The organism is Streptomyces dioscori (genome assembly GCF_003024195.1).
GTDB lineage: Bacteria > Actinomycetota > Actinomycetes > Streptomycetales > Streptomycetaceae > Streptomyces > Streptomyces dioscori.
The window spans coordinates 1-230,686 of the sequence record NZ_KZ679040.1; the positions used below are offsets into that span (position 1 = coordinate 1).

General features: G+C 69.5%; 177 protein-coding genes, 2 tRNA genes, 1 rRNA gene, 1 other RNA gene, 1 pseudogene and 1 riboswitch (1 of these 183 cut by a window edge). Of the genes and pseudogenes, 113 read left to right on the forward strand and 69 right to left on the reverse strand.

The genetic code is table 11. The features are described from left to right. Positions 1-70, forward strand: a 5S ribosomal RNA gene (gene rrf / locus C6Y14_RS46020); the annotation flags it as partial. Positions 71-177: 107 nt separating this feature from the next. Here rrf and C6Y14_RS08085 read toward each other — a convergent pair. Genes C6Y14_RS08085 through C6Y14_RS08105 form a run of 5 tightly spaced genes read right to left on the reverse strand, consistent with a single transcriptional unit; the run spans position 178 to position 5,809 of the window. Further along, positions 178-1,488 carry a DUF58 domain-containing protein gene (locus C6Y14_RS08085; protein WP_107015864.1) on the reverse strand — a complete coding sequence of 437 codons (1,311 nt, stop codon included), beginning with the start codon at positions 1,486-1,488 and terminating at the stop codon, positions 178-180. After that, on the reverse strand, positions 1,488-2,489 hold the full coding sequence (locus C6Y14_RS08090) for an AAA family ATPase (RefSeq protein ID WP_404828731.1): 1,002 nt from the start codon (positions 2,487-2,489) through the stop codon (positions 1,488-1,490). Before C6Y14_RS08090 ends, C6Y14_RS08085 begins: the two co-directional genes overlap by 1 nt. Then, on the reverse strand, positions 2,486-3,706 hold the full coding sequence (locus C6Y14_RS08095; RefSeq protein WP_107015866.1) for a DUF4350 domain-containing protein: 1,221 nt from the start codon (positions 3,704-3,706) through the stop codon (positions 2,486-2,488). Before C6Y14_RS08095 ends, C6Y14_RS08090 begins: the two co-directional genes overlap by 4 nt. Continuing rightward, a complete protein-coding gene (locus C6Y14_RS08100) occupies positions 3,703-4,398 on the reverse strand; it encodes a DUF4129 domain-containing protein (RefSeq protein ID WP_225890969.1) in 696 nt (231 codons plus the stop codon). Before C6Y14_RS08100 ends, C6Y14_RS08095 begins: the two co-directional genes overlap by 4 nt. A gap of 4 nt (positions 4,399-4,402) precedes the next feature. Continuing rightward, on the reverse strand, positions 4,403-5,809 hold the full coding sequence (locus C6Y14_RS08105) for a glycerophosphoryl diester phosphodiesterase membrane domain-containing protein (protein WP_107015868.1): 1,407 nt from the start codon (positions 5,807-5,809) through the stop codon (positions 4,403-4,405). A 140-nt stretch (positions 5,810-5,949) separates the two neighbouring features. Between C6Y14_RS08105 and mtnA the strand changes: the two genes are divergently transcribed. The 7 genes from mtnA (at position 5,950) to C6Y14_RS08140 (ending at position 14,702) form a co-directional block, all read left to right on the forward strand. Further along, positions 5,950-7,095 carry an S-methyl-5-thioribose-1-phosphate isomerase gene (mtnA, locus tag C6Y14_RS08110; RefSeq protein ID WP_107015869.1) on the forward strand — a complete coding sequence of 382 codons (1,146 nt, stop codon included), beginning with the start codon at positions 5,950-5,952 and terminating at the stop codon, positions 7,093-7,095. A gap of 8 nt (positions 7,096-7,103) precedes the next feature. Then, positions 7,104-7,793, forward strand: coding sequence for a two-component system response regulator MtrA (gene mtrA / locus C6Y14_RS08115; RefSeq protein ID WP_188114266.1), 690 nt, complete (start codon positions 7,104-7,106; stop codon positions 7,791-7,793). Between the two features lies 1 nt (position 7,794). Then, on the forward strand, positions 7,795-9,864 hold the full coding sequence (gene mtrB, locus C6Y14_RS08120; protein WP_107015870.1) for an MtrAB system histidine kinase MtrB: 2,070 nt from the start codon (positions 7,795-7,797) through the stop codon (positions 9,862-9,864). After that, on the forward strand, positions 9,854-11,707 hold the full coding sequence (locus tag C6Y14_RS08125; protein ID WP_107015871.1) for an LpqB family beta-propeller domain-containing protein: 1,854 nt from the start codon (positions 9,854-9,856) through the stop codon (positions 11,705-11,707). Before mtrB ends, C6Y14_RS08125 begins: the two co-directional genes overlap by 11 nt. Before the next feature lie 153 nt (positions 11,708-11,860). Further along, positions 11,861-12,715, forward strand: coding sequence for a ComF family protein (locus tag C6Y14_RS08130; RefSeq protein WP_107016398.1), 855 nt, complete (start codon positions 11,861-11,863; stop codon positions 12,713-12,715). A 315-nt stretch (positions 12,716-13,030) separates the two neighbouring features. Further along, a complete protein-coding gene (gene hpf / locus C6Y14_RS08135) occupies positions 13,031-13,723 on the forward strand; it encodes a ribosome hibernation-promoting factor, HPF/YfiA family (RefSeq protein ID WP_404828732.1) in 693 nt (230 codons plus the stop codon). Positions 13,724-13,955: 232 nt separating this feature from the next. After that, positions 13,956-14,702 (forward strand): response regulator, encoded by a 747-nt coding sequence (locus C6Y14_RS08140; RefSeq protein ID WP_107015873.1) that lies wholly within the window; start codon positions 13,956-13,958, stop codon positions 14,700-14,702. 144 nt (positions 14,703-14,846) lie between these two features. Here the strand turns inward: C6Y14_RS08140 and C6Y14_RS08145 are convergent, their stop codons facing one another. Both C6Y14_RS08145 and C6Y14_RS08150 read right to left on the reverse strand, forming a co-directional pair. Then, positions 14,847-16,046, reverse strand: coding sequence for a winged helix-turn-helix domain-containing protein (locus C6Y14_RS08145; protein WP_107015874.1), 1,200 nt, complete (start codon positions 16,044-16,046; stop codon positions 14,847-14,849). Between the two features lie 54 nt (positions 16,047-16,100). After that, on the reverse strand, positions 16,101-16,697 hold the full coding sequence (locus C6Y14_RS08150) for a GNAT family N-acetyltransferase (RefSeq protein WP_107015875.1): 597 nt from the start codon (positions 16,695-16,697) through the stop codon (positions 16,101-16,103). 258 nt (positions 16,698-16,955) lie between these two features. Here C6Y14_RS08150 and secA point away from each other — a divergent pair, with 258 nt between their 5' ends. Further along, complete coding sequence (gene secA / locus C6Y14_RS08155; protein WP_107015876.1) at positions 16,956-19,799, forward strand: preprotein translocase subunit SecA; 2,844 nt, start codon at positions 16,956-16,958, stop codon at positions 19,797-19,799. A gap of 379 nt (positions 19,800-20,178) precedes the next feature. On the opposite strand, the gene C6Y14_RS08160 is transcribed toward secA, so the two are convergent. Then, positions 20,179-20,685 carry an Rv3235 family protein gene (locus C6Y14_RS08160; RefSeq protein ID WP_107016399.1) on the reverse strand — a complete coding sequence of 169 codons (507 nt, stop codon included), beginning with the start codon at positions 20,683-20,685 and terminating at the stop codon, positions 20,179-20,181. A gap of 337 nt (positions 20,686-21,022) precedes the next feature. Between C6Y14_RS08160 and C6Y14_RS08165 the strand changes: the two genes are divergently transcribed. From C6Y14_RS08165 to C6Y14_RS08185, 5 genes are all read left to right on the forward strand, one after another. After that, positions 21,023-21,538 (forward strand): DUF6912 family protein, encoded by a 516-nt coding sequence (locus C6Y14_RS08165; protein WP_107015877.1) that lies wholly within the window; start codon positions 21,023-21,025, stop codon positions 21,536-21,538. A gap of 142 nt (positions 21,539-21,680) precedes the next feature. After that, entirely contained in the window at positions 21,681-22,346 is a 666-nt protein-coding gene (locus C6Y14_RS08170) for an HAD family hydrolase (protein WP_107015878.1), read from the forward strand. A 547-nt stretch (positions 22,347-22,893) separates the two neighbouring features. Further along, positions 22,894-27,831, forward strand: coding sequence for an NAD-glutamate dehydrogenase (locus C6Y14_RS08175; RefSeq protein WP_107015879.1), 4,938 nt, complete (start codon positions 22,894-22,896; stop codon positions 27,829-27,831). A 131-nt stretch (positions 27,832-27,962) separates the two neighbouring features. Beyond that, complete coding sequence (locus C6Y14_RS08180) at positions 27,963-30,851, forward strand: bifunctional glycosyltransferase/CDP-glycerol:glycerophosphate glycerophosphotransferase (RefSeq protein WP_107015880.1); 2,889 nt, start codon at positions 27,963-27,965, stop codon at positions 30,849-30,851. Next, positions 30,848-31,987, forward strand: coding sequence for a glycosyltransferase (locus C6Y14_RS08185; protein ID WP_107016400.1), 1,140 nt, complete (start codon positions 30,848-30,850; stop codon positions 31,985-31,987). Before C6Y14_RS08180 ends, C6Y14_RS08185 begins: the two co-directional genes overlap by 4 nt. 146 nt (positions 31,988-32,133) lie before the next feature. Here the strand turns inward: C6Y14_RS08185 and C6Y14_RS08190 are convergent, their stop codons facing one another. Both C6Y14_RS08190 and C6Y14_RS08195 read right to left on the reverse strand, forming a co-directional pair. Then, on the reverse strand, positions 32,134-32,946 hold the full coding sequence (locus C6Y14_RS08190; RefSeq protein ID WP_107015881.1) for an ABC transporter ATP-binding protein: 813 nt from the start codon (positions 32,944-32,946) through the stop codon (positions 32,134-32,136). Then, positions 32,939-33,865, reverse strand: a complete 927-nt coding sequence (locus tag C6Y14_RS08195) for an ABC transporter permease (RefSeq protein WP_107015882.1) — start codon at positions 33,863-33,865, stop codon at positions 32,939-32,941. The genes C6Y14_RS08190 and C6Y14_RS08195 overlap by 8 nt, the downstream gene beginning before the upstream one ends. A 206-nt stretch (positions 33,866-34,071) precedes the next feature. Between C6Y14_RS08195 and C6Y14_RS08200 the strand changes: the two genes are divergently transcribed. Both C6Y14_RS08200 and C6Y14_RS08205 read left to right on the forward strand, forming a co-directional pair. Then, positions 34,072-34,713, forward strand: coding sequence for a TetR/AcrR family transcriptional regulator (locus C6Y14_RS08200; protein WP_199854676.1), 642 nt, complete (start codon positions 34,072-34,074; stop codon positions 34,711-34,713). A 152-nt stretch (positions 34,714-34,865) separates the two neighbouring features. Continuing rightward, positions 34,866-35,087 carry a hypothetical protein gene (locus tag C6Y14_RS08205; RefSeq protein ID WP_055517933.1) on the forward strand — a complete coding sequence of 74 codons (222 nt, stop codon included), beginning with the start codon at positions 34,866-34,868 and terminating at the stop codon, positions 35,085-35,087. Positions 35,088-35,198: 111 nt separating this feature from the next. Here the strand turns inward: C6Y14_RS08205 and galE are convergent, their stop codons facing one another. The 3 genes from galE to C6Y14_RS08220 all read right to left on the reverse strand — a co-directional run bounded on the left by galE (position 35,199) and on the right by C6Y14_RS08220 (position 39,236). After that, positions 35,199-36,179, reverse strand: a complete 981-nt coding sequence (gene galE, locus C6Y14_RS08210; protein ID WP_107015883.1) for a UDP-glucose 4-epimerase GalE — start codon at positions 36,177-36,179, stop codon at positions 35,199-35,201. Positions 36,180-36,252: 73 nt separating this feature from the next. Then, positions 36,253-37,878, reverse strand: a complete 1,626-nt coding sequence (locus C6Y14_RS08215) for a glycosyltransferase family 2 protein (RefSeq protein ID WP_107016402.1) — start codon at positions 37,876-37,878, stop codon at positions 36,253-36,255. Positions 37,879-37,931: 53 nt separating this feature from the next. Further along, positions 37,932-39,236 carry a glycosyltransferase family 87 protein gene (locus C6Y14_RS08220; RefSeq protein ID WP_107015884.1) on the reverse strand — a complete coding sequence of 435 codons (1,305 nt, stop codon included), beginning with the start codon at positions 39,234-39,236 and terminating at the stop codon, positions 37,932-37,934. A gap of 252 nt (positions 39,237-39,488) precedes the next feature. Between C6Y14_RS08220 and C6Y14_RS46025 the strand changes: the two genes are divergently transcribed. Continuing rightward, the gene (locus C6Y14_RS46025; protein WP_450152390.1) at positions 39,489-41,267 is read left to right on the forward strand and encodes a glycosyltransferase family 39 protein; all 1,779 of its coding nucleotides are present in this window, start codon (positions 39,489-39,491) and stop codon (positions 41,265-41,267) included. Here the strand turns inward: C6Y14_RS46025 and C6Y14_RS08235 are convergent. Continuing rightward, positions 41,215-41,694, reverse strand: coding sequence for a MarR family winged helix-turn-helix transcriptional regulator (locus C6Y14_RS08235; RefSeq protein ID WP_107015886.1), 480 nt, complete (start codon positions 41,692-41,694; stop codon positions 41,215-41,217). The two genes, C6Y14_RS46025 and C6Y14_RS08235, sit on opposite strands and share 53 nt — an antisense overlap. Before the next feature lie 139 nt (positions 41,695-41,833). Between C6Y14_RS08235 and C6Y14_RS08240 the strand changes: the two genes are divergently transcribed. Continuing rightward, positions 41,834-42,247, forward strand: coding sequence for an organic hydroperoxide resistance protein (locus C6Y14_RS08240; protein WP_107015887.1), 414 nt, complete (start codon positions 41,834-41,836; stop codon positions 42,245-42,247). Positions 42,248-42,378: 131 nt separating this feature from the next. On the opposite strand, the gene C6Y14_RS08245 is transcribed toward C6Y14_RS08240, so the two are convergent. The 8 genes from C6Y14_RS08245 to C6Y14_RS08280 form a co-directional block, all read right to left on the reverse strand. After that, a complete protein-coding gene (locus C6Y14_RS08245; RefSeq protein ID WP_159074194.1) occupies positions 42,379-43,713 on the reverse strand; it encodes a hypothetical protein in 1,335 nt (444 codons plus the stop codon). Next, a complete protein-coding gene (locus tag C6Y14_RS08250) occupies positions 43,710-45,944 on the reverse strand; it encodes a bifunctional glycosyltransferase/CDP-glycerol:glycerophosphate glycerophosphotransferase (RefSeq protein ID WP_107015889.1) in 2,235 nt (744 codons plus the stop codon). Before C6Y14_RS08250 ends, C6Y14_RS08245 begins: the two co-directional genes overlap by 4 nt. 62 nt (positions 45,945-46,006) lie before the next feature. After that, positions 46,007-48,181 carry a bifunctional glycosyltransferase/CDP-glycerol:glycerophosphate glycerophosphotransferase gene (locus C6Y14_RS08255; protein ID WP_107016403.1) on the reverse strand — a complete coding sequence of 725 codons (2,175 nt, stop codon included), beginning with the start codon at positions 48,179-48,181 and terminating at the stop codon, positions 46,007-46,009. Positions 48,182-48,457: 276 nt separating this feature from the next. Further along, positions 48,458-50,722, reverse strand: coding sequence for a bifunctional glycosyltransferase/CDP-glycerol:glycerophosphate glycerophosphotransferase (locus C6Y14_RS08260; RefSeq protein ID WP_107015890.1), 2,265 nt, complete (start codon positions 50,720-50,722; stop codon positions 48,458-48,460). Between the two features lie 149 nt (positions 50,723-50,871). Then, positions 50,872-51,675, reverse strand: a complete 804-nt coding sequence (locus C6Y14_RS08265; RefSeq protein ID WP_199854701.1) for a carbohydrate ABC transporter permease — start codon at positions 51,673-51,675, stop codon at positions 50,872-50,874. A 125-nt stretch (positions 51,676-51,800) separates the two neighbouring features. After that, entirely contained in the window at positions 51,801-53,153 is a 1,353-nt protein-coding gene (locus C6Y14_RS08270; protein ID WP_107015891.1) for a carbohydrate ABC transporter permease, read from the reverse strand. A 9-nt stretch (positions 53,154-53,162) separates the two neighbouring features. After that, a complete protein-coding gene (locus C6Y14_RS08275; RefSeq protein ID WP_107015892.1) occupies positions 53,163-54,551 on the reverse strand; it encodes an ABC transporter substrate-binding protein in 1,389 nt (462 codons plus the stop codon). 405 nt (positions 54,552-54,956) lie between these two features. Further along, a complete protein-coding gene (locus tag C6Y14_RS08280) occupies positions 54,957-58,835 on the reverse strand; it encodes an FHA domain-containing protein (RefSeq protein WP_107015893.1) in 3,879 nt (1,292 codons plus the stop codon). Positions 58,836-59,260: 425 nt separating this feature from the next. Between C6Y14_RS08280 and C6Y14_RS08285 the strand changes: the two genes are divergently transcribed. The 4 genes from C6Y14_RS08285 to C6Y14_RS08300 all read left to right on the forward strand — a co-directional run bounded on the left by C6Y14_RS08285 (position 59,261) and on the right by C6Y14_RS08300 (position 64,772). After that, positions 59,261-60,949 carry a serine/threonine-protein kinase gene (locus tag C6Y14_RS08285; RefSeq protein ID WP_107015894.1) on the forward strand — a complete coding sequence of 563 codons (1,689 nt, stop codon included), beginning with the start codon at positions 59,261-59,263 and terminating at the stop codon, positions 60,947-60,949. Positions 60,950-61,114: 165 nt separating this feature from the next. Further along, positions 61,115-62,356 (forward strand): protein kinase domain-containing protein, encoded by a 1,242-nt coding sequence (locus C6Y14_RS08290; protein ID WP_107015895.1) that lies wholly within the window; start codon positions 61,115-61,117, stop codon positions 62,354-62,356. Positions 62,357-62,697: 341 nt separating this feature from the next. After that, positions 62,698-63,804 carry a peptide chain release factor 2 gene (prfB, locus tag C6Y14_RS08295; protein WP_107015896.1) on the forward strand — a complete coding sequence of 369 codons (1,107 nt, stop codon included), beginning with the start codon at positions 62,698-62,700 and terminating at the stop codon, positions 63,802-63,804. Positions 63,805-64,118: 314 nt separating this feature from the next. Beyond that, a complete protein-coding gene (locus C6Y14_RS08300) occupies positions 64,119-64,772 on the forward strand; it encodes a hypothetical protein (protein WP_107015897.1) in 654 nt (217 codons plus the stop codon). Between the two features lie 106 nt (positions 64,773-64,878). On the opposite strand, the gene C6Y14_RS08305 is transcribed toward C6Y14_RS08300, so the two are convergent. Continuing rightward, complete coding sequence (locus C6Y14_RS08305) at positions 64,879-65,073, reverse strand: hypothetical protein (protein WP_107015898.1); 195 nt, start codon at positions 65,071-65,073, stop codon at positions 64,879-64,881. A gap of 368 nt (positions 65,074-65,441) precedes the next feature. Here C6Y14_RS08305 and ftsE point away from each other — a divergent pair, with 368 nt between their 5' ends. From ftsE to dacB, 6 genes are all read left to right on the forward strand, one after another. Next, positions 65,442-66,131 (forward strand): cell division ATP-binding protein FtsE, encoded by a 690-nt coding sequence (ftsE, locus tag C6Y14_RS08315; RefSeq protein WP_107015900.1) that lies wholly within the window; start codon positions 65,442-65,444, stop codon positions 66,129-66,131. Between the two features lie 46 nt (positions 66,132-66,177). Beyond that, positions 66,178-67,095 carry a permease-like cell division protein FtsX gene (gene ftsX / locus C6Y14_RS08320; protein WP_107015901.1) on the forward strand — a complete coding sequence of 306 codons (918 nt, stop codon included), beginning with the start codon at positions 66,178-66,180 and terminating at the stop codon, positions 67,093-67,095. A 67-nt stretch (positions 67,096-67,162) separates the two neighbouring features. After that, the gene (locus C6Y14_RS08325) at positions 67,163-68,329 is read left to right on the forward strand and encodes a S41 family peptidase (RefSeq protein WP_107015902.1); all 1,167 of its coding nucleotides are present in this window, start codon (positions 67,163-67,165) and stop codon (positions 68,327-68,329) included. 105 nt (positions 68,330-68,434) lie between these two features. Beyond that, on the forward strand, positions 68,435-68,968 hold the full coding sequence (smpB, locus tag C6Y14_RS08330) for an SsrA-binding protein SmpB (protein ID WP_199854702.1): 534 nt from the start codon (positions 68,435-68,437) through the stop codon (positions 68,966-68,968). A 151-nt stretch (positions 68,969-69,119) separates the two neighbouring features. Beyond that, positions 69,120-69,508, forward strand: a transfer-messenger RNA (tmRNA) gene (gene ssrA / locus C6Y14_RS08335). An 84-nt stretch (positions 69,509-69,592) separates the two neighbouring features. After that, positions 69,593-71,206: a D-alanyl-D-alanine carboxypeptidase/D-alanyl-D-alanine endopeptidase gene (gene dacB / locus C6Y14_RS08340; RefSeq protein WP_107015904.1), complete on the forward strand. Its 1,614-nt coding sequence runs from the start codon at positions 69,593-69,595 to the stop codon at positions 71,204-71,206. A gap of 61 nt (positions 71,207-71,267) precedes the next feature. Here dacB and C6Y14_RS08345 read toward each other — a convergent pair whose 3' ends face one another. The 7 genes from C6Y14_RS08345 to C6Y14_RS08375 all read right to left on the reverse strand — a co-directional run bounded on the left by C6Y14_RS08345 (position 71,268) and on the right by C6Y14_RS08375 (position 82,581). Beyond that, a complete protein-coding gene (locus C6Y14_RS08345; RefSeq protein WP_107015905.1) occupies positions 71,268-74,207 on the reverse strand; it encodes a glycoside hydrolase family 3 protein in 2,940 nt (979 codons plus the stop codon). 31 nt (positions 74,208-74,238) lie between these two features. Then, complete coding sequence (locus tag C6Y14_RS08350) at positions 74,239-75,243, reverse strand: LacI family DNA-binding transcriptional regulator (RefSeq protein ID WP_107015906.1); 1,005 nt, start codon at positions 75,241-75,243, stop codon at positions 74,239-74,241. 2 nt (positions 75,244-75,245) lie between these two features. Then, positions 75,246-77,513, reverse strand: coding sequence for an alpha-xylosidase (gene yicI / locus C6Y14_RS08355; protein ID WP_107015907.1), 2,268 nt, complete (start codon positions 77,511-77,513; stop codon positions 75,246-75,248). 11 nt (positions 77,514-77,524) lie between these two features. After that, entirely contained in the window at positions 77,525-78,346 is an 822-nt protein-coding gene (locus C6Y14_RS08360; protein ID WP_107015908.1) for a carbohydrate ABC transporter permease, read from the reverse strand. Positions 78,347-78,389: 43 nt separating this feature from the next. Then, positions 78,390-79,370: a carbohydrate ABC transporter permease gene (locus tag C6Y14_RS08365; RefSeq protein ID WP_107015909.1), complete on the reverse strand. Its 981-nt coding sequence runs from the start codon at positions 79,368-79,370 to the stop codon at positions 78,390-78,392. Then, positions 79,367-80,644 (reverse strand): ABC transporter substrate-binding protein, encoded by a 1,278-nt coding sequence (locus tag C6Y14_RS08370; RefSeq protein WP_450152389.1) that lies wholly within the window; start codon positions 80,642-80,644, stop codon positions 79,367-79,369. The genes C6Y14_RS08365 and C6Y14_RS08370 overlap by 4 nt, the downstream gene beginning before the upstream one ends. A 650-nt stretch (positions 80,645-81,294) precedes the next feature. After that, positions 81,295-82,581, reverse strand: coding sequence for an MFS transporter (locus C6Y14_RS08375; RefSeq protein WP_107015911.1), 1,287 nt, complete (start codon positions 82,579-82,581; stop codon positions 81,295-81,297). Positions 82,582-82,664: 83 nt separating this feature from the next. Here C6Y14_RS08375 and C6Y14_RS08380 point away from each other — a divergent pair, with 83 nt between their 5' ends. The 14 genes from C6Y14_RS08380 (at position 82,665) to C6Y14_RS08450 (ending at position 106,941) form a co-directional block, all read left to right on the forward strand. Further along, on the forward strand, positions 82,665-83,672 hold the full coding sequence (locus C6Y14_RS08380; RefSeq protein ID WP_107015912.1) for a LysR family transcriptional regulator: 1,008 nt from the start codon (positions 82,665-82,667) through the stop codon (positions 83,670-83,672). Positions 83,673-84,037: 365 nt separating this feature from the next. Then, entirely contained in the window at positions 84,038-85,153 is a 1,116-nt protein-coding gene (locus tag C6Y14_RS08385) for a hypothetical protein (protein WP_159074195.1), read from the forward strand. Next, positions 85,153-87,426, forward strand: a complete 2,274-nt coding sequence (locus C6Y14_RS08390; RefSeq protein ID WP_107015914.1) for a glycosyltransferase — start codon at positions 85,153-85,155, stop codon at positions 87,424-87,426. The genes C6Y14_RS08385 and C6Y14_RS08390 overlap by 1 nt, the downstream gene beginning before the upstream one ends. A 113-nt stretch (positions 87,427-87,539) precedes the next feature. Then, on the forward strand, positions 87,540-88,847 hold the full coding sequence (locus tag C6Y14_RS08395; RefSeq protein WP_107015915.1) for an acyltransferase family protein: 1,308 nt from the start codon (positions 87,540-87,542) through the stop codon (positions 88,845-88,847). Between the two features lie 383 nt (positions 88,848-89,230). Further along, a complete protein-coding gene (locus tag C6Y14_RS08400; RefSeq protein WP_107015916.1) occupies positions 89,231-92,872 on the forward strand; it encodes a LamG domain-containing protein in 3,642 nt (1,213 codons plus the stop codon). A gap of 175 nt (positions 92,873-93,047) precedes the next feature. Beyond that, positions 93,048-99,473 (forward strand): RHS repeat-associated core domain-containing protein, encoded by a 6,426-nt coding sequence (locus C6Y14_RS08405; RefSeq protein ID WP_107015917.1) that lies wholly within the window; start codon positions 93,048-93,050, stop codon positions 99,471-99,473. Between the two features lie 1,111 nt (positions 99,474-100,584). Continuing rightward, entirely contained in the window at positions 100,585-100,962 is a 378-nt protein-coding gene (locus C6Y14_RS43990; protein WP_159074196.1) for a hypothetical protein, read from the forward strand. A 680-nt stretch (positions 100,963-101,642) separates the two neighbouring features. Next, the gene (locus C6Y14_RS08415; RefSeq protein WP_225890970.1) at positions 101,643-102,275 is read left to right on the forward strand and encodes a hypothetical protein; all 633 of its coding nucleotides are present in this window, start codon (positions 101,643-101,645) and stop codon (positions 102,273-102,275) included. Positions 102,276-102,460: 185 nt separating this feature from the next. Beyond that, entirely contained in the window at positions 102,461-103,117 is a 657-nt protein-coding gene (locus C6Y14_RS08420; protein WP_107015919.1) for a hypothetical protein, read from the forward strand. After that, a complete protein-coding gene (locus C6Y14_RS08425; protein WP_404828734.1) occupies positions 103,108-104,145 on the forward strand; it encodes a hypothetical protein in 1,038 nt (345 codons plus the stop codon). Before C6Y14_RS08420 ends, C6Y14_RS08425 begins: the two co-directional genes overlap by 10 nt. 77 nt (positions 104,146-104,222) lie before the next feature. Beyond that, a complete protein-coding gene (locus C6Y14_RS08430; protein ID WP_107015921.1) occupies positions 104,223-104,888 on the forward strand; it encodes a hypothetical protein in 666 nt (221 codons plus the stop codon). After that, positions 104,876-105,538 carry a hypothetical protein gene (locus C6Y14_RS08435; RefSeq protein ID WP_107015922.1) on the forward strand — a complete coding sequence of 221 codons (663 nt, stop codon included), beginning with the start codon at positions 104,876-104,878 and terminating at the stop codon, positions 105,536-105,538. The genes C6Y14_RS08430 and C6Y14_RS08435 overlap by 13 nt, the downstream gene beginning before the upstream one ends. 99 nt (positions 105,539-105,637) lie before the next feature. Beyond that, a complete protein-coding gene (locus C6Y14_RS43995; protein ID WP_159074197.1) occupies positions 105,638-106,291 on the forward strand; it encodes a hypothetical protein in 654 nt (217 codons plus the stop codon). A 17-nt stretch (positions 106,292-106,308) separates the two neighbouring features. Next, positions 106,309-106,941, forward strand: a complete 633-nt coding sequence (locus tag C6Y14_RS08450; RefSeq protein ID WP_225890971.1) for a hypothetical protein — start codon at positions 106,309-106,311, stop codon at positions 106,939-106,941. Between the two features lie 63 nt (positions 106,942-107,004). On the opposite strand, the gene C6Y14_RS08455 is transcribed toward C6Y14_RS08450, so the two are convergent. The 4 genes from C6Y14_RS08455 to C6Y14_RS08470 all read right to left on the reverse strand — a co-directional run bounded on the left by C6Y14_RS08455 (position 107,005) and on the right by C6Y14_RS08470 (position 110,088). Further along, positions 107,005-108,207, reverse strand: coding sequence for an SGNH/GDSL hydrolase family protein (locus C6Y14_RS08455; RefSeq protein WP_107015925.1), 1,203 nt, complete (start codon positions 108,205-108,207; stop codon positions 107,005-107,007). Positions 108,208-108,331: 124 nt separating this feature from the next. After that, positions 108,332-108,991, reverse strand: a complete 660-nt coding sequence (locus tag C6Y14_RS08460) for a TMEM175 family protein (RefSeq protein ID WP_107015926.1) — start codon at positions 108,989-108,991, stop codon at positions 108,332-108,334. Positions 108,992-109,033: 42 nt separating this feature from the next. Further along, positions 109,034-109,222 (reverse strand): DUF397 domain-containing protein, encoded by a 189-nt coding sequence (locus tag C6Y14_RS08465; protein WP_107015927.1) that lies wholly within the window; start codon positions 109,220-109,222, stop codon positions 109,034-109,036. 11 nt (positions 109,223-109,233) lie between these two features. Then, entirely contained in the window at positions 109,234-110,088 is an 855-nt protein-coding gene (locus C6Y14_RS08470; RefSeq protein WP_107015928.1) for a helix-turn-helix domain-containing protein, read from the reverse strand. Between the two features lie 142 nt (positions 110,089-110,230). On the opposite strand from C6Y14_RS08470, the gene C6Y14_RS08475 reads away from it, so the two are divergent. The 3 genes from C6Y14_RS08475 (at position 110,231) to C6Y14_RS08485 (ending at position 113,725) form a co-directional block, all read left to right on the forward strand. Beyond that, complete coding sequence (locus C6Y14_RS08475; protein ID WP_107015929.1) at positions 110,231-110,713, forward strand: ATP-binding protein; 483 nt, start codon at positions 110,231-110,233, stop codon at positions 110,711-110,713. Positions 110,714-110,976: 263 nt separating this feature from the next. Continuing rightward, positions 110,977-112,359 carry a nitrate/nitrite transporter gene (locus tag C6Y14_RS08480; RefSeq protein WP_107015930.1) on the forward strand — a complete coding sequence of 461 codons (1,383 nt, stop codon included), beginning with the start codon at positions 110,977-110,979 and terminating at the stop codon, positions 112,357-112,359. A gap of 175 nt (positions 112,360-112,534) precedes the next feature. After that, positions 112,535-113,725 carry a uroporphyrinogen-III synthase gene (locus C6Y14_RS08485; protein ID WP_107015931.1) on the forward strand — a complete coding sequence of 397 codons (1,191 nt, stop codon included), beginning with the start codon at positions 112,535-112,537 and terminating at the stop codon, positions 113,723-113,725. A 9-nt stretch (positions 113,726-113,734) separates the two neighbouring features. Here C6Y14_RS08485 and C6Y14_RS08490 read toward each other — a convergent pair whose 3' ends face one another. Further along, positions 113,735-114,280, reverse strand: coding sequence for an anthrone oxygenase family protein (locus tag C6Y14_RS08490; protein WP_225890972.1), 546 nt, complete (start codon positions 114,278-114,280; stop codon positions 113,735-113,737). Between the two features lie 330 nt (positions 114,281-114,610). On the opposite strand from C6Y14_RS08490, the gene C6Y14_RS08495 reads away from it, so the two are divergent. The 6 genes from C6Y14_RS08495 to C6Y14_RS08525 all read left to right on the forward strand — a co-directional run bounded on the left by C6Y14_RS08495 (position 114,611) and on the right by C6Y14_RS08525 (position 122,293). After that, complete coding sequence (locus tag C6Y14_RS08495) at positions 114,611-115,204, forward strand: CGNR zinc finger domain-containing protein (protein ID WP_107015932.1); 594 nt, start codon at positions 114,611-114,613, stop codon at positions 115,202-115,204. 217 nt (positions 115,205-115,421) lie between these two features. Continuing rightward, on the forward strand, positions 115,422-115,943 hold the full coding sequence (locus tag C6Y14_RS08500; RefSeq protein WP_010039908.1) for a sigma-70 family RNA polymerase sigma factor: 522 nt from the start codon (positions 115,422-115,424) through the stop codon (positions 115,941-115,943). Positions 115,944-115,981: 38 nt separating this feature from the next. After that, positions 115,982-116,755 (forward strand): anti-sigma factor family protein, encoded by a 774-nt coding sequence (locus C6Y14_RS08505; RefSeq protein ID WP_107015933.1) that lies wholly within the window; start codon positions 115,982-115,984, stop codon positions 116,753-116,755. Positions 116,756-116,894: 139 nt separating this feature from the next. Further along, the gene (locus C6Y14_RS08510) at positions 116,895-119,372 is read left to right on the forward strand and encodes a HelD family protein (RefSeq protein WP_107015934.1); all 2,478 of its coding nucleotides are present in this window, start codon (positions 116,895-116,897) and stop codon (positions 119,370-119,372) included. 428 nt (positions 119,373-119,800) lie between these two features. Further along, positions 119,801-121,216 carry an NAD-dependent malic enzyme gene (locus C6Y14_RS08515; RefSeq protein WP_107015935.1) on the forward strand — a complete coding sequence of 472 codons (1,416 nt, stop codon included), beginning with the start codon at positions 119,801-119,803 and terminating at the stop codon, positions 121,214-121,216. Positions 121,217-122,011: 795 nt separating this feature from the next. Further along, entirely contained in the window at positions 122,012-122,293 is a 282-nt protein-coding gene (locus C6Y14_RS08525; protein ID WP_007382399.1) for an HU family DNA-binding protein, read from the forward strand. A gap of 115 nt (positions 122,294-122,408) precedes the next feature. Here the strand turns inward: C6Y14_RS08525 and murA are convergent, their stop codons facing one another. Next, on the reverse strand, positions 122,409-123,755 hold the full coding sequence (murA, locus tag C6Y14_RS08530; protein ID WP_107015937.1) for a UDP-N-acetylglucosamine 1-carboxyvinyltransferase: 1,347 nt from the start codon (positions 123,753-123,755) through the stop codon (positions 122,409-122,411). A gap of 252 nt (positions 123,756-124,007) precedes the next feature. Between murA and C6Y14_RS08535 the strand changes: the two genes are divergently transcribed. The 10 genes from C6Y14_RS08535 (at position 124,008) to C6Y14_RS08580 (ending at position 136,795) form a co-directional block, all read left to right on the forward strand. After that, on the forward strand, positions 124,008-124,580 hold the full coding sequence (locus tag C6Y14_RS08535) for a YqgE/AlgH family protein (protein ID WP_107015938.1): 573 nt from the start codon (positions 124,008-124,010) through the stop codon (positions 124,578-124,580). 29 nt (positions 124,581-124,609) lie between these two features. After that, positions 124,610-124,921 (forward strand): DUF3039 domain-containing protein, encoded by a 312-nt coding sequence (locus C6Y14_RS08540; protein WP_189775099.1) that lies wholly within the window; start codon positions 124,610-124,612, stop codon positions 124,919-124,921. 316 nt (positions 124,922-125,237) lie between these two features. Next, positions 125,238-126,551 carry an extracellular solute-binding protein gene (locus tag C6Y14_RS08545; RefSeq protein WP_107015940.1) on the forward strand — a complete coding sequence of 438 codons (1,314 nt, stop codon included), beginning with the start codon at positions 125,238-125,240 and terminating at the stop codon, positions 126,549-126,551. Between the two features lie 5 nt (positions 126,552-126,556). After that, complete coding sequence (locus tag C6Y14_RS08550) at positions 126,557-127,570, forward strand: carbohydrate ABC transporter permease (protein ID WP_107015941.1); 1,014 nt, start codon at positions 126,557-126,559, stop codon at positions 127,568-127,570. Between the two features lie 5 nt (positions 127,571-127,575). Then, on the forward strand, positions 127,576-128,457 hold the full coding sequence (locus C6Y14_RS08555; protein ID WP_107016407.1) for a carbohydrate ABC transporter permease: 882 nt from the start codon (positions 127,576-127,578) through the stop codon (positions 128,455-128,457). 1 nt (position 128,458) lies between these two features. Continuing rightward, positions 128,459-130,174, forward strand: a complete 1,716-nt coding sequence (locus tag C6Y14_RS08560; protein ID WP_225890973.1) for a beta-N-acetylhexosaminidase — start codon at positions 128,459-128,461, stop codon at positions 130,172-130,174. Between the two features lie 277 nt (positions 130,175-130,451). After that, positions 130,452-131,345 carry an FAD binding domain-containing protein gene (locus C6Y14_RS08565; protein WP_107015942.1) on the forward strand — a complete coding sequence of 298 codons (894 nt, stop codon included), beginning with the start codon at positions 130,452-130,454 and terminating at the stop codon, positions 131,343-131,345. Continuing rightward, the gene (locus C6Y14_RS08570) at positions 131,342-132,979 is read left to right on the forward strand and encodes a 2Fe-2S iron-sulfur cluster-binding protein (RefSeq protein ID WP_107015943.1); all 1,638 of its coding nucleotides are present in this window, start codon (positions 131,342-131,344) and stop codon (positions 132,977-132,979) included. The genes C6Y14_RS08565 and C6Y14_RS08570 overlap by 4 nt, the downstream gene beginning before the upstream one ends. Further along, the gene (locus C6Y14_RS08575) at positions 132,976-135,285 is read left to right on the forward strand and encodes a xanthine dehydrogenase family protein molybdopterin-binding subunit (RefSeq protein ID WP_107015944.1); all 2,310 of its coding nucleotides are present in this window, start codon (positions 132,976-132,978) and stop codon (positions 135,283-135,285) included. The genes C6Y14_RS08570 and C6Y14_RS08575 overlap by 4 nt, the downstream gene beginning before the upstream one ends. A 289-nt stretch (positions 135,286-135,574) precedes the next feature. Further along, positions 135,575-136,795: an SUKH-4 family immunity protein gene (locus C6Y14_RS08580; RefSeq protein WP_107015945.1), complete on the forward strand. Its 1,221-nt coding sequence runs from the start codon at positions 135,575-135,577 to the stop codon at positions 136,793-136,795. 1,044 nt (positions 136,796-137,839) lie between these two features. Here C6Y14_RS08580 and C6Y14_RS44000 read toward each other — a convergent pair. The 3 genes from C6Y14_RS44000 to C6Y14_RS08590 form a co-directional block, all read right to left on the reverse strand. Then, positions 137,840-139,429 carry a HEPN domain-containing protein gene (locus C6Y14_RS44000; protein ID WP_159074198.1) on the reverse strand — a complete coding sequence of 530 codons (1,590 nt, stop codon included), beginning with the start codon at positions 139,427-139,429 and terminating at the stop codon, positions 137,840-137,842. A 64-nt stretch (positions 139,430-139,493) separates the two neighbouring features. After that, entirely contained in the window at positions 139,494-140,159 is a 666-nt protein-coding gene (locus C6Y14_RS08585) for a GNAT family N-acetyltransferase (RefSeq protein ID WP_404828737.1), read from the reverse strand. After that, a complete protein-coding gene (locus C6Y14_RS08590; protein WP_159074199.1) occupies positions 140,080-140,838 on the reverse strand; it encodes a GntR family transcriptional regulator in 759 nt (252 codons plus the stop codon). Before C6Y14_RS08590 ends, C6Y14_RS08585 begins: the two co-directional genes overlap by 80 nt. Before the next feature lie 450 nt (positions 140,839-141,288). Between C6Y14_RS08590 and C6Y14_RS08600 the strand changes: the two genes are divergently transcribed. The 14 genes from C6Y14_RS08600 (at position 141,289) to C6Y14_RS08665 (ending at position 152,885) form a co-directional block, all read left to right on the forward strand. Beyond that, a complete protein-coding gene (locus C6Y14_RS08600) occupies positions 141,289-142,062 on the forward strand; it encodes a DUF4097 family beta strand repeat-containing protein (RefSeq protein WP_107015949.1) in 774 nt (257 codons plus the stop codon). A gap of 117 nt (positions 142,063-142,179) precedes the next feature. After that, positions 142,180-142,470 carry a hypothetical protein gene (locus C6Y14_RS08605; protein WP_107016409.1) on the forward strand — a complete coding sequence of 97 codons (291 nt, stop codon included), beginning with the start codon at positions 142,180-142,182 and terminating at the stop codon, positions 142,468-142,470. Next, on the forward strand, positions 142,467-143,561 hold the full coding sequence (locus C6Y14_RS08610; protein WP_107015950.1) for a conjugal transfer protein: 1,095 nt from the start codon (positions 142,467-142,469) through the stop codon (positions 143,559-143,561). The genes C6Y14_RS08605 and C6Y14_RS08610 overlap by 4 nt, the downstream gene beginning before the upstream one ends. Next, on the forward strand, positions 143,561-143,941 hold the full coding sequence (locus C6Y14_RS08615; protein ID WP_107015951.1) for an RRQRL motif-containing zinc-binding protein: 381 nt from the start codon (positions 143,561-143,563) through the stop codon (positions 143,939-143,941). The genes C6Y14_RS08610 and C6Y14_RS08615 overlap by 1 nt, the downstream gene beginning before the upstream one ends. An 82-nt stretch (positions 143,942-144,023) precedes the next feature. Then, a complete protein-coding gene (locus C6Y14_RS08620) occupies positions 144,024-146,258 on the forward strand; it encodes a cell division protein FtsK (RefSeq protein WP_107015952.1) in 2,235 nt (744 codons plus the stop codon). Positions 146,259-146,398: 140 nt separating this feature from the next. Beyond that, on the forward strand, positions 146,399-146,650 hold the full coding sequence (locus C6Y14_RS08625; protein ID WP_107015953.1) for a hypothetical protein: 252 nt from the start codon (positions 146,399-146,401) through the stop codon (positions 146,648-146,650). 18 nt (positions 146,651-146,668) lie between these two features. Next, a complete protein-coding gene (locus C6Y14_RS08630) occupies positions 146,669-146,863 on the forward strand; it encodes a hypothetical protein (protein WP_107015954.1) in 195 nt (64 codons plus the stop codon). Positions 146,864-146,880: 17 nt separating this feature from the next. Next, on the forward strand, positions 146,881-147,360 hold the full coding sequence (locus tag C6Y14_RS08635; protein ID WP_107015955.1) for a hypothetical protein: 480 nt from the start codon (positions 146,881-146,883) through the stop codon (positions 147,358-147,360). A 202-nt stretch (positions 147,361-147,562) separates the two neighbouring features. Further along, positions 147,563-148,210: a DNA methylase gene (locus C6Y14_RS08640; protein WP_199854677.1), complete on the forward strand. Its 648-nt coding sequence runs from the start codon at positions 147,563-147,565 to the stop codon at positions 148,208-148,210. Beyond that, complete coding sequence (locus C6Y14_RS08645) at positions 148,207-149,088, forward strand: bifunctional DNA primase/polymerase (protein WP_107015956.1); 882 nt, start codon at positions 148,207-148,209, stop codon at positions 149,086-149,088. Before C6Y14_RS08640 ends, C6Y14_RS08645 begins: the two co-directional genes overlap by 4 nt. After that, on the forward strand, positions 149,085-149,408 hold the full coding sequence (locus C6Y14_RS08650) for a hypothetical protein (RefSeq protein WP_225890975.1): 324 nt from the start codon (positions 149,085-149,087) through the stop codon (positions 149,406-149,408). Before C6Y14_RS08645 ends, C6Y14_RS08650 begins: the two co-directional genes overlap by 4 nt. After that, on the forward strand, positions 149,405-150,967 hold the full coding sequence (locus tag C6Y14_RS08655; RefSeq protein ID WP_404828738.1) for a YfjI family protein: 1,563 nt from the start codon (positions 149,405-149,407) through the stop codon (positions 150,965-150,967). Before C6Y14_RS08650 ends, C6Y14_RS08655 begins: the two co-directional genes overlap by 4 nt. A 338-nt stretch (positions 150,968-151,305) precedes the next feature. Beyond that, positions 151,306-151,533 carry an excisionase family DNA-binding protein gene (locus C6Y14_RS08660; protein WP_107015958.1) on the forward strand — a complete coding sequence of 76 codons (228 nt, stop codon included), beginning with the start codon at positions 151,306-151,308 and terminating at the stop codon, positions 151,531-151,533. 83 nt (positions 151,534-151,616) lie between these two features. Beyond that, a complete protein-coding gene (locus C6Y14_RS08665) occupies positions 151,617-152,885 on the forward strand; it encodes a tyrosine-type recombinase/integrase (RefSeq protein WP_107015959.1) in 1,269 nt (422 codons plus the stop codon). A 442-nt stretch (positions 152,886-153,327) separates the two neighbouring features. Here the strand turns inward: C6Y14_RS08665 and C6Y14_RS44005 are convergent, their stop codons facing one another. Together C6Y14_RS44005 and C6Y14_RS08675 are read right to left on the reverse strand one after the other, a co-directional pair. Then, positions 153,328-154,020, reverse strand: coding sequence for a DUF6082 family protein (locus tag C6Y14_RS44005; protein WP_159074200.1), 693 nt, complete (start codon positions 154,018-154,020; stop codon positions 153,328-153,330). 502 nt (positions 154,021-154,522) lie between these two features. Then, positions 154,523-154,594 (reverse strand) — tRNA-Cys (locus C6Y14_RS08675). Between the two features lie 206 nt (positions 154,595-154,800). Between C6Y14_RS08675 and C6Y14_RS08680 the strand changes: the two genes are divergently transcribed. From C6Y14_RS08680 to C6Y14_RS08695, 4 genes are all read left to right on the forward strand, one after another. Beyond that, entirely contained in the window at positions 154,801-156,276 is a 1,476-nt protein-coding gene (locus C6Y14_RS08680; protein WP_107015960.1) for an MFS transporter, read from the forward strand. A gap of 198 nt (positions 156,277-156,474) precedes the next feature. Continuing rightward, positions 156,475-158,277 (forward strand): DEAD/DEAH box helicase, encoded by a 1,803-nt coding sequence (locus C6Y14_RS08685; RefSeq protein WP_107015961.1) that lies wholly within the window; start codon positions 156,475-156,477, stop codon positions 158,275-158,277. Positions 158,278-158,752: 475 nt separating this feature from the next. Next, complete coding sequence (locus C6Y14_RS08690) at positions 158,753-159,397, forward strand: IclR family transcriptional regulator (RefSeq protein ID WP_107015962.1); 645 nt, start codon at positions 158,753-158,755, stop codon at positions 159,395-159,397. A 241-nt stretch (positions 159,398-159,638) separates the two neighbouring features. Further along, complete coding sequence (locus tag C6Y14_RS08695; RefSeq protein WP_107015963.1) at positions 159,639-160,457, forward strand: S16 family serine protease; 819 nt, start codon at positions 159,639-159,641, stop codon at positions 160,455-160,457. Positions 160,458-160,489: 32 nt separating this feature from the next. Here C6Y14_RS08695 and C6Y14_RS08700 read toward each other — a convergent pair whose 3' ends face one another. The 5 genes from C6Y14_RS08700 to C6Y14_RS08720 form a co-directional block, all read right to left on the reverse strand. Further along, positions 160,490-161,473 (reverse strand): glycine betaine ABC transporter substrate-binding protein, encoded by a 984-nt coding sequence (locus tag C6Y14_RS08700; RefSeq protein WP_107015964.1) that lies wholly within the window; start codon positions 161,471-161,473, stop codon positions 160,490-160,492. Further along, on the reverse strand, positions 161,470-162,288 hold the full coding sequence (locus tag C6Y14_RS08705; RefSeq protein WP_107015965.1) for an ABC transporter permease: 819 nt from the start codon (positions 162,286-162,288) through the stop codon (positions 161,470-161,472). The genes C6Y14_RS08700 and C6Y14_RS08705 overlap by 4 nt, the downstream gene beginning before the upstream one ends. Before the next feature lie 116 nt (positions 162,289-162,404). Beyond that, positions 162,405-163,670 carry a betaine/proline/choline family ABC transporter ATP-binding protein gene (locus tag C6Y14_RS08710; protein WP_107015966.1) on the reverse strand — a complete coding sequence of 422 codons (1,266 nt, stop codon included), beginning with the start codon at positions 163,668-163,670 and terminating at the stop codon, positions 162,405-162,407. Positions 163,671-163,686: 16 nt separating this feature from the next. Continuing rightward, positions 163,687-164,334, reverse strand: coding sequence for an ABC transporter permease (locus C6Y14_RS08715; protein WP_107015967.1), 648 nt, complete (start codon positions 164,332-164,334; stop codon positions 163,687-163,689). 33 nt (positions 164,335-164,367) lie between these two features. After that, positions 164,368-164,844, reverse strand: coding sequence for an Lrp/AsnC family transcriptional regulator (locus tag C6Y14_RS08720; RefSeq protein ID WP_107016413.1), 477 nt, complete (start codon positions 164,842-164,844; stop codon positions 164,368-164,370). A 122-nt stretch (positions 164,845-164,966) separates the two neighbouring features. On the opposite strand from C6Y14_RS08720, the gene hppD reads away from it, so the two are divergent. Continuing rightward, positions 164,967-166,112, forward strand: coding sequence for a 4-hydroxyphenylpyruvate dioxygenase (gene hppD, locus C6Y14_RS08725; RefSeq protein ID WP_107015968.1), 1,146 nt, complete (start codon positions 164,967-164,969; stop codon positions 166,110-166,112). A gap of 249 nt (positions 166,113-166,361) precedes the next feature. Here the strand turns inward: hppD and C6Y14_RS08730 are convergent, their stop codons facing one another. Beyond that, positions 166,362-167,759, reverse strand: a complete 1,398-nt coding sequence (locus C6Y14_RS08730) for a tetratricopeptide repeat protein (RefSeq protein WP_107016414.1) — start codon at positions 167,757-167,759, stop codon at positions 166,362-166,364. Positions 167,760-167,862: 103 nt separating this feature from the next. Here C6Y14_RS08730 and C6Y14_RS08735 point away from each other — a divergent pair, with 103 nt between their 5' ends. After that, a complete protein-coding gene (locus C6Y14_RS08735) occupies positions 167,863-169,350 on the forward strand; it encodes an FAD-binding oxidoreductase (RefSeq protein ID WP_107015969.1) in 1,488 nt (495 codons plus the stop codon). Positions 169,351-169,444: 94 nt separating this feature from the next. Here the strand turns inward: C6Y14_RS08735 and C6Y14_RS08740 are convergent, their stop codons facing one another. After that, positions 169,445-169,936, reverse strand: a complete 492-nt coding sequence (locus C6Y14_RS08740; RefSeq protein WP_107015970.1) for an SsgA family sporulation/cell division regulator — start codon at positions 169,934-169,936, stop codon at positions 169,445-169,447. Positions 169,937-170,274: 338 nt separating this feature from the next. On the opposite strand from C6Y14_RS08740, the gene C6Y14_RS08745 reads away from it, so the two are divergent. Both C6Y14_RS08745 and C6Y14_RS08750 read left to right on the forward strand, forming a co-directional pair. Next, positions 170,275-172,008: an RDD family protein gene (locus C6Y14_RS08745; protein ID WP_107015971.1), complete on the forward strand. Its 1,734-nt coding sequence runs from the start codon at positions 170,275-170,277 to the stop codon at positions 172,006-172,008. A gap of 122 nt (positions 172,009-172,130) precedes the next feature. Then, on the forward strand, positions 172,131-172,838 hold the full coding sequence (locus tag C6Y14_RS08750; protein WP_107015972.1) for an RDD family protein: 708 nt from the start codon (positions 172,131-172,133) through the stop codon (positions 172,836-172,838). 62 nt (positions 172,839-172,900) lie between these two features. Here the strand turns inward: C6Y14_RS08750 and C6Y14_RS08755 are convergent, their stop codons facing one another. Next, a complete protein-coding gene (locus C6Y14_RS08755) occupies positions 172,901-173,218 on the reverse strand; it encodes a hypothetical protein (protein WP_107015973.1) in 318 nt (105 codons plus the stop codon). A 466-nt stretch (positions 173,219-173,684) separates the two neighbouring features. Between C6Y14_RS08755 and C6Y14_RS08760 the strand changes: the two genes are divergently transcribed. Together C6Y14_RS08760 and C6Y14_RS08765 are read left to right on the forward strand one after the other, a co-directional pair. After that, positions 173,685-176,033 (forward strand): immune inhibitor A domain-containing protein, encoded by a 2,349-nt coding sequence (locus tag C6Y14_RS08760; protein WP_107015974.1) that lies wholly within the window; start codon positions 173,685-173,687, stop codon positions 176,031-176,033. Positions 176,034-176,157: 124 nt separating this feature from the next. Further along, positions 176,158-176,490, forward strand: coding sequence for a hypothetical protein (locus C6Y14_RS08765; protein WP_107015975.1), 333 nt, complete (start codon positions 176,158-176,160; stop codon positions 176,488-176,490). 361 nt (positions 176,491-176,851) lie between these two features. Here C6Y14_RS08765 and C6Y14_RS08770 read toward each other — a convergent pair whose 3' ends face one another. Then, on the reverse strand, positions 176,852-177,436 hold the full coding sequence (locus C6Y14_RS08770; RefSeq protein ID WP_107015976.1) for a nicotinamidase: 585 nt from the start codon (positions 177,434-177,436) through the stop codon (positions 176,852-176,854). 238 nt (positions 177,437-177,674) lie between these two features. Then, positions 177,675-179,003, reverse strand: coding sequence for a nicotinate phosphoribosyltransferase (locus C6Y14_RS08775; protein WP_107015977.1), 1,329 nt, complete (start codon positions 179,001-179,003; stop codon positions 177,675-177,677). A 122-nt stretch (positions 179,004-179,125) separates the two neighbouring features. Here C6Y14_RS08775 and clpS point away from each other — a divergent pair, with 122 nt between their 5' ends. The 7 genes from clpS (at position 179,126) to C6Y14_RS08810 (ending at position 184,304) form a co-directional block, all read left to right on the forward strand. Continuing rightward, positions 179,126-179,443, forward strand: a complete 318-nt coding sequence (gene clpS / locus C6Y14_RS08780; RefSeq protein WP_107015978.1) for an ATP-dependent Clp protease adapter ClpS — start codon at positions 179,126-179,128, stop codon at positions 179,441-179,443. 148 nt (positions 179,444-179,591) lie between these two features. Further along, a complete protein-coding gene (locus C6Y14_RS08785) occupies positions 179,592-180,197 on the forward strand; it encodes a DUF2017 domain-containing protein (protein ID WP_107015979.1) in 606 nt (201 codons plus the stop codon). A 456-nt stretch (positions 180,198-180,653) separates the two neighbouring features. Next, positions 180,654-182,114, forward strand: a complete 1,461-nt coding sequence (locus tag C6Y14_RS08790; RefSeq protein WP_107015980.1) for an amino acid permease — start codon at positions 180,654-180,656, stop codon at positions 182,112-182,114. Between the two features lie 118 nt (positions 182,115-182,232). Continuing rightward, positions 182,233-182,655: a Mov34/MPN/PAD-1 family protein gene (locus tag C6Y14_RS08795; protein WP_107015981.1), complete on the forward strand. Its 423-nt coding sequence runs from the start codon at positions 182,233-182,235 to the stop codon at positions 182,653-182,655. Between the two features lie 132 nt (positions 182,656-182,787). Next, a complete protein-coding gene (locus C6Y14_RS45680) occupies positions 182,788-182,889 on the forward strand; it encodes a putative leader peptide (RefSeq protein WP_313904860.1) in 102 nt (33 codons plus the stop codon). A gap of 160 nt (positions 182,890-183,049) precedes the next feature. After that, the gene (locus C6Y14_RS08805) at positions 183,050-183,328 is read left to right on the forward strand and encodes a MoaD/ThiS family protein (RefSeq protein ID WP_107015983.1); all 279 of its coding nucleotides are present in this window, start codon (positions 183,050-183,052) and stop codon (positions 183,326-183,328) included. Between the two features lie 25 nt (positions 183,329-183,353). Beyond that, complete coding sequence (locus tag C6Y14_RS08810; protein WP_107015984.1) at positions 183,354-184,304, forward strand: PLP-dependent cysteine synthase family protein; 951 nt, start codon at positions 183,354-183,356, stop codon at positions 184,302-184,304. 197 nt (positions 184,305-184,501) lie between these two features. On the opposite strand, the gene C6Y14_RS08815 is transcribed toward C6Y14_RS08810, so the two are convergent. After that, entirely contained in the window at positions 184,502-184,981 is a 480-nt protein-coding gene (locus tag C6Y14_RS08815) for a type II toxin-antitoxin system PemK/MazF family toxin (RefSeq protein ID WP_107015985.1), read from the reverse strand. Positions 184,982-185,172: 191 nt separating this feature from the next. On the opposite strand from C6Y14_RS08815, the gene C6Y14_RS08820 reads away from it, so the two are divergent. Then, entirely contained in the window at positions 185,173-185,925 is a 753-nt protein-coding gene (locus tag C6Y14_RS08820) for an MBL fold metallo-hydrolase (protein WP_107015986.1), read from the forward strand. A gap of 177 nt (positions 185,926-186,102) precedes the next feature. On the opposite strand, the gene C6Y14_RS08825 is transcribed toward C6Y14_RS08820, so the two are convergent. Together C6Y14_RS08825 and C6Y14_RS08830 are read right to left on the reverse strand one after the other, a co-directional pair. Beyond that, complete coding sequence (locus C6Y14_RS08825) at positions 186,103-187,365, reverse strand: PTS transporter subunit EIIC (RefSeq protein WP_107015987.1); 1,263 nt, start codon at positions 187,363-187,365, stop codon at positions 186,103-186,105. Between the two features lie 322 nt (positions 187,366-187,687). Then, positions 187,688-188,974, reverse strand: a complete 1,287-nt coding sequence (locus C6Y14_RS08830; RefSeq protein WP_107015988.1) for a PTS transporter subunit EIIC — start codon at positions 188,972-188,974, stop codon at positions 187,688-187,690. A gap of 131 nt (positions 188,975-189,105) precedes the next feature. Here C6Y14_RS08830 and C6Y14_RS08835 point away from each other — a divergent pair, with 131 nt between their 5' ends. The 4 genes from C6Y14_RS08835 (at position 189,106) to rdgB (ending at position 191,506) form a co-directional block, all read left to right on the forward strand. Beyond that, complete coding sequence (locus tag C6Y14_RS08835) at positions 189,106-189,405, forward strand: glucose PTS transporter subunit EIIB (protein ID WP_107015989.1); 300 nt, start codon at positions 189,106-189,108, stop codon at positions 189,403-189,405. Positions 189,406-189,511: 106 nt separating this feature from the next. Next, on the forward strand, positions 189,512-190,249 hold the full coding sequence (gene rph, locus C6Y14_RS08840) for a ribonuclease PH (protein ID WP_107015990.1): 738 nt from the start codon (positions 189,512-189,514) through the stop codon (positions 190,247-190,249). 168 nt (positions 190,250-190,417) lie between these two features. Continuing rightward, positions 190,418-190,822 carry a hypothetical protein gene (locus C6Y14_RS08845; RefSeq protein WP_107015991.1) on the forward strand — a complete coding sequence of 135 codons (405 nt, stop codon included), beginning with the start codon at positions 190,418-190,420 and terminating at the stop codon, positions 190,820-190,822. An 81-nt stretch (positions 190,823-190,903) separates the two neighbouring features. Continuing rightward, complete coding sequence (rdgB, locus tag C6Y14_RS08850; RefSeq protein ID WP_107015992.1) at positions 190,904-191,506, forward strand: RdgB/HAM1 family non-canonical purine NTP pyrophosphatase; 603 nt, start codon at positions 190,904-190,906, stop codon at positions 191,504-191,506. 1 nt (position 191,507) lies between these two features. Here rdgB and C6Y14_RS08855 read toward each other — a convergent pair whose 3' ends face one another. After that, the gene (locus tag C6Y14_RS08855) at positions 191,508-192,218 is read right to left on the reverse strand and encodes a hypothetical protein (RefSeq protein ID WP_225890976.1); all 711 of its coding nucleotides are present in this window, start codon (positions 192,216-192,218) and stop codon (positions 191,508-191,510) included. Positions 192,219-192,400: 182 nt separating this feature from the next. Here C6Y14_RS08855 and C6Y14_RS08860 point away from each other — a divergent pair, with 182 nt between their 5' ends. Beyond that, positions 192,401-193,000: an ArsR/SmtB family transcription factor gene (locus C6Y14_RS08860; protein ID WP_107015994.1), complete on the forward strand. Its 600-nt coding sequence runs from the start codon at positions 192,401-192,403 to the stop codon at positions 192,998-193,000. Between the two features lie 77 nt (positions 193,001-193,077). Here the strand turns inward: C6Y14_RS08860 and C6Y14_RS08865 are convergent. Beyond that, a tRNA-Leu gene (locus C6Y14_RS08865) sits at positions 193,078-193,162 on the reverse strand. 92 nt (positions 193,163-193,254) lie between these two features. Next, complete coding sequence (bcp, locus tag C6Y14_RS08870) at positions 193,255-193,722, reverse strand: thioredoxin-dependent thiol peroxidase (RefSeq protein ID WP_107015995.1); 468 nt, start codon at positions 193,720-193,722, stop codon at positions 193,255-193,257. Between the two features lie 168 nt (positions 193,723-193,890). Between bcp and C6Y14_RS08875 the strand changes: the two genes are divergently transcribed. The 3 genes from C6Y14_RS08875 (at position 193,891) to C6Y14_RS08885 (ending at position 195,140) form a co-directional block, all read left to right on the forward strand. Then, positions 193,891-194,247, forward strand: a complete 357-nt coding sequence (locus C6Y14_RS08875) for a DUF3618 domain-containing protein (protein ID WP_107015996.1) — start codon at positions 193,891-193,893, stop codon at positions 194,245-194,247. Positions 194,248-194,312: 65 nt separating this feature from the next. Further along, positions 194,313-194,669, forward strand: coding sequence for a GroES family chaperonin (locus C6Y14_RS08880; RefSeq protein WP_107015997.1), 357 nt, complete (start codon positions 194,313-194,315; stop codon positions 194,667-194,669). A 57-nt stretch (positions 194,670-194,726) separates the two neighbouring features. Continuing rightward, a riboswitch (guanidine-III (ykkC-III) riboswitch) is annotated at positions 194,727-194,791 on the forward strand. Positions 194,792-194,819: 28 nt separating this feature from the next. Then, positions 194,820-195,140, forward strand: a complete 321-nt coding sequence (locus C6Y14_RS08885; protein ID WP_107015998.1) for a DMT family transporter — start codon at positions 194,820-194,822, stop codon at positions 195,138-195,140. Positions 195,141-195,167: 27 nt separating this feature from the next. On the opposite strand, the gene C6Y14_RS08890 is transcribed toward C6Y14_RS08885, so the two are convergent. Further along, on the reverse strand, positions 195,168-197,738 hold the full coding sequence (locus tag C6Y14_RS08890) for a transglycosylase domain-containing protein (RefSeq protein WP_107015999.1): 2,571 nt from the start codon (positions 197,736-197,738) through the stop codon (positions 195,168-195,170). Between the two features lie 198 nt (positions 197,739-197,936). Here C6Y14_RS08890 and C6Y14_RS08895 point away from each other — a divergent pair, with 198 nt between their 5' ends. The 4 genes from C6Y14_RS08895 (at position 197,937) to C6Y14_RS08910 (ending at position 201,451) form a co-directional block, all read left to right on the forward strand. After that, positions 197,937-198,746 (forward strand): ABC transporter permease, encoded by an 810-nt coding sequence (locus C6Y14_RS08895; RefSeq protein WP_107016415.1) that lies wholly within the window; start codon positions 197,937-197,939, stop codon positions 198,744-198,746. A 112-nt stretch (positions 198,747-198,858) separates the two neighbouring features. Then, positions 198,859-199,671: an ABC transporter permease gene (locus C6Y14_RS08900; protein WP_225891004.1), complete on the forward strand. Its 813-nt coding sequence runs from the start codon at positions 198,859-198,861 to the stop codon at positions 199,669-199,671. Between the two features lie 6 nt (positions 199,672-199,677). Next, positions 199,678-200,697 carry an ABC transporter ATP-binding protein gene (locus tag C6Y14_RS08905; protein ID WP_107016000.1) on the forward strand — a complete coding sequence of 340 codons (1,020 nt, stop codon included), beginning with the start codon at positions 199,678-199,680 and terminating at the stop codon, positions 200,695-200,697. Between the two features lie 10 nt (positions 200,698-200,707). Continuing rightward, positions 200,708-201,451, forward strand: a complete 744-nt coding sequence (locus C6Y14_RS08910; RefSeq protein WP_107016001.1) for a DUF1707 SHOCT-like domain-containing protein — start codon at positions 200,708-200,710, stop codon at positions 201,449-201,451. A gap of 342 nt (positions 201,452-201,793) precedes the next feature. On the opposite strand, the gene C6Y14_RS08915 is transcribed toward C6Y14_RS08910, so the two are convergent. Beyond that, a complete protein-coding gene (locus tag C6Y14_RS08915) occupies positions 201,794-203,116 on the reverse strand; it encodes an SGNH/GDSL hydrolase family protein (protein WP_107016002.1) in 1,323 nt (440 codons plus the stop codon). Positions 203,117-203,362: 246 nt separating this feature from the next. Between C6Y14_RS08915 and C6Y14_RS08920 the strand changes: the two genes are divergently transcribed. The 3 genes from C6Y14_RS08920 (at position 203,363) to C6Y14_RS08930 (ending at position 207,152) form a co-directional block, all read left to right on the forward strand. Then, a complete protein-coding gene (locus C6Y14_RS08920; protein ID WP_404828740.1) occupies positions 203,363-204,796 on the forward strand; it encodes a DUF445 domain-containing protein in 1,434 nt (477 codons plus the stop codon). 268 nt (positions 204,797-205,064) lie between these two features. Next, positions 205,065-206,531, forward strand: coding sequence for an MFS transporter (locus C6Y14_RS08925; RefSeq protein ID WP_107016003.1), 1,467 nt, complete (start codon positions 205,065-205,067; stop codon positions 206,529-206,531). Between the two features lie 120 nt (positions 206,532-206,651). After that, positions 206,652-207,152 carry a hypothetical protein gene (locus C6Y14_RS08930; RefSeq protein WP_107016004.1) on the forward strand — a complete coding sequence of 167 codons (501 nt, stop codon included), beginning with the start codon at positions 206,652-206,654 and terminating at the stop codon, positions 207,150-207,152. A 3-nt stretch (positions 207,153-207,155) separates the two neighbouring features. Here the strand turns inward: C6Y14_RS08930 and C6Y14_RS08935 are convergent, their stop codons facing one another. Beyond that, the gene (locus C6Y14_RS08935) at positions 207,156-207,641 is read right to left on the reverse strand and encodes a hypothetical protein (protein ID WP_107016005.1); all 486 of its coding nucleotides are present in this window, start codon (positions 207,639-207,641) and stop codon (positions 207,156-207,158) included. Between the two features lie 228 nt (positions 207,642-207,869). Between C6Y14_RS08935 and C6Y14_RS08940 the strand changes: the two are divergent. Further along, a pseudogene (locus tag C6Y14_RS08940) lies at positions 207,870-208,820 on the forward strand (GlxA family transcriptional regulator); the annotation flags it as partial. Positions 208,821-209,112: 292 nt separating this feature from the next. Here the strand turns inward: C6Y14_RS08940 and C6Y14_RS08945 are convergent. Together C6Y14_RS08945 and C6Y14_RS08950 are read right to left on the reverse strand one after the other, a co-directional pair. Beyond that, on the reverse strand, positions 209,113-209,937 hold the full coding sequence (locus C6Y14_RS08945) for a rhamnogalacturonan acetylesterase (RefSeq protein ID WP_107016006.1): 825 nt from the start codon (positions 209,935-209,937) through the stop codon (positions 209,113-209,115). Positions 209,938-210,055: 118 nt separating this feature from the next. Continuing rightward, a complete protein-coding gene (locus C6Y14_RS08950; protein WP_107016418.1) occupies positions 210,056-210,772 on the reverse strand; it encodes a hypothetical protein in 717 nt (238 codons plus the stop codon). 192 nt (positions 210,773-210,964) lie between these two features. Here C6Y14_RS08950 and C6Y14_RS08955 point away from each other — a divergent pair, with 192 nt between their 5' ends. After that, positions 210,965-212,383 (forward strand): RICIN domain-containing protein, encoded by a 1,419-nt coding sequence (locus C6Y14_RS08955; RefSeq protein ID WP_107016007.1) that lies wholly within the window; start codon positions 210,965-210,967, stop codon positions 212,381-212,383. 736 nt (positions 212,384-213,119) lie between these two features. Here C6Y14_RS08955 and C6Y14_RS08965 read toward each other — a convergent pair. After that, positions 213,120-214,019 carry a radical SAM protein gene (locus C6Y14_RS08965; RefSeq protein WP_107016009.1) on the reverse strand — a complete coding sequence of 300 codons (900 nt, stop codon included), beginning with the start codon at positions 214,017-214,019 and terminating at the stop codon, positions 213,120-213,122. A gap of 198 nt (positions 214,020-214,217) precedes the next feature. Between C6Y14_RS08965 and C6Y14_RS08970 the strand changes: the two genes are divergently transcribed. Beyond that, the gene (locus tag C6Y14_RS08970) at positions 214,218-215,426 is read left to right on the forward strand and encodes a helix-turn-helix transcriptional regulator (RefSeq protein WP_107016010.1); all 1,209 of its coding nucleotides are present in this window, start codon (positions 214,218-214,220) and stop codon (positions 215,424-215,426) included. 30 nt (positions 215,427-215,456) lie between these two features. On the opposite strand, the gene C6Y14_RS08975 is transcribed toward C6Y14_RS08970, so the two are convergent. Further along, positions 215,457-215,651 (reverse strand): DUF397 domain-containing protein, encoded by a 195-nt coding sequence (locus tag C6Y14_RS08975; RefSeq protein WP_107016011.1) that lies wholly within the window; start codon positions 215,649-215,651, stop codon positions 215,457-215,459. Then, positions 215,648-216,496: a helix-turn-helix domain-containing protein gene (locus C6Y14_RS08980; RefSeq protein WP_199854678.1), complete on the reverse strand. Its 849-nt coding sequence runs from the start codon at positions 216,494-216,496 to the stop codon at positions 215,648-215,650. Before C6Y14_RS08980 ends, C6Y14_RS08975 begins: the two co-directional genes overlap by 4 nt. 226 nt (positions 216,497-216,722) lie before the next feature. Here C6Y14_RS08980 and C6Y14_RS08985 point away from each other — a divergent pair, with 226 nt between their 5' ends. Further along, positions 216,723-217,370: an ATP-binding protein gene (locus C6Y14_RS08985; RefSeq protein WP_225890977.1), complete on the forward strand. Its 648-nt coding sequence runs from the start codon at positions 216,723-216,725 to the stop codon at positions 217,368-217,370. Positions 217,371-217,378: 8 nt separating this feature from the next. Here the strand turns inward: C6Y14_RS08985 and drmB are convergent, their stop codons facing one another. Genes drmB through C6Y14_RS09005 form a run of 4 tightly spaced genes read right to left on the reverse strand, consistent with a single transcriptional unit; the run spans position 217,379 to position 229,141 of the window. Continuing rightward, the gene (gene drmB, locus C6Y14_RS08990; RefSeq protein ID WP_107016012.1) at positions 217,379-219,220 is read right to left on the reverse strand and encodes a DUF1998 domain-containing protein; all 1,842 of its coding nucleotides are present in this window, start codon (positions 219,218-219,220) and stop codon (positions 217,379-217,381) included. Further along, positions 219,217-222,468 carry a helicase-related protein gene (locus C6Y14_RS08995; protein ID WP_107016013.1) on the reverse strand — a complete coding sequence of 1,084 codons (3,252 nt, stop codon included), beginning with the start codon at positions 222,466-222,468 and terminating at the stop codon, positions 219,217-219,219. Before C6Y14_RS08995 ends, drmB begins: the two co-directional genes overlap by 4 nt. Further along, positions 222,465-224,372, reverse strand: a complete 1,908-nt coding sequence (locus C6Y14_RS09000) for a UvrD-helicase domain-containing protein (protein WP_199854679.1) — start codon at positions 224,370-224,372, stop codon at positions 222,465-222,467. The genes C6Y14_RS08995 and C6Y14_RS09000 overlap by 4 nt, the downstream gene beginning before the upstream one ends. Further along, positions 224,369-229,141, reverse strand: coding sequence for a DEAD/DEAH box helicase (locus C6Y14_RS09005; protein ID WP_107016421.1), 4,773 nt, complete (start codon positions 229,139-229,141; stop codon positions 224,369-224,371). The genes C6Y14_RS09000 and C6Y14_RS09005 overlap by 4 nt, the downstream gene beginning before the upstream one ends. 678 nt (positions 229,142-229,819) lie before the next feature. Here C6Y14_RS09005 and C6Y14_RS09010 point away from each other — a divergent pair. Then, a protein-coding gene (locus tag C6Y14_RS09010) for a helix-turn-helix domain-containing protein (protein ID WP_225890978.1) crosses the window boundary here: on the forward strand, positions 229,820-230,686 show its 5' end (the start). 1,257 nt of this gene lie beyond the right edge of the window; the window shows 867 of its 2,124 coding nt (coding positions 1-867); the start codon lies at positions 229,820-229,822; its stop codon lies off the right edge, out of view.

Sequence of the window (230,686 nt, forward strand, 5' to 3'; positions counted from 1 at the left end):
GGAAGCTAAGCCTTACAGCGCCGATGGTACTGCAGGGGGGACCCTGTGGGAGAGTAGGACGCCGCCGAACTAATATTGATGGAAAAGCCCCCGCACTTCGGTGCGGGGGCTTTTTTGCGTTCCCTTTCTGTTTTGGGTTCTCCAGCGTTCTCCCCTTCTGGGAAGGGGAGAAGCAGCTCAGAGACGGCCGGCGGCTTTGAGAGCCAGGTACGCGTCCGCCAAGGCCGGCGGCAGGTTGTCCGGGGTCGCGTCCACGACCGTGACACCGTGACGCGTCAATTGCTCCGCTGTGCGGTGGCGTTCCGCCTGGGCCTGCGCCGCTGCGGCCGCTTCGTACACGGCCTCCGTGTTTCCCCGCGCCGTGGCCATGCGCTCGATGTGCGGGTCGGAGACCGACGCGACGAGGACGGTGTGGCGCTGGGTGAGGCGGGAGAGGACGGGGAGCAAGCCCTCCTCTATGGGAGCCGCGTCCAAGGTCGTGAGAAGCACGATCAGTGATCGGCGTGGGGCCGTGCGGAGCGCGGTCGAGGTGAGGCCGCGGGCATCCGTCTCGACGAGTTCCGGTTCGAGGTGCGCCATGGCGTTGACCAGTGAAGGCAGCACGTCGCCTGAGGCACGTCCCTGTACCAGGGCGCGTACCCGGCGGTCGTAGGCGAGCAGGTCCACCCGGTCGCCGGCGCGGGACGCGAGAGCGGCCAGGAGCAGGGCCGCGTCCATGGAGGAGTCGAGGCGCGGGGCGTTTCCGACGCGGCCCGCGGCTGTGCGGCCCGTGTCAAGGATGAGGAGGATGTGCCTGTCGCGTTCGGGACGCCAGGTGCGTACGGCGACTCTTGACTGGCGGGCGGTGGCCCGCCAGTCGATCGAGCGCGTGTCGTCACCGGGGACGTAGTCACGCAGGCTGTCGAACTCGGTTCCCTCACCACGGGTCAGCACGCTGGTACGGCCGTCGAGTTCGCGCAGACGGGCGAGCTTCGAGGGGAGGTGCTTGCGGCTGGTGAAGGGCGGCAGGACGCGTACCGTCCACGGGATCTCGTGGTTGCCCTGGCGGGCGAAGAGGCCCAGGGGGCCGTACGAGCGGATGGTGACGCGGTCGGCCCGGCGGTCGCCTCGGCGGGTGGGGCGCAGGCGGGTCGTGACGCGTCGGCGTTCGCCTGCGGGGACTGTCAGGCGGTGGCGGGACGCGGTGACCTCTGTGCCCGGCTGCCAGCTGCTCGGGGGCCAGGCGTCGCGGATGCGGGCTCGCAGGGGGCGGCTCGACGGGTTGGTGACCGTGAGGGTGACGTCGGCGGCTTCGCCGAGGCGGACGGAGGTGTCGCCGGAGCGCGCCAGGCTCAGACGGCGTACCGGTGCCGCCAGGGCGAAGTCGCAGGCGCAGGCGAGGGCCAGGGGGGCGTTGACGGCGAGGATGCCCGTCCAGCTGGGTTCCCAGATGCCCACGGGGAGGGTGCCGAGGGCCGCGAGGAGGGCGGTGCGGCCGGTGAGGGCCATCAGCGGGGGACGGGGACGTGGGAGAGGATCGCGTTGATGACCGAGTCGGCCGTCACACCCTCCATCTCGGCTTCCGGGCGCAGCTGGACGCGGTGGCGGAGAGTCGGCAGCGCGAGAGCCTTCACGTCGTCCGGGATGACGTAGTCGCGGCCCGTCAGCCAGGCCCAGGCGCGGGCCGTGGCCAGGAGCGCCGTAGCGCCTCGGGGGGAGACGCCGAGCGTGAGGGACGGCGATTCGCGGGTGGCGCGGCAGATGTCCACTACGTAGCCGGTGATTTCGGGGGAGACCGCGGTCTTGGCGACGGCCGCGCGGGCGGCTTCGAGGTCGGCCGGGCCCGCTACGGGGCGTATGCCGGCGGCGCGCAGGTCACGGGGGTTGAAGCCGTCGGCGTGGCGGGTGAGGACGTTGATCTCGTCCTGGCGGGACGGGAGGGGGATCGTCAGCTTGAGGAGGAAGCGGTCCAGCTGTGCTTCCGGGAGGGGGTACGTGCCCTCGTACTCGACCGGGTTCTGGGTCGCGGCGACCAGGAACGGCTCGGGGAGCGGGCGAGGGGTGCCGTCGACCGTCACCTGGCGTTCCTCCATGGCCTCCAGGAGGGACGACTGGGTCTTCGGAGGGGTGCGGTTGATCTCATCCGCAAGGAGGAGATTCGTGAAGACCGGGCCGGGCTGGAAGGAGAACTCCGCGGTGCGGGCGTCGTACACGAGGGAGCCCGTGATGTCGCTGGGCATCAGGTCCGGGGTGAACTGGACGCGCTTGGTGTCGAGTTCCAGCGCGGCGGCCAGAGCCCGGACGAGCAGGGTCTTGGCCACTCCGGGGACGCCCTCCAGGAGGACGTGTCCGCGGCACAGGAGGGCGACGACGAGGCCGGTCACCGCGGGGTCCTGGCCGACCACGGCTTTGGCGATCTCGGCACGCAGGGTTTCCAGGGAGGCGCGGGCGGTGGCTGCGTCCCCGGTGGTCCCGGTGTTCCCGGCGTTGTCAGTGGGCGGGGCCATCATGGACGGCGTACCTCTCTTTCGAGGGCGTCGAGTTGGTCGGCGAGTGCGATGAGGGCCGCGTCGTCGCGGGGCGGTGGCCCGAAGAGCAGGGAGTGCAGGGCCTGTCCTTCCTGGCGGAGCCGGGCGGACAGGGCGGGGAGCAGGGCTTCGGGCGCGTGCGCCTGAGCGGGAGATACGCCGACGAGGGGGGCGAGGCGGGTGCGGGTGGTGGAGCGCAGAGCTCCCGCGGCACGGTCGCGGGCGTTGGACTTGCGGTAGAGGCGGGCGCGGCCTTCGACGGTCTCGGAGGCGCGGATCGCGACGGGGAGCCGTTCGGGGACGAGCGGGCCGAGGCGGCGGGCGCGCCAGAGGGCGGCCAGCAGTGCCGCGATGAAGAGCTGCAGTGTGCCCCATAGCCAGCCGGAGGGGACCAGGTCGAGGAAGCTGCGGTCGCCGGCGTCGGTGGCCGAGTCGTCGGAGAGCGAGGGGAGGTACCAGACCACGTGGGTGCGGGAACCGAGGAGTTGAAGGGCGAGGGAGGCGTTGCCCTGCTGGTCGAGGCGCTCGTTCTGCAGGATGTCGGGCGCGCCGAGTACGACGGTGTCGCCGTCTCCTTCGGAGGCGCTCAGGCGCAGCAGGGTGGGCAGGCCGTCGCTGGGGTAGCAGGTGTCGGCGCCGGGTGCGTCCGTCGTGTACCGGATGCCGCCCGTGTCGGCGGTGCCCGCTCGTCGGGCGGTGGGCAGGGCGCAGTGGGGCGAGAGCGTGGAGTCGTAGCTGGGTGCGGGGTCGGCGTCGACTCCGGGGGCGAGGGTGCCGACGGAGGGGGCGCCGGGGGCGACGAGGACGGTGCGGCCGCCGGAGTCCCGGTACGCGGAGTGCAGTCGGTCCTGTTGACGGTCGGTCAGCAGGTCGGGGCGGGCGACCAGGAGCGTCGTGTCGGGGCCGGTCGCGGTGCTCGCCTCGGCCAGGGTGGTGACCACGCGCGTGGACACGCCCCGGTCGGCGAGGAGTTCGGCGACGGCCCGGCTGCCCTGGGGGTCGGCGGAGCGCGGGTCGAGGCTGCCGTGCTGGGCGCCGGAGCGTACGACGGCGATGGCGACGGCGGCCACCAGGAGGATCACGAACGCGAGAACGACACCGCGCGAGCGGGTCCACACCTGGCGGACGGTGGGCGAGGCCGAGGTGGAGGGCGCGGCGGTCGGCGTCGGTGTGGGGGCGGTGGGCGCCTCGGGTGTCATGTGGCGGCCCCCCGGCCGGCGCTGCCGGCGAGGACCGGCCTGGTGCGTTCCAGATCCTGGTCGAGCTGGGCGAGGCGGTGGTACGTCTCAGGGACGGCGGTTCGTCCGCCGTACGTGACGTCGTCGAAGTCCCGTGCTGCGGCGCGCAGCCGGTCCGTGTGGGCGGGCAGGGTGCGGCCCGCTTCGGCGGCGGCCTCGTCGGCGGTGCGTCCGGGGCGGGGGTCGAGCAGGGCGCGTTCCTCCAGGGAGCGGACGACGGCGCGCATGCGTTCCTGGACGGCCTGGTTCCAGTGGCCCTGCGCCGCGTGCGCCTCGGCGGCGGCGCGGTGCTCGGCGGCGCTGCGCGGCCGGTCGTCGAAGAGCGGGGCGGTCGAGGTGGGACCCCGGCGGGGGGAGCCGAGGCGCCACCAGAGGGCGCCGATGAGTGCCACGACGGCCAGGACGACGACCAGGAGGCCGAGTCCGCCGCCCGGGGTCGCCGAGGAGGCAGCGTCGAGCAGTTCGCCCACCCACTTCCAGAAGGCGTCCAGGGCCTGGCGGAGGAGGCTGGGGTCGTTCTCGTGGTACATCCGCTTCGACAGTTCGCGCCGGGCGGCCTCCCGCGCGGGATCGCGCGGGACGGTCACCGGTGGTTCGCCGTCGGCGCGTGGCAGCGCCCGTACCGCAGTGAGAACTCCCCCCGCCAGGCTCACTGCGTCAGCTCCCCGGGGTGGGGCCGGGGGCGCCGGAGCCATGGTCCTGGATGCCGGCAGCGCGAGCCAGGTCGAGGTCGAGGGCCTCGCGGCGGATGCGCTGGTCGATGTAGAGGAGCACGGTGACCCCGGCGGTGATCGGGAAGGTCAGCATGGAGCCGATCACCGAGCCGATGCCGCTCACGATGAGGAACGTCCAGCCGAGGTCGCCGGTGCCGCTGTCGAGCATGCTGCCGATGCCGTCTCCGCTGAGCGCGGAGGCGAGGAAGGCGAACGGGATCACGATGATCGACGCGACGATGTTCGCGATGATCGTGGCGAGGAGCTGGATGCCGAAGACCCGCCACCAGGAGCCGCGGACCAGCTTCGCGGAACGGCTCAGCGACTTCCAGACGCTCTGCTTCTCCAGCATCAGGGCCGGCGAGGCCAGGGAGAAGCGGATCATCATCCAGAGCGCGACGACGGCTCCGGCCAGACCTCCGAGGGCGCCGAGTGCGACGGCGCCGTCACCGCCGCCCGCGAGTCCGACGAGGACGCCGGGCAGGATGCCCACGGCGGCGATCGCGACGGCGATGAGCGGCAGCAGGAAGGTCAGGCCGAAGAGCTTGAGCAACTGGGGCCGGGCGTCGTGCCAGGCCTCGGCGGTGGTCACCGACTTGCCGAGGACGGCGCGGCTGGTCACGGTCGTGAGCAGGGCCGTCGCGACGATCGTGCCCAGCAGGGTGATCAGCAGGACGACCCCGGAGTTCAGCAGGGTGTCGCCCATGGCGCGGGACAGTTCGCCCGCGGTGGCGCTCGGGTCGTTGAGGACGTCCGTGCTGGCGCTGTCGTCCAGGACGAGGCCCTGGAGCAGGATCACGAAGATCTGCGTGAAGACCGCGACGGCGAGCGAGATCCCGAGGACCGTGCGCCAGTGCGTGCGCATGGTCGACACCGCGCCGTCGAGGATCTCACCGACGCCGAGGGGGCGGAGCGGGATCACGCCGGGCTTGGCCGCGGGCGGGGGGCCGCCCCAGCCGCCGCCCCAGCCGGGGTGTCCGCCCGGGCCCGGTCCGTAGCCGCCGCCGTAGCCAGCGGGGCCGCCGTAACCTCCGGGGCCGCCGTATCCGCCGGGGCCGGCGAGAGGTTGGCCGCCCCAGCCGGGGCCGGGTGGTGGTGGCGGTGGGGTCTGGGGCGGGGCGCCCTGCGGGCCGCCGCCGGGCGAGGGCCACTGGGCGGGCGGGGGCTGCTCCTTGGACCACTTCGGGCCCGGGCCGGACGGGGCGGGGCCGGGCTGACCCGGCTCGCCGGCGGGCTCGGGGGACGCGGGCTGGTCCGCGGGCCGGGCAGGGCCGGAAGGCGTCGGCTCCTGTCCGTTCTGCCCGTCGGAGGGGGCAGATCCGGGCGATGCCCAGCCCGGAGTGTCGTTCATCGTCGCTCCTTCATGGTGCCCGCCCGCGGTCGCGGCGGCAGGTTGGCTGCCATCGTGCCACGGTGCGGCCGGGAAGTGACCGGCCGCCGTATGGGCTGCACACCTTCAATTGTCTGCCCCGTACGGGGCAGACTGAGCAGATGGCTGATCAGTACGCGCAAATCCGCGAGGACAACCGGCCCATCGAGATACCTGCGATCCGGTGGGACGAGCCGCCGGAGGGACCCGTGCTGGTCCTCCTCGACCAGACGAGGCTGCCCGCCGAAGAGATCGAGCTGGTGTGCACGGACGCGTCCGCGCTGGTGGAGGCGATCCGCTCGCTCGCCGTGCGCGGGGCACCGCTCCTCGGTATCGCGGGGGCGTACGGAGTCGCGCTCGCCGCCGCCCGGGGGTTCGACGTGGACGGGGCGGCGGCCTCGCTCGCGGGTGCGCGGCCCACCGCGGTGAACCTCTCGTACGGAGTCCGGCGGGCCCAGGAGGCCCATCTCGCGGTGCTGCGGGCGGGCGGCGGCCAGGAGGAGGCCGCGGCTGCCGCGCTGGCTGCCGCGCGGGCGCTGCACGCGGAAGACGCCAAGGCCAGCGGGCGTATGGCCGTGCACGGGCTGGCGCTGCTCGACGAGCTGCTGCCCGGGGGCAGCCACCGGATTCTCACGCACTGCAACACCGGCGCGCTGGTCTCGGGCGGGGAGGGCACGGCGTTCGCCGTGGCGCTCGCGGCGCACCGGGTGGGGCGGCTGCGCAGACTCTGGGTGGACGAGACGCGTCCGCTACTGCAGGGTGCTCGGCTGACCTCGTATGAGGCGGCGCGCGCCGGAATGGCGTACACCTTGCTCACGGACAACGCTGCCGGGTCATTGTTCTCGGCGGGAGAGGTGGATGCGGTGCTCATCGGAGCGGACCGGATCGCCGCCGACGGTTCGGTGGCGAACAAGGTGGGGAGCTATCCGCTCGCGGTGCTGGCCAGGTACCACCATGTGCCGTTCATCGTGGTGGCACCGTTGACGACGGTGGACCCGGACACTCCGAACGGAGCATCGATCGAGGTCGAGCAGCGTGCCGGTCATGAAGTGACAGAGATCACAGCACCGCTGGTGCCCGTGGCGGGAGTCGAAGCGGGAGGCGGGATACCGGTGGCACCTCTGGGGACCCAGGCGTACAACCCGGCTTTCGACGTGACGCCGCCCGAGTTGGTGACGGCGATCGTCACCGAGGAGGGTGTCGTGTCTCCCGTGACGGCCGAGGCGCTCGCGGAGCTGTGTGACAGGTCACGCCAGGTAACGATTTAGTTAATGGGATGATGTCGTTTATGAAGGGACGAGTCCTTGTCGTCGATGACGACACCGCACTGGCCGAGATGCTCGGCATTGTGTTGCGTGGTGAAGGTTTTGAGCCGTCTTTCGTAGCCGACGGCGACAAGGCGCTGGCCGCTTTCCGTGAGAGCAAGCCCGACCTGGTGCTCCTGGACCTGATGCTGCCCGGCAGGGACGGCATCGAGGTGTGCCGCCTGATCAGGGCGGAGTCCGGGGTACCGATCGTGATGCTCACAGCGAAGAGCGACACCGTCGATGTCGTGGTCGGCCTGGAGTCGGGTGCGGACGACTACATCGTGAAGCCGTTCAAGCCAAAGGAGTTGGTGGCGCGGATCCGGGCCAGGCTGCGCAGGTCCGAGGAGCCGGCGCCCGAACAGCTCGCGATCGGCGATCTGGTCATCGACGTGGCCGGTCACTCTGTGAAACGGGACGGCGCCTCGATCGCGCTCACCCCGCTGGAGTTCGACCTGCTGGTGGCGCTGGCCCGCAAGCCGTGGCAGGTGTTCACGCGTGAGGTGCTCCTGGAGCAGGTGTGGGGCTACCGGCACGCGGCGGACACCCGTCTGGTGAACGTCCATGTACAGCGGCTGCGCTCCAAGGTCGAGAAGGACCCGGAGCGTCCGGAGATCGTGGTGACCGTCCGTGGTGTCGGTTACAAGGCCGGACCGAGCTGACGTGTCCCGGGACAGTGCCGCTTCGGCGCCCGGTGAGCCGGGGGCCCGCTCGGGGCGGCCTGTCGGCGGGAGGATGACGGGCTCCCGCTGGGGCCGGTTCGTCGAGGGCGGGCTGCTCCAGGGCGGAGTCCAGGGCAGCCCGGTCCTTCGGCTGTTCATGCGCTGGGTGCGCCGTCCGCTGCTGCCGGTCATGCGGCTGTGGCGGCGCAACATCCAGCTCAAGGTCGTCGCCACGACCCTGCTGATGTCGCTGGGCGTCGTCCTGCTGCTGGGCTTCGTCGTGATCGGGCAGGTGCGCAACGGCCTGCTGGACGCCAAGGTGAAGGCTTCCCAGAGCCAGGCCACGGGCGGTTTCACGGTCGCCAAGCAGGAGGCCGACAGCGCGGCGGGCGCGGGCGGCGACGACCGCTCCGGGCCGAACGACAACCCCGTCCAGAACGTCAGCGGATGGATGAGCTCCCTCGTGGAGTCGCTCTCCAGCGGCGGCCAGGGCGCGTTCAGCGTCGTCACGCTCAGCACCACCTCCGCGGACAGCAGCAGCCGGGGCCTCGGCCCGCGTGCGTCCGGGTTCGTGGACTGGAGCCTCAGCGTGCCCCAGGACCTGCGCGAGCGGGTCGACGCCGGCACGGGCACGGCCCAGAGCTATACACGCATCTCCTACACCAACGGCCAGGACTCCCAGCCCGCGCTGATCATCGGGACGCAGGTCAACGACCCCAAGGGCGACCCGTACCAGCTGTACTACCTCTTCCCGCTCACGCAGGAGGAGAAGTCGCTCAGCCTGGTCAAGGGGACCCTCGCGACGGCGGGGCTGTTCGTCGTGGTGCTGCTCGGGGCGATCGCCTGGCTCGTGGTGCGCCAGGTCGTCACACCCGTACGGATGGCCGCGGGGATCGCCGAGAGGCTGTCCGCGGGGCGCCTCCAGGAGCGTATGAAGGTCACCGGTGAGGACGACATCGCGCGCCTCGGTGAGGCCTTCAACAAGATGGCGCAGAACCTCCAGCTGAAGATCCAGCAGCTGGAGGACCTGTCACGGATGCAGCGGCGGTTCGTGTCCGACGTGTCGCACGAGCTGCGTACGCCGCTGACGACCGTGCGGATGGCGGCCGATGTCATCCACGACGCGCGCGTGGACTTCGATCCGATGACCGCGCGGTCGGCCGAGCTGCTCGCCGACCAGCTGGACCGCTTCGAGACACTGCTCGCGGATCTCCTGGAGATCAGCCGCTTCGACGCGGGCGCCGCGGCGCTCGAAGCCGAGCCGATAGACCTGCGGGAGGTCGTCCGCAGGGTCATCAGCGGGGCCGAGCCGCTCGCCGAGCGCAAGGGCACCCGGATACGGGTCGTCGGCGACCAGCAGCCCGTGGTCGCCGAGGCGGACGCCCGGCGGGTGGAGCGGGTGCTGCGCAACCTCGTGGTCAACGCCGTGGAGCACGGCGAGGGCAAGGACGTCGTGGTCAAACTCGCGTCCGCGGGCGGGGCCGTCGCGGTCGCGGTGCGCGACTACGGAGTGGGGCTCAAGCCCGGTGAGGCGACCCGGGTGTTCAGCCGCTTCTGGCGGGCCGACCCGGCACGCGCGCGTACCACCGGCGGTACGGGCCTGGGCCTGTCCATCGCCCTGGAGGACGCGCGGCTGCACGGCGGCTGGCTGCAGGCGTGGGGCGAACCGGGCGGGGGCTCACAGTTCCGGCTGACGGTGCCCCGGACGGCCGACGAGCCGCTGCGGGGCTCGCCGATACCGCTGGAGCCCAAGGACTCGCGGCGCAACCGCGGCCTGAACGACGCGGGACTGCCCCTCGGCGGCACGCAGAAGCTGGCCACGGTGCCCGCGCAGCCCGCCGAGCGGGCCGTGCCGCCGATGCCGTCGCGCGACCCCAGGGTGGCGGGCGCGGTGGATCCGGCGGCACTGCCCGGCAGCGGCGCGCGCGTGGTGCCGCGGCCCGCCGCGGAGACCAGGAGCCCGGTCGCGGCACCGGAGGAGACTCCGCAACAGGCGCCGTCCGAGGACGGCCCGGAAACCGGCGGGCAGCCGGAACAGCTGAAGCATGGGGAGGGGTCTCGTGGGCGCTGACCGCGATCGGGGCGGCCGTCGGCGTCCGGCACGTGTGGTGGTGTACGCCGCCTGCGGGACCGTACTGCTGGCCGGGTGCGCGTCGATGCCGGACGAAGGGGACCTGCGCGACGTCGAGGCCTCCCAGCGGCCGGACGCGCAGGTCAGGGTCTTCGCGATGCCACCGCGGGAGAACGCGCAGCCGGAGGAGATCGTCCAGGGCTTCCTCGAAGCGCTCACGAGCGACGACCCGGGATTCGAGACGGCCCGCAAGTACCTGACCGAGGGCGCGTCGAAGAAGTGGCGTCCCAACGCGTCGACGACGGTGCTCGCGGACGGACCGAACACCGTGGCGGAGCACAGCGGCAGCAGGGAGGCGACCGGCGACTACGCGTACTCGCTGATCGGCACCAAAGTCGCCACCGTGGACTCGCAGTTCGCCTACAAGCCCGCCGAGGGGGCGTACGACGAGACCGTGCACCTCTCGGAGCAGAAGACGGCGGACGGTGCCAAGGAGTGGCGCATCGACGCCCTGCCGGCCGGCCTCGTGATGGGGATGTCCGACTTCCAGCGCAACTACGAGTCCGTCAACAAGTACTACTTCGCCTCGAACACGCAGGGCAGGACCGGCGTCCAGCTCGGTGCGGTCGCCGACCCCGTCTACGTACGGGAGCAGGTGGACCCGGTGACGCAGATGGTCCGCTCGGTCCTCAAGGGGCCCACGAGCTGGCTCAAGCCGGTGGTCAGGTCGAGCTTTCCCACCGGTACGGCGCTGAAGAAGGGCGTCAAGTCGCTGACGCCCGACGACAAGAACCGGCTGACGGTGCCGCTGAACGCCAAGGCCGACCGGGTCGGGCAGTCCAAGTGCACGGAGATGGCCGCCCAGATCCTGTTCACGCTCCAGGACCTGACGCCCACGGGCATCGACGAGGTGGAGCTGCAGCGCTCGGACGGCACGCAGTCGTGCGTGGTCAACACCAACCAGGCGGAGGTCTACGTCGTCCACGGTCCGGCCAAGCGGGCCGAGTACGAGTACTTCATCGACGGGGAGAAGCGGCTGGTCCGGATACCGGGGGCCGGCAGCGAGCAGGAGCCCGAGCCGGTGCCAGGCGCCCTCGGCGACGGCGCCAAGGAACTGCGGGCGGCCGCCGTCTCGCGGGACGAGGACACCGCCGCCGGGGTGTCGCTCGACGGGCGCTCGATGTACGTCGGGTCGCTCGCGTCGGGGGGTTCGCTCGGGGAAGCCGTGCTGCGCAGCACGGCCACGTCGCCGGACGACGGACTGACGACTCCCAGCTGGGACGCGAGCGGCGACCTGTGGGTGGCCGACCGCGGGCCGAAGGACTCCCGGCTGCTCCTGCTGCCGAAGGGCGCGGGCGACCCCTTGGTGGTCTCGACACCCCGTCTGGAGGGGCGGATCGAGGCCGTGCGGGTGGCCGCGGACGGGGTACGGATCGCGCTCATGGTGAGCAACGACAAGCGGACGACCCTGCTCATGGGACGGATCGAGCGCGGGGACTCCGAGGGCGCGGGCGGCAAGGACACCGTCGCGATCCATGAACTGAGCACCGTGGCACCGCAGCTGGAGGAGGTCACGGCCATGTCCTGGGCCGGCGACAGCCGTCTGGTCGTGGTCGGGCGCGAGGCCCGCGGCGTGCAGCAGATCCAGTACGTCCAGGTCGACGGCTCCACACCGGTCGGTCCGGCGCCCTCCGCGCTCACCGGGGTGAAGGAGATCGCCGCCTCCGAGGACGAACGGCTGCCGCTGGTGGCGCACTCGGAGGACGGGATCGTGCGGCTGTCGAGCGGTTCGCAGTGGCAGACGGTGGTCAAGACGGGGATGGCGCCGGTCTATCCGGGCTGAGTTGTCCGGGCTCGATTCCTGGGGCCGCTCCGGTACGGCGCGGCTCTCACCCCTCGTGTGGGGGACAACGTGCCGACGGGTACGAGGAGTTGTCCACAGGTAGTTGTCCACAGGGCTGGCCCGGGTGCTGCGGAATTTGGCAGAGTGGTGGGCATGCGGGGGTGGTGGCAGGACCTCACCGACCTGGTGCTTCCGGCCGAGTGCGGAGGCTGTGGACGGCCTCGCACGGTGCTCTGCCCGAAGTGCCGTGCCGCTCTGACGGGGAACGCGCCGAGCCGTGTACGACCGGACCCGGAGCCGCCGGGGCTGCCGGTGGTGTACGCGGCGGCTCCGTACGAGGACCAGGTGCGGGCGGCGCTCCTCGCCCACAAGGAACGGGGGGCGTTGATGCTCGCCGGGCCGCTGGGAGCGGCGCTGGCGGGGGCTGTGCGGGCCGGACTCGGGCCCGGAGGACGGGCGGCCGGGGCTGCGGGCTCAGGGGCGCCGGTGCTGCTCGTACCCGTGCCGTCGGCGCGGTGGGCGGTGCGGGCGCGCGGGCACGACCCGGCGCGGCGGATCGCGCTCGCCGCGGCGGCCGGGCTACGGCGGTCCGGGACGCCGGCCCGGGTGGCGGCCGTGCTGCGCCAGCGGCGTGCCGTGGCCGACCAGTCGGGGCTCAACTCACGTCAGCGGCTGGACAATCTGGCCGGCGCCCTGGAGGTGGCCCCGGGTGGTGCACGGCTGCTGGACGGCGCCGGACGGGTCGTTCTCGTCGACGACTTGATGACGACGGGCGCGTCCCTGGCCGAGGCGGCGCGGGCCCTGAGGGCCGTTCTCCCGGAAAAAGGCGGATTCTACGGACGGGTAACACCTGGAACGACGGGAGAAGGGGTGAGACAGGCGCAGATGGCAGGTGTAGGCCGCGCAGAAGCGGTCAGGGAAAAGGGAGACGCGCACAGCGCGGATGACGGAGTTGGCGCGGCGGTGGTCGCGACATCTCCAGCTTCTTTCGAAATAAACCGGAACTGACAGAGAAGTTGCGTCGTTGCAGGTAGTGAGAGGTTCCATTCACCTGAATGGAGGTACGCCGCAGTAGAGGGTGACGACATCCGTCCAGGCGAGATATGTTCGGTTGTGAGGGAATGGCGGACGCCGTCCCTTGCATATCGGAATGCCGCACCGTGGGTTTTTCTCATTCACCCGGGACAGTGGGGTGGAGATCTTGCCCGCGGGGGAGGAGGAGGTGGAAGTCACCGAGTCCGAGGCTCCGGGACGCGCTGGAGCCTGGTGCAAAAGGGAGATGCTCCGCCGTCGAAGCGGAGCGATCCGGGAACGGAGTTCTGCGTGGACATCGTCGTCAAGGGCCGCAAGACCGAGGTGCCCGAGCGGTTCCGCAAGCACGTGGCCGAGAAGCTGAAGCTGGAGAAGATCCAGAAGCTCGATGGCAAGGTGATCAGCCTAGACGTCGAGGTGTCCAAGGAGCTGAACCCCCGGCAGGCCGACCGCTCCGACCGAGTGGAGATCACGCTCCACTCCCGCGGTCCGGTGATCCGGGCGGAGGCAGCGGCAAGCGATCCGTACGCGGCGCTGGACCTGGCGGCGGACAAGCTGGAAGCGCGGCTGCGCAAGCAGCACGACAAGCGGTACACGCGCCGTGGTGCCCGCAGGATCTCGGCATCCGAGGTCGCCGACCACGTCCCGGACGCGGCGACGCTCGACGGGAACGGCAGCGTCGTCCACGACGAAGAGCCCGAGGCGGTGCCGACCAAGAAGATCGGCTCGCTTGAGGTGAAGGGTGACGGCCCCCTCATCGTCCGCGAGAAGACCCATGTCGCGTCCCCGATGACGCTCGACCAGGCGCTCTACGAGATGGAACTGGTCGGGCACGACTTCTACTTGTTCGTCGATTCCGAGACCAAGGAACCGAGTGTCGTCTACCGGCGGCACGCCTACGACTACGGCGTCATCCACCTCAACACCGACCCGATGGTCGCCGAGGCGCAGCAGGACCCGCCCGGTGGGGCGCTGGGTGGCTGACCCCGGCCGGTGAGCTTCCCCGGCCCTCGGCCGGGGGACGGCTTCAGCCGGTGCCCCTGGAGTGCTTGTGCGCCCCCAGGGGCACCGGTGTGCGACCCCTCAGTGCCTCGCTCTGTCATCCCGTTGTCGTCCGGGCATGAAATCATGGCCGTACCGGCCTCAACCGGTGTGTCGTTGCGTGGGGTTGGTGATGGCACAGGAACACAGGCCACGGCCTTCAGGGGGAGGAACCATGGCGGACAGCTTCGGACCGATGCGTGACGAAGATGCCGACGACGGCGTCGTCGGCATGGGCCCGGACGCGGGCTCCCCGGGCAAGGAGCCCATCCGGGTGCTTGTCGTGGACGACCACGCCCTCTTCCGCCGCGGCCTGGAGATCGTGCTCGCCGCCGAGGAGGACATCCAGGTCGTCGGGGAGGCCGGGGACGGTGCGGAGGCGGTCGACAAGGCCGCCGATCTGCTGCCCGACATCGTGCTGATGGATGTACGGATGCCCAAGCGCGGCGGGATCGAGGCGTGCACCTCCATCAAGGAGGTCGCTCCCAGCGCGAAGATCATCATGCTGACGATCAGTGATGAGGAAGCCGACCTCTATGACGCGATCAAGGCGGGGGCCACGGGGTATCTCCTGAAGGAGATCTCCACGGACGAAGTGGCCACGGCGATTCGCGCGGTGGCCGACGGGCAGTCGCAGATCAGTCCTTCGATGGCGTCGAAGCTGCTGACCGAGTTCAAGTCGATGATCCAGCGCACGGATGAGCGGCGGCTTGTGCCGGCGCCTCGGCTCACCGATCGTGAGCTGGAGGTTCTGAAGCTCGTGGCCACCGGGATGAACAACCGGGATATCGCCAAGGAGTTGTTCATCTCCGAGAACACCGTGAAGAACCATGTGCGGAACATCTTGGAGAAGTTGCAGTTGCACTCGCGGATGGAAGCGGTTGTGTACGCGATGCGGGAGAAGATTCTTGAGATTCGTTAGCGACGGCGGCTGGCGGCTGGCGGGTGGTCGGCTGGCCGGCTCGGTCGCGGTGGGCGTGACGGGCTCGTTGCGGGGTGCGGGTTCGGTGGGGGCTGGTCGCGCAGTTCCCCGCGCCCCTAAAAGATTGCGCCGTTCCCCACGCCCCTAGAGCGTTCGGCCCAGCTCCATTGTCAGGGCTTCTCGGATTTGCGGGGTGTTCGCCCGCTCCACTCGCACGTTGGTGCAGTCCACCCATGTGGCTGCTTCCAGGAGGGCCTGGGCCACTGACGGGATCGACTTGGGGTTGTCGAGGGTGACCTGTTTGGCGATCAGGGTGGCGCCCTCGCGGGCCGGGTCCACGCGGCCCACCAGCCGGCCGCCGGCGAGCACCGGCATGGCGAAGTAGCCGTACACACGCTTGGGCTTGGGGACGTAGGCCTCCAGGCGGTGGGTGAAGTCGAAGATCCGCTCCGTGCGCGCCCGGTCCCAGACGAGCGAGTCGAACGGCGACAGGAGCGTGGTGCGGTGGCGGCCGCGCGGGGTCGTCTCCAGGGCCTCGGGGTCCGCCCAGGCAGCCTTCGACCAGCCCCACACCGTGACCGGCACCAGGCCCGACTCCGCGATCACCGCGTCGACCTGCTCGCGCTTGAGGCGGTGGTAGTCGGCGATGTCCCCGATGGTGCCCACGCCCAGGGAGCGGCCCGCGAGCCGCACCAGACGGCGCAGGCACTCCATGTCGTCCAGATCGTCGTGCAGCAGCGCCTCCGGGATGGCCCGCTCGGCGAGGTCGTACACCCGCTTCCAGCCGCGGCGCTCCGTGCACACCACCTCGCCGTACATCAGTGCGCGCTCGACGGCGACCTTGGTGCCCGACCAGTCCCACCACTCGCTGGTCTTCTTCGCGCCGCCCAAGTCGGTTGCCGTGAGCGGTCCTTCGGCCTTCAGCTGCTTGATGACCTGCTCGTACGTGCCGTCCGGCAGTGCGTGGTTCCAGTGCGGGCGGGCGCGGTAGGCGCGGCGGCGGAAGGCGAAGTGCGGCCACTCCTCGACGGGCAGGATGCAGGCCGCGTGCGACCAGTACTCGAACGCGTGGGGCCGGGGCGGGGTCCCGCCGACGGGTGCCGGGGTCCAGTACGCCTCGTCGACCGTCCTGCGGCCGACGGCGCCGAGGCGCGCGTACGGAATGAGTTCGTGGGAGCGGGCCAGGACGGAGATGGTGTCGAGCTGGACCGCGCCCAGGTGCCGCAGTACGCCCCGGACGCCGCCCCTGCGGTCGGGGGCTCCCAGGAACCCCTGCGCGCGCAGGGCGATCCGACGGGCCTCGTCGGCGGAGAGTTCGGCGGTCGGGCGCGGCAGACTCGTCATGGTCCGCACGATAGGCGGTGCCACTGACAATCGCTTCCGGCCCGGCCGATCACGTCAGGTCGGGCGGGGAACCGACGGCTGCCGGGGCGTGGGCAGGTAGGGCGCCGTGGACGGCAGCCCGAGGTCCGACGGGAGCAGGGAACCGACCCAGCAGTCGCGGCGTACGCCCTTGTTGTTGACGCCCGCGCGGAGGGTGCCCTCAAGGGCGAAACCGGCGCGTTCGGCGACCGCGAGGGAGCCCGTGTTGCCCACTTCCGCCCGCCACTCGACGCGGTCCATGCCCCGTTGGGTGAAGGCCCAGCGGCAGGTGGTGAGCGCGGCCTCGGTGATGTAGCCGTTGCCCCGGTGCTCCTTCGTCGCCCAGAAACCGACCTCGCCGACCCCGAGGCCGCGCATCGAGACGGCGAGCATGCCGGCGAGCTCACCGCCGACCGGCAGGAAGACACCGAAGGTGAACATCGAGCAGTCCGCCCACCCGTCGGGCACCATCTGCTCGGTGAAGGCCGTGGCGTGCTCGCGCAGATACGGCGACGGGATCGTGGTCCAGCGCTGGATGTCCGGATCCTGGACGGCGTCGAACACGGCGTCGGTGTCGTGGGCTCCCACCGTGCGCAGCAGGAGTCGTTCGGAAGTCAGTGTGACGGGGTCCATCGGCCGATTCTGCTCGGGCTTCGGTAAGGAAGCCATCACTTTCGCACTGTGTGAGGTTGCCGTCACGTTTCGTGGCGTCAGTGCGGCACCTTCCGCATCCTCCGCCCGTTGTCTCTGTGGCTGTCACATGCAGACCTCCCGGCGCGGTGGGGTCCTCGCTTACGATGGCCGTTGCTCAAGCTGTGATTTGAATCTGTCATTTGAATCTGCCATTGAAACCGACCGTCCCAGGCCCGACCGGCAAGGAGACAAACCCTCGTGTCCGTCCTCTCGAAGATCATGCGTGCAGGCGAAGGAAAGATCCTGCGCAAGCTGCACCGCATCGCGGACCAGGTCAAGTCCATCGAAGAGGACTTCGTCGACCTCTCCGACGCCGAGCTGCGAGCCCTGACCGATGAGTACAAGCAGCGGTACGCGGACGGCGAGAGCCTGGACGACCTGCTGCCCGAGGCGTTCGCGACCGTGCGCGAGGCCGCCAAGCGCGCCCTCGGCCAGCGCCCCTACGACGTACAGATCATGGGCGGTGCCGCGCTGCACCTCGGCTACGTCGCCGAGATGAAGACCGGTGAGGGCAAGACCCTGGTCGGCACGCTGCCCGCGTATCTGAACGCCCTCTCCGGAGAAGGCGTCCACCTCATCACGGTCAACGACTACCTGGCCGAGCGCGACTCCGAGATGATGGGCCGCGTCCACAAGTTCCTGGGCCTGACCGTCGGCTGCATCCTGGCCAACATGACGCCGGCCCAGCGCCGCGAGCAGTACGGCTGCGACATCACGTACGGCACGAACAACGAGTTCGGCTTCGACTACCTGCGCGACAACATGGCGTGGTCGCAGGACGAACTGGTGCAGCGCGGCCACAACTTCGCGATCGTCGACGAGGTCGACTCGATCCTCGTCGACGAGGCCCGTACGCCGCTGATCATCTCCGGCCCCGCCGACCAGGCCACCAAGTGGTACGGCGACTTCGCGAAGCTCGTCACGCGCCTGAAGAAGGGCGAGGCGGGCAACACCCTCAAGGGCATCGAGGAGACCGGCGACTACGAGGTCGACGAGAAGAAGCGGACCGTCGCCATCCACGAGCCCGGCGTCGCCAAGGTCGAGGACTGGCTGGGCATCGACAACCTCTACGAGTCGGTGAACACGCCGCTGGTGGGCTACCTGAACAACGCCATCAAGGCCAAGGAGCTCTTCAAGAAGGACAAGGACTACGTCGTCATCGACGGCGAAGTCATGATCGTCGACGAGCACACCGGCCGTATCCTCGCCGGCCGCCGCTACAACGAGGGCATGCACCAGGCGATCGAGGCGAAGGAAGGGGTCGACATCAAGGACGAGAACCAGACCCTCGCCACGATCACCCTGCAGAACTTCTTCCGCCTCTACAAGCGCCACGACCACAACGGCAAGGAAGTCCCCGGCCTCTCCGGCATGACCGGTACGGCGATGACCGAGGCGGCCGAGTTCCACCAGATCTACAAGCTCGGTGTCGTCCCGATCCCGACCAACCGGCCCATGGTCCGCAAGGACCAGTCGGACCTGATCTACCGCACCGAGGTCGCGAAGTTCGACGCGGTGGTCGACGACATCGCCGAGAAGCACGAGAAGGGCCAGCCGATCCTCGTCGGCACCACCTCGGTCGAGAAGTCCGAGTACCTCTCGCAGCAGCTCAGCAAGCGCGGCATCCAGCACGAGGTGCTGAACGCGAAGCAGCACGACCGCGAGGCCCCGATCATCGCCCAGGCCGGCCGCAGGGGCGCCGTCACCGTCGCCACGAACATGGCCGGGCGTGGTACGGACATCAAGCTCGGCGGCAACCCCGACGACCTCGCCGAGGCGGAGCTGCGCCAGCGCGGCCTCGACCCCGAGGAGCACATCGAGGAGTGGGCCGCGGCGCTGCCGGCCGCCCTGGAGCGGGCCGAGAAGGCCGTCCAGACCGAGTTCGAAGAGGTCAAGGACCTCGGCGGGCTCTACGTGCTGGGCACCGAGCGGCACGAGTCGCGCCGTATCGACAACCAGCTGCGCGGTCGTTCCGGCCGTCAGGGCGACCCGGGCGAGTCCCGCTTCTACCTGTCCCTGGGCGACGACCTGATGCGGCTCTTCAAGGCGCAGATGGTCGAACGCGTCATGTCGATGGCGAACGTGCCGGACGACGTGCCGATCGAGAACAAGATGGTCACCCGTGCCATCGCCTCCGCCCAGTCGCAGGTCGAGACGCAGAACTTCGAGACCCGTAAGAACGTCCTCAAGTACGACGAGGTCCTCAACCGGCAGCGCGAGGTCATCTACGGCGAGCGCCGCCGCGTCCTGGAGGGCGAGGACCTGCAGGAGCAGATCCAGCACTTCATGAACGACACGATCGACGCGTACATCGACGCGGAGACCGCGGAGGGCTTCGCCGAGGAGTGGGACGTCGACCGGCTGTGGGGCGCGTTCAAGCAGCTCTACCCGGTGAAGGTCACCGTCGAGGAGCTGGAGGAGGCGGCCGGCGACCGGGCCGGTCTGACCGCCGAGTTCATCTCCGAGTCCATCAAGGACGACATCTACGAGCAGTACGCCTCCCGTGAGGAACAGCTCGGCTCCGAGATCATGCGTGAGCTGGAGCGGCGGGTCGTGCTGTCGGTCCTGGACCGCAAGTGGCGTGAACACCTCTACGAGATGGACTACCTCCAGGAGGGCATCGGCCTGCGCGCGATGGCCCAGAAGGACCCGCTGGTCGAGTACCAGCGCGAGGGCTTCGACATGTTCACCGCCATGATGGACGGCATCAAGGAGGAGTCCGTCGGCTACCTGTTCAACCTGGAGGTCCAGGTCGAGCAGCAGGTCGAGGAGGTTCCGGTCGAGGACGCGAAGCCGTCGCTGGACAAGAAGGACGCGGTTCCCGCGGGTGGGGGTGCGCGTCCGGAGATCCGCGCCAAGGGGCTCGACGCTCCGCAGCGGCCGGATCGGCTGCACTTCTCCGCGCCCACGGTCGACGGTGAGGGTGGTGTCGTCGAGGGCGACTTCGCCACGGACGACGAGCCGGTGCGGTCGGAGTCTGACGGGCTTACTCGGGCCGAGCGGCGTAAGCAGCAGAAGAGTGGGCGTCGGCGCAAGAAGTAGCGGGGCGCTCCGCGGGGTTTGCGGGGCTTGTGAGGGTCGCTCTGTGAGCGGGTGAAGGGTCGGGGGCCGGGGTGGCGCCCGGCCCTTTGCGTTGGGCTCCGCCTGGGGTGGGGCTGTGTGGGCCTTGGCCTTGGGCGCTGGGTCCCGACCCAGCCTCCGGGCTTCGGGCCTTGGCCTTCGGCCTTCGGTCCGGGGGTTGGTGGGTGCGGGGTGGTGGGGGTGGGCCTCAAGGATTGCGCAGTTCCCCGCGCCCCTGGGGGTGGGGGGTGGTTGCGGTGTATGGGCGGCTGCGGGGTGGTGGGGGTGAGCCCAAAGGATTGCGCAGTTCCCCGCGCCCCTGAAGGCCGGTTGGGGGTCCTGTAAGCGGCACGTGTGGCTGTCAGTCGTCTTGGGGTGGGGGCATTCGGGTGCCGCCCAGTTCTACTGCTGTGCAGCGCCAGCGGAGGTCCTGGCCCTGTTCCAGGCGGAAGGCCATGGCGCGTAGCTGGTCGCCGGCGCCGATGCGGGCGAAGACCTCGACCGCGCCCGGGCCGGCCACGTAGTAGCCGATGTCCCGGACGAACGGGCGGGTGCCGCGGGTGCGGAGCGGGCTGTGTTCGGCGAGCCGGGCCAGTTCGTCGTACGCGCGGCCCGCGGTGTGCCGGAGCATGCAGTGGACCGGGCGGTGCCCGCTGAGCACCTCGACGAGCCGGTCGGCGAAGACGTCGGTGGGGCGGGGCTGCGGGGGAGGCTGCGGGGGAGTGGAGGAGCCCGTCCTGGCCCGTGGTGCGCCCGAGGTGCCCCTCGGTGCCGTGCGCGGCGTGCCGCCGCCCGGGCGGCGCGTGTCGTGGCGTACGGGGGGCCGGGTGCCCTGGGTGCGCCTCGTCCTGGTCATCACCTTGTTCACGGCGGAACCCCATTCGGTCGGACCGGCGCTGATACCGGTCGGTAACTTTCCGTTGGGGATCTTGTACGGGGGAAGGGGGAGCGGCTGCAAGCGGGGCGGACGGGCGCCGCGACCGGCCGGAGGTTCACCTATCAGGGGGACGGGAGGGGGTGGCGGGCTTGGGGGGACTTGGGCGTACCGGGTGACGGGCGGGACGGGGGTGGACGCCCGGGCGGGGGTGGGTACGGACTCGAAAGGGGACACCCGCACGTATCCTGAAGACCTTCCGGGAGGCGCGGGACCCGTCCACGCAGCCCCGCGGTGTCCCCACGGAACACGTCTACGAAAGCGGTCGGCCATGCGCGTGTACGTCCCTCTGACCCTCTCCGGTCTCGCCGAGGCGTACAAGACGGGTGAGCTCGGCAAGGGACCCTTCGTCGCGTACGCCGTCACGCCCGCGCTGCGCGAGTGGTACCTCTCCGACGACATCGAGGAGCTGGAGTACGCGGCGCTGAACCGGGCCGCGCTCGCTTCCCTGCGACTGGTCGCGCTCGATCCCGGTGCCCCGCGCCGGCGGGTCGTCGTCGCCGTCGACGTACCGGACGGGGCCGCCGTCGCCGACCCCGGCCTGGGACCCGACCCCGCGTCCCTCGGTGAGCTGCGGGTCGGCGCGGCCGTGGCGCTGGCCGAGGCCGCGGCCGTACACGTCGACTCGGACGAGGCGGAGGCGGAGGTGACGGCCGCCGCGGACGCGCTGGGCGCGGCGGACCGGGGCGACGACGACGCGCAGTTCGTCGTGGACGGGGCCGCGGACCACGAGCTGCTGTGGTTCGCCACGCAGGAGATTCCGAACCTCGTGGGGTTCGGCGACTGAAGCGACGCACTGCACGACGAACCGCTCCGGGGGCGCCGGGGGCCCCGGCTGCTCCGGGGGTGTGTTCGGCGCGGGAGGCGTTCCCGCAGCGCACTCGAAGCGCATATGGGGCTTTGTCAGTGGTGCCGGGTACTTTTTGGATATGGGGATGCGCGGAGCGACACATATCGTCTGGGACTGGAACGGGACGCTGTTCCACGACAACAAGGCAATCATCGGCGCGACGAACGCGGCGTTCGCGGAGCTGGGCATACCGTCGATCACGCTGGAGCGGTACCGGGAGCTGTACTGCGTGCCCGTGCCGAAGTTCTACGAGCGGCTGATCGGGCGGCTGCCGACGGACGACGAGTGGGAGGTCATGGACGCGGTCTTCCACCGGTACTACGCGGAGCACCGGGTGGGGTGCGGGCTCACCGACGGGGTGCCCACGCTGCTCGCCGAGTGGGTGTCGGGCGGGCGCAGCCAGTCGATCCTGAGCATGTACGGGCATGAGGAACTGGTGCCGCTGGTGCGGGGGTTCGGTATCGAGCCGCACTTCCTGCGGGTCGACGGGCGGACCGGGCCGTCGGGTGGCAGCAAGGCCGAGCACATGGTGCGGCATCTGAGAGCCCTCACGGGCGTGGACCCCGCTCGTACGGTGGTGATCGGGGACGCGGCGGACGACGCGATCGCTGCGCGGCATGTGGGGGCGAAGGCCGTGCTGTACACCGGGGGGTCGCACAGCCGGGCCAGTCTTGAGGGGGTGGGGGTGCCGGTGGTGGATTCGCTCGCGGAGGCGGTGACTCTGGCCGAGTGGTTGGCGGCGTGAGTTTCTGGGGCTCGGCCCTCTGGTCGACGTGAGCCCTGCGGCTCGGGCTGTGGCCTTCGGCCGGAGGTTGAGTGTTGGGTGCGGGTTCGTCGTGGCTGGTCGCGCAGTTCCCCGCGCCCCTTCAGGGCGCTGTGTCCGTGGGGCTCAAGTGCACAGTCGGCGGCCGAGTGAACTGTGCAAAGTGTCAAAAAGGTGATCCCTCTTTTGTACACATGCGGCTCATGACGAGGCCCCCCGCAGGGGCGATAGCCTGGGGTCGTGATCAGCGCGATACGTCGCGGGGGCATCGTTGCCCCTGCCCTGCGCCCGGACCGCACGGACGACATCCGTGACCGGGCGGTCGCTGGTCCCCACGAGCGGGCAGCCGCACAGCAGGTACCGAGATCAGGGTCACACCCTCCGGTGCCGCCGAATATGGCCGATAACGCCCCGCTCATCTCTCATCGCGGCATAGCGTCGGATCAGACCGGACACCCCGCGTCGCGGCGCTACGTCACTTCACGTTCTACGACGTCACGCAACGGCGCGCGACAGGAGCCAGAGGACAATGCAGACCAAGCTGGACGAAGCCAAGGCCGAGCTGCTCGAACGAGCCGCCCGGGTTGCTGAGAACAGCCCGGTCGGGGGGAATCTTCACCTGCCGACCGGGAAGACGGGCGCGAGCGCTCCCGACCAGGACACATTGCTCGCGTTCCTCCAGCGCTACTACCTGCACACCGCCCCGGAGGACCTCGCGGACCGCGACCCGGTCGATGTCTTCGGAGCCGCCTTCTCGCACTACCGGCTGGCCGAGAAGCGACCCCAGGGCACAGCGAACGTAAGAGTCGTCACCCCGACCGTCGAGGAGAACGGCTGGACCTGCAGCCACTCCGTCGTCGAGGTCGTCACCGACGACATGCCCTTCCTCGTCGACTCGGTGACCAACGAGCTGTCCCGGCAGGGCCGCGGGATCCACGTCGTGATCCACCCGCAGTGCGTCGTGCGGCGCGACCTCACCGGCAAGCTCATCGAGGTGCTGAAGACCCGCCCCACCGGCGACCTCCCGCACGACGCCTCCATCGAGTCCTGGATCCACGTCGAGATCGACCGCGAGACCGACCGCGCCGATCTCAAGCAGATCACCGCCGATCTGCTGCGGGTCCTGTCCGACGCCCGTGAGGCCGTCGAGGACTGGGAGAAGATGCGCGACTCGGCGCTGCGCATCGCCGAGGAACTGCCCAAGGAGCCCACGGCCGACGACCTGCGCGACCAGGAGGTGGAGGAGGCCCGCGAACTGCTGCGCTGGCTCGCGGACGACCACTTCACCTTCCTGGGGTACCGCGAGTACCAGCTGCACGACGACGACTCGCTGGCCGCCGTCCCCGGTACCGGGCTCGGCGTCCTGCGTTCCGACCCGCAGCACGGCGAGGACGAGAGCCATCCCGTCAGCCCGTCCTTCGAGCGGCTGCCGGCCGACGCCCGCGCGAAGGCCCGCGAGCACAAGCTCCTCGTCCTGACGAAGGCGAACAGCCGCGCCACCGTGCACCGGCCGTCCTACCTCGACTACGTCGGCGTGAAGAAGTTCGACGCCGACGGAAACGTGGTCGGGGAGCGGCGCTTCCTGGGGCTGTTCTCCTCCGCCGCCTACACCGAGTCCGTGCGCCGGGTGCCCGTCATCCGCCGCAAGGTCGCCGAGGTCCTGCGCGGCGCCGGCTTCTCGCCCAACAGCCACGACGGCCGCGACCTCCTCCAGATCCTGGAGACGTACCCGCGCGACGAGCTCTTCCAGACCCCGCCCGACGAGCTGCGGGCGATCGTCACGTCCGTGCTGTACCTCCAGGAGCGGCGCCGGCTGCGCCTCTACCTGCGCCAGGACGAGTACGGGCGCTACTACTCGGCGCTCGTCTACCTCCCGCGCGACCGCTACACCACCGGCGTGCGCCTGCGGATCATCGACATCCTCAAGGAGGAGCTCGGCGGCATCAGCGTCGACTTCACCGCCTGGAACACCGAATCGATCCTCTCCCGGCTGCACTTCGTGGTCCGGGTCCCGCAGGGCACCGAGCTGCCGCAGCTCAGCGACGCCGACAAGGACCGCATCGAGGCGCGGCTCGTCGAGGCGGCCCGCTCCTGGGCCGACGGTTTCGCCGAGGCACTGAACGCCGAGTGCGGCGAGGAGCGCGCGGCCGAACTGCTGCGCCGGTACGGCAACATCATCCCCGAGGGCTACAAGGCCGACCACAACCCGCGCACCGCGGTCGCCGACCTGGTCCGCCTGGAGCAGCTCGGCGACGGCAAGGACTTCGACCTCAGCCTGTACGAGCCGGTCGGCGCCGCCCCCGGAGAGCGCCGTTTCAAGATCTACCGCATCGGCGAGTCGGTCTCCCTCTCCGCCGTCCTGCCGGTCCTCACCCGGCTCGGCGTCGAGGTCACCGACGAGCGGCCCTACGAACTGCGCTGCCCGGACCGCGCCTCCGCGTGGATCTACGACTTCGGGCTGCGGCTGCCCAAGTCGCTCGGCGGCAACGGCGAGCACCTCGCCGACGACGCCCGCGAGCGGTTCCAGGAGGCCTTCGCGGCGACCTGGACCGGGCGCGCCGAGAACGACGGCTTCAACTCCCTCGTCCTGAGCGCCGGGCTGAACTGGCGGCAGGCGATGGTGCTGCGCGCGTACGCCAAGTACCTGCGCCAGGCCGGTTCGACGTTCAGCCAGGACTACATGGAGGACACCCTCCGCAGCAACGTCCACACCACCCGGCTGCTCGTCTCGCTCTTCGAGGCCCGGATGTCGCCGGACCGCCAGCGGGCGGGCACCGAGCTGACCGACGCCCTCCTGGAGGAGCTGGACGCCGCGCTCGACCAGGTGGCCAGCCTCGACGAGGACCGGATCCTCCGGTCCTTCCTCACCGTCATCAAGGCGACCCTGCGCACGAACTTCTTCCAGGAGGCGGGCGGCGGCGTACCGCACGACTACGTCTCCATGAAGTTCGACCCGCAGGCCATCCCGGACCTGCCCGCGCCGCGGCCGGCGTACGAGATCTGGGTGTACTCGCCGCGGGTCGAGGGCGTGCACCTGCGGTTCGGCAAGGTCGCGCGCGGCGGGCTGCGCTGGTCCGACCGGCGTGAGGACTTCCGCACCGAGATCCTCGGGCTCGTCAAGGCGCAGATGGTCAAGAACACCGTCATCGTGCCCGTCGGCGCCAAGGGCGGCTTCGTCGCCAAGCAGCTGCCCGACCCGGCCGTCGACCGCGACGCCTGGATGGCCGAGGGCGTCCGCAGCTACAAGACCTTCATCTCGGCGCTGCTCGACATCACCGACAACATGGTGGCCGGCGAGGTCGTACCGCCCGCGGACGTCGTACGGCACGACGGCGAGGACACCTACCTGGTGGTCGCCGCAGACAAGGGCACGGCGACGTTCTCCGACATCGCCAACGGTGTGGCCGAGTCGTACAACTTCTGGCTCGGGGACGCCTTCGCCTCCGGTGGCTCGGCGGGCTACGACCACAAGAAGATGGGCATCACCGCCCGCGGCGCCTGGGAGTCCGTGGAGCGGCACTTCCGGGAGCTGGGCGTCAACACCCAGACCGAGGACTTCACGGTCGTCGGCGTGGGCGACATGAGCGGTGACGTCTTCGGCAACGGCATGCTGCTCTCCGAGCACATCCGCCTGGTCGCCGCCTTCGACCACCGGCACATCGTCATCGACCCGCGCCCGGACGCCGCGACCTCGTACGCCGAGCGCCGCCGCCTCTTCGAACTGCCGCGCTCGTCCTGGGCCGACTACAACAAGGAACTGCTGTCGCAGGGCGGCGGCATCTTCCCCCGTACGGCCAAGGCCATCCAGCTCAACAGCCACATCCGGGAAGCTCTCGGCATCGAGGGCAACATCGGCAAGATGACGCCCGCCGACCTGATGCGGACCATCCTCGCGGCGCCGGTGGACCTGCTGTGGAACGGCGGCATCGGTACGTACGTGAAGGCGTCCACCGAGACGCACGCGGACGTCGGCGACAAGGCCAACGACGCCATCCGCGTGGACGGCGCCGACCTGCGGGTCAAGGTCGTCGGCGAAGGCGGCAACCTCGGCCTCACCCAGCTCGGCCGCATCGAGTTCGCGCAGGCCGGCGGCAAGGTCAACACCGACGCCATCGACAACAGCGCGGGCGTGGACACCTCCGACCACGAGGTGAACATCAAGATCCTGCTCAACGCGGTCGTCGCGGACGGCGACATGACCGTCAAGCAGCGCAACAAGCTGCTCGCCGAGATGACCGACGAGGTCGGCACGCTCGTCCTGCGCAACAACTACGCGCAGAACACGGCGCTCGCCAACGCGCTCGCCCAGTCGCCGAGCATGCTCCACGCCCAGCACCGCTACCTGCGGCACCTGGTGCGGGCCGGCCACCTCAACCGCGCGCTGGAGTTCATGCCCACCGAGCGGCAGATCAAGGAGCGGCTCAACGCTGGGCACGGGCTGACCCAGCCGGAGACGGCCGTCCTCCTCGCGTACACGAAGATCACGGTGTCCGACGAGCTGCTGCACACGTCACTGCCGGACGACGAGTACCTGCGCACCCTGCTGCACGCGTACTTCCCTAGCGCGCTCGGCCGGCAGTTCGCCGACCAGATCGACAACCACCCGCTGCGGCGCGAGATCGTCACGACCGTGCTGGTCAACGACACGGTCAACACCGGTGGTACGAGCTTCCTGCACCGCCTGCGGGAAGAGACCGGGGCATCCCTGGAGGAGATCGTCAGGGCGCAGACCGCGGCCCGCGCCATCTTCAACTCCAGCTCCGTGTGGGACGGCGTCGAGGCGCTCGACAACACGGTCGACGCCGGGGTCCAGACCCGGATCCGGCTGCACTCGCGCCGGCTCGTCGAGCGCGGTACGCGGTGGCTGCTCAACAACCGGCCGCAGCCGATCCAGCTCGCCGAAACGATCGGCTTCTTCCAGGAGCGGGTCACGCAGGTCTGGGGCGAGCTGCCCAACCTGCTGCGGGGCGCGGATCTGGAGTGGTACCAGCAGATCTACGACGAGCTGTCCGGGGCCGGGGTGACCGACGAGCTGGCGCAGCGGGTGGCCGGGTTCTCGTCCGCCTTCCCGACGCTCGACATCGTCGCGGTCGGTGACCGTATGGGCAAGGATCCGATGGCCGTCGCGGAGGTCTACTACGACCTCGGTGACCGGCTGCGGGTCACTCAGCTCATGGACCGGATCATCGAGCTGCCGCGGGCCGACCGGTGGCAGTCGATGGCCCGTGCGTCCATCCGTGAGGACCTGTACGCGGCGCACGCGGCACTGACTGCCGATGTGCTGGCCGTGGGGAACGGGGCTGCCACGCCTGAGCAGCGGTTCAAGGCGTGGGAGGAGAAGAACGCGGCGATTCTTGCTCGGGCGCGGACGACGCTTGAGGAGATTCAGGGGTCTGAGTCGTTCGACCTCGCGAATCTGTCCGTGGCGATGAGGACTATGCGCACGATGTTGCGGACGCATTCGTAGCGGTTGCCGCCTCCGCGCGGGAAGAGGGCACCCCTGTGGGTTGGGGGTGCCTCTTTCTTTTTCCGCCCCCGCCGCCCCTACCGGCCTAGTTCCGATGCCGGGAATCCTGGGGCGCACTTAGGGTAAATAGGATGAACGAGGATCGACCTGACATCTCCGTTGTTGTGATCGTCTACAACGACGAGGCCCGGCTGGACACAGCCGTCCGCTCCGCGCTGGAGCAGACGCTGCGCAACGTCGAGGTCGTGATCGTCGACGACCGGAGCACGGACCGTTCGTACGAGGTCGCACGCGGGCTGGCCACCAGGCACCCCGGACGCGTACGCGCCTTCCGGCTGGACGAGAACAGCGGAGGCTGCGGCGCGCCCCGCAACCGAGGGATCGCCGAGGCGCGCGGCACCTACGTCCTCTTCCTCGACAGCGACGACGTACTGGAACGCAACGCCTGCCGGAACATGCTGGAGGCGGCCGAGACGACCGGCGCCGACCTCGTCTCCGGGCTGTGCGTACGGGTCCACGTCGACTCGCGGGGCGGCAAGGAAGTCAAGTGGTACCCCTGGCTGTACACCCGCACCCGCACCCTGGAGTCGATCTCCGAGCTGCCCGACCTGCTGGTCTTCGACACCTTGTCCACCAACAAGTGTTACCGCCGGGAGTTCCTGGTCAGGGAGGGTCTTGAGTTCCCCGTCGGCATTCACTACGAGGACCTGCTCTTCTCCGCGCAGGCGTACGCGGCGGCCCGCAGGATCACCCTCATTCCGAACCGCGTCTACGACTGGCGGGTCGTCGACAAGGCCGCGGCGAAGTCCATCAGCAACCGCCGCGCCGAGATCGCCAACTTCGCGCACCGCATGGAGATCCACCGACGCGTCGACCGGCTGCTGGCCGAGCGGGGGCTGGCGGAGCTGAAGTTCTTCAAGGACGTCAAGTTCCTCAAGCACGACCTGGTGCTGCATCTGCGCGACCTGCCGTTCCGGGACGCCTCCTACCGGGAGGAGTTCGCCGCCATCGCGCGCGGCTATCTGGAGTCCGTCGACCGGGCCGCCTTCGACGAGGTCGAACCCATCCACGCCATCTGCGCCTATCTGCTGCGCGAGAGCGACTGGGACAACCTCCTGCCGGCCGTGGACACCCTCACCAACCGCGACAAGATCTCCTCGCCGCTCGTCGAGCGCGACGGCCGCGTCTACTGGTGTGCCGAGCACATCGACGGCAGCGACGGTGATGGTGACGAAGGAGTCTTCGCTCGGCACGTTCTCGATGTCACCGGACTCGGCCATCACGCCAAACCCGTCGAGAAGATGTTCCTGCGCAATGTCCTGACCGGGTACGAGGAGGACGAGAGGGCCGGTACCGTCCGGCTCGCCGGGCGCATCACCAATCCCCTCGGTGTCGTCCCGGCCGGTGCGCGGCTCACCGGTGAGCTGGAGTTCGGCGCCCGCCGCAAGGGGGTGCGCTTCCAGACCTTCCGCTTTCCCGTCCGCACGCTGCGGCACGAGGGCGAGTTCATCGCCTGGGAGGCGTCGGTCGACCTCGCGCGCGGGGTGCGGCCCCTCGGTGTCGTGGACGCCGTGTGGGACGTACGGCTGCGTCTCGGTGTCGACGGTGTGCGCACCACCACCCGCCTCACCGCCTCCGAGCCCGGTCTGGCCGTCGGCCGGTCGCCTGTCCGGCCGCGGCTCACCCGGCTGGTCGCCGACCACATCGAGCCCGAGGTCTCCGCGCGCGGCCACCTCGCTTTCCGGGTCCCGACCCGGGAGAAGGTCGACGCGCTCGTCGGACGAGGGGTGCGGGGAGCGCCCGGCCGGCTAGCCAAGTCCGGGTACCGCAAGGCGAAGGGGGTGCGGCGGAAGCTCACCTCCGGGGCCACCAAGATCCGCGTCTATCACGAGGTGTTCAGCCGGCTGCCCCTGAAGAAGGGCCTGGTCGTCTTCGAGAGCCATCTGGGCCGGCAGTACAGCGACAGCCCCAAGGCGCTCTACGAGGAGATGCGGCGCCAGGGTCTCGACTTCGACGCCGTGTGGTCGTACACCGGCCGCCCCGAGGGCTTCCCGCCCGACGCCACGCTCGTACGCCGCTGGTCGCTGCCCTATCTGAAGGCGCTGGCGCGGGCCGAGTTCTGGGTCGACAACCAGAGCTACCCGCTGAAGCTCACCAAGCGGCCCGGGACCACGTACATCCAGACCTGGCACGGGTCCGCGCTCAAGCGGATGGGCTTCGACGAGGCCGAGTGGAAGCTCAGGACCCGGGGCGCGCAGGAGGAGCAGCAGCGCGTCCTCGACCGCTTCGACCGGTTCCTGATCCGTTCCGAGCACGACGTACGCACCCTCGCCCGCGCGTTCCGCCTGAAGGAGCGCACGCTGCTGCGCGTGGGCTACCCCCGCAACGACGCGCTCGTGGCGGCCCGGCGGCGGGAGGAGGCGACCGGCGTGCGGGAGCGCGGGCCGCTCGCCGCCGAGCTGGGGATTCCGGACGACAGGGCCGTCCTGCTGTACGCGCCCACCTTCCGGCAGCAGGGCGGCAAGCAGCGGCGGTTCGAGCTGCCCTTCGACGTGGAGCGGTTCGCCGACGCGTTCGGCGACCGGTACGTCCTGCTGGTGCGCTCGCACTACCTCAACCACGTCGTGCTCCCGCCGTCCGTGCGCGGGCGCGTCCTCGACGTGTCGGCCCATCACGACGTGACGCCGCTGCTCGCGCTCGCCGACGGCCTGATCACCGACTACTCGTCCGTGATGTTCGACTACGCGCTCCTCGGCCGCCCGCTGTTCTTCTTCGCCTACGACTACGAGGAGTACGTGCACGAGGGCCGCGGCACCTACTTCGACCTCCTCGAACGGGCGCCGGGCCCCGTCGTGCGCACCGAGGAGGAGCTGTACGTGGCCCTCGCCTCCCTCGACGAGCAGGTGGTCAAGTACCGGGAGGCGCGGGAGGGCTTCGTGGCGGAGTTCGGCGAGTACGACACGGGCACAGCCGCGCGGAGCATCGTCGACCAGTTCTTCTCCCAGTGGAGGCGCGCATGACCGCCGAGACCACCGAGGCCGCCGAGCGTGTCCCCGGGGCCGCGGATCCGCGGCGGGACGTCTTCTTCGTCTCCAACAGCGTCGACGAGCTGGGCGGGGTGACCAGCTGGTCGCACCAGATGGCCCGGCTGTTCACCGGGCGCGGCCATCGCGTCCACGTCGTCGGCATCACACCCTCCGAGGTGCCCCAGGAACTCGGCGAGGTCCCCTATCCGACGACGACCCTGTACGCCGGACAGCCGCCGCGGCCCGGCCGCGCGCGCGAGGCGAGCATGCGCGAGGAGGCCACGAAACTCACCGCCCTCTTCCGGGCGGCGCGGCCCGGCGCGGTCGTGATCGTCACGCAGGTGTGGGCCATGGAGTGGGTGGCCCAGGCCGACACGTACGGCCTGACCGTGATCGGGATGAGCCACGAGTCGTACGCGTACTCCAAGGCGTCCTCGCGCTTCCACCGGGTGCGCAGGCACTACCGGGACGTCGACCGCATGCTGGCGCTGACCCGTGAGGACGCCGACCTGTGGATCGGGCAGGGCATGAACAACGCCTCGTACATGCCGAATCCGCTGCCGTTCATGCCGGAGGTGCCGTCGGCGCGTACGGAGAAGGTGGTCGTCAGCATCGGACGGCTGCACGACCAGAAGGGCATCGACATGCTCCTCGACACCTGGGCGGAGGTCGCGCCGCGCCATCCCGACTGGCGGCTGCGGATCTACGGCTCGGGCGAGGACGAGGAGATCCTGAAGAAGCAGTGCACGGCTCTGGGGCTGGACGCCTGTGTGGAGTGGATGGGCCGTACGAGTGATGTGCCGGGGGCGCTGCGGGGTGGTTCCGTTTTCGCGCTGTCCTCCCGGGGCGAAGGGTTTCCGCTCGCGCTCATGGAGGCGATGGCGATGGGGGTGCCGTGTGCGGCGTTCGACTGTGCGCCGGGTGTGCGGGAGATCGTCCACGACGGGGTGGACGGGCTGCTTGCCGGCCTCGGCAACACGGGTGAGCTGGCCCGGCGGCTTGACACCCTGATGTCCGATCAGGGGCTGCGGGACGGGATGGGCGAGCGGGCCCGCGCCGGCATTCAGCGTTATACGACGACCGAGATCGTGCACAGGTGGGAGGAGTTGTTCGCGTTTCTTGAACGGTGAAGCCGGTTGATTCCGGTTGATTCCGGTTGTGCGTCGGGTGCGGGCCGGTGGGGGCTTGTCGCGCAGTTCCCCGCGCCCCTACTGCCTAGGGGCGCGGGGAACTGCGCGGGTGACCCCCACTCGCTCGCAGTCGACGAACAACCGAACTACCCCTTCCCCCCACCCCCGGTGAACTTCTCGTACTCCCTCAGTACTTCCTCCGTGGGGCCGTCCATCCGCAACTCCCCCCGTTCAAGCCACAGCACCCGATCACACGTGTCCCGGATCGACTTGTTGTTGTGGCTCACAAGAAAAACCGTGCCCGCACTCTTCCGCAGTTCGCGGATCCGGGATTCGGAGCGCTTCTGGAAGGAGCGATCCCCCGTCGCGAGGGCCTCGTCGATCATCAGCACGTCGTGGTCCTTGGCCGCGGCGATGGAGAACCGCAGCCGCGCCGCCATCCCGGAGGAGTACGTGCGCATGGGCAGCGTGATGAAGTCGCCCTTCTCGTTGATCCCGGAGAAGTCGACGATCTCCTGGTACCGCTCGCGCACCTGCTCCCGGGACATGCCCATCGCGAGCCCGCCGAGGTAGACGTTGCGTTCGCCGGTGAGGTCGTTCATCAGCGCGGCGTTGACGCCGAGCAGGGAGGGCTGGCCGTCCGTGTAGATGCGGCCGTGTTCGACGGGCAGCAGGCCGGCGACGGCCTTGAGCAGGGTGGACTTGCCCGAACCGTTCGTGCCGATCAGGCCGATCGCCTCCCCCCGGTACGCGGTGAAGGACACGGACCGCACGGCGTGCACCTTGCGTACGCCCGACGCCTGCTCGGCCTTCTTCCCGCGCAGGATGCGGTTGAGCGCGGCGGTTGCGCTGCCCCGCCCCACCCCCGTGCCGTTGACGCGGTAGACGATGTCGACGCGGTCGGCGACGACGGTGGGGATCCGGCCGGCTCCGCCGGTCACTGCGCTCTGTTCAGCCACGGCCGTACGTCTCCTCAGCCTTCCAGAAGTAGATGAACCCACCGACGCCGGCGAGCAGGGCCCAGCCGACCGCGAGTGCCCATACGTGGTGGGGCAGCTGGCTCGCGTGGAACGAGTCGATCAGCGCGAACCGCATGAGGTCGATGTAGACGGCGGCGGGGTTGCACTGCAGGGCGAGCAGCACGACACGCGGCATGTCCGGGTGGCCGCTGAGCACCCGGTCGATGCTCCACATGACACCGGAGACGTACATCCAGGTCCGCAGCAGGAACGGCATCAGCTGGGCGATGTCCGGTGTCCGGGCGCCCAGCCGGGCCACGATCATCGCCACGCCCGCGTTGAACACGAACTGAAGTGCCAGCGTGGGCACGGCCAGCAGCCAGGACACGCCGACGGGCACCCCGAAGCAGAGCAGGATCACGACCAGCGCGGCCATCGAGAACAGCAGTTGCTGAAGCTGCTGCAGCGCGTACGACACCGGGAGTGCCGCCCGCGGGAAGTGCAGGGCGCGGACGAGACCGAGGCTGCCGGAGATCGCCCGGGTGCCCGCCATGATCGAGCTCTGCGTGAACGTCCACACGAACACGCCCGTGACCAGGAACGGAACGTAGTCCGGCACGCCCCGGCTCGTGCCCATCAGGACGCCGAAGATGAAGTAGTAGACCGCCGCGTTCAGCAGGGGTGTGGCCACCTGCCAGACCTGGCCGAGCTTCGCCTGGCTGTACTGGGCGGTGAGTTTGGCCGTGGCGAACGCGGTGATGAAGTGCCGGCGCGCCCACAGCTGGCGGACGTACGCGGACAGGGTGGGCCGTGCGCCGCTGACGGTGAGGCCGTGGCGGGCGGCGAGTTCCGCGGGGTCGGCGTGATCGTCGTAGGGGACGGCCGGCGCCGGGGACGGTGTGTCGAGGACCTGACTCACATCCGCTGCTTTCACTCGGGGGAGGGGCGGAGAGGGAGGAAGGGACGTACGGGGAGCCGAAGCGGGCTCTGGGACCGCTCTGGGGCCTTTACCTGCGGTTGAGCTGCGTTTGGAGACGACTTTACGTCGGGACGGGACCGTATCGTCGTCACGTGAGCGTAGGCCGATCCGACGTCGGAACGCAACCGTTTCGTCGTCACGCCACTATGCTGGTCCGCATGTCACAGCCGGAGACACCGACGCCACCGCCGCAGCCGCGCCGCCGGCCTCCCGCCGGAGCCGCCGTGCTCCGGGAGGACGTCACCGAGGCGATCAGGGCCGCCGTCTTCGGGGAACTCGCGGCCGTCGGATACGCGCGCATGTCCATCGAGGGGATCGCGCGCCGCGCGGGCGTCGGCAAGACCGCCGTCTACCGCCGTTGGCGCTCCAAGCTGCACCTGGTGCTCGACCTGGTCTCCGCGATCGCCGTACAGGGGCTGCCCGCGCCCGACACGGGCACCCTGGAGGGCGACCTGCGTCTGCTGTACGAGGTCACCTCACGCGCCCTGCGTCACCCCGTGGCCTCGCAGGTCGTCCCGGACCTGCAGGCCGAGGCGGCCCGCAATCCGGAGATCGCCGAAGCCCTGCAGAAAGCGCTGCGCGAGGGGCAGGCGGGCGTCGCGAACGGCATCGTCGAGGCGGCCCGCGCGCGTGGTGAGATCCGTGCGGACGCCGACGGCGAACTGGCCCTCGACCTGATGTCCGGACCGCTGTACTGGCGCGCGGTGGTGATCCGTGGCCCAAAGCCGCCGAAGGGATATCTGGAGAGCTTGACCCGGGCCACGGCGGCGGCCCTCAGGGCGCTGTAGAGGACCGGAGACGGCCGTTCCACCTGCGGTTCGGCAGGGACTGCCGCCCTGCTCCGGGCACCTCTCAGGGGGCGCCCGACCCCCGTAGCGGCCGGATCGTTGTCATCCACGCCTCACTCTCAGGCCCTCCGGGGGCGCATACTGGAAACACGATGACGAAGCCATCCGCGCCCCGGCGCCACCTGTCCACCAGTCCCTTCAAAGCTCCGGTTGTCCCGGTCGCCAAGCACTTCGCCCTCGGTGACCGTGTGACGCACGACCAGTTCGGCCTGGGCAGGATTGTCGGCGTCGAGGAGGGCATCGCGATGCTCGTCGACTTCGGCTCCCGCCAGGCCCGTATCGTCAGCCCCTACACCCGTATGGACAAGCTCTGACGGGTTCCGTCACAGCACCCTCGCCGCGGCCCAGGACCACCTCCGGCCCGCGGCGAGTGCGTTTCTGAGCCTTTTCATGCTCTCGGTCGCCGTGGAGCGGTGCGGCGGTTCCTAGTTCCGGCGTGCCTGCGGGTGGAGCCGTAGCCAGCCCTCCCAGGCCGACGTGATCATGTCGTCGAGGCCGTACTTGGCCTTCCAGGCGAGTTCCGCGGCGACGCGCTGGGCGGAGGCGACGACCCGTGCCGGGTCGCCGGGCCGGCGCGGGGTCACCGTGGGCGCGAGCGTGTGGCCGGTGATCTCGTTGATGCGGTCGATCATGCGCCGGACCGAGACCCCCTCGCCGCGGCCGATGTCGAGGGTCAGATCGGTGCCGGGCGTCGCCGTCAGGCGCCTGGCCGCCGCCACATGGGCCTCCGCCAGGTCGACGACGTGGATGTAGTCGCGCACGCAGGTGCCGTCCGGGGTCGCGTAGTCGTCGCCGAAGATCCGCGGCGGCTCGCCCGCCGTGAGCTTCTCGAAGACCATCGGCACGATGTTGAAGACACCCACGTCGGCCAGTTCCGGCGCCGCCGCGCCCGCCACGTTGAAGTAGCGCAGACTGGCCGTCGACAGACCGTGCGCGCGGCCCGTGGCCCGCACCAGCCACTCCCCGGCGAGCTTGGTCTCCCCGTACGGGTTGATGGGCACGCAGGGCGTCTCCTCGGTCACGAGGTCGACGTCGGGCATGCCGTACACCGCCGCCGAGGACGAGAACACGAAGGACGGCACCGCGGCGGCCGTGACCGCCTGCAGCAGCACGCGCAGCCCCTCGACGTTCTCGCGGTAGTAGTGCAGGGGCAGCTCCACCGACTCGCCCACCTGCTTCTTCGCCGCCAGGTGCACCACACCGGTGATCGCGTGGTCCTTCAGCGCCCGCGCGACCCGCTCCCCGTCCAGGGTCGAGCCGACGACGAGCGGGACCCCGTCCGGGACGCGCTCGGAGATCCCGGTGGACAGGTCGTCGTACACCACGGTCCGTTCGTCCGCCTCGGTCATCGCGCGGACGACGTGCGCCCCGATGTAGCCGGCGCCGCCGGTGATCAGCCAGGTCATCTACGGCCGTCCCCTCGTGTGTCCTCGTGGGTACTCGCGTGTACTCGTGTGTCCCTCATGGTGCGGATACGGATCAGTGAAGCAAACGCTTCAGCCTGTGGCCCAGCACGGCCGCCGTCCCCCGCAGGCCCGGCGCGACCCGCAGGGCGAGCGAGCCCGCGTGGGTCGCGTACGGCTGGACGAGCAGGACCCCGTGCCGGGCGCTCGGCAGCACCGTCCGGCGGAGCAGGCCGGGTTCCGTGCTCGCGTGCGCGGTGGTCTCGCGGGTCGTGCCGTCGTGGAAGCGCAGGCACAGCCGCAGGTCCCAGGTGCCGGAGCCGAGCGCCGCCAGGTCGGCAGGCGCCTCAGCCGTCCAGGAGTCGACGGCGGAGCCGATGGTGCCGGGATCGACGTCGTCCGGGTGGAAGCGCGCGGTGAGCGTGAGGCCCGTCCGCCCGTCCCCTCGGTGCACGAACTCGGCGTCCACGGTCGCCGGTGCCGCGTCCGCCATCCGCCCGTACAGCTCGTGCAGGCGCAGCCGCAGGCGGGTGCCACGCGCGCGTGGCCGCAGTTCCGCGTCGACGGCCACCGGCAGGACGCGTACGGGCCGGTGCAGGAGGTGTTCCAGGGTGACGTGGGGCAGGTCGGCCGACCAGACCGGCGTGCCGTCCTTCGCCCGCGCGTACGGGGGCCGCAGCCGGGCCGGGCGCGCCGCGACCTCCCTGACACGGGTCAGGTCACGCGGCTTCTCCGAGGCCAGCACCACCTGGGCGATCACCCTGCCCGGCGCCGGGGCCAGCGCGAAGTCGGCCGCGTCGAACGTCGCGAGGTACGCGCGCGTGAGGGTCCACCACTCACGCCGGTACACGGCTCCGCGCAGATCCAGCTCACGCACGTACATCCGCAGCGCGTGGTCGAGGAACCGGGCACGGGACGCTCTGGCCAGCCGTTTCTCACCGGCGGCGAGGAGGATGTCGTACGCCGACGCGTGGGAGGTGATCCTGGCCCGCCAGTTGTCGACGCCCGACCTGTCCAGCGAGATCGACAGGCGTGCGGCGGTGCGGCGCACGTGCCAGACGTAGACCGTGTCCGGGATCAGCGCGAAGCGCGGCCGGGCGGCGAGCACGCGCGCGGTGAAGACGAAGTCCTCGTAGGGGAAGTGCCCTTCGGGGAAGCGGATGCCGTGCTCGCGCAGGAAGTCGGTGCGGTACAGCTTGTTGACGCACAGCGTGTCGTGGACCAGGCGGACGCGCCGCGACGGGCGGGTCACCAGGGCGGCCCGCGCGTACAGCTCGGGCTGCCAGCGGACCTCGCGGCCCGAGGGGAGTTCGCGGCGCACGCACAGGCCCGCGGCGACCTCGGTGCCGCGCTCGGTGGCGGCCGTCAGCAGGGCGTCCACCGCGCCGGGCGGCAGGACGTCGTCGCTGTCGAGGAACATCACGTACGGGGCGGTGGCGGCGTCGATGCCGTCGTTGCGGGGACTGCCGCAGCCGCCGCTGTTGACCTCGCGGCGCACCACCCTCAGGCGCGGCTCGTCCAGCGCGAGGCGGTCCAGGAGGTGTGCGCTGCCGTCGGTCGAGCAGTCGTCCACGGCGATCACCTCGCGGACCGCGGGCCCCTGCGCCAGCGCCGAGCGCACCGCGTCCCCCACATGGGCGGCGTCGTCGTACCCGATGACGACGACGCTCACCTGCGACGGGCGGGGAGTTCTGGCTCGCATGACGTGCACGGCCTCCAAGGGGCGGAATGGTGGAGAGTGCTGAGTATTTTCCGTTAAGAGGTATTTACGGCACTTACCCTCTCATGGGGGAGATGGTGTACGTGGTACGGGGGTTCCGTCCCCTCGGGCCGCGACGCGGTGGGCCGGGTCGAAGCCGTCCACAGGCGGTGGAAGGAGAGCCCGGCGGCCGTCACCAGCAGGCCGTTGCGGACGAGCATCAGCAGGGTGCCCGTCCAGGTGCAGGCCACGACGTCGTCGTACAGCACGGGGTACGCGAGGGCGCTGACCGCGGCGGCCCCGGCGACCAGCAGCGCGACCGGGCGCTGCGTGGTGTGCCGGGAGGTCAGGCACACGGCGGCCAGGCCGATCAGCCACACCAGGTACTGCGGGCTGATGACCCGGCTCGTCACCGTGAACAGGAGCACGGCACCGAACGCGGCGTCGTACGGGGTCGCCGGCGTCCAGTGCCGTGCGCGCAGCCGCCACAGCAGCAGGGCGCCGAAGGCCGCGACGGTGAGCGCGAGCGACAGCGCGGCGACCGAGGAGACGTACGGGCCGGTGAACTCCATCGCGCCGTACCGGTAGCCCACATCGCCCGGCCAGCCCGCGTGGTGGGCGAAGGACAGGGCCGTGCCGCCGAGCGACTCGATCTGCACACCCCGGCCGCTCTGCTGGTGCAGGAAGTCGAACGGGTCGCGGAAGAGGGCGGCGAGCGTCAGCAGCAGCACGCCTCCCGTGACGGCCGCCGAGGTCCACGCCTCCTTCGTCGTACGGCCCCGGGGCGTGCCGATCAGCGTCAGCGCGGGCCACACCTTCACCAGGGCGCCCAGGGCGGCGAACGCGCCGCACGCACGCGTGGAGCGCGACAACGTCAGCAGCGAGATGACGGCGAAGGCCGTGACCTGCACGTCGTAGCGCGCGAGGGGGATGTGCAGGAGGAGGGGCAGGGCCGCCGTCCACAGGGCCGCGCCGCGCAGGCTGCGGCCGGGGCGGGTGCCCGCGCGCGTGAGGACGACGGTGACCAGGAGGTCGGTGGCCAGGGTGAGGGTCACGAACGCCTGGAAAAACGTCAGCCCCGGCAGCAGTCCTGGGGAGAGCAGGACGGGGCCCGCGCCCGGCGGGTACTGCCACAGGCGGTCGCCGGTCGGGAACGTGCCGGTGGCGAGGACGCCGTACCAGCGGGCGTACAGCTCGTGCACCTCGCGTGCGACGCCGCCGACGCCGAGGGGGGTGCGGCCGTCCTGGGCCAGCAGCCAGAGCATCAGGGTGCGGGTGGCCGACCAGGCCGCGGCGAGGATCAGGAGGTTCTTGCAGGACTTCTGCCAGGACTTCTGCCGGGACTTCTTCCGAGAGGTCATCCGGGGGATCGTAAGCCGCAAGGTGGCTGATATCGGCTGATGACGAGTCAATCAGCGGCAAAGGTCAGCTAGTAGCACAAGATCTGCCGCATGATCGTCAAGCGTTCGAGGGGTGTTGTCCGGTCCGAGTCCGGGTCAGGGTCCGGGTCCGAGTCCGGGTCCGAGTCCGGGTCCGAGTCCGGGTCAGGCTCCGGGTCAGGCTCCGGCTTCGACTTCGGCGTCGCCGGTGCCGTGGTCGTGCCCGGGGTCGTCATGTTCGTGATCGGTCTGTGGGGGATCGACCGGGGCGGGATGTGGCGTGACGAGGCGGTCACCTTCCAGGTGGCGCGGCGGTCACTGCCGCAGATCTGGCAGCTGCTGCACTCCGTGGACGCGGTGCACGGGCTCTACTACCTCCTCATGCACCCCGTTCTCGCCGCCCGTCCCGGCGAGGTCGCGCTGCGCCTGCCGTCGCTCTGCGCGGCGGCCGTGACGGCGAGTCTCGTCGCGGCGCTGGGGGTGCGGCTTGCGCGTCCGCGGGTGGGGGTGTGGGCGGGGCTGCTGTACGCGGTGACGCCGATGGTGGGGCATTTCGCGCAGGAGGGGCGGTCTTATGCGCTCGTCGCCGCCGGGGTGGCGGGGGCTACGTTGCTGCTCTTGCGAGCGGTAGGTCCGGGCTCGGGTGTGTGTGCCGGGTGCGGGCCGGTGGGGGCGGGTTGCGCAGTTCCCCGCGCCCCTGGTGGGGGCCCGGGGTTGTGTGTCGGGTGCGGCGGGGTGGGGGTTTGTCGCGCAGTTCCCCGCGCCCCTGGTGGGGGGTGGTGGCGGTCGTGTGTTGGGTGGGGCGGGGTGGGGGTTTGTCGCGTCGTTCCTCGCGCCTCTGGTGGGGGGTGGTGGCGGTCGTGTGTTGGGTGGGGCGGGGTGGGGGTTTGTTGCGCCGTTCCTCGCGGCCCTGGTGGGGGGTGGTGCTGGGGTGTTTATGGGGGTGTTGTCGGGGTCACCGCGCTGCTTCATGAATTCGCCGTGCTGGTGCTGCTCGCGCATGCGGGCACGTTGGTGCTTGCGCGGGTGTCCCGGGCGGTGTGGTGGGGGTGGGGGCGGGCCGCCGCGGGGGCGGTTCTCGTGCTGGTTCCGCTGGGGGTGGTCTCCCGTGGGCAGGCCGGGCAGGTTGCGTGGCTCACGGCTCCCGGTGGCGAGGCCGTCGAAGAGCTCGTCCGGTCGTTCGTGGGGCCGGCCCCGCTGGTCCTCGGCCCGTATCTGCTGCTGATCGTGCTCGCCCTGTGCGGACCGCTCGCCCGCCGCGGCGAACTCTCCCTCCCCGCGGTAGCCCTCCCGCTGCTGCTCGTGCCGCCCGCGACGCTCCTCGCCGTCTCGCGCCACTGGCCGCTCTTCGACGACCGCTATGTGCTGTACGCGCTCGCGGGCGCGCCCCTGCTGGCGGCGGCGGGCGCGGACCGGCTGGCCGGGGCGGCGGCCCGGCTGGCCGGCCGCCGGACGTGCCACGTCGGCGCGTACGCCGTCACGTGTCTCGGCGTGTTCGGCGTCGCGCTCGCCTTCGTCGCGCAGCTTCCCGTCCTGCGCGCGGACCGGGACCCCGCCCGCCGCCCCGACAACCTCGCAGCCGTCTCGGCCGCGGCGGCCCGACGGATGAGCCACGGCGACCCCGTGCTCTTCCTCCCGGCGCTGGCCAGGCGTGCGGCGGTGGCGTACCCGAAGGGCTTTCGCGGTACGGCGGACATCGCGCTGCGCGAGCCCGCGCCCGTCTCCGGAACCCTCTACGGACGCGAGACCGGGCCGGGCGAACTACGCCGCCGGTTCGACGGGGTCGACCGCGTGTGGGTGGTCGCCGAGCCGTACGCGCTGCGGCCCGGCTGGTATCCGCCGGTCCCCGCCGAACAGGTCAAACTCGCCCTCCTGAAGGGGGAGTTCGTGCCCCGGGCCGAGTACGTGCGCAAGGGGTCGGTCATGCGGCTGTACGTGCGCCGGCCGGCGGAGGCCGTGCTCACCCCGAGCCCGGGGTCTCCTCCAGTGCCGCCGCGTCCAGTGCGCCCGTGAGGCGGTCGAGCCGGGTCCGCAGGTCCTCTATCTCGGCCAGCTCGAAGCCCGTCGCGGCGGCGATCCGGCGCGGTACGCGCAGCGCCCGCTCGCGCAGGGCGGTGCCCTCGCCGGTGAGCCCGACCAGCACGGACCGCTCGTCCAGCGCACTGCGCTCACGGCGTACGAGAGAGGCCGTCTCCAGTCGCTTCAGCAGCGGCGACAGCGTCCCGGAGTCGAGCCGCAGGTGTTCGCCGACCTTCTTCACGGGCAGGTCGCCGTGCTCCCACAGCACGAGCATGACCAGGTACTGGGGGTAGGTGAGCCCGAGATCCTTCAGGACGACGCGGTACAGGCTCCCGAAGGCGCGCGAGGCGGCGTTCAGGGAGAAGCAGATCTGCTGGTCGAGGCGGAGGAAGTCGTCGTCGGGCACGGGCGTCGTGGTCATGCCCCCAGGGTACCCCGGTGCGTCATTTAGTTGTGCACAATTTAATTGTGTGCTCTACTTGTGGTTGTCGGCGGCCGGGGACCGAGGCCGCGGGCCCGATGCCGAATTTTTGTCTGAACCTCTGAGAGGGATGGTTTCCATGGACGCGATCTACACCGCCGTAGCCACCGCCACCCACGGCCGTGACGGCCGCGCCTACAGCTCCGACGGGCAGCTCGACCTGCAGCTCGGCATTCCCACGGAGATGGGCGGCAACGGGCAGGGCACGAACCCCGAGCAGCTGTTCGCCGCCGGGTACTCGGCGTGTTTCGCCAGTGCGCTCGCTCTCGTGGGGCGTGCGGCGAAGGTCGATGTCAGTGACGCCGCGGTGACCGCTGAGGTCGGGATCGGCAAGCAGGGGGAAGGGTTTGCCCTCAAGGTCACCCTGCGGGTGGAGCTGCCGGAGTCTGTCGACGCGGCTACCGGGCGGAAGCTGGTTGAGCAGGCGCACCAGGTGTGCCCTTACTCGAACGCGACGCGCGGGAACGTGCCGGTCGAGCTGGTCGTCGAGTAGTTTTCCTCGCCCCCGCCGCCCCTACCCTCCCCCAGTCTCGGCTTCGCTCGACCGGGGGGACCCCCATCGTCACTGCATGGGGGCTGCGCCCCCTCGCCCCCCTTTGCGCAGTTCCCCGCGCCCCTAGGTACCTAGGGGCGCGGGGAACTGCGCGGCTCGCCCCCACCGGCCCGCAGGCCAAGTCCTCCTCCAGCGGGGGTTCGGGGGCGGAGCCTCCGAGTCAGTGACGGGAACGGGTAGGGGCGGCGGGGGCGGAAACTCTCCCCCGTCCACCACAGCGGGACCCCCACCACCGCCACCAGCCACACCATCACCATCAGCCGGTCGATGGCGATGTCCGGGTGCGCGGCCATGCTCAGCATCCCGGTCGACGCGGCGCCCACCAGCAGCACCCCGAACGCCGGCCGCACCCGGAGCGCCCCCCAGACCCCCGCCCCGACGAGCACCAGGAACAGCGGCTCGGCCAGTTGCCGGCGCAGCCACTCGATCCAGAAGTTGACCTCCAGGTGGAGGAACTCCCGCCAGGGCCGCTCCCGGTCCGGCCGGAGGAAGTGGTCGGTGAGCAGGTCCTGGAGGCTGTCCGACTCCGAGGGGTAGTGGAGGAGCCGGGCGAGCAGGACCGTTCCCACGGCCGCCCCCACCGTCACCTTCAGCAGCGTCTTCACGCCGTCCCCGACCGCCCGCCCCGACCTCCTGCGGTGCACGCCGATCACGCAGCACGCCCCGGCGAGACACACCGCCAGGAACAGCGCCTGCGAGTGCTTCACGGTGAAGAGCAGGGCCAGGGAGAGGGCGACCACAGGGCCCGCCCGCCGCCCGCGCAGCACCAGCGCGCAGCCCCACAGCGCCGCGAGGGTGAGCGCCAGCATCGTGCCCTCGGTCATGGGCCGCATCGCGGTCACGCCCGTGGGCAGCACGTAGTACAGCGCCTGCCCGGCGAGCGCGGGCCCCACCGGCACGTCCAGCGTCCGCAGGAGCAGGAACACCAGCACGCCCCCGGCCGCCGCGACGCACACCCCCGCCGCCCACAGCCCCCATGTCACGCCGAAGACCGTCACGAACGGCAGGAGCAGCAGTGGATAGCCGGGCCGCACCTCGAAGATCCGCATGAACCGCTCGCTCATGAAGGGCGCGGTCCAGCCGGAGGTCTGTCCCGCGTCGAGCCGCCGGCCGACGCTCCAGTGGTAGTAGCGGTCGCACTCCGCCCGGATCCCCGGACCCGGATCGGGGGCACGGAAGCGCCGGACGTCCACGCTGTGGTTGCGCGAGGCCGTCTCGCCCCGGCTCGCGCACACGTACGCGATGCTCCGCCCCGCCGCCTCCGTCTTGTCGGCGCCGCCCAGACTCAGCGCGTACGACAGGTAGTTGCGGCTGTCGGGGGTGTCCCGGCCGGTCACGTTGGCGAGTTGGAGGCAGCCGAACAGGGCGGCGAGGAACAGCACCCACGCGGCGGGGCGAGCCTTCATGAGCGGGTCAGGGCGTCGCTCGGAGCACCGGACGCCGGCGCGGGCGCGGGAACCATGGGTACGGCCAGGTCCTCGCCGAGCATCAGCGTCCTTACGACCCTCTCCGCGGCCCGGCCGTCGTCGTACCCGCCGAACCGTGACCGGAAGGCGGTCCGCAGCCGCGTCGACTCCTCGTCCCGCCACGCGCCCGACGCGAACAACCGCGCCAACTCGTCCTCGTCGCGGGTGACATGGCCCGGCGGATGTTCGGTGACGTCGAAGTACGTGCCCCGGGCGGCCAGATACGTGTCCAGGTCGTAGGTGTGCAGGACGATCGGCCGGTCGAGGTGCGCGTAGTCGAACATCAGGGAGGAGTAGTCGGTGATCAGGGCGTCGGAGGCGAGCAGCAGATCCTCCACCCGCGGTTCGTCGGTGACGTCCAGGAGGAGACCGCGCGCGGCCAGGTCCCGCAGTCCGAGGCCGCGTTCGTGGTGCCGGGCGAGGGACGGGTGCAGGCGGACCGCCAGGACGTGGTCGCCCGGCAGCCCCGCGATCAGCCGTTCCAGGTCGCAGGCCGGTGCGTAACCGCCCTGCCGGTGGTCCCGGTTCGTCGGCGCGTACAGGAGCAGGGTGCTGTCGGCCGGGACGCCGAGACGCTGCCGTACGGACTCGCGGCGGCCCTCCTCCGGGCGGATGAGGCAGTCGTTGCGCGGGCTGCCCGAGCGCAGGGACGTGAAGCCGCAGGGGTAGGCGCGGTCCCAGACCAGCTCCGAGTGCGGGTTCGCGACCAGGCTGTAGTCCCAGCGGTCGGCGCGGGTCAGCATCTTCGGGACGCTGAAACCGCGCCGGGCGCCCGGGTACTTCAGCAGGTCCGCGCCCATCGACTTCACCGGGGTGCCCTGGTGGGTGTGGATGTGGACCGCGCCCCTGCGCTTGACCAGGTCGTTCGCCCAGTTGACGTTGTTGATCAGGTAGGTGGCGCGGGCCGTGACCCTGCGGTAGGCGCGGCTGCCCGGCAGGACGTGTTCGACACCCGGCGGCAGTGTGTCCACGTGGTCCTTGCCGACCACCCACACGGACCTGATGTGCGGGGCGAGCTCCTGCGCCGTGCGGTGGATCGCGCCCGGGTCGCCGAGGACACCCCGGTGCGAGAACGCCGAGTACACCGCGAGATACGGGTCGAGCGCGCGCCGCAGGACCAGCCGCCGGTGCAGTGCGAGCAGCACCCTGCGCAGCCGTCGCCGCCACACCCGGTGGCGCCTGCGCAGCCCCGCCCGCTTCACCGAGGCGAGCCGGTGCAGGGCGTACAGGGCGTACGGGGCCCGGGCGAGCAGCGTGGACGACGTCCGCGGGATCCGCGCGCCGAGCCGGTGCCCCTCCGGCCGGTACGCGCGCAGGTCCCGGGCCGCCCGCCGGTGGAACTCGGGCCGCGACGACGGCGGTACGCGGTCCGCCTGGCGCAGGATGAAGAGGTAGTGGTCCGCCATGTGGTCGTAGAGGAAACCGCGCCACCGCTCCAGCTCCGGCCGCTCCCCGAGGAACCGGAACAGCCGCTCGTACTGCGCGAACACCTCGAAGTGCTCCCGGCTGGGTGTGCGCATCGCGTTGCCCTGGCGGCGCTGGCGGTAGTACACGCAGATGCGGTCGACGAGGGTGATCGTGCGGGCCGTCCACAGCGTCTGGTAGACGATCACCGCGTCCTCGTAGAAGCCGGTGGGGAAGGTGAAGCCCCCCGCGCGGAAGAAGTCGAGGCGGTACGCCTTGTTCCACACGACCGTGAACAGGTCGAGCAGTTCGGGGCGTTCGGCGACCGTGAACACGTCCGGGCCGGGCGCGGCGAACATCTCCGCGTCCCGGTTGCGCTTCACCGCGCCGTACCAGTGGGTGCGCGCGTAGTCGAACAGCACGATGTCCGGCCGGCCGGTGGCGTCGATGCGCTCGGCGATCGCCCGCAGGGTGCCCGGGGTGTAGCTGTCGTCGCTGTCCAGGAAGAGCAGGTACTCGCCGCGCGCCAGCTTCGCGCCGTGGTTGCGGGCCGGGCCGATACCGCCGTTGACGGGCAGGTGCACCGCCACGACCCGCTCGTCGCGGGCCGCGAACTCGTCGATGATCGCCGGGCTCCCGTCCGGGGAGCGGTCGTCGACCACGATCAGTTCGAAGTCGCCGTACGACTGGCCGAGGACCGACTCCAGACAGGTGCGCAGGTAGCCCTGCACGTTGTGGACGGGCACGACGATGCTGAAGCGGGGCATGGCACTTCCAGGTCCGGGAGCTTGCTGGGGCGCGGCTGTACGGGAGGGCATCGATGTGCCCATCAGCGGGCCGGCGTGCGGGGGCGGGACACGGCGGCGGCCGGTGCGGGCAGGCGCTCGCGCAGCGGGATCGGCGCCGGCAGCTCCTCCTCGGGCTGTCCGAGCAGCACCCGCCGTACGACCCGTTCGGCGGCCTGGCCGTCGTCGAACTCGCAGAACCGCTCACGGAAGGCGGACCGCAGTGCGGCGGACCGCCCGTCCGCCCACCGGCCCGAGGTGAGGACCTCGATCAACTCCTGCTGCGTACGGGCGACATGGCCCGGAGGCTCGGCCAGCAGGTCGAAGTAGACGCCCCGGGTGTCCCGGTAGACGTCCCAGTCGTCGGCGTACGTGACGATCGGGCGGTCGAGGTTGGCGTAGTCGAACATGATCGACGAGTAGTCCGTGATCAGCGCGTCCGCGGCCAGGCAGACGTCCTCGGTGTCCCGCAGGGACGTCACGTCGATCAGCCGGCCGTCCGCCACGGCCTGTCGCAGACCGGCGTCACCGTCGAGGAAGTAGTGCGCGCGCAGCAGCACCACGAACTCGTCGCCCAGCTCGGCGCAGAACCGCGCCAGGTCGAACTGCGCCGACACGTCCCGCGGATAGTCCCGGTAGGTCGGCGCGTACAGCAGGGCCACCCGGTCCTCGGGGACGCCGAGCCGCTCGCGGATCGCGGCGACCTCGGCGGGGCCCGCCGTGCAGAAGCGGTCGTTGCGCGGATAGCCGTACTCCAGGTGCTCGAAGGCGCTCGGGTAGGCGCCCGACCAGACCTCCGTGGAGTGGGTGTTGGAGGACAGGGAGCAGTCCCAGCGGTCGACGCGCCGCATCAGCTTGCCGAAGCTGCCGGTGGCCGCCGCGACGGCCCGGTACTCGATCTGGTCGACGCCCATCCGCTTCAGCGGGGTCCCGTGGTGGGTCTGGACGTGCACGGTGCCGGGGCGCTTGACCACGGCGTGCTCGAAGTTGACGTTGTTGAAGGTGTACTTCGCGCGCGCCATCACCTCCCAGTACCGCCTGCTCCCGATCACCACGCTCTCCACGTCGTCCGGCATGTGCGGGAGTTCCTTCTCCTTCACCAGGAACACCGACCGGATGTGCGGGGCGAGTTCGTGTGCCTTGCGGTGGATCGCCGCCGGGTTGCAGGCGTAGCCGCGTCCCCAGTAGGCGGCGAACACGGCGAGGTTCTCGTCCAGCGGCCTGCGGAGATACCACGCGTACGTCAGGGCGCGACGCCTGCGCAGCGCGGAGCGGCCCGCGTACGCCCGCGCCCGCGCCGCCGGCCGGCCGAGTGCGGGCAGCGCCCGGAACGCCGTGTACGCGCCCCGCCGCAGCAGCCGGGCCCGCACTGTTCCGGCCCGGTGGCCCGCGGGGCGGTACCGCCGGTAGAGCCTGCCCGCGCGCCGGAAGAAGGCCCGGTCGCGGGGGGCGGTGGCCGCCGTGTCGAGGACCTCGGCGAAGAGCCGGCTGAAGAGCTGCGCGAAGAGGGCGCCCGCCCGGTCCCCGGAAGGTTCCTGCCCGGCGGCCCGGTCCAGCACCAGCTCGACCTGGTCGAGGAGTTCGGCCCGCGCGGCCGGTGTCGTACCGCCGCCCCGCCGGCGTTCGGGACGGCGTACGCACACGGCGGGCAGTACGGCGGGCAGTACGGCGGTCTCGCCGGCCGCGAGCGCCACGAGACCGGCCCAGCCGAGGTCCGCGCACCGGCCCTCGGGGAGGACGAGTCCGTGCTCGCGGAGGAAGGCACGGCGGTAGACGGTGGCCCACACCGGCAGCCGTACGTCGGCGGGATCCCTGTCCTCGAACAGCTCCGCGACCGGCTCGCCCTCCCACCACGGCACACGCTCGTGGCCCAGGCGCAGCACGTCGATCCCGGCTTCGGTCTCGGCCCCGCCGGACTCCCGCAGCCGCGCGTCGATCCCGGCCAGCGCCCCCGGCGTCAGCACGTCACCCGCGTCCAGGAACAGCACGTACGCTCCGGTGGCCGCCCGCAGCCCGGCCTCGCGGGCACCGGCGACCCGGACGACCCTGGTGTCCCGCCCGGCGTACTCGGCGACGAGCGCGCCCGCGGGCGAGTCCGGTTCCGTGCAGGCCACGACCAGCTCGAAGTCGGCGAAGGACTGGGCGAGCACCGGATCGAGGGTCGTGGGCAGCCGCCCCCCGACGCCGTGGACGGTGACGATGATGCTGAAGCGGGGCAAGGAGACATCCATGGGTCGGCTCGGGTCGGGTCGGCTCGGGCGTACTGCCGGGGAACGGCCAATGGGGTGACGCGGTTACGCCGGGTGCTGCATTCGGGGTATGCCGGGGAGACGCACGGAGGAGCCGGCCCCTGGAGGGTTGTCCCGCCATGTGTGCGGGCGGCCCAAGGGCGGTGCCGAGCGACGGCGGGACCCCGCCGGCCGGTGCCCGACCGGCTCCCGGGTGGCGGGCCACGCCACCCGGAGCTGCTGCGGAAGCGGCGGCGGGACCGGAGCTCAGGGCGTTTCGACGGCGGGGAGTGGGGCCCCGGGTGCCGGGACCGGGGGAAGTGAGGTTGCGGGGTTGCGGGATGCCGTGGACGGGACCGGGCGGCGTTCGGGTGGGGGGATCACCGCGGGGAGGCCGGCTGTTTCGCCGAGTACGACCCGGCGCACGATCCGTTCGGCGGCGCGGCCGTCGTCGTACGGGCAGAAGCGCTCCCGGAAGGCCGCCCTCAGCTGCGCGGAGCGCGAGCCGCGCCAGTGGCCCGTCGCGAAGATGTCGATCAGCTCGTCCTCGGTGCGGGCGATCGCGCCGGGCGGGAAGGCCCGCAGGTCGAAGTAGGTCCCGCGGGCGGCCTCGTACGCCTCGGGGTCGTCCGAGAGGAGCACGATCGGGCGGTCGAGGCCCGCGTAGTCGAACATCAGCGACGAGTAGTCCGTGACGAGCGCGTCCGAGGCGAGGCAGAGCGACTCGACGCTCGGGTGGTCGCTCACGTCGATCAGCCGGCCGCCACTGCGGGCCAGCGGCGCCCCGTACGAGGGGTGGGCGCGGGTCAGCAGGACGAACCGCGGGCCGAGCCGGCGCAGCACCCGCTCCAGGTCGAGCGGGGTGCGCTGGGTGCGGCGGTAGTCGCGGTGCGTGGGCGCGTACAGCACCGCGACCGTGCCCTCCGGGATGTCGAGCGACTCGCGCAGCCGCGCCACCTCCGCCGAAGTGGCCCTCTGGAAGACGTCGTTACGGGGCTGGCCGTACTCCAGCATCGTGTACGCGGCCGGGAAGACGCGCTCCCACACGAGCGTGGAGTGGCGGTTGCCGGACAGGCAGTAGTCCCACCGGTCGGCGTCGCGCAGCACCTCGGCGAAGTCGGTGTCCCGCGCCGCCGCCGGGCGGTCCTGGAGGTCCAGGCCCATGTGCTTGAGCGGGGTACCGGCCTGCGTCTGGATCAGGATCTGGCCGGTCCGCTTGACCAGCCGGCGGTCGAAGCCGGCGTTGCCGACGACGTACTTGGATCGGGCCAGCGCCGTCCAGTAGGCGGCGGACCCCGGCGTCAGCCTGCGGGTGCCCGTCGGGACCGTGTGGTGGAAGCCGGGGTCCGCGACCCACGCGGTGCGCATCCCCGGCGCGTGCGTACGGAACGCCGCCTCCAGCGCCCCCGGATTGCAGCCGTGACCGCGCCCCGCGTGGCCCGCGAACACGGCCCGGTCGGCCCGTACGGGCAGCAGGCGCTGGACGCCGTAGTGCAGCCGCAGCGAGGCCGTCCGGACCCCGCGGGCCAGCGCCCCGGCGAGCCGCGCGACCCGTCGCTTCAGCCGCGTCGCCGTCCACAGCGCCCGGTAGGTGCGATGGCTGCCGAGGCGGACGAGGGCGTGCCGCAGCCGGTTGCGGGGCGGGACACCGGCCTCGCGTACGCGGTAACGGACGTAGTGGGCGCGGGCCTTGCGCAGGAACGCGGCGCGGGAGCCGCGCGGCAGCCGGTCGCGCTTGAGGAACACGGCCGACAGATGATCGACCATCCGCTGGAACAGGACCGGCCGCCAGCGCTCCAGCTCGGGGTGCGCGTCGAGATGCGCGAAGACCCGGTCGTACTGGTCGAAGATGTCGAAGTGCCTGCCGCTGGTCGTGCCGAGGATGTTGCCCTGCCGCCGCTGCCGGTAGTGGACGCAGACCCGGTCGAGCGTCGCGATGGTCTCGGCGGCCATCAGGACCGGGTACGTCCAGGGCGTGTCCTCGTAGTAGCCGGGCGGGAACGTGAACCGCTCCCGCTCGACGAACTCCCGGCGGTACGCCTTGTTCCACACGACCATGAGGACGTCGAGGAGCCCCGGCCGGTCGTCGAGGCGGAACGGCGCCGGGCCCTCCTCGTGGAGCTGACCCGCCCGCACGTTGCGGACCGCCTCGCCCGACCAGAAGGTGCGCGCGTAGTCGTAGACCAGGACGTCCGGATCGCCGGTCTCCTTGATGCGGTCGGCGATGTCCCGCAGCGCGTGCGGGGTGAGGGTGTCGTCGCCGTCCAGGAAGACCAGGTAGTCGCCGGTCGCGGCCCGCATCCCCGCGTTGCGGGCCCGGCCGAGGCCCACGTTCTCCTTGAGGTGGACGGCCCTCACCCGCGGATCACGGGCCGCGAACTCGTCGGCGATCGCACCGCAGGCATCCGGCGAGCAGTCGTCGACAGCGATCAACTCCAGATCGGTGAACGACTGTTCAAGAACCGATGCCATGCACTCCTGCAGATACGCCTGGACCTGGTACGCGGGGACGATGACACTGAACCGGGGCAAGGGACATCCATGGGTCGGCGCGGCCATATTGCCCGGCAACGGCCGAAGGGGTTACGGGGTTACGCCGAATGCGGCATGTGGGGGACCCCGGGCCGACGCGAAGGGGCGGACCGCGACCGGCCCGCCCCTCAACACGATGGCCGTGAGGGCTACTTCACCGCCCCCGCCATCACGCCGGACACGAACTGCCGCTGGAACGCGAAGAACACGGCCAGCGGGATCACCATCGAGATGAACGCGCCCGGCGCGAGCGTCTCGATGTTCCCGGAGAACTGCCGGGTCTGCTCGGTCAGCGCGACCGTCAGCGGCCGGGAACCGGAGTCCGAGAAGATCAGCGCCACCAGCATGTCGTTCCACACCCACAGGAACTGGAAGATGCCCAGCGAGGCGATCGCGGGCGCCCCCAGCGGCATGATCACCGTCGCGAACAGCCGGGTCTCGCCCGCCCCGTCGAGCCGCGCCGCCTCCAGGAGTTCACGGGGGATCTCCGCGAAGAAGTTGCGCAGCAGGAAGATCGCGAACGGCAGGCCGAAGCCCACATGGAAGAGGACCACGCCGATGACACTGCCGAAGATCCCCAGGTCGCCGAAGAGATCGGCCAGCGGGATCAGGGCGATCTGGACGGGCACCACCAGCAGCGCCACCACGGCCACGAACCACCAGTCGCGGCCCTTGAAGTCCATCCACGCGAACGCGTATCCGGCCATGGCGCCGATCACGACGACCAGGACGGTGGCCGGCACCGTGATGTACACCGTGTTGAGCAGGGAGTCGGTGATCTCCTCCTTGCCGAGCAGGGTCGAGTAGCTCTCGGTGGTGAGCTGGGACGGCTTGCTGAAGACGTCCCACCAGCCGGAGGCGGCGATGTCCGTCGGGTCCCGGAACGACGAGGCGAGCAGCCCCACCGTCGGCGTCACCCACAGCAGCGCGACCAGGATCAGGAAGACCCGCATCACGCCGCCTCCCGCGACACTCGCGATGCGGGAGCCGAGCGAGCGCTTCGGCGGACCGGAGGAGTCCGCGGCCACGGGCGGTTCCCCGGAGTCCCCGGATCCCTTCAGAGGTACGGAGGGTGCGGTCACCGTCGGCGCTCCCTTCGCAGTCGGCGGATGTTGACGATCATCACCGGCATCACCAGGAGCAGCAGGACGATGCCGATCGCACTGCCGAGCCCCTGGTTGTTGCCGCCGCCGAAGGACGCGTTCACCAGTTGCAGGGCCAGCACGTTGGCCTCGTCCTTGCTGGGCTGCGGGGCGATGATGAAGACCAGGTCGAAGATCTTCATCACGTTGATCATCAGGGTGATCAGGACGACGACGAGGACCGGCGCGAGCAGCGGGACCGTGACCCGGCGGAACACCTGCCACTCGTTGGCCCCGTCGACACGGGCCGCCTCCAAAAGGTTGCGGTCCACCCCGGCCAGCCCCGCCGCGATGAGCACCATCGCGAAACCCGCCCACATCCAGGCGTACGAGCCGATGATGGCCGGGGTGACCAGGCTCGGGCCCAGCCAGTCGACGCCGTTGTAGGGCTCGGCGAAGTTCGAGGACGGCAGCCGCAGTTGCGCGCCCGCGGCGGACGCCGGCAGCGTGAACGTACCGTCGTCGCCGGCCTTCGCCGAGGCCACCACCTTGCCGTCCTTCACCGCCTCGACCTTGATGCCCGGCAGCGCCTTCTCACCCGCGTCGACGGCGCCCTTCGTGCCGCCGCCGCCCAGCTTGAAGTCCAGCCAGACCGTGCCGGACACGCCGTCGCCCGAGGTCTTCGCAGCCTTGGCGTCCCCGGGATCGCCCGGCACCTTGTTCGGGGCGATGCCGACCAGCGGGATCAGCACCGGGGAGCCCGCGCCCACCGTGTCCGTGGAGGTGAACGCGCCCCCGCCGGACGCCTTGAGGTCGCTCTCGGTGGACGGCCGCGCCTTCGGATAGACCGACGACTCGGCGAACGTGTCGTGCACGCCCACCAGCACGGCGTTGGCCACGCCCTGGTCGGGGTCCGCCTCGTACACGAGCCGGAAGATGATGCCCGCGGCGAGCATGGAGATCGCCATCGGCATGAAGATGACGAGCTTGAACGCCGTGGACCAGCGAACCCGTTCGGTCAGCACGGCGAAGACCAGACCGAGCCCGGTCACCAGCGCCGGAGCGACCGCGACCCAGATCGCGGTGTTCTTGACCGCCGTGAACGTGGCGTCGTCGCTGAACAGGTCCCCGTAGTTGCCGAGACCCACGAAGCCCGAACCGTCCGCGTCGTACAGACTGCGCCAGACCGAGTACCCGATCGGGTAGACCACGAGCGCGCCCAGCAGCACGATCGCCGGCAGCAGGAACAGCCCCGCCACCCACCACCGCGTACCGATCACACTCTTGCGTTTGCCGGCGGGGGGCACCGGGTTCGCCGGGCCCCCCGCCGTCGCGAGCTGCGACGACATCGGCGGCCGTCAGCCCTTGTACGCCTTGGCGGCGGCCGTCTCCAGCTGTTTCTGCGCGCCCTCGACGTCCGACGGGGTCTTCAGGAAGTCCTGCAGCGCCTTCCACTCGCCCGTGCCCTCCGTACCGCCGAAGGCGGCCGGGGCCTGGTCGGACATGTCGAAACGGAAGGAGTCGCCCGCCTTCAGCAGCGCCTTGCCGATGTCCCGCGCCACGTCGTCCTTGTACTTGTCCGCGTTCATCTCCTTGTTCGGGGAGATGAAGCCGCCCTGCGCCGCCCAGATCTCGGCCGCGTCGGTCGACGCCAGGAACGTCAGCAGGGCCTGCGAGCCCTTGTCGTCCTTCAGCGCCACCGCCACGTCACCGCCGCTGACCACCGGCGACGCGTCACCGACCGCCGGGAACGGGAACACCTTGGCGTCCGTGCCGATCTCCGCCTTCGTGTCGGCGTTGATGTTCGCCGCGACGAAGTCGCCCTCGAACACCATCCCCGCGGGCGTGTCACCGGAGAAGGTGTTCGTCACCGACTTCGGGAACTCGGTGCGCAGCGCGCCCGCGTTGCCGCCCGCGATCAGGTCGTTCTTGCCCCACAACTGGGCCAGCGTGGTCAGGGCCTCCTTCACGGACGGATCCGTCCACTTGATCTCGTGCTTGGCCAGCTGGTCGTACTTCTCCGGGCCCGCCTGCGAGAGATAGACGTTCTCGAACCAGTCGGTGAGGGTCCAGCCGTCCTGCCCGCCGATGGACACCGCGGGCGAACCCGCGTCCGACAGGGTCTGCGCGGTCTGCACGAACTCGTCCCAGGTCTTGGGCTCCGCCGTGATGCCCGCCGCCTCGAACGCCGCCGTGTTGTACCAGACCAGCGACTTGTTGGCGGCCTTCGCGTAGACGCCGTACTGCTTGCCCTCGTACGCGCCCAGGTCCTGCCAGCCCTTCGAGAAGTTCTTGTCGAGCTGCGCCTTCGCCTCGGCGCCCATCGGCTTGACCCAGCCCTTCTGGGCGAACTGGTGCAGCACACCGACCTGCGGGAGGAACGCCACGTTCGGCGGCTTGCCGCCCTCGATCTTCGTGCCGAGGAACGTGGAGGTGTTGTTGCCGGTCGGTACGTAACTGACCTCGGCGCCCGTCCGCTTCTCGAACTCGTCCAGGACCGCGGTGAAGTTGTCCTGCTCGGGTCCGGTCCACACGGCCGCGACCTCAAGCTTCTGCCCGTCGAGCTTGGGGAGTTGCACGCTGGAGGCGGCGCCGGTGCCGCTCTCGCCGCCGTCGTCCTTCTTGTCGTCGTCACCGCCGCACGCCGTGAGCGTGAGTGCCATCGCCCCCGCGACGACGGCGGCCGCCGCCTTCGCGGCTCCGCTCCTCCGGTGCGACCTGCTGATTCGAAGAGTGCTGCTGCGCATGGTGTGCCCCGTTCTCCGTCGAACGTGCGAGGTCCTGCCCGTGCGCTCTTGGTCTACGCCCGTGCGCTCGACGTCGGCAAGGGCGCCTGCGCTGTCAGGGGGGTGATCGTGACCGCGTCGTGACGTGGGTGGTTTGGGTTTGGGCGGCACCCACCACGGGGCTGCGCCCCGGGTCCCCGGGGGGTGGGTTGTTGGGTGCGGGCCGGTGGGGGCTGGTCGCGCAGTTCCCCGCGCCCCTGAGGGGCGGGGCTGCGCCCCTGGCCCCCGGCCGTTCGTCGTCGGGTGCGGGCCCGGTGGGGGCTGGTCGCGCAGTTCCTCGCGCCCCTGGGGCTTTCAGCCCGTCCGGCGTTTGAGGACGAGCGCGTTCAGCGCGATGGGGGGTGGGGGCGCAGCCCCCATGGCTGGTTACAGCAGGGAGGGGACTTCTGCTGCTGAGACCGAGCGGGAGGCTCGGTCCAGGGCGCTGGCCAGGAGAGCCAGGTCCGTCGGACCGTTGCCCAGTTCACGCACGGGCCGCCGAGCCGGCGGATCCCCCATCCGCGCCCACTCAAGCGGCACGACCGTGGGCCGCAGCGTCGCCGTACGGGGGATGCGCCCCGTGACCCGCCCGCCCTGGAACGGCACGGACCGCCCACCCGGCCCCACCGCACCGAGCCGGCCCCGCCCGGGTGACGGCTCCTCCGCCCCCACCCCCGGCGCTTCGAGCACGACCCGCAGCCCGGCCCGCCGAGCCAGCTCCGTCTCGTCCGTACGGACCCCGCCCCCGGTGGCCGCCACCAAATGCACTCCGAGTCGCTCACCGTCCCGGGCGACCCCTTCCAGGGCCCGTACGACGGACCCGGCCGCCGGCCGCCCGGGGGACCCCAGCGCGGGGGACAGCAGCGCGTCCAGGTCGTCGACGACCACGACGAGCCGGGGCAGCGGCGGCCCGGCGTCCGGCCGGGACCGGGCCGCGGCGGGCCGCAGCCGCAGCGTCGAACTGGACGGAGTGTCGAGATCCGCGGCACCGGTCGCGGAGTTCACCGCCGAACCCGCCGCCCCCGCGGACCGCTGCGCGACGACCCGGCGCGGCCCCTCCCGGCCGGCGTGCCACTCCGTGAAGTCGAGGCGCCCGAGCAGTTCCGCCCGCCGCTTCAGCTCGGCGGACAGGGACTGTGCGAACTCCCGCATGCGTACGGGATCGTGGGCGCCCAGATGCGTCGTGACATGCGGCAGGTCCGTACAGACCTGCAGCCCGTCCCCGCGTGCCGCCGAACCACCGCTGCCCGTGCCGTCCCGCCCGTCGACCAGCACGATCCCGAGCCGGTCGGGCCGCTCCGCGGCGGCGAGCGACGCGGCGACGGAACGCAGCAGCTCCGTACGCCCGCTGCCCGGGGGGCCCTCGATCAGCAGATGCGGGCCCTCGCCCACGAGGTCCACGCCGACGGGGCCGCGCGGCCCGGCGCCGAGCACGGCCGTGGCCCGGCCGCCGACCGCCTCCGGGTCGTCGGCCGCGTCCGCCCAACGCGCCATCAGGGACGCCGGCGTCGCCCGCGCCAGCCCCAACTCGTCCAGCAGTCGCGCGGTGTGCGGCAGGGGCGCGGACACCCGGGTGTGCCGCTCCCCGGCCCCGCCCTCCGCGCGCAACGGTGCCAGGGCCCGGGCGAAGCGCTCGGCCCACGCCATGGAGACGGCGTCCACCGCGGCGACCGTGCCGTGCCCGACGGGCCCGCCCGAGGAACCCGAGGGCGCCGAAGACCCCGATGGAGAACCCGACGAGCTCTGAGTCTGTGTCGCGGGCGCCACGCGCAGCAGCCGCAGGGCCGTCGCCACATCGCCGCTGAGCAGCGCGACGGCCCCGCAGTCGCGGAACGCGGGCGACACCGCACACGCCGCCTCGTACGTGTCGATCACGGGGGAGGACGGTGACGCGGCCGGTGTCTCGGCGAGGCAGATGACATGGATGCCGACCTGGGGACCTTCGGCCGCGAGCCGCGACACCGCTTCCCGCACACCGGCCGACCCGGGGTCCCCGTCCACCACGACGACGGTGTGGGGACCGGACCATGCGGTCTCGGCCGGGTCGTCGTCGGACCGGGCCCAGGAAGGCCGTCCGCTCTTTTCGCGTGCCTCACCGGCCTGGCTGCCGCTGCGGGGGAGTCCGAGGTGGGTGACGTGGGGGTCGCGGGCGAGCGGATGGCTCCCGGGGGCGGGCAGGCCGGAGGCGTCCCGGCCGGGTGCCGTCCCGGCGTCCGCCGGGTTCCTCGGGCGCGGCGCGAAAGCCCCGCTCTCGTCGGGCGAGCCCTCGCCGAGGCGGGGTCCGTGACCCCGTTCGGCGGCCCGCCCCGTCTCCGTCAGGTGGTCCTCCAGGCGCCGGATCAGTTCCTCCGTGCGCGCCGTCGCCTGTTCGCGGTCGTAGGCGAGCAGGAGGCGGCAGTCCTGGCCGTGGGTGGGGCGCAGGTGGGGCAGCCAGCCGAGCCACGACCACTCGGCGATGCGGTCCTGAAGGGAACGCGAGCGGTCCGTGCTGAGAAGGGTGATCTCCAGCGAGTCGGGGGAGTGCAGCGCGGCGAGCTGGGCCACCACGGCGCGCGCGAGCCCCGACAGACGCTCGCGCGGTCCGGCCAGGCCCAGCGCCCCGACCTCCCGCAGCCCCGCGGTCACCGGGACCGCGGACAGCAGGCCGGAGCCGTCGGGTGTGCTCCGGTCCGCCGTACCGAGCCGGACCGTGAGGGTCTCCTGGTGTCCCGGTTCGCGCTCCCACAGCCGCCGTCCCGGTCCGAGCGCCGCCAGCAGCAGCGCGGCCGGATCGGGCCATCGCTCGGGTGCGGGCACGCCCAGCGCGACGGGCTCGGCGAAGGGCGCCTCGTACGAGTCGTACGGGTCGTACTCGGCCCCGCCGTCGCCGTACTGGTCCTCGCTCCGGGATCCCGCCAGCCGGCGGGCCCACGCGGAGAGGCCGCGCTTGCGCGCGGCGCGCGGCACGGGTGTCCCCCGGAGGGGAGTGCCCTTCCGCTTGCCCTCGCCCGGCCCCTGGACGTCGGCGCCAGGGTCCTCCTCGTACGGCTCTCCGGCGTCCCCGTACTCGATCCTGGGCGCCCCGCCCTGGCCCGGCACCACGTGCGGGCCCGACGGCAGGTGCTCCTGGGTGCCGGGGGCCCCGCTTCCCGCGGAACCCCATCCGGCCGTGCCGTAACCGTGATGGGTCTCGCCGGTCGGCGGCACGGCACCGGAGCGGGAACCTCCGGTGCGCCGGGCGTCCCCTGAGCTCTCGGCGCCCCGGGAGCCGACGGCGGAGTCCTCGCCGCGCGCACGAGGCACCCTCGCGCCTCCGGGGCCCGCGTCGGACCGGGACGCGGACCCGGCGCGCGACGGGTCTCCGGACCGGGACGAGGCTCCGGATCCGGCCTCCGCCGGGCCACCGGAAACGGCTTGATTCCGCCCCTGCTCCTGTCGCTGGGCCCGGTCCCGGTCCTGGCCGTGCCCCGCGCCCGCCCCCTCGCCGCGTACCTGCGCTTGTCCCTGTCCCTGTCCTTGCCCCTGGCCCTGCCTCTGTGCGTATCCCGTCCCGGAGCGGGATGCACTCGCCGTATATCCGGCTCCTTCGGGAGCGTCCGACGTCTGCCCGGGCCGCCCCGACCGCTCCCGGTCGGGGCCTCCGGCGCCCGCCGGCACCACCCGTACGTGCCCCTCGCCGTCCGGTGCGGTCTCCAGGATGTCGGCCGGTTCGCCCGCGGGGGCCAGCAGGAGGGCCGACTCGCCCACCCGCAGCAGCGCGCCCGGCGCGAAGCGCACCGGGTGGTCGCCCACGCGCCTGCCGTCCAGCACCGTGCCGTTCGTGGAGCCCAGGTCCGCCACCGAGACATGGCCGTCCGCCGCGACCGTCACGGCGCAGTGCAGCCGGGAGACGTCCGGGTCGTCCAGCGGTACGTCCGCGTCGGCGGAGCGGCCGATGTCGATCCGGCCGCCGTGCAGCAGATGGACGCCCCCGGCGTCGGGCCCGGCGACCACCCGCAGCTGCGCCGCCGCGGGATCGACGTCGGGGCCCGGCTGCGCGGGGGACCCCAGGGACAGCACGGCGCCGTCCATCAGGGGAGGCTCACCCAGCGTGCAGCGCTGTGCGTCGAGCCGCTCCGCGTCCGCGTACAGCACCCCGGGGCCCTCGCCCCCGACCGCCGAGGCGAGGCCGGAGGCCACCGCCGCGAGCGCGGTCCCGGCGGGCGCCGTGACCAGCACGTCGCAGGACGCGGGGCGTCCGTCGGGGCGCGTCCCCAGCGGGTCTACGACGGTCAGCCGGATCTGCATCGCCGTCAGCGGTCCCTTCTGTCGCGGGCGCCCGCGACGGGGCTCTCCCGCGGTCCCCACCGCGGATTCCCCCACCGCGCACGGGCACGTCGGCCAGTACGGAAAGCATCCTCGCACTTGATACTGACAACACGCCCGCACTCCGCAAGCAAGTGATCTTGATTGGTCGGCTCTGCCCGCAAAAGTGCCTGACCAATGCCCGGTTGAGATCGGTCACGTCAAGATCCGGCAACCAAAGCACCCGAAGCGCGCGTCTTTTCATCGAACACATACGGGAAAGCCCCACGTAATGCATGGGTGGGCGGGACGGAGAAAACCGCGGCACGACGACCACCCGGAGCCGCGTTCGTCGGCATTACAGTGGGTCGGAACCACCCGTAGCGCGGTGGACGGACCAGCCAAGCAAGCAGCAGGGAGCGCATGACGTGCGGCCGGTAGGCAGCAAGTACCTCCTGGAGGAGCCGCTCGGACGCGGCGCCACGGGCACCGTCTGGCGGGCCAGCCAGCGCGAGGCGGCGGGCGCCGAGGCGGCCGTGGCCGGTCAGCCCGGCGAGACCGTGGCGATCAAGGTCCTCAAGGAAGAGCTCGCGAGCGATCCCGACATCGTGATGCGGTTCCTGCGGGAGCGCTCCGTCCTGCTCCGCCTGACCCACCCGAACATCGTGCGCGTACGGGACCTCGTGGTCGAAGGCGATCTGCTGGCGCTGGTCATGGACCTGATCGACGGTCCCGACCTGCACCGCTACCTGCGGGAGAACGGCCCGTTCTCGCCGGTCGCCGCGGCTCTCCTCACCGCCCAGGTCGCCGACGCGCTCGCCGCCAGCCACGCCGACGGCGTCGTGCACCGCGACCTGAAGCCGGCGAACGTACTGCTCCAGCAGCAGGGCGGCCAGATGCACCCGATGCTGACGGACTTCGGCATCGCCCGCCTCGCCGACTCCCCGGGACTGACCCGCACCCACGAGTTCGTCGGCACGCCCGCGTACGTGGCGCCCGAGTCCGCCGAGGGCCGCCCGCAGACCTCCGCCGTCGACATCTACGGCGCCGGGATCCTGCTGTACGAGCTGGTCACCGGCCGTCCGCCGTTCGGTGGCGGCTCCGCTCTCGAAGTCCTCCACCAGCACCTGAGCGCCGAGCCCCGCAGGCCCTCCACGGTCCCCGACCCGCTGTGGACCGTCATCGAGCGCTGCCTGCGCAAGAACCCCGACGAACGGCCCAGCGCCGAGAACCTCGCCCGCGGCCTGCGTACGGTCGCCGCGGGCATCGGGGTGCACGCGAACTCCGCGCAGATCGCCGCCGCCGAGGCCGTGGGCGTACTCCTCGCCCCGGACCCGGCCCCCGCCGCCGTACCGGGCGAGTTCGGCGCCGCCGACCCCACCCAGGTGCTCCCGCAGGGCGCCGCCTCGTACGACCCGAACGGCGCGACCAGCGTCCTGCCGCACACCGGCGCGGGCGCGGCCGACCCCACCGCCGTACTGCCCCATCGCGGCGCGGCCGACCCGACGGCCGTGCTGCCGCCGGTGCCGCCGAACCAGCCAGGCGCGGGCCCCGAGGACCCGCACCCCTGGCAGAACCAGCTGCGCGCGGCCCGCGACCGCAACGAGGCGACGCAGGTCCAGTCGTACCTCGACCCGAACGAGGACCCGCTCCGCCGCCGCCCGCAGCGGCAGGTCTCCCGGCCGCCCCAGCAGCAGCCGCAGCAGCCGCCGCCCCAGCAACCGCAGCCGCGCGGACAGCGCAGGCAGCGCAACCAGCCGCCGCCGCAGAACCAGCAGGGGTACGGCTACCCCCAGCAGGGCGGGCAGCAGCAGGGGTACGCCCCGCAGCAGCAGGCCCCCCAGCCTCAGCGGTACTCCCCGCCGCCGCAGCAGCCCCAGCAGCCCGCGCCGCGTCCGCAGCGCGAGCCCCGCCAGCGCAGCGCCAACCCGATGAAGATCCCCGGACTCGGCTGCCTCAAGGGCTGCCTGTTCACGATCCTCATCCTGGTCGTGGCCGGCTGGGCGATCTGGGAGTTCAGCCCGCTCCAGGGCTGGATCGGGACGTCGAAGGGCTACTGGGAGCAGTTGGGGGACTGGTACGGCAAGGTCTCCGAGTGGGTCGGGCGACTCAACTGAGTTCCTGAAGCAGTCGTTCCACGAGCTTGCTCCCTCCGAATCCCCGGAATCGCGCTGCGGTTCTGGGGATTTGTCGACACCTGGGGGGTGATTTCCGTCCCGGAAGTGAAGGTTGGTGCTCCGGGCGCGTAGTTTTGTCGCCAACACGCGCCCGTAGGAGCAGTCTTGGTACGGAAGATCGGCAGCCGGTACACCGCGCACCAGATCCTGGGACGGGGCAGCGCCGGCACGGTGTGGCTGGGTGAGGGCCCCGAGGGGCCCGTCGCCATCAAGCTGCTGCGCGAGGACCTGGCGTCCGACCAGGAGCTGGTGGGACGGTTCGTGCAGGAGAGGACAGCCCTGCTGGGCCTCGACCACCCGCACGTCGTCTCCGTGCGGGACCTGGTCGTCGACGGCACCGACCTCGCCCTCGTCATGGACCTCGTCCGCGGCACGGACCTGCGGACCCGGCTCGACCGCGAGCGTCGCCTCGCGCCCGAGGCGGCCGTCGCGATCGTCGCCGACGTCGCCGACGGGCTCGCCGCCGCGCACGCGGCGGGGGTCGTGCACCGGGACGTGAAGCCAGAGAACGTGCTGCTCGACATGCAGGGGCCACTCGGACCCGGCGGTTCGCACCCCGCGCTGCTCACGGACTTCGGCGTCGCCAAACTCATCGACTCACCGCGGCGCACCCGCGCGACGAAGATCATCGGTACGCCGGACTATCTGGCACCCGAGATCATCGAGGGCCTGCCCCCGCGCGCGGCCGTCGACATCTACGCGCTGGCGACCGTGCTGTACGAGCTGCTCGCGGGCTTCACCCCCTTCGGCGGCGGACATCCGGGAGCCGTCCTGCGCCGGCACGTCACCGAGACCGTCGTCCCGCTCCCCGGGATCCCCGAGGAACTTTGGCAGCTGCTCGTGCAGTGCCTGGCGAAGGCGCCGGCGTCGCGGCTGCGGGCGTCCGAACTGGGGGAACGGCTGCGCGAGCAGCTCCCGCTGCTCGCCGGGATGCCGCCGCTGGACGTCGACGAGCCCGACGGGGAGGCCGAAGGGTCCTACGAGGACGCGGCGCCCGCGGCCGAGCCGGAGGCTCCGCGGGAGCGGGTGCGGCGCGGGGCCGTTCCGCTGGTACCGGGGGCCAAGCCGGACTCGAACCGGGACACGCACACGTCCATGCGGGTGCCGGGGCCCGACGAGCTGGCGGGGGGCGCGCTGGGTACCGCGCGGGCGCCCCGGGCGGCGGGGGCGCCGCGGCCGGGGTCCGCGCGGCATCGCGCTTCCGCTCGGCGGCGGCGGATCACGCTGGGGGTGGCGGGGGTGGCGCTCGTCGCGGCCATAGGGGGCGGCGCGTGGCTGGCGACGTCGGGGGACGACGCGGACGGGTCCCCCGCAGACCAGGAGAGTTCGGCCCCGGCCTCTCCCTGACCGGAGGAGGGTGGTCCCCGTCACCGCATGGGGGCTCCGCCCCCTGGCCCCCGGTTGCGCAGTTCCCCGCGCCCCTTAAGGGGCGCGGACGGGCCTCGCCTGAAGAGGTGCGGACCGGCTTCGGCTGAAGGGGTGCGGACCGGCTTCGGCTGAAGGGGTGCGGACCGGGCTTGCCGTGACTGCCCTGGTGGAAATAGGGGCGCAGCCCCGTTTCCAGGGGCGCGGGGAACTGCGCGGCCCGCCCCCACCGGGCCCGCAGACGAAGCTCCTCAGCCCCTCCGGCGTTCGAGGGGCCCACGGCCAGGGCCGCCCGACTTGGCGGAGCCGTTACGCTGGGGGGCGTGGCAGTCGTCGATGTTTCCGAAGAGCTCAAGTCCCTCTCCTCGACCATGGAGTCGATCGAGGCCGTCCTGGACCTCGACAAGCTGAGGGCGGACATCGCCGCGCTTGAGGAGCAGGCGGCGGCGCCGTCCCTGTGGGACGACCCCGATGAGGCGCAGAAGATCACCAGCAAGCTGAGCCACCTCCAGGCGGAGGTGCGCAAGGCCGAGAACCTCCGCGGGCGTATCGACGATCTCAGCGTGCTGTTCGAGATGGCCGAGGAGGAGGACGACCCGGACACCCGTGCCGAGGCCGAGACCGAGCTCACCGCCGTCAAGAAGGCGCTGGACGAGATGGAAGTCCGCACACTCCTGTCCGGGGAGTACGACGCCCGTGAGGCCGTCGTCACCATCCGCGCCGAGGCCGGTGGCGTCGACGCCTCCGACTTCGCCGAGAAGCTCCAGCGCATGTACCTGCGCTGGGCCGAGCGCCACGGCTACAAGACGGAGCTCTACGAGACCTCGTACGCGGAGGAGGCCGGCATCAAGTCGACCACCTTCGCCGTCCACGTCCCGTACGCGTACGGCACGCTCTCCGTCGAGCAGGGCACGCACCGGCTGGTGCGGATCTCGCCCTTCGACAACCAGGGCCGCCGCCAGACGTCGTTCGCCGGTGTCGAGATCCTGCCCGTGGTCGAGCAGACCGACCACATCGAGATCGACGAGTCCGAGCTGCGTGTGGACGTGTACCGGTCGTCGGGTCCTGGCGGTCAGGGCGTCAACACGACCGACTCCGCGGTCCGGCTGACCCACCTCCCCACCGGCATCGTCGTCTCCTGCCAGAACGAGCGCTCGCAGATCCAGAACAAGGCGTCCGCGATGAACGTCCTCCAGGCCAAGCTCCTTGAGCGCCGCCGCCAGGAGGAGCAGGCCAAGATGAACGCGCTCAAGGGCGACGGCGGCAACTCCTGGGGCAACCAGATGCGTTCGTACGTCCTGCACCCGTACCAGATGGTCAAGGACCTGCGCACGGAATGCGAAGTCGGAAACCCCGAGGCCGTTTTCAACGGTGAGATCGACGGTTTCCTGGAGGCCGGAATTCGCTGGCGCAAGCAGCAGGAGAAGTAAGCGACTTTTCCGTACGTCGTTTTGTCGACAGGGCAACTGCGGTCCACCGGACGGCAGTTGCCCTTTCTGCTGCGCTCTGGTGAGTGATGTGTGGGTTTTACATCACACTCACATGACACTGCGCCGGTCAAAAGACCTTGATCTGGACATCGCGGTCGCAACGACCTTGACGATGTCTTGAAAGATGGGAAAGCTGACGCGTGGCATGCGTATTTCTGGGGCGCGTGTGAACCGGGGGCCCCACTGGGCCATCCCCGAGGTCGCGGCCCCGGACGCTGCACCATTGACGATGAGCTACTGGGGGTAGCAACCAGATGACCAAGAAGACGCGGATCCGGATCGCGCGGATAGCCGCCGGTGCGGTGATCGCCGCCGGTGCCTCTCTGACCGCCGCCGGTGCCGCCTCGGCGCTCGACGTCGGTGTCGACGTGGCCGGCCTGAACGTGGGCGCCAGCGTCGACGAGGGCGGCGTCGCCGTCGGTATCTCCGCCGACGACCCGACGACCCCGCCTCCGACCGACCCGGCGGACCCCACGGACGACCCGACGGTGATCCCGACGGACCCCACCACGGACCCCGAGGAGCCCACCGAGGAGCCCACCGACCCCACCGAGGAGCCCACCGAGCCCACGGAGGAGCCGACCGAGGACCCCACCGATGACCCGACCACCCCCGGCAACGGGAGTGAGAACGGCAGCGGCGGCGGCAACGGCGGCAGCGGTGGCAACGACAACAGCGCCGACAGCGCCGACGGCAGCTCCAACGTCGTCGAGCAGGGTGCCGGCAAGGAGAGCCTGACCGACACCGGTTCGGACACCTCCGCCCAGGGCACCGGTGGTGAGCTGGCCGAGACCGGCGCCGCCGAGAACATCACGTACCTGATGATCGGCGCCGCGACGATGATCGCCGGCGGCATCGGCTTCCGTATGCTGCCGCGCCTCATGAGCGGCCGCGGCGCGGCTGCCTGACGCACGACGCCTGACGCGTGACGCATGACGTGTGAGATGTGATGCGGGAAGGGCCCGGAGCCATCGGCTCCGGGCCCTTCCTTGTGATCCTTGTGACGCGTATCTCCTACGCGGTCTGGTGGGCCAGCAGGGCCACCGCCGCGATCAGGATGGCGAGCAGTGCGATCAGTGTCATGGGGTTGAGCCCACCGCCCAGGGGGCCCTCGTTCTGCAGGCGTGCGCGGTTCGCTCGGCACACGGGGCAGCGGCCCTCGTTCACGGGCGCGGCGCAGTTCGCGCACACCAGCCGGTCGTACGTCATGCGCTTGCCCTCCTTGCACCGGTTCCACGGACACAACGCTCTCGGGGACGGATACGTTCCCTCTCCACTGTGCCAGGTTCCTCCGGAAGGTGCGCGGGTTCCTGTGTGGATGCCTTTTCGGGGGCTCGGGCGCCTCGGGAGGGGGCTGCGGGTCGTATCGCGGCTGCGGGGCGGTGGGGGCTTGTCGCGCAGTTCCCCGCGCCCCTGGAGGGGCGGAGCCCTTCCTGGAGAAGCCTCTTCTCTTATGTGCCCGGTACAAATGCGCACAACCCTTGTGCAACCCGTCTCCGCGCCTGCGCGCGTGCACTCAGGTCGCGTAAGGTCACGCTCATCTAGCCCCCATACCCCCGACGGCCTGTGGTGCATCCGTGATCCGATTCGACAATGTCTCCAAGGTCTACGCCAAGCAGACCCACCCCGCTCTCCGGGATGTCTCCCTGGAGGTGGAGCGCGGTGAGTTCGTGTTCCTGGTGGGGTCATCCGGCTCCGGAAAGTCCACCTTCCTGCGGCTGATCCTGCGCGAGGAGCGGGCCAGCCACGGTCAGGTGCACGTGCTGGGCAAGGACCTCGCGCGCATCTCCAACTGGAAGGTGCCGCAGATGCGCCGCCAGTTGGGGACCGTGTTCCAGGACTTCCGCCTCCTGCCCAACAAGACGGTCGCCGAGAACGTCGCCTTCGCGCAGGAAGTGATCGGCAAGTCCAAGGGCGAGATCCGCAAGTCCGTGCCCCAGGTGCTCGACCTCGTCGGCCTCGGCGGCAAGGAGGACCGGATGCCCGGCGAGCTGTCCGGCGGTGAGCAGCAACGCGTGGCCATCGCGAGAGCGTTCGTGAACCGGCCCAAGCTGCTGATCGCGGACGAGCCCACCGGAAACCTGGACCCGCAGACCTCCGTCGGCATCATGAAGCTGCTGGACCGGATCAACCGGACCGGGACCACCGTCGTGATGGCGACGCACGACCAGAACATCGTGGACCAGATGCGCAAGCGCGTCATCGAGCTGGAGAAGGGTCGCCTCGTCCGCGACCAGGCGCGCGGCGTCTACGGCTATCAGCACTGACCGCGAGTCCCACGCGTCCGTCCACGGAAAGGCCTGAGAAGACGCCATGCGCGCCCAGTTCGTTCTGTCGGAGATCGGTGTCGGTCTCCGCCGCAATCTCACGATGACCTTCGCGGTCGTCGTCTCCGTCGCCCTGTCCCTCGCCCTGTTCGGCGGCTCGCTCCTGATGAGCGACCAGGTGAGCACGATGAAGGGGTACTGGTACGACAAGGTCAACGTCTCGATCTTCCTCTGCAACAAGTCCGACGCGGAGTCCGATCCCAACTGCGCCAAGGGAGCGGTCACCAGCGAGCAGAAGAAGCAGATCGAGACCGACCTCGGCAAGATGTCCGTCGTCGACAATGTCACGCACGAGTCGAGCGACGAGGCGTACAAGCACTACAAGGAGCAGTTCGGCGACTCCCCGCTGGCCGCCTCGCTGACCCCGGACCAGATGCAGGAGTCCTTCCGCGTCAAGCTGACGGACCCGGAGAAGTACCAGGTCATCGCGACCGCCTTCGACGGCCGTGACGGCGTGCAGTCCGTGCAGGACCAGAAGGGCATCCTCGACAACCTCTTCGGGCTGCTCAACGGCATGAACTGGGCGGCCAGGGCGGTGATGGCGATGATGCTCGTCGTCGCGCTGATGCTGATCGTCAACACCGTGCGCGTCTCCGCGTTCAGCCGTCGGCGTGAGACCGGGATCATGCGCCTGGTGGGCGCCTCCGGCTTCTACATTCAGGCGCCGTTCATCATGGAGGCCGCCGTCGCCGGACTGATCGGCGGTGGTGTCGCCTGCGCCTTCCTGGTGATCGCGCGGTACTTCATCATCGACCACGGTCTCGCCCTGTCCGAGAAGCTGAATCTGATCAACTTCATCGGCTGGGACGCCGTTCTCACGAAGCTGCCGCTGATCCTCGCCACGAGCCTTCTGATGCCCGCGCTGGCCGCGTTCTTCGCGTTGCGCAAGTACTTGAAGGTGTGACACATGCCAAGAGGGCCGTACCGGCAACCGCCGGTACGGCCCTTCTCGTTGTCCTAGACTCACCCGCATGTCAGGCCGTGACCTGTTCTGTCAGCCCCACCGCGTCCGCCGCGGGGCGGCCCTGACGTTGGTCTTCGCGAGCGTCCTCGCGGCGGGCGCCGCGACCGGCTCGTTCGACACCCCGGGCCGGAAATCCGTCTCCCCGGCGGCCCGTACCGCACAGGCCGGCCACCAGGACGACGTCGCCGATGCCGCCGCCGAGGCGATGGCCGACGGCAAGTCGCCCGTGGAGGCCGCCGAGCGGGCCGTCAGCCGCAGCGGCGACCGCTGGGGCGCCGTCTACTCCCAGGGCGAGTACGAGGAGTTCGAGGAAGCTCTCGGCGGCCGGTACACCGGCGTCGGCCTCTGGGCCCGGCGCGAGCGCGGCGGACGCATCGAGGTGACCCGGGTCCAGTCGGGTTCGCCGGCCGCGACCGCCGGGATCCGCAAGGGCGACCGGCTGCGCAGCATCGACGGACACCGCGTCGACGGCAGGCCCGTCACCGAGGTCGTCTCCTTACTGCGGGGCGACGCCACCGACGCCGACGCGGGCACCGCCGTCGACCTCGGACTGCAGCGCGGCACGCGCGCGTGGAGCGAGACCCTGCACCGGGCGCGGCTGTCCACCGACTCCGTGAGCGTGCGCGAACTCCCCGGCGGCGTCACCGTGATCAAGGTCGCCGCCTTCACCAAGGGCTCCGGGGACCTCGTACGGACCGCGGTGGCCGGCGCGCCCGTGGACGAGGGGATCGTCCTCGATCTGCGGGGCAACTCCGGCGGCCTGGTCACCGAGGCCGTCACCGCCGCCTCCGCCTTCCTCGACGGCGGCCTGGTGGCCACGTACGACGTGAACGGCGACCAGGAGGCCCTGCACGCCGATCCCGGCGGCGACACCACCAGACCGCTGGTCGCGCTCGTGGACGGCGGCACGATGAGCGCGGCCGAACTCCTCACCGGCGGTCTGCAGGACCGCGGCCGCGCGGTCGTCGTGGGCTCCAGGACCTTCGGCAAGGGTTCGGTCCAGATGCCGAGCCGGCTGCCGGACGGCTCGGTCGCCGAACTGACGGTCGGCCACTACCGCACCCCCTCCGGGCGCACGGTGGACGCCCGGGGCATCACCCCCGACCTGGAGGTCGAGGAGGGCGCGCTGGAGCGCGCCGAGACCGTCCTGAGCGGACTCGGGGACGCCGAGTGACCGGCTCCCGCACGGCCCTCGCGGCCACCGGCCCGCGCTTCGCGTAATCGGCTTTCCCTCCGGCCCCCCTGTAGTGCGAAAATGGCCAGCACTATGAGCAAGGGCATGTACGTACCGAAGGAATCCCAGCCGAAGCAGGGAGGTGGCGCCAAGGCGAGCCCCAAGGACGGCAAGCGCAAGATCGTCGCGCAGAACAAGAAGGCCCGGCACGACTACGCGATCATCGATGTCTACGAGGCCGGACTCGTCCTCACCGGCACCGAGGTGAAGTCGCTGCGCCAGGGGCGTGCCTCGCTGGCCGACGGCTTCGTGCAGATCGACGGGAACGAGGCGTGGCTGCACAACGCCCACATCCCCGAGTACAGCCAGGGCAGCTGGACCAACCACTCCGCGCGCCGCAAGCGCAAGCTGCTCCTGCACCGCGAGGAGATCGACAAGCTGGCCTCGAAGTCGGAGGAGACGGGCCACACCATCGTGCCCCTCGTCCTGTACTTCAAGGACGGCCGCGCGAAGGCCGAGATCGCGCTCGCGCGCGGCAAGAAGGAATACGACAAGCGTCAGACGCTGCGCGAGAAGCAGGACCGGCGTGAGTCGGACCGGGCGATCGCGGCGGTCAAGCGCAAGCAGCGCGGCGAGTAGCGAGCGGGCCCCCGACGGCGGGCAGTGGCCGGCCGCCGGGAATACAGTGGCATCGACGTGCGTTGGTCACGTACGATGGCAACGCACCTCACAGCGGGTGCACACTCCCTCCTCGGAGGGTCCTCTTCGGAGGGTTTTGAAAAAACAACATGGGGATGATCGGTTTCGACAGCGGCTGTCGAAGCAGGGGAAGCGAGCCGAGGAAGCGGCAATGATCTCGTTAACCATATGTCGCAACCAATAATCGCCAATTCCAAGAGCGATTCCCAGTCCTTCGCCCTCGCTGCTTAATAACCAGTGACTGAAGGACCCTAAATGGGTGTCAGCCCGGGGGTGTTCCCGACCCGGATCCTGGCATAATCAAGGGGACTAAACCGTCTGACCCGGTCACGGGGTGAGACGGGAAATCAAACAGTGACTGAGCCCGTCGGAGACTTGTTCGCGTGATCTCCGGGGCTGAGAAAATCTAAGCGAACTGCGCTCGGAGAAGCCCTGATTCTGCACCGTTGGACGCGGGTTCGATTCCCGCCATCTCCACTTTCCCATGTTCACAGCATGACCAGTCAGAAGCGAAGGCCCCGCTGCCATAGGCAGCGGGGCCTTCGTCGTGGATGCTGCTGTCGCATGAGACGACTCGCGGAAGCCGGACAAGGCAAGAGATCTCACAACCCTCTCGGACGAGCGCGGACTTGGGGCGTGGTGCTCGGCGTCCTGGTCGCCGGGCTCGGCTGGAGCGCACCCGCCGGAGCCGACCCGGGCACGAGCGGGCTGCCGGAGGCCATCGACACCGTCCTCGGGGACAGCCGGATGGAGGGCGGGGCGGCGAGCGTCGTGGTCGCCGAGGCCGCGAGCGGGGACATGCTGTACCAGCGGTCACCGACCTCGCGCCTGATGCCCGCCTCCAACACCAAGCTGCCCACCTCGGCCGCGGCGATGGAGATCCTCGGCCCCGACCACACCTTCACCACGGACGTCCTCACCACCGGCCGCCGGCACGGCTCCACGCTGAACGGCGACCTGTATCTGCGCGGCACCGGCGATCCGACCGCCCTGGCCGCCGACTACGACACCCTGGCCGCACGCGTCGCCGCGTCGGGCGTCACCCGCGTCGACGGGCGGCTGCTCGCCGACGACACCCGCTTCGACCGCAACCGCCTCGGCCGCGCCTGGGCCGCCGACGACGAGTCCGCGTACTACTCGGCGCAGATCAGCGCGCTGAGCGTCGCCCCGGACACCGACTACGACACCGGCTCGGTGATCGTCGAGGTCGCACCGGGTGCCGCCGCCGGTGACAGGCCGAAGGTCACCGTCACCCCCAGGACGACGTACGTGGACTTCGACGTACGGGCCACGACCGTCGCCACGGGCGGGGCGAACGACCTCACCGTGGAGCGCGAGCACGGCACCAACACGATCGTCGTCAGCGGTACGACACCGGTCGGCGGCTCCGGCACCCAGGAGTGGGTGAGCGTGTGGGAGCCCACCGGGTACGCCGCCGCCGTGTTCCGGGACGCGCTCACCGCGCACGGGGTGAAGGTGACCGGGGCGACCCGGCTCGGCCGCGCCACCCCCGCGACGGCCCGGCGCCTCGCCTCGCACGCCTCCATGCCGCTGAAGGACCTGCTGATCCCGTTCATGAAGCTGTCGAACAACATGCACGCCGAGATCCTCACCAAGGCCATGGGCGTGAAGGTCTCCGGTGAGGGCAGCTGGAGTGCCGGGCTCGCCGCCGTGAGCGGCTATCTCAAGGGCGTCGGCGTCGACACGGGCAAGCTGCGGCAGGTCGACGGTTCCGGGCTCTCCCGGATGAACAACCTCACGGCCGGGCAGTTCGCCGAGCTGCTGCTCGCGGTACGGGCCGAGCCCTGGTACGCCGACTGGCGCGCCTCCCTGCCGGTGGCCTGCGCCCCCGAGCGTTTCGTGGGCGGCACCCTGCGCACCCGGATGTGCGGGACGCCCGCGGCCCTCAACGCGGTCGGCAAGACCGGCTCGCTGACCGGGGCGTCCGCCCTCTCCGGCTATGTGAAGGCCGCGGACGGGCGCGAACTCGTCTACAGCATCGTGCTCAACAACTACCTGGCCGCGTCCGTGAAGCCGGTGGAGGACGCGATCGTGGTGACGCTCGCCCGGTCAACGGCGGACGCGACCGTGACCGTGAAGCCGACGGGCCCGAGCGCGCGCTCGGCCGAGCGAAACACGGACCTGGAGTGCTCGTGGCGCAAGCCGGCGGAGTGCTGAGGGAGTGAGCCGCGGTGGGGGCGGCGGCCCTTCGCCGCCGCCCCCACCGCATCACCACAGCTCAGCGGAGCGTGAACGTCGACAGTCGCATGCCGTCCCCCAGCACCAGATACACGTCCTGGCGGCCCTTCGAAGCACCGGCGGCGGCCGACAGCGGGGCGCTCACCTCGGCGTACGTGTAGACGGACCCCGTGCCGGACACGGTCGCCGTTCCGAGGAGCGTCCCGGAGGGTGAGCCGAGCCGCACTTCCACCTTCCCGGCCGCCCCGGCCACCCGCGCCCTGAACTCCCGCGCGCCCGCTGCCGGTCGGGCGTCGGCGAACTTCAGCCAGGCGCCGTCCCGCGAGGCCCCCACGGCGGTGCCCCGCGCCTTGGACTCGTCCACCAGCCGCACCCCCTCGTAGTCGTCGAAGTTCTCCGCCCGGGTGGTCCGCGAGAGGTCCCGGGCGGGGATGGTCTCGCCCGCCGCCTTCAGGGTCGTACGGGAGCGGATGTCCTCGGAGGACGCGCCCACCAGGACGTCGTACGTGCCGCTCTCCACCACCCACTTCGAGCGGGTGACGTCCCAGTGCGCGAGGTCCTTCTCGCGCAGCTTCAGTCTCACCGTCCTCGTCTCGCCGGGCTTCAGCGAGACCCGTTCGAAGGCCTTCAGCTGCTTCACGGGCTGTTTGTCGCGGGAGACGCGCTGGTGGGTGTAGAGCTGCACGACCTCGTCACCGGCGCCGCCGCCCGTGTTCGTCACCGCGACCTCGTACCCGCCGTCGACGCGCCTCACCTGCCCGTAACGGAAGGAGGAGTACGAGAGTCCGTACCCGAACGCGTAGAGCGGGTCGCCCTTGAAGTACTGGTAGGTGCGGTCGTACTTGATGTTGTCGTACTCCAGGATCGACGGCAGGTCCGCCTCAGAGCGGTACCAGGTCTGGGTGAGCCGGCCGGCCGGGTTCACGTCGCCGAAGAGGACGTCGGCGAGGGCGTTGCCGGTCTCCTGGCCCGCGTGGGTGGTCCACAGGAGCGCCGGGACCTTCTCCTGGAGGGCGCCGAGGGTGGTCGGGTAGCTGTTCTCGACGACCACGACGGTGCGCGGGTTGGCCTGGCGCACCGCCTCGACCAGGGCTTCCTGGGACGGGGCGAGGCTCATGTCCTCGCGGTCGTCGTTCTCGCGCCCGTTGATCGCGGGCATGGACCCGACCACCACGACCGCCGCGTCCTTGCCCCGCACCGCCGCCACGGCTTCCTCGGTGCCACTGCGGACGACGTCCCTCGCGTAGTGCGCGGCCTCGGACTTGGCGACCAGGCCGAGGGTGCCGTCGGAGCCGGTGGGGCCGAGGTAGACCGGGTTCGACCACCAGGGCTCGCGGGTCTCGTAGCCCGCGTACCGCAGCAGATACGTACCGTCGGCCTGCTCCTCCAGCGCGAACTGCTGCTGGACGAACCAGCCGTTCGGCTGGACCTGGTCGTTGACGAAGTTCGACCAGTTGTAGCCGACGTACTTGCCGTTCGCGGCCGAGCGCAGGGTCACGATCCCGGCGCCCCAGTCGAACACGTCGAACTGCGCGGCCGTCCCGCCGCCCGCGCTCTCCTTCAGCGCCTCACCGTCGGCGTCCGTGCCCGCCGTGACGTACGCGCCGCTCGCCGTGTTCCGCAGCGCGATCCGGTCGACGCCCTCGCTGCCGGTCACGGGGGAGCCGAGCCGCGCGGCGATGCCCGCCTTCGGGTTGACCGCGTACGGGAGCGTGCCCGAGTACCAGTCGGTGTAGAGGGTGTCGGCGAGCGGGCCGACGACGGCCACGTCCTTCGCGGCGGCCTTCAGTGGCAGGGCGCCGCCCGCGTTCTTCAGGAGCACGGCCGCGTCGGCCGCCGCCTGCCGCGCGAGTTTCCGGTGCGCCGGGCTGTTGACCACCGACTTGTCGATGGACCCGTACCTGCCGCCGCCCGGGTCGAACTCGCCGAGCCGCACCCGGATGTCGAGGACGTGCCCGGCCGCCGTGTCGACGTCCGACTCCTTCAGCAGACCGTCGGCCAGCGCCGATGTGACGGCCGTGGTCGTCGGTACGGAGTTCGTGTCGTCCGTCGTGAAACTGTCGATGCCCGCCTTCAGCGCCGCCGCGTTCCCCTCGGCCAGGGTGTCGTAGTACTTCTGACTGCCGGTGCCGATCAGGTTGTTGGGCGCGTAGGCGTCGGTCACGTTCAGCAGGTCCTGCGAGGTCCAGGTGCGTACGTCGTCGTCGAGCGCCGGATTCACCGTGGCGGGGCGGCCGTTGACGAGGTTGTACGAGGACATCACGCCCGTCGCCGCGTCGGCTTCGATCGTGGGCCGGAACGCCTGCTCCTCGTACTCCTTCAGCACCCTCGGGCGCAGGTCGGAGGAGGTGGTCGTGCGGTCGGCCTCGTTGTTGTTGCCGAGGAAGTGCTTGAGCGTGGGCGCCGTCTTCAGATGCTCGGGATCACCGCCGGTCAGACCGGTGCCGTACGCCGTCGCCATCGAACTCGTGAGGTACGGGTCCTCCGAGTAGCCCTCCTCGTTGCGGCCCCAGCGCGGGTCGCGCAGCGGGTTGACCACGGGCGCCCACAGGTTGAGGCCCCAGCCGGTCGGACGTTCCTGCTGGAAGCCGCGGGTCTCGTCGCCGACCGCCGAGCCGACCCGGCGGATCAGGGCGGGGTCCCAGGTCGAGGCGAGGCCCACGGCCTGCGGGAAGACGGTGGCCTCGCCGAGCCAGGCGACCCCGTGCAGAGCCTCGGTACCGGTCTTGAACGCCTGGATGCCCAGGCGGGGGATCGCGGGCTGCCACTGGTGGAGCAGGGAGACCTTCTCGTCGAGGGTGAGCCGGGAGAGAAGGTCGTCGACGCGGCGGTCGACGGGGAGGCGGGGGTCGCGGAAGGGGTATGCCTGGCCGGCGGCGGCAGCCGGTGCGGCGGTGGCGGGCGCGGTGACGCCGAGGCCGGCGACCAGGGCGAGGACGAGCGTGATGCGTGGTCTTCTGCTGTTTCTCTTGCCTTTCATTTCACGGCTCCTTCGGTGGGGGCCTTACAGGTCAGGGGCGCGGCCGGGTGCTGGCCCGTAGCGTCAGCCGGGGTGGCAGCAGCGTGGCCTGCGGTACCGGCGCACCGCCCAGCTTCTTCATCAGCAGTTCCACCGATCCGGCGCCCACCTCGGCGGCCGGGATGGCGATGGAGGTGACGGGCACGCGGACGCGTCCGGCCAGTTCGTCCGGGCAGATCGCGGTGACCGACAGATCGCCCGGGACCCGTAAGCCGAGCGCTTCGAAGGCGTCGATCAGCGGTTCGAGGATCGGCTCGTTGTGGACCACGACGCCCGTCAGGGCGGGCCGTTCCCGCAACAGCTGCTCGGCGATCTGCCGGGCCGCCGCGGGGTCCGCCTCGCACGGGTGGACCGAGGAGGAGAGGCCGTTGCGGTCGGCCGCGGCGGTGAAACCCTGGACCACCCGCTGGGCGAACCCGGTCTCGCGCACGTACACCTCGGGCGGTGAGCCCACCAGGCCGATCACGCGGTGGCCGAGCCCCGCCAGATGCTCGACGCACAGCTCGCCCGCCGCCTTGAAGTCCAGGTCGATGCAGGTCAGTCCGGCGGGTTCGGCCGGGAAGCCGATGAGGACCGACGGCCGGTCCAGGCCGCGCAGCAACGGCAGCCGCCGGTCGTGGAGCTGGACGTCCATCACGATCAGCGCGTCCACGAGGGCGGTGTCCGCGACCCGCCGCAGCCCCTCCTCGCCCTCCTCCTGGGTGAGCAGCAGCACGTCGTGGTCGTGGCGGCGGGCGGCCGTCACCACGGACACCGCGAACTGCATGACGACCGGTACGTGGATGCCGGCCCGCAGCGGGACCACGAGCGCCAGCACGTTCGACCGGCTGCTCGCGAGGGCGCGGGCGCCGGCGTGCGGCCGGTAGCCCAGCTCGCGGATGCTGTCCTCGACGCGCTGCCGGGTCTCCTCGGAGATAGGCCGCTTGCCGCTCAGCGCGTACGAGACGGTGCTGGGGGACACCCCGGCGTGCCGGGCCACATCGGTGATCTTCACCATGCTCAGCCCCGCTCCAGTTCCAGGGACAGGAACCCGGTCCCGGCCGCCGCCCGTGCGGTCCGGTCGCCCGCCGCCAGGGCCCAGGGCGCCTTCGGGTCGCTCGACGACGCGCGCAGGGTGTCGCCCTCCCGTACGACGGTGAAGGTCACCCCGTCGACGGGCACCGTGACCTGCGCGCCGCGCGCCAGACCGTACGCGTGGAGGGTGACCCCGTCGGCGTACGGATAGTCGGGGCGGTCCTCGACGGAACCCACCGGGATCACCGCGCCCGGCCGGACGAGGAGCGGCACGCTGGAGAAGCCGTGCGTCTCGCGCACCCAGCGGGGCCCGGTCACCGTGCGTCCGGTCAGGAAGTGCGTCCAGGTGCCCTCCGGCACGTAGTACGACACGTCCCCGTCGTCGGAGAACACCGGCGCCACCAGCAGGTCGGGGCCGAGCATGTACTGCCGTTCCAGATGCGCGCACCCGGGATCGTCCGGGAATTCGAGGACCATGGCGCGCATCACCGGCACCCCCTGGGCGTGCGCGGTGCGGGCGGCCTCGTACAGGTACGGCATGAGGCGCAGCTTCAGGCGGGTGAACAGGCGCAGGACGTCCACGGACTCCTCGTCGAAGAGCCACGGCACCCGGTACGAGGAGCTGCCGTGCAGACGGCTGTGCGAGGAGAGCAGACCGAAGGCGAGCCAGCGTTTGAAGAGGGCGGGGGTCGGGGTGCCCTCGAAGCCGCCGATGTCATGGCTCCAGTAGCCGAACCCGGAGAGGCCGAGGGACAGTCCGCCGCGCAGCGACTCCGCCATCGACGCGTACGTGGCCTCGCAGTCGCCGCCCCAGTGCACCGGGAACTTCTGGCTGCCCGCGGTCGCCGAGCGCGCGAAGACGACCGCTTCGCCCTCCCCGCGGTGCTTGCGCAGCACGTCGAAGACGGTCCGGTTGTAGAGGTACGTGTAGTAGTTGTGCATCCGCTCGGGGTCGCCGCCGTCCGCGTACGCCACGTCGAGCGGGACCCGCTCCCCGAAGTCGGTCTTGAAGCAGTCGACGCCCTGCGCGAGCAGCGCCTCCAGCTTCGCCGCGTACCACTCGCGGGCGGCCTCACTGGTGAAGTCGACGAGCGCCATGCCCGGCTGCCACAGGTCCCACTGCCAGACACTGCCGTCGGGCCGCCGCAGCAGATGCCCGAGCGCCTTGCCCTCCGCGAAGAGCGGGGAGCGCTGCGCGATGTACGGGTTGATCCACACGCTGATGTGCAGCCCGCGCTCCTTGAGGCGGGCCAGCATTCCCTCGGGGTCCGGGAAGACCCGCGGGTCCCACTCGAAGTCGCACCAGTTGAACTCGCGCATCCAGAAGCAGTCGAAGTGGAAGACGGAGAGGGGGAGTTCGCGCTCCTTCATGCCGTCGATGAAGGAGCTGACGGTGGCTTCGTCGTAGGAGGTCGTGAAGGACGTCGACAGCCACAGCCCGAACGACCAGGCGGGCGGCAGCGCCGGGCGGCCGGTGAGGGCCGTGTACTTGCGGATGATGTCCTTGGGCGTGGGCCCGTAGATCACGTAGTACGTCAGCTGCTGGGTCTCGGCGCTGAACTGGACCCGCGACACCGCCTCCGAACCGACCTCGAACGACACCCGGCCCGGATGGTCCACGAAGACGCCGTAGCCCGCGTCCGTCAGATAGAACGGCACGTTCTTGTACGCCTGTTCGGTGGCCGTGCCCCCGTCGGCGTTCCACATGTCGACGACCTGGCCGTTCTTCACCAGCGGCCCGAACCGCTCGCCGAGCCCGAAGACATGCGTGCCGACGCCGAGGTTCAACTGCTCCCGCAGGTAGTGGCTGCCGCTGCCGGTGTCGCGCATGATGCCCATGCCCTTGGGGCCGCTGCTGGTCAGGGTGCGGCCGTCGGCGAGGAAGTCCACATGCCACGGTCCTGTGCGGCTCACACGCACCGACAGGGCGCCGGCGGTGAGGGTCGCGGAGTCGTCGTCGTACTCGGCGTGGGCCGTGAACTCCTCCCCGCCGAGCCGGTTGAGCTCGAACTGCGGTCCCCTGGGCTCCTCGCCCTCGAAGTGGGTGAACGTGACGCCGATGACGTCGGGCATCGGGGCGTGTGCGCCGATGGTCACGACCGGTCCCTTCAGCAGATCGCCGCGGTGACGGATGGGCTGGGTCGGCGCGTGGATCTCCAGGGCCCCGGACCCGGCGCTCACATCGAGGACCTCGACCGGATGGGCGGCCGTCACACCCTCGCGCAGCAGCCAGTAGCCGTCGGTGAACTTCACGCGCGCACCCCTTACTTGACGGCACCCACGGCGATGCCGCGGGTGAGCGTCCGCTGGAAGACGAGGAAGAAGACGATGGCGGGCAGGACGCCCAGGAGGGCAGCGGCGTTCGTCATCGTGGCGTCCATCAGGCGCTGGCCCTGGAGGACGCCGAGCGCCACCGACACGGTCTGGTTGTCGTTGGAGATCAGCATCACCAGGGGGAGCAGGAACTCGTTCCAGGTCCAGATGAAGAAGAAGACCAGGAGCACGCCGATGGTGGGCCGGCTGACGGGCACCACGATCCGCCAGAGCACCTGCCACTTGTTCGCGCCGTCGATCCGGGCGGCCTCGATGATCTCGCGCGGGAACTGTCCGAGGACCGAGGCGAGCAGATACGTGCCGAACGCGGCCTGGATCACGGTGAAGACGATGATCACGCTCAGCCTGGTGTCGTACAGGCCGGCTTCCTTGCTCAGGTAGTAGACCGGGTAGACCAGCGCCTCCTGCGGCAGCATGTTCGCCAGCACGAAGAAGGCGAGCACCCAGGTGCGCCCCTTGATCCGGCCGATGCCGATCGCGTACGCGTTGAGGACGGAGAGGACGACGGCACCGAGGGCGACGGACCCGCTGATGATCACCGAGTTGACGAGCTTCTGCCCGAAGTCGACGCGTTCCCAGAAGTCCTTCAGCCCGTCGAGGTAGACGCCCTCGGGGAGGCTCAGCGGGCCGTTCGCCGAGTACTCGGCAGGCGACTTCACCGCGTTGACGGTGACGATCAGGAACGGCAGGACCATGAACAGGGCCCCGATGACCAGGGCGAGGAGGACGGGGTAACGGCGGAGGGCGGTCATGAGGCGCTCACTCCCTGCGCGACTGCTCCTCGCTCGGTACTGCTCATCGCACGACTCCCTGTTCGGCGTCCTCGGCACGGGTCTGGAGCTTCAGGCCGACCACGGCCAGCAGCAGGACGATCACGGTGAGGACGGTCGAGATCGCGGCGCCGTACCCGACCTGCGTCTTCTCGAAGAACGTGGTGAACGAGAAGTACGAGGGCACGTCCGTGGCCCCGCCCGGTCCGCCCTTGGTGAGCACGTACACCGCGCCGAACACCTTGAGCGCGGCGATCGTGCACCAGAGCAGCACGACGTAGATCTCGGGCCTGATCTGCGGGAGCGTGACGTGCCAGAACCGCCGCCACCAGCCGGCGCCGTCCAGTTCGGCGGCCTCGTACAGCTGCGGGTCCACGCGTTGCAGACCCGCCATGAAGATCACCAGCGGGAAGCCGAGCTGCACCCAGACCATCACGCCCATCACGCTGTAGAGCGCGAGGTCGGGATCGCCGAGCCAGTCCTGCTGGAGGCTCCCCAGCCCGACCGCCTTCAGCAGTTCGTTCAGCGAACCGTTCTCGGGCGCGAGGATCCAGCTCCACACGATGCCCGCGACCGCGATCGGCAGCACCTGCGGCAGATAGAAGCAGGCCCGCAGCACGGCGGCCGTCCTGCTGCCGAAGTGCTTGCCGACGAAGTCGAAGAGCGCCGCGGCCAGGACCAGCCCGAGGACGGTCGGTACGACCGCCATCGAGACGACCATGAACAGGCTGTGCCGGAACGACGCCCAGAACTCGGCGTCGTCCATCAGCTCCCGGTAGTTGGCGAGCCCGGTCCACTTCGGGCTGCCGACGCCCTGCCACTCCGTGAAACTCACACCTGTGTTCATCAGGAAGGGCACGACGACGATCACGAGAAAGGCGAGGGAACCGGGGAGGAGAAAGAGGGCATAGGAGTCGCGGGGACGGCGAGGTTTCCCGGCGGAATGGTGACGCGCTTCGACAGTTGCGCTCCTCCGCCCGCCCCGCTTCTCGACGGTGAACGTCATCGGTCCTGTACGCCCTTGTCGTACGCGGCCTTCACCGCGTCCAGGTAGGCGTCCGGCTTCGCGCTCCCCGTGATCAGCTTCTGGGTCTCGGAGACGAGGACGTCGTAGAAGCCGGGGGCCGGCCAGTCGGGGTAGAACGCCAGACCGTCGCGCTCGGAGAGCGTGTTGAAGTTGGCGATGAGGCCCTTGGAACGCGGGTCCGTGATGGCGGCGGGATCGGCGGCCACCGGGACGCCACCCTTGTTGCCGAGCAGGTTCTGGATCTTCTTCGACATGGTGATGTCGATGAAGTCGTACGCCAGTTCCTTGTTCCCGGCACCCTTGGGGACCACCCACAGGTTGCCGCCCGAGCCGAGGGTGAGGTTCGAGTCCGGCCACAGGAACGTGCCCCAGTCGAACTTGTTCTCCGCGGCGAACCGGCCGAACCACCAGCTGCCGGAGAACAGGATCGGGCTCTTGCCCTGCATGAAGGAGACCCCGGCGTCCTCAGCCTTCGCGCTGGTGGTCTTCTTACTGATGTAGCCCTTCTTCACCCAGTCCGCGAAGGTCTCGGCGGCGTACGTCCAGGCGGCGTCGTGGAAGTCCGGCTCGCCCTTGTAGAGCTGGTACGAGTCCACCCAGGCGCGGTCCGCCTTCGACAGCGCGAGCTGGTAGAGGTACTGGTGGGCCACGTACTCGGCGCCCGCGTTGGCCAGCGGGGTGACGCCCTCGTCGACGAACGTGTCCATGGCGGCGGTCAGTTCACCGAACGTCTTCGGCTCTTCGACGCCGTACTTCTTGAAGAGGTCCTTGTTGTAGAACACCATCGTGTACTCGGCGTAGTTCGGTATCCCGAACCACTTGCCGGAGCCCATCACGCCCTTGGCGTCGTACTGGCTGGTCGTACGCACGCCCGCGCTGAGCTTCTTGTCCCAGCCGCGCTTCGTCACTTCCGCGGACAGGTCCGTGAGCAGGCCCTGCTGGGAGAGGTGGCCGGCCGTCGCGTTGCCCTTGTTGTACTCCATGAGGTCGGGCGCGTCATCGGAGTTGAGGACCATCGGGGCGGTCTTCTGGATCTGCTCGAAACCCTTCTCCTCGAACTTCACCTTGACGCCCGGGTGAGTCTTCTCGAACTCGTCGATGGCCGCGTTCCAGGCGACCGCCATGGCGCTGTCCGGGCTCTCGTAGTGCCACAGCTTGAGCGTCTTGCCGTCGTCGCCGGACCCGCTGTCCGAGTCACCGCAGGAGGCCAGCAGCAGGGTGGTGCTCACCACCGCGGCTGCCGCCGCCATCATGCGCCTGCGCCTTCGCCTTCGTGCCGTCAACATCCTGTGCCTCCGGGGGAGTCGGACGGGTATCGGACCTCGCACTCACCGCGCGACGCTTGCCGCTCGCACGGTGCGCGTCGAATCGATTCGACGGGGGTCGTCGAAGCGCTTCGACGGGGGAACGTATGTGGGGGCTCCGGGGGAGTCAATGGGGTGCGCGCGAATTGAAGCGGACGTTCGGCGGGTCGACCGGGGGTTGCCCCGCCGGGGGTTGTCCGGCGCGGTGCGGGCCGGTGGGGGCCGGTCGCGCAGTTCCCCGCGCCCCTTTCGACGCGGCTGCGCCGCGTGGGTCGGTGCGTACGGTGCGGGCCGGTGGGGGTGGGCCGCGCAGTTCCCCGCGCCCCTGAAAAGCGGCTGCGCCGCGTTGTGTTCGTGCGTGCGGACCGGTGGGGGTCACCCGCGCAGTTCCCCGCGCCCCTGACGGGGCCCTGGAGCGGCGCAGCCGCTTTCAGGGGCGCGGGGAACGGCGCGAGCAACCCCCACCGGGCGGTCAGGTGGGATGCGGCCCGTTTTTAGGGGCGCGGGGAACTGCGCGAGCAACCCTCGCCGGGCGGCCAGGTGGGATGCGGCCCGTTTTTAGGGGCGCGGGGAACTGCGCGATCAGCCCCCACCGGCGGTCAGGTGGTGTGCGGCCCGGTTACAGAGGGCGCGGCCGACCACCCCGCGCGGGCCGTCGCCAGTGCGATCAGCAGCGCCGTCGTCGCCGCCCCGACCGGCACCACGTACCCGGCCTCAGCCGACCCCCGCTCCACCACCAGCCCACCCACCGCGGACCCGCAGGCGATCCCGCCCAACAGCCCCGTCACCGCCCACGTCATCCCCTCGTTCAGCCGCCCCTCCGGCGTCCGGTGCTGCAGCAGCGTCATCGCCGTGACCATCGTCGGCGCGGTAGCCATCCCCGCGAGCAGCAGCGCGAGACCGAGCGTCACGAGTCCTCCACCTGCGAGCGTCGCCGCCAGCAGTGGCAGGCACATCAGCGGAGCCATCGCGCCCACACTGAGCAGGAACCGCCGTTCCGCCGACCCGCCCAGCCGCAGCACCCCGTACAGCAGCCCCGCCGCACATGATCCGGCCGCCTGAAGGGCGAGTATGATTCCGGCCGCCGCCGCCCGGTGTCCCTGTGCGTCCGCGAACGCGATCGTCACCACCTCCATGGACCCGAACACCGCACCCGTGGCGAGGAATCCGATCAGCAGCGGAGGGATTCCGGGCGCCCGGAGCGGGGACGCGGACCCGGCGCCCGTACGGCCCCGCGCGGGCGGTTCCGTGGAGCGCTGGGCGCTGAACACCAGCACGCCGGTCAGCAGCAGGACGACCGCGACGAGCGTGCCCGCCTCCGGGAACAGCGCCCCGCACAGCAGCGCGGCCAGTACGGGTCCGAACATGAAGCACAGCTCGTCCACGGCCTGCTCGAAGGAGTTCGCGGTGTGCAGCCGGTCCGCGTCCCCCTTGAGGAGATGAGCCCAGCGTGCCCGCGACATGCCTCCCGTGTTGGGCGTGGTCGCCGTCGCCGCGTACGCCGCGAACAGTGTCCAGTCCGGCGCCCCGAGGCGTACGCACAGCAGCAGCGCGAGCGAGCCGAGTGCGGCGACGGCGGTCGCGGGAACGGCGATCCTCGCCTGCCCGTGCCGGTCGACGAGCCGTGCCGTCCAGGGCGCGACGACCGCCGTCGCCGCCAGCCCGGTCGCGGTGACGGCACCGGCGAGTGCGTACGACCCCCGCGTCCCCGCGATCATGATCACGGCACTCACGCTGAACATGCCCATGGGGAGCCGGGCGACGAGATTCCCGATCGTGAACGCCCGGGTTCCAGGAATGGCGAAAAGTCGCCGGTAGGGATTCCGCGAGGGAGGGGGCGGGGAGCAGGGCGAGGGGGAGTGCTGCGAGGGCTGGCTGGGCGGCATGGATCAACGTTCGCCCGGCCCGCCGTGCGGGGTCCAACACCTCTTCCGTACCGATTCACGCACTCACGTTGTAAGTTCGCCCGATGCCCGCCCATCCCTCGTACTCCTCGCACCTCGACCCCCGCCTGCTGCGCGCCTTCCTCGCCGTGGCGGAGGAGCTGCACTTCACACGCGCGGCCGCCCGCCTGTACGTCGCCCAGCAGGCCCTCAGCCGGGACATCCGGCGCCTGGAGCGGGAACTGGGCGCCGACCTCTTCGTACGCACCACCCGGCAGGTGACGCTCACCCCCGACGGCGAGCGGCTGCTGCCCCACGCGCGGCGGGCCCTGGAGGCGCAGGACGATCTGCTCGCGGCCTTCGGGCGGACCGGCCCGTACGGCAGGGCGGAAGTCGAGCGGCCCCTGCTCGTGGACGTGAACAGTCCGGGCCTGGTCTCCGGGCGGATCCTGGACCTGGCCCGCGAACTGGCCCCCGACTGCGAACTGATGGCCCGCTTCGAGAGCGGCCTCACGGGTGCGGCGGCCGAGCTGCTGGCCGGCCGCCTCGACGCGTCCTTCGGCCGGTTCGCGGGCCTCGACCCGGCCGTGCGCGCCCGCCTGGAGCAGCAGCCCGTGCGGTACGAGCGGATGGCCGTCGTCCTGCCAGAGGGCCATCACCTGGCCGCGCTGGACGCCGTACCGCTCGACGCCCTCGCGGGGGAGCAGGTGTACGCGGGTGCCGGGAACCCCCGGACGCTCGAATGGACCGCCCTCGCCCGTCAGCTTTTCGAGGGACGCGGGATCGAGGTGGCCGCGCCCGCGCCGCTGGCCGTCGGCACCGAGGAGTTCCGAAGGATCATGACCAAGACTCGAACTCCTGTTCTGGCCGTCGTGGACTTTCCGGCCATGCCGGGTTCAACGCTTCGTCCCCTCGTGGACCCTGTCCCGTTGTCACCGGTGTCTTTGGTGTGGCGGAAGGGTCTGGTGCATCGTGGAGTTGCGGCATTGAGGGCTGCGGCGAGGCGACTCGCTGCGGACGAGGGATGGCTGGAACGCCCTTCCGAGGGGTGGATTCCGGCCACGGATGCACTCATCATGATGAGTCGGATCTGACACAGAACCCTCACTCATGGCTACGTGCGATACATTCGTGGCCCGGGTGCAGTGTGATAAAGGGGGCGCTCGGACCGGGTGGGGGTCCGGTTCCGGACGATGACGTGCGAGTATCCGGGTCGCACGCGCCACCCCAGAACGATTCCCGTGGGGGGATGTACGTGCGCGTGAAAAGTTGGCCAGAAGACGCTCAACCAGGTCGGAATGATTCCGATCAGCCTGGTACCGGCGGTGACCACCGCTCGGCCGGGGACGAGGCCGACCGGGCGCTTGGAAATGGTCCTGATCAGCCCTTCCGTAAGGCTTCCGGCCATGCCGGCGGCGCGGACGCGACCGAGGTCATGGGCGCGACCGAGGTGATAGGCGTGACCGAAGTCATGGGCGCGACCGAGATCCTGAGCGCGACCGACGTCATGGGCGTGACCGACGTCATGGGCGGACCGGGGACACCCAGCTCGCCCGGTGCACCCAGCCTGCCCGGTATACCCAGCTCGCCCGGTGCGGCCGGCGCGTCCGACAGCTGGTTCCGCCGTGAGGCCGCCGCGGCCGTGCCGCGGCAGAGAGACGACGGCCAGGACACCGACCGCTTCCCAGGAAGCCAGGACACCGACCGTTTCCCGGGAAGCCGGCACACCGACCGTTTCCCGGGAAGCCGGCACACCGACCGCTTCCCCGGGAGCGCGGTGGCCGACCCCGCCGCCGCCCAGGACACCGCTCCCGCCGTCGGCCACGACACCTGGCAGGAGTCCGAGCACCCCGAGCACACCCATGACCCGCACGAGGTCACGGTCCAGCTCGACGGTGTGGGACGGCAACTGGAGGACTGGCTCGTCCAGCAGGCCAAGGGTGCCCCCAGCACCCAGGACGGCTCGGACGGCCCGGTCTTCGTCGACGAGACCGGCCGCCGCAGCCGCAGATACCGCCGGATAGGCATGGCGGTGGGCCTGGCCTGCGCGGTCTACGCGGTGGCCATCCTCATCACCCTCATATCCGGCAACTCGAACGCCCCCTGGCTGCCCATCAAGGACCAGCAGGAGGACGCACCGGCCGGCCAGGTCGAGCCGTCGCCGCTGCCCACCGACTCCGCCGGCCCGTCCGGCTCCGCGAGCGCCTCGCCCGAGGCGAGCGTCTCCGGCACCGAAGGCACGACGCCGTCACCCGGCGCCAGCCTCTCGACCGACACCTCGGCCAGCGCGCAGGCGCCCGACACCTCGGCCGACCCCAAGCCCTCCGCCAGCACCACCAAGCCGGGCACGGGCAGCAACAACTCGCCCGACCCCGGGGCGGACCCCACCGACGAAGTCCCCGCGTCACCGGACCCCGAGCCGGAACCGACCGACACCGACGTCACGGACGGCCCCACCACCGAGGCCCCTGCCGGAGGCGACACCAACGACGTCGCCGACGCCCCGCTCACGGCGGTGCCGACTCCCATCGAGCCGAGCCCCCCCACCCCGTCCTCCCCGGAGAACATCCTCTGATGGCACGCCGCACCAGCAAGCGCGGCGCAGGCGGGGGCGCCGTCCGGCGCCGACGCCTGCCCATGCGCTACCTGTTGCCCTCGCTCATCCTCATCGCCCTCATGGCGATGCTGATGCTGCGCGGGTACGTACACAGCGAGATACTCGCGGACCACCGCATCCAGCCCGAGGCCGCCACCGACCGCGTACCCGAGAAGATTCTCGACGGGGGTCCGGTCATCGACACCCGCGGGGGCCGCACCGCCAGCCTCAGCGTGCCGAAGCACCATCTCGTCCTCACCTTCGACGACGGCCCGGACCCCGAGTGGACCCCCAAGGTCCTCGACGTCCTCAAGAAGCACGACGCGCACGCGGTGTTCTTCGTCACCGGCACCATGGCCTCGCGCTACCCGGCGCTCGTCCAGCGCATGGTCGACGAGGGCCACGAGATCGGTCTGCACACCTTCAACCACCCCGACCTCTCCTACCAGTCCAAGAGCCGTATCGACTGGGAGCTGTCCCAGAACCAGCTGGCCCTCGCGGGCGCGGCCGGCATCCGTACGTCGCTCTTCCGGCCGCCGTACTCCTCCTTCGCCGACGCCATGGACGACAAGTCGTGGCCGGTGACCGAGTACATAGGCAGTCGCGGCTACCTCACCGTCGTCAACAACACCGACAGCGAGGACTGGAAGAAGCCCGGCGTCGAGACGATCATCCGCAACGCCACCCCCAAGGGCGGCAAGGGCGCCATCGTCCTCATGCACGACTCCGGCGGCGACCGCCACCAGACCGTCGAGGCACTCGACCGCTTCCTGCCGGACCTGCAGGAGAAGGGGTACGAGTTCGACAACCTGACCGGAGCGCTCGGCGCCCCCAGCGCCCACACGCAGGTCACCGGGCTCGACCTGTGGAAGGGCAAGGCCTGGACCTGGGCGGTGCAGGCCTCCGAGAGGAGCACCGACGTCCTCGTCGTCGGCCTCGCGATCGTCGGCACCCTGGTCATCACCCGCTTCGGCCTGATGCTGGCGCTGTCCATGGCCCACGCCCGGCGCGTACGCCGCAAGAACTTCCGCTGGGGGCCGCCCGTCACCGAACCGGTCTCGGTGCTGGTGCCGGCGTACAACGAGGCCAAGTGCATCGAGAACACGGTGCATTCGCTGATGGCCAGCGAGCAGCCCATCGAGGTCGTCGTCATCGACGACGGTTCGAGCGACGGCACCGCCCGCATCGTGGAGGGTCTGCGGCTGCCGAACGTCCGCGTCGTACGCCAGCTCAACGCGGGCAAGCCCGCCGCCCTCAACCGGGGCATCGCCAACGCCAAGCACGACCTCATCGTGATGATGGACGGCGACACCGTCTTCGAGCCCGCCACCGTGCGCGAACTGGTGCAGCCCTTCGGCGACCCGAGCGTGGGCGCCGTCGCGGGCAACGCCAAGGTCGGCAACCGTGACTCGCTGATCGGCGCCTGGCAGCACATCGAGTACGTGATGGGCTTCAACCTCGACCGCCGTATGTACGACATGCTGCGCTGCATGCCGACGATCCCCGGGGCCGTCGGAGCCTTCCGGCGCTCGGCCCTGGAGCGCGTCGGCGGCATGAGCGAGGACACCCTCGCCGAGGACACCGACATCACGATGGCCATGCACCGCGACGGCTGGCGTGTCGTCTACGCGGAGAACGCCCGCGCGTGGACCGAGGCCCCCGAGTCCGTCCAGCAACTCTGGTCCCAGCGCTACCGCTGGTCGTACGGCACCATGCAGGCGATCTGGAAGCACCGCAAGGCACTCGTCGAACGGGGCCCCTCGGGCCGCTTCGGCCGCGTCGGCCTGCCCCTGATCTCCTTCTTCATGGTCCTGGCCCCGCTCCTGGCCCCCCTGATCGACGTGTTCCTGCTGTACGGGATCGTGTTCGGCCCCACCGAGAAGACGATCGGCGCCTGGCTGGGCGTCCTCGCCATCCAGGCGGTGTGCGCCGCGTACGCCTTCCGGCTGGACAAGGAACGCATGACGCACCTGATCTCGCTGCCCCTGCAGCAGATCCTCTACCGCCAGCTCATGTACGTCGTCCTGCTCCAGTCCTGGATCACCGCCCTCACCGGCGGCCGCCTGCGCTGGCAGAAACTGCGCCGCACCGGCGTGGTCGGCTCGGCGCCCGGCGCGGCAGGCACCCCCGCCCCGATGCCCCGCCAGCGCGCGGAAAGCGGCACCGGCGCCGGAACCGGCATCGGAAGCGGAACCGGAACCGGAACCGGCAGCGGTAGCGGTAGCGGTAGCGATCGGAGGCCTGTCGGATGACGACGCATGGCCAGACCACGGGCCCGGGTCCGGGTACGGGCGCGACGCCGCCGGAGAACACCCCGTCATGGGGGCTGCCGCGACATGCGACGACGACTCAGGAAGTTCAGGACATGACCGCCCCGTTCCCCGCGCCCGGCACGGACGACCCCGCTCCCCCGCACGGGTACCGGACCACGGCACCCGACGCGCCCCTGTTCGTGAACACTCCGCCGCCCCCCGCGTCCGACGACGCGAAGGCCACCAAACGGGCGCCCGTCCGGGACCGTTACTTCGATCTGCTGCGTGCGGTCGCCCTCTTCCGCGTGGTCTTCTACCACCTCATGGGCTGGGCCTGGCTCCCCATCGTGTTCCCGTCCATGGGCGTGATGTTCGCGCTCGCGGGCAACCTGATGGCGCGATCCCTCAAACGCCCGCCCGTGCAGGTGATCCGCAGTCGTATGCGCCGGTTGCTGCCTCCGCTGTGGCTCCTCGGCGCGATCGGTGTGACGGGCATGCTGATCCAGGGCTGGGGACCGAACTCGGAGGGCCACCCGATCTGGTGGTGGCTCCACCTGACCTACTGGGTCCTTCCGCTGAGCGATCCGCCGTACGCCGAGGGTCTCTCCGGAGTCCACGGCATCATCGGTGACGACTGGGCGGCGGAACTCGCGGGCCCGCTCTGGTACATCCGCGCGTATCTCTGGTACGTGCTGCTGTCGCCCTTCATCCTAAAGGTCCTGCGCGCCGTTCCCTGGCCGACCATCGTGTCGCCCATCGCCGTGGCCGCGGCCCTGGAGTTCGGCTGGCTGCACATCCCGAGCGTGCGGATCGACTCCGCCGTCACCGACTTCAGCACGTTCGGCGCCTGCTGGATCCTCGGAATGGCGCACCAGGAAGGCATCCTGCAGCGGCTTCCCCGCTACCTCGTCCCCTCCTTGGTGCCGTTCGTGGCCGGTTACGGCTTGTGGTACGCGCTGACACACGGGTTCAAGGAGGGCCACGACCTCGACGACATCCCGTACGCGCAGTCCCTCTGGTCGTTCGCGACGGTGATGGTGCTCCTGCACTTCAGCCCCTCGTGGTCCGAGTGGCCACGCGTGCTGCGACGCTGGGACAGACTGATCACCCTGCTCAACTCCCGTGCCGTCACCATCTACCTGTGGCACAACATCTGCATCCTCGTCGCCGCGACGCTCTGGGACCACCTGTGGGGCTTCGACGTGCTGTCGGAGCACTACGCGGGATTGCTGGAGAGCCCGTGGCCCGTCCTGCTGATGGTCTGGATCCTCATCGGCGCCTGCATCGTCTCCTTCGGCTGGATGGAAGACGTGGCAGCCAAGCGCAAGCCACGCCTGTGGCCGGACGGCAGCGGGGGCAAGCGTCCGAAGACGAAGACGAAGACGAGGCTGAAGACCGGGGCGAGGGCGCACCGAGCTTGAGAGCGAACGCTTGCTAAGGCAAACTCGACTAGGAGATGGGCCGCCTGGATTGATCCGGGCGGCCCATTCCTTGTCGCCCCGGAGTGCGTTTGGCTGAAACCGCGACTTGACCCGGGCATATCTGATGTGCGGAGGGTCCTGTCGATGTGTGACCTCCCGTCCGATAGCTCCGATCTGAGCGACTGATGAAAACCGCAGGTTGGGGCGCTGCGCCTATCCTCCTTTGCCATCTCTTTGATTGACCGTGCTCGATCAGAAGTGTTTCCCTCTGTGCACTCATTGTGAAAGATTCGTGACTCAGGGGCGGGGAATTGACTGGCATACGGGGAGAGCGCCGTCCTGGCGCTCGCCCGAGGGGGAGATCCCTTCGGGTACTGAGTGCCATGACGGCAAGCGCTGTCGTGGCTTCACTTGTGTCAACGCTCGGAGTGTCGGTCGAACCCGCTCGTGCGGACGAGGGCCAGGCTGACGCAACGCGCTCGGCCTCACAGAGGGCGGCGGAAACCGGTGAAGCCGTCGAGGTCGTCGCGGAGCGGACGCCGTACACGACCACCGAGGCGAACCCCGACGGCACCTACACGCTCACCCAGTCCACAAGTCCCCAGAGGGCAGAGACCGATGACGGTTCCTGGACGGACGTCGACCCGACGCTCGTACGCAGGGCGGACGGCACCATCGGGCCGAAGGCGGTGGTGGTCGACCTCTCCTTCTCCGGTGGAGGCGACGGCCAGAAGCTGATTCAGATCGGCAACGAGCGAGGTTCGCTCCAATTCGGTTGGCCCGGGCGTCTGCCGGAGCCGACACTCAAGGGCGCGACCGCCACCTACCCCGAGATCTTCAAGGACGTCGACCTGGAGCTGACGGCGACGGCCGAGGGGTACCAGGAGGTCCTCGTCGTCAAGTCCGCTCAGGCGGCCCTGAACACGAAGCTGGAACAGATCGAGCTGACCACGGCCGGGCAGGGCTTGCGGGTCCTACGAGGGCGCGATGGCGGACTGCGTGCCGTGGACGAGGACGGCAACACCGTCTTCGACGGACCCGCCGGTCTGATGTGGGACTCCTCGGGCAAGACCGTCGCGAAGGCGGAGTCACGCAAGGCGAATCCGGCTCCGGATGCCGGGGGCCAGCGGGATGCCGCCGCTGTACCGAGGCCGGGCGACACCAGCGCCGAGATGCCGGTGAGGGTCGAGCAGGACACCGTCAGCGTGAAGCCCGACCTGAAACTGCTGCGCGGCAAGGAGACCGTCTACCCGGTCCGTATCGATCCCTCCGTCGGCCTCGGAGTGTCCGAGCGATCGGTCCTTTCCGACGACGGCGATCGATGGTGGCAGTTCGACGGGGACTACGGTGTCGGCAACTGCAGTCGCCTGGGCCCGTACTACTGCGACGTGGACCACACGAACCGGATGTTCTTCGAGTTCGGCGGGACGAAACTGTCCGGCAAGCAGGTCATCGACGCCACCTTCCGGGCCAAGGAGACGTGGTCGTTCACGTGCGAGCCCAAGTGGGTCGACCTGGAGCGCACGAACAACATCTCATCCGGCTCGCGGTGGCCTGGACCGTCGATCCTCGACCACATCGGCGACCGATACGTCTCCGCCGGCCGCGGCGACCTGTGCTCCCCGGACCAGCCGGACTCCTGGATCGAGTTCAACGACAACCCTGACGAGACCGACGAGAACCTCACGGCCTCCGTCCGCAATCTCGCGGCGGGCAAGTTCTCCCGGCTGACGCTCATGCTGCAGGCCAAGGACGAGAGTGACCCGGCGGCCTGGAAGCGGTTCGACGACAACGCCGAACTCCAGGTGATCTACGTACCCAAGCCGGGAGTTCCGTCCTCGGTGGGGCTCATCCCAGGAAACGGGACGACTGCGTACTGCAACAAGTCGCAGTCGGACCCGCTGGTCGTCACCCGGCTGGACCCGATGGCCCAAGCCCGGGTACAGACGCAGGTGAAGCCCAAGACGACCGAGGAGAAGGGCGAACTCCAGGCGGAGTTCGTCGTTCAGCGCGGTGACGACGCGGCTTGGCACCAGGTCTGGTCCGACTACCGGCCAAAGCCGGGCTGGGATCCGGACGACACCCTGGAGAAGGTCCGGATGGACAACCGGGCCGACGGCGGCCTGTACCGGATGAGGGCTCGCACCCAGTCGCACTGGAACTCCGGCACCAAGTCCGGAGACCTGTGGTCGTCCTACTCCCCCTGGTGCTACTTCAAGATCGACTCCACGGCTCCGAAGGCACCGCAGATCGCGAGCACTGCTGTTTACACCGAGTGCACCGCCAATCTCTGCGAGGGCAAGGGTGGGCCTGGCGTCGTCGGGTCCTTCGAGTTGAAGCCAAACGCCGCCGACGAGGACATCGCCGGCTACCGCTGGCGTCTGCTGACGCAGAAGGGTGCCAAGACGACGTCGGGTTCGACGGTGACCGTCAAGCCGGTGCCCTCGCTGTCGGGTACGCAAGTGCTCACGGTTCAGGCCAAGGACGTACGGGAGAGGTGGGGCGACCCGGCGGAATTCGTCTTCAAGGTCGCCAATGCCTCGGGCCCTGTGGGGACCTGGCACTTCGACGACGGAACACCCGGGTCCACGGTGACCACGGCCAAGGACACAGCGACGGAGGGTACGCGCCACGACGCCACTCTGCGTCCGCAGTCGGACGGAACCGCCGCGGGCTGGTCGGTCCTGGGTCGACGCGGTGCGGCCGACTACTCCCTCCGTCTGAACGACGACGCCACGGACAGCGCCAAGCAGACCGGGTACGCGGCCACATCGAGCCCCGTACTGAACACCGGCGACTCGTTCACCCTCTCCTCGTGGGTACTGCTCACCGACGATTCGGCGAACCGGGTGGTGGCGTCGGCGCCAGGTACGAACGGCTCGGCCTTCACGCTGTACTACTCGTCGTCGTACAAGAAGTGGGTCTTCAACCGAACGGCCTCGGATGTGAAAACCGGAGCGGTCTACATCCGCTCTCTCGCGGACACCGAGAATCCGAAGATGGAGGTGTGGACCCATCTGGCGGGTGTCTTCGACAGTAAGGGCGACACCGACAAGACGAACGACACCATCCAGCTGTTCGTCAACGGCCGTCCGCAGGGTCAACCGGTCAAGCTCTACGGCACGTCCACCACGTACACGCCGTGGGTCTCGACCGAGGGTCTGCAGATCGGCCGCTCCAAGGTCGGTGCTGTCTACGGCGAGAACTTCCTCGGCCGCGTGGATGAACTCAACGCGTGGCAGCGGGTTCTGACTGCTGACGAGATCCGTCAGGACGCCCGGCTGGAGACCGACGGCGTGGCCGCGACCGAACTGGTCGCCTACTGGGACAGTGCAACGGCCGCGGACGGCAAGGTCGAGGAGTACACCTCCTACGCACTCGGTTCCATGGACATCTCCACCACCGGCGCGGTGGCCGACCCGGACGAGAACGAACTGCACCTCGACGGCGGTTCGGGCTACATGTCCACCACAGGCCCCGCGATCGATGAAACGGGATCCTTCACGGTGACCGCCGACGTCAAACTGGACGGTACGAAACTGGCGGCGCTGCCGGTCGGCAGACGGGCCCAGGTCTTCGGCCAGGCCACACCCGACGGCAAGGAGTCGTCATGGGCGCTGTGGGTGGAGAAGATCTCCGCGGAGGGCTACCTGTGGCGCTTCGGCCGCACGGCGACCGACTCGACGGGCAAGGTCGTCGCCAGCGCGTCGGTTCCGTCGGAGACATCGGCGGAACTGGACACCTGGGTCCAGGTGACCGGTGTCTATGACGCCACCGAGGAGGCCGGCGCCGGTTACGGCAACACCCATCTGTACGTGAGCGAGGCCGAACAGGCGCAGGAGGGCGGATCCGCCTTCACCGTCCTTCAACAGGGTGCTGGCGAGATCGCCGTGGGACGCGGCCGTGCAGCCGGAACCACCGGGTACTACCTGCCCGGTTCGCTCGACGAGGTCCGGATCTGGGCAGGGGCGATGAACGCGGACCAGGTCCGCTCGACGGCACTGGGCGATCCAGGCGACGACTAGCCCCAGCAGGACGATCAGAGGGTCCGGGCGGCGGAAATGTGCGCAGCCCGTCGGACATGAGATCCGTCGGCGTCCCACGCGCCGCCCGGCCCCTTCTCTCTGACTATCACCACGGCACGAGCTGCCGCGGTCAGTGCTGCCCCAAGAGGGCGGCCTCACAGGGGAGTGCGATGCCATGAAGCGGCTTCGATCAGGTACGACATGGACGGGAACAAGAGGGAGACGTCTGGCAGCGGCGATCGGCTTCGCCATGCTGCCGGGTCTGCTGACGCCCGTCGCGTTCGCCGCGGACGTCGATCCGCTGGGCCGGCCCACGCTCAAGGAGCCGAAGGCCACGAAGGTCACCCCGCTCACCGCGAGGGTCAACAAGAAGGCCGCCGCGACCATGGCGAAGGCCGCGGAAGCCGACCGGACCGCCGCCGCACGTGCACGTCAGAACCAGCAGCGGAAGGTCAACTGGCCGAAGGCGGGGAAGGCGTCGCTGACCGTTCCGGACAAGGGGACGGCCAAAGCCACGCCGGGCTCACTTCCTCTCACGGTCGCAGCACCCGGCAAGGGCAAAGCCGCCGAGGCTGTCACCGTTCAGGTCCTGGACCGGGAGACGGCAGCGAAACTCGGCGTGAAGGGCGTGGTCCTCAAGGTCACCGGTGCGAAGGGCGGAGGCAAGGCCCGGCTCGGCATCGACTACTCGGCCTTCGCCTCCGCGTACGGCGGTGACTGGGCGGGGCGTCTCGGACTGAGCCGACTGCCTGACTGCGCCCTGGACGATCCGACCGCGGCGAAGTGCCGTAGGACCGACACCCTCGACTTCACCAACAACCGTGCGCAGAAACAGCTTTCGGCACCCTTGAGTCTCTCCTCAAGCGGCGCGCCGGTGATGCTGGCGCTGGCGGCCGGCACGAAGTCCGGCGCAGGCGACTACAAGGCGACACCCCTGGCGGCCTCCTCGACCTGGGAGGCAGGCGGCTCGTCCGGCTCCTTCACCTGGTCGTACCCACTGAGGGTGCCGCCTGCCGCGGCCGGGCCGCAGCCGTCCCTGGCGTTCTCGTACGACTCGGGCGCCGTGGACGGACGTACGGCGAACACGAACAACCAGGGCAGCCAGGTCGGTGAGGGTTTCGACCTGACCTCGTCGTTCATCGAGCGCAAGTACGGTTCCTGCGACGACGACGGCCAGGACGAGAAGTACGACCTGTGCTGGAAGTACGACAACGCCTCGCTCGTGCTCAATGGCAAGGCCAGCGAACTGGTCAAGGACGACACCAGCGGCAAGTGGCGGCTGAAGAACGACGACGCCTCCACCGTCACTCGCTCCACGGGCGCGGAGAACGGCGACGACGACGGTGAGCACTGGACGGTCGTCACCGGCGACGGCACCAAGTACGTCTTCGGTCTGAACAAGCTCGACGGCGCGGGCACGGACGACCGCACCCAGTCGGTGTGGACTGTGCCGGTCTTCGGCGACGACGACGGCGAGCCCGGCTATTCCGACGGCACCTCCTTCTCCGGACGCGCCAAGACGCAGGCCTGGCGCTGGAACCTCGACTACGTCGAGGACACCCACGGCAACGCCATGTCGTACTGGTACACCGCGGAGCACAACAACTACGACAAGCTCGGCGACGACAACACAGGTACCGACTATGTGCGTGGCGGCTACCTGAAGGAGATCCGGTACGGGCAGCGGGCCAAGGATCTGTTCTCCGGCTCGCCGGCGGCCTCCGACAAGGTTGTCTTCAGCTATGCCGAGCGCTGTCTGGCCTCCGGCACCGGCTGCGACTCACTGACCAAGGACACCCGGGACAACTGGCCGGACGTACCGGTCGACGCGGTCTGCAAGGACGGCGACAAGTGCACCGGCAATGTCGGCCCGACCTTCTTCACGCGCAAGCGACTGACCACCGCCACTACGTACGCATGGGATGCGACCGCCACTACCACGGACAAGTTCAAGCCGGTGGACGAGTACGCGCTGAAGCACCTCTATCTCGATCCGGGCGACACGGGCGACTCGACCGACCAGTCACTCTGGCTGGACGAGATCAAGCACACCGGTAAGCGCGGCACCGATCTGGCTCTAGCCCCGGTCAAGTTCGACCACACGATGCTGCCCAACCGGGTGGACGGCGCGGCCGACGACATCCTGCCGCTCGACAAGCCCCGCATGAAGACGGTCACTTCCGAGGCGGGCGCGCAGACGATCGTCAACTACGCGCCCTCCGAGTGCTCGGTCGGCGGCACCAAGCCGAAGCTCGACCAGAACACCAAGCGCTGCTACCCCGTGTACTGGTCACCCAACGGCGAGAAGACCCCCATCCTCGACTGGTTCCAGAAGTACCCGGTCACCTCGGTGTCGACCACGGACCCCTACGGCGGCTCGGAGGCGGTGCAGCACACGTACCAGTACTCCTCCGAGGGCGGTGCCTGGCACTACAACGAAGACCCGATGACGCCCGCCAAGGAGCGCACCTGGTCCATCTGGCGCGGTTACGGCAAGGTCACCCACCTCACCGGTGTGTCCGGCCGAACCCAGAGCAAGACCGTCTCCGTCTACCTGCGCGGTATGAGCGGTGACCGAGTCCTGGGCTCCGACGGCAAGACTGCGGACCCGGACGCACGCGAGACCGTGAAGGTCTCCGGGATCAAGGCCGCCGAGGTCACCGACTCCGACCAGTACGCGGGCTTCACGCGGGAGACGGTCACCTACAACGGCGACACCGAGGTGACCGGCACCGTCAACGACCCCTGGTCGAAACGTACGGCGACCCAGCACAAGTCGTACGCCGACACCGAGGCGTACTTCGTGCGCACCGGTGCTACACACGCCCGTACCAATGTCACCAGCAAGGTGACGCCGTACGACCGCGTGCGCTCGGTGAAAACCACCTATGACGACTACGGCATGGCCGAGATCGTCGAGGACCAGGGCGACGACGCCGTCGCGGGCGACGAGAAGTGCACCCGTACCTGGTACGCCCGCAACGACGTCGAGGGCATCAACGCCCTGACGTCGCGGACCCGCACGGTGGCCAAGACCTGCGCGACGGCGGACTCGGCACTGGACCTCCCGGCCGACTCCACCCGATCCGGTGACGTCGTCTCCGACACCGCCACGGTCTACGACGACACGACGGCCACCGCCTGGTCGGCCTCGCAGAAGCCGACCACGGGTGAGGCGACCTGGACCGGCCGGGCCAAGTCCTACGGCGGTGACGACGCCGCGACCTGGCAGAAGGTCGCCACGACGACCTACGACACGCTCGGCCGCCCGCTCGTCGTGAAGGACGCCAACGGCGCGATAACGGCCACCACCGTCTATGACCCGGTGGCAGTCGGCCCGCTGACGTCGACGACGCTCACCAACATCAAGACGCACAGGACGATCTCGGCACTGGATTTCGCCACAGGCACGGTGCTGAAGACCACCGACCCCAACAACAACATCACCGAGTCCGAGTACGACAGCCTCGGCCGGGTGGTCAAGGTATGGCTGCCCAACCGCTCCAAGTCCCTGGGCAAGACCCCGAACTACGTCTACGACTACAAGGTCACCAACACCGCCACGTCCTGGGTCTCCACCGGGACACTCAAGGCAGACGGCTCCGGCTACAACACCGGCTACGAGTTCTACGACTCCCTGCTGCGCTCGCGGCAGACACAGACGCCGAGCCCGAACGGTGGCCGGCTCGTATCGTTGACGCTCTACGACGACCGCGGCCTGGCGGTGAGCCAGCAGTCGGACATCTGGGACGACAAGTCGGCCCCCGCCGGCGACCTGGTGCAGACGGACGGTGCCCAGGCCCCGATCCAGACGGACACGACGTACGACGGTGCCGGTCGCGCGTCCAAGACGGTGACGAAGGTTCGCGGGGTCACCCGCTGGACAACCAACGCCACCTACACGGGTGACATGGTCTCGACCACGGCTCCGACCGGTGGCCAAGCCACCACGGTGGTCACCAACACTCTCGGTCAGACGACGGAGCGCCGGGAGTACCCCAGCCCGACGCCGACCGGCACGGACTACACGACGACCGGCTACACCTACACGCCCGCCGGCCAGCAGGCGACGATCACCGGCCCTGACAAATCCAAGTGGACCTACACCTACGACCTGTTCGGCCGCCAGGCCACCGCGACGGACCCGGACAAGGGCAAGAGCACCACGGAGTACAACGACCTGGACCAGGTCGTCAGCAGCACTCCGAACGACGACGCGGCCAAGAAGCTGCTCTACGAGTACGACGAACTCGGCCGTAAGACGGGCATGTGGCAGGCCTCGAAGACGGATGCCAACAAGCTCGCGGCCTGGACCTTCGACACGCTCAAGAAGGGGCAGCAGGACACCGCGGTCCGTTACGACGGTGGGGCGACCGGAAAGGCGTACACGCAGAAGGTCACGACGTACGACACGCTGTACCGGGCGACCGCGAGTCAGCTGCTGCTGCCCGACACGGAACCGCTGGTCGCTGACGGCTCCGTGCCGAAGACGATGTCGTTCAGCACCGGGTACAACCTGGACGGAACGGTCAGCCAGTCCAGCGCTCCCGCGGTCGGCGGCCTGGCAGCCGAGACGGTCTCGTACACCTATAACGCGACGGGCGGCCAGCTCACCTCGAAGGGCACCACTGGTTACCTGCAGGGAGCCGCGTTCTCCCCGCAGGGCGACCTGCGTCAGCTCACCCTGGGAACGGACGGTACGAGCTCGGCGAAGAAGGCCTACCTCAACTGGGACTACGAGGACGGCACTCGCCGCCTCACTCGCTCCTACGTCACGGACGACGTGCACGGCTACATGCCGCAGGAGCTGAAGTTCGCCCAGGACGACGCGGGCAACCTCACGTCGATCTCCGACGCCACCACCCAGGGCGGCACCGCGAAGACGGACAACCAGTGCTTTGCCTATGACGGCCACCGCCGCATGACGGAAGCCTGGACCCCGAAGACGGCCGACTGTGCGACGTCCGGTCGCACCACGGCCAACATCGACGGAGCGGCTCCGTACTGGACGTCGTACACGTACACCGAGGGCGGTCAGCGCAAGACGGAGACGCAGCACGCGTCCGCGGGCGACAAGACCACCACGTACACCTACGACGCCACCACGGACGCCAAGCCGCACACGCTGGACAAGACGACGGGCGCCCAGGCCGCCACGTACGCCTACGACAGCGCCGGCAACACCACCTCCCGTCCGGGTGCGACGGCCCAGCAGACGCTGGCCTGGAACACCGAGGGCGACCTGACCAAGCTCACCGAGAGCGCGAAGGAGACGAACTACCTCTACGACGCGAGCGGTGAACTCCTGATCCGCAGGGCCAAGGGGGACGGCGACACGGTCCTCTACCTGGGCGCCACGGAAGTCCGGCTCACGACCAAGGGGACGACGAAGACCGTCTCCGGCACGAGGTACTACACGGCCAACGGCCAGACGATCGCGGTCCGTAAGGGGACTTCGGGTGTCTCGGGCACGAAACTGAGCTTCCTAGCCGCTGACCACCACGGCACGTCGAGCATCGCCCTGGACGCGACCACGTACGCGGTGACCAAGCGCTACAGCACGCCGTTCGGCGCCACGCGCGGCACGAAGGCGACCACGTGGCCGGACGACAAGGCGTTCCTGGGCAAGCCGGCGGACGAGTCGACGGGGCTGACGCATGTTGGGGCGCGTGAATACGACTCCAGTATCGGCCAATTCATCAGCGTGGATCCACTGCTAGTTGCAGATGTGGCGCAGTCTCTCAATGGGTATTCTTACGCAAGTAATGCCCCAGTTACAAGCTCCGACCCCACAGGCCTGTGTGCTGATGTCGACTGCCCGACCCGACCGGGGGTCAATTATGAGAACACTACGCCTGGTGTAGTTCCGGGAAAGCCGAAAAAATCTGCTAATAGTCTCTATGCGGCGCAAGGGTTGCACTACGACGGTACGGCGCCCACTGATAGTCGTGGGCAGACCATGCAGAATGGTAACGGCGAAGTTCTGGCGTGCGCTTACGGACATTGCATCGGTAATGTTGGTCCTGGTGATACCGATAAGCGTGTCGGTAATTTCTTCGAAAAATTGGTCCCAAACGGTCCCCTTGTTTCCATGCTCAAAGGCGACTGGGATGAGGCGCTGCGTGAGTTGCAGAGTGCAGACGGCTGTGATCCCGGTCCCATTGTGTGCGAAGTGCCGCTCGCGGGCACAGTCGACGCCGGCCCCGGCCTTCTCAAGGGGGGTGCGCTTCGGGTTGCCGTAGGCAAGGGTGCGGCACGTGATTATCAGATGGCGGTGGCCGGAATGCTTGAGGTTCGCGTCTCTGGTGGAGGCGTAAAGATTTGGGCTGATGGCGTCGCTGGAACAAAGCTCGTCGATGCGAAATATGTATCGGGCAAATCAAGTCCATTTGTTCTACCGGGCATCAAAAATGCTAGGGTGCAGGGATTTATCGACAATAGCATTGCCGATGAAATGAAGCGATATGCGGCCGTTATTGGGGATGATGCAAACCGCTATGATGGCTTGCGTATCGTCACGAATACTAAGGCTGCCGTGCCATATTTCGAGGGAATGATGAAGAAGTATAAGGTTCCCGGCTCGGTCAGTGTAGTTCCGTAAACTACTCTGCGGACGCTGTTGCGTGGAGATGGCCTAGATTTGCGGTTGTTGGGCTCCTGCTGTCGCGGTGACTGTAATTCTTTGACCAGCTGGCACTGCTTGTTGCCAGGTTGCTGCGGTAGCGGAGATTTGATCTTGTCTCCGGTAAGCTTCGGCGGCCTGGCGCCGGCCGTGACGACCATAAGTCAGTAGCTGCGCTTGAGGGGTGTTGTAGCTGTTGACAGAGCTCGATCCTCGTGGTACGCGGTATGTCGGGTGACAGAGTCAGTTCCCGTAGGGGTGCGCAAGCTGCTGATCCGGCACGGCTTTCCTAACCAGACCCTGGGGTGGAGAGTTGTCGGACCAGTGATGAGGCGATCTACGACTGAGGGAAGGAAGCCTGTCCGGCAAATGCGCAGCGCTTGGCCGTAGTGGTCGGGGTGCAGGGACTCCTGGTGTCGGCCCTGGCCCGCGCCGGTGGTCACGAGCGGATTCTCGATGACGTCGTCGATTGCCCGCACCTGGGTCTAACACAGGCAGACCAACCATCTCATCTGGGCCCACGACCGTTCGTTTCGCTGTGTCTCCATGGCAGCCCTGACCCGCCGCGAACCCGAGGAATGTGCCCAGCTGATCTACCGGCCGACGAGGACAGCCGTTGCCACGTCCACAAGGACTGTGCCTGGACCGGTTGCCGCGACCTGCTCATCACCTCGCATCAACAGCTCAGTAGCCCCGTTGTCCTCGTCCGGGCCAATGCAACGTCCACAGGCTACGGATTGCGGCAGTTCATCGCCCGACAGGACTGGTTCACTTCTACCTGCTGTCTTCTCAGGTACCTGGCCTCAACCCGGTCGAGGGCATCTGGGCCTTGCTGCGGCGAGGGTGACTGTCCAGCGGCGCCCTCACCTCATCGACGGATGCCTCGCCGGAACCGGACTGTCACTCATCTCAAGGGCATCTTGGCTTAGGCTTAGTTACTGTCCATACCTGCTCGACCATTGTGCGGTGCTGGGCAACCCTGGCCGTCGAATATCGTCACAAATACTGATGGCCACAGAAGCCGTACTACTTTCCGACGGCGTGAAACGCAACAGATGCCTATTTACAAAACGCAAGAGGTGATGGGGCTTTGACTTATCTCGTGTTTGCTAACGAAGAAAGTGCGGGCTGGCGTGTAGAGCCGTCACGGCTGGCGGAACTAGTTTTGATAGATTGGCCAGATGTTGAAATCCAGGAAGCTGCGCCAGTGGAAAATGAAAGTGGTGGACGTGGGCTTTACTGGACATGTGAAGTCGAGGGAACTGAAGTGGAATCCTGGCTCGACAGGGAAGGTGAGTGTCTTTATATCGATGGCGAATTGGGTGGGGTTGCTGCTTTTGCGGCATGGTTTCGGAAGAATATGCCAAGGGAAATAGAATTTGGCTTCTGTGATGACTCCTATTCCTTCCACGCGGTGATCGAGTATGGAGCTGCATCGAGTGACATTATGGAATCTATTCCTGATTGATTATGATGTGCCAGGATTCGATACGAGTGGAGGCGTGTCCTCCGGGGCTCGTAGTCAGACTGAGTGCGGTTAAACATCTGGTAGTGCTCAGGCTGTTCGCACTTGTGGCAGTACGGGCAGCAGTTCGGCTGTGAGTGGCGTGGTTGGTCGGCGCGGACATGTCCGGTGAGTACCCGGAGCGCCTCGGATGTGGCATGGTCGCCTTTTCCAGCCGCTACCAGATCTTTATGCAGGACCGAAGTCATGACATCAATGGTCTCGGCGCGTAAGGCCAGGCGGTGGCCTGTGATATCGCGAAGCCGACGTCGAACTGGGTGGACGTCTAGGTTTGCGCGAGTGGACCGAGCGTGAACATTTCCTGGCCGAAGTAGCAGAGCTTTTCTCAGTGGATATTGCGGGGCTCGCTGGCCGGCCACGATTCCCCTTGCGGTGCAGGATAAATTAGGTGCACTGGCCGGCGAGCAGAAAATGGCATATGTGACCCCCTCGTCCCCTCCTGCTTTTGCAGTGCAACACTTTTCTCATGACCCAGGGAACTGTCGGTCCCACACCTGTCCCGGTTTGCCCACGAGGCTGCCGGTAGCCACATTGACTCTGATGTCGCCTCCGCCCCTCGGTAGCGTTGTGGCGCTGAAGATCCTTCTCTGCGCTGTGAGACATCTGTGAACCGCCGTCCCACTTTGCTCGCAGCGATTACGCTGACCGCCGCTGCGGCCTTGACGCTGTCCGCCTGCGGTGGCGACAGTTCCAAGGGCGAAGACAGGGCTGGGGTCGCGGGCGCCGACGCGGCCACGGAGAAGTCGGCTTCGCCGACTGCCTCGGCCGCCGCCGATCGCCCGAAGATCGAGCTGCCGTCGGATCTGACGTACACCTTCGAGTGGAAGAAGACCGGGGACAAGGAGAAGGACGCGGTCCTGGCCGACAGGGAGCAGTCCATCAAGGCGGTGGACCTGGCCATCGCCCACCAGGACCCGCTGGACGAGGCGTACCTCTACTTCTACGAGGGCGAGGCTGCCGCCCAGACGCAGCAGTACATCGAGGCGTACGTGAAGGCCAAGGCCCGCACCACCGGCGCGTACCGCTACTACGGTGAGGTCGTCGACGTGAGTGACGCCGACAGTGCCTCGCTCGTGTATTGCGAGGACCAGAGCAAGGGGTACGACATGTACCTCAAGCCGAAAAAGATCAACAAGACGGCTGTGACCAAGAACAGCTACGTGCTGTACAGCGCCCAGATGAGCAGGGGCGAAGAGGGCGCCTGGGTGGTCGAAAAGCTTGCTTCCCAGCGGGGGAGCGCGAAGTGCCGGCCCTGAGCGCGAATACGGAGCCGACCAGGGCATGAGCGTGCGGCGGGAGATCCAGTCGATCAACCGCGTGCAACCCGGTCGTTGCAGTTTTGCCACGAGCTTCGCTTTGCCGAAGTTCGCACTGGTGTCGTCTCCCGACCCCTCGGTAGCGTGGCTGCCCTCAAGCCGCCTTCGCCTCACGGGAGACATCTGTGAACCGCCGTCCCACTCTGCTCGCAGCGATCACGCTGACCGCCGCTGCGGCCTTGACGCTGTCCGCCTGCGGTGGCGACAGCGACTCCAAGGACAAGTCCAACGACAAGATCGCGGGTGCTGACACCGGCGACGAAAAGTCGGCCTCGCCGACCGCGTCCGCTTCGGCTGCCGTGGGGCGCCCCAAGATCGAGCTGCCGTCGGATCTGACGATGACTTTCGAAGGCGGCAAGACTGGAGACGCCGTCAAGGATGCGGTACTGGCTGACAGCGCCGAGCGGATGCGCTCCGTCAACGCCGCGATCGCGGGAACCGATCCGAAGAACGAGGCCCTCGGCTTCTACAACAGCGGTCGGGCGTTCGAAGCCGCTGTGAGCTGGGTCGGAAAGTTCGAGGATGCCGGCTTGGGCATCACCGGCAAGGTTCGGTACTTCGACCGGACCGTGACGCTCGACGGCAGCAAGGCTGCGTCGGTGCTCTTCTGCGCCGATGAGAGCAAGGGCTATGCGAAGGACCTCAAGACCGACAAGGCGAAGGTCACCACGCCGTCCAACGACGATTTCATTCTCTACAACACCCGGCTGGAGAAGAACAGCGAAGGCGTGTGGCAGACCACGCGCATCGTGTCGACCGCGGGAGCGAAGAAGTGCCTGTGATGAAGCGCAAAGTGCTCAGCGGTCTCGCGTTCACTGTGCTGCTGGTCTCTCTGGCGGCCCCGAACGCCTCGGCCAAGATAACGCCTGATGGAACTCGCGAAACGGACACGAAGACGTCTGCGGACGTCGATGGCAACAGGGTCTCTTCCACTGCCGGAGCCGTTGTCTTCGACCGTTCGAAGAATGGCTCAGGAAAGTCGGCCGGCCCGGTCACCTCCTCGGCGTCGAACTGGACACCGCCCGCTTGCTATTACGCCCCGAGGTACACCCCGGAACAGCTTGAGAAGTACATGAAGCCGATCTGGGAGGCGGGATCGACGGGATACGAGTGGGACGCGGAGCGGCGCAAGAAGTTCGAGGGCGGTGAGCCGTACACGGACTTCAACAAGGAGAAGACCGGAGACGGCTACTTCTGGGATTCCTACGTCACCGAGGGCAGGGAAGGCGACCCCGGGGCGCTTGACTGCACGAAGGACATCTTCTGGGTGGACAACGGCGCCGCCCCGCCCGCGGACATCCCGCAGGCGATCACTCCTGAGATGTTGGCCCAACTGGCCTACGCCGAGATCCGCGTGCCCTCGACCAAGGTTGAGCTGGCTCCTGAGGGCACCACGAAGGTGAACCTGCCGACGTGGGCGTGGCTGGACGCGGCGGAGTTCAAGCCGGTCTCCGTGACGGCGTCCGTTCCGCTGCTGAACGTTCAGGCGACGACCACGGCCGAACCGCTCTCGCTGAAGATCGAGCCGGGTACGGCGGATGCGACGACGTATCCCGCTTCGGGTGTGTGCGAACTGAACGGCAAACAGATCGGCGAGGCCTACGCCAAGGGCAAGGCGGACGAGACTCCGCCGTGCGGCGTGAAGTACCTGCGCTCGTCGGGCGACGGCTCGTACCAGCTCCAAGCCACGATTACGTGGCGGATCCACTGGACCGGCACGGGCGTGGCCGGTGAACAGGACCTCCCGAACGGCGAGTTCGGTGCCGATCAGGACGTGATCGTCCAGGAGATCCAGTCGATCAACCGTTGACCCGGAACGGCCTGCACGGCGTCACCGACGTCGTACAGGCCGCTCTGTTATGACATCCCCTTCACCAGGAGCCGTTAGTGAACCGCCGTCCCACCCTGCTCGCAGCGCTTACGCTGACCGCCGCTGCGGCCTTGACGCTGTCCGCCTGCGGTGGCGACAGCGACTCCGAGGACAAGGCCGGTGGCCAGGGCAAGAGCGCGGGTGCCGACACCGGCGAAGCGAAGTCGGCCTCGCCGACCGCCGGCGCCGCAGACCCCGGCAGCCGCCCCAGAGTCACGCTTCCGTCGGACCTGAAGCTGATCTTCGAGACGAAGAAGACCGGGGATGCGGTCAAGGACGCCGTTCTTGCCGACAACGCTGAGCGGATGCGCGCCGTGGACGCCGCGATCACCGGGACGGATCCCGATGGGGTGGCTCTTGCTTACTACAACACCGGTAAAGCGAGGGAAGCCGCTCTGAGCTGGGTCAAGCAGTTCAAGGATGCCGACGCCTCGCTCACCGGTGAAGCGCGCTATTACGACCGACGCGTGACGCTGAAGAGCGGGACTACGGCTTTGCTGAGCTTCTGTGCGGACGAGAGCAAGGGGTTCAGTAAGGACAAGAAGACCGGAAAAGCAGACAAGACGCCTGCCACGAAGAACAGTTACGTCCACTACAACACCCGGCTGGACAAGAACAGCGCTGGAACGTGGCAGACGTCGCAGATCATTTCTACGAGGGGGGCGGCGCAATGTCAGCCGTAGGGCGAATCACAGCGATCACGCTGACCGTTGCCGCGGCCTTGACGCTGTCCGCCTGTGGTGGCGACAGCGACTCCGAGGACAAGGCCGGCGGCCAGGGCGAGAGCGCGGGTGCTGACCCCGGTACGGAGGCGTCGAAGGCTCCAGGCGCCTCCGCCTCCCCGGCGGGCGACCGGCCGACCGTCGAGCTGCCGTCGGACATCGTCGACGAGTACGAGGACTGGAAGACCGGCGACGACGTGAAAGACGCCGTCCTGACGGACACCGCTGGTCGCATCGACGCCACGAACGACGCCATCGTCAGGGGCGACGCAAGTGCTCCGGGGCTTCCGTTCTACTACCGGGGCAAGGCGTTGACCGGTGCGGTGGAGTGGGTTCAGGAGTACCAGGACGCCAATTTGTCGTTCACCGGTACCACTCGTTACTTCGACCCGAAAGTCACCCTGCGCGGCAGCGCCTCGGCGGCGGTCGTCTACTGCGCGGACGAGAGCAAGGGCTTCAACAAGAACCGCAAGACCGGCAAGGTCGACCGCACGCCTTCGGACGAAAGCCCGTACGTGCTGTACACCACGCGCCTGGAGAAGAGCGAGAAGGGTGTGTGGCAGACCGCTGTTCTGACCTCGAAGCGGGGCGACGACACGTGTGCCGGATAAGGCCGGACGAGAGGGACGAGTCTCTGTCGCTGACGTGATCGTGGCTTGCATCATCCGCAGGCCGCTCTGTTATGACATCGCCTTCACCAGGAGCCGTTAGTGAACCGCCGTCCCACCCTGCTCGCAGCGCTTACACTGACCGCCGCTGCGGCCTTGACGCTGTCCGCCTGTAGTGGCGACAGCCCCGAGAGCGACAGCAAGGACAAGGTCGAGGCCACCGCGGGTTCCCAGAAGTCGGCCTCGACCAGCGCTTCGGAAGAAGCTGCGGCGCGGCGTCCGGCGATCGAGCTGCCCTCGGACGTCAAGCTCAGCTTCACCCCGGAAGCGTCCGAGGACCCTGTCGAGAAAGCAATTCTCAAGGACAACGCGCAACTCGTCCGAGCCCTGTCCGCGGCCATCGTTGCCCAGGATCCGCGACTGCCGGCCCTTGAGTTCTATACGGAGGGCGAGGGCGCGGTGGCCGCCCAGAAGTGGGTCAAGGCATTCGTGGATGTCGGCTGGACGGTGACCGGGGACACGCGTTACTTCGACCGCCAGGTCACGGTCGGCTCGAAGGGCACCGCTTCGCTCACCTACTGCGCGGACGAGAGCAAAGCATTCAGCAAGGTGATCAAGACCGGCGAGATCAAGGGGACCGAGGTCACCAAGGAGAGTTACGTCGCCTATGGCGTCCAGGTGGAGAAGAACGACGAAGGAGTCTGGGAACTCATGAAGATCTCCTCTACGCGAGGTGCCGACAAGTGTCAGCCGTGAATCGGGTGTGTCGTGTCGTGACCGCGACGGTGACCGTTGCCGCGGCCCTGACGCTGTCCGCCTGTGGCAGCGGCAACTCCGACGGCAGCTCCGACGGCAAGGGCCCGGGCGCCGACACCGGCGCGCGGAAGTCCGCTTCGCCGAGCGCAGTTGAGTCAGCTGTCACCGACCGCCCGGAGATCGAGCTGCCCTCGGATCTGAGCTATACCTTCGAGTGGCCGAAGAGCGGTGACAAGGAGAGGGACGCTGTTCTGAGTGACGGTGCGCAGTCCGTCAAGGCTGTTGATCTGGCCATCGCCCATCAGGATGCCCTGGACAAGCCGTATCTCTTTTATTACGAGGGGGAGGCCGCCGCGGGGACCGAGCAGTTCATTCAGAGGTATGTGGACAACAAGGCTCGGACCACGGGTGCCTATCGTTTCTACGACCCGAAGGTGAACGTTCGTGGTGACGGGACGGCCTCGTTCAGTTATTGCGAGGATCAGGGCAAGGCGTTCGTCATGTACCTCAAGGGCAAGCGGATCAAGAAGACCGAGGTCACCGCGGACAGTTACGTCGCTTACCAGACGTCACTCAAGAAGAACGACAAGGGTGTCTGGGTGATTCACGACATCACCTCTCAGAGGGGGAGTGCCGCGTGTCAGCCCTGAGGTGACCGCACAGCGCAGGCCACGGGCCGCAGCGTCACGCCCCCTCCGATCAGGCCTCGGTCGTCAGCTCGTGGGGGCCGGGCCCAGGCGCATCGCGCGTGGCCCTTCTCCCGGGGTATTGGTGCAGCGGTGGTTCGCCGGGGTTCCGGTCAGGTGGAGGCCCAGGCAGGCGCCCAGGGCCAGTTGGCCGTAGTGGTTGGGGTGCAGGGACTCCTGGCGTTGGCCCTGGCCCGCGCCGGTCGTGACGAAGCGGACCCATTCGCTGGTGCGGCCCGAGGGCCGCTCGGGGCCGGCCTGGACCGTGGTCGTGGAGCAGACCTCCCGGCCGTCGAAGGCGCGCGACAGGTCCAGGAACTCCGCGCCGGACTCCCGGGCCGCGGAGGCGAGCGTGCTGCTGATCTCGGGTACGAGCTGGTCGTGGGCCCAGGTGAGGTCCCTGTCGAAGAAGGGGCAGCCGCCGTCGGTCAGGCGGTCGTACTTCTCCCCGGGGTAGCGGATCCGCCCGCCGTCGGGCAGCGGTGACGGGTAGGACTGCAGGATCAGGCGGTAGCTGCCCGCCGGGTGGCCCGCCCGCTTCATGGCCGTGGTGACGTCGGCGAGGGAGGCGACGGCCGCGGTGCGCATCATGGGCAGCCGCTTTCTGACCTCCGGCGCCTGGGTGGGAGCGCAGGGCGACGCCCCGATGGGAGTGACGAAGCCCTTGGCGCAGGCGACGATGACGTCCTCGAAGCCGAGGTCGTTGCCGCCGACGGAGACGACGACCGCCCGTACGGGGTGTCCGGTGACGGCCTTCTGGAGCTGCTCGGCCTGCGACGGCTCGGACTTGAACGGGCGCCCGCCGTGCTCGGGCAGCAGGATCGCGGTCGAGGTGGCCCCCGAGCAGGCGAGGTTGAGCCGGTGGGCCCCGGCCGGGGCGGGGGACGAATTGACCTCGGCGCTGTCGGAGCGGTTGCAGCCGTTGTCGTAGGACGTGCCGTACACCCGGCGCTCGTCCGTCGTCCGGCTCGGCTGGTCGTAGGCCCGGTCGGTACCGGAGTAGCCGCCTGCGCTGTCGTTGCTGTTGCCCGCCCAGCGGCCCGCCTCCCCGGAGATGAAGCTGTCGCCCAGGGACACCACCCACGGTGTCTCGGCGGCCCTGCTCTGCGCGTGCGCGTGCACGGTCCCGCCCTGCGTGAGGCCGGCTCCGCACAGGGCGGCCACGGCCGCGGTCGCGACCGCGATGCGCAGTCGGCCCCTGCCTCGGCCTCGTACCCAAGAAGTTCTCATGCCGCTGTCAATTGCCAAGGCAAACACCGGATATGCGCCGAGGGCCGTGCTGCCCCTCCAACGGGTCGGGCGTCGCCATCGGTTGACGTCGGCCGCGCGCCGGGGTGCGCCGCGCCGCTTCGCCTTAGGGGCGCGGGGCGTTCACGTCCCGCGACTCCGGATGCGGCCCGCGCAGGCGCGAGATCAGCGCTCCGCCGTACGGGGAGGCCAGCGGGGCGAGGAACCACAGGACGAACGCGTACGGGAGCAGCCAGGCCAGGGCCGCGCTGAGGAGGAACCAGGCGCCGACCGCCCAGGAGCCGTCCGCCTGGTGGCGCGTGTCCGCCGGGTCGCCCGTCGTCAGCCCGGTCCTGTGGGAGATCTCCCTGATGACGGCCTCGCAGCAGACCATCGCCGCCATGGTGGCCGCGAACAGCGTGTCCGCCAGCGGGTTGGTCGCCGAGGCGCCGATGACCGCCGTCGGGAACGGAAGGAACGCGACCAGCAGCAGGAACGGCGCGTGCCAGGCCGTGAACGCGCTCGACAGCCTGCCGATCCGGTCCATCAGCTTGTGATGGCGGCGCCACACCGACCAGAGCAGGATGAACGCCAGCGCGAACGCCAGGTAGGAGTCCCGCTCGTGCACGAGGAAACTGCCGAGCGCGCGGGTCGACGCCAGTTCTTGTTCGTCCGGGCGTTCCAGTTCGACGGCCAGCAGGGTCATCGCGATAGCGAAGATCGCGTCCGTGAAGAAGGCCAGTCTCTCGGGCGAGAACCCTGGCTCCGGCCGATCGCTCTCGCTCATCCGAAGCTCCCTGACGTCAGAACTGTGTCTGTGTCTGTGATCTTAGGGAGTGGGGTGCTGCGCCTTCAGGGTGCGTATCAGTTCGCCCAGGCGGGCGGGGGTTGTTATGAGGGTGGTGTCGGGCGCGTCGCTCTCGCGGAGGACGACGGTTCCGGCGGCCGGGGTGGCCACATGGATGCAGTTAGAGCTGTCGCCGCTGTACGTGGACTTCTGCCAGTGGATGGCGGGCATGGTGGTCTCTTTCAGGTGTCCCGGATGAGGCGGTGGATGAAGTCGCGTGACTCGGCGGGGTTGAGCGCGCACGGTTCCATTTGATCCAGCACGGAGCGGTACTTGCTCAGCTGTGCGTCCGCGTCGAGAAATCCGCAGCCGCCATGGTGCGTGTCCAGCTGGACGGTGTCGAGCTGGGGGACCGGGCCCTTGACGTAGTCGAACGACTGGCCTGTGCTCGGGAAGTGGTCCGCGCCGAAGGGGATCACCCTGATGGACACGTGGGCCAGTTCGCTCAGATCGATGATGTGCCGGAGCTGGCCGCGCGCGATGTCCGGGCCGCCGAAGCCCATACGGAGTGCCGCCTCGTGGATGGTCGCCGCGTACGGGGGCGGGTTGTCCCTGTGCAGGATGCCCTGCCGCTTCATGCGATGGGTGAGGCGATGCTCGATCTCGTACTGCCGCATGGGCGGGGCCACTTGCTGAAAGAGGGCTCGTGCGTGGTCCGTGGTCTGCAGCAGGCCTGGGATGTGGATGATGAGCGCCACACGCAGACCGGCGGCGTGGTGCTCAAGTTCGGCGAGGTCGATCAACGTCACCGGCAGGTGCTCCCGGTACTCGTCCCACCACCCACGCTGCCGCCCGCCGGTCATCGCGGCGAGGGCGTCGACGAACGCGGAGTCGGTGCAGCTGTAGCTGCTGGCGAAGGTGCGGACGCGGTCGGCGCTGACGGCATAGCGGCCGGCCTCGATGTTGCTGATCTGCGCCTGCTTCAGGCCGAGCAGGCCTGCGGCGGCGCTGGACGTCAGTCCCGCGTGCTCCCGGAGCTTGCGCAGTTCGGTACCCAGGCGCTGCTGGCGCAGCGTGGGGGCGGTGCTGGGCGGCACTGAACCCTCTCTCGTCATGACGCGTCCCTCCAGTCACCCACAAGAGGGAACTATCAATTCTGGCGCTCATTCGATGTAAATTATTACACCGCCTCCCCTAGGGTGAGTGGCGAGCCCTCTCCCCTTCCTTCTGGAGGCACCCATGGTCACCGTAGCCCCGCCCGACACCTGGACGTACGCCCTTCGCCTGCCCCATGACCCCCGTGCCGCCCGCGTCGCACGCATGACCGTGCGGGCCGCCCTCCACGGGCACGGCATGGCCGAAACCCTCGACGTCGTCGAGCTGTTGACGTCCGAACTCGTCACCAACGCCTACCGGCACACCAGAGGGCCCGCCTCCCTGCGGCTGACCGCGCTGGGCGACGGGCGCCTGCGCGTGGGCGTGTGGGACAGCAGCCCCCACATTCCGGCGCCCTTCGACGAGCCTCCCGGCGGCCGGGGCGCGAAAAGCAGCCCGATCACCCCCACCACCCCGATCAGCCCGATCACACCGACCCCCGTCGACTCCGAAAGCGGGCGCGGGCTGTTCCTCGTACAGCAGTGCGCGACCTCGTGGGGCGGCTGGTCCCTGGGGAGCGGTCTGCTCGGACGCGGTGCCGGGAAACTGCTGTGGTTCGAGGTCTGAGGAGGTCTGAGGAGGTCTGAGGAACCCCCCTGTGCGGACCTCCCTGCCGACCCCCCCTACAGACCCCCGCGTCACCCCCTACGCACATCCCCGTCCACGCCCTCCGGGCCGGCCCCCTGTGCGACCCTCGATGGAAAGGCCTCACCACGCCCCCCGCCCGAGGGTGAGAGCAACGTTCCCCCGTGGTCACTCGAAGGCACAGAGCGGAAACGAGCCGTCCCTACCTTCGGAAATACCACCCGGAGACATCGTGGAGGCGTGAGATGACAGCCCCGAGCAGCAGCATCACGACGCGCAAAGGGGGCCGCTGGATCGAGCAGTGGGACCCGGAGGACGAGGCGTTCTGGAAGGAGACGGGAGAGAAGGTCGCCCACCGGAACCTCTTCTTCTCCGTCCTCTCCGAGCACATCGGGTTCTCGATCTGGACCCTCTGGTCGGTCATGGTGCTCTTCATGGGGCCCGAGTACGGGCTGACCCCCGCCGACAAGTTCTTCATCATCTCGATGGCGACCCTGGTCGGCGCCATCGTTCGGGTGCCGTACACCTTCGCCGTCGCCCGCTTCGGCGGCCGGAACTGGACCATCATCGCGGCGAGCATGCTGCTCGTCCCGACGATCGCCGCCTTCGTCGTGATGGAGCCGGGGACGTCGTTCGGCACCTTCCTCGTGTGCGCCATGCTCGCCGGGGTCGGAGGAGGGAACTTCGCCTCCTCCATGACCAACATCAACTCCTTCTTCCCGCTGCGGAAGAAGGGGTGGGCGCTGGGGCTCAACGCCGGCGGCGGCAATATCGGCGTGCCCGTCGTGCAGCTCATCGGGCTGGCCGTCATCGGGGCCAACGGCGGTCCGCGGCTGCTGCTCGGGATCTACATCCCGCTCATCGTCGTCGCCGCCGTGCTCGGTGCTCTGTACATGGACAACATCACGTCCGTGAAGAACGACAGCGGGGCCGCCAAGGAGGCCGTGAAGGACCCGCACACCTGGATCATGTCCTTCCTCTACATCGGGACGTTCGGGTCGTTCATCGGCTACAGCTTCGCCTTCGGCCTCGTACTCCAGACACAGTTCGGGCGTACGCCGCTGGAGTCGGCGTACGTCACCTTCATCGGGCCGCTCCTCGGCTCCCTGATCCGGCCCGTCGGCGGCTGGCTCGCCGACAAGTACGGCGGCGCCCGCATCACCCTGTGGAACTTCGTCGGCATGGGCGCCGCGACCGCCGTCATCGTGGTCGCCTCCATGGAGAAGTCGCTCGCCCTGTTCACCACCGCGTTCATCGTGCTGTTCGTGCTCAGCGGGCTCGGCAACGGCTCCACGTACAAGATGATCCCCGGCATCTTCCAGGCCAAGGCCGCCGCCAAGGGGCTCACCGGCGAGGAAGCCGCGTCGTACGGGCGGCGGCTGTCGGGTGCCTCCATGGGGCTCATCGGGGCCGTGGGCGCGGTCGGCGGGCTCGGTATCAACCTCGCCTTCCGGCAGTCCTTCCTCAGCGTCGGTTCCGGCACCGGGGCCTTCGTCGCCTTCCTCGCCTTCTACGCCGCCTGCTTCGCGGTCACCTGGGCCGTATACCTTCGCCGCCCCGCCACCTCCGGGGCGACCGCCATGACCGCGTCGGAGGCGAAGACGCAGCTCAGCTACGCCGAGGTGTAACGCGACACACGGCCCGACACGTGACGTAACACGGGCGACATCAAGCGGAACCGAGCCTGTCACGCATGATTGACAGGCTCGGTCGTCCGTCGTGAGGCGGGTAGGCGGGGCGCCCCAACCCAGCGGGTGACGCGGACGAACACCACTCCAGCGGGACGAGAGCCACATGCCATCCATGTACGAGGAACCGCAGCAGCCGGACCGGGCCCAGCAGCAACCCGGCCGCACCGACCAGCAGGACCACGGGCCGCTCGCGGGATTCACCGTCGGCGTCACCGCCGCCCGCCGCGCCGACGAACTCGGCGCCCTGCTCCAGCGGCGCGGAGCCGCCGTCCTGCACGCCCCCGCCCTGCGCATCGTGCCCCTCGCCGACGACAGCGAACTCCTCGCGGCGACCAAGCAGCTCCTCGACCAGGCGCCGGACATCGTCGTCGCGACCACCGCGATCGGATTCCGCGGCTGGGTCGAGGCCGCCGACGGCTGGGGGCTCGGGGAGCAGCTCCTCGACGTGCTCCGGAGCGTCGAACTCCTCGCCCGCGGCCCCAAGGTCAAAGGTGCGGTACGTGCCCAGGGGCTGACCGAGGAATGGTCCCCGTCCTCCGAATCCATGGCCGAAGTGCTCGACCGGCTGCTTGAGGAAGGGGTCGACGGGCGTCGGATCGCGGTCCAGCTGCACGGCGAACCGCTGCCCGGCTTCGTCGAGTCGCTGCGGGCCGCGGGCGCCGAGGTCGTCGGCGTTCCCGTGTACCGGTGGATGGCCCCCGAGGACATCGGGCCCCTGGACCGGCTGCTCGACGCCACGATCAGCCGCGGCCTGGACGCGCTGACCTTCACCAGCGCCCCGGCCGCCGCCTCCCTGCTGAACCGCGCCGACGACCGTGGGCTGCTGCCCGAACTGCTCGCCGCCCTCAACCACGACGTGCTGCCCGCCTGCGTCGGCCCGGTCACCGCGCTGCCGCTGCAGGCCAGGGGCATCGACACGGTCCAGCCGGAACGCTTCCGGCTCGGCCCCCTCGTCCAGGTGCTGTGCAAGGAACTGCCCTCCCGGGCACGGACCCTGCCGATCGCCGGACACCGGGTGGAGATCCGTGGGCAGGCGGTACTGGTGGACGACGCCCTGCGGCCCGTACCGCCCGCCGGGATGTCGCTGATGCGCGCCCTGTCCCGGCGGCCCGGCTGGGTGGTGGCCCGCGCCGAACTGCTGCGGGCGCTGCCCGGCGCCGGCAAGGACGAGCACGCCGTGGAGACCGCGATGGCCCGGCTGCGTACGGCACTGGGCACGCCCAAACTCATCCAGACCGTCGTCAAACGCGGCTACCGGCTGGCGCTCGACCCGGCCGCCGACTCCAAATACGCCGACGTCTGACACGTACGCCTATCCCTGACGGGCAGGTCGGCCGTACAGCGTCAGCGCCCGTGCCAGCAGGCCCAGCGCGAGCGTGCACAGTGCCGCCCGTACGACGTTCCAGGCCACCCACGGGTCCTCGAACTCCTCGCGCACGGACGCCGGGTCGGCCATCGTCGCCGGATTCCCGGCGTCCGCGAGGTCGTCGTTCAGCGGGATGTTCACGACGACGGTGAGCAGGAACGCCAGTCCGTACACGGCGAGCGCCGCGAACACCCACGCGCGCACCCTCGGTGAGCCGCGCAACTGCCAGGCGGAGATCCCCGTCAGCAGCAGCGCGCCGAGGAAACTCAGGAAGAACACCGGGTTCTGGATGACGTCGTTGATGTTCTGCATGACCTCGACGAACACCCGGTCGTCGCTGCGGGCCAGCCCCGGCATGATGCTGCACGCGAACGCGTAGAACAGCCCGGCGATCAGCCCCATCGCCACCGTGGCCGCGACCAGCACACCGCCGGCGGACCTGCCCCGCTTCCTACCGCTCTCCGCCGTCCTGTTCCCTGTGTCGGTTGTCATGCCGTCGAGTCAAGCGCCGGGCGGGACCCGGACGACATGGTTCGGACGCGCACCGGCATAAGCGGACGTCCAACGCCCGCCCGGTGCGGGGCCGGTGGCCGGACGGCGTGGGCGGGTAGGGAGCGGCGCGGGGCTTCCCGCCGCGCGCGGGGGAGGGCACTGTAGGAGTACGAGCCCTGCGCGGCCCCCTCAAGGGCCCCGCGCGGCCCTCTCGCGCACCCCCACCGCACGACCTCCCCCGACCTCCCCCGACCTCCCCCGATCTCTCCCGACGTCCCACGATCCCTCACCGGCCCCTCACGGCGGCAACCCCAAGGCGGTGACAGGCACATGGCACTGGGCACGGCCACGGCCCCGTACGAGCTGCGGTTCGACTCCGGGCGGATCTGTCTCGATCTCCTGGCGACCACGCACCCCGAGGAACGGCTCGACTCGGCCGAGCCGCTGCGGGCCTGGATCACCGGATCCGGACTCGTCCCGGCGGGTACGCCGCTCGCGTCGGCCGACTCCTCCTGGATCATGGGCTTTCGTGAACTGCGCGGCCATATCGGACAGTTGGTGCGCAAGGAGCCCGTACGGGACTCGCGGCCCTTCGTCATCGCGCTGGCCCGGGTCAACGAACTCGCCCGCGCCGCACCGCCCGTACCCTTGGCGGTGTGGGACGCGGGCGGCTCGCTCGTGCGCGCCCTGTGCTCCCCGCCGACCTGCGCGGCGCTCCTCGCGGCCGTCGCCCGTGACGCGGTGGAGCTCCTCACGGATCCGGCGGCCCGCGCGAGCATCCGGCAGTGTGAGGGAGACAACTGCCCCATCGTCTACCTGGATACGTCCAGAGGACGTCGTCGCAGGTGGTGCTCCAGTGAGGTGTGCGGAAACCGCGAGCGGGTGGCCAGGCACCGGCGCAGAGCAGCCCTCGCACGGGCTTAGGATCTGCCGTGGATCCCTCGTGAAGCACTTGTGGAGCAGATGAGGAGACGAAATCCTCGTGCTCCTCACAAAGAATTCCATTCACTTTGAACAGCGCAACGCCCGCACCCGTATCCGGAGATGAGCGACCGACTGGGGGATCCCCCGGACACCGGAGGTAGGCGTGCGCAAGGATTCCGCCGTGGCCGATGAACGATCGCCGAGGGCCCGACATCGCATGTCCCAGCCCTCGGAACCCGACGAGGAGCTGATGCGTGCGCTGTACCGCGAACACGCCGGCCCTTTGCTCGCCTATGTGCTGCGGCTGGTCGCCGGGGACCGGCAGCGGGCGGAGGACGTCGTGCAGGAGACGCTCATCCGCGCGTGGAAGAACGCCGGTCAGCTCAACCGAGCGACCGGTTCGGTACGCCCCTGGCTGGTGACGGTCGCCCGGCGCATCGTCATCGACGGGCACCGCAGCCGGCAGGCCCGGCCGCAGGAGGTGGACCCGTCGCCGCTGGAGGTCATTCCCGCGGAGGACGAGATCGACAAGGCGTTGTGGCTGATGACACTCTCTGACGCGCTCGACGACCTGACCCCCGCCCACCGGGAGGTACTGGTCGAGACGTACTTCAAGGGGCGTACCGTAAACGAGGCCGCCGAAACCCTGGGGATACCCAGCGGCACGGTGCGCTCACGGGTGTTCTATGCCCTGCGTTCGATGAAGCTCGCACTGGAGGAGCGGGGGGTGACGGCATGAGCACATACGGGGGATACGGAACGGGTAGTCCTGGACCCATGCAAAGTTCGCAAGGGCAGGGCGATCTGCACGAGACGGTAGGGGCCTACGCGCTGGGCATCCTCGACGACGCCGAGGCGACCGAGTTCGAGGCGCACCTCGCCACCTGCGAGTGGTGCGGGCAGCAGCTCGACGAACTCGCCGGCATGGAGCCGATGCTCGCCGCCCTCGCGGACCTGCCGGGAACCCGCGGCACACCGGCCATCGGCGAGACACTGGCCGTCCGCCCGAGCCCACAGCTCTCCGACCGGCTGGTCGGCGAAGTGGTCGAGCGGCGCGTCAAGGCCAAGAAGAGCAGGCGCCTGTTCTTCGGGCTCGCGGCCTCGCTGATCATCGGCGGCCCGATCGCCGCGATCGCGGCCACCGGCGGCGGTGACACCGCGCAGGAGGCCAAGCCCCTGGCGTCGGTCAGCCCCGCCAAGCAGGCGTTCGCCGGCATGGACGACAAGGTCGAGGCCACGGACGCGGCCACTCAGGTCAACGCCGCGGTCGGCACGGTGAGCAAGCCCTACGGCACGGGCATCGCCCTCCAGCTGAAGAACGTCAAGGGCCCGCAGAAGTGCTCCCTGGTCGCCGTCAGCAAGAGCGGCGAGCGGGAGACGGCGACCACCTGGACCGTCCCGAAGTGGGGCTACGGCATCAAGGGCGCCGCCACCGAGCTGGCCAGGAATCCGCTCTATCTCCAGGGCGCCGTGGCGATGAGCAACGCCGACATCGACCACTTCGAGGTCGTCACCTTCGACGGTGACAAACTGGTCGAGGTCGACGCGTGAGCCGGCCGACGAGGCGTGCGGACCGGCGGGAAAGCCGGCGCGAAGTCGACCGGTAAGTGGATCAAGAGCGGAAACGTAGCCCGGCGGGCTCCCCTTCGCGTACGGTTGACGGCTGCCATGCACGTCAGAAGGGGGCCCGGTGGCCGCTCAGGTTCAGCAGGAAATGGCGCTCGATCCGGTAGGCGACTCCGTACGCGACCGGGAGATCGGCGTCGAACAGGAACACCTCGACCGGGTGTACCAGCGTCTTGAGGAAAAGATCCACGAGGCGGAGTTCCTGATGAACGACGCCGCCCAGCGCGGCCAGGTCGGTACGCCCGGGGCACTCGCGGAGCGCGACGCGCAGGTGTTCCGGGCGGGGATCCATCTCAACCGCCTGAACAACGAATTCGAGGACTTCCTCTTCGGAAGGATCGACCTCCTCCAGGGCAAGGACGGCAAGAAGGGCCCGGACGGCGCGTACACGGCGGTCGAACCCGCCGAGGGAGCCGTCCGCCCCGACAACACCGCCGACATCGCGGAGACCCTCCACATCGGCCGTATCGGCGTCCTCGACGCCGAGTACGCGCCGCTGGTCATCGACTGGCGGGCCCCCGCGGCCGCGCCGTTCTACCGCTCCACCCCGGTCGACCCCGGCCGGGTCGTACGCCGCCGGGTCATCCGCTCCAAGGGCCGCAAGGTCCTCGGCGTCGAGGACGACCTGATGCGCCCGGAACTCAAGGCCACCCTCGCCGGGAACGAACTCCCGGTGATCGGCGACGGCGCCCTGATGGCCGCCCTGGGCCAGGCCCGCAGCCACACCATGCGCGACATCGTCGCCTCCATCCAGGCCGAGCAGGACCTCGTCATCCGGGCCCCCGCCGCGTCCGTCACGTACGTAGAGGGCGGCCCCGGCACCGGCAAGACCGCGGTGGCCCTGCACCGGGCCGCCTACCTGCTCTACCAGGACCGCAGACGGTACGCGGGCGGCATCCTGATCGTCTCGCCCACGCCGCTGCTCGTCGCGTACACCGAAGGCGTCCTGCCGTCCCTCGGCGAGGAGGGCCAGGTCGCCATCCGCGCCGTCGGCTCCCTGGTCGACGGCGCCGAGGCCACGCAGTACGACACGCCGGCCGTCGCCCGCGCCAAGGGCTCCTACCGGATGCTCAAGGTGCTGCGGCAGGCGGCGCGCGGGGCCCTGGAGACGCCGGGCACGCCCGGCGGGAACAGCGCCTCCGCCCCGGCCGGGCAGCTCTCGACCGGGCAGCTCTCGTTCGGCGACGAGGAGACGGAGGCGGGCGAGGAAGAGGGCGACGGCTCCCGGGCCCCGGCCGCCACGCCCACCCGGCTCCGTGTCGTCGCCTTCGGGCGCCGGCTGGAACTGGAGGCGCCCGAACTGGACCGCATCCGCAACAACGCGCTCTCCGGGACCGCGCCCGTGAACCTGCTGCGCCCGCGCGCCCGCAAGCTGCTGCTCGACGCCCTCTGGTCGCGCTCCGGCGCGGGCTCCCGGCACACCGACCCCGAGCTGGCCGCCGAACTGCGCTCGTCGTTCGACGAGGACGTCAGCTCCGAGGACGCCTTCATCGCCTTCCTCGACGCCTGGTGGCCCGAGCTGACCCCGCGCGCCGTACTGGCGGCGATGGCCGACGAGCGGCGCCTCGGGCGCTGGGCGCGGCGCATCCTCAACCCCGGCGAGGTGCGCCGGGTCGCCCGCTCCCTCAAGCGGGACGGGCTCTCCGTGCACGACGTGGCCATGCTCGACGAGCTGGAGGCGATCGTCGGCACCCCGACCCGCCCCCGCAAGAAGCGCGACCTCGACCCCCTCGACCAGCTGACGGGCCTGGAGGAGCTCATGCCCCAGCGCGAGGAGACACAGCGCGAGCGGGCCGAACGGCTGGCCCAGGAGCGTACGGAGTACGCGCACGTCATCGTCGACGAGGCGCAGGACCTCACGCCCATGCAGTGGCGCATGATCGGCCGCCGCGGCCGGCACGCCACCTGGACCGTGGTCGGCGACCCCGCCCAGTCGTCCTGGTCGCACCCGGACGAGGCCGCCGAAGCCCGTGACGAAGCCCTCGGCAGCCGTCCGCGCCGCCGTTTCACGCTCACCGTGAACTACCGCAACCCGGCCGAGATCGCCGCGCTCGCCGCCAAGGTGCTGGCCCTCGCCATGCCCGGCTCCGAATCGCCGCGCGCGGTCCGCTCCACGGGCGTACAGCCGCGTTTCGTCACCGCGGTGCCCGCGGGCGGCGCGGCGGGCGGCGCCGCGGGCGGTCAGGGCTCCGGCGGCGCGCGGGAGGCCCTGTCGAAGACCGTGCGGGAGGAGGCTGCCCGGCTGCTCGACCAGGTCGACGGCACGGTCGGCGTCGTCGTCGCCATGAACCGGCGCGGCGAGGCCGCACGCTGGCTCGCCGGACTCGGGGACCGCGTGGTGGCCCTCGGCAGCCTGGAGGCCAAGGGCCTGGAGTACGACGCCACGGTGGTCGTCTCCCCGGCGGAGATCGCCGACGAGTCCCCGGCCGGGCTGCGCGTGCTGTACGTGGCCCTGACCCGGGCGACCCAGCAGCTCACCATCGTCTCGGCGGCCCGCGACGAACCGGACGCCGACGGGGTGCCGGATCTGCTGCGGGACTGAGGGGGACCGGGTCCCGTGAATCGCGGGGCCCGTCCCGGTGAACCGCGGGGCCCGTCCGCGTAAAGCTTCCCTGTGAACCCACGGTGCGGGAATTGCCTTACGGGGATCGTTTGTTACCTTTGACGTGACACCGGCCCGATCCAAGCCCCCGGGCCCAACCTTCGTCGCTACGAGCGACCACTTGCCGCGAGGCGAGCATGGCGGGTCGGTGTCATTGAACTTGGTTGAACTTGAACGACAGCAGCAGTCGTACGGCGGAGGTCCACGTCACCCGGTGACGTGGACCTCTTTCGTCGTGAACAAAAGGTTCGCAATCCGGGGCGGCTACCACGTACTCCGCGGTAGGTGCGACGATCGGACGGCAAACCCGCGAACGAGCAGTACTCGCAGCACTAGCAGTACTTCGGTGAAAGCAGAGGAAGTCGGCCATGGCAACGGCGCCCAGCGTCTCCTACTCGATCACGGTCCGGTTGGAGGTGCCCGCGAGCGGAACCGCGGTCTCCCAGATCACCACCGCCGTGGAGTCCAGCGGAGGCTCGGTGACCGGCCTCGACGTGACGGCCTCCGGCCACGAGAAGCTCCGTATCGACGTCACCATCGCGGCGTCCTCCACGCAGCACTCGGAAGAGATCGTCGAGCAGCTGCGCGGCATCGAGGACGTCACGCTCGGCAAGGTCTCCGACCGTACGTTCCTGATGCACCTCGGCGGCAAGATCGAGATGGCGTCCAAGCACCCCATCCGCAACCGTGACGACCTCTCGATGATCTACACGCCCGGTGTGGCCCGCGTCTGCATGGCCATCGCCGAGAACCCCGAGGACGCCCGCCGCCTGACCATCAAGCGCAACTCGGTCGCGGTCGTCACCGACGGCTCGGCCGTGCTGGGCCTCGGCAACATCGGCCCCAAGGCCGCCCTGCCCGTCATGGAGGGCAAGGCCGCGCTCTTCAAGCGGTTCGCCGGCATCGACGCCTGGCCGCTGTGCCTGGACACGCAGGACACCGACGCGATCGTGGAGATCGTCAAGGCGATCGCCCCCGGCTTCGCGGGCATCAACCTGGAGGACATCTCCGCCCCGCGCTGCTTCGAGATCGAGGCCCGCCTGCGCGAGGCCCTCGACATCCCCGTCTTCCACGACGACCAGCACGGCACGGCGATCGTCGTTCTCGCCTCGCTCACGAACGCGCTGCGCGTGACCGGCAAGTCCATCGGCGACATCCGCGTCGTCATGTCGGGCGCGGGCGCGGCCGGAACGGCCATCCTGAAACTGCTGCTCGCCGCCGGCGTCAAGCACGCCGTCGTGGCCGACATCCACGGTGTCGTGCACGCGGACCGCGAGGACCTGGTGAAGGCCGCCGAGGACTCGCCGCTGCGGTGGATCGCCGACAACACCAACCCCGAGGGCGTCACGGGCACGCTGAAGCAGGCCGTGCGCGGCGCGGACGTGTTCATCGGCGTGTCCGCGCCGAACGTGCTGGACGGCGACGACGTGGCCGCCATGGCCGACGACGCGATCGTCTTCGCGCTCGCGAACCCCGACCCTGAGGTCGACCCGGGTGTCGCCCGGCAGACCGCGGCGGTCGTGGCCACGGGCCGCTCGGACTTCCCGAACCAGATCAACAACGTGCTGGTCTTCCCGGGTGTCTTCCGCGGGCTCCTGGACGCGCAGTCCCGCACGGTCAACACCGAGATGATGCTTGCGGCCGCAACGGCGCTGGCGGAGGTCGTGACCGAGGACGAGCTCAACGCGAACTACATCATTCCCAGCGTCTTCAACGACAAGGTCGCGGGGGCGGTGGCGGGCGCGGTCCGCGACGCGGCGAAGGCGGCAGGCGTCACGGTCTGAGGCGCCGCCTCACCTCCCTGGGGGCTGCGCCCCCAGCCCCCTGTCGCGCTTACGCGCTGGTCCTCAGACGCCGGACGGGCTGTAAGCGGGTTTCGTCCGCGGGTCCGGTGGGGGCTGGCCGCGCAGTTCCCCGCGCCCCTGGAGGCGGGGCTGCGCCCCGGCCCCTGTCGCGCTTGCGCGCTCGTCCTCAAGCGCCGGACGGGCTGAGATGGCCGCGGACGGGCTGGAACCACCGCGGGTGGGCTGAAAGGCTGGGGCGCAGCCCCGCCTTTCAGGGGCGCGGGGAACTGCGCGACCAGCCCCCACCGGACCCGCGGACGAGGATCTCCGCGGCGGGGTCCGGGGCGGAGCCCCGTGGAGGTGGCCGTCACGAGGGGGCTCCGCGCGGCGGGGTTCGGGGCGGAGCCCCGTAGAGGTAGCCGCTGTGACGGTTGCCACCCCGCGTCCAAACCGGCGCGTCGCCGGACACAGGGCGCGGGCCCGCCTCTAGGGTGGCGGCCAAGGCTCGGTCCCTGCGGGCCCACCAGGCCCTCACCGGCCCTGCGGTCCGCTGCCGGGAGCGGACGGAGCGTCACCATTTCGAGGCCGTGGCGCTTTTCGTGTGACTCCCAGGGGTGCCGGATTGGCTTTCCCGCCGCAGGTGGGGGCAGGATGCGTCTTCGGGCGCGAGGGTCCGGCCACGGACCCGGGTCCGGGGACCGCCGAGGACCCTGGCAGCATCGGCTTCGACGTGCCCGATATGCGGCTCCGCCGCGTGGCACGCCTCAACGGCAAGAAGAACACGGGAGTAACAACATGAACCGCAGTGAGCTGGTGGCCGCGCTGGCCGACCGTGCCGAGGTGACCCGCAAGGACGCCGACGCCGTTCTGGCCGCCTTCGCCGAGACCGTCGGTGAGATCGTCGCCAAGGGCGACGAGAAGGTCACCATCCCCGGCTTCCTGACCTTCGAGCGCACCCACCGTGCCGCTCGTACCGCGCGCAACCCGCAGACCGGTGACCCGATCCAGATCCCGGCCGGCTACAGCGTCAAGGTCTCCGCGGGCAGCAAGCTCAAGGAAGCCGCCAAGGGCAAGTAGGCGCTTAGCGCTTAGCGCTTCGCTGAGAACGCTGATGGGGCGGCACCCGGACTTCCGGGTGCCGCCCCATCGTGGTTCGCTCAAAGATGGCCTGGAACGCCGGCCGGGCTGACTGTCAGCCGAGTGCCTTGCCCGGCAGCTCGACCTTCGCGCCCAGTTCGATCAGCTTCTCCATGAAGTTCTCGTAGCCGCGGTTGATCAGGTCGATGCCGTGCACCCGGGACGTGCCCTGGGCCGCCAGCGCCGCGATGAGGTACGAGAAGCCGCCGCGCAGGTCGGGGATGACCAGGTCGGCGCCCTGGAGCTTCGTCGGGCCCGACACGACCGCCGAGTGCAGGAAGTTGCGCTGGCCGAAGCGGCAGTGCGAGCCGCCCAGGCACTCGCGGTAGAGCTGGATGTGCGCGCCCATCTGGTTGAGCGCGGACGTGAAGCCGAGGCGGGACTCGTACACCGTCTCGTGGACGATCGACAGGCCGGTGGCCTGTGTGAGGGCGACCACGAGGGGCTGCTGCCAGTCGGTCTGGAAGCCGGGGTGGACGTCCGTCTCCAGCGCGATCGACTTGAGCTGGCCGCCGGGGTGCCAGAAGCGGATGCCCTCGTCGTCGATCTCGAAGGCGCCGCCGACCTTCCGGTACGTGTTGAGGAACGTCATCATCGAGCGCTGCTGGGCGCCGCGGACGTAGATGTTGCCTTCGGTCGCCAGGGCCGCGGAAGCCCACGAGGCGGCCTCCAGGCGGTCCGGCAGGGCCGCGTGGGTGTAACCGCCGAGCTTGTCGACGCCCGTGACGCGGATGGTGCGGTCGGTGTCCATCGCGATGATCGCGCCCATTTTCTGCAGGACGCAGATCAGGTCCTCGATCTCCGGCTCGACCGCCGCGTTCGAGAGCTCCGTGACGCCTTCCGCGAGGACGGCCGTCAGGAGCACCTGCTCGGTCGCGCCGACGGACGGGTACGGCAGCTGGATCTTCGTGCCGCGCAGCCGCTGCGGAGCCTCCAGGTACTGGCCGTCCGCGCGCTTCTCGATCGTCGCGCCGAACTGCCGCAGCACCTCGAAGTGGAAGTCGATCGGCCGGCCGCCGATGTCGCAGCCGCCGAGGCCCGGGATGAACGCGTGGCCGAGGCGGTGCAGCAGCGGGCCGCACAGGAGGATCGGGATACGCGACGAACCCGCGTGGGCGTCGATGTCCGCGACGTTGGCGCTCTCCACGTGCGACGGGTCCATGATGAGCTCGCCCGGCTCCTCACCCGGACGGACCGTCACCCCGTGCAGCTGCAGCAGTCCGCGTACGACCCGCACGTCGCGGATGTCCGGGACATTGCGCAGCCGGCTCGGAGCACTGCCGAGCAGTGCGGCAACCATGGCCTTCGGTACGAGGTTCTTCGCACCGCGGACACGGATCTCACCCTCCAGCGGGGTTCCGCCGTGGACAAGGAGTACGTCGTCTGAGCCGTTGACGGTCATGTATCTCGCGTTCCGATTGGTGGGACAGAGGCGAAGAAGCAAGGGTAATGGCCGCCCACCCCCCTTCTGTAAGCCCGAGGGGCTCTCAGACACGTCATAGCTTTGCCACAACACGAACCGTGCCTAATCGGACACGTGGGGTCACCGGCCCCAACCGTGCGCTCCACCTGCACCCGTACGCCCTGAGCTGCATTCCCGTCGGTAGGGGCATTGCCTCCCCCCGCACGGGGAAGATGCGGGATCATGTCTCGCATGACGGAGGTGTCCTCGCTCACAGGGCGGCTGCTCGTGGCCACACCCGCCCTGGCGGACCCCAACTTCGACCGCGCGGTGGTGCTGCTCCTCGACCACGACGAGGAGGGCTCGCTGGGCGTCGTCCTCAACCGCCCGACTCCGGTGGACGTGGGCGACATCCTCGCGGGCTGGGCGGAACTCGCGGGGGAGCCCGGGGTCGTGTTCCAGGGCGGCCCCGTCTCCCTGGACTCCGCGCTCGGGGTCGCGGTGATCCCGGGCGGCGCCTCCGGGGAGCGCGCGCCGCTCGGCTGGCGCCGGGTGCACGGCGCGATCGGCCTCGTGGACCTGGAGGCCCCGCCGGAGCTGCTCGCCTCGGCGCTCGGCTCCCTGCGGATCTTCGCGGGGTACGCGGGCTGGGGGCCCGGGCAACTGGAGGACGAACTGGGCGACGGCGCCTGGTACGTCGTCGAGTCGGAGCCCGGTGACGTCTCCTCGCCCGCTCCGGAACGGCTGTGGCGCGAGGTGCTGCGCCGTCAGCGCAGCGAACTGGCGATGGTGGCCACGTATCCGGACGACCCTTCGCTCAACTGATGTCCCCCGCTTTCAGTACTCTTGCGTTCATGAGCACTCTTGAGCCTGAGACCCAGCCCCAGCGAGGCACTGGGACGGGAACCCTCGTAGAGCCGACGCCGCAGACGTCGCACGGCGACGGGGACCACGAGCGCTTCGCCCACTACGTCCAGAAGGACAAGATCATGGCGAGCGCGCTCGACGGTACGCCCGTCGTCGCACTCTGCGGCAAGGTGTGGGTCCCGGGCCGGGACCCGAAGAAGTACCCCGTGTGTCCCATGTGCAAGGAGATCTACGAGTCCATGGGCGCCGGCGGCGACGACGGCAAGGGCGGCGGCAAGGGCAAGGACGGCGGCAAGTAGCGCACCCGTGGCCTTAGCGGTCTCCCGCGCCCCGCGGCGCCCCGGTGCGGGGCGCCGCGGTTCTGTCGTGTCCGGCTGACCGGCCTGGGCTCCGGTCCGCCGTGTCCGGCAGACCGGCGGGGCTCGCGGCGCGGTCGGCGTATGGGGCGTATCCGGGGCCTTTGTCCGGGGAGCCCGTTGCATGGAGTGCTTCTGCCGGTCACAGAGTGGTTGAGACCTCTTGTGGGCATGTTCATGTACTCCATAGCCTCCCGGGTGTTGTGCAGCGCAAAACCACCATTGCAGATGCTGCAACGCGCCCCCGGAGGACGCCCCCATGAAGCTCGCACCTCTCTCTGCCCGTATGGCCGCCCCGATCGCCGCCCTCGTCGTCGCCGGACTCACGGCGACCGCCTGCGCCCCCGAGTCGTCCGACAACTCCGGAGGGAAGGACGAGAAGAGCGGCACCCTGCGTGTGTGGCTCTTCCAGGAGGTCACCAACGCGCCTAAGGAGAAGGTGGTCGACGGGGTCGTCACCGCCTTCGAGAAGGCTCACAAGGGCACGAAGGTCGACGTCCAGTACATCCCCGTGGAGACCCGCGCCGAGAAGATCAAGGCCGCCTTCAACGACCCCAAGAGCGCGCCCGACCTCATCGAGTACGGCAACACGGACACCGCCGGTTACGTCAAGGACGGCGGACTCGCGGACGTCAGCGAGGAGTTCACGGACTGGAGCGAGTCCAAGGACACCGACCCGACCGCCAAGCAGTCCGTCACCGTCGACGGCAGGATCTACGGCGCCCCGTACTTCGTCGGTGTGCGCGCTCTTTACTACCGCACCGACATATTCGAGGACCTGGACCTCGAAGTGCCGAAGACACAGGCCGAGTTGATCAGCACGGCCAAGAAGATCCGGCAGGCGAAGCCCGACCTGTACGGGCTCGCGGTCGGCGGCGCCTACACGTACGGCGCGATGCCGTTCATCTGGTCCAACGGCGGAGAGCTGGCCGAGGGCAAGGGCGGCTCGTACGCCTCGACCATCGACAGCGCCGAGGCCCAGAAGGGCATCAAGGCGTACACCTCGCTCTTCGGCGACGACAACTGTCCGGCCGCCAAGTGCGCGGGCATGGGTGGCAACGACACCGTCACGGCGTTCGCCTCCGGCAAGGCCGGCATGGCCATCGGCGGCGACTTCAGCCACGCGGCGATCGAGGCGGGCAAGGTCAAGGGCAAGTACAAGGTCGTCCCGCTGCCCGGGGTGAAGTCCGGGGAGATCGCCCCCGCCTTCGCGGGCGGCAACAACCTCGGCGTGCTCAAGAGCACCACCCACCGCACCCTCGCCGTCGACCTGATGGAGCAGCTCGCGTCGAAGAAGACGCAGGGCGCGCTCTTCGACGCGATGGGCTTCCTGCCGACGTTCACGGACGTGCGCAAGGACGTCGCGAAGCGCGAGCCGTTCGTCGAGCCGTTCGTGAAGACCCTCGGCTCCGGCGCCAAGTTCGTCCCGGCCTCGCCCGCCTGGTCGCAGATCGACGCGTCCCTGGTCCTGCCGACGATGTTCCAGGAGGTCGTCAGCGGACGTAAGGGCGTGGAGGCCGCCTCCAAGGACGCGGCCAAGAAGATGAACGACGCGTTCAGCTCCGCCGGATGAGCCGGATGACCGACCGGCCGCTCGCGGTGTCCGCCCCCGGGCCGGCCCCGGCGGCCGGGCCCGTCACTAAGGGCTCGCCGGCCGGGACCGCGCAGGCGCCCCGGCCGGGCCGCGGCCCCTCGGCGGGCCGCAGATCCCCGCTCGCCCGCGGCGGCTGGACGCCCTGGCTCTACCTCGCCCCCGCGCTCGTCGTCATCGGCGGCCTGCTCGTCTACCCCGTCTACCAGCTCGGCCTGATCTCGTTCCTGGAGTACACCCAGGCCCAGGTCAGCGGCGGGGAACCGACGTCCTTCGAGGGCTTCGGGAACTACGCGGCGCTCTTCCGCGACGAGCAGTTCTGGCAGGTGCTGCTCGCCACTGTGGTGTTCGCCGGGGCGTGCGTCGTGTCGACCCTCGCGGTCGGCTGCGCGCTCGCCGTCCTCCTGACACGTGTCCGTGCCCTGCCGCGGCTCGCCCTGATGCTCGCCGCGCTCGGCGCCTGGGCGACCCCCGCGGTCACCGGGTCCACGGTATGGCTGCTCCTGTTCGACCCCGACTTCGGCCCGGTCAACCGGGTCCTGGGACTCGGCGACCACTCCTGGACGTACGGCCGCTACAGCGCCTTCGCCCTCGTCCTGCTCGAAGTCGTCTGGTGCTCCTTCCCGTTCGTGATGGTCACCGTGTACGCCGGAATCCGCGCCGTGCCCTCCGAGGTCCTGGAGGCCGCCTCCCTGGACGGCGCCTCCCAGTGGCGGATCTGGCGCTCGGTGCTCGCCCCGATGCTCCGCCCGATCCTCGTGGTCGTCACCATCCAGTCGGTCATCTGGGACTTCAAGGTCTTCACCCAGATCTACGTCATGACGAACGGCGGCGGCATCGCGGGACAGAACCTCGTCCTGAACGTGTACGCGTATCAAAAGGCCTTCGCGTCCTCCCAGTACGGCCTCGGGTCGGCGATCGGAGTGGTGATGCTGCTGATTCTGCTGGCGGTCACGCTCGTCTATCTGAGGCTGCTGCGAAGGCAGGGGGAAGAGCTGTGAGTTCCATGACGTCCACGGATTCCGTACGGAGCGGATTCGTACGAGATCTCGTACGCCGTTCCGTGCGACGGCCGTGGCGGCTGGCCGCCGAGGTCTCGGCGCTGCTGATCGCGGCGGTGGTCGCATTCCCCCTCTACTGGATGGTGCTCAGCGCCTTCAAACCGGCCGGGGAGATCGAGTCGAGCGAGCCGCGGCCCTGGACGCTCTCCCCGTCGCTGGATTCCTTCCGGCGCGTCTTCGGACAGCAGGAATTCGGCCGTTACTTCCTCAACAGTCTTGTCGTCGCGGTCACCGTCGTCGCCGTCTCGGCGCTCATCGCGTTTCTCGCCGCGACCGCCGTGACACGATTCCGCTTCCGCTTCCGGACCACCCTGCTGATCATGTTCCTGGTCGCCCAGATGGTGCCCGTCGAGGCACTGACGATCCCCCTCTTCTTCCAGATGCGGGACTTCGGTCAGCTCAACACCCTGGGCGCGCTGATCCTGCCGCACATCGCCTTCTCCCTGCCCTTCGCGATCTGGATGCTGCGCGGCTTCGTGAAGGCCGTCCCCGAGGCGCTGGAGGAGGCCGCCCACATCGACGGGGCGAGCCGGACGCGGTTCCTGTGGCAGATCCTTTTCCCGCTGGTCTTTCCGGGGCTCGTCGCCACCAGCGTGTTCTCGTTCATCTCCGCCTGGAACGACTTCCTGTTCGCCAAATCCTTCATCATCAGCGACACCTCGCAGTCCACGCTGCCGATGGCCCTCCTCGTCTTCTACAAGCCCGACGACCCGGACTGGGGCGGTGTGATGGCCGGTTCCACCGTGATGACGATTCCCGTGCTGATCTTCTTCGTACTCGTACAGCGGCGCCTGGTCTCCGGACTCGGCGGCGCGGTGAAGGACTGACGTGAGCGACGCGACACCCGCAGCCCCGACACCCGACGCCCCGGCCGGGGTGATCCCGGCGCCCCGCTCCGTACAGGGGTCCGCCCTCCCGGGGGTCCCGCTCGACGCGGCCACCACCCTGTCGGCGGGCCCCGGCACGGGCACCACCGAACGCTGGCTGCGCCTCACCCTCGGCGCCGCGCTGGGACTTTCGCTGCCGCCCGCTCCCGAAAGCACGGCCGGCCCCGAAAACGCATCCGGCCACGAAAGCGCGACCGGTGCGGAAAACGCCCCGGGCACCGTGCGGTTGCGTATCGACGAGTCCCTCCCGGCGGAGGCCTACGTACTCGACGCCGATTCCGGACGAGGCGTCGAGATCCGCGGCGGAAGCGGCGCCGGAGTGTTCTGGGGAGCCCAGACACTGCGTCAGCTCATCGGCCCCGACGCCTTCCGGCGGGCGCCCGTGCGACCGGGCGCCACGTATGCCGTCCCGAACGTGACCGTCGAGGACGCGCCGCGATTCGGCTGGCGCGGTCTGATGCTCGACGTCTCGCGGCACTTCATGCCGAAGGACGGCGTCCTGCGCCAACTCGACCTGATGGCCGCGCACAAGCTCAACGTCTTCCACTTCCACCTCACCGACGACCAGGGCTGGCGTATCGAGATCAAGCGGTATCCGAAGCTCACGGAGACCGGATCATGGCGGGCACGCACCAAATTCGGTCATCGCGCCTCGCCCCACTGGGAGGAGAAGCCGCACGGGGGCTTCTACACCCAGGACGACATCCGCGAGATCGTCGCGTACGCCGCCGAACGGCATATCGCCGTCGTCCCCGAAATCGACATCCCGGGGCACTCGCAGGCCGCCATCGCCGCATATCCGGAACTCGGCAACACCGATGTCATCGACACGCACTCCCTCTCCGTCTGGGACACCTGGGGCGTCTCGAAAAACGTACTCGCACCCACTGACAACGCCCTTCGCTTCTACGAGGGCGTCTTCGAGGAACTCCTCGGCCTGTTCCCCTCGGAGTTCATCCACGTCGGCGGCGACGAGTGCGCCAAGGACCAGTGGAAGGCGTCCCCCGCCGCACAGGCGCGGATCACCGAACTGGGCCTCGCGGACGAGGACGAACTGCAGTCCTGGTTCATCCGCCACTTCGACGACTGGCTGAGCGCGCGCGGACGCCGGCTGATCGGCTGGGACGAGATCCTGGAGGGCGGGCTCGCCCCGGGCGCCGCCGTCTCCTCGTGGCGCGGTTACCAGGGCGGCATCACGGCCGCACGGGCCGGCCACGACGTCGTCATGTGCCCCGAGCAGCAGGTGTACCTGGACCACCGGCAGGCCGAAGGCCCCGACGAGCCGGTGCCCATCGGTTTCGTGCGCACCCTGGAGGACGTCTACCGCTTCGAACCCGTTCCACCGGAACTGACCCCCGCTCAGGCGCGGCACGTGCTGGGCACCCAGGCCAACCTGTGGACCGAGGTGATGGAGGACCGGGCCCGCGTGGACTACCAGGCCTTCCCGCGGCTCGTGGCCTTCGCGGAGGTCGCCTGGAGCGCCCTGCCCCCGCCCGCGGAACGCGACTTCGCGGATTTCGAGGAGCGAATGACCGCGCACTACACGCGACTTGACGCCCTGGGAGTCGCCTACCGGCCGCCCGCCGGGCCGTTGCCGTGGCAGCGGCGCCCCGGAGTGCTCGGACGCCCGATCGAGGGGCCGCCCCCGAACGTGTGAGGCCGCTCCCGGGGGGTGTCGTCCGGCGCGGCACCCTGGGACGGTGGCCTCCGCGGAGAAAGACACCCAAGGGGCAACGAAAACCGCCAATTGGCTCTGACGGGCGATGTAGTGCGAAAACGGACCATCCGCTGGTGGCGGGTAGGAATGCCTCCTAGCGGACCCCCGCGTCGGGGAACCGGGAAGATGTGCCAGAGTTGCCACGTCCGCCCTGTCAGCACGTACCGTACGGCAACACAGGTGGGACCAGGTGGGGCAGCGGGAAGGGGCAGCCGGTTTGACCACGCACGCACCGCAGGCGGCGCACGCCGTGACGCTGCCCGCCTCACTGGACGAGGCCGTCGCGGCGCTCGCAGCCATGCCCGCCGCCGTTCCCGTGGCCGGAGGCACCGACCTCATGGCCGCCGTCAACTCCGGACAGCTGAGGCCCGCCGCACTCGTCGGCCTCGGCCGCATCAGCGAGATCCGCGGCTGGCAGTACCAGGACGGCCACGCGCTCCTCGGCGCGGGCCTCACCCACGCCCGCATGGGGCGCCCCGACTTCGCCGCCCTCATCCCCGCCCTCGCGGCCGCCGCACGGGCCGCGGGACCACCGCAGATCCGCAACGCGGGCACCCTGGGCGGCAACATCGCCTCCGCGTCGCCCACCGGGGACGCGCTCCCGGTGCTGGCCGCGCTGGAAGCGACCCTCATCATCGCCTGCCCGGGGGGCGCCCGCCGTGAGATCCCCGTGTCGCACCTGCTCGCGGGCATGGAGATGCTCCGCGGCGGCGAACTCATCGGGTACGTGCGCGTGCCGCTGCTGCACGCGCCGCAGGTCTTCCTGAAGGCGACCGGACGGACCGGCCCGGGGCGCGCCATCGCCTCCGTGTCGCTCGTCCTCGATCCCGCCAGGCGCGGGGTGCGGTGCGCCGTCGGTGCCATAGCGCCGATGCCGCTGCGCCCCCTGGACGCCGAGCAGTGGGTCGCCTCGCTGATCGACTGGGACAACAACCGCGCGATCGTGCCCGAGGCGCTGGCCGCCTTCGGCGAGTACGTCGCCGCGGCCTGCATCCCCGACGCGGCCCCCGAGGAGGACGGTTCCGTCCCGCCGCTGCCGCCCGCCGTACTGCACCTGCGGCGCACCGTCGCCGCGCTGGCCCGACGAGCACTGGGGAGGGCACTGTCGTGACCGACGACCAGCACGGAGATCAGCACGGTGAGGGCGCCCCCCGCCCCGGCAGCCGCTGGGACCCGCTGCCGCAGGGCGACTACGACGACGGCGCCACCGCCTTCGTCAAGCTCCCCGAAGGGGGCATCGACGCCCTCCTCGCGGACTCGCCGCTCGCCGCGCCCGGCCACGGCTACGTACCGCCGCCGATAACGGTCGCGCCCGGCACGGGTGCGGAGAACGACCCGGGGTCCACCGGCTCCTGGGGCGCACCGCCCGAGGCGGCCGGCCCCGGTCAGCAGCAGGACGTACGGTGGCCCGACCCGAACGCCCTCCCCGAAGAGCACCGGCAGGCCCCCCAGGACCAGTTCTCGTACCACCCCGGGGCCACCGGCCAGTGGACCTTCGACCAGCCCGCACAGGGCGGCCAGGGCCCGCACGGACACGACGGCACGGGACACGACGGCACGGGGCGCGACGCCTCCGGCCAGGACGTCACCGGACAGTGGTCCATCCCGGTCGCCGACGGTGATCTGCCGGACGAGTCCGGCGAGTTCACCACGTCCTCGCTGGTCGAGCAGTGGGGCGGCAACCCGCCCGCCACGCTGCCGGGCGGGGCGGCGGCACCCTGGGCCGACGAGCCGTGGGCCCAGCAGCCGCCCGAGCAGCAGCCCGCCGACGGAACCGGGCCGCACGCCCCCGCCGAGCACGGCGCCGCCGAGATCATCGACGTCTCCGGAGCGCACGCCGACGAGATCGCCGTCTCCGTGGAGCGCGACACGGGCCACGACGACGGACGCGAGGAACCGTCCGGCGCCGCGTCCCGCCACGACCACCGGGACTTCGCGGACGACCGCGCGGGCGAGCCGGAAGCGGCCTCCACGGAGGAGCCGGGCGAGGAGTTCCACGCCGCGACCGCCTCGCCCGCCGAGACCGCCGCGTCCGTCACGGACGCCGACGCCGCCGCCGAGGAGTCCGGGTCCGACGACCCCCAGGGCATCGCCCCGCACAACGACCACCCCCTCGCCTCGTACGTCCTGCGGGTGAACGGCGTCGAACGGCCCGTGACGGACGCCTGGATCGGCGAATCGCTGCTGTACGTACTGCGCGAGCGCCTCGGCCTCGCGGGCGCCAAGGACGGCTGCTCGCAGGGCGAGTGCGGCGCCTGCAACGTCCAGGTGGACGGCCGGCTCGTCGCGTCCTGCCTGGTGCCCGCCGTGACCGCGGCCGGGAGCGAGGTGCGCACCGTCGAGGGCCTCGCCGCCGACGGGCAGCCCTCGGACGTCCAGCGGGCCCTCGCCAAGTGCGGTGCCGTGCAGTGCGGCTTCTGCATCCCGGGCATGGCGATGACCGTGCACGACCTCCTTGAGGGCAACCCCGCGCCGACCGACCTGGAGACCCGCCAGGCCCTGTGCGGCAACCTGTGCCGCTGCTCGGGCTACCGGGGCGTCCTGGAGGCCGTACGGGACGTCGTGGCCGAGCGCGAGGCCCACACGGCCGCCGAGCACTCCTCGGACGGCGACGAGGCCCGTATCCCGCACCAGGCGGGCCCCGGCGCCGGAGGCGTCAACCCGTCCGCGTTCGAGCCCCACCAGCCCAGCCAGTCCAGCCAGCCCCACGAGCAGCCGTACGGCCAGGACGGAGGCCAGGCGTGAGCAACGACACCGCCACCGCGACCACCGCGCAGCCCGGCACCGCACCGGAACCGCCGCCGCACGGCCTCGGCGTGTCCCTGCCGTCCGCGGAGGCCCGCGCCAAGACGGAGGGCACCTTCCCGTACGCGGCGGACCTGTGGGCCGAGGGCCTCCTGTGGGCCGCCGTCCTGAGATCGCCGCACCCGCACGCGCGCATCCTGTCCGTCGACACCACCCACGCGCGCGAGATGCCCGGCGTACGGGCCGTCATCACCCACGAGGACGTGCCCGGCACCGCGCTGCTCGGCCGCGGCAGGGCCGACCGCCCGGTGTTCGCCTCCGACGTCGTGCGCCACCACGGAGAGGCCATCGCGGCCGTCGCCGCGGACCACCCCGACACCGCGCGCATGGCCGCCGCCGCCGTCATCGTCGAGTACGAGATCCTCGACCCGGTGACCGACCCGGAGCAGGCCTTCGAAGCGGAGCCCCTGCACCCCGACGGCAACCTCATCCGCCACATCCCGCTGCGCCACGGCGACCCGGACGCGGCCGGAGACATCGTCGTCGAGGGCCTCTACCGCATCGGCCGCCAGGACCCGGCCCCGATCGGCGCGGAGGCCGGCCTCGCCGTGCCCCGCCCCGACGGCGGGGTCGAGCTCTACGTGGCCTCCACCGACCCGCACACCGACCGCGACACGGCCGCCGCCTGCTACGGCCTGGAACCGGAGCGCGTGAAGGTCGTCGTCACCGGCGTGCCCGGCGCCACCGCCGACCGCGAGGACCAGGGCTTCCAGCTCCCCCTCGGGCTGCTCGCCCTCAAGACCGGATGCCCGGTCAAGCTGACCGCGACCCGCGAAGAATCCTTCCTCGGGCACGTCCACCGGCACCCCACGCTCCTGCGCTACCGCCACCACGCGGACGCCGAGGGCAGGCTGATCAAGGTCGAGGCGCAGATCCTCCTCGACGCGGGCGCGTACGCCGACACCTCCTCGGAGGCCCTCGCCGCCGCCGTCTCCTTCGCCTGCGGCCCCTACGTCGTCCCGAACGCCTTCATCGAGGGCTGGGCCGTACGCACCAACAACCCGCCCTCCGGACACGTACGCGGCGAGGGCGCCATGCAGGTGTGCGCCGCCTACGAGGCCCAGATGGACAAGCTGGCCAAGAAGCTCGGCGTCGACCCGGCCGACCTGCGCCTGCGCAACGTACTGGCCACCGGGGACGTCCTGCCGACCGGCCAGACCGTCACCTGCCCGGCCCCCGTGGCCGAACTGCTCCAGGCCGTCCAGGAGCACCCGCTGCCCGCCCTCCCCAAGGACACCCCCGAGGACGAGTGGCTGCTCCCCGGCGGCCCCGAGGGCGCCGGTGAACCCGGTGCCGTACGGCGGGGCGTCGGCTACGCCCTGGGTATGGTCCACATGCTCGGCGCCGAGGGCACCGACGAGGTCTCGACGGCCACCGTGAAGGTCCACGACGGCATCGCCACCGTGCTCTGCGCGGCCGTGGAGACCGGCCAGGGCTTCACCACGCTGGCCCGGCAGATCGTCCAGGAGACGCTCGGCATCGACGAGGTCCATGTGGCCTCCGTGGACACCGACCAGCCCCCCGCGGGCCCCAGTGCCCGCGGCCGCCACACCTGGGTGTCCGGCGGCGCCGTCGAACGGGCCGCCAAGATGGTCCGTACGCAGCTGCTGCAGCCCCTGGCGCACAAGTTCGGCATGTCCACCGAACTGCTCCAGATCACCGACGGCAAGATCACCTCGTACGACGGCGTGCTGTCGACGACCGTCGCCGAGGCGATGGACGGCAAGGAGCTGTGGGCGACCGCGCAGTGCCGCCCGCACCCCACCGAGCCGCTGGACGGCGCCGGCCAGGGCGACGCCTTCGTGGGCCTCGCCTTCTGCGCGATCCGCGCGGTGGTGGACGTCGACATCGAGCTGGGCTCGGTGCGCGTGGTCGAACTGGCGCTCGCCCAGGACGTGGGCCGCATCCTGAACCCCGCGCAGCTCACCGCCCGGATCGAGGCCGGGGTCACGCAGGGCATCGGCGCGGCGCTGACCGAGAACCTGCGCACCGCGCGCGGTCTCGTCCGCCACCCCGACCTCACCGGGTACTCGCTGCCGACCGCCCTCGACGCCCCCGACATCCGCATCGTCAAGCTCGTCGAGGAGCGCGACGTGGTCGCGCCCTTCGGAGCGAAGGCCGTCAGCGCGGTACCCGTCGTCACGTCCCCCGCGGCGGTCGCGTCCGCGGTCCGGGCGGCCACGGGACGCCCGGTGAACCGGCTGCCGATAAGGCCCCAGGCGGCCGTGGTGACGACGACGCAGTGACCTGACGGCCGGGTCTGCGTCCGCTGAGCTGCTCGGCGGCGGGACTGACGGCAGGTCAGCGAGAGATCACCGAGAATCCGCTGGTCAGGGCGTTGCTGGGGCGTTGTCAGTGCTGCCGGGTAGTGTTCTTTTCAGTGGGGGAGGACCGCTGGGCGGCGGGCCGTTCTCCGGGTGTTTCGAGGCGCATCCGGATGCCTCGGCGTGCGTGGCGGCATGCCTGGGCGCATGGCTGTGTGCCGCCCGGCCCGGTCCTGCCGGGGGACTGCGAACAACGATCCGCGGGGGAACGATGAGCACGACGGACACCGGCACGGGCACGGGCAACGGCATCGGCGCTGGCGTAGGCATCGGCGTCGGCGCCAAGAGGATCACTCTGTCCGAGGGCGCACTGGACCCGTACGTCACGCACGCCCCGACGCGCCGCTGGCTGACGGGCCCCGGACTGCCGGGCGACAGCGGCCTGTTGACCTTCGAGACCCTGCGCGAGGACGGACTGCGGACGGTGGGGGACTCGACGGGGGACCCGGCCGCTCTCCCGCCCGAACTGCGCGACCAGTTGGTGCTCGGCGCGCTGCGGGACCCCGCCGGCACGGAGACGGAGTCGGTGCTGCTCGACGGAGCGACGGGCGAGGTGTCCACCACGTTCTTCCTCCACGACCGCCCCGACCTGATGGACCGCGTCCCGCTGGCGCCCTCGCTCCGGACGCTCACGGACTTCGTGACGGCGACGGACGAGATGTCCGCGAGGAGCGGCCAGTTCGCGTCCTACGAGGGCCGGTTCGGCCCGAAGGCCGTCACCGCGATGTCACGGCAGCTGCTGGCGCTGTTCGAGGAGGGCGTCGACGGCGAGGTCCCGCCGTTCTGGAAGATGGCGGCGCTGATCCGCCCGATGGCCCTGGTCGCGGGCCCGCCGGCCGACGCGGCGCTCGCTCTCGACCTCCCGGCCCGCCTGCTGGACCAGGAGTTCGGGCACGGCCGGGTGGTGCGCTTCGAGGACGTGGACTTCCCCGCCGCCCTCGCGCACGAGCCGACGCGGCACTTCCTGCGCGAGACGGGTCTGCCCGAGGACGGCTTCCTGTTCCAGCTGGACACGGACGTACCGCTGCCGACGCTCGCCGAGTACTACGAGGACGAGCGCCCGGACGTGCTCACCCCCGACCAACTCCCGCGACACGCCGACCACTTGATACGCCTGGGCCATCTGATCGAGGACAACAGCCTGATCGTCGACGGCGAGACGGGCGCGATCCTTGACTGGAGCGAGCCCGACGCCACGCTGTACGCCCTGAACACGGACGTCTCGACCCTGGCCTTCACCCTGTGGCTGCTCCACCGCGAGCGGACGATCGACGAGTCCCTCTCCCACGAGCTGACCGAGGAGGCCTACGACCAGCTCGCCACGACGATGACGCAGACCCTGTCGACGGTGGACCCCACGGGCACCGCCCCGGAGTCCGAGTGGCACTACTGGACGGAGATGTTCCAGGACGAGGCCGGAGGAGTGCTCTGACGCGCCCGGGAACGCGCTGAACGGCCCCTCACACGCCGCGGGGCCGACCCCCCGAAGGCAGCCGACCCCGACACCGAACCAGAGGCCGTGGCGGGAATTGAACCCACGTGCCTCGCTTTGCAGGTTTGTCAGTGCTGATCGGACGGCGGTCCAAACGCATCCACGAGGGTTCAGCCCCGTACATGCACTGCGCCTAGAGGGCTGCGGCGTACAGGTCTGGACGGTCGCGCACGTGGGCGAACGAGACGGAAACTGAGACGGCTGTCCTATGGCCCTTGAGCCTCGCTGCTAGGCGGAAGCGCTGCTGCACCAGGCCCCTACTCGCTTGTCCGCCGACGTTCGCAGGGTCCGTGACAGCCCGGAGCCGTCATGCGGGCATCGGTGGCCGCCGACGCAAGTGGACTTCCTGTTGTCGCAGGTGGGCTGGTCACCGGACATGAACGCGTGACATTGGGAACTGAAGTGGTGTGCAAAGCGTTTCATGAATGTGAGGGCGGGCACGTTGCTCTCTGAGTGCCCTCAGCTAGCTAAGGGGGCGGTCGGCATAGCATGAAGAAAACGCAAAGGAACACAAGATCTAGATCGCAAAGGTGGCATCTGATGACCTCGAACAAAATAGAAGCTGATTAAAGTCCTCAATGGTCCAGCAATGTGCAGTAATCGAACGCGAAAAGGAAGTGTCATGAATCTTATCTCTCATGCGACCAGGAGAACATCCCATGCCCTCAACCCTAGATGGCGACATCAACCTTAAAGGATGTCTTTTCGCTGCCCTTGCTGCGATTGCATCATTCGCAGCGGCCGTAATTACGTTTCTAACTGCGCGTCTCTTCCATGAGTCCTGGTGGGCCTGCCTGTGTTATGCAGGAACTGTGTTTGTAGGCGCTTTCGGGTTCTTTATGGCTGTTGTAGCGCTCTATCAGACGGCTAAAGCAAGAAAATAGGAATCGCTAGGCAGCGGGGGTCCTGAGGCTAATATCTTCGGGACCCTTCGCATTTCCGGTATAAGCCCTCACGGAGACAGTCCTCGCTCGCTCCGCCTCCTTATCCCTCTAGCAACACAGTTTTGCTTCGGTCCTCGGGAGGCATACTAAGCAGTTCCGGCCTGTCGTGATAAAGGCACCGCAGTCCGTTGATAGCTACGCTGATTACTCTCTGCCGGTTTCTTGCCGCTGCATCTGGGTCAGGCTCCTTCGCGCCATGGACCATAGCGCTCCTCACCCCATAGAGCTTATTCAGCTCTTTTTGAAGATCAAGTCGTTTTCCTGAATCTGCTTCGAGAACTTTAGCCAAAGATGCGGTAACTCGAAATGTCGTTTCAGTGCGCGTCCCGAACATGTTCTCCCATGCGATGAGGGAATCAATGAGTGCATCGTTGGAGTCTCGACGGGAAGACGCCGCTGAAAGAATCCTCTTCATGGCGATGTTCAATGATTCTGGATGCTTTTTGCGAATTACGTCATATGTAGCGACCGCGTCCTGAAATTTAGAGGACGGTAGTTCGGTGTTGGTGGGGGTGTGATCTCCTATACCCCGTTGATTCGTGCCACCCATATTTGTTGGGTCGAGAATCAGTCTAGATTCCTCCTTTGGTGCCAAGAAGTCGTCACCGTCAGAGCAAAGTAGAAGTGCCAGTCTTACTTTCTCCAGGGAGTACTCAAAGGATCTGAGTGACTCTTCGATTCGCGCACGGTACTTGTTAAATGGCTTTGCCCAATCGGCGCCCCCGGGTTCGATGTTGAAGACGTGCAAAACGCGTAGAGGGTAGGTGGTCTCATAGACGGCTCCGCAGTTCCCAACGTTGTTCAGTAGCATCCCATCTGTTGGGAGAATTCCACGCAGTATGCCATCTGTGAACTGGATTTCCTGGCCTTGTGAAAGACTGACTCCGCTGAGTCCGATGATCACTGGCACGTCTACTGGCTGGCTTTCTGCCAGAGATCGGAGGGCGCTTAGGGAATCTTTCAGCGAGGAAATTAGGGATTTAGAGGTTAGTTTCTGCCCGGCTAGTTGAACCCTCAGCCTTGCATCATAAATTAGACCTGTGAGTACGCCGATTATTTGCCGTGTGCCCCCGTATCCGCTGTTCACTACCCATTCCGATGACTCCATTAGGGGGGCCGGATTTTCTTGTTCAGCTGATTGGTTCTTGGGGAACAGCTTAGAGAGCGAAGGGTCTTCCATGAAAAACTGACCTAGCTCTTTTGATTTAGGATGCTGGGCAATTCCGGCAAGGTTTGACATGAAGAACCCTGAGCTGCTTTGGTTACTAGGCGGCGGAATTAGGTAGACAGGCCATATGTCTTGCGCAACCACAGCCAGCGCGGCATACACGGCGTCATCTGTTTCCAAATTTTCTGGCGAAATATCGCCACCTGAACTTTTTCGCAGGAACTGAACTAGTGAAGTGCCCTCGTCTGGGATGTACTGACTCAAAGAGGAGGCAGTGAGAATACTTGCATCAAGCGAGCCGGCGTTAATTGAGCCTAGCGCCAGAGAAGTTAGGATGTTCAAAACAGATTGATCTGCTCGTCCCGAAATTCCGTTCAAGTCTTCCTGCTCTGGAATGGCGAGAACGTAGCGAATAAAATCACTTCCATAGGTTGCAGTGAGCAACCCTTCAATATCGATCACTGTGTCGCCTCTGGATTTACGCAGGAAGAGTGATGGATGACAGTAGTACACTCATCAAGTGAAGTCACTCCATTTCATGAATTCCTCCGAAGTCGTTGTGCATTTGAGGTTTCGGGGACACGGGCAGAAGATCGTTCGGTAGCGCAAGCTCTCCTGCTGGCCGCTGAGCAAGCCAACCCGAACGCCTATGGGGTGGTGCTTCCGTGCGAACGTGCTTGAACCCGAGTCGCTCGTAATATGCGTGCAGGCCCGTATTCGTGCGCCACGTGTCGATGCGTACCCATGTCCGTCCCTCCAGTCCTGCGAGACGGGACATCCAGTCGACGACGCGCGTGCCGAGGTGTCGGCCTGAGGCTCCCCGAGCAACGATCAGCTTGTAGAGGTAGAGCGCGGTTTCCGGCTGGTCGGCGTCTGTCCAGAAGTCTCGGTCGACGACGCCCCGACTGACGGTCGCGAGCACCTGCTGATACTCACCGACCACGACCCATGCACGCCCTTCGTCGATGTTGGCGTGCCACTTGTCGATTGCTCGCTTGCCCGTTTCCGGGTCGCTCCACTGGTCGGTGCCCTTGGTGCGCAGCCACTCTTCCGCCTCTGTACGAAGCGTCATGAGGGCGGGTACGTCCTCCGCCGCTGCGGGGCGGAGGTACTCAGTCCGTGCTGACTTCATAGAGGATCTTGTGCCTGTCTCCGGGAAGGATGGTGACCATGCAGCGGAGGGGGCGGCCATCCGCGTCGTAGCCTGTTCGGGTGTGCTCCGCTACCGGCGTTGCCGCAGGTAGGGCAAGTAGTTCGGCCTCCTGTCGAGTCGGCATACGCACCGCAATCTCATCTGTGTACTTGGCTTGCACGAGTCCGATGGAAGCCAGGATGCCCCCAGGAGCGGAGACGTCGCGAGGCTCCATCAATGGAGTGCCGGCCACGAGTTCCTGAGGAAAGTACGAGTCGGCGAGCGCGTACGGCCTGCTGTCGACATACCGAATGCGCTTCCGTGCAACGGCCAAACCGTCCTCGGGGAGATTGAGGCACTCGCGAACGTGGAGCGGGGGTTCCACGATGGACACGGTGATGTCCTGACGCGGTGCCTTCCCTCCCTCCGCTACAGCACTTGCCCACTGGTCACCTGCGGTTTGACCCTCTACCGCGTTGGCGTGACGACTCCGGCTCTCCAGGGTCGTCCAGTTCCACACGACGGGTGGGTAATCCTCGCGGACGTACTTTCCTTGACCTTGCCCGGTGACCACCAGCCCTTCCTCAATCAGGAGGCGCACACCGGCCCGGATGGTCTCGCGGCTGTAGCCGTACTCGGTCATCATCTTGGACTCGCTCGGGAGCGCCTCACCTCCCTTCAGGTCTCCGGAACTGATCCGTTCGCGCAGGTCATAGGCGATTTCCTGGGACTTGGTCATCCCGCGTCGCATCGACATTGCATCCCTTCCGCTCCAACTCCTCCGTACAAGTTAGACCAGGGGGCTTGACTCTCCAAGTCCCGGTGGGGCAACCTCATGTCACGGCACTCCTCCAGACAAGCTAGACGGGGTGTCACGTACGACTCTGCCGTACAGGCTGCGTCCGGAGGAAAGCCCGAGGGGGTGAGTACGAAGGCAGCGCCGGTTCCTTGAGAACTCAACAGCGTGCTTTGAACTTTGACGGGGCTTGACCCCGTCCCCGTGGCGGCCGGGTGACGACCGTCGGCCCCGGTATCCAGCCGTGAAGGGCGCGGAATCGACTTCCGCCCGGGGTCACTGGGCCTGCCGCGACGTGTGGCGTCGGCTCTCATCTCCGGATGCGGTGGCACTCCCGGACAGGACAGCCCGCCGCGTTCGGTCTTCTTCCCGACACAGTCAAGGGGTTCATCCATGACCGAGCGTGTTTTCGACTCCGCTACCTCCGGCCCGATCGTGCTGGGCATCTCGCTGCCGGTCGGCAGCATCCGCGTGCAGGTGCTCGACAGCCTGACCACCGCCCGCGTGGTGCTGCGGACGGACGACACCACGGGCCCGGCGGCTGACGCCGTCAACCGAGCCCGCAGCATGCAGAACGGGCAGGCGCTGGGCATCGAGGTGCCGGAGATGCCCGGCAACGTGACGGTGCAGAGCCGGCGCGGCAACCGCATCGTGCAGAACGTCAGCACGGTGTACGGATCGGTGACCGGCGTGACCATCGTCAACGGCCGCGTCGTCTCCGGCGGTACGAACACCATGCAGACCGTGAGCCCGATCGAGGCGACGGTGTGCCTGCCCCCGCGGTCCTCCCTCGCGGTGGTCTCGCAGTCCGCCGATACTCAGCTCTTCGGCTACGTCGACCGGTTGGAGTTCCGTTCCGTCTCCGGCGACTTGGACGCCGACGGCGTGCGGGAGCTCCGAGCCAACACCACCTCCGGTGACATCCGCGCCGGCCGGGTCAGTGACCTGGTCAGCGCGCAGTCGGTCTCCGGGGACATCGACGTGGACCTGTACGACGGCAGGGCGGCCACGCTGGGCACCACCTCCGGTGACGTCACGGTGCAGGCCACCGACCGGGCGGCCGGACACATCGGCGCCAACAGCGTCTCCGGCGACGTCCGTATCAGCGGGGCCCGTCACCTGACGGTGTCCGCCCACACGGTCTCCGGCCGCGTCCGCAACCGCTGACCAGCCGCTCCACAGCACCTCGCCCCTGCTTGATCGCGGGGTGGTCGCACTCCCGGACAGGACAGCCGACCGCCCCGCGCCCTTCCCGACGTACTCAAGGAGAGATCCACCATGCGCATGCGCACCTTCGTCGCCGGCCAGGAAGCGCACGGCGACACCGAGTTCGCGGAACTGGCGCTCGGCATCGACATCGACCTGTTCCGCGGCCCGCTCACGTTCGAGACGGACGAGGAGCGGGCCGCCCGTGAGGACGCGGCCCGTGACGTCCTCGCCGACCTGGCCGCGGAGGCGGAGGCCGGTGATGAGATCGCCGGTTGGGACGCCCTGTACGCGGATGCGCTCACCCGCACGGTGCCGTTCCTGCGCTCCGCCCGCGACCACCGGGCGGAGACGGGGGAAGCGGCATGAACGAGACCTGTAAGCCGCTGACGAAGGTGCAGATCGGCGTTCTGACGGCCGCGTTCGTGCCGATGCTCGCCACCGGCGTGGTCGGCGGGATCGGCACCTACAGCAACATCGGCCACGCCTACGGCAAGGGCACCGCGCTCGGTGCCCTCGGTGCCGGTGAGGGCGCCACGGCCGTGCTCGCCCTGGTGCTGCTGGGCCTGACCATGCTGGGGCAGTCCTCGCCGCGCGTCGTGAGGATCGGGCTGTGGGCGCTGCCGGCCGCCGCGGCCGTCATGGGCGCCATGGCCGCACCGGACCCCGGGCGGACCGTCATCTACGCCCTGACCCCGATGGGCATGTCGGTATCGGCGGAGGGCATGGCGTTCCTGGCCCGCCGCATCGTTGTCCACACCGACGGCCGCGACGCGGAGAACGAGCGCCGCACCGCTGACATCGTCCAGGCCCTCGCCTACCACCGGGCGCGTGCCGCCCACCACCCGGTCGACCGGGTGCGCAAGCGCTCGGACCGGACGTCGTGGCGTCTGGCGCGCAAGGTCGGCGTCGGGGACGCGGCGCTCGGATCGAGGCTGCTGGACGTCCAGCGCGACCGGATCACGGACGGCGCGGACGCTGCACTTGCGTCGATGTTCGGCGGCACTACCCCGGTAAGTCTTCCGGTTGCAAATGCTGAGGAATCGGCCGAGTCTATGAGGAATCGGTCTATGGCTGATCTGCGGGAATCGACCCCGGCGCCGGTCGTCCTGACGTGTCTGCCGATGCCCGATCCGGTGGCGGTCGACTACGTGAAGTCGACTCTTCCCCTCAAGCCCGTTCCGGTGATTGCCACGCCGATCGAGTCGGCCAAGCCGCGGGCGGTGGGCGTCGACTCCCCGCGACCTCGGCGGGCGACGGGTCGGGTGCCTGCGGTGGCCCGATCGCCCCGACCCAAGCGCACCCGGGATGAGCTGCTGTCCGAGGCGCGGTCTGCGACGGCCGATTGGTCAGACGCGCAGGTCACTGCCGAGGGCATCCGCCGCGCGCTGCGCACCTCGCCGGCGAACGCCCGGACGCTGCGCGACACGATCCTTGTCGAGCGCACCAAAGCCGCCTGATGGGCGGCTCGTTCGGCAAGTGCTACGACCCGAACGGCGCCCGCCACGGCATCCCCACCTTCCCGTGGCGCTACGCCCCCGACGGCTACGCCACCCGCCGTCAACTGCGCGCCCGCGGCCTGCGCCCCGGCGGACAGCCGATCGCCGCGCAGGTGCTGCGCCCGCGCTACCGGCGCGGCCCGCTGGTCGCCTACCTCTACCGCCTGGACAGCGCAAAGCCCGTCCGGCCCATGACCCCCGCCCGGTGGGCGTCTCTGGACAAGGCCAACACCGCCCGCCGCACCTGCCCCGCCTGCCAACAGGACGCGGGATACGTCATCCCGACCTCGCTCGGCACGTGCGTCCCGTGCGCCTACCCCGAAGAACAGCGCGTCGCCTGAACCACCCCGAACCGGGTCCGGCCGTCCGCCTCCTACAGCAAGTCGGCCGGACCCTTACGACTCCCGAAGGAGTACGTACATCGTGACCGAGAATCCCGTGTTCCCGCCCCCGGACGAGCCGGAGGGCACCGACGAGCGGTCGGCCGACGTGCTGCCGTTCCCGCTCAAGAAGACCCCCGCCCCCGCGGCTGTCCCGGAGGTGTCTGGCGAGGGTGACGTGAAGCCGGGTGAGTGGGAGGCCGAACTCCCCGACACCGACGACCCCGACGCCGAGGGCCTGACTGAGGGCGCCCCGGTCGACCCGCCCCGTGAGGTCTACCCGCCCTCGGTTGCGGAGTGGATGGAGGCCCGCGACAAGACCCGCCTGCCCGTGCTGCCGGACTGGGTGAAGCTCCCTGACCAGCGCACGGCGGTGCGTAAGTGGGCGGTGCGGCACTACTCGGCTGTGATCGGCTACCACGCCGTTCGTCTGCCGTGCATCTACACGCCGAAGATCCTGTGGTACTCGCCGCGGGGTGCGTGGCGCTGGTCGGCTGCGATCGGCCGGTGGGTGTTCGACGCGGAAGGCAAGGCCCTGCGCCTGGCGTCCGTGGCCAACGAGGACGCGGCGGAGTACCTGAAGCTCTCCCGGCAGCGCAACGACCGCGTGCGGCTGCGGGGCATCGTCGCCTCCATCGCCTCGCTGGTCGGCCTCGCCGCCACCCTCACCCTGTACGTCATGGCCCCGTCCTGGCTGCTCCTGCTGGCCATGGCCACGCTCACCACCACACTCGGTGCGGTGGGTGCGCCAGCGGACCGGCCGCTGATCGACCTGGCCAAGGTGACGTTCCGCAAGCGGCGGCTGTCCTCGGACATCGTCATCCGCGCCCACGAAGCAGCCGGACTGACCAGCAAGGACCAGTCCATTGCCTTCCCGCGGCCCATCGGCCGCGACGGCGACGGGTGGCGCGTCATCGTCGACCTGCCGTTCGGCAGGACATTCGGGGACGCGCTCAAGGCGCACGGCCGTCTCGCGTCGGGGATGGACATCGCCTCGACTCAGCTCTTCCTCGACAAGGACGAGACGAGCAACCGGCGGGTGTCGTACTGGATCGCCGACCGCGACCCGCTCGCCGTCCCCTCCGGCAAGTCCCCGCTCCTGGGGGCGACGCGGGTGGACTTCTGGAAGCCGTTCCCGTGGGGTGTCGACGAGCGCGGCAACCCGGTCATGGCCACGATGCTGTGGCTGTCGCTGCTGGTCGGCGCCGTACCCCGGCAGGGCAAGACGTTCTCCGCCCGCACCATCGCGCTCGCCGCGGCGCTGGACCCGTACGTCCGGTTGTACGTGTTCGACGGGAAAGCCTCGCCAGACTGGCGCAAGTTCGCGCTGGTCGCGCACCGCATCGGCTTCGGCATTGTCCCGAAGAACGGCATCGACCCCGTCGGGCACCTGCTGACCTCGCTGCGGGAGCTGCGGGCGGACGTGGAGGACCGCTACCACCGACTCTCGGAACTGCCCCTGCACATCTGCCCCGAGGGCAAACTCACCCCGGAGATCAGCCGGGACCCCAAGCTCAACATGCCCTTGACCCTGTTCGTCGTGGACGAGGTGCAGGAGTACCTGACCCACCCCGAGCACGGCAAAGAGATCCTGTCCCTGATGGTCTACCTCGCCCGCGTCGCCCCCGCGGTCGGCGTCAGCGTCATGACGTCCACGCAGAAGCCGGACGACAAGGCGTGCCCCTCCGAGCTGCGCGACCAGCACCAGGCGCGGTTCGCGCTGCGGGTGGGCGCCTACCAGGTCTCCGACGTCATCCTCGGCGCCGGCTCCTACGGCGAGGGTCTGGACGCGTCCAAACTCCTCAAGTCCCACAAGGGAGTTGGCCTACTCAAGGGCATGTCGGACGACGCCGGGATCGTCCGTACGTACCTCGCCGACGGCCGGGATGCGGAGCGCATCCTCACCCGCGCGGCAGCGCTGCGCGAGGCCGAGGGCACCCTGTCCGGCGACGCGGCTGGCGAGGCACCCGCACCTGAGGTGTCCGCCACCGTGCTGGACGATGTGGCGGCCGTGCTGGGCAAGGGCGAGGCCAAGGTGTGGTCGGAGACCATCGTCGACCGCCTCGCCGACCTGCGCCCCGACGTCTACGGTGCATGGGCCGAGCTGGAGGCCAAGCCGAGGGCGGAAGCGCTCACTGCGGCGCTCAAGCCGTACGGGGTGGCCACCGAGCAGATCGGCCGCCGCATCGACGGCAAGACGGTCAACAAGCGCGGCATCAAGCGCGAGGACCTCGCCGCCGCGATTACGCAGCGCAACGAAAATCGGGACGCCGGATAGCTCTCCGAGGTCGCTAACGCTAGCGGCACCCGTCGCTAGCGTTAGCGACCCTGCTAGCGACCAAAACGGCACCTGATCAGGTCGCTAGCAAGTAGCGGCCCACCTGCGGAAACCCTCAAAACCCGCCTGAGAGGCCCCTGATGAGCCTTCCACTCCTCGCTATCGCCTGCCTACTCGTCGTCACAATCTGTTACAGCGGGAAGTGCTGGCTGAGCCCGTTCGGAGACTGCCGCAAGTGCCGCGGCATGGGCCACGAACTCAAGACCGACCGCAAGGGCCGCCTCAAGCGCGGCCGTGACTGCCGCCGCTGCCAGGCGACCGGCAAGCGCATACGCATCGGCCGCTGGATCTACAACCGCGCCGCCCGCACCTACCGCGCCGGCACCCGCTGACCCCACCCCGGAGGACCCGTGGTCATCACCATCCCGCTCGTGCTGCTGCTCGCCGCCGCGCTCGCCGCGCTGCTGCGCTTCAAGGCGCTCGGTGCCGGTGCGGCCGTCGTCGCCGTGCTCTTCGGCTTCTACCTCGCCGCCACCGACGCGAGCGACACCGTCAACCAGCTCGTCACCGCCGTCACCGACGCCCTCGCCGACACCGGCCACTGAGATAGGGAGACCCGGGCATGAACAAACGCACCACGCCCTACGACCGGCACCGCCCCGCCGTGCGTGACGCCGTAGCCCTGGAAGTCCACCACCCCGCGCCCCTCGCCCCGGTCCCGCACACCGCACCGCTCGTGCCCGTGCAGCCGGGCAACGTCCCGTCCGTGGCGAGCATCGTCCTGCCCGACGGCCGGGTCGTCACCGGCTACGCGATGGAAGCGACCAAGCCCGAACCGGTGGCGGTTAGGCCAGCCGTCTCGCGCACCGCGGTGAACATCGCCCTCGGAGGGATCGGCTTCGGCGCCGTGTGCGGCGGCCTGGTCCTGCTGACCACGTTCATTGCCGCACTCGCCGCGCTCATTCACCAACTCATCGTCCTCGCCGCCGTCATCTTCGGCGGGTGGATCGCCGTGCAGATCCTCGGGGCGGGCGGTCACGGCGGCGGCACCACGGTCAACATCCGCAAGGCAGTGATCAAGCGCAACCGCTTCTACAACTAGCTACGCCCGAGGGCGGCGGCACTCCCGGACAAGGACAGCCCGCCGCCCTCGGTCTCCGTATCCCGACGTAGCAGAACAGGAGACCTACAGCATGACCCAACTGCGCATTTTCGGCGAGGGCCCTTTGGCCCCTGCCACTCGTTCGGGGCGAGAGTCCCGGCCGCGTCTGCTGGATCTGTTCTCGTGTGCCGGCGGTGCCGCCATGGGCTACCACCGTGCCGGATTCGCCGTGGACGGCTGCGACATCGCCGCCCGCCCGAACTACCCGTTCCCCTACCACCGCGGCGACGCCCTCGCGTACCTCGCCGCCCTGATCGCCACTGGCGAGATCCGCCGGTACGCGATCGTCCACGCCTCCCCGCCCTGCCAGCATGGATGCGCGCTCACCGTGGGCACCAACGCCTCGCAGGGATGGGGCGGCGCACACGTCGACTTGGTGGCGCCCACTCGTGACCTCTTGGACCGGACCGGTCTGCCGTACGTCATCGAGCAACCCAACGGCCGCGCGAAGATCCGCAAAGACCTCACCCTGTGCGGGGAGATGTTCGGGCTCGGGGTGATCCGTCACCGCAACTTCGAGCTTGGCGGCTGGACTGCCGTCCGGCCCGCGCACGTCACGCACCGGGGCCGGGTGCGCGGCTACCGGCACGGCGAGTACTTCGACGGCCCATACGTGGCCGCGTACGGCAACGGCGGCGGCAAGCCGTCCGTTACGGAACTCCAGACGGCCATGGGCATCACGTGGACCGACGTCCGGGAGGAACTGACCGAGGCCATTCCGCCTGCCTACACCGAGCACATCGGCCGCGCGTACCTCGCCGCCTGCACACCGTTGGGAGCGGCGGCATGAACACGATGCCCGTAGTACTGCGCGTCGCCCTCGCCCTCGCGGAGGTCGGCGTCCCTGTCCTGCCGCTACGAGGCAAGGTCCCGTTCGGCAACTGCCGCTCCTGCACAGGGACCCCGCCCCGGTGCGGCGGCCGGCCGGTCATGAAGAGCGCGGGCCCCTGCCGGTGCCCCGCGCCGTGCCACGCATGGGCCGCCGCGACCACCGACCCGCACGCTCTTACCTCGCCCGCGTGGGCGCCCGCCTGGCGGGAAGCGGTCACGGCCGCCTACCACCCCGGCGGGGCAGACCTGACCGTGGTCGACCTCGACAACGCGGCGGCCGTCGCATGGGCCCGCGAGAGCCTGCCCGCCACCCGCACGGTGGCGACGACGCGCGGGGAGCACTGGATCTACCGGGGCGCCATGCCGTCCGCGAACGCGGTCCGCCCCGGTGTCGACGTCAAGTCGCTGACGCAGTACGCCCGGTGGCTCGGACCCGGCACCGGCCGCATGGTCGCCCTCCCGGCGGCCGTCCGCGCCCTAGTCGTGAAGGAAGAGACCACCCCATCCCGGGGGCGGGTGGTCTCTTCCGTCCCCGAGCGCGCCATGTGGGACCGGACGGTTGCCACCGGGTGCCGCCACAACGAGCGGTACGTGCGCACCGGTCTGGAACGCGGCCTCGCCCTGATCCGGGCGCGCACCGAATCGGGCGCCGGATCACAGACGTTCGGCGTCGCCCGCTTCCTCGCCGTCCAGCACGCGAGGTGTCCGGGACCGTGCGCACTGGCCGTACTCGGGGCGGAGATCACGGCCGCGGCCGTCTCCGTCGGCGTCCCCGAGCCCTACGCCCGCCGCGCGGTCGCCAACGGCCTTGCGGCGGCCGTGGAGCGCGCGGCATGAACAAAGCATCCCGAACCACCGCGAACAGCCCGCAGGGCGCCGTACAGGGCCTGCCACGGCATGCTGTGGGCGCATCGAAGGTCGCCGCCCGCAAGGGCGTCCTTTCTGCCGTTGTCCCTGACCCGCAGACGGTCACCGTCTCCGGCATCCAACCGGGTTTCCACATCCGGTGCGAGGGCGTGCCGGTGGCGGACTGGCTGTGTGTCTGCGGGCAGCACGAACGCGCCCGGGGCCGCGCCGCCGTCATCGCGCTCAGCGCCCGCGTCATCGTCGGAATCTGCTCCCACACCACCGCATCCGAAGGGAGGGCCGCCTCATGACTCCACAGCCTGTGGACAGCCCCGACCTGTGGGCCGGACTGCCCGACCTGGAAGAACTGTCCGGCGAGGACGACGCAGCGCCTGATGTGTGGGAGGAGCCCATTTCTCTCACCGGTCGGCGCGATCGGCCTGCCTTCCCGGTCCACGTGCTCCCTGCGTGGGTGGGGGAGTTCGTGGTGGCCGTCGCGGAAGAGACACAGACCCCCGTCGACCTCGCCGGGTCCATCGCCCTCGCAGTCCTGGCCACCGCGGCTGGCGGCCGGTCCGTGGTCCACGTGCGGGGCAACTGGCGCGAGCCCACCAACCTTTACACCGTGGTGGCCCTGCCGCCCGGCAACCGCAAGAGTGCCGTCTTCACCCTGCTCACCAACCCCCTGTATGAAGCGGAGAAACAGCTCAAGGCCGCGATGAAACCGGTCATCGTCGAAGCCGAGGTCACCGCGCGTCTGGCCAAGGAAGCAGCCGACAAGGCCGCCGCCAAAGCTGCATCGGCCGACAACGACAAGAGGGAACAGGCGGTGGCCACCGCGGTCGGTCTCGCGCAGACCGCCGACACGCTCACTGTCCCGGCCGAACCGGTGCTCCTCGCCGACGATTCCACCCCCGAGACGGTCACCTCGCTCATGGCGGAGCAGGGCGGCCGGCTGTCCGTGATGAGCGCGGAGGGCGGCATCTTCGACATCATCGCCGGACGCTACTCCGGCGCCCCGAACATGGAGGTCTTCCTCAAGGGCCATGCCGGGGACAGGCTGAGGGTGAATCGGCAGACCCGCCGCGAGTACATCGACGCCCCCGCCCTGACCATCGGCCTCGCCGTCCAACCCGACGTCCTCCAGGAGATCGGCAAGGTCAAGGGCTTCAAGGGACGCGGACTGCTGGGCCGCTTCCTGTACTCCCTGCCGGTGTCCACGGTCGGCGAGCGCGAGGTCATCACGGAACCGGTTCCCGAGCAGACGGCCGCCACCTACACCGCCCGCGTCATTACCCTGACCCTGTCGCTGGCGGAGTGGACCGACCCGGCCGTCATCCAACTCAGCCCGGACGCCGACACGGCCCTGATCGGCTACCAGCAACGCCTTGAGCCACAGCTCAAGGCGCGGGGCGGGAAACTGGGCCACGTCACCGACTGGGCCGGAAAACTTGCCGGAGCCGTCGCGCGCATGGCCGCGCTGCTGCACCTCGCCGAACACCTCGGAGAGGGCTACGCGCACCCGGTCCCCGAGACCACCATGCGCGCGGCCATCGAGCTGGGGGAGTACTACACCGCCCATGCCCTGGCCGTGTTCGACGTCATGGGCGCAGACCCGGTCCTCGGACGGGCCCGCAGCGTGCTGGACGCGCTACGGGACAACGGATGGCAGGACGTCAGCCGGCGGGACGTCTTCACCGTCCTGTCCCGCTCCGAGGTCCCCACCGTCGCCGACCTCGAACCGGCCCTCGCCCTGCTGGAAGACCACGGATACCTACGCAGCTACCAGCCGGAACGCACCGGCAAGCGCGGACGCCCACCCGCGCCCCGCATGCAGGTGCACCCCACCCTGCGGGACCCCGGACCGTAGGGCCGGAACCGTGCGACCCCTCCCGCACAAACCGCAAAATCCGCAATAACCCCCGACACCCCCGCTGACCTGCGACGGGGCCCCGCGCCACCTCGCCGCGAGGCCCCGCCGCACAATCCCGCGATATTCCGCAAAAAACCGAGCCGCACCCCACCGGCCGGAGCCGCCCGCCGGGTGCCGCTGATTTTTGCGGAATATCGCGGATTTCTGCGGGGCACCCCCCGTCGCCACCCGCGCACCGCATCGCCCCAGGTCAGCGGCTATCTCCGCTGTTTCTGCGGATTTTGCGGTTTGTGCGACGGCACTTGCTCAGGAAGCCAGCCACACAGGAGTGAGCCTTGGACGAGCACGCCACCCCCACCGCCCCCATCGACGACGACCCGACCCTCGTCTTCCTCAAGGTCGAAGAGGCCGCCCGCCGACTCCGCATCGGCCGCACCACATGCTTCGCCCTCATCCGCACCGGCGAACTGGAGTCCGTCATGGTCGGCGGGCTTCGCCGGATCCCGGTCGACGCGCCGACTGCGTACTCGACCCGTCTCCGTGCTGCGCAACGAACTGCTTGACGACGCCCGAGGCGGCGGCCCTCCCGGACAGGACAGCCCGCCGCCCCGGTCTCCATCCCGACACTAAAAACAGGAGTCTGCCCGTGGCAGAAGAACAGAAGCGCACTCGACAGCCCAACGGCCGTAGCTCGATCTACCTGGGCAAAGACGGTAAGTGGCACGGCCGCGTCACCGTCGGCATCCGCGACGACGGCACCCCGGACCGCCGCCACGTCGAACGCAAAACGCGGGCCGAAGTGACATCCGCCGTACGCGAGTTGGAGAAGCAGCGCGACGCCAAGACTGTGCGGAAGCCCGGCAAGGCGTGGACGGTCAAAGCGTGGCTTACACACTGGATTGAGAACGTTGCGCCCCTCGCCGTCAACGACAACACGATGGTTGGGTACGGCGTCGCTGTGCGGAAACACCTCATCCCCGGATTGGGCGCTCATCGTCTCGACAGGCTCAAGCCCGAGCACATTGAGGCGTTCTACGCCAAGATGCAGGCCAACGGCAGTAAGCCCGCGACCGCTCACCAGGTGCACCGAACTCTCCGCACTGCCCTCAATGAGGCCATGCGGCGAGGGCACCTTGGTAAGAACCCCGTTCAATTGGCTAAGGCACCGAAAACGGGGGAGTACGAGGTAGAGCCGTACAGCGTCCAAGAAGTACAGCAGTTGCTCAAGGCCGCTGACAGGCACCGCAACTCCGCTCGCTGGGCAGTCGCTCTCGCCCTTGGACTGCGGCAAGGGGAAGTGCTCGGGTTGAGGTGGGAGGACGTGGACCTTGACGGTGGGTTCCTCGTGGTCCGTCGTAGTCGTCATCGGCCGCAGTACGCCCACGGGTGTGTGGATTCTTGCGGACGCAAGGCCGCCGGGTATTGCCCTTCTAAGCGGCGTACAAATCCGGAACTTTCCACCACAAAGTCGCGCGCCGGCCGCCGCGCCGTTGGTCTGCCAGAGCAACTCGTTGACCTACTCCGCGCCCACCTCATGGCCCAGGAAGGGGAGCGAGCGGCGGCGGGCAATCGTTGGGAGGAGAACCGGTTGGTCTTTCCCGATGAACATGGGCGTAGCCCGTCCCACCGTCGAGACTGGGCAGAGTGGAAGGCTTTGTTGGTTGAAGCGCAAGTGCGGGACGCTCGTCTGCACGACGCGCGGCACACAGCCGCGACGGTGCTGCTCATCCTTGGCGTACCTGAGCGCGCAGTCATGGGGCTGATGGGATGGTCTACAACCGCCATGGCTGCTCGCTATCAGCACATGGTCGACGCGGTACGCACTGACGTGGCAAGGCAGGTTGACGGGCTGATTTGGCGATCGCACGACGACGGGCCAGGCCGCGCGGGCGGCGCACCCAACTTGACGCGCTGATAGCCCCAGCAGGCACACGCGAGGGCTGCTCTTACGCTAGTCTCCGGCGCACGTCGAAGCTTCAGACGCCACAGCGGCATGCCGCCACCCTTGGGTGGCGGCATGCCGCTGTGGCCAGCGACACCTCAAACACCACGGACGGTATGCCACCCACAGGATTGGGTGCATGCCGCTATACGAGATCGGGACCTGCCACCAAATGCAGATTGAGCGCCGCCTTGGGGTATCCCCGCAGGAACGTAATCAGTGCATGTCGGAGGCGAATTGCCCGGACATCTTTGAGCTATCCGATGGTAGATTCGTAATTATTGGTGATGACATTACGGCAGACGTGCGCCCGCTTCTTCCCGCGGATGCGGGTATCGGCCCGAGTGAGCGAGCTGTTGTGATTACGCGCGAAACGCTCACGAGGGCCCGAAGTGACATTCCGTCCTCGTAAACCCTATGCGTTGCGGCGCAGTGGCGTTGTGGATGCAGCGGCCTGATAGGCGCGTTCAGCGATTGTCTGAAATTCTGCCTCAGGTGAATCGCCGGGTGTGCGATTGGGGTTGACTATGATCTCCCAGAACTCTCGCCATACCGGAACGGTGAAGAGTGCCTGTAGCGACGACTCTATGACGGCTTCTGAGTAGTCCCCTACCTCGAATGCGAGAAAGTGATAAGACATCACCTGGTTAATGTACAGGTATTGCCTTTTCTTCTCTTGCGGTATGTCTCCGGATAGGGTTGGCCAAGTGGCTGCCAGGTCGGCATCGCCAATTGCGTCACGCAAGAGGGAGATGTGTAGTCCGCGAATTAGAGCACCTGAGGTTCGATGGATTTCTTTTTTCATCGACCTGGTCTCGCTGCACTGCTCTTGCATTATTCGCTGTTGATCCTGTAGTACGATGCGTTGCATCTCTGACTCCTTCTCCTGCATGCGCATGGTGCGCGCCATGTAGAAGAGGAGGACCGTTGATGACGCCGCTGCCGCTGCTCCAAATGCTTGACCCGCGTTACTGCTGTTATCTTCCTGTAAAGCGGGAATCCGTACGAGCGCTATGCTAATTAATACGCAGCCGGCGCAGGCAAGAGTGATCGTTGCTATGGATAGGATTACGCGTTTCGCAACCGCGTACCACTCTTGTCCGGACATCTACCCCAACCCCCAGTGACAGCTTTCGCTGTCCGAAGTTTTCCACTCCTAGCGAGGGAAAAAACTTTGGGCGGTATTTGGTGGTTGCTGCCCGAGCGCTTCGTTGTCCTTTTAACTAAAAGAATCGAAGGGGTGCCCTGGGGGGTAGGTAATGTGAGGGGCGGGGTGGTTGATAGTTGCTATATGTGTAGTATTCCATTCCGCTTCTACTGCAAGAGTTGTAGGGTCGTGGCCGGTACTTTCGTGCCGTGATTCTTTCAATGCTTCTCTGCTTGTGATGATGCAGAGGTGTGCATCGACGCGCTTCACTGTGCGTCTAGCCGTCGTGGGGGCTTTCGTGTACGGGAGGCGGCTTACGCGGGCATCTGTAGCTCAATGGGCCATGGATCGTTCGCCAGATGTCATGGGCGCGGTGGAGTGAGACGGGAACTGAGACGGACGGCGAAAGGGCGGCACCTCTGATGAGGTGCCGCCCTTTCGTTTTGCCTGGTCAGGCCAGTTGAGGCCGTGGCGGGAATTGAACCCACGTGCCTCGCTTTGCAGGCGAGTCCCTAAGCCACTCGGGCACACGGCCAAGCTGAGTCCGTTCGTGCCGGACTCGTTGTATCGACCGTACGGGCCGGAGTGGGCGTGGCCAAGGGTGTCGTGAGGGCTGCAACGGGACTGCCATGCCGCGTTCACAAAGGGAGGGATGGCGAGGGGGGCGTACGACCAAGGTCTCGGGTCGAGGGCGACCTCCGACAGGGGTCAATGTCGGTCTTGCCCCTTACCCTGGCGGACATGACCTCCCTGGAACCGGGCGACACCGGCGTCGCCGCCACCCCGAGCGCACCGATCGAAGACGTCGCCCCGGACGGTGTGCTCAGCCGTCCGTACCGGGCGCTGAGTATCGGGATCGTGTCCGTCGTGCTGCTGATCGCCTTCGAGGCGACGGCCGTCGGGACGGCCATGCCGGTGGCGGCGCGGGAGCTGGACGGGATCTCGCTGTACGCGTTCGCGTTCTCCGGGTACTTCACGACGAGCCTGTTCGGCATGGTGCTGGCCGGGCAGTGGTCCGACCGGGCCGGCCCGCTGGGGTCCCTCACCGCGGGCATCGGGGCCTTCGCGGCGGGGCTGCTGCTGTCCGGTACGGCCGGGGCCATGTGGCTGTTCATCCTCGGCCGGGCCGTACAGGGCCTGGGCGGCGGACTGGTGATCGTCGCGCTGTACGTGGTGGTGGGGCGGGCGTATCCGGCGCGGCTGCGGCCGTCGATCATGGCCGCGTTCGCGGCGAGCTGGGTGGTCCCGTCCGTCGTCGGCCCCCTCGCCTCCGGCGCGGTCACCGAGCACCTCGGCTGGCGCTGGGTCTTCGTCGGCGTACCGGTGCTGGTCCTCCTGCCGCTGGCGCTCGCGCTGCCGCAGATACGCAGGCGGGCGTCCGGGCCGGAGGTCAGCCTGGCGGAGGGGGACCTCCCCGCGCCCTTCGACCGGCGGCGCATCCGGCTGGCGCTGGGCATCTCCGCCGGTGCGGGACTCCTGCAGTACGCCGCCCAGGACCTGCGGTGGCTGTCCCTGGTCCCGGGTGTGGCGGGAGCCGCGCTGCTCGTCCCGGCCGTGCTCGGGCTGCTGCCGCGAGGCACCTACCTGGCGGCGCGCGGGCTGCCGTCCGTGGTGCTGCTGCGCGGAGTGGCCGCCGGGTCCTTCATCGCGGCGGAGTCCTTCGTACCGCTGATGCTGGTCACCGAGCGGGGCCTGTCGCCGACGCTCGCCGGGTTCTCCCTCGCGGCCGGCGGCGGCACCTGGGCGCTGGGTTCCTTCGTCCAGGCGAGGGCGCGCGTGGAGCCGTACCGGGAGCGGCTGATGATGCTGGGCATGCTGCTGACCGCGGCCGCCATAGCCGCCGCGCCGACCGTGCTGATCGACGGGGTGCCGGTGTGGACGGTGGCGGTGGCCTGGGCGTTCGGCTGCTTCGGCATGGGCCTGGTGATCTCCTCCAGCAGTGTCCTGCTGCTCCAGCTCTCCGCGCCGGGCCAGGCCGGCAACAACTCCGCCGCCCTGCAGATGTCCGACGGCCTCGCCAACGTCGTCCTCCTCGCCGCGGGCGGCGCGGCCTTCGCGGCGCTCGGCGGCGGCACGGTCACCCATGCGGCCACCCAGGCCTCCGGCGGGCACCCGGCCGCCTTCGTGGCGGTGTTCCTGCCGATGGCGGGGGTGGCGCTGGTGGGGGCTTGGGTGACCACGCGGCTGCGGGCCCCCTCAGCGAGCGGAGACCGCTGAGGCGAGCGGATGTGAGCTGGGTCCCATCCAAGGGTGACCCCGCCTTGTCCGCGCGTTGACGTTCATGAGCCGCCGGTAGGGTGGCCCGGTTGTCATACGCAGCCGTCGTCATACGTGCCCGAGCGGCTCGACCACCCCACGGAGACCGTGACTACCGCCCGCCCGTCGTCCCCCGACACCCTCACTGGAGGGCCCTTCGTGCCCGCCTCTTCCGTCGCCAGCGCCGCGTCCTCGCACCATCTGTCGCCCGCGTTCCCCGGCAGGGCCCCCTGGGGCACCGCCAACAAGCTGCGCGCCTGGCAGCAAGGGGCGATGGAGCGGTACCTCCAGGAGCAGCCGCGTGACTTTCTCGCCGTCGCCACGCCCGGCGCCGGCAAGACGACCTTCGCGCTGACCCTCGCGTCCTGGCTGCTGCACCACCATGTCGTGCAGCAGGTGACCGTGGTCGCGCCGACCGAGCATCTGAAGAAGCAGTGGGCGGAGGCGGCCGCGCGGATAGGGATCAAGCTGGATCCCGAGTACAGCGCGGGCCCGCTCAGCAAGGAGTACCAGGGCGTCGCCGTGACCTACGCCGGAGTCGGCGTACGGCCCATGCTGCACCGCAACCGCTGCGAGCAGCGCAAGACCCTCGTCATCCTCGACGAGATCCACCACGCCGGTGACTCCAAGTCCTGGGGCGAGGCGTGCCTGGAGGCCTTCGAGCCCGCCACCCGCCGGCTCGCCCTCACCGGTACGCCGTTCAGGTCCGACACGAACCCCATCCCCTTCGTCGCGTACGAGGAGGGCAACGACGGAATCCGCCGCTCCGCAGCCGACTACACCTACGGCTACGGCTCCGCCCTCGGCGACGGCGTCGTGCGGCCCGTCATCTTCCTCTCCTACAGCGGCAACATGCGCTGGCGTACGAAGGCGGGGGACGAGATCGCCGCCCGGCTCGGCGAACCGATGACCAAGGATGCCGTCAGCCAGGCCTGGCGCACCGCCCTCGACGCGCGCGGCGAGTGGATGCCCAGCGTGCTGCGCGCCGCCGACCAGCGGCTGACCGAGGTCCGGAAGGGCATCCCGGACGCGGGCGCCCTCGTCATCGCGTCCGACCAGGACTCCGCGCGCGCCTACGCCAAGCTGATCCGCGAGATCACCGGGAACAAGGCCACCCTCGTCCTCTCCGACGACACCGGCGCCTCCAACCGGATCGACGAGTTCAGCCAGAGCGAGGACCGCTGGATGGTCGCCGTCCGGATGGTGTCCGAGGGCGTCGACGTACCGCGCCTCGCCGTGGGCGTGTACGCGACCACCATCTCGACCCCCCTCTTCTTCGCCCAGGCCGTCGGCCGCTTCGTACGCTCAAGGCGCCGCGGCGAGACCGCCTCCGTCTTCCTGCCGACCGTCCCCGACCTCCTCACCTTCGCCAACGAGATGGAGGTCGAGCGCGACCACGCCCTCGACAAGCCCAAGAAGGAGAGCGAGGAGGACCCGTACGCCGAATCCGAGAAGGAGATGGAGGAGGCGAACAAGGAGCAGGACGAGGACACCGGCGAGCAGGAGCAGTTCTCCTTCGAGGCGCTGGAGTCCGAGGCCGTCTTCGACCGGGTCCTCTACGACGGCGCCGAGTTCGGCATGCAGGCCCACCCGGGAAGCGCGGAGGAACAGGACTACCTCGGCATCCCCGGGCTCCTCGAACCCGACCAGGTCCAGCTCCTCCTGCAGAAGCGCCAGGCCCGGCAGATCGCGCACAGCCGCAAGAAGCCGGACGAGGAGGCCGACCTCCTCGAACTGCCCGCCGAGCGGCGACCCGTGGTCTCCCACAAGGAGATGCTGGAGCTGCGCAAGAAGCTCAACACCATGGTCGGCGCGTACGTCCACCAGAGCGGCAAGCCCCACGGCGTGATCCACACCGAGCTGCGCCGCGTCTGCGGCGGGCCGCCCAGCGCGGAGGCGACCGCCGGGCAGTTGCGCCAGCGGATCGAGAAGGTGCAGGAGTGGGCGACCCGTATGCGATGACCCACCCGTATGCGACGACCCACCCGTACGTGGTGACTGCCTCACTCTTGTGAGTCCGTAGTCCGTGGTCCGCAGTGCGTAGTCCGTACGGTGAGACGAGCGCCGGTGCCCTCATGGCACCGGCGCTCGCGTGCGTGTGCGCTCCGTGCAGGGGTGGTGCACGCCGGGTGCGCGCCACAGAGACCACACCGCTCACATCCGGCCAAAACTGGATCAAACCCTGGGTAACCAGGAGCGGTCCGTACCTGCGCATGACCGGATTCTGGACGGAGCCTTCCGCTGAGCGAACCAGCTCGCTACTGTCCCCGCTACGCACACGCCCCGTGGCAGCGCCGCCGCGGAGCGCAGCCGGTGCCCGCCCGGAAGTACCCGGGACGCAGCCGACCGGCGGCCTCTGACGCGCGTCGCCGATGGGACCGGTGACGCGTCCGCCACGTAGGGGGTCGCCGACTCTCACCACTAAGGAGTGGGCGTCGTGACCGCGGAAACCTCCCAGACGCTCGACCGGGGACTGCGTGTCCTCAAGCTGCTCGCCGACACCGACCACGGTCTGACCGTCACCGAGCTGTCAAACAAACTCGGAGTCAACCGGACCGTTGTGTACCGGTTGCTCGCCACGCTGGAGCAGCACGCCCTCGTACGCCGTGACCTGGGCGGCCGTGCCCGGGTCGGGCTCGGCGTGCTGCGGCTCGGCCGGCAGGTGCATCCGCTGGTGCGCGAGGCCGCGCTGCCCGCGTTGCGGTCGCTGGCCGAGGACATCGGGGCGACGGCCCATCTCACGCTGGTCGACGGTACGGAGGCGCTCGCCGTCGCCGTGGTCGAGCCGACGTGGACGGACTATCACGTCGCCTACCGGGCCGGGTTCCGGCATCCGCTGGAACGGGGGGCCGCCGGGAAGGCGATCCTCGCCGCGCGGGCCGGAGGGGCGGACGGTGAGCTCGGCTACACCCTTACGCATGGGGAACTGGAGGCTGGGGCGAGTGGGGCCGCTGCGGCGCTCGTTGGTGTGACGGGGGTGGAGGGGAGTGTGGGGGTGGTGATGTTGGCTGACGCGGTGCCTGAGCGGGTGGGGCCGCGGGTGGTTGATGCTGCGCGGGAAGTGGCTGACGCGTTGCGGTGACCTGGCCCTGGCCGGCGCGCTGGCCGGCGCCCTGGCCGGGGTTGGGGGTCGTGGGTCGGCTGCGGGTCCGCTGTGGCTGGTCGCGCAGTTCCCCGCGCCCCTAAAGGCAAAAGACTGCGCAGTTCCCCGCGCCCCTGAACGGCAAAAGATTGCGCCGTTCCCCGCGCCCCTAAAAGCCGAAGACTGCGCCGTTTCCCGCGCCCCCAGGAAGCCGAAGATTGCTCTCCGTTAGATTGATGCCGTGGCTTCTCGTCTCTTCGGTCTTTCTGGTCTCTCCCGTCTCTCCCGGTTTCGGGCCGTCGCCGTGTGCGCGCTGCCTGTCGTGGGGCTGTTTGCCGTGGCGGTGTTCGCGCCGTTGCCGTTCTCGTTGGCGCAGCCCGGGATGACGGCGGATGTGCTCGGTGAGAACAAGGGCGACCCGGTGATCACGATCTCCGGTGCGAAGGCCCGTGAGACGAGCGGGCAGCTGCGGATGACGACCATCGAGGCGACGAGCCCGGACACGGACGTGAGCCTGGGCGACGTGCTCGACGGCTGGTTCCGTACGGACCGTGCGGTGATGCCGCGCGACTCGGTCTACCCGAGCGGCGACAGCGTCAAGGAGATCGAGAAGTACAACGCCCAGGAGATGAAGAAGTCCCAGGACACTGCCACCGAGGCGGCTCTGGGCCAGCTCGGCGGAAAGCCGGACGACATCGAGGTCACGCTCAAGCTCGCCGACGTGGGCGGTCCGAGCGCAGGGCTTCTCTTCTCGCTCGGCATCGTCGACAAGCTGGACGGCGACGGCAGCGGCGGCGACCTCACGGGCGGCCGGGTCATCGCGGGTACGGGGACGATCGACGCCGACGGGAAGGTCGGCGCGGTCGGGGGAGTGGCTCTCAAGACGCAGGCGGCCCGCCGCGACGGCGCCACGGTCTTCCTGGTCCCGAAGGCGGAGTGCTCGGACGCCGAGTCGGAACTGCCGAAGGGGCTGCGCCTCATCCCGGTGACGACCCTCAAGGGCGCCGTCGACTCCCTGGTGGCGCTGGAGAAGGGCAAGGGCTCTGTTCCCTCCTGCTGAGCCGAGCCGGTCGGGCGCTCAGCGCTCAGCACTCAGCCGTCCTTGACGAAGCCTTCCTTCTTCATCCAGTCCAGTGCCACCGCGTGCGGATCCTCGCCGTCGACGTCGACCTTGGCGTTCAGCTCCTGCGCCACGTCGTTGTCGAGCCGTTTCGTGATCGGGGCCAGGACCTCGGCGATCGCCGGGTACTTCTTCAGGGCCTTCGTGTTGATCTGCGGGGCCACGTTGTAGTTGGGGAAGAACTTCTTGTCGTCCGCCATCACCGCGAGGTTCATGGACTTGATGCGGCCGTCGGTGGTGAAGACCTCCCCGTAGGTGCAACTGCCCTTCTTGACCTGGGTGTAGATGATCCCGGTGTCCATCTGCGTGATGTTCCCGCTCGGCAGTTTCATGCCGTAGGCCTTCTCCATGCCCGGCATCCCGTCCGCCCGGTTGGCGAACTCGCTCTCCACGCAGACGGTGACGGCCTTGGGGTCCTTCTTGGAGAGGGCGGCCACCTCGGAGAGCGTTTTCGTGCCGTACTTCTTGAAGTTGGCCTGGTTCATGGCGAGCGCGTACGTGTTGTTCAGCTTCGAAGGGGGCAGCCAGGTCAGCCCGTTCTTGCGGTCGGCGTCGCGTACGGCCTCCCACTGCTTCTGCGGATCCGTGATGGGGTCGCTGTTGCCCAGGTAGGTGATCCAGGCGGTGCCCGTGTACTCGTAACCGGCGTCCGCGTCCCCGTTCTTGACCGCTTCCCGGGAGCCGATGGAGCCCTGGATGCCCGTGCGGTCGAGGACCTCGGCGCCGGCCGCCTGGAAGGCGATGCCCATGATCGCGCCGAGGATGAGCTGCTCGGTGAACTCCTTGGACGTCACGGTGAGATCGGCGCCCTTGAGCGGCTGCCCCTTCCCCACCGATCCCGGCTTCACATCGTCGACCATGGGCGAACCGCTGGTCAGCCCGCACCCGGACACCGACACCGCCGCCAGCAGGGCCAACGCCGCCACCGGACCCGTAACCGACGTGACGCGTCTCATGAGCCCGCCTCCAGACCGCGCGGACTGAGCAGGAGCTCGGCCAGGGACGCCAGCCAGTCGACCAGCAGAGCCAGTGCGACGGTCAGGATCGAGCCGAGGACCAGCACCGGCATCCGCTGATTGGTGATCCCGGTCGTGATCAGCACACCCAGACCGCCGCCTCCGCCGAACGTGGCGAGCGTCGCCGTGCCCACGTTGAGGACGAGCGCGGTCCGTACGCCGGCCAGGATCAGCGGTACGGCCAGCGGGAGTTCGATCCGGCTCAGCACGCCCAGCGGGGACATGCCGATACCCCGGGCGGCCTCAAGCAACGTCGGGTCGTTCGCCTTCAGCCCGGCGATCGTGTTCGACAGGACGGGCAGGACGGCGTACGCGATGATGCCGATCAGTGCCGCCTTGCGGCCGATGCCCAGCCAGATCACCAGCAGCGCGAGCAGCCCGATCGCGGGCGTCGCCTGCCCCATGTTGGCGAAGGTCATGACCACCGGGGTCGCCTTGCGCAGGGCGCCGCGCGTCAGCAGGATGCCCAGCGGAATCGCGATGATCAGCACGAAGAAGGTGGAGATCACGGTCAGCTCGATGTGCTGGCGCAGGGCCTTCCACACCTGTCCGTTGCCGAGCGCGTTCTCGGAGAGCGGGTCGAGATCCGCCTGGCGGAACCAGAGCCAGGTGCAGAGCAGCCCGACGACGAGCACGGCGGGCAGGAAGGTCAGCTTCCGCCAGCCGATGCCGGACGCCCGTGACGGGGCGGTGGGCGCGGCGAGATCCCCTTCGAACGCGGCTTCCCGCCCGGCCTCCGGGCCGGCGTCCCGCACCCCGCCACTGCCTGCGCCGCCGCTGGCCGTACGCGTACGACCGCGCCGGCCATCCGAGTCGCCGCCGCCGTCACCGTCGCGGGGGGTCCCGGGACCAGGAGGGGGAGTGGGAGTGCTCACGCTTCACCCTCCCCGCCGCCACCCACACCCTCCTGCTCATGACGGTTGTGCTCGGTGCGGGCCTCCTCCAGGTCGTGCTGGTGCTCCATCGCGTCGAGCCGGTCGGCCTCCAGCATCTCCTGCACGGAGTTCATCAGCGTCTCCATGTCCACCACGCCGGTGTACTCGCCGCGCCGCCCGGTCACCACGACCCGCCCCGCGTTGTCCGTGAGCACGGCCTCCAGCGCGTCCCGCAGCGTCGCGTCCCGCGTCACGGTGTCGTTCACCAGCGTGCCGGCCCTGGCCAGTGACCCCCGGGCCCGCATGAGATCCCCGCGCCGCAGCCACTTGTAGGGCCGCCCCCGCCGGTCGAGCAGCAGGATCTCGTTCGTACCGCTCGCCCGGATCTTGTTGAAGATCTCCTGCAGCGGATCGTCGACGGTCACCGTCGGATAGTCGGTGATCTCCACATCCCGTACGCGCGTCAGGTTCAGCCGCTTCAGGGCGGCGCCCGCGCCCACGAACCCGGACACGAAGTCGTCGGCGGGGTTGGTGAGGATCGCCTCCGGGGTGTCGAACTGCGCGATGTGCGACTGCTCCCGCAGCACCGCGATCCGGTCACCGAGCTTGATGGCCTCGTCGAAGTCGTGCGTGACGAAGACGATCGTCTTGTGCAACTCATGCTGCAGCCGGATCAGTTCATCCTGCAGATGATCACGAGTGATGGGATCGACGGCACCGAACGGCTCGTCCATCAACAGCACGGGCGGATCGGCGGCCAGCGCCCGCGCCACGCCCACCCGCTGCTGCTGCCCACCGGACAACTGCCGCGGATAACGCCCGTGGAACTCACCGGGATCGAGCCCCACCAGATCGAGCATCTCCTCGATCCGCTCGGCGGTCCGCGTCTTCGACCAGCCGACCATCTTCGGTACGAGTCCGATGTTCTGGGCGACGGTCATGTGAGGGAAGAGCCCCGACGACTGGATGGCGTACCCGATCTTGCGCCGTAGCTTCACCGGATCCATGTGGGTGACGTCCTCGCCACCGATGCGGATGCGCCCGCCCGTGGGCTCGATCAACCGGTTGATCATCTTCAGGGTGGTGGACTTCCCGCACCCGGAGGGCCCGACCAGCACCACCAGCTCACCGGCGTTGATCTCCATGTTGACGCTGTCCACAGCGGGATCGGCACTCCCGGGATACCGCTTGGTCAGACTCTCCAGCCGAATGGTGGCCCCGGTGGCGTCATGCCCGCCCCCACCCTCCCGCGCCCCCTCCACGGTCTCTGCTGCTGTCTCAGACACGAATCCCCCTAGGGATGGTCAGCCGCCCGATGAGGACGTACGCGGCATCGAACAGCAGCGCCAGGACGATGATCCCGAGCGTGCCCGCGAGGACTTGGTTGAGTGCGTTCTTGCTGCCCAGGGAGGCGATACCGCGGAAGATCTCATTGCCGAGCCCGGGTCCGGAGGCGTACGCGGCGATGGCGGCGATGCCCATCAGCATCTGCGTGGAGACCCGGATCCCGGTCAGGATCGGCGGCCAGGCCAACGGCAGCTCGACGCGTACGAGCCGGGCGAGCCGCGACATCCCGATACCGGTCGCCGCGTCCACCAGCGACGGATCGACCCCGCGCAGTCCGACGATCGAATTGCGCACGATGGGCAGCAGCCCGTACAGCGTCAGCGCGATGACCGTGGGCGGAACACCCAGCCCCACCACCGGGATCAGCAGACCGATCATGGCGAGCGAGGGAATGGTCAGCAGGGTCGCCGTGGTGATCGTGGCGAGGTTCCCGGCCCAGTCGCTGCGATAGGTGACGACCCCGATCACCACCCCCACGACGGTGGCGACGACCATGCACTGGAAAACGGCGCTGGCGTGCTGGAACGCGTCGGCGAGGAGCTGCTGATGACGACTGCCGAGGTACTCCCAGAAGTTCACCGCTGTCACCTCACCCGGTAGCCCTAGTTGTTGTCAGCCGTCGTCGTCCCTGGCCGCCTGCTCCACCAGCGGGATGATCCGCAGCGGAACGGGGTTCTCCATGACGATCGCCGTGGAGGCCCGGACAATGCCATCAAAACCGACAACCCGGTCGATCACCCGTTGAAGATCGGCGTTGGAGCGGGCCACGAGCCGGCACAGCATGTCCCCGCCACCCGTGGTCGTGTGCAGCTCCAGCACCTCGGGCACGGTCGCCAAGTGCGCCCGTACGTCCGCGCCTTGCCCCTGCCGGATCTGCAGGGTCGCGAAAGCGGTGACGGGATATCCGAGGGCCGTGGGATCCACCTGCGGACCGAATCCCCGGATGACTCCATTCGACTGAAGACGGTCCAGCCGCGCCTGCACTGTCCCGCGCGCGACCCCGAGCCGACGGGACATCTCCAGCACCCCGATCCGGGGCTCCTCGGCGAGCAGCACAAGAAGCCGCCCGTCCAAACGATCGATCCCCACAATCACCTCCAAGGTGGTCACCCTGTACAAGAAGTAGGCATGAGGCCGCCCTCTACTAAGCACATTGCCCAGCCAAATCGCAAACTATTGCGCACCTTGCTGAAGGGCGAGAGTCTGCGCCCATGACTCAGACCACGCACCACACCCCTCACACCGCGCGGCAGGCAGATCCCTTCCCGGTCAAGGGAATGGACGCGGTCGTCTTCGCCGTGGGCAACGCCAAGCAGGCGGCGCACTACTACTCCACGGCCTTCGGCATGAAGCTGGTCGCCTACTCCGGACCGGAGAACGGCAGCCGGGAGACCGCGAGCTACGTCCTGGAGAACGGCTCCGCCCGTTTCGTCTTCACCTCGGTCATCAGGCCCACCACCCCCTGGGGCACCTTCCTCGCCGAGCACGTGGCGGAGCACGGCGACGGAGTCGTCGACCTGGCCATAGAGGTCCCGGACGCACGCGCGGCGTTCGCGTACGCGGTCGAGCACGGCGCGACACCCCTCACCGAGCCGCACGACGTGAAAGACGAACACGGCACGGTCGTCCTGGCCGCGATCGCCACATACGGCAAGACCCGCCACACCCTGGTGGAGCGCACGGGCTACGACGGCCCGTACCTCCCCGGCTACACAGCCGCCGCCCCGATCGTCGAACCCCCCACCCAGCGCACCTTCCAGGCCATCGACCACTGCGTGGGCAACGTGGAACTCGGCCGGATGAACGAATGGGTCGGCTTCTACAACAAGGTCATGGGCTTCACGAACATGAAGGAGTTCGTGGGCGACGACATCGCGACCGAGTACAGCGCCCTGATGTCCAAGGTCGTGGCCGACGGCACGCTCAAGGTCAAGTTCCCGATCAACGAGCCCGCCATCGCCAAGAAGAAGTCCCAGATCGACGAGTACCTGGAGTTCTACGGCGGCGCGGGCGTCCAGCACATCGCCCTGAACACCAACGACATCGTCAACACGGTCCGCACGATGCGCGCGGCGGGCGTCCAGTTCCTCGACACCCCCGACTCCTACTACGACACCCTCGGCGAATGGGCCGGCGAAACGAGGGTCCCCGTAGAAACGCTCCGCGAACTGAAAATCCTCGTGGACCGGGACGAGGACGGCTACCTGCTCCAGATCTTCACCAAGCCGGTCCAGGACAGGCCGACGGTCTTCTTCGAGATGATCGAACGCCATGGCTCCATGGGCTTCGGCAAGGGCAACTTCAAGGCCCTCTTCGAGGCGATCGAACGAGAGCAGGAGCGCCGAGGCAACCTCTGATCTCCCCCGGGGGGAGTCCCCCGGAGCACGGCCCGCACCCGGCACACGACGGGAGCGGGCCGCGCCGGTGCGTCACCCGGCACACGACGGGAGCGGGCCGTGCCGGTACGTCGCAGTCCGCCGCATAGAGCGGTGCAAGCGACGGCCCCCTCTCCTCCTCAGGGCAGTACACCCGGGAGGCGGCGGACTCGACGTACCGGCACGGCCCCGACCCACTACGGCCACGGCCGACCCGCCACCGCCGCGCCCCTACCGCAACACTCCCGCAGGCCGAGGCTCGGCCGCACCCAACTCCTCCAGCGCCCGCAAAGCCACCGGCACCAACAGCGGCGAGAACACCGGACTGATCCGCATCGCTTCCCCCAGATGCCGCCGAGCCCCCGAGTCGTTCCCCACCGCCCGCTCGATCACCCCCCGGTGAAACGAGTACAACGCAATCCGAGCCCCACCCCCACGCACCCGATCCGTGGCCCGAGTCGCGAAAACGATCGCCTCCTTGTCCTTCCCGTCCCGATGCAACGCCCACCCCAGCGCATCGGCGACAGCCGCCGAAGGATGCCGAGCCCACTCACCCCGCAACCGCCGCACCGCGGCCCCCGCATCCCCGTGATCGGCCTCGAAGAGCCCGAGCACCAACTCCTCGTTCACCCCGACCGCGTCCCCCTCCCGCACCCGTGCCCGCAACACGTCGTACTGGGCCCGCGCGGCCCCGCCCAGCCCCAGCGACTCGTACAACTCGCCCAACTCCAGCGCGTACCGCGGCAACGGCTGCTTCGCCAGCGCGGACTGATACGCGAGCAGCGCCTCCGAGTCCCGCCCCAGCGCGGCCAGCGCCCGCCCCTGCCCGGCCCGCGCCGCATGCTCCCCGGGATCGGCCCGCAGAGCGGCCTCGTACGCGCGCAGCGACTCGGCGGCCTCCCCGCGCTCCCAGGCCGACTCCCCGACCCGGAGCAGACAGTCGGCCTGCTCCGCAGGGGCAGCGGCGAGCGCCGCAGCATCGGACAGGGCGGCAGCGGAATCCTCCCGCCACCCCCGGTCCCGATAGACGAGCCCGGCCCGCACCAGCACCTGCGCTCCCACCCTGTTCCCCGACGCCCCGCTCCCCGAGGGAAGCTCGACAAGCTTGGCCAGCGCCCGCCGAGCCCCCTTGTAATCCCCGAGCCCCCGATACGCATCGATCAGCGCCGGATACACGGACCACCGCTTGGGCGAGGAGGCCACCGCCGCCTCCCCCCACCCCCGCGCGGCCCGGAAGTCGTGCCGCGCGACGGCGAGCGCGGCCATCCCACGGAACGCCTCGGTGTTCCCCTTCGGCCGCCCCTTCAGCGACGTACGCAACGCCGCGTCGGCCTTCGGATAGAACCCCGGCTCGGCGGTCCGCCGCCCCCGCTCCACATACGCGGTGCCCAGTTCGGCCCACGACCGCACATCACCCGGATGGGCCCGCAGATGCGCCTCGCGGTCACTGATCAGCGCCACCAGATCGGGCAGCGAGGCGGGCGCCCCGGACCCGACCGCCGTCGCGGCCCGCGCGACGGGCCCGGGGGAGGGCGGCGGCCGACGATCCGCGTCGGGCATCACGACCAGCACACCCCCCAGCACGAAGCACCCCACGACGACCCCGGCCAACACCCGCACACTCTGCATGCCGATCACTGTGCGTCAATACGAAGAGCACACCCGGCCACCACCCCGGCACGCAAAGCCTCACGCGAGCGGGGTTCACACCGATGGCCCCGAGTGCGACGCTGTGATCATGAGCCGTATCGAAGCCCGACCCGATGAAGACTCCGTGGCGGTGGGCAGCGCCCCCGAACGTCTCACCGAAAACCGCGCCGAAGACCTCACCGAAGACCGCGCCGAAGACCTCACCCAGCGCCTCACCGAGCGCCTCCTCACAGGGCTGCCGGCCGAGGCGGTCCTCACCGACCCGGACGTCACCGGCTCGTACGCCAACGACATGGCCAGTTTCTGCGAGGCGGGCACCCCCGCCGTCGTGGTGCTGCCGCGCACGGTCGAACAGGTCCAGCACGTCATGCGCACCGCGACCGACCTCCGCATCCCGGTGGTCCCGCAGGGCGCCCGCACAGGCCTCTCCGGGGCGGCCAACGCCTCCGAGGGCTGCATCGTGCTGTCCCTGACCAAGATGGACCGCATCCTGGAGATCAGCCCCGTGGACCGGATCGCGGTGGTCGAGCCGGGCGTCATCAACGCCACACTCTCCCGCGCCGTCAACGAACACGGCCTGTACTACCCGCCGGACCCCTCCAGCTGGGAGATGTGCACCATCGGCGGCAACATCGGCACGGCCTCGGGCGGCCTGTGCTGTGTGAAGTACGGAGTGACGGCCGAGTACGTACTCGGCCTGGACGTGGTCCTCGCGGACGGCCGCCTGATGACCACCGGCCGCCGCACGGCGAAGGGCGTGGCCGGATACGACCTGACGCGCCTGTTCGTCGGCTCGGAGGGCTCGCTCGGCATCGTCGTACGGGCCACCCTCGCCCTGAAACCCCAGCCGCCCCAACAGCTGGTCCTCGCGGCGGAGTTCGCGTCCGGATCGGCCGCCTGCGACGCGGTCTGCCGGATCATGGAGGGCGGCCATGTGCCGTCCCTGCTCGAACTGATGGACCGCACCACGGTGAAGGCCGTCAACGACATGGCGCACATGGGCCTTCCGGAGAGCACCGAGGCCCTGCTCCTCGCCGCCTTCGACACCCACGACCCCGCCGCGGACCTCGCCGCGGTCGGCGCGCTGTGCGAGGCGGCGGGCGCCACCCAGGTCGTACCGGCGGAGGACGCGGCCGAGTCGGAACTGCTCCTGCAGGCCCGCCGGCTGTCCCTCACCGGCCTTGAGGCGGTCAAGGGCACGACGATGATCGACGACGTGTGCGTACCGCGTTCCAGGCTCGCCGAGATGCTTGAAGGCGTCGACAGGATCGCCGAGAAGTACCGGTTGACCATCGGGGTCGTGGCCCACGCGGGCGACGGCAACACCCACCCGACGGTCTGCTTCGACGCGAGCGACCCGGACGAGTCCCGGCGCGCCCGCGAGTCCTTCGACGAGATCATGGCCCTCGGTCTGGAACTCGGCGGCACGATCACCGGCGAACACGGTGTGGGCGTCCTCAAGAAGGAGTGGCTGGCCCGCGAGATCGGCCCGGTCGGCATCGAGATGCAACGAGCGGTGAAAACGGCCTTCGACCCCCTGGGCATCCTGAACCCGGGAAAACTCTTCTGACAGAGCTTTCCCTCTCGCCGTCTCCCCCCTTCCTCCCCCCTTTTCTCTTCTTTTTCCTCCCCTCTTCTCTCCCTCTCCTCCCTCCTCCTCGCTCTCACTCGCCGTCCTGGGATTCGTCCGAGGGCCACGGGTCACTCAGCCACAGATCGTCGGCGGGGGTCGGCGCGAGCAGCTCGGCGAGGCCGTCGTCGAGACCGAGCCGACCGGCCTCGGTGCCCGGCGGGACCGCCCGCAGCGTGCGCTCCAGCCACGCCGACACCTGCGCGGCGGGCGCTTCCAGCAGGGCGTCCCCGTCGGGTGAACTCAGCGCCATCAGGACGACACCGCGCCCGCCGACCTTCGTCGGCCACGCCCGCACGTCCCCGTGCCCGCACGGCCGGAACACCCCCTCGACGAGCAGTTCCCGCGCGAAGGTCCAGCTCACGGGGTGGTCGGTGCCGAGGTGGAAAGTGACATGGACGGCGTACGGATCGTCGCTGCGGTAACTCAGCAGAGCCGGCACGGGAATGCTGCGCTCGGGGGAGAGCACGAGCTTGAGCTCCAGCTCCCGTTCCACCACGGCATCGTTGTTCACGTCGTTGCCCATAGGGCCCGTGCTCGAAGGGTCCGTGCTCGAAGGGTCCGTGTTTGAAGGGCCCGTGCTCATAGGGTCCGTGCTCATAGGGTCCGCTTCCTCTCGCGTCCGGGACCCAGGGGCGGGCCCGTACGAGTGGAGAGGCGGCGAAGGCCCCAGCATTACGCCGGTTCGGAGAACTTTTTTCGCGAGGCTCCCGGACCGTCACGCCTATACCGCGCGGAGGCCGGAAAAGGTGGGGGAACCGCGCTCGAAGGGGGTAGGTACCCCAGGAGCGGCAGTGGCGGTTGCGCCCGTCTGATAGATGTGGACGCTCAACACGACCCCCGAGCAGATACGGGACGACGGACATGAGCGCCCCAACCCCGGCCCCCGGCGACGACAGGCCCCGCGAGGGGTACTACCCGGACCCGTCCATTCCTGGATATGTCCGGTACTGGAACGGTGCCGCATGGGTGCCGGGCACCAGCCGGCCGGCGCCCGGCGGCGACCCGGCCGCCTCGCCCGCCTCACCCGCCGCGGCGGCCCCGGCCGCGACCGCGCAGCCCGCCCCCGTGTCCACGGAGGAGACGGGCCCGCACTTCTTCGACGAGGACCCGCCCGCCGCCGCGGGCCCGTCGCCCGCCGAGGCCCAGCACGGCAGCCGCCCCGAACCGGCCACCGCGTGGGGCGCCGACCGCTCCCGGCAGACCGGCTTCGGCGGCGACCCGGACCGCCGGGTCCGCTGGGGTTCCCCGGACCCGCGCGTACCGTCGGAGTCCGCGCAGCCCGTACAGCCGGACCAGTCCGCATCGGCCCAGCCCGCACCCCAGGCACAGGCCGCTGCACCCCAGCCACAGGCCGCCGCACCGCAGTCCCAGTCGGCAGGGCAGCCCGACGGCAGGTCGGACCACACGGACGGCACGGCCACGTTCCACGGGGCCGACTCCGAGGGGGACCTCGGGGCCCCCACGCCTCCGCCCTCCGGCGGCACGGTGGTCTTCCGCAGACCCACGGGTCCGGTACGCCCCACGGGCGCCGCCGGTCCGACGGGGGCCGCCGGAAACACGGGGCCCGCCGGAAGCACGGGACCCACGGGATCCGCCGGCGCCATGGGGGCCGGGCGCGCGCATGTCGCGGGTACGTCCGGAGCGGCGCGCGCGCAGACCCCGGGCGCCGGGGCCGCCGCCCCCGGCGTCCCCGGTTCCCGCGAACCCCTCGTCGCCGAGGGCACGATGAGCTTCAGGCGGACGTCGCAGCGAGCGGGACAGCAGCGCGGTACGCAGTCGGCCGCGGCCCAGCAGCCCCTGGGCGCGGCCCAGCCCGCGGCCCCGGCACAGCCGTCCCCCGCCGCTCCGGCCCCGCAGCAGCAGTCCACCCCCACCGTCCCCCCGCAGGGGGCCCCTTCACCGGCAGTCACCCCACCGGCAGTCACCCCGCAGGCCGTCACTCCGCCGTCCGGTGCGCAGGCGCAGGCGCCCATGAGTGCGGGTCTCGGTGGCGGACAGCCTTCCTGGGCCCAGCAGGTGCACCGGCTGGCCGGGCCGGACGAGGACCAGCCCGTCGTGCCGTGGAAGCCGGTACGGGAGGACCCGTTCCAGTCGGTCGTCCGCGCCCAGTCGGAGGCGCGTCCGGCGGGGCTCGGCAAGCGGTTCGCCGCCCGACTCGTGGACACGCTCGTGCTGGCCGCGGTCACCGGCGCGGCGGCGGTCCCGCTGGGCACGAGGGCGCTGGACCACGTCAACGAGAAGATCGACGCGGCCAAGCTCTCCGGCGAGACGGTCACGGTGTGGCTGCTGGACGGCACGACCGCCCTCTACCTCGGCATCGTCCTCGCCGTCCTGATCGTCTTCGGCGTCCTCTACGAGGCGCTGCCCAACGCCAAGTGGGGCCGCACCCTCGGCAAGAAGCTGTTCGGCCTCCAGGTGCGGGACATCGAGGGCGGCGACCCGCCGTCGTTCGGTCTGGCCCTGCGCCGCTGGCTCGTCTACAGCGTCCCGTGCCTTCTCGGCATCGGTGTCGTGGGTGTCGTGTGGGGCCTGTTCGACCGCCCGTGGCGCCAGTGCTGGCACGACAAGGCGGCCCATACGTTCGTCGCGGGCTGACGGCACCCGGCGCCGTTCCGGACGGCCGTACCGGACGGCCGTACCGGACTGCCGTTCCGGCGGATAGCCCGGACGGGTCGCCTCCCGTTGCGCGGTCGCGGGGTTCGCGGTCCACTCTGGACATGACCACCCAGCCGCCGCCCCCTCCGGACGACGATCCGTTCAGGAAGCCGCCGGACGAGGACCCGTTCAAGAAGCAGCAGCCGCCGCCCCAGCAGTCACAGCCGCCGCAGCCGCCACCCGGTCAGAGCGGCGGCTCCCCGTACGGCGGCTCCCCGTACGGAGCCGCACCGCCACCTCCCGGCGCCGCACCACCGCCCTACGGTGGCGGCGCCGGCGACCCCTACGGCGGCGGCCCGTACACCAACGATCCGCTCGCCGGGATGCCGCCGCTCGCCGAGAGCGGCAAACGCGTCCTCGCGCGGATCATCGACATGATCCTCGTCGTCATCGTGGTGTGGCTGCTCACCTGGGGCTTCGGCGTCAACGAGTACGACGTGGACGCGGACAAGATCCAGTACGGCAAGTCCTTCGGGCAGTCCCTGATCGCCCTGCTGCTCTACGTCGGGTACGACACCTTCCTGACCACCAGGTCGGGGCAGACCCTCGGCAAGAAGTGGCTGCATCTGCGCGTGGCGAACCTCGACAACGGCTCCACGCCCTCCGTGCAGACCTCACTGGTCCGCGCGCTGGTGCTGTGGGTGCCGTTCGCGTTCTGCTGCGCGTGCATCTGGACCGCGATCTCCGGCGGCTGGAGCTTCTTCGACAAGCCGTACAAGCAGGGGCTGCACGACAAGGCGGCCAAGACCGTGGTGGTCAGCACCGGCTGAGCCGCCCGACGCGGACGACGGGCGGCAAACACCGGACTACGCACCGGACTGCGGACTCGGACTCAGGCGCGTTCGCGTATCGGCTCGGACGCGCTCGCGGCGGCGACGGTCTCGCGCCGGGCCGAGAGACGCGCTTCCGGAACGCGCTGGTCCGGAGCGTGCTGTTCCGTGGCGGCGCGCGAGGGAGCGGTGGCCGCGGTCACGGCAGGCTTCTGTACGGGAACCGTCATGGCCACGAGGAGACCGAGCGCGAGGGCGGAGAGCGCGATGATCACGACTCCCAGGCCCGAACTCGTCTGTGACAGCAGCAGCATGGCGAGCGTGGAGAGGAGCACGGTGCAGGAACCGTAGGCGAGCTGTGCGGCGGTCGGACGAGGCATGGCAGTTCCGTCCTCGGGGTGGGGGTCTCCCCCCGGTGCCTCTCGCATGGGGGAGGTGCGAATAAGAAACAAGGCTGCGACAACGGTGTCGCTTGGCAAATCACCGGAAATCCGGCGCGCCGCCAACCGACTCTATTGGCCTGTCTGCCCGAGGGGAACGAGCAGTAAGCGTGACCTAACCCACGGTGCCGGTGCACAGGGGGCGCACGGAATCATGGCTTCTGCCAACCCGTCTTTCGAACGCGCCTGTTGAGCGGTGCACGGATCTCCGTGAGCGGACCGGTAGCGGAACGCGACCCCGGACAGCCGGCGCATAGCCCACTTGACCTGTCCAAGTCAAGGTCTGTCTTTTCTCCTTCAACTCCGATCGAATGTCGTCACTTGTGACGCGCATAGAGCGCGCGCGGACTCCATAACCTGGACACCCTCCTTCCGCGCGCCCGGGCGTGAGGGAGGACTGCATCAAGTGACCAGCAGACCATGGACGTTCAGAGCAGCCGCAGTGGGTGTGGCGCTCACCGCGGCCGCCGCCACGTTCTCGACCTTCGCGGTGGCGCAGGCCGCCGACGCCGGCGACCAGCCGGCCGCGGCCGCGAACCGGCAGGACCCGGCACGCGCCGGGGACGACGCCGAGCACGAGCACGACCTCAAGGGGCCCCTGACCGACCGTCAGGAAGCCCAGCGCGAGGAGGCCCTCAAGAGGGTCATCTCCGGCGACACCAAGGCCGTCAAGCGCGGTGGTTCGCAGGTCGTGAAGCTCCAGAACGGCAAGTACGTGGAGCTCGGCCGTGAGAAGACCGACGAGATCTTCACGATCCTCGTCGAGTTCGGCGACAAGGTGGACAGCCGCTACGGCGGCACCCCCGGACCGCTGCACAACCAGATAGCCGAGCCGGACCGTGCCGAGGACAACAGCACGGCCTGGCAGGCGGACTACAACAAGGAACACTTCGAGAAGCTCTACTTCGGCACCGGCAAGGGTGTCGAGTCGATGAAGAAGTACTACGAGAAGCAGTCCTCGGGCCGCTACTCCATCGACGGCACGGTCTCCGACTGGGTCAAGGTGCCCTACAACGAGGCCCGCTACGGCTCCAACAAGTGCGACCCCGACACCTGCGCGTGGAACGCCGTCGCCGACGGTGTCACCGCCTGGGTCGACGCCCAGAAGGCGGCCGGCAAGTCCGACGCCGACATCAAGTCCGAGCTGTCCGCCTACGACAAGTGGGACCGCAACGACTTCGACGGCGACGGCAACTTCAACGAGCCCGACGGCTACATCGACCACTTCCAGATCGTGCACGCCGGTGAGGACGAGTCCGCGGGCGGCGGCGCCCAGGGCGAGGACGCGATCTGGGCCCACCGCTGGTACGCGTTCGGCACGGACGCCGGAGCCACCGGCCCCACGGGCAACAAGATGGGCGGCGCGCAGATCGGCGACTCCGGCATCTGGGTCGGCGACTACACGATCCAGCCGGAGAACGGCGGACTGGGCGTCTTCGCCCACGAGTACGGCCACGACCTCGGTCTGCCGGACCACTACGACACGACCAACACGGCGGAGAACTCCACCGCGTTCTGGACGCTGATGTCCTCCGGTTCGTGGCTCGGCACCGGCAAGGACGCCATCGGTGACCTGCCCGGCGACATGACCGCCTGGGACAAGCTGCAGCTCGGCTGGCTGAAGTACGACACGGCCAAGGCCGCGAAGAGCTCCAGCCACACGCTGGGCGTGGCCGAGTACAACACCAAGAACGCCCAGGCGCTGGTGGTCGAACTGCCGAAGAAGGCGGTCACCACCGAGGTCGTCCCCCCGGCGCAGGGCGCCACCCAGTGGTGGAGCGGCAGCGCGAACAACCTCAAGAACACGCTGACCCGTTCCGTGGACCTCACGGGCAAGTCGGCGGCGACGCTGACCCTCGACGGGTACTACGACATCGAGACGGACTTCGACTACCTCTACACCGAGGTGTCCACCGACGGCGGCGCCAAGTGGACCGCCATCGACGGAACGGTCGACGGCGCCGCGATCCCGCGTGACGCCAGCGGCAGCCCCGCGCTGACCGGCACGTCGGCCGCGTACACGAAGCTGTCGTACCCGCTCGACGCCTACGCGGGCCAGAAGTTCGACCTGCGCTTCCGCTACTCCACCGACGGCGGCGTGGCCCAGAAGGGCTTCGCGGCGGACCGCATCACCGTCACCGCCGACGGCTCCGCGGTCTTCTCGGACGACGCCGAGACCGCCGACGCGGCGTGGAAGTCCAACGGCTTCTCCCGTATCGGCGCGTCCTTCACCAAGGACTACGCGCAGTACTACATCGCGGAGAACCGTCAGTACGTGTCGTACGACAAGACCCTGAAGGTCGGCCCGTACAACTTCGGTTTCGCGTCCACGCGTCCGTCCTGGGTGGAGCACTTCCCGTACCAGAACGGTCTGCTGATCTGGAAGTGGGACACCTCCCAGCGCGACAACAACGTCAGCCAGCACCCGGGTACCGGTCTGCTGCTGCCGGTGGACGCCCACCCGAAGGCCCTGAAGTGGGCCGACGGCGTGGTGATGCGCAACCGCATCCAGTCCTACGACTCGCCGTTCAGCCGGTACCGCACGGACGGTCTCACGCTGCACAAGGCGGACGTGGCGACGAAGATCAAGTCGCAGCTCGGGAACCCGGTCTTCAACGACCGCACGAACACGTACTACGACACGGCCAACCCGACCGGGGGTGTCAAGATCACTGACACCAACACGAAGATCGCGATCGTCAAGGAGCCGCGTGATGGCTCGACGATCTTCGTGAAGGTCTCCGCCGCGAAGTAATAAGAGACGTTTTCGCAGGTCAAACCATGATCGGCCGCGACCCCCTGGCGGGTCGCGGCCGATCGTGTTTAGGTGCGTCCTGTGACTCTCTTATTGACACCGGATCTCGCGGGGGTATGACGGAATGGCCGCAGGAGGCTTCTGCAAGCTGCCGAACGGCACGGTCGTGGTGGCGTTGAACCTGCCCCGGCCGCTCGCCGCGGGCACCGGGTCGGTGCGGGTGCTGGTGCATGCGCACAACCGCGCCCGCGCGTTGACGCGGTTGCGCAACCTGGGGTTGCGGGCGGTGTATCTGCGCGGCAACGGGCAGCCTCCTACGCCGGACGAGGTCACGGCCGTCCTGCACCATCCCGATGGGCTCATATGGCGTACGGCGCCGGGGGTGGACGCGCTCGCGTCGGAACTCTGGCACCCCATCCGCACACTGATCCGCCGCCCGACCGCACCGACCCCGTAGGGGCGTGCCCCGTAAGGGGCGCGGGGAACTGCGCGGCCAGCCACGACGGGCCCGCAGCCGACTACGCACGGGTCGCCCCCCCCTACCTGGGGGCGCGAGGAACTGCGCGGCCGGCCCCCACCGGCCCGCAGGCGACGATGCGCGGGTCGCCCCCAAGGGGCGCGGGGAACGGCGCGGCCAGCCACGACGGGACCGCAGCGCGGCGACAACCCGCTGCGGGCGTGCGTGTCGGCTGCGGGCCGGTGGGGGCTGGCCGCGCAGTTCCCCGCGCCCCTTAGGGGGCGGGGCGTGCATTTCGGCTGCGGGCCGGTGGGGGCTGGCCGCGCAGTTCCCCGCGCCCCTAGGTGGGGCGGGGCCGGGGTCAGACCACCGGCTTGCCGGAGAGTTCTACTCCGGCTTCGCGGAGGGCGTCCAGCGCCTGGGTCGTGGTGTCCGGGGCCACGCCGGCCGTCAGGTCGAGCAGGACCTGCGTGCGGAAACCCTCCCGCGCCGCATCCAGGGCTGTCGCCTTCACGCAGTGGTCCGTGGCGATACCCACGACATCGACCTCGGTGATCTCCCGCGTACGCAGCCAGTCGCCCAGCGAGACACCGTTCTCGTCGGCGCCCTCGAAACCGCTGTACGCCGCCGAGTACGCGCCCTTGTCGAACACGGCGTCGATCGCGCCGGAGGCGACCGCCGGAGCGAAGTTCGGGTGGAAACCCACCCCCTCCGTGCCGGCCACGCAGTGCGCGGGCCAGGAGTGGACGTAGTCGGGGTTGTCCGCGAAGTGGCCCCCGGGCGCGATGTGGTGGTCGCGGGTCGCCACCACGTGGCGGTAGCCGGCGGGTGCCTGCCCGATCAGCTCCGTGATCGCGGCGGCCACATCCGCCCCGCCGGGCACCGCGAGGCTGCCTCCCTCGCAGAAGTCGTTCTGGACGTCTACGACGATCAGGGCGCGGCGCATGGCGGTGTCCTTCGGCTCGGCGAGGCGCTCCGCGGGGGAGGCCGGTTGATGGTGTGCGGGTTGGTGGGGGCTTGTCGCGCAGTTCCCCGCGCCCCTTCAGGGCGCGTTGTCCGTGCGACCGAGCCCGACGAGTGCGAGGGCACGGTGGAGTGTGTGAGTGTTGCCGTGCCCCTTCCCGGCTTGCCGCCCGTTCACTCCCTTACGGGCCCGGGCCGTCGGCGGGCCGGGCCCGTGGGTCTCACACGTACTCGGTCGGAATGACGGCTTCGCCCCGTGACAGCTGGGTCGCGGAGAGGGGCAGGTTCGCGCGGGCCGCCGCGTGCCGGTCGCGTACGACGTCCAGCGGTTCGCGGGCGACGACCTGGCCGCCCTTGACCAGCTGCACCAGGAGCTGGTTGTCGACGAGCTCGGCCGGAACCGCCCCCGTGCCGATCACCTCGGCCTCGGCGACCCCGTACTCGTCGAGCCGCCGCGCGGCCCACTTGCGGCCGCCGATGGACGTCTTGCCGCCCGAGGACTTCTTGGCCACCGGCAGGAGCGGGGCCTTCGGGTCCGCCGACTCGGCACGCGCGACGATCTTGTAGACCATCGAGCACGTCGGATGCCCGGAGCCCGTCACCAGCTGGGTGCCCACCCCGTACGCGTCCACGGGTGCCGCGGCCAGCGAGGCGATCGCGTACTCGTCGAGGTCCGAGGTCACGATGATCCGGGTCTTCGTGGCGCCCAGCTCGTCCAGCTGCTGCCGTACCCGGTGCGCCACGAGCAGCAGGTCACCGGAGTCGATGCGGACGGCGCCCAGCTCGGGCCCGGCCACCTCGACGGCCAGCCGCACGGCTTCGGCGACGTCGTACGTGTCCACGAGCAGCGTGGTGCCCCGGCCGAGCGAGTCCACCTGGGCGCGGAAGGCGTCCCGTTCGGTGTCGTGCACGAGGGTGAAGGCGTGGGCGGACGTGCCGACCGTCGGGATGCCGTAGCGGAAGCCCGCGGCCAGGTCGGAGGTGGTCGTGAAGCCGCCGACGTACGCCGCGCGGGACGCCGCCACCGCGGCCAGTTCGTGGGTGCGCCGGGCGCCCATCTCGATCAGCGGGCGCCCGCCGGCCGCCGAGGCCATCCGGGAGGCGGCGGCCGCGATGGCCGAGTCGTGGTTGAGGATGGAGAGGATCACGGTCTCCAGGAGGACGCACTCCGCGAAGGAGCCCTCGACCCGCAGGACCGGTGACCCGGCGAAGTACACCTCGCCCTCCGGGTAGCCCCAGACGTCCCCGGCGAAGCGGTACGAGGCCAGCCACTCCAGGGTCGGCTCGTCCACGACGTTCCGCTCGCGCAGGAAGCCGATGACGTCCGCGTCGAAGCGGAAGTTCTCCACCGCGTCCAGGACCCGCCCGGTGCCGGCGACGACACCGTAGCGGCGGCCCTCGGGCAGGCGGCGGGTGAAGACCTCGAAGACCGAACGCCGGTCGGCCGTGCCGCCCTTGAGGGCGGCCTGCAGCATGGTCAGCTCGTAGTGGTCCGTGAAGAGCGCTGTCGACGGCACATCCACCGGCAGCCCTAGGTCCGCAGTGTTCATGACCGGGATGTTACCCCTATCTCGTCACTCTGACGATTTCTAGGCCGTGTGATGTGCGGCTCGCCCGCGATGCGCATGATTTGCGGGCCTCGTTTGGCCGGGCACCCGCCTGTGGTGGCAGCATGGGCCGTGTGACGGCTCCCGCACCCCTAGAGACCGAAAAGACCGAGTCGGCTGAGGAGGTCTTCGCCGTAACCGAGCCCGACGTCCCCTGGGTGACCATCGTCCACAACGACCCGGTCAACCTGATGAGCTACGTGACCTACGTCTTCCAGTCGTACTTCGGGTACTCGAAGGACAAGGCCACGAAGCTGATGATGGACGTACACCACAAGGGCCGGGCCGTTGTCTCCAGCGGCACCCGTGAGGAGATGGAACGCGATGTGCAGGCCATGCACGGCTACGGTCTGTGGGCCACCCTCCAGCACGACCGGAAATGACCCGGCCGCACACTGCGGGACCGGACACCGCAGGACCGCGGACCGCAGGACCGTGAACCGCAGGACCGGCCACGGCAGGACCGGCACCCGCCCGACGCCGGCGCAGCACCCGACGCCCGCGCAGCACTGGAAGTAGCGACGCAACCTGATGCCAGGACACTTCGAACCGCTCCCCGGCGGCGGCGCGGCCGTCGCGCTCGACGAGGTCGAGATCTCCATCATCCGCTCCCTCGCCGTACAGCTCCTGGAGCTCATCGGACCGGGCCCCGGCGGGGACGTCTCCGACGACCCGCTCGCCGAACTGTTCGCGGAGGGACCGAGCGAGCCGCCCTCGGACCCCGTGCTGAAGCGCCTCTTCCCGGACGCGTACAGCGGCCCCGACGTCGAGGCCACCTCGCCCGAGCAGGCGGAGGAGCAACGCGCGTACTCCTCGGAGTTCCGCCGCTTCACCGAGAACGACCTGCGCGCCGGCAAGCGGGACAACGCCCTCGTGGTGATCCGCTCCCTGGACGGCGTCGCGGCCGTGGGGGAGGGGGGAGCGGTCCTGAAGCTGACCTCCGAGGAATCGAAGCAGTGGCTCAGCTGCCTCAACGACCTGCGCCTCGCGATCGGCTCCCGGCTGGACGTCGTCGACGAGGAGGACACGGACCTTCTCTACCGGCTCCCCGACGAGGACCCGCGCAAGCCGATGGTGATGGCGTACCTGTGGCTCGGCGGGCTGCAGGAGACGCTGGTGGAGACCTTGATGCCGTGACGCGCAGCGGCGGACGAAGCTGTGACGCGCAGCGGCGAAGCCGTCGGTGACGGGACTTCGAGGCCGTCGCTGACGGGACGTCGAAGTCGTCGATGACGGGACATCGAACGTTCGCTCAGCGGACGCTCAAATCCGGATAACGATCACATCACCACCCGGGCCTGCAATGTGGGCCCGGGTGTCGTATGTCCGCTTCTTCCTGTGGCATGCGCTACAAGCGGCCCGGACGGCGAATGTTGCGGCCGTGATAAATCTTCACGATCGCTCGGCGGGACACCACCCACGTCCTGCCGGGTGCGCCACTGATCCGGCAACAGCCGGGCAGGCACGAACGGCCTCGGGGAGGCCGTGCGGCGGGCTCGGGGAGCCCGCCCGACTCCAGTAATCCGGGGGGATTCGGACACCGGACCGCAGCCGACGAAGGCTCGGACCGGTATGGAGAAAGGCGCATCAGACATGACCTCGGTGCAGGTCGGTAAGCACGACGACGAGCGGGGCGGCAACGGCGCCGCCGACGGCGACGCCCCCGAAGAGGGCTACGAACGCGGGCTCGGCAGCCGTCAGGTCCAGATGATCGCGATCGGCGGCGCCATCGGCGTCGGCCTCTTCCTGGGAGCCGGGGCGAACATCGCCAAGGCGGGCCCCAGCCTCATCCTGATGTACGCCCTCGCCGGCGTCATCATCTTCTTCATCATGCGGGCCCTCGGTGAGCTGCTGCTCTACCGTCCCGTCTCGGGCTCCTTCGCGGAGTACTCCCGTGAGTTCCTCGGCCCGTTCTTCGGGTACTTCACCGGCTGGACGTACTGGCTGATGTGGGTCGTCACCGGCATGGCGGAACTCACCGCCGCCGCGATCTACGTCAACTACTGGTTCCCGCAGATCCCGCAGTGGGTCACGGCCCTGGTCTTCCTGGTCGTGCTCTTCGTGGCGAACCTGATCTCCGTCAAGCTCTTCGGCGAGATCGAGTTCTGGTTCTCGATGGTCAAGGTCACCGCGCTCATCGGCATGATCGTGATCGGCCTCGGCGTCCTCACCTTCGGCTTCAGCTCCGCGGGCGACACCGCCGCCGTGTCCAACCTCTGGGCCATCGACGGCTTCTTCCCCAAGGGCATCGGCTCGTCCCTGATGACCCTGCAGGGCGTGATGTTCGCCTACCTGGCCGTTGAACTCGTCGGCGTCACCGCGGGCGAGTCCGAGAACCCGGAGAAAACCCTCCCCAAGGCGATCAACACCCTGCCCTGGCGCATCGCCCTCTTCTACGTCGGCGCGCTCACGGTCATCCTCTGCGTCGTGAAGTGGACGGAGTTCGCGCCGGGCGTGAGCCCCTTCGTCGCGGCCTTCGCGAAGATCGGCATCCCGGCGGGCGCCGGCATCGTCAACTTCGTCGTGCTGACGGCGGCCCTGTCCTCCTGCAACTCCGGTATGTACTCCACGGGCCGCATGCTGCGCACCCTGGCCGACAACGGCGAGGCCCCGAGGATCTTCAACAAACTGTCCTCCACCAGGACGCCCGCGTTCGGCATCACTCTCTCCGTGCTCTTCATGGGCGTCGGCGTGATCCTGAACTACATCGTCCCGGAGAAGGCCTTCGGTTACGTCGTCTCGGTGGCCACCGCGGCCGGCATCTGGACCTGGCTCATGATCCTCATCAGCCACATCCTGTACCGCCGGGCCGTCGACGCGGGCCGTCTGCCCGCCTCGCCCTTCCCGGCCCCGGGCGGCTCGAAGTTCAGCTGGGTCGCCGTCGTGTTCCTGCTCTTCGTGACCTGCCTCATCGCGTACGACGCCGAGTCCCGCGTCTGCCTGTACGTGATGGCCGGCTGGGCCGCCGCCCTCGGTGTCGGCTGGGCCGTGCTCAAGTCCCGCAACCCGGAGGTCACCGAGCGCCGCGAGCCGGAGTTCGAGAAGGTCAACTGACGCGGACCCGCCGGTCCCGTCCTGGAGGGCGCGCCTCTCGCTGCCCTCGAATGCCCAGCATGTGGGCAGCCCCGTACCACTCTCCGGTACGGGGCTGCCGTCTGCCTATCCTGGCCCCATGCTGACCATCACCCAGGCCCTCGTCGACCAGATCGTCGCGCACGCGCGCCAGGACCATCCCGACGAGGCGTGCGGCGTGATCGCGGGCCCGGAGGGCACCGGCCGTCCCGAGCGCTTCATCCCCATGCTGAACGCGGCGATGTCGCCCACGTTCTACGAGTTCGACTCGGGGGACCTGCTCAAGCTGTACCGCGAGATGGACGACCGTGACGAGGAACCGGTCGTCGTCTACCACTCCCACACGTCCACCGAGGCCCATCCCTCCCGCACGGACATCAACCTCGCGAGCGAGCCGAACGCCCACTACGTCCTCGTCTCGACCGCCGACACCGACGGACTCGGGGACTTCCAGTTCCGCTCGTTCCGGATCGTCGACGGGGTCGTCACGGAGGAAGAGGTCACGGTGGTGGAGGCGTACTGAGCCCCGACGGGCACCTTCCGGTTCGCGTCGGGTCCGCGTCCCGCTTCACCCGATCCCATACTTCGGGCAGAATTCATCCACCATCTGAGATCACATTCCGGGACCCGGACGGGGAATCGATACGATGAGCCCATGGTTTCCCACGACGTGAGCGACAAGACGCCGGGCATGCTGCTCGTGGCGCGGCTGCACGTCGACCTGTGCAGGCTGCAGAGCGCCATCTGTACGCGCTGAACCCTGCCGCCGTACGGCCGTGAGAGCCCCGGCTCCGCACGGGCCGCGACCGGCGTTCCCCTGCTCTTCCCGGCGCGGTTCTCGCCCGCACCGCCTCGCGCACCAAGCCCCAGCCCCGACTCGCCTTCTGACTTCCGCTTTCCGACAGGAGCCCGCAACCATGGCCATCGAGGTCCGCATCCCCACCATCCTCCGCACCTACACCGACGGCCAGAAGGCCGTCGAGGGCGGCGGGGACACCCTTGCCGCGCTCTTCGCCGACCTCGAAAGCCGCCACACGGGCATCCAGGCCCGCATCGTGGACGGAGGCGAACTGCGCCGCTTCGTGAACGTGTACCTGAACGACGAGGACGTCCGCTTCCTCGACGGCATCAACACCAAGCTCACCGACGGCGACAGCGTCACCATCCTGCCGGCCGTCGCCGGCGGCATGGTCTGACCGGGCTGCCGGGCTCTGATCGCTGATGCGCTACGACTCCCCGCTGGCCGCGGTGGGCAACACCCCCCTGGTGCGCCTGCCGCGGCTCTCGCCGTCCGCCGACGTCCGAATCTGGGCGAAGCTTGAGGACCGCAACCCGACCGGCTCGGTCAAGGACCGCCCGGCGCTCCACATGGTCGAACAGGCCGAGAAGGACGGCCGGCTGACACCCGGCTGCACGATCCTCGAACCGACGTCCGGCAACACCGGCATCTCGCTCGCCATGGCCGCGAAGCTCAAGGGCTACCGCATGGTGTGCGTCATGCCCGAGAACACCTCGCAGGAGCGGCGGGACCTGCTCGGCATGTGGGGCGCCCAGATCATCCCCTCCCCGGCGGCGGGCGGCTCCAACACGGCGGTGCGCGTGGCGAAGGAGCTGGCCGCCGAACATCCCGACTGGGTGATGCTCTACCAGTACGGCAACCCCGACAACGCGGGCGCGCACTACGCGACCACGGGCCCCGAGATCCTTGCCGACCTGCCCTCCGTCACGCACTTCGTCGCCGGGCTCGGCACCACCGGAACACTGATGGGCGTGGGCCGGTTCCTGCGCGAGCACAAGCCCGACGTGAAGATCGTCGCTGCCGAGCCGCGCTACGACGATCTCGTCTACGGGCTGCGCAACCTCGACGAGGGTTTCGTGCCGGAGCTGTACGACGCGTCCGTGCTGACCACCCGCTTCTCGGTCGGCTCGGCCGACGCGGTGACCCGTACGCGGGAGCTTCTCCAGCAGGAGGGGATCTTCGCCGGTGTCTCCACGGGGGCCGCGCTCCATGCCGCGATCGGGGTCGGCCGCAAGGCCGTGGCCGCGGGCACGCCCGCCGACATCGTGTTCGTCGTGGCCGACGGCGGGTGGAAGTACCTGTCGACGGGCGTCTACACGGCGGAAACGACGGAGGAAGCGATCGCGACGCTGCAGGGCCAGCTCTGGGCTTAGGAGGGGTTGTCCTCGCCCCCGCCGCCCCTACCCGTTCCCGTCCACAGATGGGGGCTGCGCCCCCTCGCCCCCCTTTGTCCTCAAACGCCGGACGGGCTAGGGATTAGCCTCTCCGGCGTTTGAGGAGCGGGGGTTCGGGGGCAGCGCCCCCGAGTCAGTGACGGGAAGGGTAGGGGCGGCGGGGGCGAGAAAACGCCCTACCGCGCCAGGTGTCGGACCCGGTCCCAGACCCGCGCGTCCACTTCTCCGACCCGCCGCCGGAACTCCCGTACCGGCACGCCCCGCAACTCACCCGTCTCCAGAAAACTCGCGCGCCCCCGCGCGTCCCCCACCGCCCCCGCGGGCAGCGCGATGACCCCGCCCCGCCCGTCGTCGTGGTACTTCGTCGTGATCTTCGCGACCACGGCCTTGCGTCCCCGTACCGACAGGACCAGGCACGGCCGGTCCTTCGCCCCGGGCCCGTCCTCGAACGGCACGTTCGCCCACCAGATCTCGGCGGGCCGGGGCCGCGCCGGGCGCCGGACCTCGTCGGCGCGCCCGGGCGGTCGCCGCGTGGGACGCCGCGCGGGACGCCGCCGAGCGGACGGCTTGCGACCCCGCCCCCACCCGTCCACGAACGTCGCCACGGCCGCGAGCAGCACCACCGCCGCCAGCGCGAGCCACCACGACATGTTCATGCGTAGGACGGTACCCGCGAGGCCCGAGCCCACGCCCGTGCGCCCCCATACCGGTGACACCGCAGGTGAGTTCCCCCACAACAGCCCTCGACGGAGGAGCGACCCGCCCTTTCGCGCCTTACGCTCGACGGACCGCACGACCCCTGTCACGACCCCCGTCTTCACTCCCCGCCCGCGGAGGTTTCTGCTCTATGAAGCTCACCGTCGTCGGCTGCTCGGGGTCGTTCCCGTCCGCGGAATCGGCCTGTTCGAGCTACCTCGTCGAGGCCGACGGCTTCCGGCTGCTACTCGACATGGGCAACGGTGCCCTTGGCGAGCTGCAGCGCCACTGCGGTCTCTACGACCTTGATGCGATCTTCCTCAGCCATCTGCACGCCGACCACTGCATCGACATGTGCGCGTACTTCGTCGCGCGCTACTACCGCCATGACGGCGGCCGCTGCGATCCGATCCCGGTCTATGGACCCGAGGGCACGGAGCAGCGTCTGACCACCGCGTACGCGGACACCCCCTCCGCCTCCTCCATGAGCGAGGTCTTCGACTTCCACACGGTCAAGCCGGGCTCCTTCGAGATCGGCCCGTTCTCGGTGCACACCGAGAAGGTCAGGCATCCCGTGGAGGCGTACGGCATCCGTGTGGAGCACGGCGGGCGGTCGCTGACCTACTCCGGGGACACGGGCGTGTGCGACACGCTCGACGAACTGGCCCGGGACACGGACCTGTTCCTCTGCGAGGCCGCGTTCACCCACGGCAAGGAGAACATCCCGGACCTGCACCTCAACGGCCGCGAGGCCGGCGAGACCGCGGCCCGGGCCGGCGCGCGCCGCCTGGTCCTCACCCACATCCCACCGTGGACGGATCCCCAGGCGAATCTGGACCACGCCCGCGAGGTCTTCACCGGCCCGGTGGAACTGGCGACGCCGCGAGCGACGTACGACATCTGAGTCCAGACATCTGGGTCCTCGGGCGTCCGGGCCCGGACATCTGAGTCCTCGGGCGTCCCGGCCCGGAGATCTGAGTCCTCGGGCGCGTCGGGCGGTTCCCGCCCCGTGAACGCGGAATTCCCCGGACCGCCCGCAGGCGGTCCGGGGAATTCCTTCAGGTCGAGGAGGAGCCCGGGGCTACTTGGCTTCCGCCTTCTGCAGCTCGGCGAGTTCCTCGTCCGACTCACGGCCCGGAGTCGGCAGGTTGAACCTGGTGATCGCGAAGCGGAAGACCACGTAGTAGACCACCGCGAAGCACAGACCGACCAGGACGAGGCCCCACGGGTTGGTGGCGATGCCCAGGTTGAGGCCGAAGTCGACCGCGCCGGCCGAGAAGCCGAAGCCATCCTTCATGCCGAGTGCCCAGGTCAGCGCCATGGAGACACCGGTGAGGACCGCGTGGATCGCGTACAGGACCGGCGCGATGAACATGAAGGTGAACTCGATGGGCTCGGTCACGCCCGTGACGAACGAGGTCAGCGCCAGGGAGAACATCATGCCGCCGACGACCTTGCGGCGCTCGGGGCGGGCGCAGTGGACGATGGCGAGGCAGGCCGCGGGGAGCGCGAACATCATGATCGGGAAGAAGCCGGTCATGAACTGTCCGGCGGTCGGGTCACCGGCCAGGAAGCGGGAGATGTCACCGCTCTTGCCCTCGTACTCACCGGCCTGGAACCAGGGGAAGGAGTTCAGCAGGTGGTGCATGCCGATCGGGATCAGCGCGCGGTTGGCGACACCGAAGATGCCGGCGCCGACAGCGCCCGAACCGACCAGCCACTCACCGAAGTTGTGCAGACCGGCGCCGAGGACCGGCCAGATGTAGCCGAAGACGATGCCGAGCACCAGACCCGCGAAGGCGGACAGGATCGGGACCAGGCGGCGGCCGCTGAAGAAGCCCGCCCAGTCGGGCAGCTTGGTGCGGTGGAAGCGCTGGTAGAGCAGGGCCACCACGATGCCCATGACGACACCGCCGAGGACCTTGGCGTCCACGGGCGCGTCGACCATGACGACCTTGCCGTCGACGGCCTTCGCGACCTGCGGCAGGTTCTTGTCGGTGAACGTGGCGAGCACGTTCTTGAAGACGAGGTAGCCCGTGACCGCCGCGAGGGCCGTGGAGCCGTCCGACTTCTTCGCGAAGCCGATCGCGATGCCGACGGCGAACAGCAGCGCCATGTTGTCGAGGATCGCGTTGCCGCCCGCCGCCATGAACGAGGCGATCTTGGTGATGAACGCCGGGAACGACTCGCGACCGAGCATGTCGGTGTTGCCGAGACGCACCAGGAGTGCTGCCGCGGGCAGGACGGCGACCGGGAGCATGAGGCTGCGGCCGATGCGCTGCAGAACAGCCATCGCGCCGGCACCCTTCTTGTTCGCCGCGGGAGCGGCGCTGGCCGTGGACACAACTTCCTCCTGGGTGTCCCCCCGGCCGCGTCAGGCCGGGGGAGGGCAAAGCGCCGCCTGCGGACAGGGAAAAGGGAGACGGCAGCGTCTTCGGGGGGAACGCGGTCGATGACCACGTGGTCTACACCACTCAGTGGTGTAGACCTGTTGTAGCACGGTGAAGGTGAGATAAGGAACCCGCCGCTTTTGTGGCCCCGGCCATAGCGGGAGGGTCGGCTCATATCGTTATGAACGCGGCCCGGGAACGCGCCGAAAGGCCCCCGGACCGGTCGTCCGGGGGCTCTTCCTGAGGTACGGGAGGTGCGGGCTCATCGCCCGCGCGCTACGCCTTCGTCACGTCCTCGACCTCGTCCTCCGGCTCCCGCCCCGGCGTCCGCAGATCGAACTTCGTGATCGCGAAACGGAAGACCACGTAGTAGACGACCGCGAAACACAGCCCGATCGGGATGATCGCCCAGGGTCTCGTGGCGAGGTTCCAGTTGATGACGTAGTCGATCAGACCGGCCGAGAAACTGAAGCCGTCATGCACCCCGAGCCCCCACGTCACCGCCATGGAGACACCGGTGAGCACCGCGTGGATCACGTACAGCAGCGGTGCGATGAACACGAACGAGTACTCGATCGGTTCCGTGATGCCCGTGACGAACGAGGTCAGCGCGATCGACAGCATCAGGCCGCCGATCTCCTTGCGGCGGTGCGGTTTCGCGCAGTGCGTCATGGCCAGGCACGCGGCCGGCAGCGCGAACATCATGATGGGGAAGAACCCGGACGTGAACTGCCCGGCATCCGGATCGCCCGCCAGGAACATGTTGATGTCACCGTGCACGACCGACCCGTCCGGCTTGGTGAAGCTGCCGAACTGGAACCAGATGGGCACGTTCAGGAACTGGTGCAGCCCGATCACCAGCAGCGCGCGGTTGGCGATACCGAAGACGCCCGCACCCCACGCGCCCAGACTCACCAGCCAGTCGCTGAAGTCCTCCAGGCCCCGGCCGATCGGCGGCCACACCCACAGGCACAGCGCGGCGAACGCGATCGCCACGAACGCCATGATGATCGGCACCAGTCGGCGGCCGTTGAAGAAGCCCAGCCAGTCGACGAGCCTCGTGCGGTGGTAGCGCTGCCAGAAGTAGGCCGCCATCAGCCCGATGGCGATACCGCCGAACACACCCGGGTTCTGGTAGGTGAAGACCGCCACCGTGCCGTCCTGCGCCTGGCAGCCCGCCGCCACCACCTTCGCCTGGTCCGCGCAGTCCTCCGGGAACTGCCGCAGCACGCTGTAGTAGACGAGGAAACCGGCCGTGGCCGCCAAAGCCGTCGAACCGTCCGCCTTCTTCGCCATCCCGATGGCCACACCGACGCAGAACAGCAGCGGCAGACCGAGCGAACCGTCGAGCAGCGCACCGCCCGCGCCCGCCATCACCTTCGAGACGTTCGTCCAGCCCAGACCGTCGGCCCCGAACACGTCCGGCTGCCCCAGCCGGTTGAGGATGCCCGCCGCCGGCAGTACCGCGATGGGCAGTTGAAGGCTGCGGCCCATCTTCTGCAGCCCCTGGAACAGATCGCTCCACCGGGAGCGCGCGGTCACGGCCGCGCTGTCGGCACTCATGGGTGTCCTCCTGCGTCCCAGGTTTGGTGGCCGCCGAAAACTGGTGTAGACCAGTCAGCGAACGATGTGCGAACGGTCCTCGCTGTCGTGATCGCCATCATTCGGCAGAGGCGACGTGGCCGCTCGCGAAGATGGGCCAACTGTGGGTTACTGCGACAAAGCGCTGCGACAAAGCGGTTCGGATCAGGGAGAAGGACATGGCCAGCAAGGCTGAGAAGATCGTCGCCGGGCTCGGTGGCATCGACAACATCGAAGAGGTCGAGGGCTGCATCACCCGGCTGCGCACCGAGGTCGTCGACCCGAGCAAGGTCGACGAGGCCGCCCTGAAGGCCGCGGGCGCCCACGGCGTCGTCAAGATGGGCACCGCGATCCAGGTCGTCATCGGCACCGACGCCGACCCGATCGCCGCCGACATCGAAGACATGATGTAACTGCCGGATGTGACCGCCGGGACGGATGTCGAGATCTCACCCGGCCGAGGGGCCGCTTCCGTAGACCGGGGCGGCCCCTCACCCGTATACGACTAGGCTCTTCGCCATGTCTCGCATCGACGGCCGCACGCCCGAACAGCTCCGCCCGATCACCATCGAACGCGGCTGGAGCAAGCACGCCGAGGGCTCCGTCCTCGTCTCCTTCGGCGACACGAAGGTCTTCTGCACCGCCTCCGTCACCGAAGGCGTCCCGCGCTGGCGCAAGGGCAGCGGCGAAGGCTGGGTGACCGCCGAGTACTCCATGCTTCCCCGCGCCACCAACTCCCGCGGCGACCGCGAGTCCGTCCGCGGCAAGATCGGCGGCCGCACCCACGAGATCAGCCGGCTCATCGGCCGCTCCCTGCGCGCGGTCATCGACTACAAGGCACTCGGCGAGAACACCATCGTCCTGGACTGCGACGTCCTCCAGGCCGACGGAGGCACCCGCACCGCCGCCATCACCGGCGCGTACGTCGCCCTCGCGGACGCCGTCACCTGGGCCCAGGGCAAGAAGCTCATCAAGGCCAACCGGCAGCCCCTCACCGGAACCGTCAGCGCCGTCTCCGTCGGCATCGTCGGCGGCATCCCCCTCCTCGACCTCTGCTACGAGGAGGACGTCCGCGCCGACACCGACATGAACGTCGTCTGCACCGGCGACGGCCGCTTCGTCGAGGTCCAAGGCACCGCCGAGGCCGAGCCGTTCGACCGCGACGAGCTCAACTCCCTCCTCGATCTGGCCGTCCTGGGCTGCACGGAACTCGCTGTCGCCCAGCGCACGGCCCTTGATACGGTCCTCGAAAGGTAAAGGGCGTCCCAAGAAGGCCGCAGGTCACGGGCAACCACGGCACCGGCGGTCGCGTCCTCACAGGTACGGGCGAACGGCTCACCACCGTCTCGCCCGGCCAGTACCAAACGGGGGCCCTGAGGCCTACGAAACGGGGCCCTCGGGGGCCTGACACGGGAGGACCGTTCCATGGCCGCGAGCCGCCGCCGACCACGCCGTATCACCGCCGTCGCCGCAGCAGTGGCAGCCGTCGCGCTGACGGCCGGGCTCACCACCGGCTGCGACGCCGTCAACAAGGCACTCGACTGCGTCCAGACCGCCGACACGATCGCCGACAGCGTCACCGACCTCCAGCAGGCCGTGGAGAACGCCGCCGACGACCCGACGCAGGCCGACGAGGCACTCGACTCGATCGACAAGAACCTCGACACCATCGGCGACAAGACCGACGACACCGACATCAACAAGGCCGTGGACGACCTCCAGAAGGCGGTCGGCAACGTCCGCGACTCCATCAACGACGGCGACGCGACCCCGGACATCAGCCCCGTCACCGACGCGGCGGGCGAGCTCACCAAGGTCTGCACCCCGTAACGACACCGGCCGGCCCCGCGGGCGGCGAACGATCACGGGCGGCACGCGAACGCAAGCGTCCACCTGGCTAGGGTGAGCACCATGACCCGCCTGATCCTCGCCACCCGCAACCCCGGAAAGATCACCGAGCTGAGGGCGATCCTCGCCGCGGCAGATCTGTCCCACGAACTCGTCGGCGCGGATGCCTACCCGGACATCCCCGACGTCAAGGAAACCGGCGTCACCTTCGCCGAGAACGCGCTGCTCAAGGCCCACGCCCTCGCCCGGGCCACCGGACTCCCGGCCGTCGCCGACGACTCCGGCCTGTGCGTCGACGTACTCGGCGGCGCCCCCGGCATCTTCTCCGCCCGCTGGTCCGGCACCCATGGCGACGACCGCGCCAACCTCGACCTCCTCCTCGCCCAGCTCGGCGACATCGCCGACGGACACCGGGCCGCCCACTTCGCCTGCGCCGCCGCCCTCGCCCTGCCCGACGGCACCGAGCGCGTGGTCGAGGGCCGGCTGCGGGGCACCTTGCGCCACGCCCCCTCCGGCACCCACGGCTTCGGCTACGACCCGATCCTCCAGCCCGACGGCGACACCCGCACCTGCGCGGAACTGACCCCGGACGAGAAGAACGCGATCAGCCATCGAGGCAAGGCGTTCCGAGACCTCGTACCGATCGTGAAGGAACTGCTGGGCTGAGCTACACCTCCCCGTACGAGCGCATCGTCACCCGGGCGGCCAGGTCGATGCCGTTCGCGCCCGCCGGTGACGGGAGGCGCAGTGCCTTGTCGAGCACGGGTCCCAGTGGGCCGCAGCCCGAGGTCCCCGGCACGGCGAAGCGGTTGTCGGCCACTCCGAAGGTGACGACCAGCGGGTCCGGCGTGACGACCTTCGGCGGATCCGTCTCGATGAGCACCAGATGGACCGGGTCCGCCCCGCCGCCTATGGAGCAGCCGGGCGGCACCCCGGGTCCGGATATCCGGAACGTCAGATCCAGCTCGCCGCGCCGCTCGTCGTTCGACTGGAAGTCGGAGTACCCGCCGTACCGGGGCGTGATCGACAGCGGCGTACCCCCGACGCGCAGGGGAGTGGCGGCCATCGCGCCGAACACCTGACGGAACTCGCCGTCCACCGTGCCCTCCGCGAACGTGATCGCGAGCGGCCGGTCGGCCGGCACCTCGACATCGACCCGGCCGAGCGTGAGATGCCCGGCGGCCGTCATCGCCTCGCAGCGCCATTTCGCCGGATCGGCACCCGGGGGCAACTCGGAGAGGGCGGGACAGTCCTGAAAGCCACGATCTCGCGTGCCGAGGTCATGGCCGGGGCCGGAGCGTGCGCCGGGCCCGGCATGAGCGGGCGCCACCGCCGCCGCGCTCATGCCTGCGGCGAGGGCCACGGCGGACAACGCCATCGCGACACGTCGGACTCGAAACATGAAAACCCCCAGGTGAGCGTTCGGATGAGCGGGAGGCTGCCGCCCCGCCGCGCTTCCTCAAGGATTGCAGCCGTTCCTCTGCAATGGAAGGTCTGCAGAGAAAATTCTGCAGTAATATCTCTGCAGAGATTCGGCTGTCCGGGCGGTAGGCTGCCCCCATGAGCGACGAAGGTGAGTCACAGCCCGCGCACGCGACGTCGGAGCCGGGTGGTGAGCGCCGTACCGTCAGCGACCCCGCGGCCCTCAAAGCGCTCGCCCACCCGCTGCGGCTGAAGATCCTCCGCCACCTCGCCGTCTCGGGCCCGGCGACCTCCACGACCCTCGCCGCCGCGCTCGGGGAGAACACCGGGACGCTCAGCTACCACCTGCGCCGGCTGGAGAGCGGCGGCTTCATCGAGGACGTACCGGAACGGCCCAACAGCCGTGAGCGCTGGTGGCGGGCGGTGCGCGGCCTCGACGTACGCAGGCCGGCGCAGGACGAGATGACCGACGGCGAGCAGGCGGTCGCGGGAGCCCTGGACCGCCTGCGGCTGGACGAGGACATCGAGCTGGCCCGCCGGTTCACGGAGGGGCAGGGGGAGTCGGAGGGCTGGATGCGCGGCTCCCGCAGTCTCAGTCACCTCACCAAGGACGAGGTGACCGCGTTCCACGACGCCTACCTGGACCTGCTGACCCGCTTCGCCCGGGGCCCGGAGGATGCCCCGCCGGACGCGAGGCCGGTGCTGCTGCGATGGTTCGCGCTGCCGGCGGAGCGGTAGCGCGAAGTGGTGGGTGCCACGCTTGGCGCAGAACAACGGCCTGTGAACCGAACCTTCGGTTCACAGGCCGTTTGCCGTGCGGCGGAAGGGATTCGAACCCTCAAGCCGTTTCACGGGCCACAGATCCTAAGTCTGCTGCGTCAACCGTTGCGCCACCGCCGCCAGCGCAAGCCATCGTACCGGTCAAGTGGTCGGCGGTCGGCGGGGGTTTGCGTCATGGGGTCCACGGGGCCACAGGTGCCCGGAACCGGGTGTCAGATCTCCAGGTCCTTGATGATCTTGGCGACGTGGCCCGTGGCGCGGACGTTGTACAGGGCCCGTTCGACCTTGCCCTCCTCGTCCACCACGATCGTGGAGCGGATGACGCCCAGGTAGGTCTTGCCGTAGTTCTTCTTCTCGCCGAACGCGCCGTACGCGTCCAGGACCGTCTTGTCCGGGTCGGCGACCAGGGTGACCTTCAGGTTCTCCTGCTCGCGGAACTTGGCGAGTTTCTCCGGCTTGTCGGGGGAGACGCCGATGACGTCGTAGCCGGCGCCCGCGAGCAGGTCCAGGTTGTCGGTGAAGTCGCAGGCCTGCTTGGTGCAGCCTGGAGTGAGCGCGGACGGGTAGAAGTACACGATGACCTTGCGGCCCTTGTGGTCGGCAAGGGACACCTCGTTGCCGTCGGCGTCGGGCAGGGTGAAGGCGGGGGCGGTGTCGCCGGGCTGGAGTCGCTCGCTCATCTCGGTTCGGTCTCCTTGCGAGGTGGTGGATACGGAACCGAGCGTAATGGGGGTGCCGGGCGGTGCGCGGAGGGTGAAGCTGACAGACTGTCGATCAGGTACAGGGCCGACAGGAACAGGCCATGGACCGGCCACGGGAAGAAACGACCACGATTACGGAGGCAGCGCGTGTCGGACACGTCGAGCACGCCGGACACCAGGACTCCGGCGCAGATCGAGGCGGACATCAAACGCCGTCGCGAAACCCTCGCCGAGACGCTCGACGAGATCGGTGTGCGGGTGCACCCGAAGACCATCGTCGGGGATGCCAAGGCCAAGGTGGCGTCCAGCGTCGACCACACCCTCGGACGCGCCTACGTCGGCGTCAACCGCGTCGTCGACGATGTGAAGGGCCAGTTCGTCACGGAGGACGGAGCACCGCGGCTGGACCGCATCGTGCCCGTGGCCCTCGTGGTGGTCGGCGTCGTCGGACTGCTCACCCTGGGCTCCAGGCGCTCCGGACGCCCCAGGCGCCGCAGGCGTTGAACGGGGCCGAAGCCTTCCGTACCCCGCCCGCGTACGACTGGCGCGAAGGCAGGTAAATTCGGACCGTGAGCGCCAAGAGGACTGAGCCCAGCAGCCAGCACGACAAGCTGCCCATCCGGATGCTGCACGACCGTGTGCTCGTGCGGCAGGACGCCGCCGAGGGCGAGCGCCGGTCCGGTGGCGGCATCCTGATCCCCGCGACCGCGGCGGTGGGCCGGCGGCTCGCCTGGGCCGAGGTCGTGGCGGTCGGGCAGAACGTACGGACGGTGGAGCCGGGCGACCGGGTGCTGTACGACCCGGAGGACCGCGCCGAGGTCGAGGTGCGCGGCACCGCGTACGTGCTGATGCGCGAGCGGGATCTGCACGCCGTCGCCGCGGACCGGTTCGAGGGGTCCGAGGACTCCACCGGCCTGTACCTCTAGCTCTCCAGAAACGTCAGAAGGGGCTGGTGACCATCGTCACCAGCCCCTTCCGTCTGCTCCTTGCTACCTTGGAAGCAACCCGACGAGACGCGCCGTACCGGGACAGGCAAAGACGACGCACCCCTGTTGATTCCTTCACGGAGGTGCCTCATGGCCTGGGTCCTGCTCATCGTCGCCGGTCTGCTCGAAGTCGGCTGGTCGGTCGGTATGAAGTACACCGAGGGGTTCACGCGGCTCGTGCCCAGCGTGCTCACCGGTGCCGGCATCGTCGCCAGCATGCTGCTGCTGTCGTACGCGGCGAAGACGCTGCCCATCGGTACCGCGTACGGCGTCTGGGTGGGCATCGGTGCGGCGGGGGCGGCGGTGTACGGCATGGCGGTGCTCGGTGAACCGACGACCGCCGCCCGGATCTTCTTCGTCTGCCTGCTGCTGGTGGCCGTGGTCGGACTGAAGGCGACCTCCGGCCACTAGCAGCAGACCACTACCTGAGCAGCACGGCTACGGGAAGTCCCCGAACGTCGTCCCCGTGCTGCCGACCCCGCCGTCCCCGGTGGTGCCGCCCGTGCCGCCGTCCGTCGTGGCGCCGCCGTCCCCGGTGGTGCCGCCCGTGCCGCCGTCCGTGGTCGCCCCGCCGTCGGTCGTCGTGCCGCCGGTGCCGGTGGTGCCGCCGTCCGTGGTGGTGCCGCCGCCGTCGGTCGTCGTACCGCCGGTGCCGGTGGTGCCCCCGTCGGTGGTGGTGCCGCCGTTGTCCTGGCCCTGGGTGTCCGGGGTCTCCTCGCCGCCGGTGGTCGTGCCGCCGTCGGTGGTGCTGCCGCCCGTGGCGGTCGCGTCCTCGTCGGGGTCGGCCGGCGGGAGTTCCTGTTCCTCGGCGCCGTCCTGGAGGTTCAGGTCGAAGTCCTGGACCTTCGCGCCCTTCAGCGCGGCCTTCGTGTACTGGGCCCAGATCTGCGCCGGGTACCCGCCGCCGTTGATACGTGCCTGCCCGAGCGCCCCGTACAGCGCCTTGTGTTCGCCCGTGTCGGGGTCCTGGCCCATCACGGCGACGACGGTGGCGAGGTTCGGGGTGTAGCCCGCGAACCAGGCCGCCTTGTCGTCCTCCGCGGTGCCGGTCTTGCCCGCCACGGGGCGTCCGGCGGCCTGCGCGGCCGTACCGGTGCCGCCCTCGACGACGCTCTGCAGGATCGAGGTGGTGGTGTCGGCGGCTTCCCGGCTGACGGCCTGTTCGGTCTTCTCGTCCGGCAGCTTCACGTCCTCGGAGCCGTCCTTGGTGACCTTCTCGATCATCGTGTACGTGCCGTGCTTGCCGTGGTTGGCGAGGGTCGCGTACGCCTCCGCCATGTCGAGGACGCTGGCGGTGGCGGTGCCGAGCGCGATGGACGGGGACGCGGTCAGGTCGGGGGTGTCGGAGGGGATGCCCAGGTCGACGGCGGTCTGCTCGACCTTCTTGGAGCCGACGTCCACGGCCAGCTGCGCGTACACGGAGTTCACGGACTTGTCGGTGGCGGTACGGACCGGGATCTGGCCGTACGAGACCTGGTCCTCGTTCTCCGGGGCGTACGTGCCGCCGTCCCAGCCCTGCACGGGCCGCTTGTTCGTGCCGTCGTAGACGGTGTTCGGGGTGATCGTGCGGCCGTCCTGGGTGACCGAGTCGTTCTGCACGGCCGCGGTGAACACGAACGGCTTGAAGATGGAGCCGACCTGGTAGTCCCGGCGCGTGGCGTTGTTGTAGTACTGCTTCGTGTAGTCGATGCCGCCGTACATCGCGAGGACCTTGCCGGTCTTCGGGTCGATGGAGGCGCCGCCCGCGCGGACGTAGTTGTCGACCTTGCGGTTCTTCTTGTCGAGTTCGTCCATCACCTGGTCGTCGACGGCCTTCACGAAGGCGTCCTGCTTGGGCTTCTGCAGGGTGGTCGTGATGCGGTAGCCGCCCGCGTTCAGCGCGTCCTCGCCGAGGATCTTGTTGTCGGCGAGGTAGTCGTTGACGGCCTTGACGATGTAGCCGCGCTGGCCCGACATCCCGGCCGCGACCACCGTCTCCTTGGGTGCCGGGAACTCGACGCCGGCCCGCTCCGACTCGCTGATCCAGTCCTTCTTGACCATGCCGTCGAGCACGTAGTTCCAGCGGGCCAGCGCGGCCGGCTTGTTCTCGGGGTGCGCGACCACGTCGTACTCGCTCGGCGCGTTCAGGAGCGCCGCCAGGTAGGCGCCCTGTCCGGCCGACAGGCCCTTGGCGTCCACGCCGTAGTAGGCCTGGGCCGCCGCCTGGATGCCGTACGCGTTGCGGCCGAAGTAGCTGGTGTTGAGGTAGCCCTCAAGGATGTCGTCCTTGCTCTTCTCACGGTCCAGCTTGATGGAGATGAAGAACTCCTTCACCTTCCGCGTGACCGTCTGCTCCTGAGCCAGGTAGTAGTTCTTCACGTACTGCTGGGTGATCGTCGAGCCGGACTGCTTGCCCTTGCCGGTCGCGGTGTTCCAGCCCGCGCGGAGCATCGCCTTGGGGTCGACCGCGGACTCGGTGTAGAAGTCGCGGTCCTCGGCGGCGAGCACCGCGTGCTGGGCGTCCTTGGAGATCAGGGACAGGTCCACGTTCTCGCGGTTCACCTCGCCGTCGCGGGCGAGCTGGCTGCCGTCCGCGTACAGGTAGACGTTGCTCTGCTTGATCGCGGTCGCGTTCGCCGACGGGATCTTCACCAGGTAGTAGCCGAGCGCGAAGGCGCCGACGAGCAGCAGGATCACGCCGACGAACGTGCCGAGCACCATCCGCCAGGTCGGGATCAGCCGCTTCCAGCCGGTGCGCTTGGGCCGCTTGGTCTTCTTGGTCTTCCCGGTCTTCTCACCGGGGGCGGCTTCCCCGTCGACGGACGTGGCCGTCAACGCCATGGTCGCGTCGTCGCGCGCGCCCGGGTCGTCCGGCTCACCCGGTTCACGCGGTTCACCGGGCTTGGCGGAATCACCAGGCTTACCCGGGTCACCGGGCTTCCCCGGCTTGCCCGCGTCCGCCGAGGCGGAGTCGGGATCTCTCGGTGCCCAGCCCTCGCTCGGCTGCTGCGGCTGCGGCTGGTCGTTCATCTTGTGCCGTGCTCCCGTTTCACGTCGTACGTCTGGTACGCCCTCGTACGCCTGCTGCGCCCTCCCTTGAAGACTGTCCCACCCGGCGAATCGTTCCCAGTGCGTGGCACGCGTCCCAGGAGAAAATGCCTGGCACGCGGTACCGCCCCCGGACTAGGCTCCAGCGCTTTGGCTCGGAACGGCTGGAGAGGGTTCGTGGTGCGGGCTTGGAGGTTGTACGCGGCCGTCGCGGCGGGCGGGTTCCGGCGGTACGCGACCTATCGGGTGGCCACCGCCGCGGGCGTGTTCACCAACACGGTCTTCGGGCTGATCCTGGCGTACACGTACATCGCGCTGTGGGACGAGAGACCCGGGCTCGGCGGGTACGACCAGGCCCAGGCGGTGACGTACGTGTGGGTGGGACAGGGGCTGCTGGCGGTGGTCGCGGTGATGGGCGGCGGCTTCGAGGACGAGCTGATCGAGAGAATCCGTACGGGTGACATCGCGATCGACCTCTACCGGCCCGTGGACCTGCAGGCCTGGTGGCTGGCGGCGGACTCCGGACGGGCCGCGTTCCAGCTGCTGGGGCGCGGGGTGGTGCCGATGGTGTTCGGCGGGTTCGTCTTCCAGCTCGCGCTGCCGGCGGACGCCTGGACCTGGCTGGCGTTCCTCGTCGCCGTGGCGCTGGGGGTCCTGGTGAGTTTCGCGATCCGCTATCTCGTGGCGCTGGCGGCGTTCTGGTTCATGGACGGGGCGGGGGTGCAGCAGCTGGCCGTCCTCGCGGGACTGTTCTTCTCCGGGATGACCCTGCCGCTGAACGTCTTCCCGGGCGCGCTCGGCGAGCTGGCCCGCGTGCTGCCCTGGTCGGCGCTGGTACAGGTCCCGGCGGACGTGCTGCTGGGCGAGCGCACGGGCTTCGCGCTGCTGCGTACGTACGCCTTCCAGGCAGCCTGGGCCGTCGGACTGCTGGCGCTGGGCCGGCTGGTCCAGTCGGCGGCGACACGGAGGGTGGTGGTCCAGGGTGGCTGACCTGCGGGAGAAGCGCGGCTCCGAGGGCGATACGGGCTCCGGCTCCGGTTCCGGCAGCGATACCGGTTCCGGATCCGGGCCCGGTACCGGCTTCGGGCCGGCGCCGACGTACGTGTCGCGGCTCGTGGACGGGCTGCGCGCCTACCGGCTGATCGCCTGGATGTGGATCCGCTCGACGATGGCGTACCGCGCGTCCTTCGCGATGACCCTCTTCGGCAACTTCGCGGGGACCGTCCTCGACTTCGTCGCGATCCTGCTGATGTTCTCGCGCGTCGACCAGCTCGGCGGCTACTCGCTCGGCGAGGTGGCGTTCCTGTACGGGCTGTCCAGCGCCGCGTTCGGCGTCGCCGATCTGACACTCGGCTCGATGGACCGGCTCGGGCAGCGGGTGCGGGACGGCACGCTCGACACCCTGCTCGTACGCCCCGCGCCGGTGCTCGCGCAGGTCGCCGCGGACCGGTTCGCGCTGCGGCGCCTGGGCCGGGTCACCCAGGGGCTGCTGGTCCTCGGGTACGCGCTCACCGTGGTCGACATCGACTGGACCCCGGCGAAGGTGCTGCTGATGCCGGTGATGGTGGTCAGCGGGGCCGCCATCTTCTCGGCGGTGTTCGTGGCGGGCGGGGCGTTCCAGTTCGTGGCGCAGGACGCGTCCCAGGTGCAGAACTCGTTCACGTACGGCGGCACCACGCTGCTGCAGTATCCGCCGACCGTCTTCGCGAAGGACCTGGTGCGCGGGGTGACCTTCGTGCTGCCGCTGGCCTTCGTCAACTGGGTGCCCGCGCTGTACGTGCTCGGGCTGCCGTATCCGCTCGACCTGCCGGAGTGGACCGCGTTCCTGCCGCCACTCGTGGCCGTCGCCTGCTGCGGGCTCTCGGGCCTCGCGTGGCGGGCGGGCCTTCGTTCGTACCGCAGCACGGGGAGTTGACCGCACATGAGATCCACGCACGCGGACACGGGAGTGACCGCCTCCGATTCCGCCTCCGCTTCCGACAGCGACTTCATCAGCCTCGACGGCGTGGAGAAGGTCTTCGACGTACGCAAGAAGACCGGCTTCCTGCGCAGTGAGCGGCGGCAGGTGCGGGCGGTCGACTCGATCTCCTTCACCGTGTCGCGCGGCGAGATGGTCGGCTACATCGGGCCGAACGGCGCGGGCAAGTCCACCACCATCAAGATGCTCACCGGCATCCTCACACCCAGCGGCGGGCGCCTGCGCGTCGCGGGCATCGACCCCTCCCGTGAACGCACCCGGCTCGCGCAGCGCATCGGCGTGGTGTTCGGGCAGCGGACCACCCTGTGGTGGGACCTCCCGCTGATCGACTCGTACCGGCTGATGCACCGCATGTACCGGATCCCGGACGCGCGGTACAAGGAGAACCTCGACCGGTGCGTCGAACTCCTGGAACTGGGCGAACTGCTCGACGTACCCGTACGGCAGCTGTCCCTCGGGCAGCGGATGCGCGGGGACATCGCGGCGGCGCTGCTGCACGACCCCGAGGTGCTGTACCTGGACGAGCCGACGATCGGGCTCGACGTGGTCAGCAAGGTGCGGGTGCGGGAGTTCCTCCGGGACCTCAACGCGGACCGCGGCACGACCGTGCTCCTGACGACCCACGACCTCTCCGACATCGAGCAGCTGTGCCGGCGGGTGATGGTCATCGACCACGGACGCCTGATGTACGACGGCCCGCTGACCGGGCTGCACGAGGTCGGCGAGAGTGAGCGGACGCTGGTCGTGGACCTGGAACGCGAACTTCCGCCCATCGACGTGGAGTCTGCACGGGTGGTGAAGGTCGAGGGGCCCCGGCAGTGGCTCGCCTTCCCGGCGGCGCAGTCGGCGGCGCCGCTGGTGGCACGGATCGCGGCGGAGTATCCGCTGGTCGACCTGTCGGTGCGGGAACCCGACATCGAGGCGGTCATCAGCCGCATGTACGCGGGCAAGGCAACCTCGTAGGCTTCTGTCCATGACGGACGAACTCCCGGCCGAACCTTCCGGCTCACTCCCCGAGTTGCGCGCCTCCGACGCCGATCGTGAACAGGTCGCCGAAGTGCTGAGGGACGCCCTCGCCGAGGGCCGCCTGGACATGGCGGAGTTCGAGGAGCGGCTGGAGTCCACGTACAAGGCGCGTACGTACGGGGAGTTGGAGCCGATCACGCGGGATCTGCCCGGGGCCGGTGCCGTGGCCCCCGCTCCGGCCGTGTCGATGGTCAAGCGGAGTGCCGGCGCCGTCGGTCCGCGGGACTGGGCGAGCCGGATCGTCGGCGGCGAGGGTACGTCCCGGTGGGGCGTCGCGGTCATGTCCGGGTTCGAACGCCGGGGGCACTGGACCGTGCCGAAACGGTTCAACTGCTTCGCGTTCTGGGGCGGTGGCGTCGTGGACCTGCGCGAGGCGAACTTCGCGGACGGCGAGGTCGTGGTCAACTGCGTCGCCGTCATGGGCGGGTTGAACGTTGTCGTGCCGCCGGGGGTCGAGGTCGTGGTCCGCGGGATCGGGGTCATGGGCGGGTTCGACCATGGCCAGGAGGGGGTGGCGGGGGAGCCGGGCGCTCCGCGGGTCGTGGTGACCGGGTTCGCGTTCTGGGGCGGGGTCGGGGTCGAACGGAAGATCTCGAAGGCTGAACGGCTCCGCCTGCGGGAGGAGCGGCGGCGCGAAAAGCTTGAACGCAAGGCTGCGCGCCGGGAGGAACTGGAAGCGGGCCTGGACTGAGGGGGGTGCCCCCTCATGGCCCCCTTACGCTTCCGCGGGTTGTGCGTTGTCTGCGGGTGCGTCGTGGCCGGCCGCGCAGTTCCCCGCGCCCCTAAAAGCCAAAAGACTGCGCAGTTCCCCGCGCCCCTAGGAGGGGCTGCGCCCCTTCAGGGGCGCGGGGAACGGCGCGGGCAACCCTCACCGGGGCGCGGTCGAGGCACGGGCTTTTCAGGGGCGCGGGGAACTGCGCGGGCAACCCTCACCGGGGCGCGGTCGAGGCACGGGCTTTTGAGGGGCGCGGGGAACTGCGCGGGCAACCCCCACCGGGGCGCGGTCGACGTACGAGCCCCCGCCCGGTAAGGGCTAGAGCTGGGCCGGGGCCGAGCCCTTCAGGGTGGATACGTCGAAGATCTCCGCCATGCGCTTGTAGCCCTTGTCGCTCGGGTGGAGATGGTCGCCCGAGTCGTAGTCGGACCGAAGCCGCCGAGGGTTGTAAGGATCGCGGAGCGCCTTGTCGAAGTCGACGTAGTCGTCGAAGACCTTCCCGGAGCGGATCTGCGCGTTGACGGCCTGCCGCGTGTCCTCCAGGTGCGGCCGGTAACCGCGATGCCCCTGGAACGGCATGAGCGTCGCCCCGACCACCCGCAGCCCCCGCGCATGCGCCAACCGCTTCAGCTCCCGCAACCCCGCCGTGATCCGGTTCGCGTTGGTCTGGTTGGGCGTCCGCAGGATGTCGTTGACGCCGAGGGCGATGACGACCGCCTTGACGTTGGTGCGGCCGAGCACGTCACGGTCGAAGCGGACCAGCCCGCTCGGATTCTCGGCCGGCCGCCCGAGCCCGCTCGCCAGGACCCGGTTGCCGCTGATCCCCTGGTTGACCACGCTGTAGCGGGGCCCGTCCGAGCCGGCCGCGTGCAGCCGTTCGTTGAGGACGTCGGTCCAGCGCCGGTTCTCGCCCACGGTCGAGGTCACCCCGTCGGTGAGGGAGTCGCCGATGACGACGACCGTGCCCTGCGACTCGTTGCTGAGCACGTCCAGCGCGGTCAGATACCGCCAGTAGGGCGTCTGCCCGGTGTACGCGACCCCGCTGACGTCCTCCGTACGGTCGCCCTCCGCGGTGTACGAGATCTGCCGCGCCTGCGGGTGGTAGGTGACGGGCCCCGACGGGGTCGGCGAGTACGTCGTCACCAGCACGTCGCTGCCGTGCGGGACCAGCAGCCGTACGGCGTCGCTGACGACCTGCTGCCCGGCGGGCACCACCACCGAGGGGCGGCCGCCGAAGGTGAGGCGCCGCATCGTGTCGGCGGCAGCGGCGGCGTCGTTCGTGGTGGCCGCGACGGCGACCGAGGCGTGCGTGATGCTGAGCGGCTGCTGCCCGTACAGGTTGGACAGGGTGATCCGGGCCGCGGTGCCGCCGACGCCGACGTGCACCACGTTGCGTACGGAGCGGCCCGCCATGCCGTTCGCCTCGGTGCCCGGCTCCGATCCGGCGGGGGACGCCGACCAGGCGCCCACCCAGGTGCCGACGGAGGCGGGGGCCGCCGAGTTGTGCGGGGTCCGGCCGCCGACGACGGCCGTGGTCTCCCCGCCGTCGTCGGCGGCGACTCCGACGTATATGGCGGTCGAAATGGCGACGATCACAGCGACGATCGCGGCCAGCAAGGCATAACCGTGACGCTTGGTCATGCGGTGCGAATCTCCTCGGAAAAGTGGGAGCCCGGAGCTCCGGTGTGATGACCCCATGATGAGGCATGACGCGGGAGGAACCCGACAGGACCCCTCGGGACACCCCAGGACCCCTCGGGACACGCCAGGGCCCCTGGGCCCCGGTGAAATCCCCCGCCCGGACAGACGCGGGGAACTCCTGTTCCGTTCCAGGAGTCGGTCAGGTTGGAACAATGCGTTATGGGGGACCGGGAACGGATGGAGCGGATGGAACGAACGAAAGAGGACGAAACAGGGGAATCGGGCCCGGAAGGGCAGCCTTCCCGCGCCGGCGGTGTGGCGAACCCCACGAACCTCAGGAGCGCCATCGGGGCCGTGGCAGGGGCCACGGCGGACACGGGAGCCGCCGGGCCCGGCCGCGCCGCGCCGAACCGGGCGATGAACTCGTTCAGCCCTGCCGACGAGGAGAAGTTCCGCGGGGTCCGGCGCATGAAACTCATGGCGACGGGACTGCTGCTGTTCGTCGCCGTCGTCTACGTACTCGCCAAGTGGGCCGGGAACTCCGGCGCGGGCGCCTGGACGGGTTACGTGGCCGCCGCCGCCGAGGCCGGCATGGTGGGCGCGCTCGCGGACTGGTTCGCCGTCACCGCACTGTTCCGGCGGCCGATGGGCCTGCCCATCCCGCACACCGCGATCATCCCGACCAAGAAGGACCAGCTCGGCGTGTCGCTGGGCGAGTTCGTCGGCGAGAACTTCCTCTCGCAGGACGTCGTACGGCAGCGGCTGCGCGCCGTCGGCATCGGCAGCCGGCTCGGCACCTGGCTGGCCCTGCCCGAGCACGCCGACCGGGTGACCGACGAGCTGGCCACCGCCCTCAGGGGAGCCCTCGCGGTACTCCGCGACTCGGACGTGCAGGCCGTCGTCGGCGAGGCCATCAACCGGCGGGCCGACGCCCAGGAGATCGCCCCCGGCATAGGGAAGACACTGGAGAAGGTCGTCGCGGACGGCGGGCACCGGCGGGTCGTCGACCTGATCTGCGTACGCGCCCACGACTGGCTCGTCCTCCACAACGACCAGGTGATGGACGCCGTACAGGGCGGCGCCCCCGGCTGGACCCCGCGGTTCGTCGACAAGCGGGTCGGGGAGCGCGTCTACAAGGAACTGCTGCGGTTCGTCACCGAGATGCGTGACATGCCGGAGCATCCGGCGCGTGGTGCCCTCGACCGGTTCCTCACCGACTTCGCCTCCGACCTGCAGTCCGACACGGACACGCGGGCGCGGGTGGAGAACCTGAAGCGCGAGGTCCTCGGCCGGGGCGAGGTCCAGGACCTGATCGCGTCCGCCTGGTCCTCCGTACGGCAGATGATCGTGTCCGCGGCGGAGGACGAGCGCAGTGAGCTGCGCCTGCGGGTGCGGGCGTCGCTGCTGTCGCTCGGGACGCGGATGGCGACCGACGCGCGCTTGCAGGGCAAGGTGGACGGGTGGGTCGAGGGAGCGGCGGTGTATGTCGTCACGACGTACCGGGACGAGATCACGTCGCTCATCACCGAGACCGTCGCCGGGTGGGACGCGGAGCATACGTCTCGGAAGATCGAGGCGCACATCGGGCGGGATCTGCAGTTCATCCGGATCAACGGAACGGTTGTCGGCTCGCTGGCGGGCCTCCTGATCTATGCGGTGTCCAAGGCGCTGGGGGCGTAGCCCTTTTGCTTCCGCGGGTTGTGCGTTCATCCGCGGGCGCGCTGTGGCTGGCCGCGCAGTTCCCCGCGCCCCTAAAGGCAAAAGACTGCGCAGTTCCCCGCGCCCCTGATGGGGCGCAGCCCCTCTTAGGGGCGCGGGGAACTGCGCGAGCAACCCCCACCGGCCCGCAGGCAACGCACAACCCGCAGAGCGCCCCCCACCGGCCAGGTGAGAGCTCGGCGGATCGGGGAACTCGGGGAGATGTTCCCGAGCCGCAAGGAGGGGTGCCATGGCCGTCACCGATGCCGGGTCCGCGGAGACCGGAGCCGTCACCACCGCCGTGCCCGCCCGACTCGACCGGCTGCCCTGGTCGCGCTGGCACTGGACCATCGTCATCGGCCTAGGCACGGTCTGGATCCTGGACGGTCTGGAAGTCACCGTCGTCGGCAACATCGCCGGCCGGCTCTCCGAGGAGGGCAGCGGACTGCCCATCTCGGCCGCGCAGGTCACCGGCATCGCCGCCGCCCTGTACGTGGCCGGAGCCTGCGCGGGCGCCCTGTTCTTCGGCCGGCTGACGGACAAGTTCGGCCGCCGCAAGCTGTTCATGGTGACCCTGGCCGTCTATCTCGCGGCCACCGCCATGACGGCGCTCTCCTTCTCCACCTGGTGGTTCCTCCTCTTCCGCTTCCTCACCGGCTTCGGTATCGGCGGCGAGTACGCGGCCATCAACTCGGCGATCGACGAACTGATCCCCTCGAAGTACCGCGGCCGGGTCGACCTGATCATCAACGGCAGTTTCTGGCTGGGCGCGATCGCGGGTTCTCTCCTGTCGATCGTCGCGCTGAACACGGACCTGTTCGCGATGAACGTCGGCTGGCGGCTCACCTTCGTCCTCGGTGTCGTCCTCGGCCTGGTGATCCTCCTCGTACGCCGCAACGTCCCCGAGAGCCCGCGATGGCTGTTCATCCACGGCAAGGGGGAGGAGGCGGAACGCCTGGTCACCGAGGCCGAGCGGCAGATCAAGGAGGAGACGGGGCGCGAACTGCCACCACCCGCCGGTGAGATCACCATCCACCAGCGCAAGAGCATCGGCTTCGGCATGATCGCCCGTACGGTCTTCACGACGTACCGCAAGCGTGCCGTCCTCGGCCTCTCCCTCTTCATCGGGCAGGCGTTCCTCTACAACGCCATCACCTTCGGCTTCGGCGCGATCCTCACCAAGTTCTTCGACGTGCCGACCGGCAGCACCGGTTACTACTTCGCCGTCATCGCGGTCGGCAACTTCCTCGGCCCGCTGCTCCTCGGCAAGTTCTTCGACACCGTGGGCCGCCGGATCATGATCTCGTCCACGTATCTGCTCTCCGGAATCCTGCTCTTCGGCACGGCCTGGCTCTTCGACCAGGGCTCACTGACCGCGACGACCCTGACCGCCTGCTGGTGCGTGGTCCTGTTCTTCGCCTCCGCGGGCGCGAGCAGCGCGTATCTGACGGTCTCCGAGATCTTCCCGATGGAGACCCGCGCGATGGCCATCGCCTTCTTCTACGCCGTCGGCACCGCGGCGGGCGGTATCAGCGGCCCGCTGATCTTCTCGGAGCTGACCAGTACGGGCGTCGTCGGCGACACGGTCCTCGCCTTCCAGATCGGCGCAGGCCTGATGTGCGCGGCGGGCCTCGTCGCGGCGGTGCTCGCGGTGAAGGCGGAGGGCCGCTCCCTGGAGGACATCGCCAGCCCCCTGTCGACGGCGAAGGCCTCCTAGCCGCCGGGGGAGGTTGCCGGGGGGAGGGGGGAGGCTGAGGAATGGCGCTCAGAGGAACCGGCGGGAACTGAGTACGCGTACTCTGTCGGCCCTGTGTACGGCAGGGGGACCTTTGTTCCCATGACCGAGAAGCTGCTGGGCCCGCTGTCGAAGCGCCCCTGGACGGAACGCTGGCCGACCCGCCTGCTGGGTGCCGCCCTGTCCTCGGCGGCGTACCTCCTCTGCCTCCCCCGGGATCTGCGCGACCACCCGGCGTCACCCGGTTCGCCCACGGAGGCGACGCCGGTGACCGTCGTCGGAGTGACGGCCCTGGCCGTGCTGCTGCTCCTGCTGGCCGTCTACTTCGGCCACCGCGACGCGCTCGCCTGGCCCCTGTTGCTGGTGGCGGTGCCCCCGGCCGCGCTCATGTACCTCTCGTTCCACACGCACCCGGAGACGCCCGGGACGCCCGGAACTCCCGAGCCGGCCGAGGTGCCGGGCTGGCCCTGGCAGCTGATCTGGGCGTCCTCCACACTCGTCATCGCCGCGGGCGTGCTCGTCGCGACGTCCGTGGGCCGGCGGCTCAGGGCGGACGCGGAGGAGTCGCTGGACGGGTTGGTGTTCGCCCGTCAGCGGGTGTGAGCGTCAGGCGCCCGTCGTGGACCCGGGCCGCACGATCATGAGGATCGTGACGGTCGCCCACAGCAGGTTGAAGATGCCGGTGAACATGGCGAGCCGAACGGTGACGCGGGGGTTCACGGCGACCTCGACCGATGTGGTGGCCGTGCCCGCCTCCACCGCTTCGATGATCTCCTCCTGGCGGGGCAGTACCAGCGCCAGCAGGACGGCCGCCGCGATCCCGGTCAGGACCATCGAGACGATCAGCCAGGTGTCGTAGAGCACGCCCATGCTGAGAGCCGTGGCCATGCCGAGTACGGGGACGGCGATGCCCAGACCCGCGTACACCCGGCAGATCCGGTGCAGCAGGCGCACGGTCTCCGTGGCCCGTGGGTCGTCCGGTCCGGCGAGGGCCCGCCGGGCGCTGGGCGGGAACATGCTGGCCGCGACGGTCACGGGACCGACGGCGACGATCGCGACGAGGACGTGGAGGACGAGGAGGAACTTGGTCACGAGGGGACGGTAGGCGGCGTACCGGATCCTCGGGAAGTGGCGGTATCGCCAGCCTTCAACGGATTCTCGCCAGCAGTGGCAGAGCCCCGCACGCTTCAAGCAGAGCCTGCATGCTTCAGGCAGAGCCCTGCATGCTTGAGGAAGAGCCCTCCACGCTTCAGGCCCCAGGGGTTCAGGGCGCGCTGACCCCCGCTTGGCCGTAACCCGTTGCCTGCCTATGCTTTTGCCATGCACACCGTGGCCGTACTGGCGCTCGACCAGGTCATCCCGTTCGATCTCTCCGCGCCGATCGACACCTTCAACTGGGCCCGGCTGCCCGACGGCCGCGCGCCCTACCGCATCAAGGTCTGCTCGCCGGCCGAGGAGGTGAGCGCGGGGGCGTTCACCCTGCGGGCGCCGTACGGCCTGGAGGCGCTGGCCGAAGCGGACACGATCATCGTGCCCGGCACCACGGACCCGACCTCCCCGCTGCCGCCCGAGGTGGCCGAGGCCCTGCGCGCGGCGGCGGCGAACGGTACGCGTATCGCCTCGATCTGCGTCGGCGCGTTCATCTTCGCCGCCACCGGGCTGCTCGACGGGCAGCGGGCGACCACGCACTGGATCGCCGCGGCCGACCTGGCGGTCATGCACCCGGAGGTGGCGGTCGACCCGAACGTCCTCTACGTCGACAACGGCCAGTTCCTCACCTCGGCGGGCGCCGCCGCGGCGATGGACATGTGCCTGCACATGATCCGCAAGGACTACGGCTCGGCCGTCGCCGCCCACGCGGCCCGGATGTCCGTCATGCCGCTCGAACGGGAGGGCGGGCAGGCCCAGTTCATCGTCCACACCCAGCCCCCGGTTCCGGCGGGCACGACGATGGAACCCCTGCTGAACTGGCTGGAGGAGAACGCCGGCCGCGATCTGACGTTGGACGACATCGCCACCCGGGCGGGCACCAGCGCCCGTACGCTCAACCGCCGTTTCCGCGAGCAGACCGGTACGACCCCGCTGCAGTGGCTGCACCGGGCGCGGGTGCGCAGGGCCCAGCATCTCCTGGAGAACACCTCCCACCCTGTCGAACGAATCGCGGTGCAGGCGGGGTTCGGCTCGCCGACCGCCTTCCGGGACCGGTTCAAGAGGGTGGTGGGGTTGAGCCCGCAGGCGTACCGGAGGGCGTTCCGGGGAGCGCCGGAGGGCACGGACACCGACTCCGTCCGGCGGGCCGACACCGACTTCGGCCGGCCGACGGACACCGGCCTCGCCAGGTCGGGGGCGGACACAGGTCTCGGCCGGCCGGCGGGCTCCGGTCCCACCCGGCCGACGGGCTCCGGTCCTGCCTGGCCGGCGGACTCCGATCCTGCCCGGCCGGCGGACGCAGATCTCGCTGGGCTGAGCGGGGTCCGGCGGGGCTGAACCGAGGGCCGCGGGCCGCGGGCCGAGCCGGGGTGAGTGGCGCCGGTCCGCCGCCCCGTCGGTCCGCCCACCCGCCCTAGCGGGCGAGGCCCGGCAGCACCTCTCCCGAGAGTGGCAGCCCCAGCCCCGCCACCGCGCGGGCGACGAGGCGGGCCATCTCCACGGCGCCGCGCTCCTGGAAGTGGGTGTTGTCCTGCACTCCGTTCGGGAAGTTCGGGTACTGCCCGGCGTTCAGCCACAGGAAGATCCCCTTGGAGGCCTCGACGCCGACCCCGTCGAGGTAGGCGCGGCTGGCCGCCGAGAGGTCGACCAGCGGAGCGCCCTCCTCCTGCGCGACCGCCTTCGCGGCATCCACGTACGCCGGGAAGGAGACGTTGAACTTCCCGGTGGTCGCGTTGTAGGAACGCCGCGAGACGGGCGTGACGACGACCGGTGTCGCGCCCCGCGCCCGGGTGCCCCGGATGTAGTCGTTGCGCAGGTACTCCTTGTAGTCGGCGGGGGAGGTGTACCGCTCGGCGTTGCCCACGGTGGCGTCGTTGTGCCCGAACTGCACGAAGAGGTAGTCACCGGCCTTGATCACCTGATGGATCGCGGCCAGCCGCCCCTGCTCGATGAAGGAACGCGAACTGCGCCCGCCGATGGCCCGGTTGGCGACGGTGATGTTCGAGGTGAGATACGAGGACAGCTTCTGGCCCCAGCCGGCCTGCGGGTAGTAGCCGGAGCTGTAGGTCTGCGCGGTGGAGTCACTGGCGATGTAGAGGGTGCCGGTCGCCGCCGCGGCCGCCTGCGCGGTCCCGGGCAGCCCCAGTACCCCGAGGGCCCCGGCGCCGGCCGCACCCGCGGCACCGCCCAGGAACCGTCTGCGACTGCTCACCCGGCTGCTGTTGCTGTTGCGGCTCATCTGACCGTCCCCTTGGAGGAGTTGAAGGATTGCCAGAGAGGGGTGGCAGCAGCGGAGGGAAAGGTTGCCGCCGCTCGCCGCTGCTCACTGCTGGGCGTCGCTCATTGCCGGGCATCGCTCACTGCTGTGCGTCCGCCAGCCAGGTACGCCAGACGAGACCGCTGTTGGGCACCTCGGGCCGGTCGAGAAGCCACAGCACGTACCCGGCGTGCAACTGCGCCCAGGGATTCTCCGAGCGCCGCGCCGCCTCCAGCCGTACGCGCAGCGGAGGCCCGTCGACGATACGGGCCACGCGCACGTACTCGCGGTCCTTGCAGCGATAGGCCCGCCGTACGACGATCTCCACCAGGTCGATCAGCTTGGTCCGGGCCACCGGATCCCGCCCGACGGAGTCCACGGCGAGTTCCCGGATGAGCTTCTCCTTGGTCCCCCACTCCTTGGCGGCGAGGGTCCACTCGTCCGGATACCGGGCCTCCCACTCCAGGAAGAGCAGGGCGTACGGCAGCCCCGGCCAGTCCACGATGTCCTCGTGATCCAGGCTGTTCCACACACCGTCGGGCAGCGAACGGGCCCCGGCCCGCAGCCGCTCCTCCCAGGCCGACCGAAGAGCCGGCACCTCGTACGGCTCCTCCACTCCCTGTTCCTGCAGCGACATCAACGTCGTGTTGAAGCGCGCCACGGCCTCCGCCGCCGCTTCCTGCGCGGAGGCCAAGTGATCGAGTGCGACGGCCCGCTCGGCAGGATTCTTCGAGATCAGTCCGTACGCCCAGGCCAGCCGCTCGTCCCACGCCAGGGCGTCGTCCATGTCCGCCCCGCGCCCTTTCTCATGCCCCATGTGCCCCATGGGACAGATCATCCCCGAGCGGACCCGACACCACCCCTCCGGGCATGGGTACCGGTAGGAAACGCAGGGGAAAGGGGCCGGATCCGCGGGGGGACCGTGGGCAGCGGGTCCCTGCCCCTTCGGGCATCGTCCCTGCCCCGGAGCTTCCTGATCAGGCACCGGCGATACGTATAGCGTCCGAGAGTGAGCCTTTGGACTTCCCTCGAACCCGCCTCCGCGACCGTGGACCCGGGTGGCAGCACGACGGTGCGACTTCGTCTTCGCAACACGGGTGACGTCGTCGACGAATACCGTTTCGAGGCGGTCGGGGCTCTGGCGCCGTGGACGGCTGTCGAACCGCAGACGCTGCGGCTGTATCCGGGTACGACGGGTTCGGTGGACCTGACGTTCGCGCCGCCGCGCACACCCGATGCGACGGCGGGCCCGAATCCGTACGCGATACGCATCACGCCGACCGAGCACCCCGAGGCGACGACGGTCCCCGAGGGCAACTTGACGATCACCCCCTTCACGGAGGTGCGCGCGGAGCTGGTCCCGCCGACCGTGAAGGGCCGCTTCCGGGGCCGCCCCAAGCTGGCCGTGGACAACCTGGGCAACACGAAGCTGACTGCTTCCGTCAGCGGCAGCGACAACGGCGACCAACTGTCGTACGACATCCACCCGGCGAACGTACAGATCGAGCCGGGGCGTGCGGCGTTCGTGAAGACGACGCTCAAGCCGCGCCAGATCAGTTGGTTCGGATCCAAGGAGTCCCGCCCCTACACACTCGCCGTGCAGCGGTCCGGCGTAGGGCCCTTGGACGTCGAAGGCACGTACATCCAGAAGAGCTTCCTGCCGCGCTGGCTCGCGACCTTCCTCGGCATCTTCATGGCGCTCGCGATCACCTTCGTGATGCTGTGGATCGCCTACAAGCCCAACGTCCGCAGCACCGCCACGGAGAAGCTCCAGGAGGCCGGCGTCAGCACGCTCGCTCCCTCCCCCTCGCCGACCCCCGAGGCGCCGAAGGCCCCGTCGGTCGAGCCGGTGGCCTCCGAGCCCGCCGCTCCGGCGGCGTCCGGCGACAGCGGCGGTGGCGCCGGCGGAGGCGGGGGGAACCCGAAACCGAAGCCGAAGCCGGTCGTACCCGCGACCGACATCCTCCTGCGGAACACCGCCACCAAGCGATGCGCCGACATCCCGGGCAAGGGCAAGGGCAAGAAGGACGGCCGGGTACAGCAGTTCACGTGCGACGAGAGCGCCGACGACAACCAGCTCTGGGACCTTGAGGTGCGCTACCCGAAGCTCGCCCCCGGCGGCACGGCCCTCTTCCAGATCCGCAACGTCAAGGACCAGTTCTGCATGGACCTGCCGGGCGTCGGCCCCCAGCCCATCCACGCGGCGATCTCCGAGGCAGACTGCGTAGGCACGACGGACGACAACCAACTCTGGTGGGTCGACAAGCAGGACAGCGGCGCCTACTGGATCCGCAACTTCGCCAGCAACCACATGTGCCTGGAGGTGGGCGGAAACCGCGACAGCACGGACGAGGTACGCCTCCTACTCTTCACGTGCACCAACACGGACGACCAGGAGTGGCAGATCATCAGCCCCGCGAACGACTAGGGCTTTTCACAGCGCCCCCCACGCTCCGAAAGCCGCCAACCGAACCCGGCGTGCAGGCGAGACGCGCCCGCGCCCGCAATCCCCGCCCCACAACCCGACCAACCCGCCCGTATCCCACCCAGCGGGCCCCCGCTCTTCCGGGCCGCACGCTCGCTTCTGACCCGTGCCGGAGCGGGCCGGGTCAAGGGTGAAGCGCAGCGCAATCGCCGCAGGCGACGGCCGCAGGCCGCCCTTTACACGGCGCGCGGAGGCACGACACTGCCAGGAAGCGTGCGGCCCGACCAGCACTTCGTCAGTAGGCCTTACCAGCACCCACCCGGACCACCCCGACCTCCGCACCACCCAGCGGCGTGGGGGTCAGCAATTGGCAGCCGCAGCCGCAGCCGCACTCTGCTCCCTCACCCCAGCCAATCGCCGCTGATACAGCGGCCCAGCGGCGAAGGCCCCTCTGGCCTCACTGGGAGTGGACAACTCCATGAGGTGGTGGGCGACGGCCTTGAGATGCGCGGACCAGGCCAACACATGCTGCTGAGCGGTCCGCCCACATTCTTGCGGCTCACCGGGAAGACACAACGGCAGCGAGGGCCCCAACTTGTTCGCCGCATGCCGGACGTAACGCGCGACCGCGGCCCACTCATCATCGGTCCGCTGCACGGCGCTGTTGACGCCCTCCGCACCCCACGCCCCGAAGTCGTCACCGTGATCGTCCATGCGCGCTCCTCACCATCGCAGCGGATCAAGCCGGTACGCCGAGCGTAACGGCGCCGTCTGCTCCCCTGGGGTCACAGTGCCCGACGGAGGGTACGCACGGACCACAAGGACCGCACATCGGCAGGAACTGAGGCGGAGTACAGGACTGTGCGCCTTCTCCATGCACGGCTGTGATGTCTGCGCAGACCTTCTTCATCTGTCCCCCGCCCCAAATCTCAGCGAGGGGAGCGCTCAGCACGTTTCCGATGGTCAGGAATCGACCCAGGACGCAGGGCCATACGTCACCGTTCGGACCGATGGCGCATTTCTCGTGAGCGCAGTGCCCGCACAGATCGCTGATCGTCGGGGCAGCCCCTTTGCTCGCCCGCCCGAATGCCCGGCTCTTGTCTCCGCCCACCATTCCCACGCCGAGCACCGCAAGGTCCCTTGCCGCTTCACGGACGCGTTGGCCCTCCCGGACCACCACGACGCCGCCACGAAGCGGGATGTCGAGGCCCAGTGCCCTTTCGACATTCGCCCGCGTCCTCCTGTGAGAACCCCTGAGCCGGGTCACCGAGTCGTGCTCCTCCGCTGTGTCGGAGTAATACGAAGTCGCCAGCTTGACCCCGCATTCTTTGAACGTCTCCCACAGCTCGTCACGGATGTGCGTCATGTTGGAGAACACTTCGACGGACAGTCCGGAACCGTGAGAGTGCCGGATCAACGCCGGAAGGTGCGGATACAGGGTCGGTTCACCACCGATGAACTGAATGTCCAGCGTCCCCATGTCCGCGAGCTGGTCGATGACGCGAAGCCAGTCCTGAACGGTCAGAGTGCCGTGAGTCCCCTTGGGTGAGGAGTCCGCATAGCAGTGGTCGCAGAACTCATTGCACAGCCCGGTGACCTCCAGCCACACGAACTTGAGTGCGTTTCGGGCAGCGCTCATTACAGGACTCCATTCGGGGTTTTCACGATTCGGGGACGCAGTTGCCGGGGCCTCCCGTCCCGGGCCCGCAGCGCGAAGGCCGCCGCCCCGGTGAGTTGCGACGTCTTGTCGGTTCGCCTCCGCGGAACAAGCGTCGATCCCGAAACCCATCCGTGACTAGCGGCCCCGTGTTGGCCGGCTGTCGGCCAGAATCGGCACATGGGCAGCTGCGTTGGGGCCAACATCCGACACCTGCGTGAACAGCGAGGGTGGAGTCAGTCACGGCTGGCGCGTGAGGTCTGTCAGGCGGCGCGAGTATCCGGGGAACCAGTCGGACGCCAAGAGGTCAGCCGTTGGGAGACGGGCAAGCGCACGCCTCGCGAATGGTTGCCGTTCCTGGCCACTGCGCTGGGTGTGACCGTGGATGCCCTCGTAACCGCGCAGAAGACGGTTGACCCGCCTCTGCCGACCCTGACTGAATTCCTGCCCGAAGGGGACCCGCTGAGCCCTTTGGAATGCCGCACGGGGCGACGCGTCGGTATGGGTACCGTGAGCGAATTACAGCAGCGGGTTCACGGGCTCCGACTCGCTGACGACGTGCTTGCGGGTGGAGACCTGATCCGGCCCGCGCTCAGAGACGTACGGCGCGCGGTGAAGCTGTACCGGGAAAGCTCACACACCAGCGAAGTTGGGCAGCAACTGCTCAGTCAAATCGGCGAGTTGGCGCAGATCGCAGGATGGATCGCCAGCGACGCCGGCCAGCACGAGGAGGCGGAGCGAATCTACCGGCTGGGAATCAGCGCCGCACGGCAGGCGGAAGACCACACCCTCGCGGGGAATCTCGCCGGCTCACTGGCCTACCAGATGAGTAATACCGGACGGGAGGCCGAAGGGTTGACGCTGGCTCAAATCGCCCTGCATGACGCCGGCAGCGAAGCGCCCCCGAAGGCCCGTGCGCTGTACCTGGACAGGGTGGCATGGGCGTACACGAAAGCCGGGGGCGCGACCGGCGGACAGCAGGCCATGCGCGCGTTGGGGGAAGCCGGACAAGCACTCAGCGAGGACAGCGAGGGGATCGAGTCACCCGCCTACCTCTACTGGGTGGACGCCGGGGAACTCAAGGTCATGGAATCGCGCGTCTACACGGAACTTCACCGGCCGCTGCGCGCTGTGCCGTTGCTCCGGGAAGTCCTTGGTGGCTATGACGCGACACATGCCAGGGAAATGGCCCTGTACCTGTCCTGGCTCGTGGTCGCCCTGGCTGACGCCAACGAACCGGAAGAGGCGGCAGCCGTCGCGGAACGGGTCATTTCTCTGGGATCCGAGACCTCGTCGGAGAGAGTGGCGGAACGAATGCGCGTCATTTTCGATCGGTTGCAGGACTATACGGGCGTGCCAGAAGTCGCCGCTCTGCTCGCGGAGCACTGAAGCAGCCACGCTCTGTCTGCGGGAATGGTCCTACAGCGCCCGTATGAAGGCACGCCAAGCATGCACACGAACGGTGAGTACGGGCCCGTCGGCATCCTTCGAGTCGCGCAGGAGAACCCCGCCGACACCATGGGCGCACTCGACGCACTCACCGCCCGCGCCGTTGCTGTGGGAGGACTTGAACCACGACGAGGGAGCGTCGGAGACCGGCCGCGCAATCTTCATCCTGCGTATTCCTTAAGAACGGACTTGATGAGCTGGACGGACCGCTGAGGGCTCAGAGCGGCGGCTCGCAAGCCGTCGAAAGCCCTGGTGTACTCCCGCACATGATGCTCCCCTTCGAGGTAGACGGCATCGGTGATGCCGTCCCGGTACACGATGTCCGGGTCCTCCTGGTCGGGGAAGCCGAGCATGGTGAACGATCCGGTGGCCGGGTAGGTGCCTGAGTCGAAGGGCAGGATCTGCAGAGTGACGCTCGGAAGCTCCGAGCACTCCACGAGACGTTCGAGTTGCTCTCGCATCAGGGGCCGATCCCCGATGACATTGCGAAGGGACCCCTCGTTCACGACGAACCAGGCGTCCGGGGCTTCCGGCCTCCTCAGCATGGTCTGACGTTCCATGCGCACACGCACAGCCCGTTCGATGTCCTGGGCCGGCAGATGGGCCCCGGTCGTGTGGAGTTCGCCCGCGTACGCCGGAGTCTGCATGAGCCCGGGCAGCAACTCGCACTGATACTGGCGAAATGTGGAGGCCTCCTGCTCCAGGCCGATGTAGATCGAGAACCACTGCGGCACCCCCGACCCGTGCTCCTGCCACCACCCGCGTGTTTTGGCCTGCCGCGCCAGAGACTTCAGGAACTCCCTCAGCTCGTCGCCGGTCTCGTAGTAGCGGCACAGCGCATCGATGTCGGACGGTTGGACCCTGCCGCTTCCCGTTTCCATCCGATTGACCTTGGAGCCACTCCAGTCCAGCGCCGCACCGACCTGTGCGCAGGTGAGGGCGTTGGCCTCGCGCAGTTTCTTCAACTCGATCGAGAGGCGACGACGACGCGCCGTCGGTGAACCTGCCATCTCCAACACCCTTCGCAGTAACTGGCGATCAGTCTCGTGCCAAGGGGCGCGCTTGCCAATCACTCAGAAGTGGGAATCCCGCCGTGCACATTGCATTTCGGGATGCGATCGCGCCACTCTTCCAGTGAAGCAACTCCCTGTGAACGCTCGTGACGCTCCGCTGTCCATGTGGAGTCGGGGGAGTCGGCATACGACGAGAGGGACCTTCGTGATTCGGGAAGCCTGTGTGTCACCTGGCCGGTGGAAGCTGCAGTTCCTGGCGGAGGCCGAGGAAGTAGCAGCTCTACGTTCCGCCCTACGGGTCCACCTGGGACAGTGGGGTCTGGACGAACTCGTCGACACGGCCCAGCTCTGTGTCAGCGAACTCGTCTCCAACGTGGTCACCCACGTCGGTCCGGGCACCCCCGCCACATTGATCGTGGGCAAGGAGGGAACCGGTCTGCGCATCGAGGTCCATGACCCTGACACCCGTGCGCTGCCCACCCTCCGCAACGAAGGCGTCGACTCCGAGTCGGGACGGGGCATGGACCTCATCACCGCTGTGACCGATCGGTGGGGCGTCCAACTCCTCGCCGACAGGAAAGTGACGTGGTGCGAGCTGGCCACCGCCAACCTCTCGCCGCGCGGGCACAGCGGCGGGACGCGCGTCACGCGCGCTGAGGCGATGCTCGGCTTCTACCGGGCAGCCGGGCTGCCTCGTACCGTGGGCTCGGAGGGCACCCTGCTGAGCGTGGCCGTCGCGGAGGAGGCGGCGATCGACGTGATCGCCGACCTCCTCCACTGGCTCCGGGCGCACGACTGCGACCCGAACGAAGCTCTGGATCGGGCACAGACCCACTTCGAGGCCGAGACGAATTCACGGGGCATCCGGTGAGGCGTTGCTCAACCGGTCAGAAGGTCCGCGAAGAACCCGATGGTCGGGTCCTCCGGAGTGCCTACCAGCAGGGCGCGGTCGAGCAGACAGTTGTTGTGCTCGCAGCTCGTCTCCGGGAGCATCACGCAGGCGTGGCAGGCGGCGAGGTTGGTGCTGCCTGTGCCGGTGGCCTCGGACTCGATGCACAGGGGATCGGCGGAGCACCACTGCGCGCGGTGCACGGCAGAGCGCAGTGCCTGCGCCAGCCGTGTCGGCTCCCCCTGGGCGACGACACCACCGAGGCTGCCCGCCGAGTCGCTGGTGGCCGTGTATATCAGCAGACCGGCCATCGTCTCGTCCGCGTACAGGCGCTCGCGCAGGGAGGCGGCCGGATAGCCGGCGTCCAGGCTCCACTCGTTGATCAGCGCGTGGGCCAAGGTGTGCAGCAGCACCATGCGGGGCTCTGCGGGCGAATCGGGGACCTGCGCGGGGTCGGAGGCCCGCTCCCGCAACAGCCGTTCGTGATTGGCGCGGATGCGGTCGACCCGGGCGGCCACCGCGGTGCAGGCGGCCCACCTCTCCAAGCGATCGTCGTCCAGGCGCAGGAAAACGCCCTCACCGTGGACCTCCATGGCGGGCAGCCAGGTGGTGGGCCGCAGGGACAGCGCCGCCTCGTGCACCTCGACGTTCGAGTCGGGGGCGGTGACGCGGGAGAAGGCCTTGAGCGCGCGGACCTCACGCAGGCGCTTGACGAGCATCGGGGTCATCAGGCCGGTGGGGAGGAGAGGGGCGCTGTCGCCGGACGGCGGCTCGCACACGAACTGCTGGCGTCGGTCGTTGTCGGCCTCGGCGTTCCCGGCGCAGAGACGTTCGTACTCCTGCCTGCGCAGGGCGAGGTAGCGGTGGTTCTGCCCGGCGGAAGACCCGTCGGGATCGGGATCCTCCTGGTCCTCCGCCTCGATCAGGGCGAGAACGGCGTCGGTGGAGATCTCCTCGTTCGGGAACGCTCCCTGGAGGTAGATCGCCAGCTTCGAAGGATCGGAGGCGTACTCGCGCACGGTGTCCCACCGTCCCGAAAGGCGATCGGCGAGGCCGTCGCTCCAGGGTGGGATCGACAGTGCCGACTTGAGGACCGGAGCCCAGACGACCGAAGAACCACGCTGGAGCGTGCGCGGCGGCTGGGCACATGACTCCGCGGGCGCGTCCTTCAACCACGGACGCTTACCTGAGCAAGGGACCTTGAGGTCGGCGAGCGCGGAGCGCCGGAACGCGCCCTCCATCGATGCCTCGGGCACGCCGCACGTACACGAGATGCGGATGGAGCGGAGCGAGGCGGTACGACCGGAGGTACGCAGACGCAGCTCGCCGCCGCAGTGACCGGACGCGCCGTCCGCCCGGTTGCCCCGATGCACCCACTTCCAGTAGGGGAAGTCGTCGAGGTGCCCGTGCTCGCACGCCACCACGAAGCGGGAGGGAACGAGGTCCTCCTCGCAGTCGGTGCAGATGTTCTTGCCGGGCGGCGGGTTGAAGCCCCGCACGTGCTGGAGTGCGTCGCAGCGGGGACAGGAGTGCCAGAGCGGGAAGCGGCGTACCCGGATGCCGTCCTTGCTGTCGTCGTCCGAAGCGGGGGGCAGCCGGAAGTGCTGGACTCCGAGGATGCGCGCCAACCTGTGCTCATGGATGATCGGCGCCTCTTCCAGGCTCCAGGCCTCGTGGGCCCCGTCGAGGCCGGCCACGACGAACGACTCGTTGTCGACCGCGATCAGCGAACCGACACCGTACGTGGTGATCATCTGAGCCCGGCGCACGGTCCCACGTCGGGGGAGGCTACGTCGGGGGGCGCCGCGTCGGCGGGCGGGGGGCGGGGTCATCGGGAAGCCTCCATGAACAGGGCGGACTCGGCGTCGACGTCGCGCAGACTCCACAGGGTCGGCCAGGCCTCGGCGTCCTCCGACTCGTCGTCGTACGCCTTGAGGAGGGACGGTGTCCTGTTTCCGCGTACGGGCTCGTACAGGAGGCCGCCGAAGAACTCGGCGTCCTTCTCCCACGAGTCCACGAACTCGTCGTAGGCGTCGGAGGTCGCGTCGTACTCCTCCTCGTCGACTCCCTGCACGCGAGCCATGAGGATCGGCTTGATCTCGTGACGAAGGGTGTCGATGTAGTCGGCGATACGGCCCGCGCCGTCGTTCGGCCGCGCGGCGGGGATCAGGATGCGGGCCAGCGCCACCACGACCGCGTGCAGACCACGGGCACGCGCCCGGGAGGAGAACGGGGTCACGGACGTCGACTCCACCTCGCGGTACAGGGCCGAGTGGAAGTGCAGGAAGTTCTCGTAGTGGGACCGGTCGCGGGAGCGCGTCGAGTTGAGCATGACGGCGACCAGACCGGGGTGGGAACGCCCGACCCGGCTGGTGGCCTGGATGTACTCGGCGGTGGTCTGCGGCTGGCCCATGACGGCCATCAGGCCGAGCCGGTCCACGTCCACGCCGACCGAAATCATGTTCGTGGCCAGCAGGACGTCCACGACGTCCGGGTCGGGATAGCGCCGCTCGATCTGTTTGAGCCGGGCCGGGATCGCGCTGGCGTCGATGCGGCTGGTCAATTCCGCGTACCCGTCCGTGCCGCGCGGAGCTTCGAGTCCGTCCCGCTCGGCCAGGAGATCCAGGTACGACACCACGTCGTCGTGCACCTGGAGTTCGGCCGCGGACAGCAGACGCAAGCTGTTGAAGTAACCGACCAGGGTCCAGTAGGCGTCGCGCACCTCGTCGGTGGTGTCGGTGCGCATCGCCTGGTGCAGGAGAGTGGCGTAGGTACGGATCAGCAAGGTCGACTGACTGGTGCCGGGGGCAAGGAGTCCGACGTAGCGCCGGCTGGCCTTCTTCTCGCGCGGCGTCTCGACGGCGAACCACGAGTCCCGCGAGTCGAGACCCGCGGGCGGGAACTGCCGCACCTCACGGTCGAACAGAGCCTTGCCCTGTTCCCCGGCCCGACGGATCGTCGCCGTGGAGGCGATCACCTTCGGCTGGTCTGCGAGGGCGTCGACGGCGGTCTCGTACAGACCCGTGAGAGTGCCGAGCGGACCGGAGATGAGATGCAGTTCGTCCTGCACGATCAGCTCGGGAGGCGGCGTGCCGTCGGAGCGGTCACGGTTGAAGAGCGCGGCGGTCCGCTCGCGCCACGGCATCGAAGCGAACTTGTCGACGGTGGCGATGACGAGTGTCGGCCGGGCGTCGTACACCGCGTCGTCCACGAGATGCACGGGTAGACCGGAGGTGAAGTCGCAGCCGTCGCCGGGGCAGCGCACGTACATGCGCCGGGCGTCCTCGTCCACCTCGTAGTCGTCGGCGTCCATGGCGGTCCCGCACCACGGGCAGTAGTGGAGCTGGGCCGGATTCTCCTTCTGCAGGGTCTTACCGGCGCGCAGCTCGTCGAGCTTCCCGGCCGCGACCTTCAGCTTGTTGGGCGTGGCGGACCTTCCGACCCACATGCCGATCGAGATCTGCTCGGACCCCAGCGTCGCCGGATCCTGACGACGCATCAGTTCCATGGCGCAGATGAGGATCGTGGCGCGTTCGAACTGCTGAAGGGTGAGCAGCCGCAGCGTGTAGCGCATGAGGACGGTGACGCCGCCACCACGCTCCTTGCCGCGGATGCGACGCAGGAAGGTGGTGAAGGCGATCAGACCCAGATACGCCTCGGTCTTGCCACCACCGGTCGGGAACCAGAGAAGGTCGGAGATCCGGCGGTCCTCGTGGTCCGCGTCCTCGATGCCGGTCAGGCACAACAGGACGAAAGCGATCTGGAAGGGCCGCCAGCGGCCCGACGTGACGTCGGGTTCGCCCTTTCGACCGCCTCTCACCCAGTCGGTGCGTGCCCGCTGCTGCGCCATGGCCTGGTTGGCAAGACGGAAGGCGTACATGACGTCGGGTTCGGATCGCAGGAGCTCGATGCCTCGGCGGACACGACACAGCGCCTCGCGGCATGCGCGGATCTGCTCGTGAGCGGTTCCCTCGTACGGGGTGCCGGACAGTTGGGAGGCTTCCGCGTCCTTCCGGACGATCCACTGCTCGTAACCGTTCGCCAACCCTTCGAGGGCGGACAGCACGTCGACGTCCGGGCGGGTGGCGAGGTCGTGCATACGGAGCGCGGAGTCGTCGATCTCCGGGTTGGAGTCGGTCAGCAGGACCTCGTGCGTGGGCAGGAACTCGGTACGGACCTCGGCGATCGCGGCCCGTTCTATGTCGGTGACCCCGACCTGTGGCGGTGTCCAGTCCCAGGCGGCCGAGCAGCCGTGCCCGACGGCGAACGTCGGGGCGTGCCGGTGCAGGAGCCGGCTGGTCTCCAGCTCCTCGTCGACCGCGCGGAGGACTGCGGGGCGCTCGACGAAGGCGGAGGACCCGTTGGCGGCGGTGACTGTCAGCCGAGGCTGGAAGAGGGCGTAGGCGTCCTGGAGCTCACGCTCGCCCACCTTGTTGCGGTTGATCAGCGTGACGGTGACGGTGACGGTCCCGGTGGCGCTCGGTTTGCGGACCAGGACGTCGAGTTCGACGCCGTCGGCCAGTTCCGGCCTCGGTGTCAATCGGCCGGAGTTGGTGACGTCGACCGACACCTCCGGCAGGTCGAGCACCCGACGCCGCCAGTGTTCACGTTGGGCCACGGTGGTTCTCGACTCGGCCCGCTTGGGTGCCACCTTGCGGCCCTCGGAGTCGACCGGGTCGTACATGGCGGCCCGAGCCTTCACCACGATCGTGTCCGTCGCCGTCGGATCGACGGCGAACGTCAGGCCCATGCTGGAGGGCCTGCGGTCCCCGGCCGACGGCAGCTCGACCGCAGGGGCAGACTCGTCCGCGTTGTCGTGGCTCAGGACGGGAGCGGCGTCGAGGCCGTCCTGCTCGGCCTCGTCCTCCTCCACCTCTTGGCGCGCAGTCGTGTCGGCGGGCTTTGGATAGAGCACACCGATGGGGTAGACGGTGATCGGTGCGTCCTGGGTGAGGACCTCCTCGCGGTCCTCACCGACGGCGTCGTCGGCCGGACCGAGCAGGTCACGACGCAGTCTTTCGACGAGGTCCTCACGGGCCCGGTAGTGGGCATCGTGGCGTCCGGTCGTGCTGTCGGTCATGCCTTCTCGTCTCCCTTGTGAGCGCCCGGGGCGCGCCGGTAACTACCGAGTCCGTCGAGTCGGGGGACCATCCACACCCCGTGGTCGCCGAGCCCGGCTCGGATGCCCGCGGCGGCGCTGCCCGCGACCGTTTCCACGCAGCTGACACGCAGACCGGTGATCTCGACGGGCCAGCTCACCTCCCAGTTGCGGGAGATCTTCTCCACCGCGTACAAATCCTTGCGGAAGCTCTCCGAGACCTCGCCGATCTCGCAGTCGCGGTGGTGTAGCCCGTAGGGCGGGCTCTGGTCCGTGCCCATCTGCATCTCGTGGCGCAGCCGCAGGGTGATCTCGTCCCCGGGGCGTACGTGGTCGAGCAGATATTTCTGCACTGACAGGGCAGAGGTGTCCGTCAGGTCCGAGCCCGGCGGCTCCTCCCAGGACACGTCCCGGTCGGCCGCGGCGACGCCGTACCGCTGGTGCGCCTTCCACCCGCCCTTGTAGAAGCGGTCCGTACGACGTTCCCTGCGGATCTGCGCGGTGTTCGGCGGGCGTACGTGGCAGAGGTCCGCACGGGGCCGGGTCATCGCGACGTACAGCGCGCGTGTCTCCGCGGCCGGGTCCACCACGGTGTGCTGCTTGCGCAGCTCGGCCAGGGCGGGCGGGGTCAGCAGGATCACCCGGTCGTACTCCAGCCCCTTGGCCCGGTGGACGGTCGAGACGACGAGCCGGGACGACTCCGGAGACGCGAGCTCGTCGGGGAACCGGCCGTCGGCCACCGCTCGACGCACTCCGTCCAGCTCCAGGAACCCGCGCGGCCCCCGCGCCACACCGCGCAGGGAACGCCAGACCTGGGCGGGGTCGGTGCCGTCCGGCAGCGGGATGTCGGCGACGAGCTCTAGGAAGCGCGCCTCGGCCAGGGTGGGCGCACCGGCGCGACGGAGCAGCTCGGCCACCCAGTAGGGCACGGGACGGTCACGCAACGACCGCTTCAGGCTGTGGTCGATGCCGTGGGAGGCGAGCAGTTCGGACACCGTCAGGGCCTGGCGGTTGTCCCGGGCGAGGATCGCGCAGGTGTCGGGATAGACCTGCAAGGCCGCCAGGGTCGACGGGTCGTCGAGGAAGCCCAGGTCGGGGAGGACCGAAAGCCGGCCGCACAACTCCCGGTAGAGATGTTCGCCCTCCTTGTCCGCGCTGTCCGGGCCGAGCCGCTGGATCTCGGGACCCAGCGGCAGGGCGGTCCGCGCGTCGGGCGTCTCGGCGCGGAAGTTCTCGGTCAGGTGCAGTTCGACCAGATCGTCGGGGTAGGAATTGCGAAGCCAGGTCAGGAAGTGGTCGACCTCGGCGGCCCGGGCGTCCGGGTCGTCGATCTGGAAGCCGTAGATCGACTGCGCTGAGTCCCCGACGACGGTGAACCCGCACGAGTCCTGGAACTGGTCGAGCAGGGTCTCGACCATGTTCCGGCGGTCGCCGACGAGGTCCTGCACCTCGTCGATCACCACATGGGAGGGCCCTCCCGTCTCGCCGGCCTCGACCGCTCCCTTCTCGATGGCCCGCGTCGCCTCCCTGATCCGTTCGTCGAAGGTGCGGCGCCCCCACTCCTCGTCCGGGTACGCCTGGGCCAGCAGGGCGTACGCCCAGGAGTCGAAGGTCTGGACGCGCACCCGCCGGGCCCGCTGCCCGTGCGTGGCGATGCGATGACGCAACTCGCGCACGGCAGCCCGGGAGAAGCTGAGCACGAGGATCTCCCCGGCTTCCAGCGCTTCCTCCTCGTGACCGACCAGGGCGTCGAGACGCCGGACCAGGGTGTGGGTCTTGCCCGACCCGGCGCCGGCCGTCACCAGGACGCGTGCGTCCCAGGGCCGGTCGACGACGGCCCGCTGCTCGCCGGTGAGCGCCGGGCTGTCGGCGTAGGCGTCGATCACTTCTTGCTCCAGAGGTGCTCGAACTGAGTGAAGGCCAGGGCCTTGCCGTAGTTGGTGATGTTGTCGCGGACGTTGAGGATCAGGCAGGTGTCCTTGCCGCCGTTGCGGGGGCCGCGCAGACCGCGCCCGATCATCTGCTGGTACACGTTGGGGCTGTAGGTGGGGCGGGCGACGACGACGGCTCGCGTCGCCGGGGCGTCGAAGCCCTGGGTGAGGACGCCGTAGTTGGTGAGCACCCGGGTGCGCCCGCTGCGGAACGCGTCGATCCGGCGGCGGCGGTCGGAGGTGGGCGTGGCCGAGTCCACGGCTGCCGCGCCGATGCCCTGGTCGTTGAGCTTGGCCGCCAGGAACTTCGCATGGCTGACGGAGGTCGCGAAGACGAGAACCGGCCAGTCGTCCGGCATGGTCCTGATCTCGGCGATGATCCGGTCGTTGCGGTCGTGGTCCTCCGCGAGCCGCTGCTCGGCCGCCTTGGACAGGATGCTCAACTGCTCGGCGCGCTGTTGCTCGTCCGGGGTGAGCTCGATGGTGCCGCCGGTGAGTTCCCGGTGCTCGACGCGGGCCAGCATGCCGAGTTCCTGGAGTTCCGCATACGGATCACCTGTCGTGAAGACTCCCTCGTCCAGTCGCGTGCTGCCGAACCGCCGGACGAGACGCTCGGTCTCCTCGACGTTGGTGTTGCGGAACGGGGTGGCCGTCAGACCGAGCAGGTGCCGGTCGGTGCGGGACGCGGTGAGACCCAGGTGGGACAGGATCTCGGTGTACTGCGGGGCGATGGCCATGTGGGCCTCGTCGACGATGACGAGCGCGGCTCGGCGCAGCCAGGCGTAGGCGTCGGTGTCGAGGCAGACCCGCAGCTTGGCGTCCGTCGCCACCACGAGGTGCGGCCTGTCGGTGACCGGTCCCGCCTCGTTCGTGGTCCAGAGCCTGCTGATCACGAGCGGTGTCTCCGCGCCGACCTTCTCCCACACGAACTTCCAGCTCTGCACCGCCTGTTCGCACAGCTCCTCGCTCTGGGCGATCCACAGGATCGGGCCGTCCAACTTCTCCACCTGCTTGACCCAACGGATCACCGCTTCCGCCGTCACGCGCGTCTTGCCCGCGCCGGTGGGCAGGGACAGCATGCCGCGCTGTGGGGCGATACGGTCCAGCAAGGCGAACACGTTGGTCGCCAGCCGCTCCTGGTAGTCGTGGAGGCGGGGGAACTGGGTGGGACCGGACACCTCGATCCGAGGCTCCAGGGAAGGGGCCCTGACGCCGGCGAAGGAGTCGGGGAAGTCGAGGTCGGAGACGAAGGAAACCGCTCGGGAGCTGCCGGAGAACGACGACGGGGCGTTGGCCGGATAGTTGGCCTGGAGATCCCGGACGTGAACTTGAAGTATGCCGTCGCCATGGGCGTTGAACGCCAACTGCGCGATGCGGGAGCCGGAGGGCTCCGACCCACCGAGAGCGGCCTTCTCGCTGTCCAGCAGCCCGGCGGGCAGCCCGGAGCGCAGGGCGTCGGCACCGATGAGCAGTTCCAGCTTGGTCACCACGCTCTCGGCCCCGCGCACCGCCTTCAGCGTCTCCTGGACCTTACGGTTCTGCTCCTGCTGCTCCTGTGCGTCGAGCACCTGACGGCAACCCGCCTCACGGAGATTCAGGCGCAGTTCGCTGTCCACCGCGACGAGCGCCTCCAGATCGGTGACGGGCTCCAGCACCAGGACGGTCGTGCCGTCCAGCGCACTCCTCAACGGGGTGGCCTTCATACCGTTGGGGGTACGCAGGACCTCTTCCAGCTCGGAGCAATGCAGCAGGGAGTACTCGTTGGCGGCCTTGCCCACCCTCTGTCGGAGCGTGGGGTAGGCATCGCGCAGCGGGATCGGCTCACCGGCGGCCACGTGCCGGGTCTCCTTGCTGATGACGTCCGCGTACGGCAGCATGCCCCACTGCTTGACGAGCAGTGCCGCGTCTCCGGGGGAGGCGGTGAGCAGGGCGGGTACCTGCTCGGCTCGCAGTGCTTTGTACTCGGCCGGCGTGGCGGCCACGGCGATCTCGCCGTCCTCGCGGGTGCTCCATTTCGTGCCGACGCGACACCGGGTGAGGGAGTCCTCGGGGAAGGCGACCTCCAGACGGGTCAGCATCACGTACATGTTGCCGACGAAGGCGTCGTCCTCACTCTCCTTCAACTGCTCCAGGAGCTGGTCCCAGTGCTTGTCCGGCACCTTGTCGAGGTTGACGGGAAGCCCCAGCTTGCGGGCCTTCTCGGGGCTGATCGCGGCGACCGGCAGCAGGTCGCGGTAGGCGTCGAGCTGCGGGCCGACGGCATCGGTGAGCGGCTTGAGGCCCTGGGAGGTGCTCACCCGGCCGTGGCGACGCAGCATCCAGCGCAGGGGTGAGGCGACGGGCTGACGTGTGTTGACCTGGGCGCCGAACTGGCGCGTCCAACGGTCGATCACCGAGTCGTCGGACAACGTCGCCACGAACGCGGCCCTCGCCTCGTCCGACATCAGCGGAAGCAGGTGAAGGGGACCGCCCACAGCGGCGCCTTCGAGCTTCATACGGTTGAGCTGCGGCCGGGCAGCACGATTGTCCAACTGCCCCAGGGAGAGCTCGTAGGCCCACTCGCGGTATGCCCGCTCGTACCAGTCCTCGCCCTCCGGCCGGTAGCCGCCCGTCGGTCGGTCGCGCAGGCCGACCTCGCGGAAGAAGCCGGCGTCGTCCGAGTGGAAGCGCATGTCGACCGTGAGGGACGGGTCGGATTCAGCGGTCACCACCGGACCGGGGAGCATCGTGCTCCGCATCGGACGGTACGTACCGTCGGCCACCCGGACGTGGAGCGTGGTGAGCGGCGTCGCCACCCGGGAGCGGACCTCGTTGGAGACGTGACTGCCTCCCGCGCTGTGGAACAGCTCCCAGAAGTGGTTCCAGTCCTGGGGTGCGTAGTTGTCGAATCCCTGGTCCAGGACGCCGACGAAGCGACCGCGCGCGTCCGCCTCCTGGATTCCGATGGAGTTCAGGGCCATCGACAGGGAGTCGTCGTCGGACAGTTCGGCGTGGACGTACACCAGATCGTCCTTCAGCCCGTCCTGGACCGACCGCCGGAAGACCTTGCCCGCGACCGGCGCGACGAGACCGTGTTCCTCGGTGAGGATGACGCGCGCCTTGCGGGCTTCGACGGCGTACGGGGACGTCACCCCGATCATGTCGGCGACGATCCGGATCGCGGCGGCGGAGGCTGCCGGAGTTCCGTCCGAGACGAGTGCCTCCAACCACTCCTTCACGGTGGAACGGTTCAGTTCGGCGGCTTCCAGGATGTGCTTGACCTTGCCCGCGCGGAGGTTGTCGGCCTCGGACGAGGGGTGCAGCCACTTCGTGGGACGGCCGGCGTAGGCGTTCCACATCGCCAGCCACCGCACCTGGTCCTTGGGGGTGGCCTTGCCCAGGTCCGGAGGGAAGCTCAGGTCACGAGGGGTCTGCAGGACACCGTCCTGGTCCGGAAGGGAGGGGCGCTGCGCCGTCGCCGCCCAGATGTGCCGGGTCAGGTAACGGTCGGCCCAACTGACGGTCTCCGACTCACGGGCACGCCCGGGCAGCAGCGGAAGGTAGGCGGCGGGGTCCTCGGCGGGCGCGAGCTGCGGCAGTGAATCGACGACGAGGCGTGCCCCGACCTGGATCAACTCCTCGTTGAACGGGGACGAGTCCAGCAGGTTCTGCCGGTCCTCGTTGGTCTTCCAGGCCCCGTTCAGGTATCCGCTCAAGGTGATGTCGTACTTCGTGGGGAAGAACGACCAGAACTTGCCGCGTCCCCGGGGGGACGTCAGCAGGCCGGTCGCCTCGTCCCTGGTGTACGCCTGGACCGCCCAGGAGACGTCGATCGCGATCCGGTCGTGCATCTCGCCGGCGCTGAGACGGGCGCGCTCCGTGGGGTGGTGCGTGTGCGTGAAGACATTCCACCGGTGGGCCACGGCGGGGCTTCCGGTCCGCTGCTCGTGGACGATGCGGGTGTGGCCGTCCTGCTCCGTGTTGAGCACCCGCCGGACCACCGGACGAAGACGTCGGTCCTCAAGGGCCACTTCACCCACATGAGGGGAGAAGAGCTGGAAACCGGCCGGGAAGCTGTCCCGCACCGGGTTGACGCCGTTCCCTTCCTTGCGGGAAGAGGGAACGGCGTGCATGTCGTAGGCCAACTTCTCGTCGGCCTTCGGGAGCAGAGGCAGGCGGACCACCGTGGTCGCCCACCGCATCAGTTCGTCGAGCGTCCGGTCCTTGCCCCGCTCGGCCGCCCCGTCCAGCGGTCGGGCCATACGCAGCACCGGCGCCTCGAAGTCCTCGCCGAGACGCTCGACCCCGGGCACGCCTCTGATCTGCTCGTACGCCCAGTCACGGTCGAACCCGAAGCACCCCGTACGACTGAAGAACTCCGGCGCGTCCGACACGACGAGCACGGATTTCACGCCGACGCCGAAGCGTCCGATCTGACCGCCCCTCTTTCGGGACATACTCATCCGCAGAATGGTCTCGGCACCCTCGGGGGTGACCGGAGTTCCCTGGTTCGCGCAGTAGAGGTGCGTATCCGTCAGGACGACGTGCACCTTTCCACCGGGCTCGTCGGCGATCTCGTCGGCGGCGTTCTGGACGAGCTCGAAGAGTTGCCGGTCACCGTAACCGCCCTGGGTGATCCGTCTCTCTCCGTTCGCATGTTCCGGAATGAGCCCGGGGTCGACGCGATAGGTCTCCAGGACACGGGCGGACTGTTCGACGACGGTCTTGATCACAGGCGTTTCCATGTCGGCCACGGGCGGGACTCCATTCGGGAACGGCGAGCACGAAGAAGGGCGGGAACCGGCCACCTGGAGAAGTGGCCAGGCGTGGTGCTGGACGGTGAAATACGTGGTGGGAGTGGTGCCGCTGCTCGTGGGGTCAGCGGTGATGGTGAGGACAGGGACGTGCTGACCGAGCCGATGGTTCCTGTTTCTCTGTGACTCAGAGGAAGGAAATCGTTTCTTCCACGTCGCGTCGCATGCGCAGGAGTCCCGTGGGGCGGAGCGAGAACGTGAAAGAGGAATGGCTGGTCACGGGAACCTTTGTTCGTGGCGACAGAAACTGCTCGTACAGGACGAGAGGGGCGCACGAATGGGGGGAGGCCTGGTGACCTGCGGCGCACTAAAACCAGATGCGAAAGGAGGAGTGGCGTGGCGCTGGGCCGCGTTTCCTGACGGGAGATTAGCGAGTTCTGTTCGAGTGATGCAAGGGGATGTTGCGGAATTTGGGTTCCCACTTGCCGGAGGGGGTGTGGGGGTGAAGGGGATTTAAGGTGCACAGAGTGATGAATCAGGGCGAAGAGATCTGATCTGTGATGGCAACGATCCGAGGGTCGGGATGTGCTCGTCAAGTATCGTTTGACAGGTCGTCGTCGCGTCAATCGCCCGTGCCGTGGGCCGGACGGTGACCCGAGAGGGGGAAGCGTGGAGGTCGGAGAAGACTTCGGGCCTTGGCTGGCCCGTCAGCTCCAGCTGACGAGGATGAAGCAGACGGAGCTGGCCGAGGCGGTGGGAGTGACCCGTGCCGCTGTCTCCGCCTGGATCACCGGTCGGGCCGAGCCCCGGACCGAGACGATCAACAAGATTGCCGAAGCGCTCAAGCTGGACGTGGGTACGCTCCACACCCGCACCACGGACACTTTGGCCGGCCTCCCCTTCACCTGGTACCACCGCCCCGGACACGCGGACGGCGGACGGGAGTTCGGCAACGCGGCGGCCTTCGCCTTCGAGGCCGACCTGGAGGTCCTGGCCCGCGAGGCGACCCAGAACAGCCTGGACGAGCGTCGCAGAGGGAACGAACAGCCGGTCCGCGTCCGCTACACCCTGAACGAACTGACCGGCGAGACCCTGGCCCGATTCCGCACGGCCATCCGCTGGGACGACCTCTTCCCGCACTACGAGAGCGCCGCCGCGCAGGACCAGAAGGTCGGCCGTGTCATCAGCGCGGGACTCCGTGAGATGTACGAGCGGGACCGCTTGGTGCTGCTCCGCGTGGACGACTACAACGCGAGCGGTCTGACGGGCGACGACTACGCCGACGGCCGCTTCGCCGCTGTCGTACGGCGCCAACTCGACAGCCGCAAGGTCGACTCCGGCGCCGGTGGCTCCTACGGTTTGGGCAAGGCCACCTTGTGGGCCACCAGCCGACTCGGCCTCGTTCTCATCAACTCCACCCTCGCCGAAGCACACGAAGGGCGCACCGATCGACGGCTGATCGGGCGTCTCGACCTTCCGTGGCGCGAGGTGGACGGCAAACCGTACGCGGGCCCCGCCTGGCTCGGCCGCCCGGAC

Coding starts and splice junctions, on each gene's coding strand:
- C6Y14_RS08085 (WP_107015864.1), bottom strand. CDS start 1,488: ATGGCCCTCACCGGCCGCACCGCCCTCCTCGCGGCCCTCGGCACCCTC.
- C6Y14_RS08090 (WP_404828731.1), bottom strand. CDS start 2,489: ATGATGGCCCCGCCCACTGACAACGCCGGGAACACCGGGACCACCGGG.
- C6Y14_RS08095 (WP_107015866.1), bottom strand. CDS start 3,706: ATGACACCCGAGGCGCCCACCGCCCCCACACCGACGCCGACCGCCGCG.
- C6Y14_RS08105 (WP_107015868.1), bottom strand. CDS start 5,809: ATGAACGACACTCCGGGCTGGGCATCGCCCGGATCTGCCCCCTCCGAC.
- mtnA (WP_107015869.1), top strand. CDS start 5,950: ATGGCTGATCAGTACGCGCAAATCCGCGAGGACAACCGGCCCATCGAG.
- mtrA (WP_188114266.1), top strand. CDS start 7,104: ATGATGTCGTTTATGAAGGGACGAGTCCTTGTCGTCGATGACGACACC.
- C6Y14_RS08130 (WP_107016398.1), top strand. CDS start 11,861: ATGCGGGGGTGGTGGCAGGACCTCACCGACCTGGTGCTTCCGGCCGAG.
- C6Y14_RS08140 (WP_107015873.1), top strand. CDS start 13,956: ATGGCGGACAGCTTCGGACCGATGCGTGACGAAGATGCCGACGACGGC.
- C6Y14_RS08145 (WP_107015874.1), bottom strand. CDS start 16,046: ATGACGAGTCTGCCGCGCCCGACCGCCGAACTCTCCGCCGACGAGGCC.
- C6Y14_RS08150 (WP_107015875.1), bottom strand. CDS start 16,697: ATGGACCCCGTCACACTGACTTCCGAACGACTCCTGCTGCGCACGGTG.
- C6Y14_RS08165 (WP_107015877.1), top strand. CDS start 21,023: ATGCGCGTGTACGTCCCTCTGACCCTCTCCGGTCTCGCCGAGGCGTAC.
- C6Y14_RS08170 (WP_107015878.1), top strand. CDS start 21,681: ATGGGGATGCGCGGAGCGACACATATCGTCTGGGACTGGAACGGGACG.
- C6Y14_RS08175 (WP_107015879.1), top strand. CDS start 22,894: ATGCAGACCAAGCTGGACGAAGCCAAGGCCGAGCTGCTCGAACGAGCC.
- C6Y14_RS08180 (WP_107015880.1), top strand. CDS start 27,963: ATGAACGAGGATCGACCTGACATCTCCGTTGTTGTGATCGTCTACAAC.
- C6Y14_RS08185 (WP_107016400.1), top strand. CDS start 30,848: ATGACCGCCGAGACCACCGAGGCCGCCGAGCGTGTCCCCGGGGCCGCG.
- C6Y14_RS08200 (WP_199854676.1), top strand. CDS start 34,072: ATGCTGGTCCGCATGTCACAGCCGGAGACACCGACGCCACCGCCGCAG.
- C6Y14_RS08205 (WP_055517933.1), top strand. CDS start 34,866: ATGACGAAGCCATCCGCGCCCCGGCGCCACCTGTCCACCAGTCCCTTC.
- galE (WP_107015883.1), bottom strand. CDS start 36,179: ATGACCTGGCTGATCACCGGCGGCGCCGGCTACATCGGGGCGCACGTC.
- C6Y14_RS08215 (WP_107016402.1), bottom strand. CDS start 37,878: ATGCGAGCCAGAACTCCCCGCCCGTCGCAGGTGAGCGTCGTCGTCATC.
- C6Y14_RS08220 (WP_107015884.1), bottom strand. CDS start 39,236: ATGACCTCTCGGAAGAAGTCCCGGCAGAAGTCCTGGCAGAAGTCCTGC.
- C6Y14_RS46025 (WP_450152390.1), top strand. CDS start 39,489: ATGTTCGTGATCGGTCTGTGGGGGATCGACCGGGGCGGGATGTGGCGT.
- C6Y14_RS08235 (WP_107015886.1), bottom strand. CDS start 41,694: ATGACCACGACGCCCGTGCCCGACGACGACTTCCTCCGCCTCGACCAG.
- C6Y14_RS08240 (WP_107015887.1), top strand. CDS start 41,834: ATGGACGCGATCTACACCGCCGTAGCCACCGCCACCCACGGCCGTGAC.
- C6Y14_RS08245 (WP_159074194.1), bottom strand. CDS start 43,713: ATGAAGGCTCGCCCCGCCGCGTGGGTGCTGTTCCTCGCCGCCCTGTTC.
- C6Y14_RS08250 (WP_107015889.1), bottom strand. CDS start 45,944: ATGCCCCGCTTCAGCATCGTCGTGCCCGTCCACAACGTGCAGGGCTAC.
- C6Y14_RS08265 (WP_199854701.1), bottom strand. CDS start 51,675: ATGCGGGTCTTCCTGATCCTGGTCGCGCTGCTGTGGGTGACGCCGACG.
- C6Y14_RS08270 (WP_107015891.1), bottom strand. CDS start 53,153: ATGTCGTCGCAGCTCGCGACGGCGGGGGGCCCGGCGAACCCGGTGCCC.
- C6Y14_RS08275 (WP_107015892.1), bottom strand. CDS start 54,551: ATGCGCAGCAGCACTCTTCGAATCAGCAGGTCGCACCGGAGGAGCGGA.
- C6Y14_RS08280 (WP_107015893.1), bottom strand. CDS start 58,835: ATGCAGATCCGGCTGACCGTCGTAGACCCGCTGGGGACGCGCCCCGAC.
- C6Y14_RS08300 (WP_107015897.1), top strand. CDS start 64,119: ATGACCAAGAAGACGCGGATCCGGATCGCGCGGATAGCCGCCGGTGCG.
- C6Y14_RS08305 (WP_107015898.1), bottom strand. CDS start 65,073: ATGACGTACGACCGGCTGGTGTGCGCGAACTGCGCCGCGCCCGTGAAC.
- ftsX (WP_107015901.1), top strand. CDS start 66,178: ATGCGCGCCCAGTTCGTTCTGTCGGAGATCGGTGTCGGTCTCCGCCGC.
- C6Y14_RS08325 (WP_107015902.1), top strand. CDS start 67,163: ATGTCAGGCCGTGACCTGTTCTGTCAGCCCCACCGCGTCCGCCGCGGG.
- smpB (WP_199854702.1), top strand. CDS start 68,435: ATGTACGTACCGAAGGAATCCCAGCCGAAGCAGGGAGGTGGCGCCAAG.
- dacB (WP_107015904.1), top strand. CDS start 69,593: ATGAGACGACTCGCGGAAGCCGGACAAGGCAAGAGATCTCACAACCCT.
- C6Y14_RS08345 (WP_107015905.1), bottom strand. CDS start 74,207: ATGAAAGGCAAGAGAAACAGCAGAAGACCACGCATCACGCTCGTCCTC.
- C6Y14_RS08350 (WP_107015906.1), bottom strand. CDS start 75,243: ATGGTGAAGATCACCGATGTGGCCCGGCACGCCGGGGTGTCCCCCAGC.
- C6Y14_RS08360 (WP_107015908.1), bottom strand. CDS start 78,346: ATGACCGCCCTCCGCCGTTACCCCGTCCTCCTCGCCCTGGTCATCGGG.
- C6Y14_RS08365 (WP_107015909.1), bottom strand. CDS start 79,370: ATGACGTTCACCGTCGAGAAGCGGGGCGGGCGGAGGAGCGCAACTGTC.
- C6Y14_RS08370 (WP_450152389.1), bottom strand. CDS start 80,644: ATGATGGCGGCGGCAGCCGCGGTGGTGAGCACCACCCTGCTGCTGGCC.
- C6Y14_RS08375 (WP_107015911.1), bottom strand. CDS start 82,581: ATGCCGCCCAGCCAGCCCTCGCAGCACTCCCCCTCGCCCTGCTCCCCG.
- C6Y14_RS08380 (WP_107015912.1), top strand. CDS start 82,665: ATGCCCGCCCATCCCTCGTACTCCTCGCACCTCGACCCCCGCCTGCTG.
- C6Y14_RS08390 (WP_107015914.1), top strand. CDS start 85,153: ATGGCACGCCGCACCAGCAAGCGCGGCGCAGGCGGGGGCGCCGTCCGG.
- C6Y14_RS08395 (WP_107015915.1), top strand. CDS start 87,540: ATGACCGCCCCGTTCCCCGCGCCCGGCACGGACGACCCCGCTCCCCCG.
- C6Y14_RS08400 (WP_107015916.1), top strand. CDS start 89,231: ATGACGGCAAGCGCTGTCGTGGCTTCACTTGTGTCAACGCTCGGAGTG.
- C6Y14_RS08405 (WP_107015917.1), top strand. CDS start 93,048: ATGAAGCGGCTTCGATCAGGTACGACATGGACGGGAACAAGAGGGAGA.
- C6Y14_RS08435 (WP_107015922.1), top strand. CDS start 104,876: ATGTCAGCCGTAGGGCGAATCACAGCGATCACGCTGACCGTTGCCGCG.
- C6Y14_RS08455 (WP_107015925.1), bottom strand. CDS start 108,207: ATGAGAACTTCTTGGGTACGAGGCCGAGGCAGGGGCCGACTGCGCATC.
- C6Y14_RS08460 (WP_107015926.1), bottom strand. CDS start 108,991: ATGAGCGAGAGCGATCGGCCGGAGCCAGGGTTCTCGCCCGAGAGACTG.
- C6Y14_RS08465 (WP_107015927.1), bottom strand. CDS start 109,222: ATGCCCGCCATCCACTGGCAGAAGTCCACGTACAGCGGCGACAGCTCT.
- C6Y14_RS08475 (WP_107015929.1), top strand. CDS start 110,231: ATGGTCACCGTAGCCCCGCCCGACACCTGGACGTACGCCCTTCGCCTG.
- C6Y14_RS08480 (WP_107015930.1), top strand. CDS start 110,977: ATGACAGCCCCGAGCAGCAGCATCACGACGCGCAAAGGGGGCCGCTGG.
- C6Y14_RS08485 (WP_107015931.1), top strand. CDS start 112,535: ATGTACGAGGAACCGCAGCAGCCGGACCGGGCCCAGCAGCAACCCGGC.
- C6Y14_RS08490 (WP_225890972.1), bottom strand. CDS start 114,280: ATGACAACCGACACAGGGAACAGGACGGCGGAGAGCGGTAGGAAGCGG.
- C6Y14_RS08495 (WP_107015932.1), top strand. CDS start 114,611: ATGGCACTGGGCACGGCCACGGCCCCGTACGAGCTGCGGTTCGACTCC.
- C6Y14_RS08500 (WP_010039908.1), top strand. CDS start 115,422: ATGTCCCAGCCCTCGGAACCCGACGAGGAGCTGATGCGTGCGCTGTAC.
- C6Y14_RS08505 (WP_107015933.1), top strand. CDS start 115,982: ATGCAAAGTTCGCAAGGGCAGGGCGATCTGCACGAGACGGTAGGGGCC.
- C6Y14_RS08515 (WP_107015935.1), top strand. CDS start 119,801: ATGGCAACGGCGCCCAGCGTCTCCTACTCGATCACGGTCCGGTTGGAG.
- C6Y14_RS08525 (WP_007382399.1), top strand. CDS start 122,012: ATGAACCGCAGTGAGCTGGTGGCCGCGCTGGCCGACCGTGCCGAGGTG.
- murA (WP_107015937.1), bottom strand. CDS start 123,755: ATGACCGTCAACGGCTCAGACGACGTACTCCTTGTCCACGGCGGAACC.
- C6Y14_RS08535 (WP_107015938.1), top strand. CDS start 124,008: ATGACGGAGGTGTCCTCGCTCACAGGGCGGCTGCTCGTGGCCACACCC.
- C6Y14_RS08540 (WP_189775099.1), top strand. CDS start 124,610: ATGAGCACTCTTGAGCCTGAGACCCAGCCCCAGCGAGGCACTGGGACG.
- C6Y14_RS08545 (WP_107015940.1), top strand. CDS start 125,238: ATGAAGCTCGCACCTCTCTCTGCCCGTATGGCCGCCCCGATCGCCGCC.
- C6Y14_RS08550 (WP_107015941.1), top strand. CDS start 126,557: ATGACCGACCGGCCGCTCGCGGTGTCCGCCCCCGGGCCGGCCCCGGCG.
- C6Y14_RS08555 (WP_107016407.1), top strand. CDS start 127,576: ATGACGTCCACGGATTCCGTACGGAGCGGATTCGTACGAGATCTCGTA.
- C6Y14_RS08580 (WP_107015945.1), top strand. CDS start 135,575: ATGAGCACGACGGACACCGGCACGGGCACGGGCAACGGCATCGGCGCT.
- C6Y14_RS08585 (WP_404828737.1), bottom strand. CDS start 140,159: ATGGCCGCCCCCTCCGCTGCATGGTCACCATCCTTCCCGGAGACAGGC.
- C6Y14_RS08590 (WP_159074199.1), bottom strand. CDS start 140,838: ATGACCAAGTCCCAGGAAATCGCCTATGACCTGCGCGAACGGATCAGT.
- C6Y14_RS08600 (WP_107015949.1), top strand. CDS start 141,289: ATGACCGAGCGTGTTTTCGACTCCGCTACCTCCGGCCCGATCGTGCTG.
- C6Y14_RS08605 (WP_107016409.1), top strand. CDS start 142,180: ATGCGCACCTTCGTCGCCGGCCAGGAAGCGCACGGCGACACCGAGTTC.
- C6Y14_RS08610 (WP_107015950.1), top strand. CDS start 142,467: ATGAACGAGACCTGTAAGCCGCTGACGAAGGTGCAGATCGGCGTTCTG.
- C6Y14_RS08615 (WP_107015951.1), top strand. CDS start 143,561: ATGGGCGGCTCGTTCGGCAAGTGCTACGACCCGAACGGCGCCCGCCAC.
- C6Y14_RS08625 (WP_107015953.1), top strand. CDS start 146,399: ATGAGCCTTCCACTCCTCGCTATCGCCTGCCTACTCGTCGTCACAATC.
- C6Y14_RS08635 (WP_107015955.1), top strand. CDS start 146,881: ATGAACAAACGCACCACGCCCTACGACCGGCACCGCCCCGCCGTGCGT.
- C6Y14_RS08640 (WP_199854677.1), top strand. CDS start 147,563: ATGGGCTACCACCGTGCCGGATTCGCCGTGGACGGCTGCGACATCGCC.
- C6Y14_RS08645 (WP_107015956.1), top strand. CDS start 148,207: ATGAACACGATGCCCGTAGTACTGCGCGTCGCCCTCGCCCTCGCGGAG.
- C6Y14_RS08650 (WP_225890975.1), top strand. CDS start 149,085: ATGAACAAAGCATCCCGAACCACCGCGAACAGCCCGCAGGGCGCCGTA.
- C6Y14_RS08655 (WP_404828738.1), top strand. CDS start 149,405: ATGACTCCACAGCCTGTGGACAGCCCCGACCTGTGGGCCGGACTGCCC.
- C6Y14_RS44005 (WP_159074200.1), bottom strand. CDS start 154,020: ATGTCCGGACAAGAGTGGTACGCGGTTGCGAAACGCGTAATCCTATCC.
- C6Y14_RS08680 (WP_107015960.1), top strand. CDS start 154,801: ATGACCTCCCTGGAACCGGGCGACACCGGCGTCGCCGCCACCCCGAGC.
- C6Y14_RS08700 (WP_107015964.1), bottom strand. CDS start 161,473: ATGAGACGCGTCACGTCGGTTACGGGTCCGGTGGCGGCGTTGGCCCTG.
- hppD (WP_107015968.1), top strand. CDS start 164,967: ATGACTCAGACCACGCACCACACCCCTCACACCGCGCGGCAGGCAGAT.
- C6Y14_RS08730 (WP_107016414.1), bottom strand. CDS start 167,759: ATGCAGAGTGTGCGGGTGTTGGCCGGGGTCGTCGTGGGGTGCTTCGTG.
- C6Y14_RS08740 (WP_107015970.1), bottom strand. CDS start 169,936: ATGGGCAACGACGTGAACAACGATGCCGTGGTGGAACGGGAGCTGGAG.
- C6Y14_RS08745 (WP_107015971.1), top strand. CDS start 170,275: ATGAGCGCCCCAACCCCGGCCCCCGGCGACGACAGGCCCCGCGAGGGG.
- C6Y14_RS08750 (WP_107015972.1), top strand. CDS start 172,131: ATGACCACCCAGCCGCCGCCCCCTCCGGACGACGATCCGTTCAGGAAG.
- C6Y14_RS08755 (WP_107015973.1), bottom strand. CDS start 173,218: ATGCCTCGTCCGACCGCCGCACAGCTCGCCTACGGTTCCTGCACCGTG.
- C6Y14_RS08765 (WP_107015975.1), top strand. CDS start 176,158: ATGGCCGCAGGAGGCTTCTGCAAGCTGCCGAACGGCACGGTCGTGGTG.
- C6Y14_RS08770 (WP_107015976.1), bottom strand. CDS start 177,436: ATGCGCCGCGCCCTGATCGTCGTAGACGTCCAGAACGACTTCTGCGAG.
- C6Y14_RS08775 (WP_107015977.1), bottom strand. CDS start 179,003: ATGAACACTGCGGACCTAGGGCTGCCGGTGGATGTGCCGTCGACAGCG.
- clpS (WP_107015978.1), top strand. CDS start 179,126: ATGGGCCGTGTGACGGCTCCCGCACCCCTAGAGACCGAAAAGACCGAG.
- C6Y14_RS08785 (WP_107015979.1), top strand. CDS start 179,592: ATGCCAGGACACTTCGAACCGCTCCCCGGCGGCGGCGCGGCCGTCGCG.
- C6Y14_RS08790 (WP_107015980.1), top strand. CDS start 180,654: ATGACCTCGGTGCAGGTCGGTAAGCACGACGACGAGCGGGGCGGCAAC.
- C6Y14_RS08795 (WP_107015981.1), top strand. CDS start 182,233: ATGCTGACCATCACCCAGGCCCTCGTCGACCAGATCGTCGCGCACGCG.
- C6Y14_RS45680 (WP_313904860.1), top strand. CDS start 182,788: ATGGTTTCCCACGACGTGAGCGACAAGACGCCGGGCATGCTGCTCGTG.
- C6Y14_RS08805 (WP_107015983.1), top strand. CDS start 183,050: ATGGCCATCGAGGTCCGCATCCCCACCATCCTCCGCACCTACACCGAC.
- C6Y14_RS08810 (WP_107015984.1), top strand. CDS start 183,354: ATGCGCTACGACTCCCCGCTGGCCGCGGTGGGCAACACCCCCCTGGTG.
- C6Y14_RS08815 (WP_107015985.1), bottom strand. CDS start 184,981: ATGAACATGTCGTGGTGGCTCGCGCTGGCGGCGGTGGTGCTGCTCGCG.
- C6Y14_RS08820 (WP_107015986.1), top strand. CDS start 185,173: ATGAAGCTCACCGTCGTCGGCTGCTCGGGGTCGTTCCCGTCCGCGGAA.
- C6Y14_RS08830 (WP_107015988.1), bottom strand. CDS start 188,974: ATGAGTGCCGACAGCGCGGCCGTGACCGCGCGCTCCCGGTGGAGCGAT.
- C6Y14_RS08835 (WP_107015989.1), top strand. CDS start 189,106: ATGGGCCAACTGTGGGTTACTGCGACAAAGCGCTGCGACAAAGCGGTT.
- rph (WP_107015990.1), top strand. CDS start 189,512: ATGTCTCGCATCGACGGCCGCACGCCCGAACAGCTCCGCCCGATCACC.
- C6Y14_RS08845 (WP_107015991.1), top strand. CDS start 190,418: ATGGCCGCGAGCCGCCGCCGACCACGCCGTATCACCGCCGTCGCCGCA.
- rdgB (WP_107015992.1), top strand. CDS start 190,904: ATGACCCGCCTGATCCTCGCCACCCGCAACCCCGGAAAGATCACCGAG.
- C6Y14_RS08855 (WP_225890976.1), bottom strand. CDS start 192,218: ATGGCGTTGTCCGCCGTGGCCCTCGCCGCAGGCATGAGCGCGGCGGCG.
- C6Y14_RS08860 (WP_107015994.1), top strand. CDS start 192,401: ATGAGCGACGAAGGTGAGTCACAGCCCGCGCACGCGACGTCGGAGCCG.
- bcp (WP_107015995.1), bottom strand. CDS start 193,722: ATGAGCGAGCGACTCCAGCCCGGCGACACCGCCCCCGCCTTCACCCTG.
- C6Y14_RS08885 (WP_107015998.1), top strand. CDS start 194,820: ATGGCCTGGGTCCTGCTCATCGTCGCCGGTCTGCTCGAAGTCGGCTGG.
- C6Y14_RS08890 (WP_107015999.1), bottom strand. CDS start 197,738: ATGAACGACCAGCCGCAGCCGCAGCAGCCGAGCGAGGGCTGGGCACCG.
- C6Y14_RS08905 (WP_107016000.1), top strand. CDS start 199,678: ATGAGATCCACGCACGCGGACACGGGAGTGACCGCCTCCGATTCCGCC.
- C6Y14_RS08910 (WP_107016001.1), top strand. CDS start 200,708: ATGACGGACGAACTCCCGGCCGAACCTTCCGGCTCACTCCCCGAGTTG.
- C6Y14_RS08915 (WP_107016002.1), bottom strand. CDS start 203,116: ATGACCAAGCGTCACGGTTATGCCTTGCTGGCCGCGATCGTCGCTGTG.
- C6Y14_RS08920 (WP_404828740.1), top strand. CDS start 203,363: ATGGAACGAACGAAAGAGGACGAAACAGGGGAATCGGGCCCGGAAGGG.
- C6Y14_RS08925 (WP_107016003.1), top strand. CDS start 205,065: ATGGCCGTCACCGATGCCGGGTCCGCGGAGACCGGAGCCGTCACCACC.
- C6Y14_RS08930 (WP_107016004.1), top strand. CDS start 206,652: ATGACCGAGAAGCTGCTGGGCCCGCTGTCGAAGCGCCCCTGGACGGAA.
- C6Y14_RS08945 (WP_107016006.1), bottom strand. CDS start 209,937: ATGAGCCGCAACAGCAACAGCAGCCGGGTGAGCAGTCGCAGACGGTTC.
- C6Y14_RS08950 (WP_107016418.1), bottom strand. CDS start 210,772: ATGGGGCATGAGAAAGGGCGCGGGGCGGACATGGACGACGCCCTGGCG.
- C6Y14_RS08965 (WP_107016009.1), bottom strand. CDS start 214,019: ATGAGCGCTGCCCGAAACGCACTCAAGTTCGTGTGGCTGGAGGTCACC.
- C6Y14_RS08970 (WP_107016010.1), top strand. CDS start 214,218: ATGGGCAGCTGCGTTGGGGCCAACATCCGACACCTGCGTGAACAGCGA.
- C6Y14_RS08975 (WP_107016011.1), bottom strand. CDS start 215,651: ATGAAGATTGCGCGGCCGGTCTCCGACGCTCCCTCGTCGTGGTTCAAG.
- C6Y14_RS08980 (WP_199854678.1), bottom strand. CDS start 216,496: ATGGCAGGTTCACCGACGGCGCGTCGTCGTCGCCTCTCGATCGAGTTG.
- drmB (WP_107016012.1), bottom strand. CDS start 219,220: ATGACCCCGCCCCCCGCCCGCCGACGCGGCGCCCCCCGACGTAGCCTC.
- C6Y14_RS08995 (WP_107016013.1), bottom strand. CDS start 222,468: ATGACCGACAGCACGACCGGACGCCACGATGCCCACTACCGGGCCCGT.
- C6Y14_RS09005 (WP_107016421.1), bottom strand. CDS start 229,141: ATGGAAACGCCTGTGATCAAGACCGTCGTCGAACAGTCCGCCCGTGTC.